We start from the raw sequence: 171,319 nt of genomic DNA, 5'->3' as shown, positions 1-171,319 counted from the left end.
GGCAGGCTCGAGGTCAGCGAGATGACCTTATAGGCCTCTTCCATATTGCCGTCCTTCACCTGAGCGATAAAATCCGGGATATGGATATTGACCGGGCAGCCGCTCACGCACGGCTGGTTCTTGCAGTGCAGGCAGCGTGTTGCTTCTTCCATGGCCATCGCTTTTGTATAGCCCTGGGCGACTTCTTCGAAGTTCGTGCGGCGCACATCCGCATCCTGTGTCGGCATCGGCACTTTCTTCAATGACATGTTCGGCATTACGCTACCTCCTTGTTCAGCAGATTGCACGCTTCATCACGCGCTTTCTTTTCAAAGTCCATATACGCGCGGTTGCGGGACATCGCTTCATCAAAGTCCACTAAGTGACCGTCGAAGTCCGGGCCGTCCACGCACGCGAATTTCATCTTGCCGTCTACCATCAATCGGCAGCAGCCGCACATGCCGGTGCCGTCGATCATGATCGGGTTCATGGAGACCACGGTCGGGATATCGTATTTCTTCGTGGCCAGGCAGACGAATTTCATCATGATGATCGGGCCGATCGCCACGACCTCATCAAAATGCTCACCGGCTGCGATCAGATCTTCCAGTTTATTGGTGACCAGACCTTTTTCGCCGGCCGTTCCGTCATCGCTCGTCAGATAATAATGATTGCTTACAGATTTGAATTCATCCTGCAGGATGACAAGGTCTTTGTTCCGGAAGCCGACGATCGTCGTGACATCGGCACCGGCTTTGGCAAAGGCCTTGGCCGTCGGATACGCGATGGCACAGCCGACCCCGCCGCCGATGACACAGACTTTTTTATTGCCGTCGATGACGCTCGGTTTGCCTAATGGGCCGACAAAGTCATGCAGACTGTCGCCTTCGTTCAGGGCGTTGAGCTTCATGGTCGTGCCGCCGACGATCTGATACACGATGGAGACGGTGCCCTTTTCCGGATCGCTGTCTTCAATGGTCAGCGGGATCCGCTCACCGTTTTCATTCACACGTAAGATGATGAACTGACCGGCTTTGGCGCGCTTGGCAACAAAAGGGGCATCGATCACCATCTTGGTTACAGTTGGGTTCAATGGTTGTTTCTTTCGTATGGTATACATGATTTCCTTTCAAAAAAAGAGAAGCCGGAGCTTCTCTAAGCGATTTCTTTCATATTGGTCAAGACGTACGCTTCGGCTTCCTTGCTCCAGATGCCGTCCGTCTTTGCGAGGATCTTGCCTAATTCACTGTCCGGATCAATATCTGCCAGTTTGGTCAGATCCATATTCTTATGTGTATAAACGATTTTCTTTGCGCCGCCGACTTCTTTCTGGTGTTCGGTCACATAGGCAGCCTCATTCAGGCCTAAAACGTGCGTTACAATGGTTGCCGGGTGTACAACGCCTTCTTCAACCAATTTCACAGCTTTGCGCATATCATCCGCCACACCGCCGGAAATACCAAAGTAATGTGTACGGGAATAATGCACATCATAGAAGTTGACCTCCGCCATGAAGTTTTTATCCTGCGGACCGGCAAAGAAATCAATGCAGGCATCATCGGCGGCCAGATCAGAAGCTTCTTTCAAAGCACCTGGTGTACCGGCCATGACAATGATGTCATCGTAGCCTTCACCGTTGCTGAGGTCCATCAAGTACTGGGTTTCATCCGCCAGTCCTTTGACATTGACGTATGTCACTTCCACACCGTTCTGGCTTGGATAGTATTTTTCTGCCCGGTCCAGTTTGTCCTGATGACGATCGGTCACAACAATGTGTTTGGGTTTTTTATCCGGATTATGCAGCGCATAATCCACCGCTAACAACCCCATCGGCCCGGTTCCGGCCATGATGAGCAGGTTACCGTTTTCCTTGATGCCCATTTCATGCGTATGTGTGCCCAGCGGGACGTGATACTGAGAATCGAGGGCACCGATGACGCAGGAGAGCGGCTCCATCAGCGATCCTTCGAAATATGTATCCCCGTTATATGGGATGAGGCAGTCGGCCCGCATCACATCATCAGAAATGATGGCATAAGTGGCATCTCCGCCCATATCATGGTATGAATAACCCGGGCAGCTGTAGGGTTTATCTTCCAGAAGCAGATTGGCTTGGATCACGAAATGATCCCCTTTTTTGTATTTATGCGCCCATTTGGCGCCGACATCCAATATCTTACCGCAGAATTCATGGCCGATAATGACTGGATTCTCCGCTAAATTGTCGGGTGCTTTTTTATGACTCTGTCCTTGGTTGACCAGTTTCAGCGTCGACATGCAAATACTGTCAGTAACTACTTCGGCTAAAATCTGATCTTCCTGCATGGCAGGAAGATCAAAGGACTCGAGGCGCAGGTCATGTTTTCCGTATAAACGGACAGCATATGTTTTCATAACAGACCTCCTCTATTATTTATGCTAAGATACCTAAACCGTATCCAACGATACCGACCGCAAACAGAGCGAAGATCAATACGATCGGATTGACTTTCTTTTTCAGGAAATGCATCATCAGGAACGTCAAACCTAAAGCCAGCAGACCTGGGCACAATTGATCAAGAATATCCTGAACGGTCGTGACAACGGTCTTACCATTGGCAGTTGTACTGGATACGACCAGCGGTACATTGATGGATGTCCATTTCGTAACCAGGACGCCCATGACAAACAAACCTAATACGGTCGCACCTTCGGTCAGTTTTGGCAGCAGGTTGCCGGATAAATCATGAACGATATCCAGACCTTTCTGGAAGCCGTATTTCAGTCCATACCATTTCAGTGCCAGGCGCACGGCATTGAATGCAACAAAGAAAAGGATCGGTCCGGCAACACTGCCGTTCAATGCTAAGGATGCACCGATGGCTGCCGTGATCGGCCGCAATGTTCCCCAGATCAGCGGGTCACCGACACCGCACAGCGGGCCCATCAAACCAATTTTCAGTGAGTTGATGGTTCCTTCGTCAATGTCTTCGCCATCGGACTTGGCTTCTTCCATGGCCATTGTGACGCCAACAACAGGTCCGCAGACGGCCGGGGTGACGTTGAAGAAGGTCAGATGACGCTTCAATGCGGCGACTTGGTCTTCTTTCTTATGATATACGCGCTTGATGGTCGGGATCATATCGACACAAAATGCCAAGGCGTGAATACGTTCGTAGTTGAACGAAGCCTGCTGGAAGTTCTCGAAGAAGAACGTCTGCAGCATATCTTTTTTGGTGATCTTCGTATTTTTGATTACTTCATTTTTTTCTGACATACGGTTCCTCTTTCTAGTCGTCCAGCTCGTCATCGAGCTCATCATCCGCAACCGTGCCTGCCGATGTGGCAGCCGCAGCCTGCGGTTTCGCAAAATTCGGGTTCAATTGTACATAAACGATCGCCAGGATCAATCCGATGCCGCCGAAGGCCAACAGACTGAAATCCAGATAACCACCCAGGATAAAGCCCAGGAAGAAGAATGGCATTAAGTATTTGACGTACATCATATTCAATACCATTGCATATCCGACAACAACGATCATGCCGCCGGCAACTGTCAGACCGCCGGTAACGACATCCGGGATCGCATCCAACATGTTCTGTACCATGGTTGGGCTGACATAAGCTGCGACCAATGTCGACGGGATAGCTACACGCAGAGCCTGAACGAACAAGGCGCTGAAATGCAAGGCGATGATTTTATTAAAGTTGGCATCCTCAGCTGCTTTATCAGCGGCATGCTGGAAGGCAACCGTAATGGTACGGGCAAATACAGTCAGGACCTGGCCGGCCGCTGCAACTGGCAGGGCAATGGCAATTCCTTCCTGAATGCTCTGATTGCCGACAACAACCAAGATCGTCGAAATCACACTGGCTAAGGCAGAATCCGGTGACTGTGCGGCACCGATGTTCATCCAGCCTAAGGCAATCAATTCCAAGGTTCCGCCCAGGATGATACCCTTGGTCGGATCACCTAAGATCAAGCCGACGATCGTACATGCGATCAGCGGACGGTGCGTCTGGAATTCATCCAGTACACTGCCGGCACCGCAGATGCATGAGAAGATAAAGATCAAAACGATCTGTAACGTACTGATAGTCATATATTCTTTCCTCTCCTAATTCTGATCAAAAGCCTGCTTTTTTCATTGCGGCTTCAAAGTCTCCTTTCGGATCCGAAGCAACACATCTTAAATCATACTCAACACCGAGTTTCTTCAGTTCCTTGAACGCGGCGATATCTTCCGGCGTACAGGAGACCGCTTTGGTGATTTGGGTCCGTCCGGTCTTAAACTGCATACCGCCGATGTTGATGGTCTTGATCGGCACACCGCCTTTGACCATTTCCAACACTTCTTCTGGATTTGTAAACAAGTAGAAGACGGTGTCGTTTTCATACTTCGGGTTGTTGTAGACGCGGATGGCTTTCGGCGCATCCACTACATTGACCTTCACGCCCGGAGGGGCTGCCTGACGTACTAATGTTTTACGAATGTCATCATTTGCGGCTTCCTTGCTGACGATGATAATTCGTTCGGCACCGGCTTCTTTGGACCATACGGTCGCAACCTGGCCGTGAATCAATCGATCGTCGATTCGCGCTAATCGAATTTGCATTATAAATCTTCCTCCTCTTCGATTGATGATTTATCAAAGGTACGGATCGAATCCTTTCCGACCTCTAATACATGATTCACAATAGCGTCCGCATCATGCTCCTGACGCATGGCAGCCACTTCCAGAACGATCGGCAGCGACATGCCGGAGATCACGCGCACATTTTGATCCGGATGCGCCATACTGTAAGCACATGCAGCATTGAACGGCGTACCGGAGAATATATCGGTGATGATCACAACGGAATCACTGGTGACGGATTTCATCTGTTCAGTGATTCGATCTACCACGGTATCCAGTCCTTCTCCGACGAGAAACTGCAGTGGATAGACATTTTTCAATTCGCCGAAAATCATTTCCGCGGAATTTTTCATCGCTTCAGCCAAGCGGCCATGCGCAACTAAGATCACATCTGTCATCGTTTTATCCTCTGCTCTTTCCGCCGCTGATATTGATGGTCGTTCCGGTAATATAGCTTGCCTGATCGGAAACCAGGAAGCTGACTAAATTGCCGACTTCATCCAGCTTGCCGTCCCGTCCTAACGGAATGACCTTACTATAATCGGTCGATAAATCTTCTGGTTTGACACCGCGTGTATAAGCCAGTGCTTTGTTATAGGCCGGCGTCCGCAGTCCGGTCGCTTCCATGATGCCCGGCGCAACGGCTACCACGCGGACATTGTATTTGCCTAGTTCTTTGGCCCAGCTGCGGGTGAAGCTGTCGCAGGCGCCTTTGGTCGCGGCATAAGCCGATTGGCCCTGGCTGCCTTCCTTGCCTGATTCACTGGACATATTGACGATCACACCGTGCTTTTGTTTCACAAATTCGCGGGCGGCGGCCTGTGCACATAGGAACAATCCTTTTACATTGACCGCAAACATTTTATCCAGCGTCTTTACATTCAGTTCGTATTCCGGATGTTCGCCTTTCACATCCACCAACAGGCGCGGCAGATTGATGCCGGCATTGTTGACCAACGCATCAACGCGGCCATAATGGTTCAATACGTCTTTCATCATCGCATTCACGCTATCCGGATCGGTCACATCACATTGCACGCAGTACGCGCCTTCCTGCTCATCACCGGTTCTTACATTCAAGTCCACAACGACCGGTGTTTTGCCGTTTGCCTGTAAACGTTCTACGACGTGCTTGCCGATGCCTGAAGCACCGCCGGTCACAATGACTACTTGGTTTTCTTCCTCCGCCATATGTTCCTCCTTAACATTTGTGATTTTTATTAGTAACATTTGTTACATCCTCATGATAAGCGCTTTCATCATTCTTGTCAACAAGAAATTAAATTTTGTGATAATTTTTATTCACATTTGTTAAGACACAAAAAAAGCCGCTTTCGCGGCTTTCTTAAACTTTAAACTATAGATAGAAAATATCACACTTTTTATTGGAAATGATCAGCACCTCAACATCTTCATCTTCAGTTGCCCCGTGTGCTGCTACCGAACCTTCCGGATACCAAACGAATGTTCCTGGTTCATAGACTTTACCGTCTGATACGAATTTACCTTTCAGTACATAAATGCCCTGACCGGCATTGTGACGATGGGTATCCACCATGAAGCCTTTTGGATATTTCCGTTTCTGAAAGGACATTCCGGTTTCTGGGTCGTTGATCAAACGTTTGCGGTAATTGTCCTTGCCATTGTGCCCGTTCACGCGTTTTTCCCATTCCATTGTGTTTGAATCTTTTACTTCGATTTCCTGCATGATTTCATCTCCTTCTGTTTTTATTTTAAGAAGGAAACAAGGTATACTAATATAATCTTTTTCCTAATCATTATGAAAAAAAGAAGGCGTTTACGCCTCCTGTTCTTCCAATAATTCAGCTGCAGTCTCCCGCGTGGTCACCAAAATATTCACATAACCGCCGCGCAGTGCACCGCGGATCGCTTTGACTTTCGCTCTGGATTCAGCAATGCCGATGCGGTACGGCACCCGTTCTAGATCCGCAGGGTCGATGCCGATGATCCGGTCATCCAGTTCACTGGTGATGTGCCGGCCGTTTTCATCATAAAATCTGGAAGCAACATCACCGGCTACTTCATTCTCTTTCACAAAGCAGAAGACATTCTGCCCATAGAAACTCTTCCAGCGGTCACTGCTCTTGATGGCAGGCGATCCAATACCGAATATCGCAATATCCAGACGATGCCAAAAATCAACCAGCGATTGATTGAACGAATCATTCATCAGCGCTTTCTTTAATTCCAGTGTATCCGGCAATGCCGGTGCATCGATCAACAAGGCACGACCGTGCAAATGGCGGCTTGCTTCATACGTGACCGTATTGACGTGATATTCACTGCTCGAGCGTCCGGACGGGCCGCCGACGATCGGCACACAAAGAATATTGCTTTTCTGCATATCTTCCAGTGCGACCGCAAATGCATGCATCGCTTCTCCCCAGGAAAAGCCTAGGATCATGTCATCTTTCAAGATCTTCTTCAGGCAGTCATTCCCTGCTTTTCCCAACAATGCCAAAGTACGATCGTGATCAGCACTATCCGAAGATACGACAGCGGCATCTTTCAAATGGTATTTATCGATCAGCGCTTCCTCATAGGAAAATGTTCCGGCAGCCAGCGGATCGATCGATATTTTAACGATCCCTTTTTCCCGGCTCATTTTTAAAAGCCGGCTGATGGTGCTGCGATGAATATGCAGTTCTTTTGAAATTTCACTTTGTGTCCGGTTTTCCATATAATACATTTCTGCGATCCGGACGAGTTTTCTTTCTTCATCCTTTGTCATAGCTATACTGAATCAATTATACAAAATTTCGTTCAATAAAAAAAGATGCAGAAAATGGATTGGATCTGTTTCTGTTACATTTTTGCCGGTTTCTTTATTCCTACTTATACTACAATCTGAAAATATGCATTTTTATGATAAAATTTCTTCATTTCTTTTTCAGAACACATAATTTTATTCATTTATTCACTTTTTTTATATATATTTTACATTGCGGTGGTGAAAGGAATGAGCGAATCGTGATATAATTAGGACATAATTAATAGTATAAGGAGTATATGTATGAAGAGTATTAAAAAATTGTTCGGGCTTTTTGTTTGTCTGACCATGCTTTTAAGTGTGAGCGTTATGCCGACAGAAGCCAAATCCGTTCCCAAAAGCAAAGGCTTGATCATTGATGACATCGTTTGGCAATATAATTCCGAGACCAATTATTTGTATTATGGTTTTTCGGTGAAAAACCCAAATAAGACCAAAACTGTCGATCGGATCTCCATGAATGTGACCGCTCGTTCAGAGGACGATAAAATTGTTGCCTCTGAAACCGATCATCTGACACGGATCGGTCCGAAAAACGACAAAGTTTACTATTCTGGTCAAGCGAAATGCAGTGCTGAACCAACCAGTGTCAACGTCAAAACTTCCAGCCGCGATTTCTATACAGCTACGAATAAAAAGAAGACCGATGCCTTGTACCCAGTCACCAGTGTAAGTGAATCGATCGATACATCGACGGCTGAGTATTTAGGATACAACGATGTTACGGTCACAGGCGAAATCACCAACAAGAGCGGTCAAAAAATAGAAGGCGCAACAGTCGTTGCCGTATTTAAGCAGGACGGCACCGTCGTCGATATGGATGAGACATATGTGGACGCCATCGGCAAAGGAGACACCGTATCCTTCTCGCTCGACTGCTACCGCAAGATCGCAGATCATAATTCTGTTGAATGTCATATGATGACATATTATACAAAATAAGCAAAACAAAAGAGGAGCCGCGCTCCTCTTTTTATTTTGAAAATTCCAACATCACTTTATATGTATCCGGACGGCTCGCAAATTCCAGGGCTTCCTGAACCTGCGTATACGGGTAGACTTTCTCGATCAGCGGCTTGACATCGATGATGCCTTTGGCGATGCAGTCGATCGCACGGGCAAAGGTCTCAATGGTGCCGTTTTCCGTACCGGTAACGCGGATCTCCTGAGAATGGATCCGGCCGGCATCAATCTGGATCGGTTCATTCGGATGGATCGAACTGAAGAAATTGCACATGCCGCCTTTTGCGGTCATTTCCAACGCCTGTTCAGCAACCGCCGGCAAGGCCGTGGTATCCTCGACCACATCGGCACCATGGCCATGGGTAATATCACGAATTTGTTTCACTGGATCGGATGCCATCGAATCGATCACGATGTCGGCGCCCAACTTCTGTGCAAATGCCCGTCTGGCGTTATCCGGCTCGCTGACAATGACGCGGGCTCCTTGTTTTTTCGCGCATAATACATGGAGCATGCCCATGACACCGCCGCCGATCACGACGACATCATCGCCCATTTTGATCTGCGAACGCTGAATACTGTTGATCACACAGGCCAGCGGTTCGGTGAAGGCCGCTTCATCATCCGGGGTCTCTTTTGGATAGATATATAAATGACGCGCCGGTACGGCAACATATTCTGAAAAGCCTTTAAAACCGGAGAATCCATCCGGATTATAATACGTTGTTCCTTTCGTAAAATTGCTGCAGATATTTTCGTGATGATGCTTGCATTCTGGACAGACGCCGCAGTCATCGACAATATACGGAATGGCATGATCACCGATATGGATCTCATCCACATCAACATCATCGCCGATCTTCTCGACGACCCCGCAGTATTCATGTCCGCCGATGCGCGGTAAGGACCACTTGCTGCCTTTAAAATCACGGACATCATTGACACAGACGCCGGAGGTCAGAACACGAAGCAGGACCTCATTGTTTTTGATTTTCGGAATCGGAACATCCTGCAGTTCATAGGTTCCTGGTTCCGTCAGTACACATACTTTCATGGTTTTCTCCCTTCTGTTCCTATCCTATCACAATCGTATAAAAAAATTCCCCGAATTTTTCGGGGAATTGATCATTCAAGCAAATCCGCCAGCACGCCGATGTCATCCACCATCACATCCGGCTGATGCTTGCTTTTCGGTACATCTTCCTTCTTCGTTTCACCGCTCAACACAAGGATGCTCAGCACATCGCTGTTGTCGGCTACGGCGATATCCGTATACAATCGGTCGCCGACAATGGCGATCTCTTCCGGTTTCAGACCGGTCGCCTTGACAATATAGTCCAACGTCCGGCGGCTTGGTTTGCCGAAAAATTCCGGATACACGCCGGTACTCGATTCCACACAGCGGGCGATGCTGCCGCAGTCCGGGATGAACTCGCCGCCTTCCACCGGACAGTTCAGATCCGGGTTGATGCCGTAATACGTCTTGCCGTGTCGGATGAAGGTACATAGCTTGCTTAACTTCTCATAGGTCAGGGTCGTATCAAAGCCGAGGATCACGACATCCGGATCTTCATCATCCAAGGTCCAGCCGGCCGTCGTGAACGCCCGTAACAGAGCCGGCGTACCGACGACGTACAGCTTCGCACCGGGATGATGGCTGCTCAAATATTCCAGGATGACATCCGTGGAGACCATCATCTGTTCCTTGGTGATGGGAATATCCATCTTGTCCAGCTTATCGATATAGGCCTGCAGATCTTTGGAGGAATTATTGGTGAAGAAATAATAGCTGCGGTTGGTTTCTTCGACACGATCTAAAAAGCGATGCGTATAGGGAAAAATATCATTGCCCAGATAGATCGTTCCGTCCATATCGAGGATGAAGGTTTTTATGGTCTGCAGGCGTTGTTTGATTTCATTTAAGTCTGTCAGCATATTAGTTGTTCTTATAGTACTCGACAAATTTCGTGCTGTAATCTTCCAGCAAGCCTAGATCCCACAACAGCTGCAGCAAGCCATAGCGTACACGTACTTCTTTGGCATAAACCAGCGCATCTTTGGTCAGCTGATCATCCAGTCCGACCTGACTTGGCCGGTACGGTGCCTCGACGGATTTTAAGATATCCACGACCGTCTGCGAGCTTGGTAATTCCTGATCGATGATCTCATGGATTTCCTCCCATTTCGATGCGATCACATCAATGCGTTCAACGGCTTTTTCGATATTGTTTTTGCCGGCTTTTTCTTCCAAAGAGATCACACCATCGGCAGCGCCTTCGAATTTTTCTTTGACTTCCGCTGTCCATTTTTCTTTATCAAAGGCACGGACCTTCTCTTTGCATGCATCAAAGTCCAGGTCTTCTTTCATCAGTTCATGCCATAAGAAGATCACGCCCGGTGTCGCTAAACCGACCTTGATGCCGTGGAAAACGGGTTCGCGATGCGCAAACAGCAGCTTCATTTCCCAATAATGCGATACATGATGCTCGCTGCCGGACGCCGGCCGGGAATTGCCCACAAAGCCCATCGCCATACCGGTTTCGATCAAGGCTTCGGTAATACTTAAGATGGCCTGTTTATCGCGTTTCAGCACTCCGTCCGCATTAGCAACAACTTTGTGGATCGACTGATAGACCATTTTGACGATCGTCGGGCAATAATATTCGCCGGTGATCACATGTGCGATCTTCCAGTCGATCAGGCAGTTGTATTTGCCGACGATATCGCCTAAGCCGGCTTTGATCATTTCCATCGGTGCGGCAGCCAATACGTCCAGATCACCGAAAATAGCCGTTGGTACGTGGCAGTCGTACGTGGTTTTCAGATCATCCGTGATCAAGGCAGCGCCGACCGACGCGAAGCCATCCATGCTTGGGGCCGTGGCAACGATGCCGTAGTTCAGATTCAGTTTCTTTGACGTGAACTTGCTTAGATCATTCAGCGTACCGGAACCGACTCCAAGAATATAGTCATAAGGGCGTTTCAGGTTGACCAGGATCTGGAAAACGGTCTTTTCATCAGGAACGACATTTCCGGTCAGTACGACTTTATCAATTTCGAAGCTCTGCGTACGCAGGAAGTCTTCTAATTCTTCGCCGTAGGCCTTTTTGGTATTTTTGTCTTCGATCATATAGATCGTATGATAATTGTGCTCTTTTAAGTATGTGAGAATATCTTCTTTGACATTTTCTTTGATTTTGACAATTTCCAAGTTTGTGGTGTGAACTTTTCCGCAGTCGCAGTCAAAATCATGTCCAAGATAATCATTAATTTGAAATGTATCTACATTGATTTTCATAGGGATCCCTCATCTTTGTTTGTAAAGCAGCGCATCGCGGATTCGACGTCCTTCTGCATCGCATCCTTGCCTGCCTGGGCATATTCATGGAAATAATTTGGCTCTTTCAATGCCCCTGCGCCGGCAGCACCGGCTTTATCCATATAGGTAAAATAATTGATCTTGCGCACGCCGTTGGCGATGACTTTCTTATAGTCCTCATGGCTCACACCGCTGCCGCCGTGCATGACGATCGGTACATTTGTCGCTTCACTGAGTTCTTTGACCAGATCAAAGTCTAGATTCGGTTCCGAGAAATATTCTCCGTGCACCGTGCCGAACGAGCAGGCCAGGCAATCCACGCCGGTCTTAGCAACGAAATCCGCTGCTTCCGCCGGATCGGTGTAGTTGCTCCGATTGGATTTACGGTTTTCCGTGATGCCGCTGTTGTTTAAGGTAATACCAGCCATCTTGCCGATCTCCGCCTCGATGCTCGCATGATATGCGCGGGCCAGCTTGACTGCTTCTTTCGTCTTGGCAACATTCTCTTCATACGGCAGCGCGGAACCATCAAACATCACGGAAGTAAAGCCCATCTTCAGTGCCTTTTCAATATATGAGATATTCACCCCGTGATCCAGATGCACGACGACCGGCACTTTGGCCTGCTCTGCCATCAGCATCATCACCGGTCCCATGGTATCCAGCGTGGCAATATGATTTTCCTCATGTGTCTGCGCAAAGGCCATGATCACCGGCTCATTCAGTTTTTCCGCTGTTTCAAGCACTGCCAGGATATTTTCAAAATTAACGATATTGAAGGCGCCGACAGCGATCCTCCGCTTTTGAGCATCTGGATAAATATCATTTAAAGTCGCTAGCATATTTCCCCTCCTACTTTGAGAACTGAAGCATCACTTTGTATGTGTCCGGACGGGCAGCAAACTCCAGTGCTTCTTGTACTTGTTCATACGGATAGACTTTTTCGATCAGCGGTTTGACATCGATGATGCCTTTGGAAATGCAGTCGATGGCACGGGCAAAGGTTTCGATCGTACCATTCTGCGTACCTGTGATCCGCAGTTCCTGCGAATGGATCCGGCCGGCATCGACAGGGATCGGTTCATTTGGATGGATCGAACTGAACATGTTGCAGATGCCGCTTTTGCCGGTCATCTCAATGGCCTGAGCGGCAACCGCCGGCACTGCTGTCGTATCTTCGACCACATCGGCACCGCGTCCGTTGGTCAGCGCTTTCACTTGTTCGACCGCATCAGAAGCGCTCGGGTCGATGACCGCATCGGCACCCAGCTTCAGCGCAAATTCCCGGCGGGCCGCATCTGGCTCACTGACAATGACGCGGGCGCCGCGTAGTTTCGCACACAAGACATGGAGCATGCCCATGACACCGCCGCCGATGACAACGACGTCATCCCCCATCTGAATATCAGTACGCTGAATACTGTTGATCACGCAGGCCAGCGGTTCTGTGAAGGCTGCCTCATCATCCGGGGTTTCTTTCGAATACACGTAGATATGACGGGCAGGAACGGCAACGTATTCGGAAAAACCAAAGAAGCCGGATAAACCGTCTGGATTGAAATAGGTCTTTCCTTTTGTAAAGTTGCTGCAGATATTTTCGTGATGATGCTTGCAGTCCGGACAGATGCCGCAGTCATCGATGATATATGGAATGGCGTGATCGCCGACATGGATCTCATCCGCATCGACGTCTTTGCCGATCTTTTCGATCACACCGCAGTATTCATGGCCGCCGACCCGCGGATAGGACCACTTGCTGCCTTTGAAATCACGGACATCGTTGACACAAATGCCGGATGTCAGGACACGAAGCAATACTTCATCGTCTTTGATTTCAGGGACCGGTAAATCCTGAATTTCAAATTTTCCCGGTTCTGTTAATACACAAGCTTTCATAAATTTCCTCCTTATCAAAAAAGGGAAAACAGCTGCGCTGTTCTCCCTTTTGCCTATTCATTATGCGGCTAAAATTCCAGTCAAACCGCCGACGATACCGATAACGATAATCAAAACGATAATTTTGATGGAAGTCCAGCGTTTTTTCATCAGCCAGTAAACCAGCATCGTAAAGCCTAACGGCAGGATACCTGGCATAACGGCATCAAATAATTGTTTCTGTACGTTGAAGGTAGAACCTGATGTCACGAGCTTCAAACCGCATGAAACGTTGACATAGTTGGCAATCAAGCCGCCCATTACGGTACATCCCATGACCTGTGCACCCAGCAGCAGGCGATCCAGGAGACCCTTCTCGAGGAAGTCCATGATGGCTTCGGAACCTTGTTTGTACCCAAAGAAGAAGTTCGCAAAACTGAATACATATGTGATAACCAACATCAGGATCAAATAAATAATGGAGCCCCAAACGGTACCCGTTAAAGTGATATCGATGCAGATTGCCAGTAAGATAGGGATCAATACACCTTGCCAAATCGTATCACCGATACCAGCTAACGGACCCATCAAAGATGTCTTCAGTGAAGTAATAAATTCACCTGGGATCGGTTCACCTAAGGATTTTTGTTCCTCCAATGCGATCGCCATACCTAAAATACAAGATCCAAATTCCGGGTGAACGTTGAAGAATTCCATTTCACGCTGCATGACTTCTTTACGCTTTGCAGCACCATCTGGATCATCCTTATACAAATAATCAATTACTGGTACGAATGTGTGGCCGCAGGCCATACCCATCATTCGCTCGTAGTTATAGTTTGTCTGAACCCAAGTCTCCCAGTTGAAAGCTGCATGGTAGAGGGCTTTCTTCGGAATGACATGTCTGACTTCTTTTGTTTTTGTTTCTTCAGCCATATTAGAAATCCTCCTCCATATCTGCTTCTTCAGCAGCTTTCGACTTATCTTCGTGCTGTTTATAAGCTAACTGTGTATAAACGATTGCCATTAACAGAGCGATGACACCTAACGGCAGCAGGCCCAGGCCGGAATAAACGGCAATGACAAATCCTAAGAACAAGAATGCACGGCTTTCGCCTTTGAAAATGTACTGTAATGTGATCGCGATTCCTAATGCCGGCATCATACCACCAATGATCTGGAAGATCGTCAGCGGTGTACCCGACAGCATATCTACAAAGTCTTCGATGTATGCTGCACCGAAATAAGCAGCCAATGAGCATGGGATGATACAAATGGCTGCAGACATGATCTGCGGCAATAATACGTTTGCGATCCACAATTTATTGTATTGTTCTTTATCAACAAAACGATCACCTAAGTGAACAAATACAGAATCCAGCGTCATACGCGTATACCATACCAAGGTTCCCAAAATACCAATAGGTACGGCTAATGCCAAGGCTGTTTTCGCATCCAAATTACCGGTGATCGCATAGGTTGCACCCAGCGTTCCTGCCAATGCCATATCCGCAGGCATTGAACCTCCGGCAGAAATAAATCCCAAATAAACTAAGTTGATCGAAGCTCCGACCATCGCACCTGTAAGCGGGTCACCCAAAATGATTCCGGCGATCCAGCCGCAGACTAACGGACGTTGAATGGTCCACAGTCCGACGAAAGGCAGGTTGGCTTCACCAATCCAGTACAAGATACCCAGCAGTACTGCTTGTAAAACCGAAATACTCATAACTTTCTAATTTCTCCTCTCATTCTCCTCTCATTTTTACAATAAATTTGAAATGTCTACCACTTTTTGTTCCGGTACCAGCTGATAGTACACATTGACGCCTTTTTCTTTCATGCGTCGAATGGAATCAACTTCCGCCGGGCTGGCAGAAACATTGTTGATAAACGGTTTGCGATCTCCGCGGATTCCCATGCCGCCTAAGTTGACCGCTTTGATATCAACGCCGCCGTTGATCAATTGTTCAAATACGATTGGAGTTTTTGTCAAAACAATGACTCTTTCTCCACCCGGATCTGGTTTCTGCAGCGCCTTGGTTGCGCCGGCTACGGTCAAAACCGCTACTTTGGTCCCCTGCGGAGCCAGTGACATCAGAATTCGCTTGTTGAATTTGTCCGCTGCAACCGTATCATCAACAATGACGATCCGGTTTGCGCTCAAGCTCGGTGTCCAAGCGGTCACGACCTCTCCATGGATCAATCGGTCGTCTACTCTGGCTAAAACGATGTTTCGCATTCTTCATCATCCTCCTCTCCGATTTCCATCATATCTTCCAGATATTTCCGAACATCCTGAACTGTGCTGCCGGCCAGTTTCATGGCCTCGGCACAAATTTCTTCGGCATTTTTCCCGTTGTTCCTCATGATCAAGATTTCCATGAGCAACGGTACGTTGATGCCCGTTAAATGATAAATATCATATTTATTCATCAGTTGGACAACAGCGTTGAACGGGCTGCCGTAGAATAAATCGGTCAAAACTAAAATTTCTTCCCCGCTTTCGGCTTTGTTGAACTCTTTTTCAATGTTTTCTTTTAATGTGTCAATTCCTTCTTTTGGATACAACCCAACATAAGAAAGTTTCTTTTGCGGGCCTAAAACCATTTCCATTGTTTCATATAAACCTTTAGAAAAAGAACCATGTGATACTAAAATAATTTGCATTCGTAAACTCCCTTCAAAAGCGGCTTTTCTCTCTGTTTACGACCTCATTGTAATAAATATTCATTTTTTATTTTTACAATAAAATGCGTAGTAATTATGCAACCGCTTTCATTTAACTATGTTTATTTTTTTTAACAGAATCAATAAAAATATTTTTTTGCTTTTCCTATTTCCCGCTGCTCATCCTGCTGCTGTCGAGAAAAAGCATTGGTTAAAAAATTAATTAAAGCTGCCTTATTGAAGCCTCCTTTTCGTTCCAATCACTTGTTAACTTGTTCGCTATCAAGTATAGAAAATTTTTTTGGTAAAATATGTTCTTATTTGCAGAATTATTATGAAATCCAAAAATGTTAACGGTTTCACATTTATTACATATTAATTATGAAAAAGGTGGTTTCTGATTTTTTTTATATCCGTTATGATGTAATTGCTATGAAACGTATAATTATTATTGCTTACAGATAATCAGGAGGGGAATAATGCTTTCAAAACGTCAAATGATGATTCTGGTAGAGCTGAACAATCGAAGCGGAGAATGGATGAAAGCAAACTATTTTGCGAACACATTCAATGTGAGCTTGCGCACGATCCAAAATGATATAAAAGCAATTAAAGAATATGCTCAGGAAAATGAAGATTCTTTCATTGTAGAAACGAAGGTTCCTTTCGGAACCCGTTTAATCGTTACAAATACCGATTCTTTTTATCAATCGTTTGAAGACTTAAAAAAACAAACAGATATCAATTCTTTAAATTACAGAGAAGATCGGATTGAAAAATTGCTGCATTTTCTTTTTTATCAACATAAAAGTATTTCTTTAAACAAATGTGCAGAGGCCGTTTTTGTATCGAAATCAACTTTAATTGGTGATTTAAAAGAAATGGAAAAGCTATTAGATAAATATTCTCTTCGATTGATCCAATCGAAAGGTTACGTATACGTAGACGGACTGGAACGCGATAAACGGATTTGTTTAATGGAAAATAATGCTTATCATCTAAAGCTTCTAAAAAAGTCAGATGTCCATGTTTCTTATTCAGAACAATTGGAATACCTACACAATATTCTTCTGAAAGAATTGCTGAAACGACGTTATCCGATTTCAGATGTTGAGTTCCAAAATGTCGTTTTATGGCTGAACATTTCCATCAAACGTATTCAGAAATTTTTCTACTTGAACGAAGATGATATTGATCAGACCCATCCGGTAGAAACAGAACTGAGTATCGCCAAGGAAGTTTTTGCACAGATCGAAAAGCACTTTTTGATCCGCGGTCCGCAGACAGAAATTGATTTTCTTGCGTTATACATCAACAATCATGGCAATTACAGCAATACCGATTATATCTCGGAGGATTTGAACAACTTTATCGTCGACGCCTTAGAAAAGATCCACACGATGTATCCGACGGATTTTACGCACGATGTCAACCTGCGTATTTCTCTGGCGATGCACTGTGTTCCGTTGATTTCCAGAGCGCGCAACAACGTTCAGGTCAAAAACGAAATGTTGGATTATATCAAGCAAAGTTATCCATACGCATTTGATATTGCGACATATTTCTCTTATCTGCTTTCGAAACAGTATTCGATCCAGATCAAAGAAGAAGAAACCGCCTTTTTGGCCATTTATTTCAATAAAAGCGTCATGGAATCGGCAGCGTTCCGCGGCAGCAAGCGGATCTGCATCATCACAAATCTGAAACGTTCGGAATATTTCCTGCTGGAGCAGTATTTGTATGACCAGTTCCAAAAATATATTGTTTCGATCACGTTCGTGACAAGCGAAGAACTGGATGATCTTGATTTGGATGAATATGATTTATTCTTCTCGACTGAAGACAACCGGGCAACCGAATCCGGACTGGCGATGAAGATCAGCTCTTTCCCGGATACCAACGAACTGGAAATGATGAAGGTACGGATCGAAGGATTCCGCAACGCGGACGACATTGTCGATTTATTTGATTCGCGCCTGTTCTATGTGCATGATTTCAAGAAAAAAGAAAATATCCAAAACTGGCTGGTCAATAAAGCAATGGAGCTGTACCATTGTCCGGAACTGCAGAATGAAATCGAGCTGCGCGAACAGTTCGGCAGCACGTATTTCGGCAACTCCATCGCCATTCTTCACCCCATGCATTTTTCTGGTGAGGCATCGTTCATCGGTGAAGTCATTTTAAAAAAACCGGTCGTCTGGGATCGTGAAGGCAATCATGTCAATATTGTTTTCCTGGTCTGCATCCAGCACAACAATCTGGAAGCATTCCGTGCCTGGGAATACTTGTCACCGCTGCTCTTCAATAACAATCTGAAACAAAAAATGGTGACATCGAAATCATTTGACGAATTCCTAAGAGTCTGCAAAGAAGATCTGGAACTGAGTTTGAAGTAGGAGGACAGTCATGAAAAATATCGTGGTTATTGTTGGAATCATCGTATTGGTGCTGATTCTGATTCCGCAGATCATGCGGCAAGTCATGTACAAAAAAATCATGAATGATTTATCCAATAAGAATTATGATGCAGCCCAGAAGAAGCTGGACGGATTCTGGTGTATGTTTACATTTAGTCCATACAACCGGGAATTCCTGCGTCTGAATGCATTCATGATGCAGGGCGACAGAGAGAAGATCGAAGCCCAGTTCGATAAAATGTTCGATCAGCTGCGTATGAACAAAAAACAAACCTATGTGCTGGCGCAGCGGGCATTTTATACGTATTTGGAAACCGGCGAACATGAAAAAGCCGCTGTCATGCTGGAAAAATGCAAAGCCTCCGGCAAAGAAGGCAGCACCAAGAACATGCAGCTGATGTACGACGTAATGGTCGATCATAAGAGCAACCATATCGAAGAGGTACAAACTCGCCTGGAAACGCTGCAGCAGAAGGAAGATGCCTATTCGAAGGAAGCCAACCGGGTCCGCATCGGGATCTACGAATATTTGATCGGACTGCAGTATTTGAATCAGCAGAATAAAAAAATGAGCCGTACCTATTTCGAAAAGGCACGGACCCATTGTAAAAATTCGCCGTATGAAGCCTTGGTGCTGAAAGGACTGAACAGCCTATGATCCAGATTCATGCGTCTCTTTCCTGTATGGATCTGCTGCACGTTGAACAGCAGATGCATGCATTAAACACTTGCGGTATCACAGGGTATCACTACGATGTGGTGGACGGCCAGTTTAATTGCTGTCTGGATTTCGGCGATCTGATGTATGAGGTATTCCGCAAAGAAACCACCCTGCCCATCGATGTGCATCTAGCCTGCATCAGCCCGCAGCCTTATATCAATGCATTCCGACGCATTGGCGCCGATCGTTTTATTCTGCATTATGAAAGCGACATCGATCTGGATGAAACGATCTCTGCTTTGAAGCAGCAAGGCGTGCATGTGCTGCTTGGTTTTCGCTGCGACACACCGGTGCCGGATGATTTTCTTCATTATGCAGCACAAACCGAAGGCATTCTGAAACTGACCGTACAGCCGGGATTTTCCGGTCAGTCATTCCAGCCGCCGGTGCTGGACCACATTCGGGAAATGCGCCGGCAGCTGAATGAAGCCGGTTTAAGCATTCCGATCGAAGCGGACGGCAATATCCATGACGGCACGATCGGAGAGTGTGTCAAAGCCGGTGCCGATGTCTTTACGTGCGGTTCTTCGGGACTGTTCAAATCAGCGGATCTTGCGGGCAATGTTGCTGCGCTGCAGAAGGCAGCGGAAAGGATATAAACATGTCTTTATCTCTTAGTACGGAAAGCCGCAATGCGGAGCTGAAAAAGCTCTTGGCAGCAGATGAAAAATACGGTGCCAGGACATGGGCGACACTGCGCAGCTGGTCGCCGATCTTGGAAAAATATGAAGTCATACGTTCCGATAAAAAAATCGGTATGAGCAATATATATTGTTATGTGGGATGTACAAAAAAACATCTCAATATTGTTACGCTCAATCCATTGGATGTTACACGTACGACAGCAGGCTTCTCTATTCCTCTTACAGATGTAACCTCTGCCTCCATTAAAAAAGGCCTGCTCCGGTGCAGCATCCAGTTTAGGTTTGAGAAAGAATCTCTCTCCTTTGATTGGTCAAACGGTGCCGCCGGTACTGATATGAAAGACCAAAAGAAAAACCTGGATGCGATGATCCATTTCATCTCAAACAGGTTTGCATGAATCAGAGACCGCAAGGTCTCTTTTTCTTTTGACATATAGAAAAAATTCCCCGAAGTTTCGGGGAATTGATCATTCAAGCAAATCCGCCAGCACGCCGATGTCATCCACCATCACATCCGGCTGATGCTTGCTTTTCGGTACATCTTCCTTCTTTGTTTCACCGCTCAACACCAGAATGCTCAGCACCTCGCTGTTGTCGGCTACGGCGATATCCGTATACAGTCGGTCGCCGACAATGGCGATCTCTCCCGGTTTCAGACTGGTCGCCTTGACAATATAGTCCAACGTCCGGCGGCTCGGTTTGCCGAAAAATTCCGGATACACGCCGGTACTCGATTCCACACAGCGGGCGATGCTGCCGCAGTCCGGGATGAACTCGCCGCCTTCCACCGGACAGTTCAGATCCGGGTTGATGCCGTAATACGTCTTGCCGTGTCGGATGAAGGTACATAGCTTGCTTAACTTCTCATAGGTCAGGGTCGTATCAAAGCCGAGGATCACGACATCCGGATCTTCATCATCCAAGGTCCAGCCAGCGGTCGTGAACGCCCGTAACAGAGCCGGCGTACCGACGACATACAGCTTGGCACCGGGATGATGGCTGCTTAAATATTCCAGGATGACATCCGTGGAGACCATCATCTGTTCCTTGGTGATGGGAATATCCATCTTGTCCAGCTTATCGATATAGGCCTGCAGATCTTTGGAGGAATTATTGGTGAAGAAATAATAGCTGCGGTTGGTTTCTTCGACACGATCTAAAAAGCGATGCGTATAGGGAAAAATATCATTGCCCAGATAGATCGTTCCGTCCATGTCGAGGATGAAGGTTTTTATGGTCTGCAGGCGTTGTTTGATTTCATTTAAGTCTGTCAGCATAATTTATTTGTGCTGTCCGTAATAAGCGTTCGGACCGTGCTTTCTTAGATAATGTTTGTTTAAAAGCACCGGCTGCATATCATCGATGTGGTTGTCTTTTAATAATGTAGAGATCGCATTCATCTTCGCACATTGTTCCAACACGACAGCATTGTGTACGGCATTTTCTGCATCTGTGCCCCAGGTAAATGGACCATGCGAATGGACCAGGACGCCCGGCATCTGGTCAGGATCGATATTCCGTTCTTTGAATGTTTCAACGATCACCTTTCCGGTTTCCAGTTCATAGTTGCCGTTGATTTCTGCATCTGTCATGCAGCGGGTGCAAGGCACATTGCCATAGAAGTAATCTGCCTGGGTCGTACCTAAAGCCTGAATATCCAGACCTGCCTGTGCAAAGGCAGTGGCCCACTGCGAGTGAGTGTGAACGACCCCGCCGATGTTTTTCCACTGACGATAGAATTCCAGATGGGTCGGCAGATCACTGCTTGGATTCAGATCCCCTTCCACGATATGACCATCCAAATCGACCAATACAATATCTTCGGCCTTCATTGTATCATACGGGACGCCGCTTGGTTTGATGGCTACGATTCCTTTTTCCCGGTCAATAGCTGAGACGTTTCCCCAGGTAAAAGTAATCAGACCATACTTCGGCAGCAGCAAGTTTGCGTTCAGGGCCTCTTGTTTCAGTTGTTCCAGCATACGCTATCCCTCGATTACTTCGTCGTAGAAATCGTAGAATTTCAGCAGCCGCATGAAGGTCAGACGCTGACGTACATACGGACTCAGTTTCAAAGTCAGCGGACGCAGCGATTCATCCAACGTCAACTCTTCGATCGTTGTCAAGGCGTTGACTTTCTTCATCCAGCCAATGATTTGTTCTGCGCTTGGCAGTTCTTCCAAGATCGTAATGATCTCAGCTTCTTTGGCTTTCAGCTGATCCGCCGTGATATCGGCCATCAAGTTCGGTGTATTCTCTTCCAGAATGGCTTTCTGCAGCGTTTCATTCTTAAAATGTTCCTTGATAAAGTCCGTCTCCACATCCATGTGGGATTTCACTGTATAGTTTCCTTCCTTTAACTTCGCTAATGCCCGTTTGTATACAGCGCTGACCAGGCACAGTCCCACACCGACTTTTTCGCCGTGCAGGAAATCGATCGGCTCATTGATCGCAGCCATTTCCCACAAATGGGAACAATGGTGTTCTGCGCCGGATGCCGGGCGGGAATTGCCGATCATCTGCATGGCCAGTCCGCTCAGCAGCAAACCGTACATCAAGTTTTCGTATGCCTTGAAATCGTGCTTGCCGATGCCGTCTAGGTTATCAATTAAATCTTTCAGAATTTCCTGTTCCCATTCGACGACCGGCATACTGATGTATTCACCGGTCACCGCATGTGCGATCTTCCAGTCACAAATACTTGTATATTTGCCGATCAAATCACCGACGCCGCTGGCGGTCAGACGAGCCGGCGCATGAGAGAAGATCTCACTGTCCGCTAAGACAAAGACCGGGCTGACAGCCGTAAAGCTTTTCTTGAAACCATGCCAGGTCATCGCCGCCACGGTAGAAACGAAACCGTCGACGCTGGCTGCCGTCGGAATGGATAAGAAATTGATCTTCCGGTTGTATGCATGATAACGAGTAATATCATGGATCGTTCCGGAACCGCAGGCAATCATGAAATCAACATCACCATATTGATTCAGTTCCTTTTCTGCAGCCGCAACACCAATCTCATTGGCATGCAGGTCGGTCGGATCAAGAATCACTGTATGAATGGCCGGCAGCAGTTGTTCCACTTTTTTTCCGGCTGCTTCATAGGTATTTTGATCACAGATCATGACGACATTTTTAAACTGGCCATATTTTTCCTTCATAATGGAAGGAAGGTGCTTTAAAGCACCTTTTTCAATGATGATATCATCCACGAATATTTTCTGATCCCTTGATGGATCGCATAATTCACGAACTTTCTGTAAGTCTACATTCATATATATTTCCTTCCTGAATCATTTTTTTACGCAGCGTTCTTCGCAGCCATTGTTTCCAGATGATCCTCAAGTTTTTTATCGTTCTTGCGGTAGCAAATATAAGCAATTGCGTATACAACAACGGCTAAACCAATGAGCATCGGATTGCCGGATAAGAAAGCGAAGAAGACCAAACCAACCAACGGTTTACCTAAGATGTTGAAGCTGGTGATCATAGCAGCTCCTGCCGGAATGGCATATCCTGCTTCTTTGGCTACTTCGGTAAAGATCGGCGCTGTTGCGGAGCACATCAGCAGACCTAAGCTGAACCAAATTGCACCGGTAACGATGACCTTGGCCATGTTACCGTTATAAACAGCAACCAATCCCTCAACCATGTACGGAATAGCGACCAAGTCAACAACTGGCAATGTCTGGTTGCCTGGCAAGAAGAAGGCGATCAATACCATGATCGGCATCAATAACAGACCGCAGGTCAAGGTTGCCGGTTCACCATATCCAACGGCATCGTTGACGGCGATGTACCATTCACGCTCAGAGGTATCGCCCATAAACTGACGGGCAGCTTCTGTGATCGGCGCGAATGCCTGCGCAAAGAATCCGGTGATCTTCGGGAAGATGGCCATGATCGCAGCCGTTGCAACAGCAGCTGTGAAGATCGAGCCCCAAGCTTCCATCGTTCCTAAGGATGTGATGTTTCCTAATAAACCAATCAAAGCACCTAAGATGAAACCAATCGTCATCGGCTCGCCTAAGAAACCGATTTTTTCCTGAATGGACTGCGGGTTCCATTTCAGTTTATTCATATGCAGGAGGTTCAGGACCGGATCCAGCACGATGGCAAAGATACCTGGCTCGATGTTGTGCATCGCGATAATGGTGCAGTTTGGATACTGATAATATGTCGACCAACGTTTTGCCAGCATATCCGCTACCAATAAGCTGTACAAGTTGCACAAGATCATGCAGGCAATACCCAGCGGGAAGTTGCCCGTAACAGCGATGACCATGGCACCCCAAACCATGTAGGAATAGTTATTCCACAAATCCGAAGGCTGGAAGCATTTTGTCCATTTGATCAGGAACAAAACCGTCTGCAGGACAATACCCAAGCCCAGATAAATCATGCCGGCACTGGTCGAGAAGGCAACCAAGCTCGTCGCCTGCCAACCGACATCGAATACATTCAAATTGACACCGGTGATGTTGACCATGACATCGGCCATGTTCTGAACCAAAGGTGTGATAATTGGTGTGAAGGCACCGACCATCAAGGAGATACCTTCCAGTGAAACCGCTGCATACAAGCCGGACATAACGGCTTTCTGCCACTTTACACGGAAAATCAATGCAATGATGATGATAATGATCGGGACGATAATAGCCGCTCCGAAGTTATCGATCATTGACTTTAAGAACTCAAGCACTACCATAATTTACTTTATACCTCTTTCTTTTTACTTTTTATTTACCGACTGATTTCAAAGCAGCCAGAATATCCTGATAGAATTTTTCTTCGCCGATTCCGGTGATGACCGCAAAGGCATTGACAGCCGGAATACCATAGTCGCCTTTTTGTAACGGGCTGGTATGAGCGATGATGTCAAAACGGCCGGACTGCGCCAGATTCAGCGCTTCGGTCGGACGGCATTCGGTCGTAGAAACTTGATAGCCTTCCTTACCTAATCTTTCCTTCAACTTTGCGGCCACGGTACTGCTGGTAACCGTTCCAGATCCGCAGACGGATAAAATACTAACTTGTTTCATAATAGATTTTCGCTCTCCTTTTCTATTGCATCTTCTTTTTCTTTGATCAACTGAATGACACGATCAGCACTATCTGAGTCATAGATATTTTTCAGCAGCTGCTGATCTTGTACCAACGTAATAATTCGCTGCAATTTTTTGATGTGTGCTTTCGGATCTTTGATCGTCAGCATCATCACCAATTTCACATCTACCGGGATATCGGTGCTTCCCATTTGTGTGAAACGAACCGGTTTTTTTAATGTCAGGATCGATTCTGTTTCACGAATGACATGTTCTGGATCTGTATGCGGAATTGCGATTCCAAATCCGCCGACATTAATGCCTGTGGGATATTCCTTTTCCCGATCTTTTAAAGCTTGAACATAAGAGTCTTTACAATATCCTTTATCGATCAGGATCTTTCCCAATGTTTCGAACACTTCATCTGAAGTGCTCGCATCGGACTGAAATACAATTATGTCCTCATTCAAATCTTCCCAAATCATATCTTGCCCTTCCTACTTTAATAGCGCTATTTTTTACATCTTCATTGTATTTTGTTAAGCGCTTTCATTAAAGAGTAGAGTCGTTCAATGATTTGTGCAAGCTTTTACACACATCGTTTCAGTACATCTGGATTTAATGTGACATGGAACGCATCGGCCAGACGGATGAAATCCTGCCGGGTGATGGTTTGTCTTTTATGATCCGCACAAGAATGGATCTTGATCCAGATTTCCGCGCTTTTTTCGATCGTATGCATCAAGCCGAACGTCGTATCAAAGTCCGGCCCGGAGCAGAAGATGCCATGATGACACCAAATAACGGCATTGTACCGTTCCATGCAGGCAGCTGTGGCTTCCGCGATTTCCCGGCCGCCGGGGACCATCCAGCGTACAACGCCGACACCTTCCGGGAAGATGATCGGACATTCGGTCATCGATTCCCATAACTCTTTGGAAAATAAATCGGCATCTGGTTCCAGCAGAAATGTCATCGCGATGACATTCGGACAGTGACAGTGATAGATCACACGGTTCCTATCGTTTGTATGCACGGCGCGCACGGCCATGTTCATTAAATGGGTCGGCAGTTCGCTGGTCGGACGGCCGCCGTCCAGCAGCCCCCAGCAGATTCTGTACTGCGTGCCGGTCGGATCGACCTGAATGATGCCGCATGTATGCATCGGATCGCGGCGCATGTTGTGGAAAAACTGTCCGGTGCCGCTGATCAGAAAATATTCATTCTGCAGCTTGGGAACTTCTGTACCAATGGGCAGCCAGTTTCCAGGATGCAGCTGATCACGAACTGCATCGACTTCTTCTTCCTTCAGCCAATAGGTAAAATTGCCGCCGTTGCGCTCATGCCATCCCATTTCATCCCCATGCATGGCCATGTCGATGTATTCTTGAAAAAATTTGGTTTCTTCTATTCTCATAACATCGTCCTTGTTTTTCCGGTTTCCATGACTTCGCGATACATATCTGCCAATAATTCCGGCGCCCGACGATAGGAATCGACGGTATCTCCGCCGCGGTGATTGGTCAAGGTGACATTATCCAGCTTGAAGATCGGATGATCGAACTGCGGCGGTTCGCTTGGAAATACATCCAGTGCCGCTCCCTGGATCTGATGGTTTTTCAACGCATCGGCCAACGCATCCATATCAACGAGCACCGCCCGGGCCGTGTTGATCAAATACGCATTCGGTTTCATTTTCTTCAGTTCTTCGGCACCGATCAGCGGCGGATCGTTCGGACCGATGCGGCCGTGAAGCGTGATGATATCGGACTGCTTCAGCAAGGTGCCCCGATCGACCGGCACACAGCCGGCTTTTTTGATTTCATCGGCCGGCACAAATGGATCATTGGCGTAAATCATTGTATGGAACGGCTGAAGCAGCTCAGCAACCAATCGTCCAATGGTTCCGAATCCAATAATGCCGATCGTCATGCTGCGCAGTTCGGTAATGTGACCGGAATTTGGATACTGTTCGCGCCAAATATGGTTTTTCAACGCTTCATCCGCACGGGCCAGATTCCGGCTTTCACAAAGCATCATTCCGATCGTCATTTCGGCGACCGCATGGGCATTGTGCATCGGACAATGAATGATGTGGATGCCTTTTGCCTGCGCTTCCTTGACGGCAATGTTCTCCAGTCCGCCGCGCGCTGAAAAGATATATTTCAGATGAGACGCGTTGCGGATGACGTCTTTGCCGACAGGACAAAGATGAACAAAAAGAACATCACTGTCGATCATGGCCTGATAGATTTCTTCCGGCAGGGAATAAGCTTCACTGCCCTCCGTCTCGATCTTACGGATCAGTTCCCGCATGGCCGTACGATCCATGTCCGCCTTCCATTCCAGGCCTTGATAGCTTATGATGCCGGGCAAATCTTGTAAAGCAGAGCGAAAGTCACTTTCCTTGAGCAGCATATCGCCGACTGCAGTACATTTCATATTTCCACCTCCAAATGTTCGTTTTGAACGTTTATATATTATTAATTTAATGAATTTGTGCATGATTCTCAATATACATGTTCGGTTTTCGTTATTTTTGCCAATTATATGTTTTATTCGAACATTTTGTGATACAATTTTCCTATGAATAAACAAGCTCGACAACAAGCGATCATGGATATGTTATCTGAACGGGATGAGATCTTAATTGCGACCATTTGCCGCCATTTTGATGTAGTGCCGATGACAGCACGCAGAGATTTAAAGGAATTGGAACAAAAGGGACTGGTCATCCGCACTCATGGCGGCGCCGTCTTAAAAGAAAAAAAGATCCAGGATACGGAAACCTCTTTGTTGAAACGCAGCAAGCAGCGTGTTGATGAAAAGCGGCGCATCGCACAGACCGCACTGACGTTTGTCCATGAGAACGAACGGCTATTTATTGCGAGCGGTTCAACGATCAATATCTTTGGACTGCATCTGATGCACACGATGCCGCTGACCATTGTCACCAATGCGATCAATATCGCTTATCATTTATCCACCGATGACCAGCTGCATCTGATCGTCATCGGCGGTGAGCTGCGAAAAAACTCCCTGACCCTCACCGGCCCGATGGCGCTGCATGATTTACAACAGTTTCGTTTGGATGCCGCTTTTATCGGCATCAATGCCGTCGATGAAACCGGCCGGCTGTATTGCTCATCGGTCGTAGAAAGTGATATTGTCGAATCGTTATTTGAAACCGTACCGAAGATTTATGTGCTGGCTGATACCACGAAGATGATGCAGCGGCATTTTGTGCCGATCCACAGCCATAAACCATATACATTGATCACAACCTACGAATTTACGGCCGAAGCGCAGGAACCGTTTGAAAAAAAAGGCATTGAAATCGTTCAATGCCTATAGCATCTGTTCATAATCAAACAAAATGCGCATAATTTCCGCCGCGTCCTTCGCTTCGATCAAAGCCTGCAGACATTCTTTATCTCGTAAAAGGCTCATGATATGAAACATTGGTTTCAAATGTGATTCCTTATCCTGCGTCGACATGCAGCACACAAAATACACGGGATCAAATGCTTTTGCGCCGAATGTTACGGGATGCTTCAGACGAATCAGGTTCAGTGCCAATTTCTGACCCCGGTTCGGTGTGCCGTGCGGTAAAGCAAAATGCGGCCCGATCACGATATACGGCCCGTTGGTATAGACGCTTTGGATCATCTGTTCGACATAAATCGAATTAAAGTAACCTTCTTTCAGAAGCGGTGCAGCACTTTTCTGCACTGCTTCTTCCCATGTGTCCGCCTCCACATCGACTTGTATATGACCTTGCAGAAGATTGCATAATGCCATCTGATCTTTCATCTCCGGTACAAATACATTCCGAAGATCCGAAATAATATTGACGTAAATTTCATCTTTATTCAGGGAACTGCGGACAATCGAATTCGCGATGATATTTTCCAACCGCAAAAATGTCCGGTTATGCGCACCGTTTTTCTTCCGGCTTTGGATCGTTTCGATCCGCTCTCCCAATAAGATACAGTCTTCATCGCTTAAATACGGATGCAGCAGCACCGTTTCGCATTCCGTCACATCCAGCGGTACGGTCGTAATGATCAGATCGACCTGACTCAGATCATAGATGCCGACAATATGTTCCGGGATCACATCCAATACATGAAAGCGAAAATATCGTTTTAATTTCATCAGTAAAAGCTCCGCCGCGCTGCCGCCGCCGTTCGTGACCAATAAGACGGACAACGAATTTTCCCGCTGCTTGCTTCGTTCGATCGCGGCACAGACATGGATCGTAATATAAGCAATTTCGTCATTGGTCAGCGAGCGCTTGACGATCTCTTCCAGGATCGGCAGATTCTTGCGCACCGCCGCTTCGACTTCCGGGTTATCCGTGACGCCCCGCTGAAGCAGATGATCGTCGGAGTCTGATGCCATCGGGATGTCTTTAAATGTCGACTGCAGATGATTGATCAAGTTCTGATAAAACTGAAAATCACGATAAATGTGCTGATTCAGATCAACGGCAACCGCATTGATAAACTCATCCGCTGCGATTTGAATGCGCATTAAATTTTCATCAATGTCGTTGCGGCGCAGATAATTGAGATTGTATAATATGTCGCTTAATAAATACTCTTCTGTCAAAATATATTTCAAATGCAGGGCATCAGTGATTTTTTTCAGGATCTCTGAAGCGATGGCATCCATTGACGGGTGGCGCAGTACATAATCAATTTCGACCAGACGATCTTTTTTTATTTCTTCCTGCATGATAAAAATGTATGTCAGCAGATCACTGTAAGATTCGTCGGTAAAAAACAAGGAATCCTGTTTTTCGATGGAGCGGATTTCTTCGCGAACGATTTGATCGATCATCTGTTCGTCTGCGGTCTGCCTTTGATCCATTTGCCGCAGTTCAGCCTTCTGATAAAAATTCATCATCAAAATTCGGCGGTCACTTTCGCATCCAGTTAAATACAGACCTTTTTTCGAGGATTCAAGCTTTAAATCAAAATCAGACACTATTTTTTTGGTTTCATCCATGTCATGTAAAATGGTTGAGCGGCTGACATACAACGAATCGGCCAGTTTCTGCATGGTGAGCGGCTGATCGGCTGCAGCCAGATCATAGGCGATCACTGCACAGCGTTCGTCTTTGGTTAATTTCATGGAGTAAAAATCCAGCTGGGAAACAGCTTTCTGAACGGTATAGATCGGATTATTAAGCCGGATGCTCCCGTCATTATCGTAGCCCAATGCTTTGCATCCTTGCTGCTCAAGAAACTCAGAAATATTGTCCAGATCATAGCGCAGTGTACGTTCAGATACTTTGTATTGCTCTTTCAAGAGCTCGAGCGTGCATGGTTTGTGGTAGCGTTCCTGGTCAATGATGGTTTGAATAATTTCCATGCTTCGTTTGTTGATCATGCTGCACTCCCCCTGTTTATATCATATGAAAAAATTTCTTTTTGAACAGGGTAACTCTTTGCATGATCCTCTGCAAGCTTTTACCATTTTCTTTTGAAAGCGCTTCGATATAATGAAAATAAGAGGAGCGAAAACATGGAATACAAGAGATATATTCATAAGAAAAAGCCAGTCATGATGTACATTCATGGCGAATGTCTTTCCGCATTCAGTTTCAAAACGCAGGTGAAGGAATTTAAAAAAGATTTTGAAATTGTTCTGCCGCTTTTGAACGACTCGTTTACTTCCATCCAACAAACGGCAGAAGAACTCATTCAATATATCGATGAGCAATATGACGGACATATCCAGGTCCTTGCCGGCTTCAGTCTGGGAGCGCAGATCGTCACGGAGATGCTGAGTCAAAGAAATGATCTATGCGAATTTGCGATGGTGGAAAGCGCCCTGCTGCTGCCGTCAAAACTGCGCAATTGGAGCGATCTGGCTGCGGTCCATGCCCCGACGCTCTCCCATAACAAACTCTTCAATTCTTTCATGTACTACGCAAAATTTTCGGACGATGCAGCGGAACATGAATATTATGAAAACTTAAAAACGATTCCGCAGGAAACATTGGCCCGCATGTATGACGAGACCTATAACTATCAGCTGCCGGATTCCATCAAAGATTATACGGGAAAACTCGCCATACTTGTCGGGCAGCGTGAAAGCAAGAAATATAAAGAAAGTGCAGATCTTCTGCACGATAAGGTAGCTGGATCAGAAATATTCATGCTGCTGAATTATTCCCACGGCGGCCTCAGCCTCGGCCACCCGGAAGAATACATCCGTTTTGTGAAAAGCTGGGTCCAGCAAAAAGATAAACAGCAGCGCAAGGCTGCGAAAAAGAAGCAGGAAGAAGAGGAAGGCGAATACATGCCGAACTGGAAACACCTTCTGAATCGATACAAAGCGAAAAAGGCTGCCCGTGCTTCTCGCACTTCTCTCTGATGCGATGACCTCCTTTTGGTCATCGTTTTTTATTTGAACGTATGAATGGTGCGGTGCTTTCCGTCACGGAATTCATATTCAATAATTTCACAGTTCTTTGGTTTCGGACGCCAGCGGATGCCGTTTTTGCGGTCTTCTAAGTAACCGCGCAGCGCCCGGATGATACCGCCGTGACAGACAATCAGCACATTGTCATAGTCTTTGGTTTCCAGCTCATTCAGAAATGAGGAACTGCGCCGGACCATTGACTGAACGGATTCCACGGTCTTCGGTGCCGGCAGGATCTCCGGCAGCAGCCAAAATGCTGTCATCTTCAGTCCCAGTCCGTAATATTTCTTCATTTCATATTTTCCGAACTCCACTTCGATCAGCCGGTCATCGATGATGACTTGATCCCGGGGCACATTCCCGATGATCGAAGCCGTTTCAATGGCACGGTCCAAGCGGCTGGAATAGACCGCATCGAAGTGGATATTCCCGATTTTCTGACGGGCTTCCGCCGCTTGTTTCCGTCCGGTTTCATTCAGCGGCTCATCGGTCTTCCCCTGCATCAGGTGCTTTTTATTTAAATTCGTTTGTCCATGTCTTGTCAGCCAGATCTTCATTTTGTCACTCTTTTCCTATTCACAGTAACATATGTCCCTTCTGACCGCAAAGGAAGATGGAACAAAACAAAAAGCAGATGCTTCCATCTGCTAAGCCGCGGACTTTTTCTGCAGCGTATAAACGCCTGTTTTATCCAGCGTCATCATCAGCAGCGGGATCAACACCAGCTGCAGCACGATGCCTGGGATCGCATTGATAAAGGCACCTGCCATAAAAAGTTTCCATGTAAATGCCTGATGGCCAAGTCCTAACAGGATCACTTCGGCCGCGCCCCAGACGATCCGGCCGCCGACCATGGCCATGATCAAACAGCGATACAACGCGCCCAATGAATGGCTTGATTTCTCAAACAGCCAGCCGATCAAAAAACCATAGGCTGCCAGTTCGAAACACATCGCCAGACCCGTCGGATAAATCGGCGGCATGCCGAAAAGCACAAAGCGCAGCAGCGGTGCAATGAAGCCGACGATTCCGCCGAATCGTTTGCCGCAGATCAATCCGCACAATAAAACGGGAATGTGCATCGGCAGCAGCGCCTGGCCGATCTGCGGGATCTGTCCGGTCACAAACGGTAAGATCATGCACAATGCCAGAAATAAGGCCGCCAATGCCAAATTCTTCACACGATTCTCTTTCATTCTTTCTCTTCTTTCCAATCATCTGTTACGATCAGCGCATTGGCTTTGGATGCAGTCGCATAAGCCTGAAAATACGCTTCTTCCCGCGGGATCCATCGTTGTTCAAAATCCGGAAACCGTTCTGGATCACGACGAAGCAGCCGTTGTTTCTGTACATCTTTCCCGCAGGTCATAAAAAACATAAAATCATAAAACACCTGTAGATCCGGGTGCATCGCATAACTGCCTTCTACAAGAATGCGTTTTCCCCATGGGATCCGCACAGACGGTTTGTACGTCTGATTACGGCAGTCAAAGGGCGCATACGCTGCGTCCTTTTCGTTTGATAAAGTCTGCAGCACCGCGCGGATCCGGGCAATATCCATGTGCCCGGCCGGTCCGGATCTGCGCTGATCCGCCGGCAGATAGAAATCATCCATGGAAACAACCACGATCGTCCCTTGCCCGGCCAAGTGTTTGGCCCAGGTGGTCTTGCCGCTGCCGCAGCGGCCGTCCAGCGCAAGGGTCCCCGTATGATCCCAAAATGCCGCATCCGCATCGGTTCTTGTCATCAGATAGTTCAACGCAGTTTTTCCTTCGCTTCCTGCAGATAAGAACGGATCGTAATGTGCTGCGGACATACCTGTTCACAGCGGCCGCACTGTATGCATGCTTCCGCATGTTTACGGCCGGCCAGATCGACATCTACCTGTTCGCGGTGTTTGGCCATATCGAGATTGCGGTACAGTGTCAGTAAATTCAGCGCCTTGAACGTCTGGGAAATACCGATTTCTTTCGGACAGACCTCGGCACAATAATTGCAGGAGGTGCACGGGATCAATGGAATTTCATGCATGGCCTGCTGCGCCTGGCGGATGACGGCCTGTTCTTTTTCATCCAGCGGTCTGAATTCTTTCATATAGGATAAGTTGTCCTGCATCTGGGCGATGTTGCTCATGCCCGATAAAACGGTGATCACGCCGTCCAGACCGGCCGCAAAACGAATGGCCCAGGAAGCGCAGGACGCATCGGGATCCGCTTTTTTAAAGATCTTTTCTACGGCATCGGGCGGCGCTGCCAGCAAGCCGCCTTTGACTGGTTCCATGATGACGACGGGTTTACCATACTTTCTGGCCATTTCGTAGTTTTTGCGTGACTGAATGTCGGGATCGTTCCAGTCGGCATAATTGATCTGCAGCTGAACGAATTCGGCTTCCGGATGCGCAATGAGGATCTTTTCCAGTTCATCAGCAGTAGAATGGAAAGAGAAGCCGATGTGTTTGATCTTGCCTTCGGCTTTTTTCTCTTTGACAAAATTCCACATATCAAAGTCTTCAAAGACCTGGGTGCGCTGCTGACCTAAATTATGAAGCAGATAGAAATCAAAGTAGCCTGCACCCGTTCGTTCCAAGGAGGTTTCAAATTGGCGGATCGCATCGTCCCGATTTTTGCATTCCAGCCATGCGGCATTCTTGGTTGCGATGGTGAAAGAATCGCGCGGATAGCGTTCGATCAGCGCTTTGCGGATGGCCTCTTCACTGCCTGGATAGGCCCAAGCCGTGTCAAAATACGTACAGCCTGCTGCCATAAATAAGTCCACCATGGTTTTTACTTGTTCCAAATCGATTTGATCGTCCTTTTTCGGCAGACGCATCAAACCAAATCCTAATTTCTTGATTGATAGATCGATCATTGGGGTCCTCCTTTCTTCAATCATGCCAAAAACAGTCCTCCCGGACTGTCACATCAATTTTTTCCCATCCGAGAACGCATTGCCGACCTTGCCGCCGACCCGCAGATAAGCGGCATTCATCGGATCAAAGGCGATGGCCTCTAATCGATCCGGATCCAGTTTTCCGTTTTCATCGAGCACGCTTTCATCGATGCTCACATTGACGATCTTGCCGACGATGCCTTCTTCCGTCTGATGGACCAGTTCGCACTCCAGTGCCAGCGGCAGTTCCTCGATGATCGGCGCATGAACATGAGCGGAAGCTGTGGTATGGAAGCCAGCCTTTGTCAATTTATCGGGTACTTTATTTCCGGAAACCAAGCCAAGGTAATCGGCTTCTGTTTCGTGTTTCACATCGGCCATATGGACCGTGAAGGCTTTTTCACGCAGAATATTCTCTGTGGTCTTATGCATGCTTAAATCAATAATGATCCGGTCGGCGCCGCAAATGCCGCCCCAGGCAGCATTCATGGCGTTGGCCGTACCGTCCTCATTGTATGTGCCGATGATCAGCACCGGCTGCGGATACATAAATGGCTTGCCGCCAAAATCTTTTCTCATAAAATTTCCTCCTTTATTTTTGATGATTCGCTTTGATCAACTGCGAAAGTGAAATGTGTTCGTTGCGATAGCGGGCATCGGGATTGGCCTCGCCGATCTTAAGATGAATGGCTGTCTGCGGACATGAATGAATACATGCGTAACAAGCCTGGCAGCCATCTTTTTCATGGACCGCGCGCTGATCAATGATCGAAATACAGCCGGCCGGGCAGATCTTCGAACAGATGCCGCACCCGATGCATGCATCCGTTACCTCAAATTGTCCCCAATACGTTTCATACGGCGCCTGGACATGAAGGTTTTTCATGTTCTGCAGAAATTCCGCATGGCCGGCACGATCCTGCTCGGTAACAGCTTCGATTTTCCGGCAGCCGCTTTGAATTTCTTTGCGGATCGTCTCCAGCTGACGGTCCACATGCTTTTCCAAGGTCACTTCCTGGGCCATATCAAAAGCCGGCAGAAAGTTATCGACCATCAAAAGCGTAGCGATATAAGCCGGTTTGATCCCGACACTTTCCGCATAATCCCTTGCCAGTTCCACGGCATTGGCATGCCGCCTGCCATAGGTCAGGATGATATAGAAATAATCCGTCTTGAATTCGGCTTCTTTTAAAAACTGTTTGACCATCTGCGGCATTTCATGGCCGTAGATCGGGCAGACCAGACCAATGATCCGATCCTGAAAGACTCGCTTCCCTGATTTCATCACCTGCGGGATACTTTCGCTCTGGGTATCCAGCTGCTCGGCAATATACATACTGTTGCCGGTTCCTGAAAAATAAAAGTTCATGATTTGGTTCCTGCTTTCTATTGATAAATCCATCTTGCCATGCGGTTCAAGCTTTGTACACAATCAAAAACGCAAGCCGTCTTTCGTTTTCTGAATAGCAAATATGTTACTATAGAAAGAGAAGCAGAAAGGAGGATCCCTGATGAACAGAATCATCACCATCAGCCGTGAATTCGGCAGCGGCGGCCGCACCATCGGTAAAAAAGTTGCCGAACAATTAGGTATTCCCTGCTACGATGAAGAACTGATCAACCGGCTGGCCGAAGCCAGCGGCATGTCCGAAGACTTTGTCAAAGAAAACAGCGAATATACCGTCTCGGGCAACTGGTTTGCCAACGCACTGGCCGGCCGCAACATGTACGGCCACTCACCGCAGGACGATTTGTGGCGCATCCAAAGCAAGATCATTTATGAACTGGCCGAAAAAGGGCCATGCGTCATTGTCGGAAGATGTGCAGATTATCTGCTGCGCGGCAAAGCCGACTGCCTGACCGTATTTATTCATGCCGATCCGAAATTCCGCGCCAAGCGGATCGTCGAAGTGTATGGCGAGCGGGAAGAAGCCCCGCTGAAACGGGTCAAAGACAAAGACAAACGCCGGAAAGCGTATTATCAGTTCTATACTGACAGTACATGGGGCGATGCCGAAAACTATCATATCGCGCTGGACAGCGGCGTCCTGGGCATCGATACATGTGTCGATCTGATCAAAAGATTGTATTAAGCCGGAGCCAAGACTCTGGCTTTTTTATCAATTCTTTTCCGGGTTTTGGTAAAACTTTTGACTTGTTTCCGATTCCTATGCCTTATAAGATATTCATAACGGAAGGATATTCCGTATTGATCGGCCCGGTGCAGTACCTCTCATTCAATCGGAAACATGACGCTTCATCAACTCTGCCAATATCATGGTTCCGGCTGCACCTGGTCTATTCATGGCAATTCACCTGCTGCAGATATACTGTCTTCTTCCCATACTGAATTGTAAAACAGGCAGCTTGTCATGATCTCTCCGTGGAGCTCATTCGAGCTCTTTTTTTATGAACGGTGCAGCTTTTTCATGATCCAATGATAAAGCCTGGATTCTTTCATTTTTTTATTAAAACGCTCTGACCCTTTGGAAAAACAGAATGCCGATGCCAGTAAGAACGGCACCTGTGGTATAATCGGGATCGCCAGCCCGATCAATCCCAGGACCAAAAAGAAACTGCCGGCTGTCAGCCACAGCGCTTTTCTGATCGTCTGTCCCATATCATCAGTTTAACACCAATTGGTCAAAAAGCGTCAGGAATTGAATTGTTTCACATAGGCTTCGATCGTAGAACGGGCATGTGCGATCTGCGAACCATAAATGGACAGACCGGCTGTGACCGCTGCCTGCGGACAGAGCCGCTTCAGATCGGTCAGACTGCGGCCCATGCCGCTGCCCTCATTGGTACAGAACGGATGGATCGTCTTGCCGGTCCAGTCCAGGCTTTCCAAAAAGGTAAACACAGCCATCGGCATGGTATTCCAATAATTCGGATAGCCTAGATATATTTCATCATATGCATCCCAGTTTTCCGGCAAAGCAGTCAGCGCCGGACGGACGTCGTTTCGCTGGTCGGCCTGTGCCTGCGCGATGCATTCATTGTATCGATCGGAATATGGAATTCTTTGTTTGATTTCAAAAAGATCGGCTCCCGTAGATTTCGCGAGCATCTGCGCGGCACGTTTCGTATTGCCCACAGATAAAGAACGGATCTGACCGCCTACATAATTTTCTCCCGCACGAGAATAATAAGCAATTAATGTTTTCATCGACTTCCTCCTTTCTTTTTTTATATACCAAGCGGTTCTTTTCTGCTATCTCCGGTCGGTTCAGATGGTATGAACCAAAAGTTCATGGTTGAGAAAAGGCCGACATTCTATAATAAGAAAAAAGGAGTTTTTATGAAGAACACAAAATGGCTCTACATCCTCACCTTGGCAGCCGGCCTTGTCGGCCTGGTGACTTTGATTTATTTTTTCCGTACGGCATTAAGCATCAGCGATTTGAACGATACAGCCGTCGTGATCGCCGTCGGCCGGATCTTTTATGGTTACATTGCCTCCTTGGTCGTAAGCGTTGTCGGCCTGGTCATGGCGATCATCACTTTGATCAAACAGAAACAAAAATCAAAAGGTGTGATCGCGCTGCTCATTTTCTTTGCCGTCAGTACGATCTTATTCATTTACAGCCGCAATTTTGGCTTGATGCTTAAAGCGATGCTGGAAACCGATTATGAAACCGGCGGTGCACTTTATTTACAGGGCGGCCGGGACATGATCAACAACGGGATTTACGCGATGTTATGGGCATGGGTGCTCAGCGTGGGATTCGGCATCTATGCGCTGGTTCATCTGATACGAAAAAAGGAGCAGTAAATCTGCTCCTTATTCATAGGTATAAAAACCTTTGCCGGCATGAATACCAGTTTCTCCTTTTTCGATCTTCTCTTTCAAAAGCTTCGTGATCTGATTCGGGATCGTGCCTTCCGTCTCTGCCTGCGGCTGACGCTTGGCAATGTTGTATACGGTCTCTAAACCAACGACATCGATGATCTCAAACGGGCCTTTCGGTGCGCCGGTTCCGATCTTCCATGTCTGATCGATCTTTTCCGGATCAGCGATCCCTACGGCCCACAGCTGCTGCGCGGCGGATAAATACGGCACCAGCAGTGAATTCAGCACATAGCCTGGCTGTTCTTTGTAGATCGGGATCGGCACCATATTGAGCTCTTCCGCAAACTGGATCACTGTATTAAATACGGCTTCATCCGTCTTTTCGTGTTTCATGATCTCTGCGGTATTGAACCGCCAGATCTGATTGGCAAAATGCATCGACAGATATTTTTCCGGTCTGCCGGTCGCTTCGGCGAACTGACTAGGAAGCAAGGTCGAGGAATTGGTGCATAAGATGGTCTTGGCCGGCATCACTGCTTTCAGACGTTCGTAAATCTGTTTTTTCTGTGCCGGATCTTCTGACATCGCTTCAATAACGATATCTGCTTCTTTGACGGCTTCTGCCAGGTCCAGCGTGATTTCGATCTGTTCTTCAAAACGCTGCCGCGCTGTTTCGATGGATGCATCGATCTTCGCTACCGTGATATTGGCCGGGTCTGGGATCAGTCCTTTCGGAAAATACGCAGCAGCCAGCGGATTGCCGATCAGTTGTTTCGATCGTTCCAGCTCATCGATCATCATTTTCTTATACCGTTCCAATTTCGGCTGGGTCCGGCCGATCGATGATTCACTGCGCAGCCAGAAGGTCACTTGGTGACCGGTATATGCGCCCATCAAACCAATCTGCGTGCCCAATACACCGCCGCCGATCACGGTTACATGTTTCATCATATCGTTCACCTCCTGTTAGCTTAAACTTACCGGAATCCGTTCCCGCCTGCAACTTAGATGCTTCACAGAAAAAAGAACGTACGTTATAATAAGCCCAAAGAAAAGAGGCAGATCCTATGAATATTCGTCCGGCACAAGAAAAAGACATTCCAGCCATCGACCGGCTTTTATCTCAGGTCCTGGAGATCCATGCACAAGCGCGGCCGGATCTCTTTATTTCCGGTACCCGCAAATATACCGATGCTGAATTGAAAGAAATTCTGCACGATGCATCCCGCCCGATCTATGTCGCCGTCAATGACGAAGACAGCGTCATCGGCTATGCTTTCTGCATCCTGGAAAAGACAGATGCCGTCAATATGAAGGCGCATGAAACCATTTATATCGATGATCTGTGCGTCGATCAAAACATCCGTCACCAGCACATCGGGCAGAAGCTGGTCGACTATGTCATGGCACAGGCCAAAGCCATGGGATGTTACCACGTCACCTTAAATGTCTGGGAAGGCAACGACAACGCCAAAGCGTTCTATGAACGGATGGGCTTTCAGACCGAGAAGACGATGTTAGAGAAAATAGTCAAATAAAAAAGACGGCACGCCGTCTTTTTTTTAGTCTTCCATCCACAGAACCATCGTAAACGGTTCTTTTGCCTTCAGTGCATGTACAGCGCCTTTGGCAAACAGGAAACTTTCATCATGCCGAATGGCAAATTCTTTTCCTTCATATGTGATCGTGGCTTCGCCCTCGACCGCAAACAACAGCGCATCTCCGTCTGCCGCATGTTCTTTCAGCTCCGTTCCGGCATCCAGACGCATCACGCACAGCTTGCCGCCGGCTTGGGTAAGCAGGTCTTTATTGACGACGCTTCCTTGTGCCTGCGGGATCAGATCGGCCAGTGCCAATGCGGTGTTCTTTTTCAGATCCGCCGGCATCTGGGCGCCGTCTTTGATCTCAAACATCGTAAAGATGCAGCCGGTTCCAGTGCTCATATGAACACTTTGATCGGTCGGGATCACGAAGACCATGCCTTTGGTCAGTTCCTGATTTTGATCCGTCTGCACGTCCATCCGGCCGTCGATGACCATGATCAGTTTTTCGTTCTCATATCGTTCTGCTTTGATATCTCCGTACTGTGCCAAGAAATAATATGTTGAATCCGCATTCAGTTCTTTCGTGATGGTACAGCCCGGGATCAGCGGGTTTTCTTTCGCAATGGAAAATACCTTTCCGGCAGTTTCTTTCATAAAACATCCTCCTATTACACTAGTTTTCAGTATAAAACAATTTTATATTTTTGCCAGTCCGGATGCAATTTTCGGTTAAGCAAGGTAAAATAACTAAATAAAAGGAGGCTTCCTTATGAACATGAACCAAACGCCATCGGGCGAACGGATCCACATCGGCTTGTTCGGCAAACGCAACGCCGGTAAATCCAGCCTGATGAATGCGATCACCCACCAGAATCTGGCGGTTGTTTCTGAAATTTCTGGCACCACGACTGACCCTGTCAATAAGGCCATGGAACTGCTGCCGTTAGGTCCGGTCGTCTTTACCGATACCCCAGGACTGGATGATGTCGGCGAACTGGGCGCACTGCGCATCCGCAAAGCTTACCAGGCATTGAATCGAACGGATATAGCGCTGTTGGTCTTAGACGGCAAAGCCGGTCTGTCTGCGGAAGACCAGGCCATTCTTGAACGGATCAAAGCGAAAGCCATTCCTTATCTGATCGTCTACAATAAAGCCGATACCGTTGCCGACCGATCCGATCTGCCGGCTGATTCCATCTGGGTCAGCGCCAAGACCGGCGAACATATCGAAGAGCTGAAAGAACGCATCGCCGCGATGGACCGGCCGCCGGAAACCGAACGGCGCATCATCGGCGATCTGCTGCATCCAGGCGACACCGCTGTTCTGGTCGTTCCGATCGACTCCGCCGCGCCCAAGGGACGTCTGATCCTGCCGCAGCAGCAGACCATCCGCGACATTCTCGATACCAACGCGACAGCAGTAATATGCAAAGAAACCGAACTGAAAAAAACGCTGGCCAATTTGAACCAGCCGCCGCGCGTGGTCATCACGGACAGTCAGGCATTTGCGCACGTCGCCGCCGATACGCCGGACGATGTGCCGCTGACTTCCTTCTCGATCTTGATGGCCCGCTACAAAGGCGACCTGGAAACCTTAGTCGATGGCGCTGCGGCCCTGGAGACCGTGCAGGAAAACGATACGATCTTGATCAGTGAAGGATGCACGCACCATCGGCAGTGTGAAGACATCGGCACGGTCAAACTGCCGCATTGGATCGAGCAGCACATTGGTTTCAAGCCGCACATCGAAACGACCAGCGGCACGGAATTTCCGGATGATCTATCCCCGTATAAAATGATCATCCACTGCGGGGGCTGCACCCTGCCCAAGCGGGAAATGAGTTATCGCATCGCATGTGCCCGCGATGCCGGTGTACCGATCACCAACTACGGCGTGGTGATCGCCTATATGCAGGGGATCCTGGACCGGTGCATGCGCGCTTTTGCCGCTCTCTCCGCTTAAATTGGACGCACTGCTTTCTGTTTCGTACAAAAGAGAAAGGAGTGCTTTTTATGTGCCGAAAAATCGTGGTATGGATCGTATTCTTATTTTGCCTCAGTGCCTGCAGTCCGCCGGAACCGGTGATCGATCAGACGGTCAGCTATTATGATCCGGATCTGCATGTTGTTTATTATGGATTCCGCATCCAGGATCCGCGGCCGCTGCGAAATGTCCAAGTCAAGCTTACATTTGATCAGCAGACACAGACCGTGACGATCCCCCGCGTCGATCAGACGATGTACTATGCCTCTGCCGTTGAAATGAGCAAACCCAAAACCATGAAGGTCCGCCTCCTGCATTATGCATGCGGCAAAAAACGCAGCATCGATCCGCTGCAGATCAGCGCGGTGCACATCGACAAAGGGACCTATTCGACGACCTTGTCCGGCCTGGTCAAAAATCGTTCCCAAAAGACGGTGACGCCGATGATCACAGCGGTATACCGCCGGCACGGCAAGCCGGTGGCGATGAAAGCGGGATTTGCCGACCGGCTGAACGCAAAACAGGAAAGTCATTTTGACTTTCCTGTTCAAAGCGATTCCCTGCTGCCAACATATGACAGCGTTCATCTTTATGTCTATCCTATGAATTAATCGATCGCATCGACCGTGACACCGAAGTGTTCGAAGATCATCTTCTCTGCCTCGGCATTCCACAAACCATTGTGGGCCTTGCAGCAGGCATCCAGTTCTTTAAAGAACGGATCCGTTTCACCGAGTTTGCCAAAATCTTCGATGGCGGTCATCGGCATGTTGAACTGCGTATAGGCCAGCTTTTTGCCGCCCGGCAGATTCGGCAGGTTTTTCGTTGCTTCGGCGATCGAATCGATGCCGCCGACATGAGTCACCATGACCGCCGGATCAATGATATCATCGGCGGCCAGCTGATTGGCTTCGATCAAATCATCGTTGTTGCCGCCGGTCGTACCCATGATGTGGGTCGCGTTGTAGTGGCAGTCATACAGATTGACCTTCGCACGGAAATCTTTATTGCTGGGGCCGGAGAAAAACGACATGCAGCCATCATAAGCCAGTACCTGATTGCCCAGTTCCGCAACGGCCGGGATCGGTACATAGATCAGCACATCATCGTAGCCGTGACCGTCCGTCAGATCCATCAGGCCTTGTTTCGGATCATCCATAGCAGCGGTGTTGACATACATCAATTCGACACCATGTTCTTTGGCCCAGGCCGGGGAGACCACTTCTTCGGCGCGTTTGATCTTTTCATCGTTGACATCGGTCACCACGATGCGTTTTGGATGATAGTCGCAGACCACACCGTAGGAAACAGCACCCAGTCCCATCGGACCGCAGCCGCCCATGATGATCAGATTGCCGCCGCGCTTCAATCCCATTTCATGATGGTACACACCTTGTTTCGTATGATACTGGGCGTGCATCGCACCGATCGAGCAGGACAGCGGCTCGCCCAGCGAGGCTTTATAGAAGCTGTCGCCATGGAACGGCATCAGCGCACCGACTTCCATTGCTTCATGCGGGAAAATGCAGTAAGTGCAGTCTCCGCCGAAATATTCATACGAATAGCCCGGGGATGCCATCGATCCTTTGTAGTTCAGCGCCGGCTGCTGCGCAAAGCGCATGCCTGGCTTGAATTGATCCTGCCATTTTTTGCCGACTTTGACGATCACGCCGGCAAACTCATGGCCGGTGATGACCGGGTGGGTATCGATGTTCTGCGGCGCACGTTTATGTTCCTTGCCCTGCAGCGCCAGTTTATATGTTGACATGCACAAGCTGTCGCTGTAGATCTTCGCTAAGATCTCATCATCCTTGATTTCCGGAAGTTCGAACTCTTCCAGACGCAAATCCATTTTTCCGTACATTCTTACTGCTTTTGTTTTCATATAGGCCTCCTATTTACTTAAATAGATTATATATCTCATCGACATCCATTTTCACAATTTTTTCGACATCTTCGGTCGTGCTGCATGCTTCAGCGATCTTCTGCAGGGCAGCCATGTGATCGTTGCCGACGGAAGCGACACCGATAACCAGCTTGACGATATTGCCGTCGCCCCAGTCCATACCATCCGGATAAGTGAAGATCGCAATACCGGAATTCTTGATTTCACCGGTCATGGATTCAATGCCGTGCGGGATGGCGATCTCATTGCCGATGGCGGTATTGAAGACTTTTTCTTTTTCAAACATCGCTTCGGTATATTTCTCGGTCGTATAGCCGCTTTCGTACATCACTTTGCCCATTTCTTTGATGACTTCTTCTTTGTTCTTTTCCGGGCCGTTCAAGTGAATATTCTTCTTGATCAGGATTCCGCCGTGGAAGTCCGAACCTTCGGCATTTTCTGGATTGGTATTCAGACGGGCATCCTGCAGTTCTTTGATGATTTCATCGTATTCCGGTGCGGTCATGAAATCGGTGATCGTAACAAGCTTGGCATTCGGTGCGCTCTTCACTGCACGTTCGGCCAGATCCCGATGGCAGACAACCAGTTCGGTGCCGGCTGGAATTTCAGATACCGGAGCGTGTGAAACGGTAATGTTGTCAAAACCGGCGGCAGATAATTTTCGCTGCAGAACAGCTGAGCCCATCGCCGAACTGCCCATTCCGGCATCACAAGCGAATACAATGTGATCTAACGTACGTAAATCGACTTTCTGGCCGGATTCACTGGTCGTATAAGCCGTAGCGCCTTTGGAGGCTGCTTTCATATCGGCCATCTGATCCGATGCAGAATCCAAAGATTTCTTGGCATTGCTGAAACGAACGATCGGGCTGGCAATCAGGAAGGATACACCGGCAGCGATGACGATGCTCAATAATACCTGAATGGTTTCGCCCTTCGGTGCCATGCCGACAAAGGCAAAGATCGATCCCGGAGAAGCCGGTGAAACCAGACCCAGTCCCATGATGGAATTATAGATCATCGCGCAGACCGAACCACCGATCGTTGCCAGCAGCAGCAGCGGGTTCATTAAGATATACGGGAAGGAGATCTCGTGGATACCGCCGAATAAATGCACGATCAGAGCAGCCGGAGCCGACTGTTTTGTATGTTCATCTTTGGCAAAGAAGGAATAGGCCAGCAGCACACCAGTTCCCGGACCTGGGTTGGTTTCGATCATATAGAAGATCGAACGGCCGGTTTCTTTGACCTGCTCGGCACCCAGCGGAGTGAAAATACCATGGTTGATCGCGTTGTTCAGGGACAGGACTTTGGCCGGTTCGACGAATACGGAGATCAGCGGTAATAATTGATGGTTGACCAATACCTGCACACCGGCACTTAAGACGTTCAGCACACCGGCCATGAAAGGACCAATGACATAGAAGCCTAAGATCGCCAGCAGCATCGCCAGGATTCCCAGAGAGAAGTTGTTGACCAACATCTCAAATCCCGGTTTGATGTGTCCTTCAAACATAGCATCGACTTTCTTCATGCACCAGCCGGCAAACGGACCCATGACCATGGCGCCCATCAACATGGTATACTCGGTACCGCAGATGACACCGATCGTTGCGACAGCACCGGCTACCGCGCCGCGCGGTCCGCCGACCATCTTGCCGCCTTGGTACGCAATCAGCACCGGCAGTAAATACGTCAGCATCGGTGTGCCGATCGTAGCCAGTGCAGCATTCGGCGTCCAGCCGGTATCGATAAACAGGGCGGTCAATAGACCCCATGCGATGAATGCGCCGATGTTCGGCATGACCATTCCGCTTAAAAAGCGGCCAAACGATTGTACTTTTTCTTTCATGTTTTCCTAACCTTTCTCTCACTCAAAACATTTTCGGCTGTTCTTTAATAAGGCTTCCACTTCCGTTTTTGTTGCCAGCTCTTTGGAAAAAGCACTGGCACTTCCGGTGCAGACACCGTATTCAAACGCCTTCTGATAATCATGATCCTGCATATATCCATACATGAAACCGGCAACCATGGAATCACCGGCGCCGACGGAATTTTCCACTTTTCCTTTCGGCGCTTCGGCCCGGAACGATTGGCCGTCTTCGGTCAGCAGCACGGCACCCTCACCGGCCATCGAGACCAAGACATTGCGCGCTCCCATCTCCTGCATTTTTCCCGCATAGTTCAGCACATCGTCTTTTTCGGTAATTTCTGTCCCGAAAATTTCCGACAGCTCGTGGTTGTTCGGTTTGATCAGGAAGGGATGGTACGGCAGCACCTTGACCAGCAGGTCCCGGGTCGCATCGACCACAATGTTGATGCCGCGGCCTTGTAAATGTTTCATGATGTCCATATACATCGTCTCCGGCATACTAGAAGGAATACTTCCGGAAAGGATCAATACATCGCCGGTCTTCAAACCATCAAGCTTTTCATACAGCTTCCGGATATCCGCGTCCAAGATCTTCGGCCCGCGGCCGTTGATCTCGGTTTCTTCATCGGAATGCATCTTCACATTGATGCGGCTCAGCCCGTTTTCGGAAACAATGAAATCGGTTCGTACGCCCATGTCGCCAAGACGCTTCTCAATTTCCTTTCCGGTAAACCCGGCCACAAATCCCCAGGCAGTGCTCTCGATGCCCAGGTGCTTCAGCACAATGGAAACGTTGATTCCTTTGCCGCCGGGAAAGATCAATTCCTCATCCGTCCGGTTGATCTGTCCGGCGCGGAATTTTTCCACATGGATGATGTAGTCCAGCGATGGATTGAATGTTACAGTGTAAATCATCTTCGTTCCTCCTGTATGCGTTTTCATCTACGCTTTCAGTATAACGACTTCATTTGATTTATCAATATATTTGAACGCAATTCAATCAAATACTCATTGTTTTATTGAATATAGATTGTTATAATGATTAAAACGATCATAATAATGATTATTTTGGAGGTTCTTATGTCGAAGCAAGAACGATGGACCACAATTATCGAGATCTGCCGCAAGCAGCAGTCCGTTTCGGTCGATGCGCTGGTGGATACGCTGCACGTTTCGCCGGCCACTGTCCGCCGCGATCTGCAGCAGATGGAAGACCTGAATATGGTAGAACGCTATCATGGCGGCGTCCGCTTGTCCGGCACCCAAATGCAGGAACCGGCCATGATGATCAAAAGCCAGACGCATCATACAAGCAAGCGCCAGATCGCATATACGGCTGCCAAGCTGATCCAGGACAACCAGATGGTTTATATCGATGCCGGCAGTACGACCTATGAAATGTTGGAATTCATCACTGCGAAAAACATCACCGTCGTCACGCCGGGGATCCCCCATTTACAGATCTTAGGACAGCGGCATATTTCGACGATCATGTTGGGCGGCAATCTGTACTGGCCGACTGAAGCTGTAGCCGGCAAACAAGCCATCCGCATGATGGAAGAATTCTATTTTGATATTTCCTTTGTCGGCACCAACGGCATTCATGAGCGCGTCGGTTTCACGACATCCAATGAATTGGAAGCCGACACCAAGGCTCTTGGCATCCGTCATTCCGATCATCCGTACATTCTGGCGGATGCGTCAAAATTCAACGTGCTCTGTCCGGTGCCTTTTGCCGATCTGGATGAAGCTATTATCATCACCGATGACATCGGTTCCTTCCCGCCGGATCGGATCCGCTACATCACCACGGACGGCAGAAAACATGTATAGGAGGTCATATGAAAAGTTTTGATAAAGTAAAAAAAGCATTGGAAGCCAAAGGCTATCAGGTCAAGTGCTTTGATACGGCCAAAGAAGCAGCTGATGCGTTGGATGCAGAAATTGATCAGAAAACCGTCGGCTTCGGCGGCTCGGTCACGTTGGATGCGATGGGTTTATATGAACGTCTGCAGCCGCATAACGAAGTGTATTGGCACTGGCGCATTCCGGAAGGCCAGACCGCAGAAGACATGCGGAAGGCAGCTGCACAGACCGAACTGTATATTTGTTCCGCCAATGGCTTATCCGAGGACGGCATGATCATCAATATCGACGGCTACGGCAACCGCATTGCCTCTACCCTTTATGGGCATCAAAAGGTCATCTTTGTGATCGGCGAAAACAAGCTGGCGCCGACTTTCGATGAAGCACTGGCCCGTGCCCGCAATATCGCCGCCCCGAAAAACGCCCAGCGCCTGCATAAGAAGACACCGTGCAGTGTCCTGGACAAGTGCGCGGACTGCCAAAGCCCGGAACGCATCTGCAGGATCCTGAACGTGCTTTGGGATAAGCCAACATCCACCGACTATGAAGTCATCCTGATCCATGAAGATCTTGGGTACTAAAAAGACGGACTAATTAAGTCCGTCTTTCTTTCGAATTGCATTTATTCAACATCGTATAATCAACCTGCTTAGCAAACTAAATCAGAGGGAGAATCTGCAGTTGAAATTATACGTAGTAAATAAGGATCAAACGAGAGAATTGTAAATTTCAACAATTCTTTTCGTCATGCGGTCATTTTTATCTAATCCAATATACTTTTTGATTGCTGCTTCGACACCATTCTCTGCAATAAATTTTTGAAGCGTCACAGCCTGCTTATCTTTTTCATATTTATAAGCAAGCGCACATGCACATGCTTTCAGCAAGTATTCATTATCCAATCCATACTTTTCACATTTGATTGCAGGGCCCATGATTCTTTCATTTGGAGCGATCTTACGAATTGGTTCTCTGGCAACTCTGGTAACCGGATCAGCAATGCCTGGAGTTGTATATCGATTAATGATCATCTTATCATAATAGGACACAAGATCTTCATGTTTGAATCCATATTCTCTTTCTAAGGCAGATGCGGATTCCATTACTGCTTTCTTCATTTCATCAACGAGTTCTGGGTCTTTCAAAGAATCCTGAATGGTTTTATAGCCTTTGATATAGCCAAAATAACTCGTCACCGTATGACCGCAATTTACCATATAAATTTTTCGTTCCAAGTACATACCTAAATTTTTCACATATTCCGCATTTTTAATTGGTTTGTTTTCAAGATCATCTAGCTTGTTTGCCTCAATGACTAATTCATAATCATCATCGATTTCAATACCATTTTTTCCATGGTGGTTCCCTTCAAAAACCATGCGGTCAACTGCTGTATTTGGATAAACACCCACTTCATCTAATTGCTCTTCCGTAATGTTTCCAGAATCAATCATCGCTTTTTTCAGCATATCGGTTCCCATGATCGCATTTTCACATGCCATCACAACGACTTTTTTCTTGCCTTTGTTTAAACGGCTTTTCAAACCATCTGCTAACAACGGAGCAATTTTTACCAAATTCGTAGCCATCACAGATGTTGTAACGATCTCTGCATTAGCGATTTCTTCAATGATCTGATTGTAATCTGTATTCGTAAAATATGCTTTTACATGATCGATCACCTTTTCTTTATAATCGTGGTCGAGCAAAAACAAACTATATTGATGATCTTTATTTAATGTATCAACAACAGATTGGTTCACATCGACAAAAGTGATATCGTATCCACTGTCATGTAACAAATCACCAATAAATCCTTTTCCAATTTTACCGGCTCCAAAATGAACTGCTGTTTTCATTTTTTATTCCCTCCTAAAATTTAAGTACGTTCTTAATATCCATTTTCGTTTTTGCCGTCTTCAATGCTGATAAATTCTTTTCATCAAGCATAATTTCGCCTAATTTTCCTAAGATTTGTACATGTTCTTCACCTTTTCCGGCAACACCAATCAGCAAATATGCCATATTGCCATCAAAATCGACACCGTCCGGTACTTGGATCAAGCAAATTCCAGAGGTCAGAACATTTCCTTCCGATGCGGATAATCCATGCGGCAGCGCAACACCATTTCCGATATAAACGGATACATCTTTATCACGCTCGATCATGTCTTGTTTATACTGTTTTGTGGTATAACCGTTTTTAATAAAGATATCTGCGCAAGCTTCAATGGCTTGTTGTTTGTTATCAAACTTAGCTCCTAAAACAATATTCTCATCCGGGAAAATATCTTTATTTACTTTTTGTACATTTTTTTGATCATCTACATCATTTTTTGCCGGCTGATTCACGTTCTTACTTTTATCTGACATCTGCTGGATATGATTAGCAATACTGTCGTACTCCGATTCGTCCATAAAGTTTGATAAGGTTAAAATTGGGATCTTTCCACCCGTTACCATTTCAGCTCTCTTCGCCAGGTTTTCATTTGTAACGACTATATCTGTATCATTTGGTATTTCTGATACGGCAACATGTTTAATTTCTGGATTCAGGCCAATATTTGCAAGCCTTTTCTTCAAAATTGATACACCCATTGCACTCGAACCCATACCTGCATCACAGGCAAACACAATTTTATTTACTTCCCCTAATGGTTGAGTGAAAGGAATAAAATTAGCAGCCGTACTTTCACCTTTAGCATCCTCTTCGTCTAGAGTCTCCTCTTGTCGGTAGTGTTTTAAAATAAATCCGGTAACCACAAATGTAATGCATAAGGATCCAAAGTATGCAATTGCATTAACAAGCATGCTGTCTTTTGGAGTCATCATAAAATAGGCAATGACGGATCCTGGTGAAACTGGTCCAACTGTACCGCCGCCAAATGCGGTCAATACGAACAGAGAAAACATATTACCTGCAATCGGGCCTAAAATTGTGATCGGCATCGTTAAGCAGTATGGGAAACATACTTCTGCAATACCGCCGAAGAACATGATCAGCACAGCACCTGGTGCACTTCTTCGGGCAGATTTATTGCCAAATTTTGCGAACGCTGCCGCAAGACCAACCCAGCAAGCTCCGCTTGCTTCTACCAAAAATAAGACTGATTTTCCAGTTTTTGCAGCTTGTTCAATACCTAACGGAATCATAATGCCATGATTGATTGCGTTATTTAAGAAGAGGATCTGAGCAGGCTGTACAAAGAGTGCTGCTAATGGAATTAAATTCTTATCACACAATACCTGTACGCCGCTTGATAATACGTTCTCGATTGTTGTTAATATAGGTGCTGCAATGACGTAGCCCAACAGGCAGAGAGCTAAACCAATCAAACCAAGAGAAAAATTGTCAACCAACATTTCTAATCCTGGTTTTACTTTACCTTCCACAGCTCGATCAAACTTTCTGATACATACAGCTCCAAGCGGTCCCATGATCATTCCGCCGACCAGCATTGTTACACTGCTGCCAACGATCATGCCCATTGTTGCAAATGCGCCGATGACACCGCCGCGGCGGCCATATACGTTATATCCTGCCGTATAGCCAATCAATAATGGTAAACAATATGTTAAAATCGGGGAAACGAGTTCGTTCAAATATGCATTTGGGATCCAGCCCGTATCAATAACGAACGCTGTCAATAAACCCCATCCAATAAAGACGCCAATATTTGGCATTACCATCGCACTTAAAGTAGAACCAAATTTTTGGATTTTTGCTTGTGTTGTTTTTGCTTCCATACTTATACCTTCTTACTCCATATTTGCATGTCGGCTAAACATTTCATCTTCTGTTTGATGCAGCAGCGGCATCAATTCCATAATCACTGAATCATAGGTTAACCAGCTCAATTGTTCAAACAAGCTTCCCATCGGCTGCTGCGAAAGATTTGTGTTGTTGACTTCTTCATTTTTCGGTGTTGCCCCTGGGATAACGACAACTACATCAGCCATTGATCCAATCGTGGCTTTTGGATCAATTGTCAATGTAGCAATGCTAGCACCTGTTGATTTGGCTTTTTTTGCATTGGAAACAAGAGAAGCCGTTGTGCCGCTTCCTGATCCAATGACCAGCAAGTCTCCTTCGTGAATAGAAGGTGTGGTTGGTTCACCGACAAAATAAACGGTCAGTCCTAAATGCATAAGCCGATTTGAAAACGCTCTGGCAGCAAAACCAGAACGTCCTGCGCCATTGACAAAAATACGTTTTGCTTTCAGAATTGCCTGTACGAAACGGTCGATATCTTCTTGCGTTACATACTGGCTGTACTTACTAATTTCCTCGGAAATGATTTGTAGTTTTTTTGCCTTCATATTTATTACTTCTTTCTATTTTATTTTTTCAGCGATTGCATGAGCAGCAGCAACCGGATCTTTAGCATGTGTGATTCCGCCGCCGACAATGATGACATCGGCACCAACCTTTTTATAATCAGCTACTGTTTTGGGATTAATTCCTCCGGCAACGGAGATCTTCGATTTTTTCGAAACTTTTTTCATTTCGGCTAATTTTTCCAACGGGGTAATTCCAACGGCTTGTTGATCGACACCTACATGAACACCAATAAAATCAACACCGATTGATTCTATTTCAGCTACACGTTTCGGAACATCTTCCACGCAAATCATATCGACCATGACCTTCTTGCCATATTTTTTTGCAGCCTCTAAGCATCCTTTAATCGTTAAAGAATCGGTCACTCCTAAAACTGTGCAGATATCCGCCCCGGCAATGTATGTTTTTTCAGCTTCATATTCACCGGCATCCATAATTTTTGTGTCCGCTAAAATCAGTTTTTCTGGAAACCGTTTTTTCAGTTCACGAACAGCTCTCATGCCTTCCTCGATAATAAATGGTGACCCGACCTCAATAATGTCAATATCGTCTCTCACTTTTTGAACAAGAGCTAACGCATCATTCAATTCCAAGTCATCTAGCGCAAGTTGCAATTTCATCATCAACGCTCCTCCTTTATTGCAATTCCACAAATATTTGTGATTTACGCAATTATATTACCATTATAAGTGTGGTTTGGCAACATTAAATGTTGCATTTACATATATTTTTTGTGGAATTTGCACTTTTCTTGGAGAATATTGCTAATGCTACACGAAATGCTGTAAAATATGTGGGAAAGTAATTTGAATTAAACACAATTTTGAGGAATAAAAATGAAAAAACTGAGTATAGAAGAACGACGAAAACAAATTATTGAACTAATATCCATCAACGGAACGGTTAAAACCAGTGAATTAGCGGAAAAATTAGGCGTTTCAAGTGAAACGATCCGCAGAGATCTAAATGCATTAACAGAAAATGGCGAAATTAATCGTTGGCTTGGTAATGCGGTCGTTCACAAAAATGATTTTGGTATCTATCCTATATCCTCCCGTCTGGAAAACAATAAAGAAGAAAAAATACGTATTTGCAAAGAAGCAATCTCTTTAATTGAAAATGATTCTGTATTTTTTCTTGATACAGGAAGCACCGTACTGCATTTTGCCAATCTGATCAAAGACAAAGAATTTACGATCATAACCAATTCACTGCCTGTAGTGAACACTCTGTTCGATACAAAAAACAGAATCATATTTACCGGAGGGTATATCAACACAAAAGTTTCTTGCAGCTACGGTCCAGAAACAATATCGTTCTTGCAGTCGGTAAGAGTTGATGCGGCAATCATGGGGACATCTGGCTTTGAAAGGCATAACGGTCCGACTACGAATAACTTTGAAGATCTAGATGTGAAGCAGCATGCGATCAACTGTGCTAAGAAGACTTTTGTATTGAGCGATTCAAGTAAAGCAACTTACTCATCGATGCTAAAATATGCAAAATGGTCCGACATCGACGTTTTAATCACCAGTCAGGAGACCAATAAAAACATCATCGAATCTTTATCTAAAAGCACAAAAGTAATACAAGTATAGTTTGATATCTATAAAAAAGACCCGTGAGATCTCACTCATGAGTCTTTTATTATTAAGTTGATATCTTTTAATGCATCAACCCCTGTTAGTAACTTGTTGATGATGATATCCGGCTGCCAGCCGTTCTTTTTGCACATATCATAAATAAACTAGGCTGCTGTCGGTTTGGAAAGATCGGCTGCAATTGTATGTGCTTTGATACCATTTCTGTTTTCGGTTTCCTTCGCCTGTTGATCAAGCTTTGTCTGATTTCTTCCGACCAAAATTAAATCCCCGTGATTTGCAGCATGAATATTCATAAAACATGTTCCTAAACCGCCATATGAACCTGTGATCAGTGCTGTATTTTTCATAATTGATTCTTATCCTTTCTTTATTGCTTACTGCGCCTGAGTCATTTGACGTCCTTATCATAAAAAATATTGATGTTCATTGGAACATCAATCCATGCCGCACGCTCATCAATTTGTGCCAATCTTTTGAATAGAAAAAGGAGACCACTGATTCAAGTGCTCTCCGATATTTGATAACTTTTTTTATTTTTCCTTTATAAAATCCGCTGCACACTTCAGTCCGTACTGCGGAGGCGTATGCAGGGCTGCATGATCAATGGCCTGTGCCGTCACTTTAGCTGCCAGGGCACCGACAACATTCACATCTGCCGGTACATGACCGCCGCTCAACGCATAGAGCGTATCGCCGTCAAACATCGTATGGACCGGACGGATGGCACGGGCCATGCCGTCATGCCCCATGCCGGCTATCTTTGTCAACATCGTTTTGTCAAACTGCGCATTGGTCAGGATCACACCGATGGTCGTATTGGCATGCGGGGCCAGCTGCTCGGCCATGGCGATCAGCGTGTCTTCCGACGAAGCATCCAGCGTGCCTTCTTTGCTTAACTGGCCAGCCAATTTTCTGCCGGTTACCGGGTCGTAGATATCACCTAACGCATTGACCGCTACGATCGCGCCGACCATCAAGTCGCCGACCTGCACAGCTGCCGAACCTATGCCGGAATTCATCATGAAGGCAGAACCGGCCGCCTTGCCGACCGTTGCTCCTGTGCCGGCCCCGTAATTTCCTTCCTTAAAATTCGGGGCATTCACACACGCCTGATAAGCCATATCTTCATCGGGACGGACCTTCGGATCGCCGACGCCTAAGTCAAAAATGCATGAAGCACAGACCAGCGGCACACAGCCATATTCGGTCTGAAAACCAATGCCGCGCTCTTCCAGATAACGCATCACCCCGCCGGCACAGTTCAGTCCGTATGCGCTGCCGCCGGATAACACGACCGCATTGACCGCATCACAGGCCGCGATCGGATCAAGCAGACCGGTTTCCCGGGAAGCCGGACCGCCGCCGCGGATATCCATGCCCGCCGGCGCACTATCCTGTGCCAAAATGACCGTCACGCCGGTCGCTGCTTCCTGATTCTCTGCCTGGCCGATCTGAAAGCCAGGAATGTCTGTTACTGAAATCGTTTTGATCATTTTCTCTCCCTCGTTTCATATTTCATTTCCGTATACGTCATTTCCGAAAAACCCAGCCGGCGATATAAATCGATGGCTTTCGTATTGCCGCTGGAGGCTTCCAGCCGGAACACCGTATCCGGATATTTTTGTTTCATAAAATTAAAATAGCGATGTGCCAGACCGCGGCTGCGTGCTTCCGGTTTCAGATACAAATCTTCGAGCCAGATACACGGCTTGCCAAATTCGGTCGCGAAACTTTTGGCTGCCATGGCATAACCGACGATCTGCCCGTCTTCCTTCATAACGTAGCCTTCCAGATATGGTTCGTCCTGCAGACATCGATTGACATTCTGCTCAAAGATTTCAGTCGATCCATTGGTATGAACGGCCGGCGAAGCATAAAAAACTTTCATCATTTCTATGACGGTTTGGGCATCTTTTACCCGCATCGTATGAATTTCGATCATTTTATCACCTCCTTAAGGATACCACAGAAAAAAGCCTCCCGCAGGAGGCTTCCTCTTTATTCATAAACAAACGCTTTATCGTAGCCGGCATGTAACGCTTCCCGGATCTGTCCTGGCTGCTGGCAGTCACCAACATAAATGACCTGATCAAAAGCCTGCTGCAGATCATCGGCCAGACTGCGGTCCGGTTTGACGCCCATGGCCAGAACGACCGCATCACAAGGAATTTCCGTGCGCTGACCATTGGTTTCGACAATGGCTTTGCCTTCTTCGATTTCCGTCAGCTTGGTGCTGGTCTTCACTTCGGCACCGTTTTCTTTCAATGCCTTCATGATCGGATACAGTGCGCTCTTATACAATCCGGCACCGACATTGTCCATCATTTCGACCACGGTCACCTTGTTTTTCTTATTTACGGCCAGATATTCTGCCGTTTCCAATCCGGTGACACCGCCGCCGATCACAACGATGTTCTTGCCTTCCAGATCCGCTGTACCTGTCAGCACATCGGTACTGGTCACCGCTTTGTCCGTACCTTTTAATGACGGAATGATCGGATATCCGCCGGTAGCCACGAAGACTGCCTCGGCATGCACGGCTTGGCACGCTTCCACGGTCCCCGGCGTTGACAGACGCACATCCACACCGGCTTCCTTCATTTGAAGCGCCATCGTATCGATGAATTCCAGCAGGCGTTCTTTATGCGGCGGAACCGCAGCTAAATTGACCGTGCCGCCTAAATGTTCGTGTTCTTCAAAGAGCACCGCATGGAATCCACGTTTTGCCAAGGTCAAGGCTGCTTCCATACCGGCAGGTCCGCCGCCGATGACCGCAACCGTACGGCCGGCACCGTCTTTTTTCAGATGTTCCTCGCCAATGAGATACTCACGTCCTAAAACCGGATTCAAGGTGCATTCCAGCGGACGGCCCATTGCGAGCAGACGGAAGCACTCCATACAATTGATGCATTTGCGGATCCGCATATCGTGGCCCGCTTTGGCCTTGTTGGTCCATTCCGGATCGGCCAGCTGACCGCGGGCAACGCCGACAAAGTCGCTGACACCATCTTCCAGCAGTTTTTCCGCTGTTGCCGGATGCTTGATATTATTGACCGCGATCACCGGCAGATCGATATTTTCGCGGATCGTCTTCGCCAAGTTCACCTTCTGCGGCCAAGCTTCCGGATAGGCATTCGGTTCGACAATGGTAATACCGGATTCATACGTACCGCAGCTGACATCGATCACATCGACGCCTAATTTTTCCATCGTCTTCGCAACGACGACCGCCTCGTCCAGATGCAGACCGTCCGGGATGAACTCATCGCCGTCCATGCGGACACTGATGACGAACTTCGGTCCGCAGTACTGACGGATGCCCATGACGATCTCGATCAAGAAGCGCATACGTCCCTGCAGATCACCGCCGTATTTGTCCGTCCGATGATTGGTGTGCGGCGACAGGAACTGACCGACCAGATAACCATGTGCGGCATGGATCTCCACACCATCCGCACCGCCTAACTGGGCGATCACTGCGCCGGTCACGAACTTTTTGACCAGACCTTCGACTTCTTCCGTCGATAAAGCACGCGGCTGTTCACCGATCGTAGAGCACGTCACATCGGATGCAGAAACTGGCTGGCGGCCGCCGATCAGCTTGCTGGAAATCTGATTGCCGGCATGATGCAGCTGGATCAGGATCTTCGTGTCGTAAGCATGAACAGCATCGGTCAGACGCACCAGGCCTGGTACAACTTTCAGATTGGTCACGGACAGCTGGCAAGGTGTGCTGGCGCCTTCGGCGTCATCGATCCGTGTAATTTCCGTAATGATCAGGCCTGCCCCTCCTTTAGCCCGGGCCTTGTAGTATTCGATCATCTGCGGTCCCGGATGGCCGTCCGGCTCTGCCAGACTGCAGCCCATCGCGGTCATGACCACACGGTTCTTCAATTCCAAACCGCCGATCTTGCCCGGTTCAAACAATTTATTATACATATGTATCCTCCTTATCTGCCTGCGGCAGAAAATAACCATCGAGAAAACAGGAAACCGCCTGGTTCAGCTGATCTTCGATATCCGCCGATTCCCCGTTGATCAACATGGCATGATGCAGAAAATGAAAATAACCGGTCACCGCAGCATGCGCAAATGTATACACTTCCCGTGCCTGGGCGGCCGTGCAGAAATCCGTCTTGGCTTCAACCAGCACCATGACCGTATGATACGTTTCACTATACGTGTTCGGCTCACGGACCAAAGAAGGATAACCAAAACGGCTGACCAGCATCATCAAACGGACAAAAAAGCGGTCTTCTTTCACCGTACGGCTGACGACGTTGATCAAATGTTCCTTAAATTGATGATAGGAAATAACTTGTTGGGCATCCAGCCAGTCCCGTTCTTTCGCAAACCAACGGGCATAATTCTGCCGGATCAATTCTGTAAACAGAGCTTCTTTTTTCGGAAAATAGTCAAAAAAGGTGCCTAGCCCGATGCCGGCAGCGGCACAAAGCTCCCGCATTGTAATATCAGAATAGGTTTTCGTCTGAAACAAGTCAGCGGCTGCTTTCAGCAGCAGCTCTCGTTTTTGGTTTCGTTGTTCTTCGGTCAAATAACGTGGCATGATCATTTTCTCCGAACACTGTTCATCTAAATACAGTATAAAATTGAAAATCACCTTGGTCAATAAGAACCAGAACTATTGAAAATCTATCGTCAAACCGATATAATCGGCTTTGGAACTTATAAGGAGATATTTATGATCTGCAATAATATATTAGAGGCCATGGGACACACCCCGCTGATCCGCCTGAACCGCATGGTTCCGGACGATGCCGCGGAGATCCTGGTCAAATTTGAAGGGCTGAATGTCGGCGGCTCGATCAAGACGAGAACGGCTTACAATATGATCCGGAAGGCCGAAAAAGAAGGCCTCCTCCATCCCGACAGCATCATTGTAGAGCCGACCAGCGGCAACCAAGGCATCGGCCTGGCTTTGGTCGGCGCAGTGCGCGGCTATCAAACGATCATCATCATGCCGGACTCCGTCAGTGAGGAACGACGGAAACTGGTCCGTCATTACGGTGCGGAAGTCAAATTGGTCCACGATGACGGCAACATCGGCAAATGCATTGCCCAATGTGCAGCCATTGCAGATCGCATGAAAGCGGAAAATCCAAAGGTATTCGTACCGCAGCAGTTTGAGAACCCAGCCAATCCGGCCATCCAGCGTGACGGCACCGGCATGGAGATCATTGAAGCGGCCAATAAGCCGATCCATGGTTTCTGTTCCGGCATCGGGACCGGCGGTACGATCACCGGCATCGGCGAAACATTGAAAAAATACAACCCGGGCATTGAGATCTGGGCGGTCGAACCGGAAAATGCCGCCATCCTTTCGGGCGGTTCGATCGGCACCCACCTGCAGATGGGCATCGGCGACGGCATCATTCCGGCCATCCTGAATCAAAACATCTACAACAATATCTGCATCATCAACGATGAAGATGCGATCAAGACCTCGCAGCGGTTAGCACGGGAAGAAGGCATCATGTGCGGAATTTCCAGCGGCACAAATGTCGCAGCCGCCATCCAGCTGGCAAAGAAACTTGGCAAAGGCAAGACCGTGGTCACGATCCTGCCGGATACCGCGGAACGCTACTTCTCGACCCCGTTGTTTGATGAATAAGGAGCATTATGGAAATTCGCAAGACACAACTAACCGATGTCGATCGGCTGGAAGAAATTTATGCCGGCGCCCGCCGCTTCATGGCCGAGCACGGCAACCCGAACCAATGGGGCCCGACACACTGGCCGCCCCGTTCGGTCATCGAAGAAGATATTCAAAACGGCCATTCCTATGTCTGTACAGACAAGGACCGCATCGTCGGCACCTTTTGTCTGGTCTATGGGGCGCATGCCGACCCGCAGTATGACCGGATCACGGAGGGCAGCTGGCCATCCCGCCTCGCCATGGATCCGGATAAAGCGGAACAATACGGTGTCATTCACCGACTGGCCGGCGACGGATCGGTCAAAGGCATCGGCGCTTTCTGCCTGGAGTGGGCCTTTGCGCGCTGCGGCCATCTGCGCATGGATACTCACGGCGATAATACCGTCATGCAGAATTTAATGAAAAAGTCCGGTTTCGTACAATGCGGCATCGTCCATGTCATTGAAGACGATATCCCGCGTCTGGCCTTTGAGCGCTTTGATCCGGATCCGCAGCTCAAGATTGCTTTTTATCAGTCGCCGTTTGGCTGGCTGCAGATGACCAGCGACGGCTATGTCCTAACTGGTCTTTCCTGGTCGGATAAACCAACGGCTCCTTCGCAAAGCTGTCCGGTGTTCGACGAAACAAAGACATGGCTGGATCGGTATTTTCAAAAAGAAGATCCAGGTCCGCGGCCTTTCTATTATGCCCAGGGCACACCGTTTCAGCGCGCTGTCTGGTCACTTGTCGCACAGGTCCCTTACGGACAGACCGCGACCTATGGAATGTTGGCGGAACAGTTAAAGAAAGCGACCGGACGCCGGCAGTCTGCTCAGGCAGTGGGACAGGCCGTCCGTAAGAATCCGATCTCCATTCTGATCCCCTGTCACCGCATCATCGGCCAGAACGGCCGCTTGGTCGGCTATACGGCCGGAAACGGCAGCGCGGCCGATGGTTTAGATATCAAAGCCGCTTTATTGAATCTGGAACAAAAAACGACCTGCTGAAATCAGCAGGTCGTTTTGTCACGGGCCGAAGTAAGTCTCACGGCTGCCCAGCCGCAGAAGATGCCGACTGCCGCGCCGACAAGTACATCTGACGGGAAATGAACATACAGGTATAATCGGGAAAAGGCAATGGCACAGGCAGCGATCACCGCAAGCAGGCGCCATTTTTTCGGCCCGCGCAGCCAGATCACCGAAGCTGCCGCAAAAGACAAAGCCGAGTGGCCGGAAGGAAACGAATAGCCCCGCGGCGCCGATATCAGCAGCTCGATGTCCCGGATCTCAAAAGGCCGCTCCCGCTGAAAGAGAGGCTTCATGCCAAGCGACACGATCAGATGTTCCAACAGGATCGCAACCGACAGTATAATGCCGATCTTCCGTGTTTTCGGGATCAGCAGCAGCACAGCGGTCAGCACGAACCATAAAGAAACGCTGTTGGTGATGATCGGCATCAATGCATCCAGAAATGGTGTCCGAAGATTTTGAATACCGTCAAGGATTGCCCAATCGATCATGTGTTTGTCCTCCCTCTGTTTTGATTGCTCTATACAGTAATCAATTTCAGCGGGCTTGTCAAGCGCAATTACTCCAGCTCAAATGCACCGGTATACAATTGATAATACATGCCCTTTTCGGCAATCAACGACTCGTGGCTGCCTCGTTCAATGATGCGGCCATGATCCAGGACCATGATCACATCCGAATTCTGCACGGTAGACAGACGATGCGCGATCACGAAGACCGTCCGGCCGGCCATTAAGTTATCCAGTCCGGACTGCACCAAGGCCTCGGTGCGGGTATCGATGGAACTGGTCGCCTCATCAAGGATCATGACCGGCGGATCGGAGACTGCAGCTCTGGCAATGGACAGCAGCTGACGCTGGCCCTGCGACAGGCTGGCACCGCCGTTTTTCAATACCGTATTGTATCCATCCGGAAGCATGCGGATAAAACTGTCCGCATTGGCCAGTTTGGCGGCCCGGATACAGTCTTCATCACTGGCCTGCGGATTGCCGAAGCGGATATTTTCCATGACCGTATCGGTAAATAAGTTGACTTCCTGCAGGACCATGCCCAGACTGCGGCGCAGATCGGCTTTTTTGATTTTATTGATGTTGATGTTGTCATAACGAATCTTGCCGTCGGAAATATCATAGAATCGGTTGATCAAGTTCGTGATGGTCGTTTTGCCGGCACCGGTCGCGCCTACAAAAGCGATTTTTTGGCCCGGATTTGCATACAACGTAATATCATGCAGCACGGTTTTATCCGGCACATAGCCAAAATCCACATGATTCATCGTGATGGCGCCGCTCAGTTTCGTATAGGTCAGCGTACCGTCATGATGCGGATGTTTCCACGCCCACTGACCGGTCCGTTCGGCACATTCGGTGATCTTGCCGTCTTCATCGATGCGGCAGTTGACCAAAGTCACATAGCCCTCATCGGTTTCCGTCTGCTCATCCATAAACCGGAAGATCCGATCAGCACCGGCCAATGCGGTGATCATGGAATTCAGCTGCGCAGAAATCTGCGAAAGCGGATTGATAAAGCTGCGCGTCAAGGTCAGGAAGGAGGCGATCGTGCCCAGGGTCAGGATGCCTCGGCCGCTGATCAAACCATAGTTTGTCAAGCCGTTGATTGCCATATAGCCGCCGATGACCGCGATCACGACATACAATCCATATCCCATAACATTCATGATCGGCATCATCGCATTGGACTTGCCGTTGGCTTTAGATGAGCTTTGCCGCCAGGCTTCGTTACGCTCTTCAAAACCATCAACAGCTTGCTTTTCATGGTTGAACACCTTGATGACCTTCTGCCCGTTGACCATCTCTTCGACATAGCCGTCCAAACTGCCCAAGGATGTCTGCTGCTCGGTAAAATAACGGCCGGCCGAAGCAGAGATCCGCTTGACGACCAACAGGATCAGCACAATGACAACGATCGTAAACAACGTCAGCCAAAGCGATAAATAAAGCATGCAGGCAAACACCGCAATCATCGTGAACAACGAAGAAATCAGCTGCGGTACCGACTGTGCGATCATCTGACGCAGGGTATCCGCATCGTTGGTGTAAAGCGACATGATATCGCCGTGTTCATTCTGATCAAAATAACGGATCGGTAAATTCTGCATATGACTGAACATATCATTACGGATATCTTTCATCGTACGCTGCGCGATCACAACGGAACGCCGGTTGTAGATCAGTGTTCCAAGGATACCGAATGCGAAGATGACTGCCAGCACCGCCAACATATGCAGCAGACCGCTGTAATCGGGGTTCGCTGTTCCCAACAACGGCATGATATAGTTATCGATCAAAGTCTGGATAAACATCGAAGACGCCGCAGTAGCCAGAGCAGAAACAATGATGCAGACCACGACCAAGACCAGTTCTTTTTTCTGTTTGGTCATATATCCGATCAAACGTTTCATCGTTTGTCCTTGAATTTTATTGTTCTTTTCCATCGGACGAACCTCCTTTCCGGGTCTGTGATTCATAGATCTCGCGGTAGATCGTGTTATTTTTCACCAATTCATCATGCGTGCCGACGGCATTGACATGACCGTCATCCAGAACGATGATCTGATCCGCATTCTGAACTGAGCTGATGCGCTGGGCAATGATGATCTTGGTCGTTTCCGGCAGATCCTCCCGGAACGATTTCTGGATCAAGGCATCGGTCTTGGTATCCACGGCGGAAGTTGAATCATCCAGGATCAGAATTTTCGGCTTCTTCAGCAGGGCACGGGCAATGCACAGCCGCTGTTTCTGCCCGCCGGAAACATTGCTGCCGCCCTGCTCGATCCGTGTTTCATAACCGTCCGGGAACTGTTCGATGAACTCATCGGCACAGGCCTGATGACAGGCGGTCTTGATTTCTTCGTCCGTTGCGGATGGATCGCCCCAGCGCAGATTCTCATTGATCGTACCGGAGAACAGTTCATTTTTCTGCAGGACCATCGCCACGCTGTCGCGCAGCGTCTGCAAGTCATAGTCTTTTACGTTCCGGCCGCCGACCTGCAGCGTACCGCTGGTAACATCATACAGACGCGGGATTAACTGAACCAGCGACGTCTTGGCCGAACCGGTCGCACCGATGATGCCGACGGTCTGACCGGAATCGATTTGTAGATTGATATCGCTCAATACATTTTTTCGTTTCTTCTGCGTGAGATCATTCGATGCGGTCTGGTAACGGAAGTTGACATGATCGAAGGTGATGCTGCCGTCTTCCACTGACATGACCGGATGTTCCGGGTTGGTGATGTCGGTCTTTTCCTGAAGCAATTCTGCGATCCGCTCCATCGAAGAGGAAGCAATCGTGATCATCGCAAAGACCATCGATAAAATCATCAAACTCATCAGGATCTGGATCGAATACGTCAGCAGTTCGGTCAGATTGCCGGCCGTCAGACCAAGCGCCGGATTGTTGCCGGAAGCGACGATCATCTTGGCACCGATCCACGCGATCAGCAGCGTGCATACATACATACAGAACTGCATCAGCGGCGAGTTCAGCGCGATGATCTTTTCACCTTTGCAGTAGTATTCATACACTTTCTGACTGATGTTTTTGAAACGGCTGATTTGTCCCTCTTCCTGATTAAAGGTCTTGACGGCCCGGATGCCGCGTACGTTTTCTTCCACGATATTGTTCATGTTATCGTAGGTCCGGAACACACGGGTGAAGATCGGACGTACTTTCAAGATGATCAGCACCAGGCAGAAACCGAGCAGCGGAATGATGATCAGAAAGATCATGGAAATCTTCACGCTGATGCTCAGACAGACGATGAAACAAAATAAAATCATGACCGGACCGCGGATGGCCATGCGGATCAACATCTGATAAGCATTCTGCACATTGGTCACATCCGTGGTCAGACGGGTGATGATCGAAGCGGTCGAGAATTTATCGATGTTCGAAAAAGAAAACGTCTGAACATTTTTATACATGTCCGACCGTAAATTGGCACTGAAACCAGCGGCTGCCTCGGCGCCGAAATGAGCGCTGAGCGTGCCAAAAAAAAGTTCCAACAATGCAAAGATCAAGATCGCAATGCCGTATTTCCAAACCATCGGCATTTTGCCGTCGGTGATACCGTAATCGATCAAGTTGGACATCATCATCGGAATAATAATTTCCATCACGACTTCCATGATGGAACAAATAACCGTCAGCCAAGAGCTTTTCTTGTACTGCCGCATACTTTTCAACAAAGTTCTTATCATACGATTCTCCTTCCTGTAGCTGGCTACATTTTAAGGCATGAAAGATCAAAGATCTTCCAGATTTTTATACATCACCATCAAGTAACGTTTTAATTTGGCGATTTCCTCCTCATTGAGCGACTTGGTCATCCGTCTTTCATTAGCATGCATCGATTGTTCCAATACCTCAGAAACATCGACTGCCTGCTGCGTCAAGGTGACGATTTTATGCCGCCGATCATGCGGATCCAGCGCCGTGGTCACAAATCCGGATTTTTCCATCCGGGCCAGGATGCCCACAACGGTTGGATGAGAGACCCGCATAAAGCGCTCAATTTCTTTTTGCGTTGATTGATATCCGTCCTGACTTTTTAAAAAAGCCAAGACCGTGGACTGCGAAAACGTCAGGTGGTATTTTTTCAGATCCGCATCGCCCATGACACGCATCTTATCCGATACATTCTTCAATAAATAACCAATGTTCATTTCCATAGGATTCCTCCATTCTGTAGCTGGCTACAGTTTAAATCATCTTTCTTTCCTTGTCAACAAAAAAACTGGATCTTTTCGATCCAGCTTTCGATCCTCAGTCATGAATGTTCATACGATTCAAAGCCCGTACGAGTTCCGGATCGTAATGATTGATGATTTCCGAATGGCCTAAGTCTTTGGCGGCAATGGTCTTCATTTCTTCCTCTGTCAGTTCAAAGTCCCAAATATCGATATTCTGTTCCATACGTTCGACATGGGTCGATTTCGGAATGATCGAGACCCCGCGCTGTACGTTCCAGCGCAGAGCCACCTGCGCAGCGGTCTTGCCATATTTTTTGCCGATCGCACTCAGCTCCGGATCTGTAAAGATGCCATGTTTGCCTTCGGCCAGCGGAGCCCAGGCCTGCGGCACGATGTGATATTTTTTCATATTTTCGATCGCGGCTTCCTGCGTGAAGAACGGGTGCAGTTCCACTTGATTTAATACCGGCATCACTTCAACATTCTCGCAAAGATTCGTCAACATTTCCGGGAAGAAATTGGCCACGCCGACCGCGCGGACCAATCCATCCCTATAAGCCCGTTCCATGCCGCGGTATGCCGCAAAGTAGTCTTTCATCGCCTGATGGATCAGGATCAAATCGACGTATTCCAGATCCAGTTTCTGCAGTGAGGTCTTGATCGCATCGTACGTGGTCTGTTCATCGGTCATATCCTGGACCCAGACCTTGGTGGTGATGAACAATTCATCACGCGTCGTCAAGCCGTCCGCAATGGCCCGTTTGACCGCCTTGCCGACAGCTTCTTCGTTCATGTAAGCTGCTGCCGTATCGATCAGCCGATAGCCGGTCTTGATCGCATTGTATGTCACTTCTTCGCACTGTGCAGGATCCGGGATCTGGAAAACGCCGAATCCCTCTTTCGGCGTCTTGACACCATTATTTAATGTAAAATATTCCATAGTCTGTACCTCCGTTCATCGGCAGTGTAACATTGGTAAGCACCGTTCGTACAATATCGATTTTGCACTCCTGCATTCATCCAATGAATAGCCTTTTCAATATTAAAAAGAAGCGCTTGCGATGCGCTTCCCATTACACTTCCGATGATTGTTCAGGCATCGGCACCCAAATCAGCTTTTCTTTCACTGATTTTATATTCTGCGTCGTGACCAAGCCATTTAAATCCGCAAGATTCGTCATGGCATAGAAACCATACACACCAATTTTACTGGAATCAAGAACAACATAGCATTCTTGTCCTTGTTTTATCGCCTGCTGCTTCACTTTAGCAGTTTCCAGCTCTGCAGTATAAAAATTCATATTTTCCAACGCAAAGCCGGCTGCCCCCAGAAAAACTTTATCAAAATGGAAATAGGACAAATCATCCAGCACCATGGGGCCTAGGTTCATTTGATACTTCGAACTGTTTCTGCCGCCTAGAATATATAACTCACATTGATACGCATCATCATTTTTCAGCAGCATATTATGAGAAACCACGGTAATCTTTTTATCTTTTAAATATTCCATGATGTACATGAAAGTCGTCCCGCCATCAATAAACACACAGTCTCCATTGTCGATCATTTGAGCCACACGCTGACACAGTGCTTTTTTTTCATCCATATGCATTGTAATTCTCTGATCCATGTGCAGATCCGTCATTTCTAAACTGTGCTGCGGATTCTGAACTTTGACAGCACCGCCGTGGACACGCCTGCAGAAATTGAGCTTTTCTAATTTTTCAAAATCTCTGCGAATGGTACAGGCAGATACATTGAACTCCTTTGCAAGCTCGTTTAAGTAGACAACGCCGTCCGCATGGATTTTTTGTAAAATGAGATCCTGTCTTTCTTTCGCTATCATCGTTTGAAACAATCAATCCTTTCGCTATAAAAGTATACCATGTGGATCACTGATTTCCCCTCAGCTTTTAAAACGAAATTACGCTTGCTCTTCGTCCAGGCCCAATACCACTGGCGCCGATTTATATCCAACACCCATCCGATCGATCCCCATATCGATCAGTTTCAAAAAGTGTTCACGCGTACGGATATGTCCGCTGCCTTTGATTTTGATTTGACCGCCGACTTCATCCATCAAGATCTGAATAATTTCCGGCGTTGCTCCCTTATCATCAAATCCAGTCAGGAACCCTGTGCTCGTTTTGACCCAGTCAGCGCCACCGGCAACCACAGTCCGAGCTCCTTTACGAATCTGCTCTTCATTTAAAGCACCTGTTTCAAGAATGACTTTCAATTCAATTCCTTTTTCATGACATACATCGGCCACCGCATGGATTTCTTTCGCCACTTCGTCATATTTTCCTGAACGAATCAATCCAAAATTTGCGACCATATCCAATTCACCTACTGTGTCATACGCCAATGCCCATTTTGCCTGCGCGACTTTTGATTCTAAAGATGTGTTGCCAAAAGGAAAATCACACGTCGGGCCTAGTTTTGTATGGGTTCCTTTTACATAGGGCTCACAAAGCGCCATGTAAGCAGGACTGATGCACACTTGAGCAACGCCTAAGGAAACTCCTTTTTTACACAATTCAACAATTTCCTTTTCACTAAACTGCGGTTTTAATACACTGTAATCAATGTATCTTGCTAATTCTTGAATGCTCATTTCTGATGCTTTCTTGGTGGGTTTCATGATAAATCCTCCTTTTATGATTCAATACTATCATTAATCGATCATATTTTAAAGAATATTTGCACGTTTATGATATTTTTCTATCAATCACAAAAGCTTAAATATAGAAATTCAACTAAGATCGATCAGGATCCTAGCCTCATCAAATCATAATAATAGTTCACCAATGTTTCCGGTGTTTCTATCGTTCCCTGTTTCACCCACATCGAGACCATTTCCGCAAAAGCTGTCACATAGACCGCTTCCGCATACGCTTTGGGCACGGATCCTGGGAACCATTCATTCATCCCATCAAAGGCTTTTGCCAATTGTTCCTTAAAATACTTCAGGAAGATATCGCCGCTTTCTCCGGACAGAAGCCGGAAAATATCTTTCTGCCGTTCTTTTAGATGATATAAAAGATGCGTCAGTTCATTCTTCAACGTTTCCGGCTTTGACGAAAAGTCATGAGTGTGTTCCTTTTCCCGCACTTGTGAAAAAACATGCCCAAAAATGTCCTCGCACATCTGATTCAAAAGATCCTCCTTGGTCTGAAAGTGCGCATAAAACGTCGTCCGTCCGACATCGGCCTCATCAATAATATTCTGTACCGAAATATGACTATAATGCTTCTTCTCTAAAAGACGGCTGAACGCATCAAATATTGCTTTTCTGGTTTTCCGTTGTCTGCGGTCCATCGTGTTTTCCTCCTCTTTTTCGAATAGATTTCAATTTTTGTTCGATATCGAACGATCATGAAAAACTGATTCTTGTCGGTCCTGCATTTCGCAAGTAAAATCAAATTACAGAACAATCTGTTCGCTAACAAATATATTGTACATAAAAATAGGAAAAGGAGGACAGGATGAATCGCATAAAAATATGGCTGACCGATGAAGCCAAATTCCGCATCGTACGGATCGTCATCTCCGGCGCTGCTTTGATCATCAGCCTGGGAAAATGGATAACATTGCCAGGGGCAATCGATATGGCATGGATCGCCATTGTACTTTGCGGCATTCCGATCATCATCGGAGCCGTCAAAGCCGTGATCACGGAACACGATATCACGGCCGATGTACTGGTTTCCCTGGCTTTGATCGGCTCTTTGATCGCCAAAGAGTTCTTTGCGGCCGGCGAGGTTGCCCTCATTATGGAAATTGGATCTGCACTGGAAGATTACACCGCGGCCAAAGCCAAAAAAAGTCTGACAAGCTTGATCCAGCTGATGCCGAAAATAGTTCATGTCCGGCGGAACGGCAAAGAAGAAAACATACCGGCAGAAAATATAAAGATCGGTGATACGATCATCATCCTGGCCGGCGAAACGATACCGACAGACGGCACCATCTGTAAAGGGAGCACGGCCATCGACCAGTCGGTCATGACCGGAGAATCCCTGCCGGTCGATAAGACAATCGGTGATCCAGTGCTCAGCGGTACCATAAACAAGCAGGGAATCTTTGAATATGTCGCGGCGACCGAAGTCAAAGACAGTTCGCTGCAGAAAATGATCGATCTGGCCAAACAGGCTGACGCAAACAAGGCGCCGATCGTTACGCTGGCCGATCGATGGGCGTCCTGGCTGGTCATTGCCGCCTTTACGGCCGCAGTCCTTACGTTTATCATCAACCGTGTCGTTCTCGGTGATCCATCGGCTGCTTTCCTGCGTGCCGTCACGGTGCTCGTCGTGGTCTGCCCCTGCGCCTTCATTCTGGCCACACCGACTGCCGTCGTCGCCGGCATCGGCAATGCCGCAAAATATGGTATGATCGTCAAATCCGGCGAAGCCTTGCAGCGCTTCGGCACCATCGATACTGTCGCACTGGATAAAACCGGGACCCTGACCTACGGTGAGCTGAGCATCACCGAAATCAAATCCTTAGATCCAAAATGGGCCAAAGCCGATATCCTGAAGCTGGCGGCCATTGCCGAAGCCCGCTCGGAGCATCCGATCGGCCAGGCCATTTGTGCCGCTGCCGATACAAAAGAACAAGCGTCTGAGTATACTGTTACACCAGGCAAAGGCATCGAAGCCATGTATAACGGCAGGCATCTGTTGGTCGGCAAAGGCAGTTTTCTCAAAGAACATGCCGTGGACTTGGACGAATCGTTAAAAAATGAATTTCAGGCCCGCGGCGCAACCGTCGTTTTTCTGGCTGTCGATGAACAGGCAGCCGGCTTGATCGCACTGTCGGATACCGTACGGCAAAGCGCTGCGCCGATGATCCAAAAGCTTCACCGCATGAAGGTAGAGACCGTGCTGCTGACTGGTGACAATCCAGCCGCTGCTCAAACCATCGCAGATCAGGTAAACGTATCCGCCGTGCACAGTGAACTGCTGCCGGAAGACAAACAGAAAATCATTCATCAATACCAGGAACAAGATCATAAGGTTTGTATGATCGGCGACGGTATCAACGATGCCGTGGCACTGCGGACAGCGGATGCGGCCATTGCGATGGGCGGCATTGGCTCCGATGTGGCCATTGAATCTTCCGACGTCGTCCTGGTACAGGATGATATCAGCCGGATCCCCTATCTGATCGATCTTTCCCGCAAGGTCCTGCAGAAGATCCGGACCAACATCATCATTTCCCTTTCTCTGAATGCCTTGGCCACGGTCCTCGCTGCGGCCGGCATCCTCGATCCGGTCGTCGGCGCCCTGGTGCACAATGCCGGTTCTGTTTTCGTCGTATTGAATTCCCTGATGCTTCTGTCGGTCAAAGATCAGGAACAATAAAACCTGGGATCAGATCCCAGGTTTATTTGATCTCCATTCCGCATGGCAAGGCCGATGAAGCCGGCATGCGCTCCTGCATAACAGCGCTGTAAAAACTATATCCGCCGGAAAGATTGTACGCATCATATCCATTCTGCATCAAGATCCGGCAGGCGATGTAGCTGCGCAGACCGCTCTGACACATCACGTACACCGGCTGTCCGGCCGGGATTTCCTCCAAGCGTTCTCTTAGTTCATCCAGCGGAATATTTTTAAATCCATCGATATGACCGGCCGCATATTCTGCCTCCGTCCGCGTATCCAGCTTGAATGCGGCAGCCGGCAGATCCTGGACCTCATTCCAGTGGAATTGTTTCATCAAACCGCCGCTGACGTTGCGGATGATATAGCCTGCCATGTTGACAGGATCTTTGGCCGAAGAATACGGCGGTGCATAAGCCAGATCCAGGTCTGCCAAGGCATCGGCCTTCAGACCGGCCTTGATCGCTGTAGCTATAACATCGATCCGTTTGTCGACGCCTTCATATCCGACGATCTGGGCGCCGAGCAGCCGCAGACTTTGCCGTTCATAGACAACTTTCATGAACATCGACTGCGCACCCGGATAATATCCGGCATGGGAAAGCGGCGATAAAACGACCCGATCAAAATCGATTCCTGCCGCAGCCGCAGCTTTCTCGCTTAAGCCCGTACTGGCTGCCGTCATATCGAAGATCTTGACGACCGATGAGCCTAAGGATCCCTGCGCATGCGCTTCAAGACCGCAGATATTATCCGCCGCAATATGCCCTTCTTTATTGGCCGGACCAGCCAGGGCAATCAGTGCTTCCTGGTTGGTGACGGCATTACGGATGACGACCGCATCCCCGACCGCGTAGATCGACGGATCCGATGTTTTCATCGTATCATCGACAACGATCGCGCCTTTCAAGCCCAGCTGCAGACCGGCTTTTTCGGCCAGCTTGGTATCCGGACGGACACCGATCGCCAACAAGGCCATGTCTGCTTCCAGCGATGCTTCGTCCTTGCGTAATACGCGGATCCCGGTTTCCGTTTCCTCAAAGCCGGCAATACTGCTTTTCAATTTGAGATGAATGCCGTTTTTCTTCAGCTGTGCCTGGATCAATGCCGCCATATCCGCATCAAACGGCGTCATGACCTGATCCGCCAGATCAACGATCGTCACATCAAGACCGGCATGACGCAGATTCTCCGCAACTTCCAAGCCAATAAAACCACCGCCGGCCATGATTGCTGATTTTGGTTTTCGCGTTTCGATGAATTGACGAATGGCCAAGGCATCTTCCACCGTGCGCAGTGTAAACAAGTTGTGACTGTCGATGCCCGGCAAAGGCGGCTGCACAGGTCTTGCGCCCGGCGATAAAATCAATTTGTCGTATTTTTCCCGATAGACACGATCGGTTTCCGTTTCTCGGATCGTAACGATTTTATGTTCCCGATCGATGTCGATGGCTTCCTGATGCACCCGCACATCGATGCCGAACCGTGTACTGAAACTTTCTGGTGTATTCAGCGTCAGATCCTGCTTGTTTTCAATGATGCCGCCGATGTAGTACGGCAGCCCGCAGTTGGCATAGGAAACATAGCCTGAACGCTCCAATAGAATGATTTCCGCGTGTTCATCCAAACGGCGCAGCCGCGTTGCGGCCGTCGCTCCGCCGGCAACACCGCCGATAATTATGATCTTCATGAAATCATCTCCTTTCTCTGCTTTCATCATCGCATAAAGAAAGGCGAATCGTAATTCAAATGCTCACGTTAGAAATCGACGCGGTCCGGATCATTGCCGGAACCCGCAAAATATGGCATCTCATTGATGAATTTCATATCTTCATCGGACAGTTCAAAATCAAACAAATCCGCATTTTCGACAATGTGTGCCGGTGTGACAGAGCGTGTCAGCGGCAGCACACCGTTCTGGATGACCCAGCGCAGCACGACCTGCGCCGTGGACTTATGATAACGGCCGGCCATTTTGATCAGTTGTTCGTTCTGAAGCATCTTGCCGGCGCCCAGCGGGCTCCACGCTTCCACCAAGATATCATGGGCTTTGCAGAAATCCACCGTCTCTTTACGGCAGAAACCCGGATGGTACTCGATCTGATCGACCATCGGCGGCACTTCGGTTTCCATCAATGCCTTCAAATGATGCGGCAGGAAGTTAGAAACCCCGATGGCACGGATCTTGCCGGCCTGATACAGTTCGGTCATCGCTTTCCAGGTATCGACATTGATAGCTTCCCAGTTCTCAAACTGATGCGCGGCTGCCGGCCAGTGGATCAAATACAGATCCAGATAATCCAGCTGCAAGTCGTTCAAGGTCTTCTCAAAAGCCGCGATGGTTTTATCGTACCCGCGTTCGGTATTCCAGACTTTACTGGTGACAAACAACTGCTCCCGCGGTACGCCGCACTCCTCGATTCCCTTGCCCACGCTTTTTTCATTGTGGTAAACTGCAGCCGTATCAATATGACGGTATCCAGCCTGCACGGCGGCTTTGACGGCATTGACCGCCGTTTCCCCGTCCGGGATCCGCCAGGTGCCGAAGCCGACACACGGAATTTTTACGCCATTGCGCAGTGTATAAACATCTGTTAATTTATTCATCTTCTTCTCCTTTTTCAATGATCTTCTTGACTTCGCCGATATACATGCGGTGCGCCTGCTCCTCCGGGGCATAGAAGGCATCCGCGATCGAAGCCGGAATTTGTTTTTTATCCAGCGTCTGCTGATACAGTTTCTCACATTCAAACGTTAAGATCGATTCCCGATAATAGACAAACCCGTCATCAAAGACCGGTGTCAGATTGGTGCCTTTTTTCGTATCACCGAACCGGCCGGTGCGGGTGCCCATGAGGATCAGATCCGGACGATTGGCTTTCGGGAAAAAGCTGACCGTAAAACGATCGCTTTCATTTAAAACTTCATAGGTATAGCGCAGCGGATTGATGTACACCGTCACGATGGGCCGACCATGATTCGGTGCGCCCCAGATGGTTCCCATGCTTCCCCAGCTGATGGTCATGGAATTGTAACGATCCGGCGTGCCTGCGGTCACGATGGCCCAGTTTTGATCAAATAAATTAAAAATTTTGGTGTTGAAAGCAGATGGTTTCATGTTTTTCGCTCCTTTCCATTTCACCATAGCAAATTTCTGTCTTTTTATCCGTATCACATATTCACAAATCGGACGCTATTTTTTCATATTCCGCCTGTTTATGGTAGGATAGGAAAAAAAGAAAGAGGATCCTATGGGAACATTTCAGACAATCGAAGAAGCCCGACAATATTTTTATGACGATCGCTTTGCGCGTATCAACGGCATGGTCATCGATACGATCGGTGAGACCGAAGCAACCTGCTCCCTGGTACTGAATGAAAATCACAAGAACGCCAACGGCGGTGTCATGGGCGGTGCCATCTTTACGCTGGCCGATTTTGCGTTTGCGGTCGCGGCCAATCAGATCCACCGGCCGACCGTTTCACAAACTGTCACGATGAATTACCTGAACCGTGTGCATGGGCAGAAACTCTTTGCGCATGCCTATTGTATCAAAAACGGCCGGCGCCTGACCGTCCTGAATGTTGATGTCACCGACGATACCGGCCGTGCGGTCGCACAATATACCGGTACAGGCTGTAAGTGTTAAAGATATTTGCCGGTCCTGCTTTCCGGGCAGGCACGTACCTCGTCAACAGTGCCGGATACCACGATCCGGCCGCCTTCCTGACCGCCGCCCGGACCCATATCGACAATATAATCCGCATTCCGGATCACATCCAGATCGTGTTCGATCACGATGACCGTTGCCCCATGATCCAGCAGCCGCTGGAACACCCGCAGCAAGGTCTGCACATCCAATGGATGCAGACCGATGGTCGGTTCATCAAACACAAACAGGGTATCCGCCTGCGGTTTTTTCATTTCACTGGCCAGTTTCAGTCGCTGCGCCTCCCCGCCGGATAAACTCGGCGTCTGCTCCGCCAACGTCAGATAGCCCAGTCCTAAATCACTGAGCACCTGCAGCCGGCGCTGCACCAGGGGCAGTCCCTGACAAGCCTGCAGCGCTTCGTCCACGCTCATCGCCATCAATTCCGGCAGCGAATACGCTTTGCCCGCCGCATTGGTCCAGCGAACCGCATCGGCCTGATGGCTGTACCGGGAGCCATGACAATCCGGGCAGGTGATCGCAACATCGGGCAGAAACTGCACATCCAGACTGATCGTACCCGTCCCTTCGCAGGTCGGGCATTTTAACTGCCCAGTATTATAGGAAAAGTCACCCGCCTTGTAGCCGGCTGCCTGCGCCGCTTCGGTTTTCGCAAACACCTTGCGCAGCTCGTTGTGCACATTCGCATACGTTGCCACGGTCGAACGGATGTTGATGCCGATCGGAGACGCATCGATCAGCTTGGCCTGCTTGATGCCGCCGGTATCGATCGTTCGCACGTGCTCCGGCAATTGTTTCCCTTCTGCCTGTAATCCTGGGATCAGGCTTTCCAGGACCATCGTGGTCTTGCCGGAACCTGATACACCCGTTACGACAGACAGCCGGTTTTTCGGAAAGGAAACATCCAATGGCTGTACCGTATGGATCGAATTGGTCTGCATGCGGATCATGCCATGCGCAAACAGTTTGGCCGGCGTACACCGTTCGCGTACCTGAACATCCTGCCTGCCGCTGAGATATGGGCCGATGGCCGAGCATGGATCTTGTTCGATATCCGCAATGGTTCCTTCGGCGATGACGGTGCCGCCTTTGGCGCCGGCTCCCGGTCCCATTTCGATCATCCAGTCCGCCTGCTTTAAGATCTGCGTATCGTGATCGACCAGCACCACGGTATTCCCGTCACGGACCAGATCTTCCATGACACCTGTCAGACCTTCGATATTGGCCGGATGCAGACCGATGGATGGTTCATCCAGTACATAGAGCACCCCGGTCGTCCGGTTGCGGACCGCTCTTGCCAGCTGCATACGCTGCCGTTCTCCGGTCGAAAGCGTTGAGGCCGCCCGATCCAACGAGAGGTACCCTAGACCGAGATCCAATAAACGGCGGGCTACACGATGAAATGAATCACAGATGCTTTCGGCCATCGGCCGCATCGCTTCCGGCACCCAGGCCGGTACGCCGCTGACCCAGTCATCCAGTTCGGACAAGGTCATCTGGCAGGCATCGGCCAAAGAAATACCGCACAGCCGCGGAGCACGCGCTGCTTCGGACAGACGCGTCCCGTGACAATCCGGACATACATCCTGTTTCAGGAATTTTTCGACCCGTTTCATGCCTTTTTCGTCTTTCACGCGGGAAAGGGCATTTTCCACCGTGTATTTGGCGTTGAAATACGTAAAATTCATATCCCCGGTCGCGCCGGTCGTCTGATTCTGATAGACAATGTTTTTCTTGACAGCCGGGCCGTTGAACACGATATCCCGTTCTTTCGGTGTCAGTTCTTTAAACGGTACATCGGTGCGGACCCCCATCTCGCGGGCGATGTCTTTCATCAACGACCACATCAGGGTCTGCCATGGTTTGACCGCGCCTTCATCGATGCTCAGATTCTCATCCGGCACCAGCGTTGATTCATCGACGGTCCGGACAATGCCGGTGCCGCTGCAGGTCGGACACGCACCGCCGCTGTTGAAGGCAAGTTCCTCGGCGCCCGGTCCATAGAAATGTGCCCCGCAGACAGGACAAACCAGTTCTTTTTCGGCTGCGACGTTCATCGACGGTTCAACATAATGCCCATTCGGACAGCGATGGCTGGCCAGCCGTGAAAACATCAAACGCAGGCTGTTCAGCAGCTCGGTCGATGTCCCGAAGGTACTGCGCACACCAGGGATCGCCGGACGCTGATGCAGCGCCAGAGCGGCCGGAATGTAGTTGACCGCCTCGACTTCGGCTTTTTCCGCCTGAGTCATGCGCCGGCGGGTATAGGTCGACAAGGCCTCCAGATACCGCCGGGAACCTTCGGAATACAGAACACCCAAAGCCAGCGAAGATTTCCCGGATCCCGAAACCCCGGCGATCGCCGTGATCTGAGAAAGCGGGATATCAACATCAATATTTTTCAAATTGTGCACCCGGGCACCGCGGACTTCGATATGGGCGGGTGGGTTCTTCTTTTCTTTCTTCATATTTTTCTTCTTTCTTTATGTTCACCATATCATTTTGATCGTAATTTATCTATGAGCATTCATTTTTCTGCGCGTACTTCTTTACTTATATTTTACTTCTCATCTCGCAAAATCGAAGGTATACTAATGTTAAGAATAGAGACTTTTTCACAAAGGAGGGTTTTATGACCAGGATCCGACAATTTTTGCGATTCTCCGCCGCGATCTTTCTCGCGTTTTTGTTTTGTTTTTTTGCGCCGCTGCAGGCCGGCGGGCAGATCTATGCGGATGAAAGTGCCAACTATACGACCGAAAGTTTCACCATCCATACCACGGTTGCCAAGAACCATACGATGCATGTAAAGGAAACCATCGTGGTCGACTTTGGTTCTCATGCCCATCATGGCATCTATCGCTATATCCCATATTCAGAAAAGCAGTATATTGTCACCAATGAAAATGCCGGTGATGATCCGCTCAATACTTCTACCGAGTCCGAATATGGATCTGGTTACAAGGTCCTGCGCATCGGGGATGAAGATAAAACCGTCACCGGTGAACACACCTATCATATCAGCTACGATCTGGTCTGCTACAAAGACGATTCTAAAATAAATGATTATCTATCCTACGATCTGTTCCCGACGGACTGGGAGACGTCCGTCGGTACGGTCACGAGCACGTTGACCCTGCCAAAATCGATGGACTGGGACGATCTGGAATTCTACAGCGGCAGCTACGGAGCAGAGGATCCCATTTCCGACTATTTTACGCAGACGATCGATAAGGAAAATAAAACGATCATTTTAATGGGGGATAATGTGCCGTCCGGTGTCGGTGCCACTGTGAAAGCGGATCTGCCGGAAGGATACTGGGTCGATCCGCCTAGCCGGGCCAGTTCGATCAAATATCTTTGGATGGCGATTACGATCATCCCGGCCGTAGCCGCTGTGCTTTGGTTTAAGTACGGACGCGATCCGCAAATCGTGGAGACCGTTGAATTCGAACCGCCGGAAGGCATGACCCCTTGTGAAATTGGTTATATTATCGACGGCAGTGCGGAAAACAAAGATGTGCTTTCGATGATCATGTATTATGCCGACCGCGGTTACCTGAGCATCGAAGAGAAAGAAGAAGATCACCTTGTGCTGATCAAAAAAACAGAAGCGGATCCAAAAGATCCAAAATTCAGTCGGTATTTTTATAAACATCTTTTCAATAGTAAAAAAACCAAAGACTTGAGCAATCTGCCGGACAGTTTTGGAAAAATCGTTGAAAACACCAAAGAGAAAGTGAAGGAACAATTTGCCGGCGACGATCAAATCTACAATAAGCAGGCCAACTTCTGCCGCGGCTTGACCTATGTGCTGTTTGCGCTCATGATCTTGATCGTATCGTTTGTCACCGGATATTATTCCTATACTACATTTCTTTGTATCTTCTTACCGATCATTGTACTGCTGCCGTCCATCTTTGGTTTAGTGATGGTCAATATGACCTTTGACCGCCGAAAAAGCATGACCAAAGCCAAGATCGGAATCATCCGCACGATCGGCATCGTACTGCTCGTGATCGGCGGCGGCATCTTCGGCAGTTTTATCTTCGCCTGGGTCAGCGCAGCTGCCGCTATCGGATGCGTGGCTGCTTATGTGATCATGGTGCTCTGCTCCGTCTTCATGCGTTCCCTGACCAAACATGGCGCGGAATTGATGGGCAAGATACTGGGCTTCCGCCGTTTCATCGAAACGGCAGAATACGACCGTCTGAAAGCCCTCTCGGATCAGGATCCGGAATATTTCTTCCATATCATGCCGTATGCCTATGTCATGGGCATGGATAAGACCTGGGCCAAGAAGTTTGAAGAGATCCAGATCGGAAAGCCGGATTGGTACGACGGCTATGATTCGGGCATGGTTTATAGTTCAATATGGTACAGTTCGTTGTTCCACACCTACACGCACCAGATGAACAGTGCCCTCATCCAGAGCGGCGGCGATACAACTGGCGGCGGCGGTTTCTCCGGCGGCGGCTTCTCCGGCGGCGGTTTCGGCGGCGGAGGCGGAGGCGCCTGGTAAAAAAAACAGGCTTTTTCAAGCCTGTCTTATGAGGACGGAAAGAACGCCGTCAATCCGTTATATGTATATTCTTCGGCTGCGGTCGCATCGTGATCGTAGCCTTTTTTCACGCGATACGCAAAGTTGCCGTTACTTTGTTGGTCAATATCCGTAAACACACCGGAATCTTCCATCGCCTGATGACGCTCCTGTTCATACGAATACGCAAAATCTTTTGTGCCGGTCATAATAAAGACAAAGTAATCGCCTGGATCCCGATTTTCTGCATCCTGCCACAAGACCGAATTGTCTAAATCGGTTCCGCAGCTCATCGGCAGAAAATAACGGAAGTCGTCCAAATTGTATTGGAACGTATGCCAGGTGGCAACGGATCCCATGGAAAATCCGCCGAATCCGCGATGATCCCGCGACGCCGCAAATCCTGCCGGTGTCGGCTCTTCGGCATACGTACTATACTTGCTTTCAACAGCCGGCATCAAATCATTCGTTAATTCGTTATGAAACTGATCGGTCAGCTGCAGCGCCAGTGAAAAGTCATCTGAATCCTGGCCGTTTTCATTGGTGTTGTTATAGGTGGGGCAGACAATGATCATCGGGCGCAGTTTGCCTTCCTGGATCGCATGATCAAGGACGTTCTTAAATTCTGAAGGAGAACCGGGACTGCCCAGCAGGCTGTTCTCATTGCTCCAGCCGCCGTGCATCAAATAAAATACATCGTACTGCTGACTGGGATCATACTGATACGGCAAGTAGACCACCGCATGTTTGTTCAGCCGTGTTTGATGCTCTTCATACGAAAAGGATTCCCACGTCTGATAATTCAGATCTTCTAATGTACCCTGCTGGCGGGCCTGACGAAAGTAACGACGCGGGATCTTACGGATCGAGTCGGGAATGTTCACGGCGGAAGCAACTATATCCTCTGTTGTCATATGTTTTTTCCAGAATGAGACCGCATGATCGACCCAGCCTTCTGCTGCCGTGCCTTCGCCTAAACCAAAACCATGTTCCAATCCTTTGAATACTTCAATTTCCGCATCGGTGCCGTTTTCCTTGATCGCATCGATGCGTTCTGTCATTGTTTCGGCATCGGCGATGCTGTCATCCGTACCGACATTCGCATAGGTCGGCGGTTCCTTTCCTGTCACTTCGCTCAATCCGGTATACTGCGTGATCACGGCTGCCGGCTGCGGGGAAGCAGGTTCGTCGAATGATGCCGTGCCGTCGGTACCGACCCGATTGGCCATTCGTGCACCGGCTGAACCGCCCCAAAGTGAATAATCCGTCATATCGATCTGCAGCTCATCCGCATGTTTTCGCAGCCAGGTGATCGCATACGCTAAATCTTCATATGCCGTTTCTTCTTCCGGCCGATAGATCAGCGCGATCGCGTTGTATCCTTTCTTTGATAACTCCAAGGCCACCGGGAAACTATCCTGCATGGCACCGACATACGCAAACCCGCCGCCCGCATTGACGACGGCCGTCTTTGCGCCGGACTGTCCGCGGAAAAAGAAAATACCGGTGTCCGCTTTTTCCGGATCCGCCTTCCGTTCGCTCTTGGAATAAATCGGATAAAAAATACGCTGGTCCTGCTGTACTTGATCGTAGAAATAATTGACGATTTCCACTGTTTTATCGGGATTGATGTTGTTATACCATGTCAGCTGCAGATCCCCCAATGTATCTCCGCTGTAATAGTTGTCGTCCGTCGGAAACATCAGGCGGCCGTAATTGTCAAACGCCTTATCATTGATGACTTCCTGGATCGATGTATCTTTTGTAAAGTGTCCGGACTCGGCAGCGGTCTGCGTGCAGCCGGACAGCAGCAGAACAACGGCTAAACAAACCGCACCGACTTTTCGAAATAAATCAGTCATTGTAGATCACCGGTTTGATCAGCGTTCGATCATGATTGAGGAACAGATCCATGGCTGCCGGGATCTGATCCAGTCCATGAAAGCGGTGAGTGATCAATTTTTCTGGCTCGACCCGACCTGTTTGAATCAGATTGGCCATCCGGCTCAGCAGTACACGTCCGCCGCCGCAGCCGACACCCTTGATTGTTTTATCACCGTAACCGAATCCCCAGACCGCCGGTTCGATCGGAATGGATGAATTGCCGAAATACGCGGATAAATTTACCAAAGTTCCGCCGTTTTTCAGCATCTGCAGACCTTTGCTTAACTCTTTTTCCGTACCGCCGCACAATACCACATTGTCGACCGGACCGTGATTGTCGGCAAGAATCTGATCGATATAATCTTCATTGTGATAATCGATGCATTTTGTCGCACCGTATTGCTTGGCAACATCAAAACAGATCGGCCGCGAACCGATCGCATAGATCGACCCGGCTCCCTGCAGGACGGCTGCCCGCACAGCCATCAATCCGACCGGACCGATGCCCAATATGGCCACGGACTGTCCGAATTTCATATTCAGTGCCTGTACGCCCTCGAAAGCCGTACACATCATATCCGGCACCATCACCGCCTGTTCCATCGTGACGCCTTCCGGGATCTTCGCCAGATTCATATCCGCATCACGGATGTAATATTCTTCGACAAACGAACCGCCGCGGTCCGGATAATCGATTCCCGCATACATATTGTCCTGACGCTGTTTAGCCTGGCCGTCCTGTGCTTCCAAGGAACGCCATACCGGCATGACGGCACAAACAATGACCGGATCCCCTACTTTGAAATCATGTACATCGCTGCCCACGGCCTTGATCACGCCGCACATTTCATGACCGACTGCTTTGCCGACCAAATAAGGCAGACTGGCTGCTCCCGTGGCACATAAATGGGCATCACTGGTACAAGGTGACCAAATCATTGGTTTGATCAAAGCACCGGTGGGAACAATGTTTTCCGGTTCCGGTACCGGACAATGGTCGCTGACCGCCATTTTATTTTTTCCTTCGATGACGACACCTTTCATATAACGCATCGGTTTTTCCTCCTTACTTTTCTGCCGGTTTCCAGATCCGGCTCATCGCTTGATAAAAATACTGCAGTGCATCTTCTTTACCATGGACTCCATGGCGTTTGATGCGATAACACAAATTGCCTTCCTGTTCATTCGAAACAGTCTGAAACAAATCTTCCTTCGACATGTTCTGAATCTGTTCGGAAAAGGCAGGATACGCAAAATCATGCGTGCCTGAAGCCGCAAAGATGAAAAAGTCTTCTGGCCCAAATCCTTGATCTTTTACCAGTTTTGCCATCTTCTTTCCGTCGGCGGTCAGATTGCCGCTGGACGGAAAGAAGTAACGAAATACATCCAAGCACTGGGCAAAGACCTGCCATGTGGCCACCGACCCCATTGAAAATCCGCCGAATGCCCGGTGATCCCGGGAAGCGCGCAAATCTATGCGGTCAGTGGATGCCGCAAAGGTCGAGAAGGTTCCTTCGACGGCCGGTATTAAATCATTGACCAGTTCCTGGGGATAACGGGCAGTCAGTTCAACAGCCATAGAATAGTCGCTGCTGTCACGGACCGAAGTGTTGTTATAGGTGGGACAGACGATGATCATCGGGGCCATTGTTTTCGTCTCAACGGCATTGTCGATCACATTTTTAAACGTACTTGGTTTTCCCGGAATGCCCAGATACGTCGTTTCATTGCTCCAGCCGCCGTGCATCAAGTAGAACACGTTGTATTGCTGCTTCGGATCATAGTTATAGGGCAAATAGACGACAGCTCTTTTCTTCAGTCGCTGAAGTCGTTTTTGATACGTAAAGGCTTCCCATGTTTGATAATTCAAATTTACCAGTTTTCCTGGGCAGTTGGCTGGACGCTCAAAAGCGTCTGGAATTTCTGCCATTACTTTGGGAAAAGACAACGGCTGATACATGTTACCGACCCTTTACGGCACTGCCGCCGAAGACGGCCGACATATTTACATGATCCAGTGCATCATCCAGCCGGCGGACTTCCGCTGCTGTCAAAGGAATATCCGCCGCATGGAAGTTCTCCTTCATACGAGCTGGTTTTCGGCTGCCCGGGATCGGTACGATCCAAGGCTTTTTATTTAACATCCACGCCAAAGAAATCTGTGCGGAAGTTGCACCTTTCGCTTCAGCAAATTGGGAAATCAGATCCAATAATGCCTGGTTTTGTTCAATGGCTTCATCCTTGAACTGCGGCATCGATGCCCGATAATCGACCGCGGCATCAAAGTGCTGGCCTTTGCCGTACTGGCCTGTTAAGAAACCATTTGCCATCGGGGAAAAGGCCACAAAACCGATCTGCAGCTCTTCAAGCACTGGAAACAATGTTTCATATTGACGTGCCATCATCGAATAGCGGTTCTGCACCGCTGTCACCGGACAAACAGCATGCGCCCGGCGGAGATACTCTTCGTTGGCTTCCGAAATTCCCCAATGTGTAATTTTTCCTTCTCGAATCAGATCGGCCATGACACCGGCAACCGTCTCGGGTTCGACATTTGGATCGATGCGATGCTGAAAATATAGGTCAATGTGATCGGTGCCCAGCCGCTGCAGCGAACCTTCCACTGAACGGCGGATCGTCTCCGGACGCGCATCCGGGATCAACGGATACGGAACTTGATCACTGTCCAAGTCAAACGACAAACCGAATTTATCAGAAATAACTACATCATCGCGCACATCGGCCAGTGCCTTGCCGACCAGTTTTTCATTGTGATGCGGATCATCCGGTGTGCCATAGACTTCCGCCGTATCAAAATATCGATAACCGAGATCATAAGCTTCCCGGATTCGTTGTTCTGCTTGTTTTTCTTCAGTCGGAGCACCATAGCCATGAGAAAATCCCATGCATCCTAAACCGACCGGTGAGACAACTAAATCTTTTCCTAATGTTCTGTTCATATCCTGACGCCTCCGTTTTCTATTCAAATTATGAAGTGCCCCTGCCCGGTTGTACAGAATCGATATTGAATTGGAGATTTTACCAAATGAATAGCGCATGATAAAATAAATTCGTATGTCCCGGAGGAATGTTATGAATACGATGTCAAAAAAAACGAAAACTGTCAGCGTCGCATCCATTGCGCTGTATGCCCTGCTGCTGGGTATCTTGACCGGTGCGATCGTATGGATCGTCCTGCACCTGCTTTCTGTCAGCACAAATTGGATCTGGACCGTGATCCCGAGTGCACTTGGTCATCGCTGGCTTTATACTTTACTGATTTGTACGCTCGGCGGTCTGCTGATCGGCCTCTTCCAACAAAAGTACGGCATCTTTCCCGACACGATGGAGGAGGTCTTTGCCAAGCTGAAACAAGACGGTACCTATGATTATCATCATCTGCCTGTACTCATCATCGGCATGCTTCTGCCGCTGATCTTCGGCGGCTCGCTCGGTCCGGAGGCCGGTCTGACTGGTATCATCACGGCATTGTGCTGCTATGTGGGCGATCATTTGAAATACAATGTCCGCGAACTGCGGGAGCTGGAAAAATCCGGATTTGCTGCTGCACTGGGCGTTGTGTTCCGGGCACCATTGTTCGGGCTGGTCAATAACTTTGAACATACGCATGATGAAGAGCCGCTGTTTTTTGATCCCAAAGAATTGAAAATATCGAAGATCATTATTTATCTTTGTGCCATCGGCGGCGCGCTGCTGGTATCGGAATCGTTGTCCAAATGGTTCGGCGGCGGACATGGACTGCCGCATCTTGCCTGGCCGGGACACGCCGGTCTTGATGACTGGATCTGGTTTCCGGTGCTGGTCGCTGCCGGCATTGCCCTGGGCTGGTTCTTTCAGATCACAGAGCGCGCGGCCCATCGTTTATCCGTACCCTTTCGGGATCATCGTGTCGTTTCTTGTTTGATTGCCGGAATAGGTATGGGGCTGCTGGGGGCCTGGAATCCGCTGACGATGTTCAGCGGCGAGGCCAAGCTGCTGCACTTAGCTTCCCGGTGGCAGTCTGTATCGGTATCTTTTTTGATCCTCACGGCACTGGCTAAAATGATCGCCACCAATCTTTGTCTATCCTTCGGATGGAAAGGCGGAAGTATTTTTCCGATCATTTACTGCAGTGCGTCCTTGGGGTTTGCGCTGGCATCTTTAACGGGTGTGCTGCCGCTGTTTGCGGTCGTCTGCACTGTAGCCGGAGCCTATGGTTCTATCATGCGCAAGCCGCTGACGGTGACCGCGGTCCTTTTCCTCTGTTTCCCGATCCGGTTCATCCTGCCGCTGCTGCTGTCGGCTTATCTTGCTTCTATAATTCCCTTACCGAAGGCAGAAAAAAATCAGGCCGAAGCCTGATCATTGTTGATCCATAAGCATTTTCATGCATTGTTTTTCTGTTTGTTTTTCAATCACCTGCAGATTTACAGCCTGCCAGCGGGCCAAGTCGGAGAGTGCTTCGTGATGGATCAGTTCTTCCAGCAGATCGATATTCACACGGGCATCGCACAAGGCACCGAGCTTGTCCTGGATCTCATGCATCGTATCGACCACGTCTTTCCGCGGGCCGGTCAGTTCTTTCAAACCACGGGCATTGTAACGGATCTTTTTCGCATCTTTGCGGACTTTGTGTGCCGCTTCAACATCGCCTGGATCTAACTTTTGATAATCGTGCCGCATTGTTTCGGTCAGCTCGGTCAGCCGGTCGCTGATAACTTGATCTGAGAGGCCTTCCTGTTCCGTTTCATTGTTCCAGTGGATCCGGCTGAATTCTTTTTCCAGGCTTTTCCACGTTTCTGCACAGTCACGGGAAGCAAACCGTTTCAGTACTTCTTCACATTCGGCGGCCCGGCAGCGACGGATGACCGCATCAAGCGTTTCGGGCGGTTCCGGTCCATTGACAGCCGGCGCTAGATCGACATCCACACGTTTTGTATCCTCGGCCAGCACATCCAGTTCGCGCAGACGGGACAGCGCCCGGACCAACGTGCGCAGTTGGATCTGCATCCGCTGATTTTGTTTCGCTTTCTGGAATGGTTTGATAAACCAGACATAAGAGCGCAGGGTCCGGATGGAAACGCGCAGATCGTGGACCGCATCGGCATCATCTGGATGATCCGTAAATTCTTTGCATTGTTTTTTGACATTTTCAAATCCATGCACCAGAATTTTTTCCAGATCGACCATGGTCTGCCAGTCGGCAAAATTCGGTCCCTGGATAAACCAGCGGATCTTGGCGGCATGCATCAGTACCTGTGCCGCTGCTTCCGTATCATCGCATGTGCGGATATGATTTCGCGTCTCATCGGATAGATACAGGCAGATATGTGCACCAGCCTGAAAACGGATTTTTTGTCCGGTCAAATATTCGATCAGTCTGGTCATCTGCGGATCGTGGCCGACCATCACCAACGTATCATTGGATCCAAAAGCATCGGTATACAATGCTTCGGTGAGAACGGATACGATATCATGGATCTCGGTATTATTCAGGGCTTCCTGCACTTTCATATCCAGATCGACGTTGCGGGCGCTGCGGATCGCACGCTGAAAGATCTTAGCGGTTTGGCGGGCACGGATCAGCGGACTGGTCCAGAAGATGATGTCCCCGCGTGTCGAAAGTAAATTGACATCCCGCTGCAGAACAGCACGCATGGCCTTTTTACCGGCGCCGGTCAATTTTCTTTCCGCATCGCCGTCAGGCGTTTCGGCTTTTTTTGCCTGTCCATGCCGTAATAAAATGATGTTCATATCAATCTCCTTTCTTTCTTTATTTAATTATATTATATTTTTCTTATTTTGACGCCGCAATAGAAAAAGCTGTCATTTCGACAGCTCCTTGATGAATGTTCCATTGCGCAGTTCATTAAACGCTTCATGCAGTTCTTCTCTTGTATTCATGACGATCGGTCCGCCCCACGCAACTGGTTCATCCAATGCCGGCGCGCTCATATAAAGCACCCGAATTTCCGGACCCTCTGCGGGTGCCTGGATCGATACCGTATCGCCTTCTGATAAAGCAGCAGCAGTTTTTTCGCGTACCGACGTGCCCGCTATTTCGGCATCACCGGATAACGTGAAGACCATGGCAGTTTTCTGCGGGTCGCTCGGCAGGCTTATGGATGCACCCGGTTTAAGGATCAATTCGTAGTAATCCAACGGCTGATATTCCCCTTGAAAACCCGTATGATCCAAATAGGTTCCTGCTAAAAGACGTAAGGTACCTTGGCCCTCGGCAATCGGGATTTCCTCGATATCTTTGTGTTTGATCGCATGGTAAGCCGGCGGACACATTTTATCCTTCTTCGGTAAATTCATCCACAGCTGAATGCCCAATAATCGTTCAGCCGGCGGGATGTTCTCTTCGTGTTCGATGCCGGAGCCGGCCGTCATCCACTGGACCTCACCGTCTCCAACTGTGTCTTCAAATCCCAATGTATCTTTGTGCTGCATTTTTCCTTTTGCCACATAGCTGATCGTTTCGATGCCGCGATGCGGGTGCAGCGGGAAACCAGCGGTATAATCGGCCGGCTGTGTACTGTCAAAAGAATCTAACATGAGAAACGGGCTGAAATCGTGCACGGTCTCGTTGCCGAGCACGCGGATCAATTTGACGCCGGCGCCGTCCTGTGTCGGATATCCTCGTACCATTCTGCGTATTTTTCGTTCCATTTTCATACCTCCTTATGATCGTCTGTATTTTATATCTAATTAGATGTTTTTGCCAGTGAAATGCTCTGAAGGGATGGGCATAGAAAAACAGTGCTGAAAGCACTGTTAATTGATTTAGAGATTCGATAAGAACAGATGCGGAACATATTCATTCCGCATCCGTTTTTAATCATATATAGGAGCCTGCTTCAGTTGTTTCGCGTAAGCCAATCATGCTCGATTTCTGCGGCGGCGTTCCAACAGAACAGCCGCAAGCAAGCTTCCTGCCAACATGATCAGAGTAAGTCCGCTGTTTGATTCCATCGATGTCAAAACCGATATATTTTTCTTGCTTTTTACCGGCTTTGATGGTTTTGAACTTGAAGTTTTATCATTGTTCTGCGGCGGGCTGGTTGGTTCTTCCGGCGTCGGATTCACGGTCTCGTTCGTTGTATATGTATTGGAACCGTCGTTCACCTTCGCCTGATTGGTCAATTTCGTACCGTTGTTTGAATCCACTGTTACTTTGAAGCTGACCGTAATGCTTTCACCGCTTGCCAACGTGATGTTGCTCCATGTCAATATACCGTTTTCATAGGTTCCGCCGTTATCTGCAGAGTTTTCTACATAAGAACTGTTCTTCGGAATTGCATCTGTGATCGTCAATGTTTTCTCCTCATTGGACGTGTTCTTATACGTGATCTTGTAAAGCAGCTCATCTCCCGCCTGTACTTTCTTGCCATCAATCGAGTTCTGTTCATCCGAGCTTTTGAAAACATCTTTCTTTGGCTTGGTCGGCGGCGTCGGCGTCGGGTTCGTGGTCTCATTCGTCGTGTATGTATTCGTTCCTTCGATGACATCGGCCTTATTCTTCAATACCGTGCCATTATTCTCTTTGACCTTCACCGTGAATTTGACCGTGATGCTTTTTCCATCCTCTAACGTGATGCCGCTCCATGTCACGGTACCATTCGAATAGGTTCCGTCATGATCTGCTGAACCGTCGACGTACTCACTGTTGGCCGGGATCGCATCGGTGATATCCACTGTCGCATCCGCACCGGTCGTATTCTTGTATGTGATCTTGTAATCCAGCAGCTCTCCGGCCTTGACTGTCTGGCCATCGATCGACTGCGTCTCACCGCTCTTGAACACATCCTTTGTCGGATCGGTCGGCGGTGTCGGCGTCGGATTTGTGGTCTCATTCGTCGTGTATGTATTCGTTCCTTCGATGACATCGGCTTTATTCTTCAATACCGTGCCATTATTCTCTTTGACCTTCACCGTGAACTTGACCGTGATGCTTGAATCTTTGGAAACCGACAGATCGTTCCATGTTACTTTTCCATTTGAGTAAGTTCCTCCGTTATCTGCCGAGCCTTCTACATACTTACTGTTCTCCGGGATCGCATCGGTGATATCCACCGTCGCATCCGCACCGGTCGTATTCGTATATGTGATCTTGTATACCAGCTCGTCTCCGGCCTTCACCTGATTGCCGTCGATCGAATTCTGTTCATCCGTACTCTTGAACACATCCTTTGTTGGATCGGTCGGCGGCGTCGGTGTCGGGTTCGTAGTCTTATTCGTATCGAAATTATTCGTGCCGTCGTTCACTACGGCCTGGTTTTCCAATGTAGTGCCACTGTTCTCCTTGACCTTGACCGTGAATTTGACTGTGATGCTTTTTCCATCCTCTAACGTGATGCCGCTCCATGTCACGGTACCATTCGAATAGGTTCCGTCATGATCTGCTGAACCGTCGACGTATTCACTGTTGGACGGGATCGCATCGGTGATATTCACCGTTTGTGCCGATCCGGTCGTATTCTTGTACGTGATCTTGTAATCCAGTTTGTCGCCGGCTTGTACTTTCTTGCCGTCGATCGACTGCGTCTCACCACTCTTGAACACATCCTTTGTCGGATCGGTCGGCGGCGTCGGTGTCGGGTTCGTGGTCTTATTCGTATTGAAATTATTCGTGCCGTCGTTCACTACAGCCTGGTTTTCCAATGCGGTGCCACTGTTCTCCTTGACCTTCACCGTGAATTTGACCGTGATGCTCTCGCCGGCTGCGACTGTCTTTTCCCATGTCACCGTGCCATTCGCATAGCTGCCTTCGTTATCTGCTGACTGGAACGTACTGTTCGCAGGGATCTTATCGGTGATCGTCACCGTCTCTTCCTGATCGGTCGTATTCTTGTACGTGATCTTGTAATCCAGCAGCTCTCCGGCCTTGACTGTCTGGCCATCGATCGACTGCGTCTCACCGCTCTTGAATACATCCTTTGTCGGTTTTTTAGCCCAGACTGCATATAATGCATTCGGCTGAGGATCATTTACATCGACACCGATTGACGCTCCAGGTGCATATTCTTTGCCATTTCCATCTTTCCAGCCGATGAATTCATAACCAGCAGGAGCTGGGATATTTGACTGATCCAACGTATACACAGTCAAGTCTTGGTTATTGATCAATACACTTGCATCATCGACTGTCTGTTTTGTGGTCACTTCAGAGAGTCCTGTATCAGAAGGATAATTTGAATGATACGTCAAATCCGTCGCTTTCGGAGATTCACCATAAATAGCATAAAGTGTTTCATCTTTGGTAATCTTTATTTTATCGTCTGGATAATATGTCGTTCCGGTACCATCGGCTTTCGTATTCCAATAAAGGAACACTTTGCCTGTCGGCGGTGTCAGCGGACTGCCGCTTTGGACATCCGCATAACAGTTGTCGCCGCCAACATAAGTTTTTGAATCGGTTACCGTACCCGATCCGCCATTGGCATCATAAGTGACTTTATACTTATGCTGCTGTACATAATGTGGATATAATTCAATATCTTTTGTCAGCTGCGTATCAAAACTATACGTTTCATAAGATGTCTCGCCGCTGTCATCCGTGGTTTTTATATCCCATCCGACCCAAACTGCGTCATCCGGGATCGTGATCGTTTTTGAACTGTTTGTATAAACAATATAATTTCCGCTTTCGTCTTTGACGTTTGGCATCAGATTTTCATCCACGGTACCGCCATAATCCACTGTAATGGTATCGACGAGACTGCCGCCGCCCATTTCGTCATAAACTTTTGCTTTTACTTTCGGCAGTTCCCATTTTGCGTAAACAATGACGTTATCGTCCGGCATTTTTGCATGATCAAAATCATAAGGAACTGTGCATTCAGGGTCTTTATACCATCCCGCAAATTGGGCTCCTGCCGGCACTGTGGTCGGTGCCTCTTCCGGCACATAGTAATTTTCTCCATCTTCGCCGTACGATGCCAGGCTGGCTTCATAATAGATGCCTGTCTCCTGGTGAATGATTTCGTTGCCGCTGTAATAATCAATGCCATGTTGATTACGGCTGTAGAAAACATCAAATCCGCCAAAAGAGGTTACTCCAGACCTGCTCATCATCTGTTGTTCGGATAACTGCGTAGATCCATCAGAAGATACGGATACCCAGTTTCCATAATTTCCATTGCGGTCCATGACTCTGAACTTAGACACGGTAAAGCCAGAGTAGACATTCTCAAAATTCCAGCCTGCAAACTGTGTATCAAGAGAAAATGTCTGAGGTGTAAGATCGTCTGTAAATCCGCCGCCGGTAACTGCCTCACGATAATAATTCAATGTATATCTGCCAGATGTCTGACTGAATGTAATCGTTGCAGAATTTCCGCTGTAGTGGAAATTTTTTACTGGCAGGAAAGCATCCAAATATGCATAATAATACTGATTATTTGTACAGTACCATACACTATCCTCATTTGTCGGCCATGTCACATTGCTTTGATCCATCGTAGCGCCGTACAATCCGGAAATTGATGTCGTTGATCCATCATTATTATTAAATTTATAGGTAAATAAATCGCGGTCATAATAGATATTCAGGATCGTGGATCCATCGCCCTTGATCTGAACGGACTCTGAATTGGTCGAATTATAGTGAAAACCATCACCATTATTGATATTTGATTTTGATTTATCACTAGCCGTCGGCGAAGCGTCGCTTTCGGTCGTTCCGGTACGCGTCTCTGAGGCATAGTATTCATATGTTTTATCCGCATCTGCCGCATCTTTGTCATCGGTCACCGACTGTTTCCAGAAAATGACGGTATAATTTGCGGTTGCAGGTTCCCAGACAGCGTATAACGTTGTATCTTCGGACAATTCACTGCCGAATGTAAAGTCGGCTTCCGTCGCATCCTCATTTGTAGACCATCCCACAAATGTATATCCGGCACGTTCCGGATCGGTTGGTGCTGATGTTACACTTTCAGCAGCGACGAATTCCGGTGCAATGATCGTAGCGTCATCACCGGTCTTGAAGATCAGATAATGTCCCTCTTCAAATTTTGGATACAGATAAATGTTTTCATTTCCCAGTGTAATGGAATCTCCTGCCGGAGTGGTCAAACTGCTGTCTGTATACCATCCGGTGAAAGAACTGTCTCCCTGTGAAGCAAGCGTAACGTCGGATGTATTTATGGTGTCACCGCTCGCTCCGGCTTTTGTCTCATAGACTCTCGCATTATCTCCGGCCGAATCCATAAAGAACACATAATGTGCTTCCTCAAAAACCGGGTAGTAGTTGATATCCTGCGTAGACGTTACAGACGGAGTCATGCTGCTGAATGGATCCAGTTCCACCGTACTCGATCCTTGCGTTGTCGTCCATCCTTTAAAGATGTAACCAGATTTTTCTGGATTTTTCGGAGAATATAATGTTTCTCCGTTTTTTATTTTCTGTTTATTGAATGTTTTACCATTTGCACTGTAACTCAGCAATTCTCCGTTTTCATCATAAAAACGGTATGTTGCCACGGCCGGCTGCTCGCCGTCAATGACATAAATTGAAAAACTGTCCGCACTAAAAGATGCTGATGATTTCTTGGCATCCGCGATTTCTGTCGGACCATTTTGTTCATCATTGTGTATTACATTAAAAGTTTCTCCTTCCAGATTTCTGGAAAGTGTCATTTTTACACGAATTTGTTTTCCGTTTGCCGGTTCAATTTCCTGGCCTTCTTTATTCCTGAAAGTGATGTCAACACCTGATGCATCCACCACGTTCTCCGGATCTTCAGAGCTTCCTTTGGCAATCGATAATGCTGTTTCTGTGCTGACATCGGTCACTGTCATTGTTGTTCCTTCTGGGAACGCACCTTCCGGAGCAGAAACGGAAACAGTTACTCCGCCGGATGAAGATTTTGTAAAATCTTGTGCCGGCATCGAGGTCTCGTCTTCTTTCTGCGTATCCTCTTGTGCAGATGTCTGTTTTGTTTGAGATGATGCTGCAGAGGAACCCTGACTTTTCTGCTCTGTTCCCTCGGCACCCGCTGTGCTTTCCTGATCATTTCCGGCCGGACTTGTATTTCCATTCTGCCCTGCTGCTGTGCCGGACTGTGATTCGGCCGATGTATCAGCAGATCCGCCTGTACCGCCTGCTTGATTGTTGGAAGTTTGTACGGTCGTCTGCTCAGAAGCGTTTGATGTTTCATCGGCAAAAACCGTATTTGTGCACTGCAGACCGATTGATAATGAAATCAAAATGGATAAGAGCCCACGAAAAAAACTGTGTAATTTTTTGTCCATAATTCTTTCCTCTCTATCTATATGTCAGTGACATAAAATTATTTCATAGCTGAATGACCGTTGTGAATCGTAAACGAAATATTATTTTTAATTTATTACTTATTTCTCTCTAATATTTATATAAGTCCCTTACACAATGAGTATATCTTAAAAAGATATAACATGCAAATAATAAATATTGTGATAATATTATTAAACTTATTTCATAAGTCTTTTTCCTTTTTTGAAGAGAAAAAATGTTCTGTATGAACCAAAATTCCTGAAACATGAAATTCAATATTACGCTATAATGACCAGCTTCATGATCCGTCTTCCCAATTGAAACAAAGAAACATCAAGAAAAATCATTACCAACTAGTATTGAATAAAGAACATATTTATTGAAAAAGAAAATTGGATCATGGTCTCAACAAGTGCTTTCGAAATGAAGATCGATAAAAAGATGTAGAAATGAGTAAATGTATACGGTTTTATACACCATCGGATGTTAGAATGTTCCATGGCATGCTTGATTAAAAAATAATGAATTTCCCTTTCAAGACACGATTAAAAAAATCACCAATCCATTGGCATATTCCCGATTCAAAGCTATGAAAGAATATGGAGAAGCGGGAAATCACTTGAGCAACGATAGAAGAATACATCACCTATACAACACGGAAAGGGTCCGGCTCAAATAAAAAGGCCTGACTCCTTGCGAAGCAAGAAATCAAGCCATAGAATCAAGACAAGTTATTTTTTCAAACTTTTGAGGTTCGCCTCACCTCCGATTTTTGTCTTATGCAGCAGACCACACGTTGCCGCGCACTCTTTGCGTACGATTGACCTTGCCGTCTGTCTCCAGCTGGCGCAGGACCTCATACTCGACTGCTTTGGAACGATCCTTGATCTGACCTAACTCACGCTCGGTCATCGGGCCGTATTCTTCGATCAATTCGGCTTCTTCGCGGGTCGGATAAGTTTGAATATCCGGACACAGTCTGTGAATGACTTGATCGTACGTCTCCATCGGCCGGTGGCCGCCGACATAGATTCCGGTCTCCTGCGTCAGGGCATGCACGTTCTCACCGGCTTTATAAAATAACATGGTCGGGAAGCCCCAAGCCTGCCACTCGGCACAGGTTACCTGATCTTCATAGAAATCTTCTTTGGCAGATCCATCGGCAATGGCTTTTTTAAAAGCATCGAAATCCAAGCCATCGATTTCTTTGGCTAATGCTTCATAAATTTCTGGATTCGAAATGATCTTGCGCTCGGTCAAAGCCGCCCGACGCAGCCGGCGCAGATAACGGAAACCGATGTCCTCCGACTGCATGAATGCTGCCTTGGCGGCAATGTTTGCCGGCCAAGTCGAGAAATGCCGGATCGGTGCAATGTCTTCCCAAAGTTTCTCATCGATCGGCTGTCCGGTCCGTTCGGAGACCATCTTCCAGTGCGGTTCTGTGGCCGCCGCATCCCGGATGTCGTTCTGCGCATCATAGAAATCATCAAAGTCTTTGATCAAACCGCCGAAAACATAACGAAAATGCAGCTGATCGCGATATTTTTCCATCATCGTCAAAATCATCGGTTCGGTGGCCCAGCACCACGAACAATACGGATCCGTAAAAACCATTACTTCCAATTTTGTGTTATTTGTGCTCATATCTATTTCCTCCTTCTTTTTATCTCTAATTAGTTATTTTAGGGGTGTGCATTTTCCGGTACGCACATCACAAACCATGCCTGGCTGATCATCCCATGACAATGACTGAACAAGGTCATTTGTTTTCTGTGGTTTCTGGATGTCTTCTGCCTGGATCACGTACGAATCTTCTGGATCGTTGGTCTTGCGGCATGTCACCTTGCCCGCGATCTTATTCAATGCCTGTTCGGCAGTCTTTGCCTCGCTTTTGCCGAATGTCGTTACGATCACAGGGCCTTGTGTCCATTCGGGCAGCCGGCGGAATACGGCCTGCCAGCTCTGCGGCCGCATCAAGATATCCGGCCGGCGGATCAAAACGGCATCATACACCTGATCCGTGTGCCAGTGGGCGGCATCCCCGACGATCCAATTCACGTTCGGCATCCGCTGACGGTTCTTTTCGATGGTTTCACCATCTTGATCGATCCCTGTCAGTTCAATGCCGGACTGCACCAGTTCTTCGGCTTCGGTGCATAAGCCGCAGCCGATATCCAGAACGGACAGCGGCCTTTTTTTCGGTAACCATCGCAGTTGCATACGCATCACCTCGCAAACTTTTTGAACAATCGGACCAGCGTTTGTTTCTCCTCTTCGTTCCACACCTGCATCTCCTGTTCGATCATTACCGCATTTTCTGGATACGCTTTAGCAATAACTTCCCGGCCTTTGTCAGTCAGAGAAAGGATATGACGGCGGCCGTCGTTTTCATCTTTGCGCTGTCGGATCAGATCGCATTTCACCAGGTTGCGCACCACGACCGGAATCGTGCCGTCCGTCGATAAGATCTTTTCCTTTACCTCTCCGACAGTCAGATCTCCGGCATGATACAACGCTTCCAATACGCCGAATTGGCCAAGCGTCAGTCCGTACTGCGCCGCGATATGTGCGGTCTTGCGATCGATCGTACTGTTGATACGGTGCATCTTGATCAATATGTAATTGTCCTCCTGCATAGCTGTTCCTCCGTTCTCTGCTTCTGTTTTACTCTAATTAGAGATATTTGTCAAGCCCCAAGCTCTCACCTCTTTTTCATAAAAAAACGGTGTGCTTTTTGGGCACACCATTGTGCTTATTTCCAGGATCTTTCGTAAATACCGGCACAGTCGGCTTCCGGCATTTCCGCCGGATCACATAGAAACAGACCGCCCATGGTCGCGCGGGCATTCTTTGCCAACGTGAGCGCCTCAGATTTCTCAATGCCGTAATCTGACATCTTCAGATCATCCACACCGCAGGCTTTTTGTAAAGCTTTCAATGCGGTGATGAAGTCCATCGGATCACTGGCATCGGTCTTGCCGAGGAACTTCGCCATATCGATAAAGCGTTCATCGCAGACATGACGGTTGATCCAGTAGGTAAAATATTCCACTGAGATCATGATCAGGCCGGCGCCATGCGGCAGACTTGGGTGATACGCGCTCATCGCATGTTCCATGGAATGTTCCGATGTACAGGCTGAAACGTCCATCGAATAACCAGACATCGTATTCGCAAAAGCCACCGCTGTCCGGGCTTCCATATCGCTGCCGTCGGTGACGGCACGCGGCAGATAAGCGCCGATGTTTTCAATGGCCGCACGCTGCACCATATCCGCCATCGGATTATGACGATTGGAAATGTAACCTTCCAAGCTGTGGAACAGCGCATCGAATCCTTGATACGCCGTAAACTTCGGCGGTACGGTCTTCATCAATTCCGGGTCAACGATCGCATAGGTCGCGAACATACCCTCAAAACCGCCGACACCGATCTTCTCTTTGGTTTCCGGATTCGTGATGACCCCGGCGGCATCGACTTCTGAACCGGTTCCGGCCGATGTGGTGATCGCGATCCATGGCAGGACCGGATTTTTGATATTCTGTTTCTTGCCGTTTTCGGTAAAGACAAAGTCCCATAAATCATTGGTCGGCTGCGACGCAAGCATCGCCATATTTTTGGCTGCATCCATCACGGAACCGCCGCCTAAGGCAACCACAAAATCACATTGGTTATCACGGGCGAACTGAGCACCCTGCTCAACGGTTTCCTTTAACGGGTTGGCAGAGACCTGATTGAAAAGCGCAAATGCACAGCCGGCTTGTGTCAGTTCGTTTTTCGTGGTTTCCAATGAACCATTGCGGATCGTCGACTGGCCGTTGGACGTGACGATCATGGCTTTCTTTCCCGGCATCGGCAGCGTATGCAGCTGATGTAACTGTCCTGGGCCGAATAAGACGCGGGTCGGGGCAAAAAAATCATATGTCTTCATCTTTTTTCCTCCTTTTCTTTTATTAAAACACAAAATAGATTCATCACGCGTTTTTTATACACATTCGATATAGTCATTGAATATGTTTAATAGAAAAAAACATATCCGCTTTGCGGATATGCCTGTCTTCAAATTATGGTTCGGCTCGTTCAATGGTCACATCATAGGTGCCGTTCAGGCCTTCCAGTTCCTCAAGCGGCGATGTGATCACGCCAATATTGACCTGGTAATCAAAATACGCCGATTGGTCTTCATCCTTAAAAGGAATCATCAAGTAAGGAATACCGAATGAATAATTAATATCACCGTTCAGCCAGCCGCAGTGTATTTCTTCTTTCTGATACGGCAGCGGCTTGGTAATACCGCAAAGATCATGCGTATAGCGCGCCATTTCGATCGTATACGGCAGCTGCTGGACCAAAGCTTGTGCGGTTTTACAATGATTCAATATACCGTTGACGGACAGGTTATCTCCAAAACGAATTCGTATTTTCGTACCATCAGCCGGCGGCCTGCGTGTCGCCAGGTCTGGGTTTTCCGTCTGTATCTGTGCGTTTTTCGCAGCGGGGTTTTTACTTTGGTTATTCATGTTTTTCATCTCCTTTTCGAATCCTTCATAAAGCCTAGTTCAGAACCCGTTCGACAAACAGAACATAAATGATCAAAATGTAGTTTTTCACCGTCACAAATCGGTATATCCTTCATAATTATAATAACATGATTCGCCCCGGCCGAAGTAAAATAATTTGACATCGGCTATTCATGTTTCTAATAGTGAATGAAGAATGAATCTGTTTTTTTGTTTCAGGGAGCTTGTGATAGAATAAATATAGAAATTGATCGGCGTCCTGCCGGGAAAGGAATTTTGTATGAAGAAGAATGTTGTGATCATCCTGCAGATCATCTGCTGCATCCTGCAGGCTGCTGCCTTGATTTTTGTCTTTTATGCCTGGCTTGCACAGGATTCATTCAAAGAACAGTTTAATGTTCCGTCCTATGCCGCAGATGCGGTGGTGCTGCCGCTGTCCCAGCTGATCCACGCAGCGCTGTTCCTGGCTTTGATGGCCCTGACAACGCTCATCCTGATCAAAAGCAAGCCGACGCATAAAAAGAAAAAGGCCGTCGGCCTGTTGATCGCATTTATCGTCATCTATATCGGCACAAACTGGCTGAACACCAGGATCAATGCCGCAAACGAAAGTCTCGGCGATACCTATGCGATGACTTACTATTGGATCTATATGATGTTGTCGTCGCGTCTGAGCGTGATGGATTCGATTTCCTATGTCCTGTACATTTTCTCACTGGGCATCTATTTTGAAATGCCGGATACGGCCCACATTCTGGAGAAAAAAGAAACACCGGAACAATCCGGATCCCGAAGCTAATGCTTCGGTTTTTTTATCGTTTGCCTTGCGAAAACGCCGGCAAAAAGCTACAGTGATTTTATCACGAAGAAAGGAGTCCGATCATGAGCGAACATCTGCTGATGCCGATGGGCGGCAAACGCGTCCGGATCTTCCCCGGACCGGCTGGTTCCCCAGTCGTCTATCTGAACGATCCGATGGACCGCGGGATCAAAATACATACCTTACTGAAAGAAGAAAACTGTCCGCCGCATACGTTGGTCGAGATCAGCGGGCTGAACTGGGATGATGACATGACGCCGTGGTATTGCCCGGCCCTGACCAAAGGCGATACGCCTTGTGCCGGCAAGGCTGATGCGTATCTGAGCTGGATGATCCAACGTTTGATCCCGGCCGTTGAAAAACATCTGGAAGATCCAAACGGTCGGATCCTGACCGGTTATTCGCTGGCGGGATTGTTTGCGGTTTATGCGCTGTACCGGACCGATGTTTTCCGCTGTGTCGGTTCGATGTCCGGTTCGCTCTGGTATCCGGATTTTCTCGAATATACCCGCACCCACACCATGGTCCGTCGGCCTGACTGTATCTATTTTTCATTGGGCGACAAAGAAAAAAACAGTGCGGTCGAATTGCTTCAAAGCGTGCAGGACCGTACCGAAGCGGTCTATGAAGACTGCCGGGGAGCCGGCATTCCGACCATCTTTGAACTCAATCCGGGCAATCACTATCAATTCAGCGACCAGCGGACCGCACGCGGAATTGTCTGGATCTTAAGGCAGGAAAGAACGGAGGATGCTTATGAATCAAAATGAAACGATCTACCATTTATTCCGTCAGATGGCTGAACGGTACCCGGATCAGCCGGCGGTCCTCGAAAAAAATCGGACACTGACGTTCCGGGAACTTCTAAAAATGACGGACCAGCTGGCCGCCGCTTTCCCGGAAAATATCCGGACGGTCGGGATCATCATGGACCACGAGGCAGAAATGATCGCCGCGATGTTGGCGGTGTTAAAATGCGGCGCCCGCTATGTGCCGGCCGAACCGACCTTTCCGATCGGCCGGATCCGCTATATGATGAGCGAAGCGCAGGTCGATTTCATCCTGGTCAACCGGGCTTACCAGCCACTGGCCGAAGGTTTTGATACAAAGATCACTGCCTGCGTGCTCTGTGCCGGCAAGGACGCTGCCGGTCATCAAGATGCTTCAGTACAGCCGTCGTCCCCGGCCTACGTGCTGTATACCTCGGGAACCACCGGACGGCCGAAAGGAGTCTGTGTGACGAATCAAAACGTCTGTCATTATGCGCATGCGTTCGCACATGAGTTCCATCCCGGTCCGGGCGATGTGATGCTTCAATATTCCGTCTGCTCCTTTGATATCTTTACCGAGGAGGTCTTTGCGTCTTTATTGAACGGTGCGGCCATCGCGATCCCGTCTTCGCAGGACAAAGCCGATCTGCAGGCGTTGATGAACTTTGTTCAGGAACATCATGTCACGATGCTCAGCGGCTTTCCGTACCTGCTGGCAGATCTAAACCATCTGGATCATCTGCCGGATTCACTGCGGCTGCTGATCAGCGGCGGCGACGTCCTGCGCGGCTCGTATGTCGATCACCTGCTGGATCAGGCACTGGTCTACAATACCTACGGTCCTTCCGAGACCACAGTGTGCGCTTCGTATTATTGCTGCAACACCGGCCATGTCCTTGAAGACGGCACCTATCCGGTCGGCAAAGCAGTTGAGGGGACGGTCATCAAGATCATGGATGCCGACGGCAAAGAAGTTCCAGCCGGACAGACCGGTGAGATTTGTATCTTCGGTGACGGCGTATCCAATGGCTATATCGGCGATCACGCCGAAGAAAACAAGGCCTTTGTCCGGCAGGCAGACGGTTCCGTCATGTATCGCAGCGGTGATCTGGGATATCTTCTGCCCGATGGCAGCATTGCCTTCCTGCACCGTAAAGACTCCCAGATCATGATCCTGGGCAAACGGGTCGAGGTCAAGGAAGTGGAATCGCGCTTGTATCAATGCCGCCACGTCCGTCAGGCCGTGGTGCGCCCTTGTGTCGATGAAACCGGGCTTTCGTATATGACAGCCTATATCGTACCGGCTGATGATGATCTGAAGCTTTCAGAAGTGCGCAGGGAACTGGCGGAGAATCTGACTTCGTTCATGATCCCGGAATTCTTCGTGCGGATGCCGTCGATCCCGCTGAATGCCAACGGCAAGCCGGATTTTGACCAAATGCCGCTGGTGATGAAAGAAGGGACGTATTGAGATGACAATAGAAATCAAACAGGCCGATCTGAAAGATCTGGACGTACTGATGGCCTGGCGCATGGAAGTGCTGCATGAAGTTTTTGATCTGCCGGACGATGATAAGGATCCGGAACTGTATGAAAACAACCGTCAGTATTATCTGCACGCCTTGCCGGAAGAACATCATATTGCGTGTTTTGCGCTGGCAGACGGCGAGATCATCGGCTGCGGCGGCATTTGTCTGCAGCGTGAAATGCCGTCTCCGGATAACCGTTCGGGAACATGCGGCTATTTGATGAACATCTATACACGGCAGCCCTACCGCCATCAAGGCGCCGGCAAGCAGATCGTCCGCTGGCTGATCAACCAAGCCCGAGAACGGCACGTGGAAAAAATCTACCTGGAAACTTCCGATGACGGCCGGCCGATGTATGAACAGCTTGGGTTCGAAGATCTGCAGGGCTATATGAAACTAAGCCGCTAGCTCTTCTTTCTCGGGAATAAACATTTCATCCGTATAAGCCTGCTCCAATTTCAACAGAGCGGCTTTTTTCTTGACGCCGCCGGCATAACCGGTCAGACTGCCGTTTGTGCCGATGACCCGGTGGCAAGGAATGATGATGGAAATCGGGTTGCGTCCCACGGCACTGCCGATGGCCTGCGAGGGCATGTGATCCAGGCCGCGCTGTGCGGCGATCTGCCGGGCAATTGCCTGGTATGTGGTCGTCTGGCCGTATGGGATCTGCCGCAAGATCTCCCAGACCGTTTTCTGAAAGTCGGTGCCAAGGATATGCAGCGGCTGAAAAGGTTCTGGTCTCTTGCCGGCAAAATAGGCATCGAGCCAGCGGGAAGCCGCCTCCAGGATCGGCGTGTCTTTTTCTTCATGATCATCTGCCAGGGTCGCAGCGAAATATTTTGCGCCCTCGAACCACAAACCGGTCAGTCCCTGCTCATCGGCAGCTAAAAGCAAATTGCCCAAAGGCGATGAATAGTGTTTTGTATACTGCATGGTATGCTCCTTTCTAGCGAATGGTTCTTGCTTCTATTTTATGCCCATTTTCATTGTCTGACCATGAAAAAAAAGCCGGCTTCTGCCGGCTGTATGATCTATGAATGAACGTAAATCTCACGAAGCTGAAAAAATGCAAGCAGCTGGCCTAGGTTCTCATTTAAATTGAGAAGCAGCGAGCGGTCAAACTGGATCTCATCCAGAAAAGACAGGGCCTGATCAAAACAGCCGACCCGGCTGGGATCATGCGCATCCGAACTGACCACGACCGGTACCCGGTATTGTTCGCAGAGCTGAAGCATGCACCGGTAATTGTCCAGGCATCCCCATCGCTCTTCCTGCTTGGCAAAGGAACTGTCATTGACTTCCAGCGCGACATTCCATTGTTTGGCCGCCTGCACGAGGCGTGAATAATCCAGCGGTGTATGATCATCATCCGGATGGGAAACCAGACGGGCCTTCGGATGCTGCATGCAGCTGATCAAATGATCGGTATTCCGTTCTCTGCCCTGATCTTGATAGCACTGTCGGTGAATGCCGACGATCGCGTAATCCAAATATTTCATCATCTCATCATCCAATGAACGGGCGCCGTCGTTCAATACGTTGATCTCACATCCATGAACGATCGTGACGCCATATAAGTTTCTCGGCACGGCTTTGAGATTGCGGTAGTAAAAAGGGTCCGTCGTACCAGGAATGCCAGGCGCATGTTCACTGATGCCGAGGATCTTCAGCTTCTGATCTGCGGCTGCCGCAGCCATTTCCCGAATGGTTCCGTAGGCGTGTCCGCTGGCGATCGTGTGCGTATGAAGGTCCGCACAGATATCTGAACTTGACAATGTTCTTTTTGTCTGATCGATTTCATTCATCCTCTGTTTACCTCCCTGGGCCGAATCGGCCGCTTTTTTACATTCAATGTTATAATATAGCAGAAGATGCGGAATGGATTAGAAAATATTCACCAATTCCTATTATAAAATGGCCATACCGGAGGGTTTCTATGTCAGTTCTTCCTTGCAGATGTTACGTCGATACCGATGTTTTCGGCCGCGAACTGGTCACGCACGGAACGGCAGCGTTTCCAATTGCGTGTTATCATGCGGCTTCTCAGTTTGATGCGGTGCCGCCGCACTGGCACAATGAATTGGAAATCATCATTGTCACCAAAGGCGATCTGGATCTTCATGTACAGATGGAAGATCACTGTCTGCATGCGGGGGCCGGCATGGTTGTCAATGCCAATGTGCTGCACGCCGCATCGCCAGGTTCACCGGACGCTGATTTTCATTCGCTCGTGTTTTCCCCGCTGCTGATCGCCGGTGATGAACACAGTATCTTCTGGAACAAATATCTGGAACCGCTCATCAGTGATCCCAACTGTCCGTTTTTGATCCTGTCGCCGGATACCGCCTGGCAGGATCAACTGATACAAAGAGCGCTTGACGCATGGGAGGAAGCCCGTTCTGAACAAGCCGGTTTTGAATTCCGGATCCGGGCAGCTTTATCGGAATGCGTTTTTCTGCTGTCGCAGAACATCGATCATCAGGCAAGTGATCCGGCCAATCTGAAAACGATCATCCGGTCACAGCGTCTAAAAAACATGCTGGCGTTTATCCATACGCATTATTCCGAACCGATCACGCTGGCGGACATTGCCGGCTCGGTTTCGGTCAGCACGACAGAATGCCTGCGCTGTTTCCGGGAAGGATTGAAGCTGTCACCGATCCAATATATGAAAAAACACCGGCTGATCGTTGCGGCCGGTTATCTGAAGACGACCGACTGGCCGGTCAATGAAATCGGCAGCCGGTGCGGCTTTCGGGAGATGGGTTATTTTGCGGCGCAGTTCGGTAAGCTGTTCGGCATGACACCGACGGAATACCGCAGGCACGGATGATTTCTAGCCGAGCGCGACATCCAGTGCCATCATCAGACTGAAACCGACCGCAAACGCAAGCACGCCAATATTCGAATGTTTTCCCTGCGACATTTCAGGGATCAGTTCCTCGACGACCACATAAAGCATCGCGCCGGCCGCAAAGCTCAGCAGATACGGCATCAGCGGCACGAGCCGTTCGGAAAACAAAATGGTCAGGATCGCTCCGGTGGGTTCCGCCGCACCGGACAGCACGCCGTACAGGAACGATCGATGCTTGCTTGTGCCTTCCGCATGGAGCGGCATCGAAATGATCGCTCCTTCCGGAAAGTTCTGGATCGCGATGCCTAAGGAAAGCGCCATGACCGACGACGCCGTAATGCCGGAAAATCCGGTCAGAAAACCGGCCAGCACCACGCCTACGGCCATGCCTTCGGGAATGTTGTGGATCGTGACCGCAAGCATCATCAGGGTATTATTTTTGAAGTGGCTCTGCGGCCCTTCCGGCGCATCCGCAAAGCGATGCAGATGCGGCGTCAAATGATCCAGAAGCAGCAGGAACAAGATGCCCAGCCAGAAGCCGATCACGGCCGGCATAAAGGAGAGGCTGCCTTGATCGGCTGCACTGTCCAGCGCCGGGATCAGCAGGCTCCAGATCGAAGCCGCCACCATGACCCCGGCCGCAAATCCGGTCAGAAACCGCTGCATCCGGTCGGACAGTTCTTCTTTCATGAAATAGACACCGGCAGCACCGAGGATCGTGCCCAGAAATGGGACCGCAATGCCGATGAACGCATTGTGCATCATTTATCCTCCTTGTGTCTTTCATTATATCGGCTCCGGCAGTGCCTGCCAATTCTGCTGACCTGCATTGAAATACATTGGATCCATAAAAAATTGCCGGAATCTTTCCGGCAATTAAACCGTGATCACTTCACATCCTTTGCTTTGAAGAGACTGGATAACATCTTTCTGAACGGCACTGTCCGTAATGATCCGTTTGGGTTGATCTTTGATATGGATCGGAATCGAACCGCGCTGCTGGAATTTTTCACTTTCCGTCAGGATCACCACTTCATCGGTCTGGCCGGCCATGTCGCGTACGGCCTGGGCACGCATTGGATCGCTGTTGGTAAATCCTGTGCGTTCGGTATATCCGTCTGTGCCGATGAAAAAATAACGGACAAAATAATTCTCTGCGCACTGCCGGACCATCGGTCCGGTCATGACCTGCGATTCTTTCTGATAGATACCGCCGAGCAGAATGATCTGAACGTTGGTGTTTTTGCGGATATAGTCAGCAATGAACGCGCTGTTGGTGATGATGGTCACATCCTTGCGGGTTTCCGCGATTTGTTCAGCCAGAAGGGCGCAGCATGATCCGGATTCGATCATGATCGTATCGCCGTCCTGGATCATTTCTGCAGCTTTTTCGGCGATCTTTCTTTTTGTCTCAAAATGATATGCGAGCCGGCCGGCTACATCGTCTCGGCTGCGCAGCTCGGCAAATCCGTGTTCGCGGCGGATCAGCCCCTTTTCTTCCAGTTCATTCAGATCTTTCCGGATCGTTACTTGGGATACTTCAAAGATCTGAGAAAGTTCAATGACTTCTATTTTTCCTCTGGAAGCCAGCAGTTCAAGGATCTGATTTTGGCGTTGGTTTTTCATATATACATCATCCTAACGTTATAGTTGTTTCATTTGAAATGTTCCGTGCTTATTTTATCTTGAAATAGGTGAAAAATCAACGAATATATTTCAAATGAAATTTATTGTTTTTACGCTTGACAATAATAGGGATAGTTTGTATGATGATACTGCATATGAAAGTTATTTAAATTTCTAATGAAACTATCTATGCGGTAAACAAGGAGGACCTATGAAACTATTAATTGATGATGCGCATGTCGATGAAATTAAAAGAATTTTTGAAGAATATCCGATCGACGGCGTCACGACCAATCCATCCATTCTATCCAAAGTGAATCAGAATCCGGTGACCACACTGAAACAAATCCGTGAAATAATCGGACCGGACAGTCTCCTCTTTGTCCAGGCTGTCCCGACTGATACCGAAGGGATGATTCGTGATGCCCGGGCGATCTATCAGGCGTTCGGCAAACAAACGATCGTCAAGATCCCGGCTGTACCGGCTGGTTTCCGGGCGATCCGCGAGCTGAAAAAAGAAGGCGTTCCGACCTGCGGAACGGTTGTCTACACACCGCTGCAGGCATATCTGGCAGCCAAAGCCGGCGCTTCGTATGTCGCACCTTATGTGAACCGCATCGACAACATGGGCTATGACGGTATCCAGGTCACGATGGAAATCCAGGATATTCTGGATAACAACGCCCTTGATACGGAAGTGCTCGCCGCTTCGTTTAAAAACTGTCAGCAGGTGCTCGCACTGGCACAGTATGGTGTCGGCGGCGCAACAGCTGCGCCGAATGTGATCGATGCGATGGTCAACAATCGTGCGATCGACGGTGCGGTCGATGATTTTGTCAAAGACTTTGAAAAAGTCGCCGGCGGCAAAACCATGGCTGATCTTCTGGAAAATGCATAAATCAATTGCTTGATCCTAAACAAGGGATCAAGCTTTTTTTGTCACTAAAAACTCCGGCTGGTCATCCAGCCGGAGGTATGTATCAAAGCGTCTGCTCTGTTCGTTCGATGATATCATCCTGGGTCACTTTTGACAGAACGTTGAAGAAAGCACTGTATCCGGCCACCCGGACGATCAGGTCTTTATGCTTTTCGGGATGTGCCTGGGCATCCAGCAGTGTTTCGCGGGAAACGATGTTGTATTGGACGTGGTAGCCATGCAGGCGGTTGAAAAATGTGCGGATGAGCATTTCCAGTTTCTGTTTGTTTTCGGCCGTCGAAAGCATGGCCGGTGTCATTTTCTGGTTGAGCAGCACGCCGCCCGTGATTTTTTCTGTCGGCAGTTTGGACACGGATTTAAATACGGCAGTCGGGCCGTTTTTATCACAGTTGTGTGCCGGAGAACAGCCTTCTGCCAGCGGTTCATGCGCGTGCCGGCCGTCTGGTGTTGCCATTGTGCCCATGCCTTGGCCGACATTGGCGGAGATGCTGGATGTGCCGCCGTAGCGAATGCCGCCGATCGGACCGCGGCCGAAGCGCGTATTCGGATATTTCTTGATCTCATCCAGATATGAATCATAGGCATCGATCACCAGTCGATCCACGTCGTCATTGTCATTGCCGTATTTCGGCGCTTCATGGATCAACATTTCCCGGATCTTCTGGTTTTCCGGCGCGGTGAAATCATCCAGGATCGCGTTCCACAGCTGCTCCGGTGTGATCCGTTTTTCTTCGAACACCAGTTTCTTGATGGCGGCAAGACTGTCGGCCATGTTGGCAATGCCCACCTGCAGCCCGGAAATAAAATCATATACCGCACCGCCTTCTTTGATCGTCTTGCCGCGGCTCAGGCAGTCATCGGTCAGTGTCGAACAGAGGATGTCCGGTACATCTCGTTCCGAGGCCTTGTCGATCGCATTCTCCGTGATGACGCTGTAACGGGTCAGTTCGCGCACGGTCTGATCCCACGCTGTCATGAGTTCATCATACGAGGTCATGTTTTTGAAAAAGCCGTATCCTTTCGTAAATCGCCGGCCGCTTGTGAGATCGACGCCGTTGTTCATGGCTGCCAGCAGGATGCGCGGGAAGTTCATGTAGCTCATGCCGGTACAACGATAGCCCCATTTGCCCGGCACCGCAGTTTCCACGCAGCCGATGGCTGAATAGTTGTAAGCATCCTCCTCTTTGACTCCATATGAAATAAATGAAGGGATGATGATTTCATCGTTATTGAAGGCCGGCATACCAAAACCAAGCTTGACCACTTCAATACATTCATCGAAGAAACGTTTATTCAGATTTTTATGATAGCGGACCGTCAAGTTCGGCTGGGTCAGCCGCGTCTGTGCCACGGACTGAAGGACGGCAAACGAGAGCGCATTGACCGCATCTTTTTTATCGGGTGTCTGCCCGCCGATCGTCACGTTCTGATACATCGGTGATCCTGCGCTGCTCAAGGTGTGCGCCTGGCTTCTGACCTTATTGATCGTCAGGCTTTTGATCCACAGGTTCGAGAGCAGCTCCAAAGCTTCATCTTTTGTCATCGTACCGGTCTCAATGTCTTTTTTATAGTAGGGATACATATATTGGTCAAACCGGCCGTAGCTGAGCGAATGGCCGTTGGATTCGATCTGAAGGATCAGCTGGATGAACCAGACCGACTGAACCGCTTCCCAGAAGGTTTCAGCCGGTTCATACGGTACCTTATCGCAGATGCGGCTCATCATCAGCAGCTCTTCCCGCCGTGCACCTTCGGCATGTTCTGCCTGTTCTTCAGCCAATTCGCTGTAGCGGTGCGCAAAATTTTTCACCGCATCGATCACGATTAAGACCGCCTGATAAAAAATATTTTTATCGATCGCATCCGGATCGGTCAGATCCAGTTCATCCTGCAGCTTTTTAGCCCGCTGTTCATAGCCGTGAAGCCCTTCTTTCAGAACGCGCTGATAATTGACAGCCAGATGCGCATCCCCGGCATTCAGCTTGCCTTCCATGCCGAAAAATCCTGTTTCCATGAACACTTTTACACAATCCGGGAGCAGCACTTCCCCGCGGTCGCGCAATGTATTGTTCTTCCAGAACGGCGCAATGCTGCGCAGCTGTTCTTTGGTTTCTTCCGTTATATAGAAAACGTCGCCGTCCCGCTTTTCGAAAGTATCAAGCTCATCCATCACGAATTCCATCGTGTATTCCGGAAAGATCGGTGCGTTCCGGTTCTTGCCTGCCTGATTGCCGGCGATCAGCGTCTTGTCTTCGATGTAGATCGTCATATTGACAAGGATGTTCTTCAGCATCTCGGCGCGCAGCAGCACGCGCGGCAAATGTTGGTTTTTCCGGTATGTTTCCGTGACCAACATGGCCCGCTGGGCATCGATATATGGTTTTTCATCCAGCACTTCTTCGCGGAAATTTTTCATGCGTTCGGTCAATGTTCCAAAATGTTCTGCGTTCTCCATAGCTCCTCCTTATATTTCTATTGAAATATCAATAAGTTTCGTTCGTATTTTTATACTATCATACCTCCCATTAATGTCAATTAAATATTATTTATAAAATGATTTTTACTTTCATTCGTAATATTATTGTTTACTTTTTGAAATGAGTATGATATCTTGATGACGGAAAGCAGAGGTGCAGCCGTGCAGAAAGGCATTGTTTTCAATATACAGAAATTCAGTATTCATGACGGTCCGGGGATCCGTACGACCGTTTTTCTGAAGGGCTGTCCGCTTCGGTGCAAATGGTGTGCCAATCCGGAATCACAGTCCGCCAAGGTCCAGATCCTTTATGATGCATCCAAGTGCGTGCACTGTCATACCTGCATCCGCACCTGCCCGCGGCACGCGGTCCGCGAAATAAACAATCATATCGATATCGATGATGAGAAGTGCGGCGGCTGTCTGGCCTGCACCAAGGCCTGTCCGGGCAGGGCCCTGAGCCATGAAGGTGAGATGCGCTCCGTGCAGGAAGTCGTCGACATCTGCATGCAGGATGTGGATTTTTACGAAGAAAGCGGCGGCGGGGTGACAATTTCCGGCGGGGAGGGCATGAGCCAGCCGGAATTTTTAAAACAACTGCTTCCAGCCTTGAAGCAAAAAGGGATCCACCTTGCGATCGAAACGACCGGCGCGGTTTCGGAAACAATTTTTCATGAACTTGCCCCGATGTTCGATCTGCTGCTTTTTGATGTCAAGCACTATGATCCCGACAAGCACCGGGCCGGAACCGGTGTCCGCAATGAACAGAGCCTGGCCAATTTGAAATGGGCGATCCAAAGCGGCATACCGGTCCTGCCCCGTATCCCCGTTATCCCCGGATTTAACGACTCGCTGAGGGATGCCCAGGGGCTTGCGAAGCTGATCGTTTCAGCCGGATCCAAGGAGGTGCAGCTGCTGCCGTTTCATCAGATGGGAGAAAAGAAATACGATTTTTTAAATCGCAGCTATTCACTGAAAGGGCAAAAAGCACTTCATCCGGAAGATCTGACTGCCTACCGGCAGGTCTTCCTGGATGCCGGTCTGCATTGTTTCTTCTAAAAAAAAGCGATGTTGCCATCGCTTTTTCTCTGTTAATTTTTCTCCTGTGCCAGTCGTTCTGGCTGACTGGTTTCATGCAGCTTTACCGCCTGCATGCCGATCACCAGCACGATGCCGATCACGCAGGCTAAGAAGCTGAAGTTCGAAAAGCTCAGCGGTGCCTGCGGCACGTCCAGGGTCGTCGGTCCCATCACGATCGCATACAAGGAAGCGAGCATCATGCCCAAAATAAAGTAGATCATCTGCGGACGATAATGGGAAAGGCCGGCCTGGATCAGTTTGACAACGCTGGCTGCCCCGGCAAGAATACCGCAGGCGAAGATCACGATCGCCGGCAGGCAGGCAAACTGGAAATGCATCAGATCCTTTAGTGCGCTCATGATCGGCATATACGCACCGAAGATCAGCAGGATGGTCGATCCCGAAATGCCCGGTAGGAACATCGCACTGATCGCAACCATACCGATCAGAAAGAGCTTCACGGCCAGTCCGGCGCTGAAGGCGGACAAATTCATGGCAGCGGCTGCCGACTGCGTATTCAGAACCGTGATGCCGATGACCAGAAGCATGCCCAGGATCAAGAACGGCATGCCCTTTCGCCACTTCCGGTTCGTCTTCGCTTCATCCATGCATACGACCGGCAGGGCACCGAGAATAAAGCCGATAAACAACGAGCTGACAAAGTGGATGTGCTGTTCGAAAAGAGCGTTCAGCACGATGACCGCAAGGCCCATGCCGATGACCCAGCCGATGCCCAGTTTTACTAAGTACCGCAGGCCCTGCAGCTTTGCTTTTTTATTTCCAAATACCAGCTGATTGATCGAACCGATGAAATGATCATAGAATCCTAAAATAAACGCGACGGTTCCGCCGGAAACTCCGGGAACGCTGTCGGCCAGCGCCATGCAGAATCCGTCTGCTGCTTCTTTCACTATTGATTTTGACATAAAAATCTCCTCCTTAGGCTGTTTTCTCTGTAACTGACTGTGATTCGGAACATCTCTTTCCGGATCATCCAAATCTTAGCAGTCAGAACTAAACAGCCTGCAGGAGGATTCTAAACAATCTCTTAATTCTTTATCTTTTTATTCTGGATTTTTGTTCAGGCGGTAGCCGGCACCCCATACGGTCTCCAGGATCTTCGGATTTTTCGGGTCATCTTCGATCTTTTCGCGAAGGCGGTTGATATGCACCATGATCGTGGAGGTATCCCCGACATAATCATAGCCCCATATTTTTTCCATCAGCTGTTCGCGGCTGAAAACAATATTGGGATTCTGCGCCATGAACTTCAGCAGCTCAAATTCACGGTTGGGCAGGCGGATCTCCTGATCCTTTTTGAATACGCGCCAGCTGTCCGGCTGGATGCGCAGATCCCCGATCTGGATCTCCGGCACGGCGTTTTCCTCTGGCGTGCTGGTCTTGCCGGCATTTTCTTTTAAGCGGTGATACTGCCGCAGATTGGCACGCACCCGTACGGTCAGTTCCATCGGGTCAAACGGTTTCGGGATGTAATCGTCGGCACCGATGTTGAAGCCGCGCACCTTATCGATGGATTCATTGCGCGCCGTCACCATCAAGATCGGCAGATCGTACTTCTTGCGGATCTCTGCACAGATTTCATAGCCGTTTTTCCCCGGAAGCATCAGATCAAGCAGGACCAGATCGCAGGGATGCTCTTCCATGTAGGACAGAATGTTCTCCCCGTTTCGCAGTACGGTGGTCTCATAACCGGCCGACTGCAGGTAGGTTTCCTCGATCATGCTGATGTCTTCATCATCTTCAACGATCAGTATTCTGTCCTTCTCCGCCATCCTGGATCTCTCCTTCCTTCAGCACAAAGCTTACTGCCAGGCCGCCGAAGCCTTCGCAGTGGCTCTCCATATCGGCGCTGACCTGACCGCCCATCGCTTCACAGAGATATTTTACAATATACAAGCCGAGTCCGCTGCCCTCTTTCCGGCCGCGGGATTCATCGACGCGGTAGAATTCATCAAACAGACGGCCTAGTTTCTCCTTCGGCACGCCGCCGCCGTTATCCTGGATCAGAATTCTCTGACCGTCTTCTTCCTGCTGCAGCGATACATAGAAGCGCAGCGGGGAGACACCGGCGTATTTTTTACTGTTCGATAAGATGTTGTCCAGTATGCGCTGCAGAGCTTCCGGATCGGCCTGGGCCGGTTTGAGCTCTTCTTCCGGCAGATCACAGGTAAATTCAACATCCGCATAATCCGGCAGATCCTTTTTCGCATCGATATAATTCCGCAGATATTCTGAAAGATTCAGTTCCTGGACCTGCACCGGAATACCGCCGGTCTCCAGTTTTGAGAAATAGAACAATTCACTAAGCAATGTATCCATCTCGCCGCTGCGGCGATAGGCTGCCTGCAGGAATTTTTTCTGCTGCTCCGGCTCTTTGACGACGCCGTCAATCATGGCTTTGACCGCTCCGCGGATCGCGGTCAGCGGGCTTCGCAGGTCATGCGAGATGCCGGCCACCATTTCCTGGCGGGCCTTCTCATAGCGCGCGTTCTTTTCTTTTTCTTCTTTTAAATGCTGCTGCATGCCGTTGAACACGTCACAAACCTGTTCAAACTCTTTGTCGCCCTGGTAAACGACCGGAACGGAATAATCGTTGGCCCGGATGCGCTGGGCACCTTGTTCGAGCAGATCCAACGGTTCCATGATCTTTTTGGTGAGGATCATCGAGAAAAAGCGGCTGACCAGAATCAACGTCAAGATCGAGAGCGCCGCAAATACGACGGCCGCGAGAATAAACCAGCCATTGTGCACCGTCAGGTTCTCGATCAGTCTTTCTGCTTCATGTTCGGCAATGCGACTGTCCAGCGCATCTTTCAGCACCCTTTCTTCCTGATCCCAATATAGTTTTACACAGATCACGCCGATCCCGCCGCAGATCGCAACAGTGACCAGCGTCATCAGCGCATTCAGATAAAAGATCCGGCTTTTCACCGATTGAATTCGATGTGTTTTTATACGTTCTATCATTTTATTTCCTTCCATACTCATTTGATCTTTAAGCATGATAATTTTCTTATCATTATCATGTCACACTTTCTCATTCGTTTCCACGTTTTTCACTGAATCCTCGAAGATTTCACATCCTCAGCTTTTCAGCCCCGCCGCATGACTCGAAATCTCCGGGCATCTTTTGAATGTATGCATCTGAAAAAATTTGTAGGCCATCCAGCCGCAGAGCACGCCGACGGCAGCGCCGGCAAGAACGTCGGTCGGATAATGAACATACAGATACAGTCTTGAGAAGGCGATCAGGCACGCGAAGACCAGTGCCGGGATCCGCCAGTTCTTATGCACACCGGAATACCAGAGTCCGCTGACTGCCGCAAAGGACAGTCCGGTATGACCGGACGGGAACGAATAATCCGTCGGCCGCTGTACAAGTAGCGTGACCGCGGTATTGACATCACAAGGACGGATCCGCTGGAATACATTTTTCATGACAAGATTGCAGAGCACGATATCCAACAAGATCGCCGCGAAAATGATCAGGCCTGCCTTTCTGGTGCTTTTGCGAATGAACAGGATCACCGGAAGCAGGAACCACACCACGATGCCGTTGGAAATCAATGGCATGAGGACGTCCAATAATGGTGTCCGCATATTTTGAATTGTATTTAAGATTTGTATTTCCATATCCATACCTCCATGTATAGATCTCCTATCAGATCATCCATACTATAGAAGACAGATATTAATTTGCGTTTAGTCAAATCTGAACAATTTCTAAACTTTGATTGCCTGGTAAACAAGTAGGTTGGAATACACATTACGCTTTTCGGTATACTTCTATTAGTAACGTCAATACAGCAACAAAGTACATCATTTCATTTTATCTATAGATTCGGCAGTGCACTTATAAAAGTGTTAAAAATAAAAAAGCACCGTCAAATTAAAGACAATGCTTTATCTCTTTAAATTATAGAAATATTAATAAAAGTTAGTTCCAACCTATTTTTTTTACTGTCATAATAAATAATCAATTTTCTGCTGACTAATAAAATGATAATATAGATATTTCAAATCTTAGTAAATACTAACAAAAAAATAAAATATTTTTCTGAGCCATCAATAAATCTCAAAATTTCTTTCTTTGCATATGGCACTCAATCTTTTCAATGCTCTAGACTCTATTTGCCTTACCCTTTCTCTTGTGATACCAAGCATTTTTCCAACCGTTTCTAAAGTTTTTTCATCTCCGTCTTCAAAACCAAATCTTTCCTTAATCACAAATTGTTCCCGAGGTTTTAACATTTTAATAATTTCTTGAAATTCATCTTCTACACATTTTTCAATTACTCTGTCAGAAAAATCCTCTATGCAGAAGCATCTATTTTTGTAATTATTTGTTTTTGAATAATAATTACTTTTTATAAACGTTTTATATGCAGTGTCAATAGACTCTAATGGTATGCATTGGTATATGGCATCTTTTGCTTGTTCTACACCACAATTAAGTCTTTTTTGAACAAGTTTCAAAACCTCTTCAGACGTAAGCAGTTCATTATAATCATATCCTAAAGATTTCAATAGTGGATATATGGAAAAATAACTCTCTTTTTTATGAAAAGGATAATATATCAGAGCTCTTTGAGATACTTGTGTCCTCGAAATATTTTGCAAAATCCATAGTGAAGCATATGAGCTAAAAGATCCATTAGAATCCGGATCATATTTATCAGCTGCATATATCAAGCCAACGCATGCATCCTGTAATGTATCTGCCATATCGCAATCATATTCTTTTACTCTTTGTAAGGCAACACGTACGGCAATACGCAAATGCATTTCAATGACCCTCTGTCTTGCAAACGCATTTCCTTCTTTAAGCTGATACTTAAGCTGTGCCATTTCACGCATTTGCGGCGGTTTAATATTTTTGATTTTATATATGAAATCTTTTAATGAAGGATCTATTTCAATTACTCGTTTGAATGTCTCATTATAGTCAGTTTGCGCATAATCATCATATTCATCACTGTCTTGTATATTTGATGGTGCTGTATCATAGACTATAATTCCTCGCATCATAATCGTATTTGAAAGCCAATCTACATCTTCTATGGAAAGAGACCATCTATCAGCACTGCTCATAATATCATCAAAGAGAACATAACCTTTTTGCTCTGATAGTTTAATCAGGTAGCTATACGCCTGTTCTCTATAGTCGCTTCCCATATTCCCTTCACCCTCTTACTACTTCATACAAAGATTTAAAATATCTTCACTTTTTATCTCACTATTAAATCGCTCTTGAAATTCTTCAATAAAATCAAATAATCGATAAATATATGCATTTGGTTCATTTGAACCCTCGATTAGTTTTTCGTAAAGTACATCTACTCCGCCACGAACGTAACTATCAAAACGTTCCTCATCTTTTGGATCCTCGCCCATATTTCTAAATGCTTTATTAATACGTTTTTCTTCATTTGGCTCATAATTTGTGTCCAGCAACATGATGAGACGAAAATTAAACATCAGTTCCTCACTTGAATAAATAACCCTATCACCCATAATATTTTGAGTATAAACTTGACCCGTTTCAGGATTTTTAGTATTGTCTAGTTCTGCTGTTCTTCCATACAAAAATCCAATCAAAGGAGCATTTATATAGACGTCAACATTACGATCAAACAATTTTGCGCTACTTATCTCATCAAATGAGCTTGTCAGCATATCCACTCGTTGAGCGTGCTTTCCCTTAAACCTATATTGTTTATCAAACATTTCCATTCTCCTTAAATCAATATTGTTTCAAATTCATTCTTTTTTTCAAGCAGATGCTTGCTGCCTATTTTATCGCCCATATATTTTTCCGCAAGTTCTCCGTCAGTATCTTTTATAAAAATAACCACTTGTTCTGCCGTCCTAGGGAGAGCCTCACAAACTGTTTTAATTCTTCTCTTATCAAACGCAGACAACGGTGCATCCATTACGAGCGGATATGGTTCTGATGAAAGCAACTTATTCTCTTCATTGTTTTGATTCTCTCTTGCCATTTTAATTATTGCTGTGATAAAAGCAAATATTACAGCTATGCTTTGAGCAGTCGACGTTTCTACTTCTCCTTCATAGTCATTTACCAGTACCTTTATGTGATATTTTTCATCGATATTTAACGACAAGTCGCCTTCATAAATTTGCTTAAAAATATCATTTATAGTACTTTGAAGTTTTGTCCTAACTTTTAGCTCACTAGTCTTATAATCATTATCAAGTTCTTCATATATACGCTTTGCATAATTTAAATATATCTGAGTCCTTTTATTCGATTCATCTAAAATAGTTAAATTATTTCGTTCAGAATCGGCCCGCTTCCTTTCTTTTTCGATACCGCCTCTCTCTATATTCAGTTCATCTCTTGCAATATTGCTCTTTGTAATTGTTTCATTACACAGCTGAATCTCATTATGTATTGTTCTAACTTTCGCTTGTACATCTTTACTACTTAATTTTCTTTCAATCCTGTTTAGTTCATCTTCCCGATCGATAATTTCATCTGTCTGTTCACTAATTATGGCTAAATCTTCTTGAATCATTGCATGAACATTTTTCAATCTACCAGCCCTCGTTTTAGCCTCTCTTTTAAAATCAAAAACAGTAGTGCTTAGTGATTTAGGTGGAAGATAATTCATAAGTTCTTTTAATTTATTGTATGGAATTGAACCTTCATCTAAATGTGTTCCACAAATGCACTCTTTTCTTGCTAACAGGTACTCAACTGTCTTTTGATGCATAAATGGAATATCTTTGCCACCAAAATCATGATCTGCAAGTAATTCTAATGCTCTTTTTATTAGAGAAAGCGAGAAAAAAGAATATGTCGATACATTAAAGGTTTCACAAACTGCTTTATATACTTTTGCACGAGAGTTGATAATAACTTGGATTTCTTTTTGAAGCTTCTCTTTTTCTTCTTGAAGTTTCTTACCTTCTTCGTATTGCTTGATTTCAGCTGTCCTTTCATCTCTACGAGTCTGTGCAGCTATTATTTCTGAATCTAATTCTTCAATTTGGTCCTTAATTTCTTCTAATCGTTTATTACACTTTTCAATAATCTGTGTATATTCTTCTATTTTTTTATTACTCTTGCTGTTAAAAGATTTTTCATAACTTCTAATGACACCGTAACCGTTACGAGGATTGAAATGACTCAATGCACTGATCATTCCATTCAGGCCAAGCAACCCCTTCACTGCTTCTGCAAAATCATTTGACTTATTCCCTGTAGAAATATCTTTACTCATTTTTTCAATACGTTCGCCATCAAAAAAGAAATATTTTGATAATTCTTTTGGAAGAATTTTCTTCACTTCAAATTCGCACTGCGATTTTTTTACATAGCTAGTATTCCCGCTAGAATCTTTTGTTTCAATATCAAAAACAGTATTATCACCCTTAATATTGTTTGAATAACTCTTGTGATAGACTTGTTTTCTAATCAATTTATAATCCACTTCTCCATGATGAAGACAAAGAGTAACCTTAACAAGTTTTTCTTCTCCAGGTGTCATATCCGCGGCAACTTTTTTATTTAACATTACTTTATCTGAAAATGCGGTTTCACCATACATACACCAAAAAAAAGCCTGAGCAAAAGTTGTTTTTCCAGTTCCATTCTCTCCCAAAATAATAGTTACATTTTTACCATCTTGCCCTTGAGCAAAATCAATAGATTCATTTTTAAACTGTCGGAAGTTTTCAAGTTTTATTGATTTAAGCAACATTTGACTTCCTCCTCAATTTTTTTCTTAATCCATGCAACCATCTGCGCATCGCTTAAAGAACCTGTTTTTAAATTTCTATTTTCCTTAATAACTATAGTCTTTTTTAAGCGATCGATCGCTTTTTCATTAATTTCTAACTCTCCATTATTACTCATTTCATTTGCTCCTCTTCTATCTCATCAAGATGATAAACCTCTTTTATTTGCCAGATTAGGTTATTCGCTTCCATAGAATTCATTGCTAATCTTCCAAATTCTATAATCCGAGCAAGTTCGTTTTCTACTAATGTTTTATCTCGATTTGCTTGTTCGCTAGTCAAACCTGAAACAGCATCCAAAGGTCTTGGTAAAGTTACAAAATCATATATCTCTGCAAAAGACTTATTTGGTGCTTTTCGCAATACTCGTCCTCGGCGCTGAATATATTCTTTCGGATTTGTTGTACTTGCCAAAATGAATGCGGTTCGAATACTTGGAATATTTACACCTTCGTCAAGACATTTAATAGCAACAATTGCCTGTAAATCCCCATCCTGAAAATGCTTTTTAATCATAGAACGTTGTTCCATGTTTTCTTCAGAAGTAAATCTAGCAACACTCATTCCTAATTCGTTTCCTAAAATTTTTGTCACTGCTTCAATTTGTCGTATATCGCTTTCATCGTCTGGATTATCGTCTGTTTCTTCGATTACACGGGTTGCTCCACAGTAAACAAGAATATTGTTGTCATTTTTATATGGCTCTATTGCTTTTTTCAATGCATCTAATTTTTGTATAGCTCCTGCTACAATACGGGAACGCTTTAAAGCAAGTATCTCGCCACGTTTGTTCAGTTTATACTTTCCATCCTTGCCCTTTATCAGACACTTTGACATCTCATATGACAGTTCTTCATATGATTCAAGTTCAATATCAGATAGGTATATTAAAATCGGGTGATATTTATAAGGCGTTAATTTCTTTTCTTCAATAGCTCTTTCCAGTGTATATTCAATGCACTTTTTTCCAAAGAAATTATATAGGACAGCAGTTCCTTCTTCATCACGATAGCGATCTAGTGTAGCAGACAACGCTAACCGATATGTAAATCGATCATCTAAAAAACGAGAATATGATTTTGCACCGAAATTGTGAGCCTCATCGACTACCAGTAGAATTGGTGCTTTAATTTTTGAAATCTGTTCTTGAAGAAATTGGTTTGTAAATGTAGCATTTGTACAAATCACGCACAAGAACTTTTTATCATATCTTATTTTCTGATCTAATACAGCCTTCGAAAGCTTTTTCTTCCAATCTTTGTATTCGGGGTCACCATAGGCAACAATAGGACTCATATTGAATCGGCGAATATCTTCTACCCATTGTTCAACTAGATGCTTAAATGGCGCCACAATGATAACTGCTAAATCATCACGTAAATCTTCCGACAACTTGGCAATTGCACCGAGTCCTGTATAAGTTTTCCCTGTACCAGTTGCCATATCAAAAATTCCTCTATAATTTTCTCCAACCCATGCTGAAATGGCTTGTTTTTGATAATCATGCAGTTCAATATCATATGGAACCCTAGGTCCAATAGGACCAGCTTCTGCTACTTTCCATTCTTCTTTTGTCATAGTTTCAACATATATCTTATCACGTTTTCTAAACTGCTCATGATCAATATCAAAATTTGGCTCTTTTTTTCGATACTTTTCTATCAATACTTTGGAAATTTTAGGGAATTCTAATACTTGAAGATTTGGTTCAACATTATTCCACAGAGAAGTAAACGCATTTTCCTTAAGATTCACTCGCTCAGCTTCTTCACCCCTCCAATCACAAAAGACATCAATTGCTTCATAATTTATTGACATTGCCGTACGTGACTCATTCATTGAGCCAGAAAAAGCAACTCGATTACCTTCGAAATCTTCAATGATGCCCATTTTTTCGTGATACATCCCTAACCCATGATGATTATCAGTATATGCGATTCGAATATCCATCACACCATCAGCAATAAGATTAGCTAACAAATTCAATCGTTCTACAGAAAAATAATCTGTATATTGATCTGTCAGTTGTCTCATTAAGGCATTTTCTATGATTTTTTCTCGATTATCATAACCTGTATGAATCGCTTCAATATCTTCATCAGAGAGGTATGGAGAAGCAATAATTTCAATTTTTCCACCATTGCGTGCCATATCGCCAACGCCTTTTGATATCTCTATCAAAGAAGAAGATGAAAAGAAACCTACCGCACGACGATATAAAGTGGCTTCATGTAAAAGCGGTAAATAAAAATCTTGAATTACATTGTCTACCAATGATCGATATTCACTTTTAATGTGCTGATCTTTCAAACTCATAATTGACCCTCTCTATAGTTCCATTTCAATGTAATCCAATGCCTGCTTTAATTCATCAAAATCCTTGTCGGAAGTAAAATAGTTTACGCTAAATCTAATTGTTCCAGAAGGATGTGTGCCAATAAACTTGTGCGCTAAAGGAGCGCATTGCAGTCCCGTGCGCACTGCCACATTACATCGATCAAATATAGGGCCTGCACTATCACTGCTGACTCCTTCAATCAATATAGATACAATTCCTACATACCTCCGTTCTTTAGAATTTCCAACAATTCTGACAAATGGGTACTGTGCAAGCAAATCAAGTAATTGATTTCGATGTTCCTGCTCTTTATCCCATATTTTTTCTATTGTTGTTTCCTTAATCCATTTAAGTGCTGCATTTAGTCCTGAAATTCCAGAAATATTTAAAGTACCCATTTCATAACGCTGTGGTAAACTATTTGGCATATCCTGATTTGCTGATTCAAATCCAGTACCTCCAAAAATTACAGGCTGAAATTTTTTCTCTGGATTCATGACAAATCCAGAAATACCAGTAGGGCCGTACAGTGTTTTATGTCCAGCAAATACTGCAAAATCAATCGTGCTCAACCCAACGTTTAGATCCACTAATCCTGCAGTTTGAGCCATATCAACTAAGGTTACTGCTCCATATTTTTTTGCAAGATTGAATATTTTCTCAACTGGAGCAATTAAGCCTATTACATTACTAGCATGGCTAACAATAACAAAATCTGGTTTAACTTCATCAAACTGATAGCGAATCCGTTCCAAATCGTATTGCAAATCATCTGATACTTTTAATAAATGTACTTTGATCGAACCATTTTTCTCAAAATGATGAAGCGTTCTAGTTACTGCATTATGTTCAAATGGACTGATATAAACATTCGTTGCTCCATCAAGAATAATTCCTTGAATAATCAAATTCAGTGCAATTGTAGCATTTGGCTCAAATATCACTTGCTTTGCTGGACAATGGAGCAGTTCCTGGATTAAGGAACGCGTCTCGGCAATCATTTCACCCGCGCTTAAAGCTAATTGATAGTTTCCTCTGCCTGCATTTGCTCCAGCCGAGCGATAGAATTCATCCATGTTTTTATAAACACATTCTGGTTTCGGATATGTAGTAGCTGCATTATCAAAATAGGCCATTCTTTCATCTCCTCAACACATTTTTTTCAATATATCCATAAGAATCTGCCTTTTTTCCTGATCTGAAATTGAATATCCCATGGAATCAATGTCAGCCATAATAGAATTGTAAAGAAGCTTTCCTTTTTTACTGGATTCTACTCTATCAAAACGCTTTATTTCTGAAGAACCATCATCAGAACGGAAATGAATTTCGTACTCAGCAGTTGTTTCAGAACGTTCTTGAGGCTCTTGTGTATGGAAGTTTTCTGCCGTTTCTTTATATTGCTTTAAATTACTAATAAAACGCTCTTCCGTTTCATCATCCCAATCTTCAATTCGTAAACCAGTAGCAATTTTTGCTAGTTTATTAATAAAGGTATATTCATCATTCGTTACATCCTTAAATAATCCTAAACATTTATCTGTGCCATTATCAAATAACTGCTCAAAAACATGATCATCAAGTGTTTCACACCAATCTCTAATGATAGATGTAAGTGAACTTTTCTGAAGCTTGGCTCTGTTAGTAGAAATCGAATAAATTTCTTTTGTGTCTAATATCAGTTTTTCTTTAAGATTGCTGATAGCTGAATCATAAAACCGCTTAGCTTCTGCAATATTTTCTGCTAACCCTTCACTAAACTCTTGATATCCAAAAGCTTTAGGAAGACGCTCAAACAATAGTTCGTTGCCACTCAAATTCTGTTTTAGCAATTTAGCCATTTTTCTATACCTAATATCAACAGGATGATCTCCCATCTTCTTTATTTCCTTGGAATATTTTGGAAGTGCTAAAAACCAGCGCTTCATTGCTAAAGAGGCAAACTCATATGCACTTAAACTTTTTTCTGCATCAATAACATAGCGGTTAAATATACCAGCAATATTAGTTACAAATTTCTGCTTCTCTTCATCCCAGTCCAAATACTTTAATTTGTATTCATCTGGCGAAGCATTAATAGATTGTAGAGCATCAGCAGTTAATGGAATTTGTCCTAAATCATTTAATATTATGATTTCGTCATAATATTCGTGAAATACTGCCGCAATATAAATTGGAATTACTCCTTTACGAAGTCCAATATGATGTTCTGGAGAAATTAATTCATCATATAATTGTGAAAAAGGTACATATCCACATTGTTTGGCTTGTATAACAAAAGCGACAATATGATCTAGAACTTTTTTCATTTTATTATCTGAAGGTGACAGATTAATTCTCACGCCAGATTCATCATCGATAAAAATTTCTTTTCTAATTAAGGTACTGCGTAATATAGAAACTTCTTGTCCAGTTCCAATAAGTCCCAGTTTCGGCTCAAGTCTATTTCTGAGCAAACCATTCATGATTTTTCTTCGACTTTTTCTTGCGATAGATGTAATTTCATTTTTATTGATTGCTTCATTATTAATGACAGGGGTATCATAAAATACCCGATAGCAAATATTCGACGCAAGATCAGTTAATTCTGCTTTACGTACTATTACTTGCTCTTCTCCTTCATAAATATACAAAGACTTGTACTCTTCCGGGTGTGTATATCCTCTAATGAAATTAGTGATCACTTCTTGAAGATCTTCATAAATTACTTCATATTCTTCAAAAAGCAGTGAATCTTCCCCAACTTTATTACGGAGCATTTTTATAGCTTCATATTGTTTTACGACCTTTTCAATATTTACTGCTTTCTTCGGAATAATAAAAATACATCTTTCTGTATTTTTGCTCGTTTTTAAAATTTTTTCTTTAATGGATTTAATAGACTCACCATTATTCACAATTATTCCGTAAATAATGCCATCAGCTTGAATGTTTTCAGATTTTTTATTCCAATCAATGTCTTCTATTAATTCCTGTTCTTCTATAAACTCGAATTTAAAATATCGAATCATTTCTTTTTCATCATTATATCTTGACGGGTATAAATAATTATCCACGTTGGATGAATTCAATGCTTCTTTTAAAGAAAATGAAACTGCTAATGAAGCAATCATGTCCTCAATCTTATGCTCAATATCAATTCCAGAAGATTGTTTCAATTTGAGATATCCATTGCTCTGCTTTAAATAAATGACGTATTCATCTTTAATCAAATGCTGAACAGACTCTTCGATGCTATCAGTCGGATATTCCATGCTAAAAATGCCAACCAGTTCATCTTTGGTTGGTTTAATGATTTCAAACTGTCCTAACATATAGATTAGCGCAATTGTTTTTATGATCTTAGTTTCTAATTCTTGGCCCTCAATTTGCTCTAATATCGTCTTCGTTAATATGTAATTTTTATATATTTCTCCTGAGATTGGTTCTTTTTGAAATACTGGATCAAAGTAATCAAAAATCAAATCAGGAGTGAGCAACTTAAAAGTATTGTCTCCATATTTTCTAAGAAAAGCTGTCAATGTAGACGGACCATCCGCAGATAAAAAAGTAAACAGAGTCCTCTCATTTTGTGCTATTCTTTCCGATAAGCGTGGCAGAATATATGTCGAAACTGGATGCAGCGGATAGCATCCATAAATTGTAATATTAATCTCATTGTCAGCAGAATTACTAAACATGGCATGATTTTTATATCGATCATTTAATTCCTCAAATTGCGTTTTATGAATATTGCAAAATCTATTCCATAATTTTGGTGATTTTTTTATTACAGAAGAAATAATCTCATAAGTTTGAGTAAAATTATTATTTAAATGTATATGCTTAAAACGTTCAGAAACTCCACGCCATCCATCAACTTTTTGTTTTGGCAGCTTATCAATATAGTTAGAAATTTCTTTATGAGAAATTAGAAGTAAATGCATCTGGGCATCATGGCTCCTATTGCATTTTTCAGCAAAATCTTGAAGCATCTTTGTATCGCTTACTGATGCTTCTGTTATATTAGACTCAAGGTATTTACTGAATTCATCATAAACCACATAAATGCCAAGATATCCTCTCTTTTTGAGGCTCTTAGCCACACTTTCATATAAATCGACTACATCTAGTCCAATAAAAGGATTAAACGTACTTCCTGCTGTTAAAGATGGATAAATCTTTTCAAATTCATGGTAAATTTCCACATTGTAATCTTCAAGTTCAGAGATAAATTGATCAATTGGTACGCTAATTTCTTTTTTGAACTTTTCAAAAACTTCAGGATATTTTTCTTTCCACTTTTCTATTGTTTGTATAGCAGCCCCATAATTTGTCTCTGGCATTAAATCTAAATTATTTTCGTCAAGAGTTCTTTGCAAAGCAAGTAGAAATGCTTGTGACAGGCTAGTTGTTGCGCCATTAATGATGACTGGAAAAATCTTATTATGAGGATCTGAATAATAATTATCTACAAGTTGCTTAAGTTCTAAATTCTCTTCTATTTTCGGCATTAAATGTACAAAAAGATTTCTATCTTTTTGCATTAAAATAGACATTATAGTAAGTATAATGTGCGATTTTCCTTTTCCATATGCGCCGATAAGTACTCTTGACCTCTCATTCGAGTCTTGTCTCGTACTCAGCAATATTTCTTTTAAAAGCTCAAGCGACGATCTAGTAGGTATGAAGCTTTTCAACTTATCATTGTTGTTAAGATCATATCCAATATTTACAGAATATTGAAAACCTGGTTCAACTGTTATCATCTTACTCATAAATTTCTTCCCTCAATATCATCATAATAATTTTCAACACATTCTTCAAATGTCCGGTCATGATTAATACGAATGACATCTAGTCCAGCCGTTCGTATAATTTTAATCTCTCCAAGCTTTTCAACTTCATGTAAAAGCTCCAACATACTGATTGAGTCAAGGTTAAACACTTTACCAATATTGCATGGAGAAGTTAACAATTCATTTAATCTAATCTCTTTTTTTTCTTTTGCTTGTTCAGAAATAACTGCCATAACAACCCAAGGATTAAAGCTTTTTACTGATGGAATTGCCTTTCTATAACTAACATTTTTTCTTTTCTTATTTAATATATCTACTAAACCCAAATCTCCAAAAGGGCAAGTAATGTTATTTTCAGGTGAATTCTTCGATGGATGCGATTTATATTTTGGTACATAAGTATTTACAATACAAGTAAAGTCATCTTCAAGGGACCGTACAGCCACACTCATATCTTGCATTTTAAGAGCATTCTGGATTTGCTCAACAAAATCATCTTTTACAAACTCTTGCATTGAAAAAATATTGAAAAAATAGTACCAAGATGGAGCCATTTTTTCATTTGAAACTAGTTTATATTGCATTAAATATAGTGTTCCAAGTTCTTCTGTGTAAGGATCATGATGATAAACAATTTGCCCAAAATCAGTAAGAGTCTGCACCCTTCTACCTTTAGATGCTTCAGTCGTTAATCCAACTGCTTGAAGCCAATAACGGAGTGATTTGACCATGTTTGTTCCAATGCCTAAAACATCCATTGGATTTTCGTTTTTATCAATAAAAACATCAGGCTTCTGTGATACATATCGCATGCCTTTGCTGAGCCAACCCTTTCTGATAAAAAATGTTTCATGGGCTCGAAACTTCATGGCCATGTTTTTTCCTCCTAATCTTTCGTACGCAAATATTTATCCATCATACAGCCGCCTCGTAAATATTTAGCTGTAACACACATTTTGCAATGAACACATTTTTGCGGATCGATATGATATCCATCTTCAGAAATGGAGATTGCTCCAGCCTTACAGATAGATTCACATTTCAAACATTTTCTGCATGCATTAAATTTTCGCACCTGATATCCAACCATATGTTGCAAACTATCATGGTTAGAAACGTTCATGGTGCGGACTTTTACGGCATGTTCATACCCATCTTGTTCAAATGGTTGTACAGATAAAATCGGTACATTTGTTTTAACATCTAAAACCAATACTTCATTCAATAATTTCTGACCAAGTTCTGGAGCTACACGTCCGAACGGAGTCAGCATATTTAAAAATTCATCGTTCATTGGACGAACTAAACGATAAATTTTTGCATGATCTTCTGTAGTACAATTCGTGAAGCGTATTTTTACATCTCCAGCAGCAGCTAATCCATTACCACCTTGTCTAGCTTTCCATGCTCCAGAATCTACATATTCTTCAGGATCGGGTTTTCCTATCTTTTTAGCAAATTCAATAAGAAAATTCCGCCACCGTTTAGATTCTTCCGGCATATAGATTCGCGATAAAAATTGTGCCCTTTGATTGTTATTCGGGCAACACCAGCATCCAACTCGATCATATCCAAGACGATATGCATCATTAAAATCAATCTTCTCAGACAAAATATAGAGCCAAATATCCATATCTTTCCAGAAAAAAATAGGAGAGGCTACGGTTTGTTGCTGAATCTTGACTGACTCTGCATCATCCTCAATGCGGTTATATTTACTTCTAGCAGCAGATTCAGATTTTCTGATGCCATAAAAAGTCAATATTTGTTGATTCCGATAAAGTCCGTTAATCACTCTAGTGATAGGTCCAGTTTTAAACATTGAACAGCACCATCTCATCATTCGAGCAGGAGGCCCAATATCTTCACAAACATCTAAAAATACCTGTTCATAGTTCTTTGCAACTTTAAAAATAGCCTCCGGGTGATTTCGACGGTACCTTTCTGCATATTGAACCGTTAACGGGAATTCAAGTGTAGTGTTACCAAAAATATGAACTAAACTTGGATCACTTAACGCTTTTATAGCTAAGTCTGCTGTAACTGTAGAATCTTTACCGCCAGAAAAAGACAGCACAATATTTTCCTCTGGGAATTTCTGTGCAGCCTTCTTGATAAATCCATGAGCTTCATCAATCAAATAATCTAGACGTGTCTTGTTTGCTTCTATAAAAACATCAATAAACTTTTTAAAACCTTCATGTGGATTGTTATCTTTATATTTTTTTAGTTGTTCAATATATCCGTCAGCATTTGCTTCCCTAAAAAATTTACTTGGTAAAGCGACTGACTTACCATCAATGTAATACCTGCTGTTAGAAGCCCATACCGAAGATTCTGCCCACTCATAAGGTTCCTTATCCAGTATTAGTTCAATCAACAACCTCTCTTCTGGAAAAACAGGCCGAATATCGGACGATAAATGCTTCATATGTTTTCCGCATCGTGGACAAATTCCCTTATCAGCCTGTGTAACTTCCTGCATGACCGGCACACGACATTCACTGCACCAATAAACTTCTGTAGGTATATCTTCGACTGTTTTTTCTCCGCAGATGGGGCAATTATTTTCATTGGTTTCTATATTACAATTTTTACACCACATGTTGTCATTGCTCCTTTTTTTAGCTTCAGATTGACATATCTTAATATCTCGCCACCATACAACGATGCTATAAATTATGCAAACAAGATTTATATAATTTTTTAAAACAGCTTTATTATTGCAGTTACATATAGAAAAATATTTTTATTCTATAAAGCGCTGTTATATTTTTTTAATAATTTACCTAATTTTTATAATCTATATCTATTGTATTCATGTTAGCTTTAAACAATTAATATGAGACACATGCCAATATAAGTAGTCTATCACACGTGACAGTGCCGCACAATTCATTTAATTCTAGAAAAGCAAAACAAGCTGCTTGTTTATAACAGATATTCCACTTCGTTTTACGCTTATTTATAGCTAGTTGTTTGTATTTGGACTCAAACCGTCCCAAATCTCGATGATGCGTAACCTATCGGCTGATAAATGGTGGGGCCATGCCACCAAAAGCTATCAAATGTCTTTTTCTCGGTATAAGGAATTATCTGAGTCTCACGAATACCTATACGTGAGGAGTCGTCCTTATCCAGCGTACGATTCGTTAAACATGATCTGCCTCTTATTGCTTCGTATCGTACATTGTTTTACGATTGCTGCTATCATAGATTTAATAAATTCTCATCAAAGAGTAATCTTTTGATTTCTTGGTAAAATGCTGGAAATCAGAATGTGTATTTCATTGATCTGGAACTGTACTCTTCTATGTTCATTAAACTTTATCCTTTTGTTTCGAAGGAACAATCTCCATTACATCACCAATATCACAGTTAAGATATGTGCAAATTCTATCTAACATCTCTAAAGAGATATATTCGTTTTTCCCCAGCTTTGCCAATGTATTGGTGCTCATGTCCACTGCATCACGCAATTCAGTACGTTTCATCTCTTTATCAATCAACATTTTCCAAAGTTTTTTATAGCTTACTGCCATGGTCTTATATCTCCATAAAGAATTCACATACTTTGTAGAATGTATGCGCTTATATATACCTTTATAAGTATAACATTAACCATGGTTTTCCACAATTTAATATTGCTTTATTCAAATCAATAATCACCTTTTATAAATTTTTTATCAGTTATTATAAATTTAATGGTCGTAAACAATATTAATGATTCAAAAGTATATTGCACATTCATGATGCTTTTCTTACGTTATATTTTGAATTGTTCATCAACACATAAAAAAACACCGAAACAATCAGAATAAAACTGATTGTTCCGATGATTCTGTATAATGGCTAATTACTATAAAATCCAAATAACAATATTTCACACAAGCTTCAGAAAATGACACTGACAAGTTTGGCAAGCAACGAATAAATTGTACTGATCGCGATCACGCTTATAATGAGCTGGATGAGATACGGTCTTACGGCCTGCCGGTTTTCCTCACTGATTTCATCGATATCTTGGATGTCCGCCCACTCCATTGACTTGCAGTACGGACAGTAAACTTTGCGCGCATAACTGATGTATTCTGGCTCATTTACGACTGCTCCGCCTTTGATTTTTGTCTTTGTAGAACTTATTTCTTTATGCATGATTCCCATCTTCAAACTGTTCTGCGTTCCTTCAAAGGTACGGCCGTACTTCCTGCAGGAAACATGCAAGATTCGGTTTTCCATCTGTTCGTTCGTGTATTTCCACAAACGGTTTTATAAAATCGGGCAACGCAAAGGACGATAAGAATAAATTGAATCAATAGAAGTATTTCTGTGAGCACTCTCTCCATTTTCTGTTCCCCCCTCCAACAATAGAAATGAATATCAATACCGCAATCCTCGAACATAGTACGATGATCCACCTCATTTGTTTTAGCTTTCTTAAATTTATTATATTAAATCTTCCAAAATAAAAGAAAAACCTTCATAATAAAATAAACAGAAATAATTATTTTAAAAGTATGTCCTAAGACAAATAGAATGACCATTATCCTTTATCACAAATGTAAAAAACGCTGACTGATCAAACAATCAAAACTCAGCGTAAATACAATGGCAAAATGGTGAAACATAACGCGTTCGTGAAAATATTTAAAAACGCATTATACAACGCTGGATTGTAAGCTTGATGGCATTGTGCAACCAATATCGAAAAAGGAGGAAATGTATCATGGCTTTCCGTCCGGAACTTTACGTTCATGATTTAGATAAGACCGCATTCGAGGCATTCAGTCGGTTTCCTGAAACTGAGAAACTTCGTGAGCTCTGCATTAAGAATTGTGATGAACAAACTGTTAAAAATCATATCTTATCCGATGGGGTACAGTTGGGTAAAAATAATATGCCTGAGATTTATCATTTACTGCCGCCAATTTGTGAAAAGCTAGGGATCGATTTACCGGAACTTTACTGCGTACATTCCTCGAAGATGCATGCGGCGGTCGGCGGTTGTGCACACCCATTTATTTACATCACCTCTGCTTTAGCAGAACAGACAGAACCAGCTCTCATCGCCAGTGTACTTGCACATGAATGCGGTCATATTGCCGATCCGCATTTTTTGTATTATTCCATGGCCATACAAATAATGAGTAAGACAAATGACCGTATACTGAATATACCCGATGTTGATAATATACTGACACCATCTTTGTCTAAAGCTCTACAGTTTTGGGCATACTGCAGTGAGCTGACTGCTGATCGCGCTGCCGTTCTTTGTGATGGAAGTGCAGACCATCTAATCAAAGTACTGTTAAAAATACATGGCTATGATCCCGATCAAGTCAATCAAAGTGAATTCTTTCAAAAAGCATTAAATCTTGATAACTTTGCGGATGAAAATAATGCGAATCAGATCATTGATAAAATACTTTCTCAAGAAGACAGCCAATCTCTTTTGGCCACCCGTCTATATGAAAGTAATACATGGGCTCAATCTGAACAATATCATAGGATCCTGAAGGGCACCTATTCAGTGCTCTCCGAAAACAATCCACAAATAAAATCTTTCGATAATGAAGAAATCATCAATGCAGAGGTACAGGTAGAAACATCTTCAAAAAACTCAATGTCGGAAGCAGATATTCAAAAAGAACTCGTTCGTATCAACAGCGAACTGGACCGATATACAAATCATGCCGACCGTACTGAATATGCACTCGCAGTAGGAGCCGGTATCGTTGCAGGAATCATCGATGCAGTCTATGTTGGTGAAACAACAATGACCAAGGGAACTATTGGCCTTTCGCATAAACAAGTCAATCACTTTATTCAGGAATACGCAAAGGCCAGAGGCATTCATAAAGATAGACTGAAAGATGCCATATCCGAATTAGAAAAAGAATTTAAAGTTGATCAAGACAATGTGTGGAAAGGTGCAAATATTAGAGTTTCCGCAAAGAATCACCATCTTGCCGATCTGGCCCATCATCCGACTCCGGCTGGTTTATTGGCCGCACTCATCGTTCAGTTTCTCAGAATCGGTATTTTTGTTAATCGTGACGGCGAATGGCATTTTGTATTTATTGAAACTTCCAGAGAAGACATTATCAGAAATGTTATACCGGCAGTAATTACCGCTATTTTGAACTGGCTTGTCACAATGGACGAACAAGCGTTTGAAGAAGAATATGGACACAAATTACCTGAGAATATCCATAGAATCGCTCATCTTGCTGCATCGACGCCAATCTTGATCGAGATTGCCAAATGCGCCGACAATTGGTTTGGCCATCTTGTCAGTGACATGGGCGGTTCTAAGAATACCGCCGGCGCCGGAATGGGCATTCCGGGTGTTTTCATTTCACTGTTTTATGAAATAGCAGCACTTCCGATCTTAAAAGATACAGGTCTGCCAGAGACTATGAATAATCTTTATCAAAAGCAGAAAATCGATCTGCGGCATGAACTGGCTGCGGTCAATCTTGCAAAAAAGCAGGCAGTCCCTGTTTTGTTTGTAGAAATTTTTACACGAGTTCTATATTTTGTCGCAGAGTTAATCAAACAAACGGAAATCATGAAACAGAACGGCGGTACATACAAAGACATTGACTGGCAAAAAGTAATTCCATTCAACAATCGTTCCGTGAACCGCATGCTGACTATTGCTTCGATGACATTTACAACTGCGGATACTACAGATGCTGCCGTTCATGCGGCATTGAAATCAAAAGGAAACTGGATCCTTTTCTCAGGTAAATTTGCGGCTCGATATAACTATGTTGGTGCAGGAAGAGCCACCTATGCGATTGTAAAAGAAATCTCGTCTGAGAAAAAGAAAGCAGAACTGATACATGAAAAACTGCTTCTGACTGAGATCAAGAAACAAACAGATATTCAGCGATTGAGGGAATATGAACAATGGCTCACCGAGCAAGTAACGATATTCCTTGCGGAAGATATTACAGAATTTATGAATGGCTTCAATGATATTCAAAAAGGAATAGCGGAAGATAATTCCAACCAGATCATCAAAGGAAATGTAACTATTCAAAAGATACTCGGAAGAGATCCTCAGTTTACCAATCAAAAAGAATTCGATGCTCTGATGGATTCTGACGAAGCCTTCATTTTGTAGAAAGGAGAAAATATATGCCCAAGATCGATATCAGCAGCGGCCTGAAAAATATTCAGGATAAACTGCAAGATTCAACCGAAACAATCAAACAGTCCGTAAAGGATGTGAAAATGCCGGAAATCAATGCAGAAAGCGCAAAGCAAGCTGCAGACAACGCCAAAAAAACTGCATTGAATGCAACGGAAAACGTAAAGAATGTCTTTAAGAAAAAAGAGGAACCAGAAGCAGTTAAAAACACAAATAATCCGGTGCTTTCGACCGAATCGGCCATAAAGATCATTTATTATCTCATGGTCGCTGACGGTAAAATCTTAGATATTGAAGAAAAGAAATTCGAAGAACTCGCAAAGGAACTGGATCCTCATTTTGCCGAGAAAAAAGATGCAATCATGCAGGACTGTCATCGTGAACTGGATAAAGTGATCGATAATGATGATGAATATGATTTTCTTCAGGATGCAGTGGAAAAAGCGCTTCTTACGTCTCAGCCAAGTATAGATGCATATATCACACCCAAGCTTCTGATTTGGGATCTGTTGACCATTGCATACAGTGACGGGAATGCCAACGATAATGAAAGAAGATTGATCAAACATCTTGTGCGGCGATTGGATGTAGACAAAGCTCTTTTCCTGGAACTTGAAAGCAGTATGCAGACCATCATGGATATTGAAAAAGAAATCAACTGGATCAAAACAACCGATCGACCTTATTTAACGATCGAAAGAATGGTCAATGAGCTAAACAATCGTCGGAATACGGTTTTTGAAGGCGTCAAAGACCTTGTCATGATATAAGGGGTGAAAATATGCCATTACCATTATTTATCGGTATAGCGGTCACAACCAGCGGGATCGGAATCAAAAACACTGTGCAGGCCGGACTAAATGCAAACAATGCGTCCAAGATCAATCAATCCGCGCAGGAACTTGTGGATGAATCATCAAAAACCTTAGATGTGCAAAAACAGGCTTGCGGAAAAGCGCTCGGCAGGCTTGGCGAGGAAAAGCTTTTTGTATTAAACAACAGTATGAATGAATTTATCGAAGCATTCGCACAAATCAAGAATGTAGATTTCAGAGATTCCATCGGCCTGGAAGAACTGAAAAATTTCCATATTGACTCAAAAGAATTTGCAGATATGAAGACCATGGTCAATTTTGCAGGATCGATTGTTGGCGGTGTCACTGCCGGAACAGCAAGCGGAGCACTTGTTGCTTTCGGCGCTTACAGTTCCGCTAAGATTTTTGCTACGGCTTCGACAGGAACAGCAATCGCTTCACTGAGCGGTGCCGCGGCAAGAAATGCAACGCTGGCCTTTTTTGGCGGTGGATCATTGGCTGCCGGCGGCCTCGGTATGACTGGCGGTATGTATGTACTTGGCGGATTGGTCGCCGGCCCGGCACTGATGGTCATGGGCTTTGTGACGAGCACAGCCGCGAAGAAAAATCTCGAAAATGCTTACATCAATCAAGAAGAAGCCAATCAAATCAATGAACAATTAAGTGCTGCATCTTTACAATGCGAATCGATCCGGCGAAGAAGCTATATGTATTACAATCTTCTTGCCAGACTGGATGCTTACTTTTTACCGCTGATTTATCGAATGGAAGATATATTGAAAAATGAAGGAAATGACTATAGAAATTATTCTTCGGAATCGAAGAAAATCATTGCTTCCTGCGCAAGCTTCGCAGTAACGATCAAATCTTTGTTAGATACGCCAATATTAACAGAAGCGGGATCTCTGACAGAAGAATCTGAAACAACCATAAAGAACGTTCAAGCAAAGCTAGGCAAGGCAACCGGCACCATTTAACCGCAAACCACATCAAATATTTCCACAAAAAAACCTGCAGACCTTTTTGAATCTGCAGGTTTATTGGTGAAAATCATTCACTGGCCGGGAACTTATCCGGATCCAGCATCCGGATGACACGTGCCGGGTTGCCCACCGCTACGCCATAATCCGGAATATCCTTCGTCACCACGGAGCCCGCGCCTACGATCGCATAGCGCCCGATGCAGACACCGGGCAGAACAATGGCATGCGCACCGATCCAGGCGCCTTCCTTGATCAGGACCGGACGGCAGGGCAGCACTCTGCGGTCATATGGATCATGATTGTTTGTCAGGATCGAAGCATCGGAAGCAATCATCACATGATCCTCAATGGTGATGCCGCCTCGGGCCATGAATAAAGCGTTCGTATTGACCAGGACATCCTTGCCGATCGTGACCCGATCCAGCGCTGCGCCATGCAGCCCCGCACCAACAAAACTTCCTTCGCCAAGCTTGTCTTTGAACAGTTCCTTGAGCAGACTGCGATATTCCGGAGAAGACGGCTCTGTTTGATTCAGCAGAAACAACAGGTGATTGATCCGTTCTCCTGCTTTTCTTTCTTCCGGTCGATAGTCCCTTGTATCCACGATTGTTTCTTCACATTCCATACAACATTTCCTTTCTTATCAACATTCTTCTATATTCCCTTGTGTCCATTATTCCTCACATGGTAATATACATTTAGAATCAACCAGGAGGATCCTTATGGCCACAAAAACATCTCAACAAAAAACTGGAAACAGCACACAGAAACATCCAGATATGCGCGTCACACGCACCCGGGAAGCCATCCGCAGTGCTTTTACGGATATGATCTGCGAAATGGATTACGAACAGATCACGATCAAAGAATTGACCGACCGGGCCGGCATCAACCGCAAGACGTTTTATCTTCACTATGATTCATTGGACGATCTGCTTGGTGAAATGCAGAACGAAATGAGCCAGCGCTTTATGGAGCGGATCAAGAATCTCAAGCCGCCGTATGACATGGATAAAATCACCCGTGCCTTTTATCTAAGCATGGAAGAATCCGGAAAATTCGGAGAACGTCTGGCGTGCAGCGGCAATTACCACTACATCAACCGCCGGATGGTCAACGCGATCATGCGGGATACATGGAAAGAAGAAAACGCCAAGGCAAAAGATCCCTATCTTCAAAATATCATCATGGCCTTTGTCTCGCAGTCAACCCTTTCCATCTACCGGCAGTGGGTCGCCGATCAGAAACGCATCCCCCTGGAAGACATCATCCAGATCACCATCACCTTAGTGTGCAACGGGCTGGATGCATGGCTTCGTTCATCGGATCAAACCCATCATCCAAGATATTCACGATAAAATGCTTCGATCCGATCGAACGGGATCTTATCGGTATCATACAAATCGGTATGAGAGGCTCCCGGGATCAACATGAATTCTTTGTTTTCGCCTTTTAAGTGTGAGAACGCTTCTTTGCCGAAATATAAAGAATGGGCTTTCTCACCATGGATCATGAGAACGGCGCTTTGGATCTCATCACTGTACTGCAGGATCGGCATGGACAGAAGTCCAAGATCGGAGGTCGTATTCCATCCGCCGTTCGGATTGACGGCACGCGGGTTATAACCACGTCCCCGGTAGTACGTTACATAATCTTTCAAAAACTGCGGGGCATCCTCGGCTGCCTGCTGCGGCAGACCGCCGCTTCGTGCATAGGTCCCCCTGCGGTAATCTTCGGTGCGCTGGGCATTCAGCGCCTTTTTCTTTTCATAGCGCTGTTCCGGCGTATCTTCACTGTCAAAGTACCCATTTCTTGTCAGCCGGGTCATATCATACATCGTAGAAACGACCGTTGCCTTGATCCGGGTATCCAGTGCCGCTGTGTTCAGCGCCATGCCGCCCCAGCCGCAGATGCCAAGAATGCCGATCTTCTCTGGATCTACATTGTCCTGCACCGACAGAAAGTCCACCGCTGCCTGAAAATCCTCTGTAGAAAGATCCGCAGACATCACATTTCTCACCTTGCCGCCGCTCTCGCCGGTAAAGGATGGATCAAACGCCATCGTCAGAAAACCTCTTTCTGCTAATGTCTGGGCATAATAGCCGGAAGCCTGTTCTTTTACAGCGCCGAACGGACCGCACAGCGCGATCGCTGCCAGCTTGCCGCTGTATGTTCTCGGCGTATATAAATCCGCCGCCAGCGTAATACCATATCGATTATGAAAGGTCACTTTCTTGTGATCGACTTTTTCACTTTTCGGGAATGTTTTATCCCATTCCTCTGTCATTTGTAATTTTTCTTCTTCAAACATATCGTATCTCTCCTTACTCTGTTTCCAGCTGCCTCTTTACCTTTGCGATCCAAGCATCCACATCTTTTTCAGGTGTTTTCATCTGATCGCCGCCGTTCGAATCGAATCGGATCTGCATCGAAAGCGGAAAATCCGCGCCGGAACATTCTTTTTTCATATCTTTAATGACATGGCCGGGCCAGCCGCCGTTGGTCATGAACGGGATCACCGTTTTTCCGTTCCAGTTCTGACTGTGCAGAAAGCTGCGGACAGCCGGTGCCATGGTATACCACCAGGTCGGCGTCCCTACGGCGATGACATCGTAATCATCGATATCTGCCGCCAGCGGCTTGATCTTCGGCAGAAAGCCCTGCCGGACTTCCTTTTGTCCCTGTGCAACGACATCATTGTAGGAACCAGTATACGGCTTCACCGTCTCGATCCGGGCAAGATCCGCCCCTGCGGCCGCCGCAAGTTTTTCTGCGATCCGTTTCGTATTACCGTTTGACCATGAATAATAAACCACAAGCATTTTCTTCATAAACAAAACCTCTTTTTATTTCTGCGCATCATAATCCGGATGCGGAATGTTCAAAAACTGTTTGGCATGCTCCTCTTCCGTGGTGTGATCATAGTAGTCCTGGAAGTAGCTCCGGTTGGTATCCAGTCCGCGGATCTGGTTCATTTCTGCTTCCGTCAGTTCGAAATCAAAAATATCCAAATTGGCTTTGATATGATCCGGATTCGTGGATTTCGGCAGCGGAATGAAACCTTCCTGCTCATGCCAGCGCAGAATGATCTGCACCACAGATTTGTCGTATTTCTTTGCCATCTCTTTCAGGATCGGTTCGGCCAGCAGTTTTTGATCCCCGTGTCCGACCGGATAGTAACATTCCACCTGAATGCCGTACTTTTTCAGCAAAGCACGGATCTCATGTTCCTGAAAATAAGGATGGCATTCAATCTGATCGACGGCCGGCATAATGTTCGCATGCGTTACAATATCTTCGATCTGCGGTGCTTCAAAATTGGAAAAACCGATCGACTTTACTTTGCCTGCCTGCACGGCTTCTTCCATGGCCTGCCAGGCGCCGAGGTAGTCCCCAAACCGAATGTGCAGCAGAAGCAAATCGATATACGGCGTATCCAGCCGTTTCAACGTAGCATCGATCGCTGCTTTGGTCTTTTCATAACCAAAATCAATCGGCATGATCTTTGTGGTCAGATAAATTTCTTCTCTGGGAAGACCGGATTTTTTCATCGCCCGGCCGACCGCCCGTTCATTCATATAGGCATTGGCCGTATCGATCAGCCGATAGCCGGCCTGGAACGCCTGCAGGACCGCTGCTTCACACTCCTCCGGCGGCATCATAAATACACCAAAGCCAATGCTTGGGATCGTAGTTCCATTGTTCAGCTGGTAAGTTTTCATTTCGTTCATTGTATCTCCTTTCTTACGCATTCAGTTGGTTCTCTGCCCATTTCATGATCTTCTTTTCGGATTTCTGCGTCCGCGATCCGGTGATGGACAGGCCTTTTTCAACCTGCGCATGCGCGGCGTATTTGCGGATATCCTCCACTGTGGCTGACAGACCGCTGCCTTCATTGGAACAAAAAGGAATGATCCTCACACCGGTCCAGTCATAATGTTCCAAAAAGCTGACCACCGGCATCGGCAGATGTCCCCACCAATTTGGATATCCAAGAAAAACAGTATCTGCATCTTTGATATCCGGATATTCTTTCAGCGGCACACGCACGCCGTTATCGTATTCATCCTGCGCTTCGCGGATCAGTTCCATGTGATCTTTCGGATACTGCTTATCCGGAACCAACTCCGCGATTTCTCCTCCGACCGCATTCTGGACATAACCGGCTGCCATCGCGGTATTGCCGATTTCCTGATTGCGGATCTTCATGAACGGACCGATCGTCTGTCCTTTCATGGAAAAGAAGATCGTCATCACGTTTGCCATCTTCGTTACCTCCTTGATCGTTCAGGCTTCTGCCTGATTACGATTGAATGATAATCGCTCCTGCCGTTTTTATCGACATCAAGAAACTTCAGAATGAGTAATATGCAACAGATTGGCAAAGAATGGGAATTAAACCGCATCTTTCAGGCCCATGGGGTGTCTCTGAGAAAAAGGAAACATTACTATAAATGTAGTCAGGAGGACAAGATCAATGGAATATTTTACATTCAATGACGGCAATAAAATTCCGGCCGTCGGATTCGGGGTCTTCATGATCCCCAACGATGGCTCGACCTACTAAGCCGTATCCGATGCTTTGAAAGCCGGCTATCGACATATCGACACGGCTGCGGCCTATTTCAATGAGGAAGAAGTCGGCCAGGCCGTACCCGACGCCGGCATTCCCCGCAGTGAGATCTTCATCACCAGCAAGCTCTGGCTGCAGGATTACGGTTATGAAGCAGCCAAGAAAGGCATCGATGCTTCCTTACAGAAGCTGGGAACAGATTATATCGATCTCTACCTGCTGCATCAGCCGTATTTTGATGTAGCGGGAGCATGGAAAGCACTGGAAGAAGCGAAAGCGGCCGGAAAACTGCGCTCGATCGGCGTCAGCAATATGTCGCCGAAACTCTTTCAGAAATACATCCCGCAGTTTGCGACCAAACCGGCGGTCAATCAGGTGGAATTCAATCCTTTCTTTCAGCAGCAGGAACTTCGAAAATTGATGAAGCAGGATGATATCCGTATGGAAGCGTATTATCCGCTCGGCCACGGCAGCGGCGAACTTCTGCATCATCCGCTGTTTCAGACACTGGCTGAGAAGTATGGAAAGACGCCGGTGCAGATCATCCTGCGCTTTGAAGTGCAGGAAGGAGTTGTCGTACTGCCGAAATCCACCAATCCGGCCCATATGGCCGGCAATCTGGATCTCTTTGATTTCCGGCTTTCCGAGGATGAAATGAAGGAAATCCGTCAGCTGGATACAGGCAAAGGCAATCATGATTCGGATCAGCCGGGCATGGGCGAAAGACTGCTGAAAGCTTTCAAAGTTCATGACTGAAAGGAGCGTATAAAAATGGAAAAGCTTGTCTATCCGGAAGGACGATCCGTCTATCCAATTCCGGAAAACGAAAAGAACCTGCCAACAATAACGGCAGAACTGTTTGCCAAGATCCCCATGGACGATGTCAAGCCCGGGCTGAACATTTTAGAAGGTATTTGTTTTGACCGCAGAGGCGATATGTATCTTGTCGACTGCCCGATGGGACGAATCTACAAGATCGACATGCCCCAAGGCACTGTGCATCTTTTCAAACAGCTGCCGGAGCACATGGCCCCCAGCGCTGTTAAGATCCATAAAGACGGCCGGCTCTTTGCGACGATCGCCGCATCCGATCATGGCTCCATGATCATCGTCATGGACCCGGAAACCGGTGAAATCACCAATCGGATCTGGGAAAACAACGGCCATATGATCGATGATATGGTCTTTGATGCCAAAGGCGGCTTCTATTGCTCCGATCTGGAAGGAACTGCCGCAGATCCTTGCGCCGGCATCTTTTATATCGAACCCGATGAGAAAACCGTTCATCCCGTCATTCCTAACGGCATGGCTGCCACCAACGGCATCGGACTGAGCCTGGACGGAAAAAATCTCTATGTCACGGAATTCAGCCGGGCCTTGTTACATCGCATTGGATTATCCGAAGACGGCCTGTCGCCGGCCCCGTGTGAATCGAACGTTCTCTATCATTTCACCGGCTATGAAGGTCCGGATTCCCTCTGTATGGACAAGGATGAAAATCTTTATGTTTCGATGTGCAGTCAGGGAAGATTCCTGATCTTCAATTCCTTCGGCATTCCGATCGGACAGATCCTGATCCCCGGCAGGGACGAAGGCAGAATGCTCAAGTCCACGCACATTCAGATCCGCCCCGGCACCAAAGAAGCTTATATGTGCACGGCTGACATGAAGACCGGAGAGGCTGCCGTTTACCGTGCAGAAGTATTCGCGGAACCATTTCCAAGCTATCAGTATCAATAACAGAAAAGAAACTGCAGATAAGACATCTGCAGTTTTTTTTACTGAAATCTCAGATTTTCATTTCTATACTTATGGAACTGCATCACCGCAAACACAAGGACCGCTGCCGTAACGGCATTGGAAATCGGATAAGCAAGCAAGATCGTCTGCAAACGGGGATATCGGGGGAAAACACGGAAGATCCAGAAGATCCGGATCCCGCATATGCCGATCACTGAGATCAGCGCCGGCCGGGCAGAAATGCCGTATCCGCGCAGATACCCGGACAGAACTTCCTGAATGATGGAAAAGATAAAACTGAAAAAGATGATTTCCAACCGTATATATCCATAATTGATCACTGCTGGGTTCTCGTTAAAAAGCGAAAGAATCGGGCGGCCGAAGAGCAGCAGCACCGCACATAAAATACCTGTAAAGGCAAAATCCAGTCCCAGTGCATCATATAAACAGCGCACACATCGTTCTCTGTTTCCAGCTCCATTATTCTGGCCGACAAAAGTCGTACAGGTCTGTCCGAAAGCGTTCACCACATAATAGGCACAAGCTTCAATATTGAAAGCAGCAGATGAAGCGGCCATGACGGCCGTTCCCAGACTGTTGATAGCGGTCTGGATAATGATATTGGCAATGGAAAAGATCATCCCCTGAATACCGGAAGGCACGCCGATCATCAATATTCTTTTCATCGCTTTCCGGTCGATCTTCATATCCTCCTTGCGCAGACGGATCTCCCTGTCGCTTTTGATGAGCTGGAAAAGCAGAAGCCCGGAACTGACCGCATTGGAGATCACCGTTGCCAGTGCGACCCCATCGACATTCATTCCAACTTCGGCCACAAAGAAAATATTCAGAATGACATTGACGCTTCCGGACACGATCAGCGCCAGCAGCGGATCTTCCGTATCACCGGCGCTGCGGAAAACAGCAGACAGAAAATTATAGAGCACGATCACAGGCAGACCGGCAAGATAGATCCGCATATAAAGGACCGCCATCGAAAATACTTCCTGCGGTACGTCCATCATTCCGATCAGCGGTACCGCCGCTATTTCACTGATCACAGCGGCCAGTATTCCGGCGATCAAAGCCAGCAGCAAAGCCGTATGCACGCCGCGGTGCACTTTTTCTTTATCTCCTTCGCCGATCGCGGTGGCAATCACTACCGTTGCCCCCAGAGACAGACCAGTGAAAAAATTGATCAGCAGGGCGACCAGTGGACTGTCTGTCCCGACGGCTGCCATCGCTCCCGTTCCGACAAACCGGCCCACGACTGCCACATCCGCCGCATTGAACAGCTGCTGAAGGATCCCCGTCAGCGCAACCGGCAGCGCATATCCGGTCATACTGCTCGCTAACGGTCCATGCATCAGATCAATTTCTTTTCCCTTTTTCACTTTGTATTCCTTCCTTCCAAAATCTGCCGTTTTCTCGTAACGAAAAGCTCCGGATCCCATATTGATCAGGAGCTTTCCCATCTTTATTCAATTGATCATCACCAGTTTCGCAGCCGTCGGTCCGCCTCTTCCAACAGCTGAGGAACATCAATTCCTTTCACCATTCCTGCGCATTTTCCGCAATGGTCGCAGTCGGCTGCTTTTCCGCAGCCATCCAGAAAGATATCATAGTAGATCGGTGTGTTGATCACCTTCCCGTCGTTGACGACGGCTTTGCGTTCATTCAGCATCTGCACGATCTTCACCATGCCGATCTTCTTCGGGCAAGCTTCTTCTGCTTTTCGGAAGTCCTCCGGCTGATAAGGCATCGATGCACGCAGTTCCTGCTGGGTCTCACGGATGATGGCTTGTTCCTTATCATTCAATGGTTCAAAGTCTTCCATATACGACAGGTTGTCGTTCATCTGCGCTTCATCCGACATACCGGAAAGCACCATATACACATTGTCAAGGCTTGCCGCAAAGCGGATGCCCCAGGAAGCGATGGATCGATCCGGATCTTCTGCTTTCATCGCTGCGGTCAGATCCGACGGCAGACGGACAAGATTGCCGCCTTTGAGCGGTTCCATGACAATGACAGGTTTCCCATGCTTGCGGCAGACTTCATAGTTTTCTTTCGAAGCGACAAACGGCGAATCCCAGTCGAAATAGTTCAGCTGCAGCTGTACAAACTCCAGTTCCGGATGATCCGTCAGGATCTGATCCAGCAGTTCCGGACTGTCGTGATAGGACATGCCGATATGCTTGGTTTTTCCTTCTGCCTGCAGCTGTTTCAGCGCACCGACCAGATCATATTTCTGGACTGTTTTATATTCATTGCGGTTGATGGCATGCAGCCAGTAATAATCGACATGATCTGTGCCCAGGCGGTCGAGCTGCTCCTGAAAAATCGTAAAGAACTGCTGCTGACTTTGGATCATGAAGACCGGCGACTTGGTCGTGATGGTAAAAGAATCTCTTGGATACCGATTGACCAGCGCCTCTTTCAGAACCTTTTCACTGTTCCCGTTGTGATATACATAGGAAGTATCAAAATACGTAAATCCTTTTGCCATGAATGCATCGACCATCCGTTTCAGCGTTTCCATGTCGATGCGGCCGTCGCCATGCACAGGCAGACGCATACAGCCAAATCCAAGTTTTTTCATTTTTCTTCTCCTTTCCGATCTAAAGATTTTGTTTATGAGGCCGGTTCCAGTTCAATTTCCTCGCCTGCTTCAAGAATCAGACGGTCTGCAGCCGGAAACTGTTCGGCGATCCTCCGATCAAAAATCTCATTGATGGACATATGATACGGAATGTTATGTTTTGCGCCGATCCGTGCGGCACATTCTGCGGCCTCTTTCAATCCCATGTTAAATACACCGTCGCAGCAGAAAAAGGCATAATTGATGTGCAGGGAAGCCAGCTGTGCCATCTGCGGCACACGCGAAGTATCGCCGGAAACATAGACGCGGATCGTCTGCGGCCCGGCAGGAAATTCCAGGACATATCCGACGCAGTGACGCCGGCTATGCAGAGGATTGCCGCCGGCTTCTATCGACCGGATCCGGACGTATCCAAGATCGAAAGAATTGTGCCGGCCATGGGCAAGGGCCTCTTTCCAGGAAATGACCCGGCAGTCCGGATTTCTTTTCCGGATCATGCTTGTATCACAATGATCGAAATGTCGATGTGTCATCAGGATAAGATCTGCCGGCAAATCATAGCCGTCACCAGCATAAGGGTCAATATAAATGACCTTGCCGTCTGAAGATATGATCCGGATGCTGGCCTGCCCCTGATAGAGAAGCCTTGGTTTTTGCGGCAGTTTACTGCGCATGATCGACTTTGTAACGCAGCCAGACTGAATCGCCTTCGGTCCGCTGCACATCCAGCAGCTGGAACGTGACCGGTGTATCGTCGCTCAGGCCTTCTTTTTCCATGAACAAGGACTGCGTTTTTACGGAACCATCGGCGGCCGGACTGATGACAATGCTGACTTCATCGCAGTATCCTTTCTGCAGAAACGACCAGTTCAGTACCGCACCGCCGCCCAGCATCAGCATCTCGATGCCGAATTTTTCTTTCAGCTTTTTCAGCATCTGATCATAGTCATAGGTTTCTTTTCCGGCAATGATATAGGAAATACCCAGCCGGCGTAAAAATGCTTTGTAGTCATTGGACGCTCTTTCCGTCAGGACCTCGATCACATCAGCTGTCGTGTCGTGGTAATGCAGAACATGATCTTTCCAGCCTAATCTTCCGGATGGATCAATGGAGACATAGTACATATCCGACTGACGTGCGACATAATCACCTTCCGGTACTTCCGGTGCGTCCGGGATCAGATCTGGTTTGGCATACAAGGTAAAATTGTCATCGGTCGTCACCCGGCCGGACAGCCATCCCTGATGTTTGTAAAAGCGTTCCTTTCCAAAAGCGATCCGATAAAAGGCTTCTCCTGCCCCCTGGCTTGCTTGGGTATCCATGTATCTGCCCATGATCTTTCCGTCTACAGACGTACCCATATGGCAGAAAATATATGGTCTGTCACTCATTTGTATTCTTCCTTTCTTCCCTTCTCAACGGTTTGTTTGGGATCTGTTTATCCTGTACAGATCCATTTGCCGTCAACTTTTTTGAACCGGGCTGCTGTATGCATGGGAAATGTTCCGCTCATGCCGTATACCTTTGCCTGAAAATAGCTCACTGCCGACAGTTCTGCTTCTTTTCCGTTGACACAGATTTCGATTTCTTTGAGATCTGTATGGTAATAATTTAATGTGCCGTCCATGATCTCATCGAGATACTCCTGTTTTGTCTGCGTCTTTCCGCTCATATGAACGAATTTTCGATCATCTGCATACAGCTGTTCCAATGTTTTTCGGTCTTTCGTGATCATGGCGTCATTGATCTTACGCCAGACTTTGTAAATTTCCTGTTCTTCGGCCGTCTTAAGTTCTTTCTTAAAGGTATCAGCCATACCGATCCTTCCTTTATCCAATACTGATGCCGCCGTCGATCGTCAGAATCGTTCCAGTAATATACGAATTTTTATCATCTGCCAGGAAAACGGCACCTCTGCCGATTTCTTCCGGCTGTCCCATCCGTTTCATCGGGATCCTGGCTGCCGATTCAGCAAGATGTTTTCTTGACTCTTCTTCAGTCAGTCCAGGTACTTTCCAGATATCCGTTTCGATCGCACCGGGTGCAATGGCATTAACGCGGATCCCATAAGGAGCCAGTTCCACGGCCCATGCTTTTGTGAAATTTTCAACAGCTGCTTTGGCTCCCACATACATTGACAAATTCGGTCCCGGATTCTGTCCGCCGACAGAGGACATATTAATAATATTGCCCTTGGACGCTTTCAGCAGATCCAGACTTTGTATGGTCATGTCCACCAGCGCACGTACATCCAGATCAAACGCAGCATCGTAATCTTTCATAGTGATTTCCGTAATCGGCTTCACCGGACACCATCCTGCGTTATTGACCAGAATATCTAGTCTTTGAAATTTTTCTTTGATATATTGGACAATCCTGCTTATATCATCTGATTTTGTGATATCGGCCTTCACATAATAGAAATGTTCGTTTTCCTCACAGGCTTTCTTTAATACGTCCTCATGTCTGCCGGCGATCACTACATCAGCGCCCTGCTCTGCGAACGCCTTCGCAATACCAAGACCAATTCCTTTGCCGCCGCCGGTTACAAGAGCGACTTTATTTTCCATTGTTTTCATCGTTCCGTCTGCTCCTTTTAGTCTGCCGGTGTAAACTGGCTGAGCGTTCTTTCCTGATCTTCCAGGGATACATTGTAGAATCGCTTTGTTCCTTCCATTTTACGGATCGCATTCATCTCATCATCGGTCAGACTGAAATCAAAGATATCAAAGTTATCCTTCATGTGCTGCGGATTGGTCGTCTTCGGGAAAACAACATTGCCTTCCTGAATATGCCAGCGCAGAATGATCTGTACATTTGTCTTGCCGTACTTCTGGCCCAGTTTGGTAAATAAAGGCTCGTCGATCAGGCCCTTGTCGCCATGTCCCAGCGGATACCAGCTCTCGACGATCGTACCGTACTTGGCCATTCTCTTTTTCAGATCGCTCTGCTGCCAATATGGATGACATTCGACCTGATTGACTGCCGGTTTGATCGTGGCTGCTTCGCAGATTTCTTCCAGACGATCCGACTCAAAATTCGAGATGCCGATCGACCGGACTTTCCCCTGTGCCACAGCTTTTTCCATGTCTTTCCAGGCACCAAGATAATCACCAAACTGCTGATGCAGAAGCAGCAGATCGATATGATCCGTGTCCAGTCTCTGCAGCATTTTCTCAATGGCTGCCATCGTCTTGCCTTCGCCATATTCACTTGGCCACAGTTTAGTCGTGATCCAGATCTCATTTCTTGGAACACCGCTTTTCTTCACGGCGCGGCCGACACTGCGCTCATTTTGGTAAGCATGCGCGGTATCGATATGACGGATGCCCATTTTCAATGCTTCTAAAACGGCATTCTCTGTTTCCGGACCATCCGGAACCATGTATACACCCAATCCAAACTGCGGAATTTGATTTCCATCATTTAACGTTACATATGTCTGGTTCATTTTTTCCTCCTTTTCAGTTCTACATCTATTGAACTGTTTCTATTTGTATTGTAGAAAATTCTTTCGTTTTCCGTCACATCAAAACGTACAGCTTTGTGGCTTATGCCTCACATTTTTGATCAATGTGGATTATATTTGATTTTCTTCAAGTGAATGGATAAAAATCGATTCGCTTGCCTGTTTCATGGCATACTTCCGCACGATTTGAAGCAAAGGAAATCCCTGCGGACATCGCATCGAACAGATGCCGCATTCAATGCAGTCGATCGGCTGACCGTCCTGACTGGCTGTATGTTTCGTTTCAACGGCGTGGCCCCCTTCTTCCATGATCAACAATGAAGGGATATCAATATCGGCCGGACAGGCTCGGACACAGCGTCCGCAGTTTCTGCAGATCCTGTCAGTTTTTTCGTAGAGTGCAGATGGTAATGTTTGTTGAGGCATTCTGATTTCCTTTCTGCTCTCAATAGGAAGCAAAGCGCCGGCCAGTATCCAGACGATTGATTTGATTCATCTCTTCATCCGAAAGATGAATTTGAAATGCTCCGATATTTTCAGCGATATGCTTTCGATTGGAAGATCCCGGTACGGCCACGAAGCCTTTCTGCAGATGCCAGGCAAGAATCACCTGCGCCGATGACGCATGATGGGCACCGGCAATATTCTTGATGACCGGGTGCTCCATAAGCTTTCGATGGTCCCCTCTGCCGCCCAAAGGAAACCATGCTTCCATGACCGTCCCTGTGCTTTGAACATACTGAACAAAAGCAGGATCCTGATAAAAAGGGTGCAGCTCATTCTGCAGTACGGCAGGATGAATCGTTGTCTGTCTGATCAGTCGTTCAAAGTCAGAAACAGAATAGTAATTTGACAGACCGATGGATCGAAGCTTTCCATCTTCTGCTGCTTTTTCCATGGCCTGATAGGCTTCTATATCGTTACGAGGCTGCGAGTGATGGAGGATCATAAGATCAATATATGTAAGGCCCAGCCTTTTTAAAGAGGCATCCACTGCTCGCTCCGCATGTCCATAATCCGATGTCCACATCTTGGTCGTCACAAAAAGATCTTCACGCCGGACAATTCCTTCCTGTATCGCTTTGTGAATTGCTTTCCCCACACCGCGCTCGTTGCCGTAAATACGTGCTGTGTCGATCAAACGGTATCCATCTTTTAATGCTTCGTATACAGCACGCTCTGCGGTATGGTTCATCAACATATATGTGCCGATGCCTAACTGCGGCATATCGTAACTGGTATTCAGTTTCATAGTTCAGTTACCTCCTTTGTTTCGTTCGTATCCAAATCATAGTCTTGATTTCCTGACATCACGACATCATGAAAGGCAAAACAGAGGTTTATGCCCCATTTTCATCCATCCTGTTGAATATCATATTTTTTATTCAGAAAGTATCGTTTGAAATTGCTTATCTGTTTGATCAAAAATTCTATAAAAAAGTGTTAATGGCTCCTTTCAGAAGTCATTAACACCGTTTCTTTTTCATATTCATCTATTATCAAGTTAAGATTGTTATCCGTAAGATCTTCACTTTAAAGCTGATGTTATATTATTTTGTAATTTTTGATCAAAATCTTTTTTCAAAAAAAGTTTTGAAGCATGCTTTAAAAATTTTATAAAAACATTAAAGATGATATAGCTAATAAAACCGTATAAAAACACAATACACGCCCAAGTAATAAGCTTCACCGTAAAACCTGTTATCGGAGAATTCCATAGCGGCGTGACCCAATCTTCAATGTCCCAAATCGAATAACAAAGTCCGTTATCGTGCAACAAATAAATCATCAACGTACTGCCGCCAATATAGTTAATTATTCTATTACTAGAAATGTGAATTCGGCTGAATAATTCAAACAGACAAACTGCAATAATAATTGCCACAGGGCAATAATTTTCCCAACTTAAAATACTTTGGGTGAAAACGTCTTTTCCTTTGTTGATTTGAAGATTATTTACAGCATTATTGTAATAGGAAACCCAGATAATACAGTTCATCAGCAATATAAGAACAACAAACAGGCTTGCTTTATATTTTTTCAATGGCTCATATCGATGGATATAGCCGCCAAGCGAAAAGAGAAACATGCCCAAAAGTAATGTTTTTAGACCTGGAGTGTAATCATCTGCGATTATTCCAAACCAGGAAAATTGGAAAGCGGCAAAAAGAACAACTAAAAATATTTGATATTTCTTTTTACTTAGCCTATGAAGGAATTTATTTAACCAGAGCGTTGCAAAGATGATAATAAAGAAATAATACCCAAGAAACCAGGACATATTGTTTACCTGCGAAAAATTTATCATTGCGATCTTTGGATCTCCATAATATACCACTTTATAAAAGAATGTCGATAATACAGTCAATTCTGCCACAGCAAAGAAGAGCTGCTGAACCAATTTACTTGCGGTTTTTCCAATATGTATTTTTTCTTGAGCAACTAAAAAATAACCGGATATAAGAATGAACAATGCATTGGCAATAGAACCAAATGACATGATCGTAGCAATTACAAGCAACTGTTTATAAAAGTTTGGATGATTAAAAAATCCGGTTTGAAATTTTTCAACATATGCCGGATCCGTCAATTGAATATTAACGCAATGTAAAACAATATGATATGAAATAATCATCAACATCGCAAAAATTCTCAGTAATTCAAACCTTGAATCCCGATTCTTTTTCTTCTCCATTTTTCTCTCCCTCGATATCAAAACTCTATATTTTTATATTATGTTACTTTTATAATATTTAAACGTTATAATTGTATCATATCATATAGATATTTCAATGACATTAACAAATCAGCTTTTCAAATTATCATCTTTCTTAAAAATATACCGTTCGAAGTAACTTCAATATAAAGACTTTCGGAATTTATCTTTTTCAACATGCAGAATCCTTGTTGAAAGATCCACTTGCTGCGGCAATACGATTGTCTTTGAATATTGCAGCATTGTTTTCTGCCTTCTTTAAAAAATTTTTCGAAGTCAATTTTTCTCGGGCGGCGTGCTATGATAGAATAGGAGCTTGAAAAATGCAAAAGAAACGTTCACTAACAAACGGCACGACAGAAGCGAAGATCATTCTGCTGGCCTTAATTTTCTTTCTGACAGCAGCAGTTTTCCTGATATTACGCAGCCATGGGTATCTGCTGGAGGGCAGGATCGCGTTTGTGCTGATGTTATTTATCCGTCTGTCTATATTATTTTTCGCAGCAGTTTTCCTAACGAGTCTGTTTCGGGACAGTAAAATAAAATGGAAGAAAATCCTTTTTGGATTATGTCTCTGCGGTTTAGTGCCGGTTGCTTATTTGGCTTTGAAAAATCCGATCCGCGATCTGGCCGTTTGGCCGTCTACGAAAACTGAGACCGTTTATAACGGATACTTTAAGAAAATCCATACCAACAGTCGTCGCCCCAGCGACTACTACCGCCTGCAAGGTCTGTCGGAAGACGGCGATGTGGTTTCCTATGATCTGAACAAATCGACTTACTTGAAATACGTAGACAAAGGGGGATCAACTTATCAAGTCACCTGCACCCCTTACACAGAATCTGTCATCAATGTCAAGCTGCAGTGAAGCGGACTGAGGCCCATACAAAACCATTCTGAATATAAAAATCCGGATCGAAAGTGATCCGGATTTATCTTTAGAACTCACGCTTTTTTATTGTTTCTTTACTTTTCAAATTCTTTGGCAACCTGCTCCAACAGATCTCGAATCGGCAGATGCTGCGGGCAGACCTTTTCGCATCCGCCGCATTTGATACAGTCGCTTGCCTTTCCATGTCCCTGTGTGGTCAGCGCACTATTATAGTAGAAGTCCGCATTCCAGTCATGGAATACATTTTTCGAGTTCAGGCAGGCAAAGAGATCTGGAATGAGGATGTGCTTCGGACAGTGATTCTCCTCGATACAATAGTGACAAGCTGTGCACGGAATCATGTTCAGTCCGCGGAAAACCTGATTGACTTTCTTTACGGCTGCCATTTCCTGATCGTTCAGCGGTTTGAAATCTTTCATATAGGAAACGTTGTCTTTCATCTGATCAAGATCGCTCATACCGGATAAAACGATGCGGATGCCGTCAAAACCAGCCGCAAATCGGATCGCATAACTGGCATTGGAGCCGCCGTGAAGTTCATCCAAGATCTTCTGTGCTTCGGCCGGCAGATTTACTAAATTTCCGCCCTTTACCGGTTCCATAACGATCACGGGTTTCTTGTGCCTGCGCGCAACTTCCAGGACCTTGCCGCTCTCTACCGAAGGATCATTATAGTCAAGGTAGTTAAACTGGATCTGTACGATTTCGATCTGCGGATATTCAGAAAGAATCTGATCGAGGACAGCCGCCTTATCGTGGAAAGAAATGCCCACATGACGTACCTTGCCTTCTTCCTTCAGCGTAAAAGCCGTCTCATAGGCGCGGCACTTCTTAAATTTCTCAAATTCTTTTGCGTTTTGTGCATGCATCAGATAAAAGTCAAAATATTCGACACCTGTGCATGCGAGCTGTTTTTCGAAGAACGGCCGGATATCGGCTTCTTTCTGGAAGTAAGAACCGGTCAATTTATCCGTCAGGATGTACTGATCCCGCGGATAACGGCTGGTCAGCCCCTCTTTAACAGCAAGTTCGGATAAACCATCCAGATACCCATGTGCTGTATCAAAATAGTTAAAACCATGATCAAGATAATAGTCTACCATAGCGTTGAATTCATCCATGTCGACCTTGCCGTCTTTCATTGGCAGGCGCATGCATCCAAAACCAAAACAATTGTGAATCTCTGGAAACGAATTGTCCATCATGCACTCTCCTTTCAATGAATTGATTCATTACAGATGCTGATATATGATCTGAAACGATTCTGTTTCTCCAGTATCTGATTCAATCATAACATTTTTTTGAAATAAATCCCCGCATCTTCCAACTTTGATCTCAACAGAATTTATATTTGTGTTTTTGCCCACTCGGAAACTTCTGATTCGCTGCGCGGCGCATCTGCACCATGAACCGCAAGCGCTCTGCCATAAGTTGGATCCCCTTTTAAATGCTTTTTCAAATCTCTTTCACAGCTTCCAAGACCGCTGCCCTCATGGGTGACGACCGCCATTACCTTTTTACCGGAAAAATCCAGACGATCCGTCAGAGAATAGATTGCCATCGGATAAATGCCCCACCAGCAGGGACCGCAGATGAAGATATTCTCATAATCGGAAAGATCATCCAGGTATTCCTTCAGCTCCGGACGCGCCTCTTTGCGCAGCTCTTCTTTTGCCTCTTCAATGCAGGTCATATAAGACGGTGAGTACTCTTTTACTGTCTGAATCTCAAACAGATCTCCGCCGACCGCTTTCTGGATAAACTCCGCAACATATTCTGTATTTCCTTTCGAAAGGTTCCGGACACTGCCGTTCACATAGTTTTCTCCCTTGCGGGAATAATAGATAATCAAATTCTTCGCCATATTCATTCTCCTTTTTTATTCAGATTCAGCAGGCTGCAGCGGGCCGTAAAAATAAGAGGAAGTTGCGCCGCCGTCAATTAAAAATGTAGATCCCGTGATAAAAGCAGCTTTATCGGACAGCAGAAGCTCTGCCACATTGGCAACTTCATCTGCCGTACCCGGCCGGCCTGCCGGACATTTCGCAAACATATTTTTATAGAAGTCGCCGCGCGGACCATTGAATTCATCCAGCGCTAACGGGGTCACAATAATGCCCGGTGCGATGGCGTTGATCCGGGCACCGCGTTTGCCCCATTCTACAGACTGTCCCATCACCCGTTTCTCATTGCATCGCTTTGCCAGCTGATAGGCATGCAGCGTATCCCGGATGTTTTCCGGCTGAAGAAGATCCAGCGAAAGAAGTTCTTCCGTCGGTGCAGCTGCCAGTGCCCGGTCTTGCTCCGCCGTCAGCTGCGGCATCCGCCATCCGGACTGACTGGAAATCGTAATGCCGCATCCGCCTTCTTTGATGACCTTGCCGACTTCTTCCAGCAATACTGCAGTCCCGTACAGATCGACTTTCAGGATCGTTTCGATCGATGCCTGGCTCGGTGAGACACCGGCACCGTTGATCAGCATCGTGATCTCCCCATATTTCTGTCCTTCTACGATCATAGCCTGAATGGATTGCCGTGAGGAAAGATCTGCTGCCATTGGTGTTACATCAAAACCCGCTTCATTCATCGTTTTTGCAATCGTTCTTGCATGTTCCAGATTCTTATCACCGAGAACAATCTTTTTGCCGTATCCAACACGTCTGGCACAGGCCATGCTGATTTGTCCCGCGCCCATCACTAACATTACATCTTTCATCTTCAGCCTCCTGTGTTTCTGTCGAAACATTCGTTTTCTTTATGCTTGTATCTTACTGCCAATAAATCATATTTTCTAATTGGAATATTTGATTTATAATAGAATTATTAAATAAGAAGGACCTTATGAATACCAAGCAAATCGATTACATTCTTGAACTGGCAGAGACTTTGAACTTCAATCGGGCAGCCGAAAACCTTTATATCTCTCAGCCTACGCTGACCTATCAGATCCATAGTGCCGAACAGGAAATCGGCTTTACCATTTTTGACAGGAGCAATAAAAAGACCAGCATCACGCCGGCCGGTCTGCAGTTTGTGGCCAGTCTCCGCGGGATCCGGGCAGAACTGCGCAAAGCCATTGAACAAGGCCAGAACTATTCTTCGATCTATAGAGAAAACATCCGGATCGTCCTGCCGATCCGATCGGCACTCTATTTCCTGCCGCAGGCGATCCGGGAAATTTCCGATTCCGATTCCGGCATCCTTATCTCGCCGCCCTTTGATTGGGATCACGGTATTGATTCCTTTCTTCAAGGCGAACAAGATATTCTATTTGCCATCAAAGACGAAGTCAGTCATATCCCGGATATCCGCATTCATGACCTGTTTGATTCACGCATTTATCTGGTCGTGAGAAAAGATGATCTTCTGGCAAAGAAATCATTGATCGAGCCGGAAGATCTTGACGGACGGACACTCATGGTCGGCGGTCCTTCTCAGGCGCCTTTAAGACAAGTTCAGCAGCGCATGATCGAAACACAGAAGATCCACTATTTCAACAGTGACGATCATGACACCTCCTTGACCAATGTCGCAGCCGGCCGCGCAATTGTACTTTCGCCAGGATTCCTCAATGACCACAATGAAGAATTTTGCTGGATCCCTTTTGACTGCGAAGAGACAATACCTTGTGTGCTGTGCACCCATGCCTCTGACAATCGTGCTTTGATTACTAACTTCATCGAAATCATTCAATCCATTTATCACCGTCATCCTGACTTTGCGGTTTAAACTGTTCTTAAATCAGTCCGAAGTCGATTTTTCCGATGGATAGAGTTCCTGTCGGATCTGCTCCAGAAAACGGCCTGCCGCTCTTGAAAAAATCTGGTATTTCTTCCAAACAATGATTGCTTCCGCTTCTACGACAGGAAAAAGCGGTTTAAAGCACAGAGACGAATTTCCCGGATCCAGTGCGGTATTCAGAAGCTTGTCAAAACCAATGGTATAGCCAAAGCCCTCATCGCTTAGAATCGCCGCATTCAAAATCAGATTATATGTTGCCTTGATGTTCAGACGCGACTCTGGTTGATGCATCCAGCCTGCCAATTGCTTTCTGGCATTGCCCTGGGAAGAGATGATCAAAGGCAGTCCTGTCAGATCGTCCGGGGTAATGTTCTGCTTCTGTGCCAGCGGATCATCACGACGCATCAGCACGCCCCAACGTTCTTGCATGGGAATACGCAGAATTTCATATTTTTTCGGATTCACATCCACAAATATCAGACCAAAATCGATCAGGCCTTTATCCAGCTGCTCCATCACAAAGGCCGCATTGCCGCTCATAAAGTGATAATGGATATCCGGGCAGCTTTTCTGCAGTTTCTTTGCGGCCCGGGCAAAAACACGAATTGTATCCGTCTCTCCGGCACCAATATAAACATCACCTGCCGCCGTATCATCCGACTGAGATATTTCACCTTCGGTCTTTTCTACCAGGCTTAAGATTTCTTCCGCACGAGCACGCAGCAGTTTCCCTTCTTCGGTCAAAGTCACCTTTCGGGGCCCCTTCGTACCACGCACCAGCAACTGTTTTCCCAGTTCATTTTCCAGCGCTTTTAGCTGTACAGAAAGCGTCGGCTGAGTCAGGTGCAGAGATTCCGCAGCAGCCGTGATGTTCTGTTCTCGTGCAACCGCAAGAAAGTATTCCAATACACGCAGTTCCATAGTCATGTCCCACCTTTTTCTTTTGATTATATCATAATTATTATCTATGCAAATGCATTTAGACAAAATATTTCCAATTTTATATTACAGCTTCTATACTAAAGATGAACAAAGGAGATAAACAAATACATGATTTCGAAAACCGAACGGTTAGAAATCAACCCTATAAAGGAGGTAATAAAATGAAGAAAAATTCCAAACGTCTGGCAGCGGAGGATGCACAGATCCAGACCGATGACAAAACGATCGCCACAAGGATCCCGCCGGAAAATGGGACAAAGATCAATATTCGTTTTGGTGAAGATGCTGTGATCAGCGGTGTTCTGAACGACAGTGAAACTGCTAAATCATTGATCAAAAAGCTTCCGTACACGGTTCACGTGAGCCGGTATTCACATGATTTCTGCGGCGTGATGGACAAGCTCCCCTACAACGAAGACGAAGTACATTATGGATGGCTGAACGGAGATATCGATTATTCCATTGATGCACCGTACTTCACGATTCTCTTTATGGGTGAGGAAATGTCGGATCAATTTGGATATCAAGTCAATATCGGTGTCATCACTTCGCCAATTGCAGATATCAATGCGCTGGACGGCAGTTATGATGTGACAATTGAACTTGCCAGATAACCGATTGATAAAATGATACAAATCGAAATTGCTTTCAAGAACAAAGGAGGATAAAAAATGCTTGGAGATTTTTCTTACTGCACCCCGACAAAACTTTATTTCGGAGAACATGCCTTAGAGCATCTGCCTGAAGAACTGAAAAAATATGGCGACAATGTCATTCTGGCTTACGGCGGCGGTTCCATCAAAAGAAACGGCATCTACGATGATGTCATGAAAGTTCTCAAAGATACAGGAAAGACCGTAACGGAAATTTCCGGTATCATGCCGAATCCGACCGTTGAAAAACTGAAAGAAGGAATCCAGATTGCCCGAGAGGCAAAGGCAGATTTCATCCTTGCGGTCGGCGGCGGTTCCGTCATCGACTATTCCAAGGCGCTTTCCGTCTCTGTTCATTATGATGGTGATCCTTGGGAGAAGTACTACTTGAAATTTGAAGAACCAGAATGCGAAACACTTCCGGTCGGTACGGTTCTGACCATGGTCGGAACCGGCTCGGAAATGAATTCTGGTGCTGTGATCACAAATCCGGATCAAAAGCTCAAGATCGGCCATGTTTTCCAAGATGAAAAGATCATGCCGCGCTTCTCGATCCTGAATCCGCGCTATACGATGACCCTCCCGCATTATCAGATGGTTTCGGGCAGCTATGATATTTTCAATCATATCTGTGAACAATATTTCTCCGGCGAAGACGACAATACCAGCGATTATATCGCTGAAGGACTGATGCGCTCGGTCGTTCATTCCAGCCGCATCGCCAATCAAGATCCGCAGAATTATGAAGCCCGCTCCAACTTGATGTGGTCGGCAACCTGGGCCCTCAATACCTTGACCGGAAAGGGCAAGACCACAGACTGGATGGTCCACATGCTTGGTCAGGCAGTCGGTGCTGTAACGAATGCGACGCACGGCATGACACTGGCAGCTGTTTCCATCCCTTATTACAAACATATTATGCCGTATGGTCTGAAGAAATTCGTGCGGTTTGCCAAAACCGTATGGAATGTCGACCCGGAAGGCAAATCCGACCGCGAGATTGCGGAAGCCGGACTTTCTGCCATGCAGCAATGGATGCAGGAACTGGGCCTCGTTATGAACATCACAGATCTTGGCGCAGATGAAAGCATGATTCCTGATCTAGTGAAAGGAACCATTGTTCTGAACGGCGGTTATAAGGTCCTGGATGAAAAAGAGATCGCAGAGATCTTCAAAGAAAGTCTCTGAGAGGAATCAAAACATGCATCGAACACCGGAGGAAATCTATCAGAATCTGCTGGATGCCGGCTATACCAAGGCCACAGCAGAGCGGTTCATGACCTATGTAAACAGCGGTGACCTTGAATCCCAGCTGCGTGATCTGGCAATGAAACGCACAAAGATTCTTGAAAAACTTCATCAAGAAAACCGACATCTGGAATGTCTGGATTACTTGTCCTATGAACTGGAAAAACAGGAAAGGAGAACCCTATGAAAGTACTGATCCTAAACGGCAGTCCGCGCCCGAACGGAAATACCAAAGCCTTGGTTGACGCCTTGAAAGAAGGTGCGGTTTCCAAGGGCCATGAAGTCACAGAAGTTGATGTGGCCCGGCTGGATCTTCATGGATGCCTAGGCTGCGAATACTGCCATACCAAAGGCCGCGGCAAATGTGTACAGAACGATGATATGCAGAAAATCTATCCGCTGCTTCAGCAGGCAGACGCGCTCGTCCTAGCTTTGCCGATCTACTATCATGGTTTCAGCGGTCAGCTGAAATGTGCGATCGACCGCTTCTATGCCATCGGCGCACCAGGACAGCTGAAACTGCGTAAGATCGCGATGCTGCTGAGTTCCGGAGCAGATCAGGTTTATGAAGCAGCATTCTATTCCTATCATAAAAATTTCATTGAATACATGGGACTTGAAGATGCCGGGATCATTACTGCCCACGGATCTGAAAATAAATCAGAAGCAAAACGCGAAGAAGCACGCATGCTGGGTGCTTCCCTGTAAAACATAAAGATAGAGCCAGGAGGACAAACAAATGCAGGAACAAAAGTTAACATTAACACAAGAATGGGATAAGACCTTTCCGAAAAGCGATAAAGTCGATCATCGCAAAATTACTTTCCACAATCGCTACGGCATTACGCTGGCGGCAGATATGTACACACCGAAGAATGCTTCCGGTAAATTGGCTGCGATCGCGGTAGCCGGACCGTTCGGATCTTGTAAAGAACAAGCATCCGGGCTCTATGCACAGGAAATGGCAGAACGAGGATTTCTGACCATTGCCTTTGATCCTTCTTATACCGGAGAAAGCGGCGGTCAGCCAAGAGCCGTCGCTTCGCCGGATATCAACACCGAAGATTTCAGTGCAGCGGTGGATTTTCTCTCCGTGCAGGAGAATGTCGATCCGGAAAAAATTGGTATTATCGGCATCTGCGGCTGGGGCGGCATGGCCCTGAATGTCGCTGCTATGGATACCCGGATCAAAGCGACCGTAACTTCTACCATGTATGATATGAGCCGTATGACCGCAAACGGCTACTTTGATGCCATGAGCGAAGAGGACCGCTATCAATTAAGAGAGCAGCTCAATGCACAACGTACGGCAGACTACCGCAGCGGCACTTACGCGCTGGCCGGAGGTCTTCCGGAAGAAGCGCCCGAGGATGCACCGTTCTTTGTCAAAGACTATGTCGCTTATTATAAGCACAGAGCCTATCATGATCGATCGGTCAATTCAAACGGCGGCTGGAATGTCACTTCTTCCCTGTCTTTCTTAAATATGCCGATCCACTGCTATGCTTCGGAGATCCGCAACGCCGTGCTCATGATTCATGGTGAAAAAGCGCATAGCTGCTATTTTACAAAAGATGCATTCAAGAAACTGAAAGGCGACAACAAAGAGCTGATGATCATCCCAGGTGCGGTCCACACCGATCTGTACGACAACATGGATGTCATTCCATTCGATAAGATCGAAAGCTTCATGAATACCTATCTAAAATAAGATATGCAAAGCATGCTGTCTGATCAAAAGTATTGAATCATCCGTAAGGAGGGTTTTATGAAACAAGATAAAAAATGGCTGATCCTGCTGATCGCCATGATCGTTTCCTTTTCTTTGTCTGCCTGCAGCGGACAAAATGGTACTTCATCAGCCGACCAACAGAAACAAAAAGAAAATACACAGACAGAAACGAATACGAATACATCACAAGAAGGAGACGAAACAATGATTACCTTAACAATAAACAACACGACCCTGACCGCTGAGCTTGCGGACAATTCTTCTGCGGAAGCACTGAAAAACTTGCTGGCTGAAGGTCCTCTTACGATAAATATGAGTGATTATGCGAACATGGAAAAAGTCGGTGACCTGGGAACCAGCCTGCCGACCAACAATAAACAAATCACGACAAAAGCAGGTGATCTTATCCTTTATCAAGGCAATCAGTTCGTAATATACTATGCACCAAATTCATGGAACTTCACCCGGCTGGGAAAGATCAAAGATGTTTCCGCATCGGAACTGAAAGAAATTCTCGGCAGCGGTGATGTCACCGTAACGATCGCACTGGCCGAATAAAAAACTAAAAGACTGTTGAGCAGAAAATCAACAGTCTTTTTTATCAATTGGATGGATCTGGCTATTGATATTGTTTTTCTACGATTGAATAGAGAACGTCTCCTAGTTCGTGCGGCTTCTCACGGCATCCGCCATCCAGCCATTCTTTGATCACCCCAACGGCACCGTAATAATTGTATTGGTAAGCAACGGAGAACGTCTTTTGATCATAGGTGCCCCGCTGCATCAATATTTCCTTCATCTGTGTATAGGCTTTTTCCATCGTCTGTCGCACGTAGCGGCTTTCAAGGTGCGAATCAAAAAATTCCCGATAAAAGGGTTGATTCTCATAAATAACCTCTAAAAGTTTGTAACGATCCGTCTCAAGATCATCACTGCCGAAGGCTGTACGGGTCAATTCATCTTCGAGTTTTTCAAACAGATCATAAATATCCTGATAATTCCGATAAAAAGTCGCGCGATTGATATCCGCTTCCTGGCATAGTTCTTTCACCGTGATCTGCGGCAAATGCTTCTTTTCAAGAAGTTTATAAAGTGATTCTTTGATCACCATTTTTGTATATGCTGTGCGTCTGTCCATAAAAATATCTCCCCATTTGCATCACATCCTTTTCCCGTGTCGCATAAGTAACAAGATCGATAAGATTGATGCTTGTATATTCCCTGTCTTCATCATAATATACACATGAAAGAAATGCAACACATGATGCATATTTCAAAGGAGGCAGACAATGAAAAATGTACTTGTGACCGGCGGCACGGGGTTTCTGGCCGGCTGGATCATTCGTAAATTACTGGAAAAAGGATATATGGTACGGACAACGGTCCGATCGGAAAAGAAAATAGCATCCGTAATAGATATGTTAAAAAAAGAAGGCGTCGATATCACGAATCTTTCTTTTGCGGCAGCGGACCTGACAAAGAGAGAAGGCTGGAAAGAAGCCATGGATGGAATGGATTTTGTGCTTCATGTCGCTTCTCCGCTCGGCGGAAACAATCAGGAAGATCCTTCCTTGATCCCTACAGCGATAAGCGGCGTTGAAAACGTGACCCAGGCTGCAGTGAATGCAGGCGTCAGTAAGATCGTCATGACGTCCTCGGAGGCGGCCTGCTACCCAGGAAGAACCTATCAAAAGCCCACGGCGGATGAAACCTTCTGGACCGATGTGAACAATAAGGAAATCACGAACTACATGCGGTCAAAGATCCTTGCGGAAAAAAAGGCCTGGGAACTGATCGGTGAGCAGGATCATACACAACTGGTCACGCTTCTTCCCGGTGCGATCATGGGACCGAACATGGCAGGAAAAAGAAGCTCCACCGATCAGATTTTTGAGATGCTTTTGAAAGGAACGCCCAGCCCGAATGTTCTTTATAACGTAAGTGATGTGCGGGATCTTGCCGACCTGCATATCCTGGCAATGGAAGATCACGCCGCCGATGGTCAGCGTTTTCTGGCGCATGGGGATGATCTGTCGATGCCTGAAATGGCTAAAATTCTGAAGAACCGTTATCCGGACAGGAAGATCCGGACGATCGTCATTCCTGATTTCATCGTTCATCTCATGAAAAGAAATACAGCCATGAAGATCCTGAACACCATGGTCGGTATGAAATACAAACTGGATAACACCAAAGCAAAGAAGATCCTGGGATGGACACCACGTCCGGCGACTGAAACTGTCATTGACACCGCCGACTATATGATAAATAGCGGTATTCTTTAAGAGGCTGTTCATCTTGAAAAATTAACGGAGAGTACAGGCAAGTGCTCTCCGTTTTAATGTTTATTGTCTGGGAATGGGGCTTACATGCTCCGGATCTGCCGCAGTGCTTTCATGGCAAGAAACCACCGGATCGGAGAGAAGAAATAGATCGCAAGACCTAGAAAAGCCCACATCAGAAAATAACCGAAAAAAATCACTGCGTCGAGGTAGTAGTCACCCTGCCAGGAAAAGGGTTCTGTGATCAAGAAATACAGCAGGACCGCGGAGATCATATAGATAAGCGGCATCTGTTTCCTGACTTTTTTCCGGATCAGCAGATAATCACTATTGCTGATCTTTTCCAGCGGCACAAAATGGACACTGTTTTTTTGCATTCGTCTTCTGATCCAGCCAATCAGCATGAACGCAATACCGAGACCGACCATCGCCGAAAACAGGCAATAGAAAAATAGATCGATCGCCGGCGAACGAATGAAAGCCGGATGTCTTCTCAGTAAAAGATATCCAAACAGACCGGCAGCTGTAAACAACGGGCTCAGATCAGGCGAGTGCCCCTGCTGCAAATCGTTTTCTGTGTTCTGCGGCTTGAATAAGTAGATATTCCGGTCGGTATGACAGTAATAGATAGCGCCGTCTGTTATATTGCCTAGGTAGAAAAATGATTTTTTCATGATCGTTCTGCTCCGTCACACCTTTCCGCTGCTGAAGATCAGTCCTACTAATCTAGGATCTCGTTTTCTCCTGCTATAAAAACCGTATCACAGCCAAATGATCGCCGTCAATGTGACGTTCCAGGTACGTCTTCACAAACCATGATAAAATAAATCTGCAGACAAAGAAATCCATTGAAAGCGAAGGTGATGAAATTGAACGCCCGAAAATATCTAAAACAATCGGCCTATCGAAAAATTCAGAAAACACCCATTGAGAAATTGACAGTCAAGGATATTCTCGAAGAAGCCGAAGTCAGCAAGCAGACTTTTTACAGATATTACCAGGATAAATACGCACTGGCCAACGAGATCTATTTCGAACTGACACAACAGGGAATCATCGAACCTTCCCAGGTAAATAATGAAGCAGACTGGCGAAGAATGTACAAACAACAGTTCGCCTGTTTTCGTGAACATCTGCCGTTTATCAAGCATCTTTATACATCCAGAGAAACCGGCTGCACGCTCGATTTCGAAATTCAGAGCACCATTGATTTTGATAAAGCTTACCTAAAAAGAAAAGGAGCAGATATCAATGACCCGCGGATCCTCTTTTCTTTGGAAGCCAAGGATGTAGGCGGGACCTATGCGATGCGTGACTGGATCCTTCGCGATATGGATGTCGATGATGAGGAAATGGTGGAAAGATTTCATTTGATCATTCCGCAGATTCTGGTACCTTATTATGAATAAAGTGACCGATCCGATCAAAAGTCACTTTTGAAACTTTTCAATTTCATCGACACTTACTTTTTAAAGGGAAAGTACGTATTGTATGTATGAAAGATAGGAGGTCAACAATGAAAACAATACGATTCCTTTATCCTGACTATATCAGCGGCGGACTGGAAACATATTATTTTGGGGCCAACTTACTGCAGTATATTCTACCGGAAAATCCGGATCAGCCGCTGATCAAAGTCGATATCACGCCGCCGGACGGCAAAGAAAAAGCCGTGACCGAAGGCATCTACGGCAGAACGGAAGTGGCACATGGCATCGATTCCGCCTATCAAAAAATTGCACAGGAACAGCCGGATAAAATCATCACGATCGGCGGCAGCTGTCTTGTATCGTTTGCGCCTTTTGATTATCTGCACGGCAAATATGAAAACACCGGCATCCTTTGGATCGACGCACATCCGGATGTATCGACGACAAAGAACGGCTATCAATTTGCGCATGCGATGGTATTAGGTGCTTTATTGGGAGCAGGAGATCCCGTCATGACCGATCGAATGCAGAATCATCCTTTCGACGCCAAGGACATCCTGTATGTCGGCCTTCAAGACATGTTTGGCTATCAAAAAGAATTTCTGGAGCAGGCGGGTGTCAACTATAAAATTCAAACCGAACAATTTGTCTCCGCAGATGAAATCATTTCTTTTGTGAAAAGGTATGACCACATTCTGGTGCACTTTGATATCGATGCGATGGATGAGCGTTTCTTTCATTCTACTTATTTTGCGAATCCCGAGATCCAAGGCGATGGATCCGGCGGCGGCCGGATGACGATGGAACAGGTCGGACAGGTCATCTCTCTGGCAGAGAAATACAGTGAAATGGTTGGATTGACCATTGCAGAATATCTGCCTTTTGATGAATATCGTCTGCATCAGATGCTTGCAAGCCTGAAGATCTTCCGATGAACAATGATGCTTAAAAACAGTCAGACGTCTCATAGGCATCTGACTGTTTTTATTATCCGCATGGATACCCATTTTCTTCGTTTATCATTCCATTTTCTGCTGCTCCAGGATCATCCGGATCAATGCTTCAAGATGGACGGCCAGGACATCGATCGTTTCTACAGGACATTTCGCCTCTTTGAAAAGAAGCGGCAGCTCTGTACAGCCCAGGACGACTGCCTGGATATGTTCTTCTTCCTGCATCCGTCGTACGATTTCGATCACACGGTCACGTGTTTCCGGAATGACCTTGCCATATTCAAGTTCCGTTTCAATTTTATTCCCGATCAAACGCATTTCGTCCTCGTGCGGGCAGACGACCTGAATGCCTTTTTTCTTGAAGTTCTCCTGAAAGAAATGGCCGCTCATGGTCGGATAAGTCCCGATCAATCCTACGTTCGTATATCCTTTCATCAAAGCATCATCCGCCGCTGTATCGATCATACTGACAATCGGGATCGGCGACTTTTCTTTGACTTTATCGATCACGATATGCGGCGTAATACCGGTAAAAGCGCCAAAATCACAGCCGGCTGCCGCCAGTGCCTGAAATCCTTGTACCAGGTATTCCGTCAATCCTTGATAATCGCCCGTGTCACAGTACCGCAGCACTTCAAAAACGCTCAGGCTCTCAATGGTCATCGGCGGAAAATATGGTTTTCCGATCTTTTTCTGAACACCTTGTTCAATGTTCTTGTAATAGATGAGCGTTGATTCCGGACCGGTGCCGCCGATCAATCCAAGTTTTTTCATCTTGTGTCTCCTTTATCCAGTTACATTCTATCTCTGCATGTATCTTTTTGAATAGAAACTTGTTGCATAAAAATAGCCCCCGGCACGAATGCAGGGATCTTACAAAAAGCCAATAGACTTTTTTGATGGTATAAAGTGTATCCTTCTCAATAATACCCGTCAATTCTTTTTCTCATAGTTCTTAAGAACGGCCGGATGAACATCGACAGGTTCCGCAGGCTGAAGTGTCTCATCATAACCGGCAGATGTGCCCGTACCATTATAGAAAGCGAGCCTTTTCGCTGCCAGCTGTCCTACGCGCATACCAGGTGCTGCATCAGCGACTTGTTCAAGCAGCTTCCGTTCACGCACCAGATCGCCTTTGCGCCTTGCGTCTTCAGCCAGGACCATGCGGGCCTCAGCGGTCAAATGCCGCCGCCTTGAGCCAACATCCAAGACGTTCACATTGCCTTCATCGAACGGCAGAGCCCCGCATTTTGAAAGGAACAGCACCGCCGACGAAGAAAGCATCACCCTGCCCAACAGTTCCAGATCCTGACCTTCTTTGGTAAGCACAGATTCAGGAAGATGCTTGAGTCCCTCCTGGTACTGGTCGGCATAAGCCTTGGCAGCCTCAGCGTCACCAAGACGCGCACAAAGATCGGCAAGGCACATATCCATTACCGTACAATCTGCATTCATTGTCGGTTTTTGACGTTTGGCAAGCCCCTCCTCGATTCGGCGGCGGACCTTGGCAGCATCCTGCATCCGGCCTACGTCAGAAAGCGCGATACCATAGCGATGCAGGAAGACCGCTTCCACACGGTAAAGGCCATTGTTCGGGGTACGGTCCGTCAGTTTCATCTTGTCGCCGCGCCGAACAAGAGCGGCCGGATCACACTTTCGATCCAGAAGGACCTCGGCAGCGCCGATGATATGCGACTGGATCAAGAGCGGGCCAAACGTGGCGAGCACCGCAATCAAAACGATCATCAGGCTTGTCCGCGCATGTGCTTGGGGATCTGAGATGATCATCCACACGATACCGCCGCATGCCACAATGAGCACGACCCACCGAACACATCTAAATTTTCTTAATTCACTCATCTTCATTGAATCATTTTCTCTCTCTCTTTGAATGCAACAATCATCGAACATTTAAACTTTTTTACTGAGTCTTTAAAACGATAGATTTCTATCATCTTCATCAGACTGCTTCTAAGATCGATCTAAATTATTATTGCCAATATCACTCGTTTGATGATCTTCCTATGTCATCCTTCATTTTCTGAATCTTCAAAAAATTTATGCTCCTGCTGAAGCAAACTGGCTGTTGTAAAGGTCTGCATAAAAACCGCCCTTTTCCATCAACTGATCATGCGTGCCCGTTTCAATAATATCTCCATCTTTCATGACCAGAATGCAGTCGGCATTTTTTATGGTCGAAAGACGATGGGCAATGACAAAGGATGTGCGTCCCTGCGTCAGAAGGTCCATAGCTTTTTGTACTTTTTGTTCTGTTCTTGTATCAACCGAAGAAGTTGCTTCATCAAGAATCATCAGCGGTGAATCGGCAATCATAGCCCTTGCGATCGTAATCAGCTGTTTTTGACCAGCAGAAATTCCAGCATCTTCATTCAGAATTGTATCATATCCATTTGGAAGCTGCTTTATCAAATCGGTCAGCCCTACCGCCTCGCATACTTCATCAAGCCTATGATCAGAAACGTCTTTCTTGTTGTAAACAAGATTTTCTCTTACCGTTCCTTCCATCAGCCATGTATCCTGCAGTACCATTCCAAAAATATCATGTACTGTTTCACGCTTCATATCTATTGTATTAACATCGTCGATCGTGATCTTGCCGCTGTTAATATCATAGAACCGCATCAGAAGATTGACGATCGTCGTTTTGCCGGCGCCCGTAGGTCCGACTATAGCTACCTTCTGGCCCGCTTTAATATTTGAAGTAAAGTCATGAATGATTTCGCGATTTTCGTTGTAACCAAATTTCACATGATCAAACGCGACGTTTCCTTTGACATATTTCAATGTTGCTGTCTTATAGGATTCATCTTCCATTTCTTCTTCTTCCAAAAATGTAAAGATACGATCGCAGGCAGCAATCATAGACTGCATAGAACTGAACGCCTGTGCAAGATTCTGCAGCGGATTGGTGAAGTTTCTGATGTACAACATGAAAGCTACGATGACACCAAACGTAATTTCACCTCTCATGGCAAGTACTGCACCCGTGATGCAGACTACGACATAAGCGAGATTTCCGATGAACATCATCAGCGGCTGCATAATACCGGAAAGGTAAGTGGACTTCCAGTTGGCAGTATAAAGTTTTTCATTCTTTTCCCGGAATGTTTTACGCGAAACATTTTGATTGTTATAGGCTTTGATGACAAGCAGACCGCCGTATGTCTCTTCAATGTGACCGTTCAGGCTGCCCAGTTCTTTCTGCTGCTGCGAAAAGTAGCCCTGTGATTTGGAAATAATCAGCAGCACAATTGCAAATCCAATAAGTGCAGAGAGAATTCCCAGCAAAGCCATTTTCCAGTTCGTCACCAGCATCATGATCGTTGCTCCGACCAACAGTGCCACATTCAGAATGATCGTTGAAAGAGACTGATTGAGCATCTGTCCCACTGTATCCACATCATTGGTGACAAGAGACAAGGTATCGCCGGTATCGTGAGAATCAAAATACCGTAATGGCAGTCTGTCAATTTTTCTTGAGATATCTCTGCGCATCGACTTTGTGATGTCCTGCGATACTGTAGCCATGATGAATCCTTCCACATAATTGACTGCCCATCCGAGTACATAAAGAGCTGCCAGAAGAATACAGATCCTTCTGATCCAGAATAAGTTCATATCCCCGGACAGACCTTCCGTAATCAGATCAGTAACTTTGCTGAGGGCATTCGGTCCAATTAAATTCAGAATGGCTGCAACCAATGACAGAACAGCAGAAACATAGATCCATGCTTTAAATTTTCGGATGTATTTCAGAAACTTCTTCAGCGGTTCCATCTGATTTTGATTCTTCTTCTCACGCATCTTCAAGTTCCTCCTTTGAAAGCTGTGATAACGCAATCTCCTGATATACTTTGCAGTTTTTCATCAGCTCATCATGTTCACCTTTACCAACAATCTTTCCATGTTCCAGCACAAGGATCTGATCCGCATCACGGATCGTACTGATGCGCTGGGCAACGATAATTTTCGTTGCATCAGCTGTTTTTTCTGATAACTGTCTTCGTACTTCTCTATCCGTTTTATAGTCAAGGGCAGAGAAAGAATCATCAAAGATAAAGATCTCTGGTTTTCTCGCCACTGCTCTCGCGATCGAAATTCTCTGTTTCTGCCCGCCGGAAACATTGGTTCCATTTTGTGCTATCGCCGAATCTGTGCCGTCATGCATTTTTTCAACAAATTCGTCGGCTTTTGAAATGGACATCGCATTCTTTACATCTTCATCCGTACCAGCCGGTTTATCATTTTCGCCAAAAAGAATGTTTGACTTGACAGTACCGGAGAAGAGCTTCGCTTTCTGGGAACAATAGCCAATCTTATTTCGGAGGTCTTTCTGTTTATATTCTTTGACATTGATGCCATCTACAAGCACTTCACCATCACTTACATCATAGAAACGGGGAATAAGATTTACCGCTGTGGTTTTTCCAGATCCGGTCGCACCGATCAATGCACATGTTTCTCCCTTATTCACTTTGAAAGAAAGATGTTCAAGAACATTACCGCCGGCTTCCGGATATCGGAAAGAGACATCTTTAAATTCAATGGTTCCGGATTCCTCGGAAGCAGCTGTCTGCTCTCCGTCTTTAATAGATACCGGCGTATTCAGCACTTCAACGATACGATCGGCACTGACTTGTGCACGCGGAAGCAGAATGAAGATCATATTCAGCAGCATAAATGCCATGATGATCTGCATCGCATAATTGGAAAATACGACCATGTCAGAGAAGATCGCCAATTTATTCATTGCACTGGCTGCAACGATGAGATACGCACCGATCCAGTAAACAGCCAACGTTAAGCCGCTGTTGAGCAACGTCATGGTCGGAGACATCAGAGCCATGACACGGTTAGCAATTGTATTGTTATCCGTAATAATTTCATTCTGCTCATCAAATTTGTTTTCCTGATATTGTTCCGCATTGTAGGCACGTACAACTCTGATTCCAGATACCTGTTCACGGGTAACTGTATTAAGTCTATCGTTGAGCTTTTGGACCTTCTGAAAACGCGGCACTGCAATCACCAGCGTAATAGCCAGCACAATGATCAGAATAATCACAGCAATCGCTGTCGCAAGTGTCCACTGCCAGCTTTTACCGGCAATCTTAACAATGGCCCATACCGCAAGGATCGGTGCTTTGATAATTGCCTGCAGACCCATGGAAACAAGCGTCTGGATCTGGGTCACATCGTTTGTGGTACGGTTTATCAGTGAGTCAGCGGAAAATTTATGTACTTCCTGCATAGAAAAGTCCAGTGTCTTGTTATATACAAGTTCACGCAGTGTGCGAGAAAGTCCGGCAGCAGTTTTCGCCGCGAAGAACCCCGTGACGATCGAAGCCGCCATAGAACCGATCGCGCAGGCAATCATTCCTCGTCCTGCACTCAGAATGTCGCTCATCGCAGACCCTGCTGTTTCTACAAGCGTTGTAATTTCGGACATGTAATCCGGCAATTTCAGATCCAGCCACACTTGTATGACAATAAAAAATACACAGAAAGCTGCATACATCCATTCTTTCTTTTTTAGGTACTTCAATATTTTCAGCACTTCATTTTTCTCCTTTTTAAATCTTGATACTGTGTTTGCCAGGCTTGCTTAACGATTATAGAAATGATCAACATCCAGTGAAATAATTTTTATATTTTGTTTTTTTCATGGATGCTGCATGATAACAGAGATGTGTTTTCCTATTTTTTATCAAATAGATTTTTTGTTAAATATAAAATGAAAAAATTACTCTGACAATTTTTTATTAATTCGCTCAAGCATATCATGAAATAATTCTCTTTCATCTTCCTGCAGTGCGCTTAGAAGCAGTTTCTCTTCATTTTCGCGCTCGATCCCAGAATCATCGACCAGCGCTTGACCTTTCTCAGTCAGTCTGGCATTTTTTGCCCGTCCAAAGTCAGCGTCTTCAATCACGATCAGATTTTTTTCTGCCATACGTTTCATAATTCCAGAAACAGTAGGCTGCGAGGTCTGAAAATGTTTTTCAACATCTTTGAATGAGACAGGTTCACTGCTTTGTTTCATATATTCAAGGTATCGAAACTGTGTTGCTGTAAGGTTTACTTTATTTAATTGCCTATTGGAATGGCTTTGTATATGATCTGAAATCTGTTTTATTAACATACCACAATCAACATATTCTCCTTTATTGTTTTTCATAATTTAAATCCCTTTCTAAACTTCCGGACGCGGCCTTCAGTTTTCTGTAATTTGACGTTACGACCTTGTAAATGATTACTTCTAACACGAGTGATAGAACATCCGCTACAGGCTGGGCCCATGCAAGGCCGTTTAATCCAATCAGTGCTTCCAGAATGAACACAGAAGGTATATAAATCAATCCTTGTCTGCATAATGAGATAATTAGTGACGCGCTGGCTGCTCCGATTGCCTGCAGAGCATTCATCAATACATAGAATATACCAAAAAGCCAGGCAGTCGTAAGCATGATCCTTGAAAACTGTGTACCAAGTGACAATGCTTTCTCATTCGTCAGAAATGCGATTACGATCTGAGGTGTAAATATATAACAGAGAACCGTCAGTGCTGTACAAAGAATAAAAGCAAAGAAAATGGAGAAATGGAGAGATTTCTGAAATCTCTCTTTGTTGCGGGCACCAAAGCAATAGCCTAGCAGCGGCTGTATGCCCTGACCGATACCGATACCGACCAGTGAAACGATCATCAGGACCTTCGCAGAAACACCGTAGGCCGCAACAGCCATATCACCATATCCAGACATCCGGCTGTTTGTAATGATCTGTGAAATACTCATCAAAATATTTCCAAGAGCAGCCGGAATGCCGATGGATAACACGCCGCTGCAGATCTTATCCTTCATACTGAAATCGGATAATTTGATACTGAGAATCGAATGTCCCCGCCAAAAATAAATCAGGTAGTAGAGCGCTCCGACAAAATTGCCGATCACGGTTGCAATGGCTGCTCCGGCAACGCCCCAGTTAAATCCAAGAATCATGATCGGATCAAGAATCACATTCAGAAGATTGCCGATCAAAGTTCCCATCATAGCTGTTGTTGATTTTCCCTCAGCACGAACAATATTTGTATAGCAGTTTGAAATGATAGAAAAAATTCCGCTCAGGGAAACGATGCTCAGATAGGTCTTCGTATAACCGAGAGTTTCTGAACTTGCTCCAAGCAGAATGGATAATGGTTCTGCAAAAACAAGTAAAAGAATAGAGCAGACAGCTCCGATAAAAATACCTGCCCACATACAAAAGGAAGAGACTTTTTTTGCATACTCCATTTTCCCCGCTCCCAGCGCTCGGGAAATCAATGATGTACCGCCCATTCCAAACAACGTACCAAGCGACATAAACAAAAGAAATACCGGCGTTGCAAGATTGACTGCTGCAACCATGTAATCATTATTTGTCTGACCAATAAAAAATGTATCTGCCAGATTATAGATCAGCACCATAATCATCGCTGCAATTGCAGGCAATACATTTTTTAGAACCGCAGAGCTTACTGACCCCGACACAAAAGTATCCAATGACGATTGTTCCTTCTTCAAAACTACACATCCTTTCTTTCAACTCATTTCATAATATTTATAATTGCACGCTATCATAGCGCGCTATTATATTAACTCGTTTATCGTTAAATGTAAAGCAGTAATGATTAAAAATAATTTTTTCTGCAATTCAGGTAAGACATCTGCCTAGATGACTAAATAAGATGTCCTATAGACATAAATATGAATCTAAGGATCTGGATACGCTGAAACCAGCAACAGAGAAATCCATCACACAATACACTAAAAAACCGTCAGATAAAAAAGGTCTGATACCTTGCGCTGCAAGAAATCAAACCTTAGAATTCACATCAATTGTTTTATTTAACTTTTAGGATCCCTTCACTTAAGGGGTTTGTATTATTATCCGAATTCAACTTCGAATCCAGTGAAGACCATGAAACTGCTTGGTTTCTGTTCTTAGATCGCATTATTTTGATACATTTTTCTCCTTTTCTTCGTGGATATCGCGATAAATAGATTCTGCCGTTTCCATTTTAAGGCCGCGGAAAAATTAATGATCAAAGAAAAATCCCTTTATTCAGACAGAAAGCCGCATTGAACAGCGCAGCACGACATCTCTCAGCGATGACCCAGGAAATCTCTTTCCAAAGATATTTCCCCTGCATTTGGTAAAAGACATTCAATATCATGACAGTGCATATTTTTTCAATCGCTTTTCGTGTTTGATGCTTTGAAGTCAGTTCTCTTCCTATAGATAATTATTTTTTGAAGGTCAAAGTTATCGCATTGTTTAAGACGCTGTATGTCATGCATCGATGTTTCCTGTCGTCGTATATATCATCAAAGCGAGCAGTCCGATCCCGCAGAGGACCCAGGGCAGTGCCGCCAGCCAGAAATCACGGAATGCGCCGCCGACAAGATAAGCAGCGATAAGGAAAAGGATGCTCACCACGGCAGCCAGAGCACAAACCATCAGACCGCGAACCGATGGTGTCATATCCATTTTCAGATCATACTTTTTCAGCAGCTTCTGAAAGCCGATCCCGCAGTATGCCAAGGCAAAGATATAGATCCCTGCCAGAACGATCCAGCCAATGAACAGCGCATTCATTCCCTTTTCAAAACCCGTGGTAACGACGGCGGGAAGGATCAGGAAGATCAGCACAAGGAACAAAACCAAATACCGTTTTTGAAAGATCTTGCGGATCATCGAAAGTCTTGAAACATCATCTGTAAACAGTTCATTGTTGACCGGCTGCGCATCCGTCGGTCGGGCAAAATAATTCCAGCCCGCACCGGAAGATAAGCATTCCCAGCCGTAATCCTTCATCATGACTTCATAATCTGGGCGGGTCTTCAGCGGAATGTCGCTGTACTCCAGCCGAACTGCCATATCTGCCGGTTCTGTCTGCGTAAATGTATAAATACATTGAAAACGGACACTGACTAGTTTCCATCCTTTTAGAAACATGGCATGAAGCCATTGTTCTTCCTTTTCATAATCGGTGATCGTAAAAAATCGAAAACATGTTTTAGTCATTTTCTGTCATCCTCCTCAACTACTTGATACAAGCAGCGGATCCTTTTCTTTTCTCTGTCCAGGACTTCCTGTCCAAGCGGGGTGATCTTATAATACTTCCGTTTCTCCTTTTCTCGGGTGAATTCGATCAAGCCGTCTTTTTCCATTTTTGACAGAGTTCCGTACATGGTTCCGGGGCCAATGGTCAGATGCCCTTCTGTCAGATCTTTTACGCGCTGTCCGATCCCGTATCCGTGCCGTTCTTCCTGCAGTGACAGCAGGATATAAAACGCGGATTCCGTCATGGGTACATAGATTCGTTCAATGCGGCTGTCCATGGCATTCACCTCCTGATCTTCTTGCCAGAATACGTGTCTTCTTTATATCGAG

167 protein-coding genes and 1 pseudogene are annotated in these 171,319 nt (G+C 46.3%); 45 read left to right on the top strand and 123 right to left on the bottom strand.

Going from position 1 to position 171,319, the window contains the following annotated elements; all coding sequences use genetic code 11:
* From HNQ47_RS04020 to HNQ47_RS03975, 10 genes and pseudogenes are all read right to left on the bottom strand, one after another.
* Window positions 1–257, bottom strand: a pseudogene (locus HNQ47_RS04020) (glutamate synthase); the annotation flags it as partial.
* Window positions 257–1,099 carry a sulfide/dihydroorotate dehydrogenase-like FAD/NAD-binding protein gene (locus tag HNQ47_RS04015; protein WP_183327751.1) on the bottom strand — a complete coding sequence of 281 codons (843 nt, stop codon included), beginning with the start codon at window positions 1,097–1,099 and terminating at the stop codon, window positions 257–259. The gene HNQ47_RS04015 and the pseudogene HNQ47_RS04020, both read right to left, overlap by 1 nt.
* A 35-nt stretch (window positions 1,100–1,134) precedes the next feature.
* Entirely contained in the window at window positions 1,135–2,373 is a 1,239-nt protein-coding gene (locus tag HNQ47_RS04010) for a zinc-binding dehydrogenase (protein WP_183327749.1), read from the bottom strand.
* A 19-nt stretch (window positions 2,374–2,392) separates the two neighbouring features.
* A complete protein-coding gene (locus HNQ47_RS04005) occupies window positions 2,393–3,235 on the bottom strand; it encodes a PTS system mannose/fructose/sorbose family transporter subunit IID (RefSeq protein ID WP_183327747.1) in 843 nt (280 codons plus the stop codon).
* Window positions 3,236–3,248: 13 nt separating this feature from the next.
* Window positions 3,249–4,061 carry a PTS mannose/fructose/sorbose transporter subunit IIC gene (locus HNQ47_RS04000; protein ID WP_183327745.1) on the bottom strand — a complete coding sequence of 271 codons (813 nt, stop codon included), beginning with the start codon at window positions 4,059–4,061 and terminating at the stop codon, window positions 3,249–3,251.
* A 25-nt stretch (window positions 4,062–4,086) separates the two neighbouring features.
* On the bottom strand, window positions 4,087–4,575 hold the full coding sequence (locus HNQ47_RS03995) for a PTS sugar transporter subunit IIB (RefSeq protein WP_183327743.1): 489 nt from the start codon (window positions 4,573–4,575) through the stop codon (window positions 4,087–4,089).
* Complete coding sequence (locus HNQ47_RS03990; protein ID WP_183327741.1) at window positions 4,575–4,994, bottom strand: PTS sugar transporter subunit IIA; 420 nt, start codon at window positions 4,992–4,994, stop codon at window positions 4,575–4,577. The genes HNQ47_RS03995 and HNQ47_RS03990 overlap by 1 nt, the downstream gene beginning before the upstream one ends.
* A gap of 4 nt (window positions 4,995–4,998) precedes the next feature.
* Complete coding sequence (locus HNQ47_RS03985; protein WP_183327739.1) at window positions 4,999–5,787, bottom strand: SDR family oxidoreductase; 789 nt, start codon at window positions 5,785–5,787, stop codon at window positions 4,999–5,001.
* A gap of 166 nt (window positions 5,788–5,953) precedes the next feature.
* Window positions 5,954–6,304 (bottom strand): cupin domain-containing protein, encoded by a 351-nt coding sequence (locus tag HNQ47_RS03980; protein ID WP_183327737.1) that lies wholly within the window; start codon window positions 6,302–6,304, stop codon window positions 5,954–5,956.
* Window positions 6,305–6,394: 90 nt separating this feature from the next.
* Window positions 6,395–7,348, bottom strand: coding sequence for a sugar-binding transcriptional regulator (locus tag HNQ47_RS03975; protein ID WP_183327734.1), 954 nt, complete (start codon window positions 7,346–7,348; stop codon window positions 6,395–6,397).
* 282 nt (window positions 7,349–7,630) lie between these two features.
* On the opposite strand from HNQ47_RS03975, the gene HNQ47_RS03970 reads away from it, so the two are divergent.
* Window positions 7,631–8,329, top strand: a complete 699-nt coding sequence (locus HNQ47_RS03970; protein WP_183327732.1) for an FxLYD domain-containing protein — start codon at window positions 7,631–7,633, stop codon at window positions 8,327–8,329.
* 31 nt (window positions 8,330–8,360) lie between these two features.
* On the opposite strand, the gene HNQ47_RS03965 is transcribed toward HNQ47_RS03970, so the two are convergent.
* The 9 genes from HNQ47_RS03965 to HNQ47_RS03925 form a co-directional block, all read right to left on the bottom strand.
* Window positions 8,361–9,404 carry a zinc-dependent alcohol dehydrogenase gene (locus HNQ47_RS03965; protein WP_183327731.1) on the bottom strand — a complete coding sequence of 348 codons (1,044 nt, stop codon included), beginning with the start codon at window positions 9,402–9,404 and terminating at the stop codon, window positions 8,361–8,363.
* Between the two features lie 71 nt (window positions 9,405–9,475).
* Window positions 9,476–10,285: an HAD-IIA family hydrolase gene (locus tag HNQ47_RS03960; protein ID WP_183327729.1), complete on the bottom strand. Its 810-nt coding sequence runs from the start codon at window positions 10,283–10,285 to the stop codon at window positions 9,476–9,478.
* Window position 10,286: 1 nt separating this feature from the next.
* A complete protein-coding gene (locus tag HNQ47_RS03955) occupies window positions 10,287–11,648 on the bottom strand; it encodes a sn-glycerol-1-phosphate dehydrogenase (protein ID WP_183327727.1) in 1,362 nt (453 codons plus the stop codon).
* Complete coding sequence (locus tag HNQ47_RS03950) at window positions 11,645–12,511, bottom strand: class II fructose-bisphosphate aldolase (protein WP_183327725.1); 867 nt, start codon at window positions 12,509–12,511, stop codon at window positions 11,645–11,647. Before HNQ47_RS03950 ends, HNQ47_RS03955 begins: the two co-directional genes overlap by 4 nt.
* Window positions 12,512–12,521: 10 nt before the next feature.
* Window positions 12,522–13,565: a zinc-dependent alcohol dehydrogenase gene (locus HNQ47_RS03945; protein ID WP_183327723.1), complete on the bottom strand. Its 1,044-nt coding sequence runs from the start codon at window positions 13,563–13,565 to the stop codon at window positions 12,522–12,524.
* A gap of 60 nt (window positions 13,566–13,625) precedes the next feature.
* Window positions 13,626–14,480, bottom strand: coding sequence for a PTS system mannose/fructose/sorbose family transporter subunit IID (locus tag HNQ47_RS03940; RefSeq protein ID WP_183327721.1), 855 nt, complete (start codon window positions 14,478–14,480; stop codon window positions 13,626–13,628).
* A 1-nt stretch (window position 14,481) separates the two neighbouring features.
* A complete protein-coding gene (locus HNQ47_RS03935; protein ID WP_221248003.1) occupies window positions 14,482–15,273 on the bottom strand; it encodes a PTS mannose/fructose/sorbose/N-acetylgalactosamine transporter subunit IIC in 792 nt (263 codons plus the stop codon).
* 36 nt (window positions 15,274–15,309) lie between these two features.
* Window positions 15,310–15,786, bottom strand: a complete 477-nt coding sequence (locus HNQ47_RS03930; protein ID WP_183327719.1) for a PTS sugar transporter subunit IIB — start codon at window positions 15,784–15,786, stop codon at window positions 15,310–15,312.
* Complete coding sequence (locus HNQ47_RS03925) at window positions 15,768–16,214, bottom strand: PTS sugar transporter subunit IIA (protein ID WP_183327717.1); 447 nt, start codon at window positions 16,212–16,214, stop codon at window positions 15,768–15,770. The genes HNQ47_RS03930 and HNQ47_RS03925 overlap by 19 nt, the downstream gene beginning before the upstream one ends.
* A gap of 479 nt (window positions 16,215–16,693) precedes the next feature.
* Here HNQ47_RS03925 and HNQ47_RS03920 point away from each other — a divergent pair, with 479 nt between their 5' ends.
* Genes HNQ47_RS03920 through HNQ47_RS03905 form a run of 4 tightly spaced genes read left to right on the top strand, consistent with a single transcriptional unit; the run spans window position 16,694 to window position 20,394 of the window.
* Complete coding sequence (locus HNQ47_RS03920; protein WP_183327715.1) at window positions 16,694–18,610, top strand: BglG family transcription antiterminator; 1,917 nt, start codon at window positions 16,694–16,696, stop codon at window positions 18,608–18,610.
* A gap of 10 nt (window positions 18,611–18,620) precedes the next feature.
* Window positions 18,621–19,289, top strand: a complete 669-nt coding sequence (locus tag HNQ47_RS03915; protein WP_183327713.1) for a hypothetical protein — start codon at window positions 18,621–18,623, stop codon at window positions 19,287–19,289.
* Window positions 19,286–19,951 (top strand): ribulose-phosphate 3-epimerase, encoded by a 666-nt coding sequence (locus HNQ47_RS03910; RefSeq protein WP_183327711.1) that lies wholly within the window; start codon window positions 19,286–19,288, stop codon window positions 19,949–19,951. Before HNQ47_RS03915 ends, HNQ47_RS03910 begins: the two co-directional genes overlap by 4 nt.
* Window positions 19,952–20,004: 53 nt before the next feature.
* Entirely contained in the window at window positions 20,005–20,394 is a 390-nt protein-coding gene (locus HNQ47_RS03905; RefSeq protein ID WP_246346043.1) for a hypothetical protein, read from the top strand.
* A 69-nt stretch (window positions 20,395–20,463) separates the two neighbouring features.
* Here the strand turns inward: HNQ47_RS03905 and HNQ47_RS03900 are convergent, their stop codons facing one another.
* The 8 genes from HNQ47_RS03900 to HNQ47_RS03865 all read right to left on the bottom strand — a co-directional run bounded on the left by HNQ47_RS03900 (window position 20,464) and on the right by HNQ47_RS03865 (window position 27,483).
* A complete protein-coding gene (locus HNQ47_RS03900) occupies window positions 20,464–21,273 on the bottom strand; it encodes an HAD-IIA family hydrolase (protein WP_183327706.1) in 810 nt (269 codons plus the stop codon).
* Between the two features lie 3 nt (window positions 21,274–21,276).
* Entirely contained in the window at window positions 21,277–21,978 is a 702-nt protein-coding gene (araD, locus tag HNQ47_RS03895; RefSeq protein WP_221248001.1) for an L-ribulose-5-phosphate 4-epimerase, read from the bottom strand.
* Window positions 21,979–21,981: 3 nt separating this feature from the next.
* Window positions 21,982–23,271, bottom strand: coding sequence for a sn-glycerol-1-phosphate dehydrogenase (locus HNQ47_RS03890; protein WP_183327704.1), 1,290 nt, complete (start codon window positions 23,269–23,271; stop codon window positions 21,982–21,984).
* Between the two features lie 26 nt (window positions 23,272–23,297).
* Window positions 23,298–24,704, bottom strand: a complete 1,407-nt coding sequence (locus tag HNQ47_RS03885) for a PTS galactitol transporter subunit IIC (protein WP_183327702.1) — start codon at window positions 24,702–24,704, stop codon at window positions 23,298–23,300.
* A 31-nt stretch (window positions 24,705–24,735) separates the two neighbouring features.
* The gene (locus tag HNQ47_RS03880; RefSeq protein ID WP_183327700.1) at window positions 24,736–25,038 is read right to left on the bottom strand and encodes a PTS sugar transporter subunit IIB; all 303 of its coding nucleotides are present in this window, start codon (window positions 25,036–25,038) and stop codon (window positions 24,736–24,738) included.
* A complete protein-coding gene (locus tag HNQ47_RS03875) occupies window positions 25,035–25,526 on the bottom strand; it encodes a PTS sugar transporter subunit IIA (RefSeq protein ID WP_183327698.1) in 492 nt (163 codons plus the stop codon). The genes HNQ47_RS03880 and HNQ47_RS03875 overlap by 4 nt, the downstream gene beginning before the upstream one ends.
* Before the next feature lie 104 nt (window positions 25,527–25,630).
* Window positions 25,631–26,458 carry a rhamnulose-1-phosphate aldolase gene (rhaD, locus tag HNQ47_RS03870; RefSeq protein ID WP_183327696.1) on the bottom strand — a complete coding sequence of 276 codons (828 nt, stop codon included), beginning with the start codon at window positions 26,456–26,458 and terminating at the stop codon, window positions 25,631–25,633.
* The gene (locus HNQ47_RS03865; RefSeq protein WP_183327694.1) at window positions 26,455–27,483 is read right to left on the bottom strand and encodes a 2-hydroxyacid dehydrogenase; all 1,029 of its coding nucleotides are present in this window, start codon (window positions 27,481–27,483) and stop codon (window positions 26,455–26,457) included. Before HNQ47_RS03865 ends, rhaD begins: the two co-directional genes overlap by 4 nt.
* A 144-nt stretch (window positions 27,484–27,627) precedes the next feature.
* On the opposite strand from HNQ47_RS03865, the gene HNQ47_RS03860 reads away from it, so the two are divergent.
* Window positions 27,628–28,395 carry a DeoR/GlpR family DNA-binding transcription regulator gene (locus HNQ47_RS03860; protein WP_183327692.1) on the top strand — a complete coding sequence of 256 codons (768 nt, stop codon included), beginning with the start codon at window positions 27,628–27,630 and terminating at the stop codon, window positions 28,393–28,395.
* Here HNQ47_RS03860 and HNQ47_RS03855 read toward each other — a convergent pair.
* A complete protein-coding gene (locus HNQ47_RS03855; protein ID WP_183327690.1) occupies window positions 28,390–30,438 on the bottom strand; it encodes a BglG family transcription antiterminator in 2,049 nt (682 codons plus the stop codon). The genes HNQ47_RS03860 and HNQ47_RS03855 overlap by 6 nt on opposite strands.
* Before the next feature lie 135 nt (window positions 30,439–30,573).
* On the opposite strand from HNQ47_RS03855, the gene HNQ47_RS03850 reads away from it, so the two are divergent.
* Window positions 30,574–31,428, top strand: a complete 855-nt coding sequence (locus tag HNQ47_RS03850; protein WP_183327688.1) for an alpha/beta fold hydrolase — start codon at window positions 30,574–30,576, stop codon at window positions 31,426–31,428.
* Window positions 31,429–31,457: 29 nt separating this feature from the next.
* On the opposite strand, the gene HNQ47_RS03845 is transcribed toward HNQ47_RS03850, so the two are convergent.
* The 6 genes from HNQ47_RS03845 to HNQ47_RS03820 form a co-directional block, all read right to left on the bottom strand.
* Complete coding sequence (locus HNQ47_RS03845; protein WP_183327686.1) at window positions 31,458–32,033, bottom strand: histidine phosphatase family protein; 576 nt, start codon at window positions 32,031–32,033, stop codon at window positions 31,458–31,460.
* Window positions 32,034–32,123: 90 nt separating this feature from the next.
* Window positions 32,124–32,672, bottom strand: a complete 549-nt coding sequence (locus HNQ47_RS03840) for an ECF transporter S component (RefSeq protein ID WP_183327684.1) — start codon at window positions 32,670–32,672, stop codon at window positions 32,124–32,126.
* Window positions 32,669–33,223 (bottom strand): uridine kinase family protein, encoded by a 555-nt coding sequence (locus tag HNQ47_RS03835; protein ID WP_183327682.1) that lies wholly within the window; start codon window positions 33,221–33,223, stop codon window positions 32,669–32,671. Before HNQ47_RS03835 ends, HNQ47_RS03840 begins: the two co-directional genes overlap by 4 nt.
* 8 nt (window positions 33,224–33,231) lie before the next feature.
* On the bottom strand, window positions 33,232–34,344 hold the full coding sequence (locus HNQ47_RS03830) for an aldo/keto reductase (protein WP_183327680.1): 1,113 nt from the start codon (window positions 34,342–34,344) through the stop codon (window positions 33,232–33,234).
* A gap of 48 nt (window positions 34,345–34,392) precedes the next feature.
* Window positions 34,393–34,944, bottom strand: a complete 552-nt coding sequence (locus HNQ47_RS03825) for a flavin reductase family protein (protein WP_183327678.1) — start codon at window positions 34,942–34,944, stop codon at window positions 34,393–34,395.
* Window positions 34,945–34,957: 13 nt separating this feature from the next.
* Complete coding sequence (locus HNQ47_RS03820; RefSeq protein ID WP_183327676.1) at window positions 34,958–35,734, bottom strand: EFR1 family ferrodoxin; 777 nt, start codon at window positions 35,732–35,734, stop codon at window positions 34,958–34,960.
* A 142-nt stretch (window positions 35,735–35,876) separates the two neighbouring features.
* On the opposite strand from HNQ47_RS03820, the gene HNQ47_RS03815 reads away from it, so the two are divergent.
* On the top strand, window positions 35,877–36,458 hold the full coding sequence (locus HNQ47_RS03815) for a cytidylate kinase-like family protein (protein ID WP_246346042.1): 582 nt from the start codon (window positions 35,877–35,879) through the stop codon (window positions 36,456–36,458).
* A gap of 314 nt (window positions 36,459–36,772) precedes the next feature.
* Here the strand turns inward: HNQ47_RS03815 and HNQ47_RS03810 are convergent, their stop codons facing one another.
* The gene (locus tag HNQ47_RS03810; RefSeq protein ID WP_183327674.1) at window positions 36,773–36,985 is read right to left on the bottom strand and encodes a DUF454 family protein; all 213 of its coding nucleotides are present in this window, start codon (window positions 36,983–36,985) and stop codon (window positions 36,773–36,775) included.
* Window positions 36,986–37,018: 33 nt separating this feature from the next.
* Window positions 37,019–37,534, bottom strand: a complete 516-nt coding sequence (locus HNQ47_RS03805) for a flavodoxin (RefSeq protein WP_183327672.1) — start codon at window positions 37,532–37,534, stop codon at window positions 37,019–37,021.
* 132 nt (window positions 37,535–37,666) lie between these two features.
* Between HNQ47_RS03805 and HNQ47_RS03800 the strand changes: the two genes are divergently transcribed.
* Entirely contained in the window at window positions 37,667–38,140 is a 474-nt protein-coding gene (locus HNQ47_RS03800) for a hypothetical protein (RefSeq protein WP_183327670.1), read from the top strand.
* Between the two features lie 9 nt (window positions 38,141–38,149).
* Here the strand turns inward: HNQ47_RS03800 and HNQ47_RS03795 are convergent, their stop codons facing one another.
* The gene (locus HNQ47_RS03795) at window positions 38,150–39,109 is read right to left on the bottom strand and encodes a 3-hydroxyacyl-CoA dehydrogenase (RefSeq protein WP_183327668.1); all 960 of its coding nucleotides are present in this window, start codon (window positions 39,107–39,109) and stop codon (window positions 38,150–38,152) included.
* A gap of 116 nt (window positions 39,110–39,225) precedes the next feature.
* Here HNQ47_RS03795 and HNQ47_RS03790 point away from each other — a divergent pair, with 116 nt between their 5' ends.
* On the top strand, window positions 39,226–39,696 hold the full coding sequence (locus HNQ47_RS03790; protein ID WP_183327666.1) for a GNAT family N-acetyltransferase: 471 nt from the start codon (window positions 39,226–39,228) through the stop codon (window positions 39,694–39,696).
* A 24-nt stretch (window positions 39,697–39,720) separates the two neighbouring features.
* Here HNQ47_RS03790 and HNQ47_RS03785 read toward each other — a convergent pair whose 3' ends face one another.
* Window positions 39,721–40,356: a cupin domain-containing protein gene (locus HNQ47_RS03785; protein ID WP_183327665.1), complete on the bottom strand. Its 636-nt coding sequence runs from the start codon at window positions 40,354–40,356 to the stop codon at window positions 39,721–39,723.
* 115 nt (window positions 40,357–40,471) lie between these two features.
* On the opposite strand from HNQ47_RS03785, the gene hydF reads away from it, so the two are divergent.
* Both hydF and HNQ47_RS03775 read left to right on the top strand, forming a co-directional pair.
* Window positions 40,472–41,665, top strand: a complete 1,194-nt coding sequence (gene hydF, locus HNQ47_RS03780) for a [FeFe] hydrogenase H-cluster maturation GTPase HydF (RefSeq protein WP_183327664.1) — start codon at window positions 40,472–40,474, stop codon at window positions 41,663–41,665.
* A gap of 50 nt (window positions 41,666–41,715) precedes the next feature.
* Window positions 41,716–42,297, top strand: coding sequence for a hypothetical protein (locus HNQ47_RS03775; RefSeq protein ID WP_183327663.1), 582 nt, complete (start codon window positions 41,716–41,718; stop codon window positions 42,295–42,297).
* Here HNQ47_RS03775 and HNQ47_RS03770 read toward each other — a convergent pair.
* Genes HNQ47_RS03770 through pfkB form a run of 3 tightly spaced genes read right to left on the bottom strand, consistent with a single transcriptional unit; the run spans window position 42,294 to window position 46,380 of the window.
* Window positions 42,294–43,571: a zinc-binding dehydrogenase gene (locus HNQ47_RS03770; RefSeq protein ID WP_183327662.1), complete on the bottom strand. Its 1,278-nt coding sequence runs from the start codon at window positions 43,569–43,571 to the stop codon at window positions 42,294–42,296. The genes HNQ47_RS03775 and HNQ47_RS03770 overlap by 4 nt on opposite strands.
* Before the next feature lie 13 nt (window positions 43,572–43,584).
* On the bottom strand, window positions 43,585–45,444 hold the full coding sequence (locus tag HNQ47_RS03765) for a PTS mannitol transporter subunit IICBA (RefSeq protein WP_183327661.1): 1,860 nt from the start codon (window positions 45,442–45,444) through the stop codon (window positions 43,585–43,587).
* 18 nt (window positions 45,445–45,462) lie between these two features.
* The gene (pfkB, locus tag HNQ47_RS03760) at window positions 45,463–46,380 is read right to left on the bottom strand and encodes a 1-phosphofructokinase (RefSeq protein ID WP_183327660.1); all 918 of its coding nucleotides are present in this window, start codon (window positions 46,378–46,380) and stop codon (window positions 45,463–45,465) included.
* A 165-nt stretch (window positions 46,381–46,545) separates the two neighbouring features.
* Between pfkB and HNQ47_RS03755 the strand changes: the two genes are divergently transcribed.
* The gene (locus HNQ47_RS03755; protein ID WP_183327659.1) at window positions 46,546–47,298 is read left to right on the top strand and encodes a DeoR/GlpR family DNA-binding transcription regulator; all 753 of its coding nucleotides are present in this window, start codon (window positions 46,546–46,548) and stop codon (window positions 47,296–47,298) included.
* An 8-nt stretch (window positions 47,299–47,306) separates the two neighbouring features.
* A complete protein-coding gene (locus HNQ47_RS03750; protein ID WP_183327657.1) occupies window positions 47,307–47,912 on the top strand; it encodes a lactate utilization protein in 606 nt (201 codons plus the stop codon).
* Between the two features lie 126 nt (window positions 47,913–48,038).
* Here HNQ47_RS03750 and HNQ47_RS03745 read toward each other — a convergent pair whose 3' ends face one another.
* Genes HNQ47_RS03745 through hxlA form a run of 4 tightly spaced genes read right to left on the bottom strand, consistent with a single transcriptional unit; the run spans window position 48,039 to window position 52,296 of the window.
* Window positions 48,039–49,190 (bottom strand): mannitol-1-phosphate 5-dehydrogenase, encoded by a 1,152-nt coding sequence (locus HNQ47_RS03745; protein WP_183327655.1) that lies wholly within the window; start codon window positions 49,188–49,190, stop codon window positions 48,039–48,041.
* A 13-nt stretch (window positions 49,191–49,203) separates the two neighbouring features.
* Window positions 49,204–51,078, bottom strand: a complete 1,875-nt coding sequence (locus HNQ47_RS03740) for a PTS mannitol transporter subunit IICBA (RefSeq protein ID WP_183327653.1) — start codon at window positions 51,076–51,078, stop codon at window positions 49,204–49,206.
* A 12-nt stretch (window positions 51,079–51,090) separates the two neighbouring features.
* Window positions 51,091–51,651: a 6-phospho-3-hexuloisomerase gene (hxlB, locus tag HNQ47_RS03735; RefSeq protein ID WP_183327651.1), complete on the bottom strand. Its 561-nt coding sequence runs from the start codon at window positions 51,649–51,651 to the stop codon at window positions 51,091–51,093.
* A 15-nt stretch (window positions 51,652–51,666) separates the two neighbouring features.
* Window positions 51,667–52,296: a 3-hexulose-6-phosphate synthase gene (gene hxlA, locus HNQ47_RS03730; protein ID WP_343052890.1), complete on the bottom strand. Its 630-nt coding sequence runs from the start codon at window positions 52,294–52,296 to the stop codon at window positions 51,667–51,669.
* A 213-nt stretch (window positions 52,297–52,509) separates the two neighbouring features.
* On the opposite strand from hxlA, the gene HNQ47_RS03725 reads away from it, so the two are divergent.
* On the top strand, window positions 52,510–53,271 hold the full coding sequence (locus HNQ47_RS03725; RefSeq protein WP_183327649.1) for a DeoR/GlpR family DNA-binding transcription regulator: 762 nt from the start codon (window positions 52,510–52,512) through the stop codon (window positions 53,269–53,271).
* A gap of 149 nt (window positions 53,272–53,420) precedes the next feature.
* Here HNQ47_RS03725 and HNQ47_RS03720 read toward each other — a convergent pair whose 3' ends face one another.
* The 5 genes from HNQ47_RS03720 to HNQ47_RS03700 all read right to left on the bottom strand — a co-directional run bounded on the left by HNQ47_RS03720 (window position 53,421) and on the right by HNQ47_RS03700 (window position 57,844).
* Window positions 53,421–53,624 (bottom strand): SDR family NAD(P)-dependent oxidoreductase, encoded by a 204-nt coding sequence (locus HNQ47_RS03720; RefSeq protein ID WP_183327647.1) that lies wholly within the window; start codon window positions 53,622–53,624, stop codon window positions 53,421–53,423.
* A gap of 183 nt (window positions 53,625–53,807) precedes the next feature.
* On the bottom strand, window positions 53,808–54,770 hold the full coding sequence (locus tag HNQ47_RS03715) for a P1 family peptidase (protein ID WP_221247992.1): 963 nt from the start codon (window positions 54,768–54,770) through the stop codon (window positions 53,808–53,810).
* Window positions 54,767–55,219 carry a GNAT family N-acetyltransferase gene (locus HNQ47_RS03710; protein WP_183327645.1) on the bottom strand — a complete coding sequence of 151 codons (453 nt, stop codon included), beginning with the start codon at window positions 55,217–55,219 and terminating at the stop codon, window positions 54,767–54,769. The genes HNQ47_RS03715 and HNQ47_RS03710 overlap by 4 nt, the downstream gene beginning before the upstream one ends.
* Window positions 55,220–55,275: 56 nt before the next feature.
* On the bottom strand, window positions 55,276–57,216 hold the full coding sequence (locus HNQ47_RS03705) for an NAD(P)/FAD-dependent oxidoreductase (protein ID WP_183327643.1): 1,941 nt from the start codon (window positions 57,214–57,216) through the stop codon (window positions 55,276–55,278).
* Window positions 57,209–57,844: a TetR/AcrR family transcriptional regulator gene (locus tag HNQ47_RS03700; protein ID WP_183327641.1), complete on the bottom strand. Its 636-nt coding sequence runs from the start codon at window positions 57,842–57,844 to the stop codon at window positions 57,209–57,211. Before HNQ47_RS03700 ends, HNQ47_RS03705 begins: the two co-directional genes overlap by 8 nt.
* A 135-nt stretch (window positions 57,845–57,979) precedes the next feature.
* Between HNQ47_RS03700 and cysK the strand changes: the two genes are divergently transcribed.
* Window positions 57,980–58,909, top strand: a complete 930-nt coding sequence (gene cysK, locus HNQ47_RS03695) for a cysteine synthase A (protein WP_183327639.1) — start codon at window positions 57,980–57,982, stop codon at window positions 58,907–58,909.
* Between the two features lie 8 nt (window positions 58,910–58,917).
* Window positions 58,918–59,940, top strand: a complete 1,023-nt coding sequence (locus HNQ47_RS10070) for a methylated-DNA--[protein]-cysteine S-methyltransferase (RefSeq protein WP_246346039.1) — start codon at window positions 58,918–58,920, stop codon at window positions 59,938–59,940.
* 2 nt (window positions 59,941–59,942) lie between these two features.
* Here the strand turns inward: HNQ47_RS10070 and HNQ47_RS03685 are convergent, their stop codons facing one another.
* From HNQ47_RS03685 to HNQ47_RS03650, 8 genes are all read right to left on the bottom strand, one after another.
* Complete coding sequence (locus HNQ47_RS03685) at window positions 59,943–60,452, bottom strand: phosphatase PAP2 family protein (RefSeq protein ID WP_221247990.1); 510 nt, start codon at window positions 60,450–60,452, stop codon at window positions 59,943–59,945.
* 68 nt (window positions 60,453–60,520) lie between these two features.
* Window positions 60,521–62,416: an ABC transporter ATP-binding protein gene (locus HNQ47_RS03680; RefSeq protein ID WP_221247984.1), complete on the bottom strand. Its 1,896-nt coding sequence runs from the start codon at window positions 62,414–62,416 to the stop codon at window positions 60,521–60,523.
* Window positions 62,400–64,184, bottom strand: coding sequence for an ABC transporter ATP-binding protein (locus tag HNQ47_RS03675; protein ID WP_183327635.1), 1,785 nt, complete (start codon window positions 64,182–64,184; stop codon window positions 62,400–62,402). The genes HNQ47_RS03680 and HNQ47_RS03675 overlap by 17 nt, the downstream gene beginning before the upstream one ends.
* A 45-nt stretch (window positions 64,185–64,229) precedes the next feature.
* Complete coding sequence (locus tag HNQ47_RS03670; protein WP_183327633.1) at window positions 64,230–64,655, bottom strand: MarR family winged helix-turn-helix transcriptional regulator; 426 nt, start codon at window positions 64,653–64,655, stop codon at window positions 64,230–64,232.
* Between the two features lie 94 nt (window positions 64,656–64,749).
* Complete coding sequence (locus tag HNQ47_RS03665) at window positions 64,750–65,616, bottom strand: aldo/keto reductase (protein ID WP_183327631.1); 867 nt, start codon at window positions 65,614–65,616, stop codon at window positions 64,750–64,752.
* Window positions 65,617–65,749: 133 nt separating this feature from the next.
* On the bottom strand, window positions 65,750–66,523 hold the full coding sequence (locus HNQ47_RS03660) for a DeoR/GlpR family DNA-binding transcription regulator (protein WP_183327629.1): 774 nt from the start codon (window positions 66,521–66,523) through the stop codon (window positions 65,750–65,752).
* Window positions 66,524–66,601: 78 nt separating this feature from the next.
* The gene (gene deoC, locus HNQ47_RS03655; protein WP_183327627.1) at window positions 66,602–67,321 is read right to left on the bottom strand and encodes a deoxyribose-phosphate aldolase; all 720 of its coding nucleotides are present in this window, start codon (window positions 67,319–67,321) and stop codon (window positions 66,602–66,604) included.
* 125 nt (window positions 67,322–67,446) lie between these two features.
* Entirely contained in the window at window positions 67,447–67,998 is a 552-nt protein-coding gene (locus HNQ47_RS03650; RefSeq protein ID WP_183327625.1) for a TetR/AcrR family transcriptional regulator, read from the bottom strand.
* 167 nt (window positions 67,999–68,165) lie between these two features.
* On the opposite strand from HNQ47_RS03650, the gene HNQ47_RS03645 reads away from it, so the two are divergent.
* Window positions 68,166–70,043, top strand: a complete 1,878-nt coding sequence (locus HNQ47_RS03645) for a heavy metal translocating P-type ATPase (protein WP_183327623.1) — start codon at window positions 68,166–68,168, stop codon at window positions 70,041–70,043.
* Window positions 70,044–70,065: 22 nt separating this feature from the next.
* Here HNQ47_RS03645 and HNQ47_RS03640 read toward each other — a convergent pair whose 3' ends face one another.
* From HNQ47_RS03640 to HNQ47_RS03630, 3 genes are all read right to left on the bottom strand, one after another.
* Complete coding sequence (locus tag HNQ47_RS03640) at window positions 70,066–71,754, bottom strand: FAD-dependent oxidoreductase (protein WP_183327621.1); 1,689 nt, start codon at window positions 71,752–71,754, stop codon at window positions 70,066–70,068.
* A gap of 68 nt (window positions 71,755–71,822) precedes the next feature.
* Window positions 71,823–72,671 (bottom strand): aldo/keto reductase, encoded by an 849-nt coding sequence (locus HNQ47_RS03635; protein WP_183327619.1) that lies wholly within the window; start codon window positions 72,669–72,671, stop codon window positions 71,823–71,825.
* On the bottom strand, window positions 72,664–73,182 hold the full coding sequence (locus tag HNQ47_RS03630; RefSeq protein ID WP_183327617.1) for a flavin reductase: 519 nt from the start codon (window positions 73,180–73,182) through the stop codon (window positions 72,664–72,666). Before HNQ47_RS03630 ends, HNQ47_RS03635 begins: the two co-directional genes overlap by 8 nt.
* Window positions 73,183–73,315: 133 nt before the next feature.
* Here HNQ47_RS03630 and HNQ47_RS03625 point away from each other — a divergent pair, with 133 nt between their 5' ends.
* Window positions 73,316–73,714 carry a PaaI family thioesterase gene (locus HNQ47_RS03625; RefSeq protein WP_183327615.1) on the top strand — a complete coding sequence of 133 codons (399 nt, stop codon included), beginning with the start codon at window positions 73,316–73,318 and terminating at the stop codon, window positions 73,712–73,714.
* On the opposite strand, the gene HNQ47_RS03620 is transcribed toward HNQ47_RS03625, so the two are convergent.
* On the bottom strand, window positions 73,711–76,203 hold the full coding sequence (locus HNQ47_RS03620; RefSeq protein WP_183327613.1) for an excinuclease ABC subunit UvrA: 2,493 nt from the start codon (window positions 76,201–76,203) through the stop codon (window positions 73,711–73,713). The genes HNQ47_RS03625 and HNQ47_RS03620 overlap by 4 nt on opposite strands.
* Before the next feature lie 164 nt (window positions 76,204–76,367).
* Between HNQ47_RS03620 and HNQ47_RS03615 the strand changes: the two genes are divergently transcribed.
* Window positions 76,368–78,257, top strand: coding sequence for a DUF2207 domain-containing protein (locus HNQ47_RS03615; protein WP_183327611.1), 1,890 nt, complete (start codon window positions 76,368–76,370; stop codon window positions 78,255–78,257).
* A gap of 26 nt (window positions 78,258–78,283) precedes the next feature.
* On the opposite strand, the gene HNQ47_RS10025 is transcribed toward HNQ47_RS03615, so the two are convergent.
* From HNQ47_RS10025 to HNQ47_RS03590, 4 genes are read right to left on the bottom strand one after another with little or no spacing between them, the layout of a single operon-like run.
* Window positions 78,284–80,137 carry an alpha/beta hydrolase-fold protein gene (locus tag HNQ47_RS10025; protein WP_221247982.1) on the bottom strand — a complete coding sequence of 618 codons (1,854 nt, stop codon included), beginning with the start codon at window positions 80,135–80,137 and terminating at the stop codon, window positions 78,284–78,286.
* Window positions 80,130–81,212 (bottom strand): zinc-binding dehydrogenase, encoded by a 1,083-nt coding sequence (locus HNQ47_RS03600; RefSeq protein ID WP_183327609.1) that lies wholly within the window; start codon window positions 81,210–81,212, stop codon window positions 80,130–80,132. The genes HNQ47_RS10025 and HNQ47_RS03600 overlap by 8 nt, the downstream gene beginning before the upstream one ends.
* A gap of 13 nt (window positions 81,213–81,225) precedes the next feature.
* Complete coding sequence (locus tag HNQ47_RS03595) at window positions 81,226–82,089, bottom strand: alpha/beta hydrolase (RefSeq protein ID WP_183327608.1); 864 nt, start codon at window positions 82,087–82,089, stop codon at window positions 81,226–81,228.
* 31 nt (window positions 82,090–82,120) lie between these two features.
* Window positions 82,121–83,119 (bottom strand): aldo/keto reductase, encoded by a 999-nt coding sequence (locus tag HNQ47_RS03590; protein ID WP_183327607.1) that lies wholly within the window; start codon window positions 83,117–83,119, stop codon window positions 82,121–82,123.
* 133 nt (window positions 83,120–83,252) lie between these two features.
* On the opposite strand from HNQ47_RS03590, the gene HNQ47_RS03585 reads away from it, so the two are divergent.
* Window positions 83,253–84,521, top strand: a complete 1,269-nt coding sequence (locus HNQ47_RS03585; protein ID WP_183327606.1) for a chloride channel protein — start codon at window positions 83,253–83,255, stop codon at window positions 84,519–84,521.
* Here HNQ47_RS03585 and HNQ47_RS03580 read toward each other — a convergent pair whose 3' ends face one another.
* The 8 genes from HNQ47_RS03580 to HNQ47_RS03545 form a co-directional block, all read right to left on the bottom strand.
* Window positions 84,522–85,913 (bottom strand): CHAD domain-containing protein, encoded by a 1,392-nt coding sequence (locus HNQ47_RS03580; protein WP_183327605.1) that lies wholly within the window; start codon window positions 85,911–85,913, stop codon window positions 84,522–84,524.
* Window positions 85,914–85,985: 72 nt separating this feature from the next.
* Window positions 85,986–86,834 carry a pirin family protein gene (locus HNQ47_RS03575; RefSeq protein ID WP_183327604.1) on the bottom strand — a complete coding sequence of 283 codons (849 nt, stop codon included), beginning with the start codon at window positions 86,832–86,834 and terminating at the stop codon, window positions 85,986–85,988.
* Window positions 86,835–87,044: 210 nt separating this feature from the next.
* The gene (locus tag HNQ47_RS03570) at window positions 87,045–92,420 is read right to left on the bottom strand and encodes an InlB B-repeat-containing protein (RefSeq protein WP_183327603.1); all 5,376 of its coding nucleotides are present in this window, start codon (window positions 92,418–92,420) and stop codon (window positions 87,045–87,047) included.
* A gap of 778 nt (window positions 92,421–93,198) precedes the next feature.
* A complete protein-coding gene (locus HNQ47_RS03565; RefSeq protein ID WP_183327601.1) occupies window positions 93,199–94,065 on the bottom strand; it encodes a DsbA family protein in 867 nt (288 codons plus the stop codon).
* 33 nt (window positions 94,066–94,098) lie between these two features.
* A complete protein-coding gene (locus HNQ47_RS03560) occupies window positions 94,099–94,641 on the bottom strand; it encodes a class I SAM-dependent methyltransferase (RefSeq protein WP_183327599.1) in 543 nt (180 codons plus the stop codon).
* 5 nt (window positions 94,642–94,646) lie between these two features.
* The gene (locus HNQ47_RS03555; RefSeq protein ID WP_183327596.1) at window positions 94,647–95,057 is read right to left on the bottom strand and encodes a MarR family winged helix-turn-helix transcriptional regulator; all 411 of its coding nucleotides are present in this window, start codon (window positions 95,055–95,057) and stop codon (window positions 94,647–94,649) included.
* Window positions 95,058–95,173: 116 nt separating this feature from the next.
* Window positions 95,174–96,352: an iron-containing alcohol dehydrogenase gene (locus HNQ47_RS03550; RefSeq protein ID WP_183327594.1), complete on the bottom strand. Its 1,179-nt coding sequence runs from the start codon at window positions 96,350–96,352 to the stop codon at window positions 95,174–95,176.
* 133 nt (window positions 96,353–96,485) lie between these two features.
* The gene (locus tag HNQ47_RS03545) at window positions 96,486–96,941 is read right to left on the bottom strand and encodes a cyclophilin-like fold protein (protein ID WP_183327592.1); all 456 of its coding nucleotides are present in this window, start codon (window positions 96,939–96,941) and stop codon (window positions 96,486–96,488) included.
* Window positions 96,942–97,221: 280 nt separating this feature from the next.
* On the opposite strand from HNQ47_RS03545, the gene HNQ47_RS03540 reads away from it, so the two are divergent.
* The 4 genes from HNQ47_RS03540 to HNQ47_RS03525 all read left to right on the top strand — a co-directional run bounded on the left by HNQ47_RS03540 (window position 97,222) and on the right by HNQ47_RS03525 (window position 100,468).
* Window positions 97,222–97,740, top strand: coding sequence for a hypothetical protein (locus HNQ47_RS03540; protein WP_183327589.1), 519 nt, complete (start codon window positions 97,222–97,224; stop codon window positions 97,738–97,740).
* Between the two features lie 83 nt (window positions 97,741–97,823).
* Entirely contained in the window at window positions 97,824–98,531 is a 708-nt protein-coding gene (locus HNQ47_RS03535) for an alpha/beta hydrolase (protein ID WP_183327587.1), read from the top strand.
* Window positions 98,518–100,002 carry an amino acid adenylation domain-containing protein gene (locus HNQ47_RS03530; RefSeq protein ID WP_183327585.1) on the top strand — a complete coding sequence of 495 codons (1,485 nt, stop codon included), beginning with the start codon at window positions 98,518–98,520 and terminating at the stop codon, window positions 100,000–100,002. The genes HNQ47_RS03535 and HNQ47_RS03530 overlap by 14 nt, the downstream gene beginning before the upstream one ends.
* Before the next feature lies 1 nt (window position 100,003).
* Complete coding sequence (locus tag HNQ47_RS03525) at window positions 100,004–100,468, top strand: GNAT family N-acetyltransferase (protein WP_183327583.1); 465 nt, start codon at window positions 100,004–100,006, stop codon at window positions 100,466–100,468.
* Here HNQ47_RS03525 and HNQ47_RS03520 read toward each other — a convergent pair.
* Window positions 100,457–100,993: a methylated-DNA--[protein]-cysteine S-methyltransferase gene (locus tag HNQ47_RS03520; RefSeq protein ID WP_183327581.1), complete on the bottom strand. Its 537-nt coding sequence runs from the start codon at window positions 100,991–100,993 to the stop codon at window positions 100,457–100,459. The genes HNQ47_RS03525 and HNQ47_RS03520 overlap by 12 nt on opposite strands.
* A gap of 98 nt (window positions 100,994–101,091) precedes the next feature.
* Complete coding sequence (locus HNQ47_RS03515) at window positions 101,092–101,865, bottom strand: phosphatase (protein ID WP_183327579.1); 774 nt, start codon at window positions 101,863–101,865, stop codon at window positions 101,092–101,094.
* A gap of 131 nt (window positions 101,866–101,996) precedes the next feature.
* Here HNQ47_RS03515 and HNQ47_RS03510 point away from each other — a divergent pair, with 131 nt between their 5' ends.
* Window positions 101,997–102,893 (top strand): AraC family transcriptional regulator, encoded by an 897-nt coding sequence (locus tag HNQ47_RS03510; RefSeq protein WP_183327577.1) that lies wholly within the window; start codon window positions 101,997–101,999, stop codon window positions 102,891–102,893.
* Window positions 102,894–102,896: 3 nt separating this feature from the next.
* Here the strand turns inward: HNQ47_RS03510 and HNQ47_RS03505 are convergent, their stop codons facing one another.
* Window positions 102,897–103,679 carry a ZIP family metal transporter gene (locus HNQ47_RS03505; protein WP_183327574.1) on the bottom strand — a complete coding sequence of 261 codons (783 nt, stop codon included), beginning with the start codon at window positions 103,677–103,679 and terminating at the stop codon, window positions 102,897–102,899.
* Between the two features lie 111 nt (window positions 103,680–103,790).
* Window positions 103,791–104,540, bottom strand: a complete 750-nt coding sequence (locus HNQ47_RS03500) for a DeoR/GlpR family DNA-binding transcription regulator (protein WP_183327573.1) — start codon at window positions 104,538–104,540, stop codon at window positions 103,791–103,793.
* 211 nt (window positions 104,541–104,751) lie between these two features.
* Here HNQ47_RS03500 and HNQ47_RS03495 point away from each other — a divergent pair, with 211 nt between their 5' ends.
* On the top strand, window positions 104,752–105,438 hold the full coding sequence (locus tag HNQ47_RS03495) for a transaldolase family protein (RefSeq protein ID WP_183327571.1): 687 nt from the start codon (window positions 104,752–104,754) through the stop codon (window positions 105,436–105,438).
* 82 nt (window positions 105,439–105,520) lie between these two features.
* Here HNQ47_RS03495 and HNQ47_RS03490 read toward each other — a convergent pair whose 3' ends face one another.
* The gene (locus HNQ47_RS03490) at window positions 105,521–107,932 is read right to left on the bottom strand and encodes a glycyl radical protein (protein WP_183327569.1); all 2,412 of its coding nucleotides are present in this window, start codon (window positions 107,930–107,932) and stop codon (window positions 105,521–105,523) included.
* A 159-nt stretch (window positions 107,933–108,091) separates the two neighbouring features.
* Between HNQ47_RS03490 and HNQ47_RS03485 the strand changes: the two genes are divergently transcribed.
* A complete protein-coding gene (locus HNQ47_RS03485; RefSeq protein WP_221247980.1) occupies window positions 108,092–109,012 on the top strand; it encodes a glycyl-radical enzyme activating protein in 921 nt (306 codons plus the stop codon).
* Window positions 109,013–109,044: 32 nt separating this feature from the next.
* Here HNQ47_RS03485 and HNQ47_RS03480 read toward each other — a convergent pair whose 3' ends face one another.
* The 15 genes from HNQ47_RS03480 to HNQ47_RS03410 all read right to left on the bottom strand — a co-directional run bounded on the left by HNQ47_RS03480 (window position 109,045) and on the right by HNQ47_RS03410 (window position 128,173).
* Window positions 109,045–109,959 (bottom strand): DUF368 domain-containing protein, encoded by a 915-nt coding sequence (locus HNQ47_RS03480; protein ID WP_221247972.1) that lies wholly within the window; start codon window positions 109,957–109,959, stop codon window positions 109,045–109,047.
* Between the two features lie 138 nt (window positions 109,960–110,097).
* Window positions 110,098–110,826 (bottom strand): response regulator transcription factor, encoded by a 729-nt coding sequence (locus HNQ47_RS03475; protein ID WP_183327567.1) that lies wholly within the window; start codon window positions 110,824–110,826, stop codon window positions 110,098–110,100.
* The gene (locus HNQ47_RS03470) at window positions 110,795–112,021 is read right to left on the bottom strand and encodes a sensor histidine kinase (RefSeq protein ID WP_183327565.1); all 1,227 of its coding nucleotides are present in this window, start codon (window positions 112,019–112,021) and stop codon (window positions 110,795–110,797) included. The genes HNQ47_RS03475 and HNQ47_RS03470 overlap by 32 nt, the downstream gene beginning before the upstream one ends.
* A gap of 117 nt (window positions 112,022–112,138) precedes the next feature.
* Window positions 112,139–112,687, bottom strand: coding sequence for a phosphatase PAP2 family protein (locus HNQ47_RS03465; protein WP_183327563.1), 549 nt, complete (start codon window positions 112,685–112,687; stop codon window positions 112,139–112,141).
* A gap of 432 nt (window positions 112,688–113,119) precedes the next feature.
* On the bottom strand, window positions 113,120–114,229 hold the full coding sequence (locus HNQ47_RS03460; protein ID WP_183327561.1) for a sigma-70 family RNA polymerase sigma factor: 1,110 nt from the start codon (window positions 114,227–114,229) through the stop codon (window positions 113,120–113,122).
* Between the two features lie 18 nt (window positions 114,230–114,247).
* Window positions 114,248–114,781, bottom strand: coding sequence for a hypothetical protein (locus HNQ47_RS03455; RefSeq protein ID WP_183327559.1), 534 nt, complete (start codon window positions 114,779–114,781; stop codon window positions 114,248–114,250).
* An 11-nt stretch (window positions 114,782–114,792) separates the two neighbouring features.
* Window positions 114,793–116,781, bottom strand: coding sequence for an AAA family ATPase (locus HNQ47_RS03450; RefSeq protein ID WP_183327557.1), 1,989 nt, complete (start codon window positions 116,779–116,781; stop codon window positions 114,793–114,795).
* Window positions 116,763–116,936, bottom strand: a complete 174-nt coding sequence (locus HNQ47_RS03445; RefSeq protein WP_183327555.1) for a hypothetical protein — start codon at window positions 116,934–116,936, stop codon at window positions 116,763–116,765. Before HNQ47_RS03445 ends, HNQ47_RS03450 begins: the two co-directional genes overlap by 19 nt.
* A complete protein-coding gene (locus tag HNQ47_RS03440) occupies window positions 116,933–119,134 on the bottom strand; it encodes a DEAD/DEAH box helicase family protein (protein WP_183327554.1) in 2,202 nt (733 codons plus the stop codon). The genes HNQ47_RS03445 and HNQ47_RS03440 overlap by 4 nt, the downstream gene beginning before the upstream one ends.
* Window positions 119,135–119,146: 12 nt before the next feature.
* Window positions 119,147–120,292 carry an aminotransferase class V-fold PLP-dependent enzyme gene (locus tag HNQ47_RS03435; protein WP_183327552.1) on the bottom strand — a complete coding sequence of 382 codons (1,146 nt, stop codon included), beginning with the start codon at window positions 120,290–120,292 and terminating at the stop codon, window positions 119,147–119,149.
* A 12-nt stretch (window positions 120,293–120,304) separates the two neighbouring features.
* A complete protein-coding gene (locus tag HNQ47_RS03430) occupies window positions 120,305–123,913 on the bottom strand; it encodes a restriction endonuclease subunit S (RefSeq protein ID WP_183327550.1) in 3,609 nt (1,202 codons plus the stop codon).
* A complete protein-coding gene (locus HNQ47_RS03425) occupies window positions 123,910–124,809 on the bottom strand; it encodes a DUF4007 family protein (RefSeq protein WP_221247970.1) in 900 nt (299 codons plus the stop codon). Before HNQ47_RS03425 ends, HNQ47_RS03430 begins: the two co-directional genes overlap by 4 nt.
* Window positions 124,810–124,820: 11 nt before the next feature.
* Complete coding sequence (locus HNQ47_RS03420; protein ID WP_183327548.1) at window positions 124,821–126,539, bottom strand: phosphoadenosine phosphosulfate reductase domain-containing protein; 1,719 nt, start codon at window positions 126,537–126,539, stop codon at window positions 124,821–124,823.
* A 715-nt stretch (window positions 126,540–127,254) separates the two neighbouring features.
* On the bottom strand, window positions 127,255–127,476 hold the full coding sequence (locus tag HNQ47_RS03415) for a helix-turn-helix domain-containing protein (RefSeq protein ID WP_183327547.1): 222 nt from the start codon (window positions 127,474–127,476) through the stop codon (window positions 127,255–127,257).
* A 352-nt stretch (window positions 127,477–127,828) separates the two neighbouring features.
* Entirely contained in the window at window positions 127,829–128,173 is a 345-nt protein-coding gene (locus tag HNQ47_RS03410; protein ID WP_183327546.1) for a hypothetical protein, read from the bottom strand.
* Between the two features lie 487 nt (window positions 128,174–128,660).
* Between HNQ47_RS03410 and HNQ47_RS03405 the strand changes: the two genes are divergently transcribed.
* Genes HNQ47_RS03405 through HNQ47_RS03395 form a run of 3 tightly spaced genes read left to right on the top strand, consistent with a single transcriptional unit; the run spans window position 128,661 to window position 132,885 of the window.
* Window positions 128,661–131,066 (top strand): M48 family metallopeptidase, encoded by a 2,406-nt coding sequence (locus tag HNQ47_RS03405; protein WP_183327545.1) that lies wholly within the window; start codon window positions 128,661–128,663, stop codon window positions 131,064–131,066.
* A gap of 14 nt (window positions 131,067–131,080) precedes the next feature.
* Window positions 131,081–131,863, top strand: a complete 783-nt coding sequence (locus HNQ47_RS03400) for a tellurite resistance TerB family protein (protein ID WP_183327544.1) — start codon at window positions 131,081–131,083, stop codon at window positions 131,861–131,863.
* 11 nt (window positions 131,864–131,874) lie between these two features.
* Window positions 131,875–132,885 carry a hypothetical protein gene (locus HNQ47_RS03395; protein WP_183327543.1) on the top strand — a complete coding sequence of 337 codons (1,011 nt, stop codon included), beginning with the start codon at window positions 131,875–131,877 and terminating at the stop codon, window positions 132,883–132,885.
* Between the two features lie 73 nt (window positions 132,886–132,958).
* Here the strand turns inward: HNQ47_RS03395 and HNQ47_RS03390 are convergent, their stop codons facing one another.
* Entirely contained in the window at window positions 132,959–133,516 is a 558-nt protein-coding gene (locus HNQ47_RS03390; protein WP_183327542.1) for an acyltransferase, read from the bottom strand.
* A gap of 97 nt (window positions 133,517–133,613) precedes the next feature.
* On the opposite strand from HNQ47_RS03390, the gene HNQ47_RS03385 reads away from it, so the two are divergent.
* Window positions 133,614–134,249 (top strand): TetR/AcrR family transcriptional regulator, encoded by a 636-nt coding sequence (locus HNQ47_RS03385; RefSeq protein ID WP_183327540.1) that lies wholly within the window; start codon window positions 133,614–133,616, stop codon window positions 134,247–134,249.
* Here the strand turns inward: HNQ47_RS03385 and HNQ47_RS03380 are convergent.
* Genes HNQ47_RS03380 through HNQ47_RS03365 form a run of 4 tightly spaced genes read right to left on the bottom strand, consistent with a single transcriptional unit; the run spans window position 134,228 to window position 137,157 of the window.
* The gene (locus HNQ47_RS03380) at window positions 134,228–135,202 is read right to left on the bottom strand and encodes an alpha/beta hydrolase (RefSeq protein WP_183327538.1); all 975 of its coding nucleotides are present in this window, start codon (window positions 135,200–135,202) and stop codon (window positions 134,228–134,230) included. The genes HNQ47_RS03385 and HNQ47_RS03380 overlap by 22 nt on opposite strands.
* A 13-nt stretch (window positions 135,203–135,215) precedes the next feature.
* Window positions 135,216–135,722, bottom strand: a complete 507-nt coding sequence (locus HNQ47_RS03375) for a flavodoxin family protein (RefSeq protein WP_183327537.1) — start codon at window positions 135,720–135,722, stop codon at window positions 135,216–135,218.
* Window positions 135,723–135,737: 15 nt separating this feature from the next.
* Window positions 135,738–136,622 (bottom strand): aldo/keto reductase, encoded by an 885-nt coding sequence (locus HNQ47_RS03370; RefSeq protein ID WP_221247969.1) that lies wholly within the window; start codon window positions 136,620–136,622, stop codon window positions 135,738–135,740.
* Between the two features lie 13 nt (window positions 136,623–136,635).
* Window positions 136,636–137,157: a flavodoxin gene (locus HNQ47_RS03365; RefSeq protein ID WP_183327534.1), complete on the bottom strand. Its 522-nt coding sequence runs from the start codon at window positions 137,155–137,157 to the stop codon at window positions 136,636–136,638.
* Window positions 137,158–137,473: 316 nt separating this feature from the next.
* On the opposite strand from HNQ47_RS03365, the gene HNQ47_RS03360 reads away from it, so the two are divergent.
* Window positions 137,474–138,220 (top strand): aldo/keto reductase, encoded by a 747-nt coding sequence (locus HNQ47_RS03360; protein ID WP_246346037.1) that lies wholly within the window; start codon window positions 137,474–137,476, stop codon window positions 138,218–138,220.
* A gap of 15 nt (window positions 138,221–138,235) precedes the next feature.
* On the top strand, window positions 138,236–139,204 hold the full coding sequence (locus HNQ47_RS03355; protein WP_183327532.1) for an SMP-30/gluconolactonase/LRE family protein: 969 nt from the start codon (window positions 138,236–138,238) through the stop codon (window positions 139,202–139,204).
* Between the two features lie 38 nt (window positions 139,205–139,242).
* Here the strand turns inward: HNQ47_RS03355 and HNQ47_RS03350 are convergent, their stop codons facing one another.
* The 10 genes from HNQ47_RS03350 to HNQ47_RS03305 form a co-directional block, all read right to left on the bottom strand.
* Entirely contained in the window at window positions 139,243–140,598 is a 1,356-nt protein-coding gene (locus HNQ47_RS03350; RefSeq protein ID WP_221247968.1) for an MATE family efflux transporter, read from the bottom strand.
* 98 nt (window positions 140,599–140,696) lie between these two features.
* A complete protein-coding gene (locus tag HNQ47_RS03345; RefSeq protein ID WP_183327530.1) occupies window positions 140,697–141,806 on the bottom strand; it encodes an aldo/keto reductase in 1,110 nt (369 codons plus the stop codon).
* A 32-nt stretch (window positions 141,807–141,838) separates the two neighbouring features.
* Window positions 141,839–142,480, bottom strand: a complete 642-nt coding sequence (locus tag HNQ47_RS03340) for an MBL fold metallo-hydrolase (RefSeq protein ID WP_183327528.1) — start codon at window positions 142,478–142,480, stop codon at window positions 141,839–141,841.
* A complete protein-coding gene (locus HNQ47_RS03335; protein ID WP_183327526.1) occupies window positions 142,470–143,198 on the bottom strand; it encodes a dihydrofolate reductase family protein in 729 nt (242 codons plus the stop codon). The genes HNQ47_RS03340 and HNQ47_RS03335 overlap by 11 nt, the downstream gene beginning before the upstream one ends.
* A gap of 47 nt (window positions 143,199–143,245) precedes the next feature.
* Window positions 143,246–143,623: a nuclear transport factor 2 family protein gene (locus HNQ47_RS03330; protein ID WP_183327525.1), complete on the bottom strand. Its 378-nt coding sequence runs from the start codon at window positions 143,621–143,623 to the stop codon at window positions 143,246–143,248.
* Between the two features lie 13 nt (window positions 143,624–143,636).
* Entirely contained in the window at window positions 143,637–144,386 is a 750-nt protein-coding gene (locus HNQ47_RS03325; protein WP_183327523.1) for an SDR family NAD(P)-dependent oxidoreductase, read from the bottom strand.
* A 17-nt stretch (window positions 144,387–144,403) separates the two neighbouring features.
* A complete protein-coding gene (locus HNQ47_RS03320; RefSeq protein WP_183327521.1) occupies window positions 144,404–145,258 on the bottom strand; it encodes an aldo/keto reductase in 855 nt (284 codons plus the stop codon).
* A 129-nt stretch (window positions 145,259–145,387) separates the two neighbouring features.
* Window positions 145,388–145,702, bottom strand: coding sequence for a 4Fe-4S dicluster domain-containing protein (locus HNQ47_RS03315; protein ID WP_183327518.1), 315 nt, complete (start codon window positions 145,700–145,702; stop codon window positions 145,388–145,390).
* Window positions 145,703–145,721: 19 nt separating this feature from the next.
* Window positions 145,722–146,528, bottom strand: a complete 807-nt coding sequence (locus HNQ47_RS03310; RefSeq protein WP_183327516.1) for an aldo/keto reductase — start codon at window positions 146,526–146,528, stop codon at window positions 145,722–145,724.
* 276 nt (window positions 146,529–146,804) lie between these two features.
* Window positions 146,805–147,971 carry an acyltransferase family protein gene (locus HNQ47_RS03305; RefSeq protein WP_183327514.1) on the bottom strand — a complete coding sequence of 389 codons (1,167 nt, stop codon included), beginning with the start codon at window positions 147,969–147,971 and terminating at the stop codon, window positions 146,805–146,807.
* Window positions 147,972–148,315: 344 nt separating this feature from the next.
* Between HNQ47_RS03305 and HNQ47_RS03300 the strand changes: the two genes are divergently transcribed.
* The gene (locus HNQ47_RS03300) at window positions 148,316–148,861 is read left to right on the top strand and encodes a hypothetical protein (protein ID WP_183327513.1); all 546 of its coding nucleotides are present in this window, start codon (window positions 148,316–148,318) and stop codon (window positions 148,859–148,861) included.
* A gap of 98 nt (window positions 148,862–148,959) precedes the next feature.
* On the opposite strand, the gene HNQ47_RS03295 is transcribed toward HNQ47_RS03300, so the two are convergent.
* The 3 genes from HNQ47_RS03295 to HNQ47_RS03285 form a co-directional block, all read right to left on the bottom strand.
* Window positions 148,960–150,090: an aldo/keto reductase gene (locus HNQ47_RS03295; protein ID WP_246346035.1), complete on the bottom strand. Its 1,131-nt coding sequence runs from the start codon at window positions 150,088–150,090 to the stop codon at window positions 148,960–148,962.
* Window positions 150,091–150,230: 140 nt separating this feature from the next.
* Window positions 150,231–150,749, bottom strand: coding sequence for a flavodoxin (locus HNQ47_RS03290; protein WP_183327511.1), 519 nt, complete (start codon window positions 150,747–150,749; stop codon window positions 150,231–150,233).
* A gap of 15 nt (window positions 150,750–150,764) precedes the next feature.
* On the bottom strand, window positions 150,765–151,601 hold the full coding sequence (locus tag HNQ47_RS03285; protein WP_183327509.1) for an SDR family oxidoreductase: 837 nt from the start codon (window positions 151,599–151,601) through the stop codon (window positions 150,765–150,767).
* Between the two features lie 125 nt (window positions 151,602–151,726).
* Between HNQ47_RS03285 and HNQ47_RS03280 the strand changes: the two genes are divergently transcribed.
* Window positions 151,727–152,614: a LysR family transcriptional regulator gene (locus HNQ47_RS03280; protein WP_183327506.1), complete on the top strand. Its 888-nt coding sequence runs from the start codon at window positions 151,727–151,729 to the stop codon at window positions 152,612–152,614.
* Window positions 152,615–152,626: 12 nt separating this feature from the next.
* On the opposite strand, the gene HNQ47_RS03275 is transcribed toward HNQ47_RS03280, so the two are convergent.
* A complete protein-coding gene (locus HNQ47_RS03275) occupies window positions 152,627–153,547 on the bottom strand; it encodes a LysR family transcriptional regulator (protein ID WP_183327504.1) in 921 nt (306 codons plus the stop codon).
* Window positions 153,548–153,729: 182 nt separating this feature from the next.
* Between HNQ47_RS03275 and HNQ47_RS03270 the strand changes: the two genes are divergently transcribed.
* Genes HNQ47_RS03270 through HNQ47_RS03245 form a run of 6 tightly spaced genes read left to right on the top strand, consistent with a single transcriptional unit; the run spans window position 153,730 to window position 157,759 of the window.
* Window positions 153,730–154,182, top strand: a complete 453-nt coding sequence (locus HNQ47_RS03270; protein ID WP_183327502.1) for a cyclophilin-like fold protein — start codon at window positions 153,730–153,732, stop codon at window positions 154,180–154,182.
* A gap of 57 nt (window positions 154,183–154,239) precedes the next feature.
* On the top strand, window positions 154,240–155,409 hold the full coding sequence (locus HNQ47_RS03265) for an iron-containing alcohol dehydrogenase (RefSeq protein WP_183327500.1): 1,170 nt from the start codon (window positions 154,240–154,242) through the stop codon (window positions 155,407–155,409).
* A gap of 13 nt (window positions 155,410–155,422) precedes the next feature.
* Window positions 155,423–155,656, top strand: a complete 234-nt coding sequence (locus HNQ47_RS03260; protein ID WP_183327498.1) for a hypothetical protein — start codon at window positions 155,423–155,425, stop codon at window positions 155,654–155,656.
* Window positions 155,653–156,177, top strand: coding sequence for a flavodoxin family protein (locus tag HNQ47_RS03255; protein ID WP_183327496.1), 525 nt, complete (start codon window positions 155,653–155,655; stop codon window positions 156,175–156,177). The genes HNQ47_RS03260 and HNQ47_RS03255 overlap by 4 nt, the downstream gene beginning before the upstream one ends.
* A 31-nt stretch (window positions 156,178–156,208) precedes the next feature.
* A complete protein-coding gene (locus HNQ47_RS03250) occupies window positions 156,209–157,180 on the top strand; it encodes an alpha/beta hydrolase (RefSeq protein WP_183327494.1) in 972 nt (323 codons plus the stop codon).
* A gap of 57 nt (window positions 157,181–157,237) precedes the next feature.
* On the top strand, window positions 157,238–157,759 hold the full coding sequence (locus HNQ47_RS03245; protein WP_246346033.1) for a cyclophilin-like fold protein: 522 nt from the start codon (window positions 157,238–157,240) through the stop codon (window positions 157,757–157,759).
* A 61-nt stretch (window positions 157,760–157,820) separates the two neighbouring features.
* Here HNQ47_RS03245 and HNQ47_RS03240 read toward each other — a convergent pair whose 3' ends face one another.
* Window positions 157,821–158,339, bottom strand: coding sequence for a TetR/AcrR family transcriptional regulator (locus HNQ47_RS03240; protein ID WP_183327492.1), 519 nt, complete (start codon window positions 158,337–158,339; stop codon window positions 157,821–157,823).
* 151 nt (window positions 158,340–158,490) lie between these two features.
* On the opposite strand from HNQ47_RS03240, the gene HNQ47_RS03235 reads away from it, so the two are divergent.
* A complete protein-coding gene (locus HNQ47_RS03235; RefSeq protein ID WP_183327490.1) occupies window positions 158,491–159,486 on the top strand; it encodes an NAD-dependent epimerase/dehydratase family protein in 996 nt (331 codons plus the stop codon).
* An 80-nt stretch (window positions 159,487–159,566) separates the two neighbouring features.
* Here the strand turns inward: HNQ47_RS03235 and HNQ47_RS03230 are convergent, their stop codons facing one another.
* Entirely contained in the window at window positions 159,567–160,157 is a 591-nt protein-coding gene (locus HNQ47_RS03230; RefSeq protein WP_183327488.1) for a hypothetical protein, read from the bottom strand.
* A gap of 195 nt (window positions 160,158–160,352) precedes the next feature.
* On the opposite strand from HNQ47_RS03230, the gene HNQ47_RS03225 reads away from it, so the two are divergent.
* Complete coding sequence (locus HNQ47_RS03225; protein ID WP_183327487.1) at window positions 160,353–160,892, top strand: TetR/AcrR family transcriptional regulator; 540 nt, start codon at window positions 160,353–160,355, stop codon at window positions 160,890–160,892.
* 107 nt (window positions 160,893–160,999) lie between these two features.
* Window positions 161,000–161,848 carry an arginase family protein gene (locus HNQ47_RS03220; protein ID WP_183327484.1) on the top strand — a complete coding sequence of 283 codons (849 nt, stop codon included), beginning with the start codon at window positions 161,000–161,002 and terminating at the stop codon, window positions 161,846–161,848.
* Between the two features lie 84 nt (window positions 161,849–161,932).
* On the opposite strand, the gene HNQ47_RS03215 is transcribed toward HNQ47_RS03220, so the two are convergent.
* The 8 genes from HNQ47_RS03215 to HNQ47_RS03180 all read right to left on the bottom strand — a co-directional run bounded on the left by HNQ47_RS03215 (window position 161,933) and on the right by HNQ47_RS03180 (window position 171,267).
* Window positions 161,933–162,640 carry an aspartate/glutamate racemase family protein gene (locus tag HNQ47_RS03215; RefSeq protein WP_183327482.1) on the bottom strand — a complete coding sequence of 236 codons (708 nt, stop codon included), beginning with the start codon at window positions 162,638–162,640 and terminating at the stop codon, window positions 161,933–161,935.
* Window positions 162,641–162,799: 159 nt separating this feature from the next.
* A complete protein-coding gene (locus HNQ47_RS03210; RefSeq protein ID WP_183327480.1) occupies window positions 162,800–163,732 on the bottom strand; it encodes a hypothetical protein in 933 nt (310 codons plus the stop codon).
* A 192-nt stretch (window positions 163,733–163,924) separates the two neighbouring features.
* Window positions 163,925–165,691, bottom strand: coding sequence for an ABC transporter ATP-binding protein (locus tag HNQ47_RS03205; RefSeq protein ID WP_183327479.1), 1,767 nt, complete (start codon window positions 165,689–165,691; stop codon window positions 163,925–163,927).
* Window positions 165,684–167,444 carry an ABC transporter transmembrane domain-containing protein gene (locus HNQ47_RS03200; RefSeq protein ID WP_183327477.1) on the bottom strand — a complete coding sequence of 587 codons (1,761 nt, stop codon included), beginning with the start codon at window positions 167,442–167,444 and terminating at the stop codon, window positions 165,684–165,686. The genes HNQ47_RS03205 and HNQ47_RS03200 overlap by 8 nt, the downstream gene beginning before the upstream one ends.
* Window positions 167,445–167,630: 186 nt before the next feature.
* Window positions 167,631–168,065, bottom strand: a complete 435-nt coding sequence (locus HNQ47_RS03195; protein ID WP_183327475.1) for a MarR family winged helix-turn-helix transcriptional regulator — start codon at window positions 168,063–168,065, stop codon at window positions 167,631–167,633.
* Window positions 168,052–169,446 carry an MATE family efflux transporter gene (locus HNQ47_RS03190; protein WP_221247967.1) on the bottom strand — a complete coding sequence of 465 codons (1,395 nt, stop codon included), beginning with the start codon at window positions 169,444–169,446 and terminating at the stop codon, window positions 168,052–168,054. The genes HNQ47_RS03195 and HNQ47_RS03190 overlap by 14 nt, the downstream gene beginning before the upstream one ends.
* Before the next feature lie 769 nt (window positions 169,447–170,215).
* Window positions 170,216–170,950: a DUF2812 domain-containing protein gene (locus HNQ47_RS03185; protein WP_183327472.1), complete on the bottom strand. Its 735-nt coding sequence runs from the start codon at window positions 170,948–170,950 to the stop codon at window positions 170,216–170,218.
* Window positions 170,947–171,267 carry a PadR family transcriptional regulator gene (locus HNQ47_RS03180; RefSeq protein ID WP_221247965.1) on the bottom strand — a complete coding sequence of 107 codons (321 nt, stop codon included), beginning with the start codon at window positions 171,265–171,267 and terminating at the stop codon, window positions 170,947–170,949. Before HNQ47_RS03180 ends, HNQ47_RS03185 begins: the two co-directional genes overlap by 4 nt.
* Between the last annotated feature and the right edge of the window lie 52 nt (window positions 171,268–171,319).

The organism is Catenisphaera adipataccumulans (assembly GCF_014202755.1).
In the GTDB taxonomy this organism is placed as follows: domain Bacteria; phylum Bacillota_I; class Bacilli_A; order Erysipelotrichales; family Erysipelotrichaceae; genus Catenisphaera; species Catenisphaera adipataccumulans.
This window is presented reverse-complemented; position numbering and strand designations above follow the sequence as displayed.

Excerpts from the sequence above, each read along its gene's own strand:
- HNQ47_RS04015 (WP_183327751.1), bottom strand. The coding sequence starts at position 1,099 with ATGTATACCATACGAAAGAAACAACCATTGAACCCAACTGTAACCAAG.
- HNQ47_RS04010 (WP_183327749.1), bottom strand. The coding sequence starts at position 2,373 with ATGAAAACATATGCTGTCCGTTTATACGGAAAACATGACCTGCGCCTC.
- HNQ47_RS04005 (WP_183327747.1), bottom strand. The coding sequence starts at position 3,235 with ATGTCAGAAAAAAATGAAGTAATCAAAAATACGAAGATCACCAAAAAA.
- HNQ47_RS04000 (WP_183327745.1), bottom strand. The coding sequence starts at position 4,061 with ATGACTATCAGTACGTTACAGATCGTTTTGATCTTTATCTTCTCATGC.
- HNQ47_RS03995 (WP_183327743.1), bottom strand. The coding sequence starts at position 4,575 with ATGCAAATTCGATTAGCGCGAATCGACGATCGATTGATTCACGGCCAG.
- HNQ47_RS03990 (WP_183327741.1), bottom strand. The coding sequence starts at position 4,994 with ATGACAGATGTGATCTTAGTTGCGCATGGCCGCTTGGCTGAAGCGATG.
- HNQ47_RS03985 (WP_183327739.1), bottom strand. The coding sequence starts at position 5,787 with ATGGCGGAGGAAGAAAACCAAGTAGTCATTGTGACCGGCGGTGCTTCA.
- HNQ47_RS03980 (WP_183327737.1), bottom strand. The coding sequence starts at position 6,304 with ATGCAGGAAATCGAAGTAAAAGATTCAAACACAATGGAATGGGAAAAA.
- HNQ47_RS03975 (WP_183327734.1), bottom strand. The coding sequence starts at position 7,348 with ATGACAAAGGATGAAGAAAGAAAACTCGTCCGGATCGCAGAAATGTAT.
- HNQ47_RS03970 (WP_183327732.1), top strand. The coding sequence starts at position 7,631 with ATGAAGAGTATTAAAAAATTGTTCGGGCTTTTTGTTTGTCTGACCATG.
- HNQ47_RS03965 (WP_183327731.1), bottom strand. The coding sequence starts at position 9,404 with ATGAAAGTATGTGTACTGACGGAACCAGGAACCTATGAACTGCAGGAT.
- HNQ47_RS03960 (WP_183327729.1), bottom strand. The coding sequence starts at position 10,285 with ATGCTGACAGACTTAAATGAAATCAAACAACGCCTGCAGACCATAAAA.
- HNQ47_RS03955 (WP_183327727.1), bottom strand. The coding sequence starts at position 11,648 with ATGAAAATCAATGTAGATACATTTCAAATTAATGATTATCTTGGACAT.
- HNQ47_RS03950 (WP_183327725.1), bottom strand. The coding sequence starts at position 12,511 with ATGCTAGCGACTTTAAATGATATTTATCCAGATGCTCAAAAGCGGAGG.
- HNQ47_RS03945 (WP_183327723.1), bottom strand. The coding sequence starts at position 13,565 with ATGAAAGCTTGTGTATTAACAGAACCGGGAAAATTTGAAATTCAGGAT.
- HNQ47_RS03940 (WP_183327721.1), bottom strand. The coding sequence starts at position 14,480 with ATGGCTGAAGAAACAAAAACAAAAGAAGTCAGACATGTCATTCCGAAG.
- HNQ47_RS03935 (WP_221248003.1), bottom strand. The coding sequence starts at position 15,273 with ATGAGTATTTCGGTTTTACAAGCAGTACTGCTGGGTATCTTGTACTGG.
- HNQ47_RS03930 (WP_183327719.1), bottom strand. The coding sequence starts at position 15,786 with ATGCGAAACATCGTTTTAGCCAGAGTAGACGACCGATTGATCCATGGA.
- HNQ47_RS03925 (WP_183327717.1), bottom strand. The coding sequence starts at position 16,214 with ATGCAAATTATTTTAGTATCACATGGTTCTTTTTCTAAAGGTTTATAT.
- HNQ47_RS03920 (WP_183327715.1), top strand. The coding sequence starts at position 16,694 with ATGCTTTCAAAACGTCAAATGATGATTCTGGTAGAGCTGAACAATCGA.
- HNQ47_RS03915 (WP_183327713.1), top strand. The coding sequence starts at position 18,621 with ATGAAAAATATCGTGGTTATTGTTGGAATCATCGTATTGGTGCTGATT.
- HNQ47_RS03910 (WP_183327711.1), top strand. The coding sequence starts at position 19,286 with ATGATCCAGATTCATGCGTCTCTTTCCTGTATGGATCTGCTGCACGTT.
- HNQ47_RS03900 (WP_183327706.1), bottom strand. The coding sequence starts at position 21,273 with ATGCTGACAGACTTAAATGAAATCAAACAACGCCTGCAGACCATAAAA.
- araD (WP_221248001.1), bottom strand. The coding sequence starts at position 21,978 with ATGCTGGAACAACTGAAACAAGAGGCCCTGAACGCAAACTTGCTGCTG.
- HNQ47_RS03890 (WP_183327704.1), bottom strand. The coding sequence starts at position 23,271 with ATGAATGTAGACTTACAGAAAGTTCGTGAATTATGCGATCCATCAAGG.
- HNQ47_RS03885 (WP_183327702.1), bottom strand. The coding sequence starts at position 24,704 with ATGGTAGTGCTTGAGTTCTTAAAGTCAATGATCGATAACTTCGGAGCG.
- HNQ47_RS03880 (WP_183327700.1), bottom strand. The coding sequence starts at position 25,038 with ATGAAACAAGTTAGTATTTTATCCGTCTGCGGATCTGGAACGGTTACC.
- HNQ47_RS03875 (WP_183327698.1), bottom strand. The coding sequence starts at position 25,526 with ATGATTTGGGAAGATTTGAATGAGGACATAATTGTATTTCAGTCCGAT.
- rhaD (WP_183327696.1), bottom strand. The coding sequence starts at position 26,458 with ATGAGAATAGAAGAAACCAAATTTTTTCAAGAATACATCGACATGGCC.
- HNQ47_RS03865 (WP_183327694.1), bottom strand. The coding sequence starts at position 27,483 with ATGAAATGTACTGCAGTCGGCGATATGCTGCTCAAGGAAAGTGACTTT.
- HNQ47_RS03860 (WP_183327692.1), top strand. The coding sequence starts at position 27,628 with ATGAATAAACAAGCTCGACAACAAGCGATCATGGATATGTTATCTGAA.
- HNQ47_RS03855 (WP_183327690.1), bottom strand. The coding sequence starts at position 30,438 with ATGATCAACAAACGAAGCATGGAAATTATTCAAACCATCATTGACCAG.
- HNQ47_RS03850 (WP_183327688.1), top strand. The coding sequence starts at position 30,574 with ATGGAATACAAGAGATATATTCATAAGAAAAAGCCAGTCATGATGTAC.
- HNQ47_RS03845 (WP_183327686.1), bottom strand. The coding sequence starts at position 32,033 with ATGAAGATCTGGCTGACAAGACATGGACAAACGAATTTAAATAAAAAG.
- HNQ47_RS03840 (WP_183327684.1), bottom strand. The coding sequence starts at position 32,672 with ATGAAAGAGAATCGTGTGAAGAATTTGGCATTGGCGGCCTTATTTCTG.
- HNQ47_RS03835 (WP_183327682.1), bottom strand. The coding sequence starts at position 33,223 with ATGACAAGAACCGATGCGGATGCGGCATTTTGGGATCATACGGGGACC.
- HNQ47_RS03830 (WP_183327680.1), bottom strand. The coding sequence starts at position 34,344 with ATGATCGATCTATCAATCAAGAAATTAGGATTTGGTTTGATGCGTCTG.
- HNQ47_RS03825 (WP_183327678.1), bottom strand. The coding sequence starts at position 34,944 with ATGAGAAAAGATTTTGGCGGCAAGCCATTTATGTATCCGCAGCCGGTG.
- HNQ47_RS03820 (WP_183327676.1), bottom strand. The coding sequence starts at position 35,734 with ATGAACTTTTATTTTTCAGGAACCGGCAACAGTATGTATATTGCCGAG.
- HNQ47_RS03815 (WP_246346042.1), top strand. The coding sequence starts at position 35,877 with ATGAACAGAATCATCACCATCAGCCGTGAATTCGGCAGCGGCGGCCGC.
- HNQ47_RS03810 (WP_183327674.1), bottom strand. The coding sequence starts at position 36,985 with ATGGGACAGACGATCAGAAAAGCGCTGTGGCTGACAGCCGGCAGTTTC.
- HNQ47_RS03805 (WP_183327672.1), bottom strand. The coding sequence starts at position 37,534 with ATGAAAACATTAATTGCTTATTATTCTCGTGCGGGAGAAAATTATGTA.
- HNQ47_RS03800 (WP_183327670.1), top strand. The coding sequence starts at position 37,667 with ATGAAGAACACAAAATGGCTCTACATCCTCACCTTGGCAGCCGGCCTT.
- HNQ47_RS03795 (WP_183327668.1), bottom strand. The coding sequence starts at position 39,109 with ATGATGAAACATGTAACCGTGATCGGCGGCGGTGTATTGGGCACGCAG.
- HNQ47_RS03790 (WP_183327666.1), top strand. The coding sequence starts at position 39,226 with ATGAATATTCGTCCGGCACAAGAAAAAGACATTCCAGCCATCGACCGG.
- HNQ47_RS03785 (WP_183327665.1), bottom strand. The coding sequence starts at position 40,356 with ATGAAAGAAACTGCCGGAAAGGTATTTTCCATTGCGAAAGAAAACCCG.
- hydF (WP_183327664.1), top strand. The coding sequence starts at position 40,472 with ATGAACATGAACCAAACGCCATCGGGCGAACGGATCCACATCGGCTTG.
- HNQ47_RS03775 (WP_183327663.1), top strand. The coding sequence starts at position 41,716 with ATGTGCCGAAAAATCGTGGTATGGATCGTATTCTTATTTTGCCTCAGT.
- HNQ47_RS03770 (WP_183327662.1), bottom strand. The coding sequence starts at position 43,571 with ATGAAAACAAAAGCAGTAAGAATGTACGGAAAAATGGATTTGCGTCTG.
- HNQ47_RS03765 (WP_183327661.1), bottom strand. The coding sequence starts at position 45,444 with ATGAAAGAAAAAGTACAATCGTTTGGCCGCTTTTTAAGCGGAATGGTC.
- pfkB (WP_183327660.1), bottom strand. The coding sequence starts at position 46,380 with ATGATTTACACTGTAACATTCAATCCATCGCTGGACTACATCATCCAT.
- HNQ47_RS03755 (WP_183327659.1), top strand. The coding sequence starts at position 46,546 with ATGTCGAAGCAAGAACGATGGACCACAATTATCGAGATCTGCCGCAAG.
- HNQ47_RS03750 (WP_183327657.1), top strand. The coding sequence starts at position 47,307 with ATGAAAAGTTTTGATAAAGTAAAAAAAGCATTGGAAGCCAAAGGCTAT.
- HNQ47_RS03745 (WP_183327655.1), bottom strand. The coding sequence starts at position 49,190 with ATGAAAACAGCAGTTCATTTTGGAGCCGGTAAAATTGGAAAAGGATTT.
- HNQ47_RS03740 (WP_183327653.1), bottom strand. The coding sequence starts at position 51,078 with ATGGAAGCAAAAACAACACAAGCAAAAATCCAAAAATTTGGTTCTACT.
- hxlB (WP_183327651.1), bottom strand. The coding sequence starts at position 51,651 with ATGAAGGCAAAAAAACTACAAATCATTTCCGAGGAAATTAGTAAGTAC.
- hxlA (WP_343052890.1), bottom strand. The coding sequence starts at position 52,296 with ATGATGAAATTGCAACTTGCGCTAGATGACTTGGAATTGAATGATGCG.
- HNQ47_RS03725 (WP_183327649.1), top strand. The coding sequence starts at position 52,510 with ATGAAAAAACTGAGTATAGAAGAACGACGAAAACAAATTATTGAACTA.
- HNQ47_RS03720 (WP_183327647.1), bottom strand. The coding sequence starts at position 53,624 with ATGAAAAATACAGCACTGATCACAGGTTCATATGGCGGTTTAGGAACA.
- HNQ47_RS03715 (WP_221247992.1), bottom strand. The coding sequence starts at position 54,770 with ATGATCAAAACGATTTCAGTAACAGACATTCCTGGCTTTCAGATCGGC.
- HNQ47_RS03710 (WP_183327645.1), bottom strand. The coding sequence starts at position 55,219 with ATGATCGAAATTCATACGATGCGGGTAAAAGATGCCCAAACCGTCATA.
- HNQ47_RS03705 (WP_183327643.1), bottom strand. The coding sequence starts at position 57,216 with ATGTATAATAAATTGTTTGAACCGGGCAAGATCGGCGGTTTGGAATTG.
- HNQ47_RS03700 (WP_183327641.1), bottom strand. The coding sequence starts at position 57,844 with ATGCCACGTTATTTGACCGAAGAACAACGAAACCAAAAACGAGAGCTG.
- cysK (WP_183327639.1), top strand. The coding sequence starts at position 57,980 with ATGATCTGCAATAATATATTAGAGGCCATGGGACACACCCCGCTGATC.
- HNQ47_RS10070 (WP_246346039.1), top strand. The coding sequence starts at position 58,918 with ATGGAAATTCGCAAGACACAACTAACCGATGTCGATCGGCTGGAAGAA.
- HNQ47_RS03685 (WP_221247990.1), bottom strand. The coding sequence starts at position 60,452 with ATGATCGATTGGGCAATCCTTGACGGTATTCAAAATCTTCGGACACCA.
- HNQ47_RS03680 (WP_221247984.1), bottom strand. The coding sequence starts at position 62,416 with ATGGAAAAGAACAATAAAATTCAAGGACAAACGATGAAACGTTTGATC.
- HNQ47_RS03675 (WP_183327635.1), bottom strand. The coding sequence starts at position 64,184 with ATGATAAGAACTTTGTTGAAAAGTATGCGGCAGTACAAGAAAAGCTCT.
- HNQ47_RS03670 (WP_183327633.1), bottom strand. The coding sequence starts at position 64,655 with ATGGAAATGAACATTGGTTATTTATTGAAGAATGTATCGGATAAGATG.
- HNQ47_RS03665 (WP_183327631.1), bottom strand. The coding sequence starts at position 65,616 with ATGGAATATTTTACATTAAATAATGGTGTCAAGACGCCGAAAGAGGGA.
- HNQ47_RS03660 (WP_183327629.1), bottom strand. The coding sequence starts at position 66,523 with ATGATAGCGAAAGAAAGACAGGATCTCATTTTACAAAAAATCCATGCG.
- deoC (WP_183327627.1), bottom strand. The coding sequence starts at position 67,321 with ATGAAACCCACCAAGAAAGCATCAGAAATGAGCATTCAAGAATTAGCA.
- HNQ47_RS03650 (WP_183327625.1), bottom strand. The coding sequence starts at position 67,998 with ATGGACCGCAGACAACGGAAAACCAGAAAAGCAATATTTGATGCGTTC.
- HNQ47_RS03645 (WP_183327623.1), top strand. The coding sequence starts at position 68,166 with ATGAATCGCATAAAAATATGGCTGACCGATGAAGCCAAATTCCGCATC.
- HNQ47_RS03640 (WP_183327621.1), bottom strand. The coding sequence starts at position 71,754 with ATGAAGATCATAATTATCGGCGGTGTTGCCGGCGGAGCGACGGCCGCA.
- HNQ47_RS03635 (WP_183327619.1), bottom strand. The coding sequence starts at position 72,671 with ATGAATAAATTAACAGATGTTTATACACTGCGCAATGGCGTAAAAATT.
- HNQ47_RS03630 (WP_183327617.1), bottom strand. The coding sequence starts at position 73,182 with ATGAAACCATCTGCTTTCAACACCAAAATTTTTAATTTATTTGATCAA.
- HNQ47_RS03625 (WP_183327615.1), top strand. The coding sequence starts at position 73,316 with ATGGGAACATTTCAGACAATCGAAGAAGCCCGACAATATTTTTATGAC.
- HNQ47_RS03620 (WP_183327613.1), bottom strand. The coding sequence starts at position 76,203 with ATGAAGAAAGAAAAGAAGAACCCACCCGCCCATATCGAAGTCCGCGGT.
- HNQ47_RS03615 (WP_183327611.1), top strand. The coding sequence starts at position 76,368 with ATGACCAGGATCCGACAATTTTTGCGATTCTCCGCCGCGATCTTTCTC.
- HNQ47_RS10025 (WP_221247982.1), bottom strand. The coding sequence starts at position 80,137 with ATGACTGATTTATTTCGAAAAGTCGGTGCGGTTTGTTTAGCCGTTGTT.
- HNQ47_RS03600 (WP_183327609.1), bottom strand. The coding sequence starts at position 81,212 with ATGCGTTATATGAAAGGTGTCGTCATCGAAGGAAAAAATAAAATGGCG.
- HNQ47_RS03595 (WP_183327608.1), bottom strand. The coding sequence starts at position 82,089 with ATGGCAGAAATTCCAGACGCTTTTGAGCGTCCAGCCAACTGCCCAGGA.
- HNQ47_RS03590 (WP_183327607.1), bottom strand. The coding sequence starts at position 83,119 with ATGAACAGAACATTAGGAAAAGATTTAGTTGTCTCACCGGTCGGTTTA.
- HNQ47_RS03585 (WP_183327606.1), top strand. The coding sequence starts at position 83,253 with ATGAATACGATGTCAAAAAAAACGAAAACTGTCAGCGTCGCATCCATT.
- HNQ47_RS03580 (WP_183327605.1), bottom strand. The coding sequence starts at position 85,913 with ATGAACATCATTTTATTACGGCATGGACAGGCAAAAAAAGCCGAAACG.
- HNQ47_RS03575 (WP_183327604.1), bottom strand. The coding sequence starts at position 86,834 with ATGGAACGAAAAATACGCAGAATGGTACGAGGATATCCGACACAGGAC.
- HNQ47_RS03570 (WP_183327603.1), bottom strand. The coding sequence starts at position 92,420 with ATGGACAAAAAATTACACAGTTTTTTTCGTGGGCTCTTATCCATTTTG.
- HNQ47_RS03565 (WP_183327601.1), bottom strand. The coding sequence starts at position 94,065 with ATGAGCACAAATAACACAAAATTGGAAGTAATGGTTTTTACGGATCCG.
- HNQ47_RS03560 (WP_183327599.1), bottom strand. The coding sequence starts at position 94,641 with ATGCAACTGCGATGGTTACCGAAAAAAAGGCCGCTGTCCGTTCTGGAT.
- HNQ47_RS03555 (WP_183327596.1), bottom strand. The coding sequence starts at position 95,057 with ATGCAGGAGGACAATTACATATTGATCAAGATGCACCGTATCAACAGT.
- HNQ47_RS03550 (WP_183327594.1), bottom strand. The coding sequence starts at position 96,352 with ATGAAGACATATGATTTTTTTGCCCCGACCCGCGTCTTATTCGGCCCA.
- HNQ47_RS03545 (WP_183327592.1), bottom strand. The coding sequence starts at position 96,941 with ATGAATAACCAAAGTAAAAACCCCGCTGCGAAAAACGCACAGATACAG.
- HNQ47_RS03540 (WP_183327589.1), top strand. The coding sequence starts at position 97,222 with ATGAAGAAGAATGTTGTGATCATCCTGCAGATCATCTGCTGCATCCTG.
- HNQ47_RS03535 (WP_183327587.1), top strand. The coding sequence starts at position 97,824 with ATGAGCGAACATCTGCTGATGCCGATGGGCGGCAAACGCGTCCGGATC.
- HNQ47_RS03530 (WP_183327585.1), top strand. The coding sequence starts at position 98,518 with ATGAATCAAAATGAAACGATCTACCATTTATTCCGTCAGATGGCTGAA.
- HNQ47_RS03525 (WP_183327583.1), top strand. The coding sequence starts at position 100,004 with ATGACAATAGAAATCAAACAGGCCGATCTGAAAGATCTGGACGTACTG.
- HNQ47_RS03520 (WP_183327581.1), bottom strand. The coding sequence starts at position 100,993 with ATGCAGTATACAAAACACTATTCATCGCCTTTGGGCAATTTGCTTTTA.
- HNQ47_RS03515 (WP_183327579.1), bottom strand. The coding sequence starts at position 101,865 with ATGAATGAAATCGATCAGACAAAAAGAACATTGTCAAGTTCAGATATC.
- HNQ47_RS03510 (WP_183327577.1), top strand. The coding sequence starts at position 101,997 with ATGTCAGTTCTTCCTTGCAGATGTTACGTCGATACCGATGTTTTCGGC.
- HNQ47_RS03505 (WP_183327574.1), bottom strand. The coding sequence starts at position 103,679 with ATGATGCACAATGCGTTCATCGGCATTGCGGTCCCATTTCTGGGCACG.
- HNQ47_RS03500 (WP_183327573.1), bottom strand. The coding sequence starts at position 104,540 with ATGAAAAACCAACGCCAAAATCAGATCCTTGAACTGCTGGCTTCCAGA.
- HNQ47_RS03495 (WP_183327571.1), top strand. The coding sequence starts at position 104,752 with ATGAAACTATTAATTGATGATGCGCATGTCGATGAAATTAAAAGAATT.
- HNQ47_RS03490 (WP_183327569.1), bottom strand. The coding sequence starts at position 107,932 with ATGGAGAACGCAGAACATTTTGGAACATTGACCGAACGCATGAAAAAT.
- HNQ47_RS03485 (WP_221247980.1), top strand. The coding sequence starts at position 108,092 with ATGACGGAAAGCAGAGGTGCAGCCGTGCAGAAAGGCATTGTTTTCAAT.
- HNQ47_RS03480 (WP_221247972.1), bottom strand. The coding sequence starts at position 109,959 with ATGTCAAAATCAATAGTGAAAGAAGCAGCAGACGGATTCTGCATGGCG.
- HNQ47_RS03475 (WP_183327567.1), bottom strand. The coding sequence starts at position 110,826 with ATGGCGGAGAAGGACAGAATACTGATCGTTGAAGATGATGAAGACATC.
- HNQ47_RS03470 (WP_183327565.1), bottom strand. The coding sequence starts at position 112,021 with ATGATAGAACGTATAAAAACACATCGAATTCAATCGGTGAAAAGCCGG.
- HNQ47_RS03465 (WP_183327563.1), bottom strand. The coding sequence starts at position 112,687 with ATGGAAATACAAATCTTAAATACAATTCAAAATATGCGGACACCATTA.
- HNQ47_RS03460 (WP_183327561.1), bottom strand. The coding sequence starts at position 114,229 with ATGGGAAGCGACTATAGAGAACAGGCGTATAGCTACCTGATTAAACTA.
- HNQ47_RS03455 (WP_183327559.1), bottom strand. The coding sequence starts at position 114,781 with ATGTTTGATAAACAATATAGGTTTAAGGGAAAGCACGCTCAACGAGTG.
- HNQ47_RS03450 (WP_183327557.1), bottom strand. The coding sequence starts at position 116,781 with ATGTTGCTTAAATCAATAAAACTTGAAAACTTCCGACAGTTTAAAAAT.
- HNQ47_RS03445 (WP_183327555.1), bottom strand. The coding sequence starts at position 116,936 with ATGAGTAATAATGGAGAGTTAGAAATTAATGAAAAAGCGATCGATCGC.
- HNQ47_RS03440 (WP_183327554.1), bottom strand. The coding sequence starts at position 119,134 with ATGAGTTTGAAAGATCAGCACATTAAAAGTGAATATCGATCATTGGTA.
- HNQ47_RS03435 (WP_183327552.1), bottom strand. The coding sequence starts at position 120,292 with ATGGCCTATTTTGATAATGCAGCTACTACATATCCGAAACCAGAATGT.
- HNQ47_RS03430 (WP_183327550.1), bottom strand. The coding sequence starts at position 123,913 with ATGAGTAAGATGATAACAGTTGAACCAGGTTTTCAATATTCTGTAAAT.
- HNQ47_RS03425 (WP_221247970.1), bottom strand. The coding sequence starts at position 124,809 with ATGGCCATGAAGTTTCGAGCCCATGAAACATTTTTTATCAGAAAGGGT.
- HNQ47_RS03420 (WP_183327548.1), bottom strand. The coding sequence starts at position 126,539 with ATGTGGTGTAAAAATTGTAATATAGAAACCAATGAAAATAATTGCCCC.
- HNQ47_RS03415 (WP_183327547.1), bottom strand. The coding sequence starts at position 127,476 with ATGGCAGTAAGCTATAAAAAACTTTGGAAAATGTTGATTGATAAAGAG.
- HNQ47_RS03410 (WP_183327546.1), bottom strand. The coding sequence starts at position 128,173 with ATGGAAAACCGAATCTTGCATGTTTCCTGCAGGAAGTACGGCCGTACC.
- HNQ47_RS03405 (WP_183327545.1), top strand. The coding sequence starts at position 128,661 with ATGGCTTTCCGTCCGGAACTTTACGTTCATGATTTAGATAAGACCGCA.
- HNQ47_RS03400 (WP_183327544.1), top strand. The coding sequence starts at position 131,081 with ATGCCCAAGATCGATATCAGCAGCGGCCTGAAAAATATTCAGGATAAA.
- HNQ47_RS03395 (WP_183327543.1), top strand. The coding sequence starts at position 131,875 with ATGCCATTACCATTATTTATCGGTATAGCGGTCACAACCAGCGGGATC.
- HNQ47_RS03390 (WP_183327542.1), bottom strand. The coding sequence starts at position 133,516 with ATGGAATGTGAAGAAACAATCGTGGATACAAGGGACTATCGACCGGAA.
- HNQ47_RS03385 (WP_183327540.1), top strand. The coding sequence starts at position 133,614 with ATGGCCACAAAAACATCTCAACAAAAAACTGGAAACAGCACACAGAAA.
- HNQ47_RS03380 (WP_183327538.1), bottom strand. The coding sequence starts at position 135,202 with ATGTTTGAAGAAGAAAAATTACAAATGACAGAGGAATGGGATAAAACA.
- HNQ47_RS03375 (WP_183327537.1), bottom strand. The coding sequence starts at position 135,722 with ATGAAGAAAATGCTTGTGGTTTATTATTCATGGTCAAACGGTAATACG.
- HNQ47_RS03370 (WP_221247969.1), bottom strand. The coding sequence starts at position 136,622 with ATGAACGAAATGAAAACTTACCAGCTGAACAATGGAACTACGATCCCA.
- HNQ47_RS03365 (WP_183327534.1), bottom strand. The coding sequence starts at position 137,157 with ATGGCAAACGTGATGACGATCTTCTTTTCCATGAAAGGACAGACGATC.
- HNQ47_RS03355 (WP_183327532.1), top strand. The coding sequence starts at position 138,236 with ATGGAAAAGCTTGTCTATCCGGAAGGACGATCCGTCTATCCAATTCCG.
- HNQ47_RS03345 (WP_183327530.1), bottom strand. The coding sequence starts at position 141,806 with ATGAAAAAACTTGGATTTGGCTGTATGCGTCTGCCTGTGCATGGCGAC.
- HNQ47_RS03340 (WP_183327528.1), bottom strand. The coding sequence starts at position 142,480 with ATGCGCAGTAAACTGCCGCAAAAACCAAGGCTTCTCTATCAGGGGCAG.
- HNQ47_RS03335 (WP_183327526.1), bottom strand. The coding sequence starts at position 143,198 with ATGAGTGACAGACCATATATTTTCTGCCATATGGGTACGTCTGTAGAC.
- HNQ47_RS03330 (WP_183327525.1), bottom strand. The coding sequence starts at position 143,623 with ATGGCTGATACCTTTAAGAAAGAACTTAAGACGGCCGAAGAACAGGAA.
- HNQ47_RS03325 (WP_183327523.1), bottom strand. The coding sequence starts at position 144,386 with ATGAAAACAATGGAAAATAAAGTCGCTCTTGTAACCGGCGGCGGCAAA.
- HNQ47_RS03320 (WP_183327521.1), bottom strand. The coding sequence starts at position 145,258 with ATGAACCAGACATATGTAACGTTAAATGATGGAAATCAAATTCCGCAG.
- HNQ47_RS03315 (WP_183327518.1), bottom strand. The coding sequence starts at position 145,702 with ATGCCTCAACAAACATTACCATCTGCACTCTACGAAAAAACTGACAGG.
- HNQ47_RS03310 (WP_183327516.1), bottom strand. The coding sequence starts at position 146,528 with ATGAAACTGAATACCAGTTACGATATGCCGCAGTTAGGCATCGGCACA.
- HNQ47_RS03305 (WP_183327514.1), bottom strand. The coding sequence starts at position 147,971 with ATGGAGAAGAAAAAGAATCGGGATTCAAGGTTTGAATTACTGAGAATT.
- HNQ47_RS03300 (WP_183327513.1), top strand. The coding sequence starts at position 148,316 with ATGCAAAAGAAACGTTCACTAACAAACGGCACGACAGAAGCGAAGATC.
- HNQ47_RS03295 (WP_246346035.1), bottom strand. The coding sequence starts at position 150,090 with ATGATGGACAATTCGTTTCCAGAGATTCACAATTGTTTTGGTTTTGGA.
- HNQ47_RS03290 (WP_183327511.1), bottom strand. The coding sequence starts at position 150,749 with ATGGCGAAGAATTTGATTATCTATTATTCCCGCAAGGGAGAAAACTAT.
- HNQ47_RS03285 (WP_183327509.1), bottom strand. The coding sequence starts at position 151,601 with ATGAAAGATGTAATGTTAGTGATGGGCGCGGGACAAATCAGCATGGCC.
- HNQ47_RS03280 (WP_183327506.1), top strand. The coding sequence starts at position 151,727 with ATGAATACCAAGCAAATCGATTACATTCTTGAACTGGCAGAGACTTTG.
- HNQ47_RS03275 (WP_183327504.1), bottom strand. The coding sequence starts at position 153,547 with ATGGAACTGCGTGTATTGGAATACTTTCTTGCGGTTGCACGAGAACAG.
- HNQ47_RS03270 (WP_183327502.1), top strand. The coding sequence starts at position 153,730 with ATGAAGAAAAATTCCAAACGTCTGGCAGCGGAGGATGCACAGATCCAG.
- HNQ47_RS03265 (WP_183327500.1), top strand. The coding sequence starts at position 154,240 with ATGCTTGGAGATTTTTCTTACTGCACCCCGACAAAACTTTATTTCGGA.
- HNQ47_RS03260 (WP_183327498.1), top strand. The coding sequence starts at position 155,423 with ATGCATCGAACACCGGAGGAAATCTATCAGAATCTGCTGGATGCCGGC.
- HNQ47_RS03255 (WP_183327496.1), top strand. The coding sequence starts at position 155,653 with ATGAAAGTACTGATCCTAAACGGCAGTCCGCGCCCGAACGGAAATACC.
- HNQ47_RS03250 (WP_183327494.1), top strand. The coding sequence starts at position 156,209 with ATGCAGGAACAAAAGTTAACATTAACACAAGAATGGGATAAGACCTTT.
- HNQ47_RS03245 (WP_246346033.1), top strand. The coding sequence starts at position 157,238 with ATGAAACAAGATAAAAAATGGCTGATCCTGCTGATCGCCATGATCGTT.
- HNQ47_RS03240 (WP_183327492.1), bottom strand. The coding sequence starts at position 158,339 with ATGGACAGACGCACAGCATATACAAAAATGGTGATCAAAGAATCACTT.
- HNQ47_RS03235 (WP_183327490.1), top strand. The coding sequence starts at position 158,491 with ATGAAAAATGTACTTGTGACCGGCGGCACGGGGTTTCTGGCCGGCTGG.
- HNQ47_RS03230 (WP_183327488.1), bottom strand. The coding sequence starts at position 160,157 with ATGAAAAAATCATTTTTCTACCTAGGCAATATAACAGACGGCGCTATC.
- HNQ47_RS03220 (WP_183327484.1), top strand. The coding sequence starts at position 161,000 with ATGAAAACAATACGATTCCTTTATCCTGACTATATCAGCGGCGGACTG.
- HNQ47_RS03215 (WP_183327482.1), bottom strand. The coding sequence starts at position 162,640 with ATGAAAAAACTTGGATTGATCGGCGGCACCGGTCCGGAATCAACGCTC.
- HNQ47_RS03210 (WP_183327480.1), bottom strand. The coding sequence starts at position 163,732 with ATGAAGATGAGTGAATTAAGAAAATTTAGATGTGTTCGGTGGGTCGTG.
- HNQ47_RS03205 (WP_183327479.1), bottom strand. The coding sequence starts at position 165,691 with ATGCGTGAGAAGAAGAATCAAAATCAGATGGAACCGCTGAAGAAGTTT.
- HNQ47_RS03195 (WP_183327475.1), bottom strand. The coding sequence starts at position 168,065 with ATGAAAAACAATAAAGGAGAATATGTTGATTGTGGTATGTTAATAAAA.
- HNQ47_RS03185 (WP_183327472.1), bottom strand. The coding sequence starts at position 170,950 with ATGACTAAAACATGTTTTCGATTTTTTACGATCACCGATTATGAAAAG.
- HNQ47_RS03180 (WP_221247965.1), bottom strand. The coding sequence starts at position 171,267 with ATGGACAGCCGCATTGAACGAATCTATGTACCCATGACGGAATCCGCG.